The organism is Paenibacillus sp. URB8-2 (genome assembly GCF_013393385.1).
GTDB lineage: Bacteria > Bacillota > Bacilli > Paenibacillales > Paenibacillaceae > Paenibacillus_AQ.
Map to the genome: position 1 here is coordinate 3,631,110 of NZ_AP023239.1, position 230,686 is coordinate 3,861,795.

A 230,686-nucleotide genomic window follows, 5' to 3' on the forward strand; every position below is an offset into this window, starting at 1 on the left:
TGCAGCAGGACGGCCTTAGACGCAAGCCAAGCAGCCGACACGCTGACAAGAGTCAGTAAAAAGGTGAATATCTGGACCTGCAGCACATCATCCTCAAGCGTGGCTGGAAGCCAAGGGTAGACGCCGAAAGAATAGTCGACCGTATCATTAAGCAGAGTCCACAGAAGCGCAACCGGAATCATCTTGCGGCAAATAAAGAACCGGGCGTACAGCAGCGCCTCCACCGCCATCCCGGTATGCGAAATCATCAGCATCCAGTCCCGCCAATCGACCGCCCCCCCCTGGTAGCCGCCTGCTACAATGATGGAGACCGCCCAAATGCCATATTTGACGGATGTTACGACCGCCAGCGCCTCGATCACAGCCCTTACAGAAACCCCGGCCACTGTTTTGGGCGGATATAACAGAAGGATAAGCGCCAGCGTAAAGAACAGGCTTGCCGTCGGGCTATCGGGCACGAACGGCAGCAGCCAGTCCGGGTAATGGGCCGCCGTATAGGCCAATTGATTGCCGTACCATATGTATCCATAAATCGTTCCCGGAATATTGACCGCAAGCAGCAGCCAAATAATGGCCCGGTGTTTAAGCATTTTTTCCAACTTCCTTCCGACTCTTGACACGGTAAGCCTCCCCTAAAGCATGCAAAAACCAGACCGTATTATTCGATCTGGTTATGCGATCTTCCTCTATTTTACTGTTCGGTTTTTTGTTTCGCAAGCCACTCGGCCAGGTGGTCAATGTCCTTGTCGGTCAAGCCGGCATTGATGGCTGTGTCGTACATGGGAGGCATCTTGTTATCGTAACCTTCTTTAATAATCGTTATGATGCCCTCCTTGTCATGCTTGTCGCCGACGCCGCGCAGGGACGGGCCCGCCGCGCCCTTCATATCGGCGGCGTGGCAGGCGACGCACCCGGCCTTCTGATAAGCTGCCATAGCCGGATCTTCCTTGTCCACGATCGCAACCTCTTTCGCCTGTACGGCGCTGCTTGTCGGCAGTCCCTTCGCCCGGTTCTCGGCCGCCTTTTCCTCACGCTGCACATCTTCGGGCACCTGCCCCGTTGCTGCCATTTCATGCTTATATTCCGTCCAGGCCGAGTTCGTCAGATATATGATGGAGGCCAATGAGAGAAACATCAGCGACGAAGCAATCGGTCTGCGGTAGAACCTGCGTTCTCTGCCCGTATCCAGAAAGGGAGCCAGCAGCAGGGAGCCGAACGCGACGCCCGTAACGCCCATTGTGCCAAGGATGATATAATCCCCCGAGGCGTAAGGCAGCTTCAGGTATTGATACAGAAACAGAAAATACCAGTCCGGTACCGGAATCACCGTCGCGCCGGGGTTGGCGGGAAAGCCGAGGGGCGCAGGCTCTGAAATCGTCAGCACCAGAATGCCGACAAGCACTACGACGCCGACCATCCATTCTTTGAGCAGGAAGTTCGGGATGAACGCCTCCGATTTCCCAGGATAGGCGGAATAGTCGGGAGGAGGGACAAAGCCGTTTCCCCGCCTGACCCGCGAGTCGCCGACAAAGACTATTTTCTCCTTGGAGTTGTCCTCATGTGCCATCAAATGTCCTCCTCTCTCCGGATGGCCGTTACAGCGGTCCGGAAATGCCTTGTCTGCGGATCATGATGAAATGTCCTACGAGCAGAATAAGCAGCACCGCCGGGAGGAAAAATACATGGAGGGCGAAAAATCTCGTCAGCGTCTCCGCTCCTACAATACTGCCTCCCTGCATCAATTCCTTCAGCACCGGACCAAGCACGGGCGTGGAGTTGGCAATTTCCAGCGTGACTTTTGTAGCGAAATACGATTTATTGTCCCAGGGAAGCAAATACCCGGTAAGTCCCAGTCCCAGCATCACGAAGAAAATAAGCATCCCGACAACCCAGTTCATCTCCCGGGGCGCCTTATAGGAGCCTGTAAAGAATACACGCATCGTATGCAGGAACATCATGACGATGACAAGACTGGCTCCCCAGTGGTGCATGCCGCGGACGATTTGTCCAAAGGCGACCTTGGTCTGCAAATATTCGACGCTGGCGTAAGCATTGATAATGTCGGGAACATAATACATCGTTAGAAACATGCCGGACAGAATCTGAATGACGGTTATGAAAAAGGTCAATCCGCCGAAGCAGTAGACGAATGCGGAAAAATGATGGGCCGGATTTACATGCTCAGGCACCTCGTGATCGGCGACATCCCTCCAGATGGGTGTAATGTCCAAACGTTCGTCAATCCAGTTGTAGACATTTTTAAACATCGGCGGTTACGCCTCCTTGACGGCCTCGGTATTGGGCACAATATCGCCCAGGTATACCCAGCCATTTTCAATTTTCGTCTTATACTGATCGAGCGGCTTCGGCGCTACGGCCAGATTCTTGCCCGCCTTGGTGTATCGTGCGCCATGGCAGGGACAATGATATTCGTCCGGAGTCGCCTTGTTATTGTTCCATCCGACCGTGCAGCCAAGGTGCTTGCAGACCGGTGAAAGCGCATAAATTTCTCCCTGTTCGTTTTTGCGGATCCAGGCAGTCAGCGTCGCCGTGCTGGCATACCATCCGTCCTGCTGCTTGAGCTCAAAGTTGAATTCCTGAGGCTCGCCCGTTATCTTGGATTCTTCCGCCACCTTGATGAATTCTCCCTCGCCCTTCTTATGTAGTATCGGGTCCACGGCAAAACGGATCATCGGCAGAACGGCGCCCGCTCCCATAAAAGCGGTGGCTCCTCCTAGTGTGTACGTCAAAAACTGTCTGCGTGACATTTCTTTACGGCTGGGCGGTTTCTCGTTCGGATGATTCCGGTATTCGTCATGGCCGCTCATATTTGCGTTTACCCCCTAAATCGGATTTGGGAAAGCGCTCGGAGGAAGAATTAATCCATTTACAATGATATAAATCACATATATATCCATTCAACCTAATCATAGCTTAGCTTCCAATACCCGTCAATAAAATCGTCAGGGATAAGAAACGGACAAAAGTTTAATTGCATAATTTTTGTCGGTTTTTCGTCATATTTTCAGTGCATTTCTTTATGCCACATCTCCCGGATTTTTTGCAATGCAAACGCAATCCCCTTACCGCTATTATCGCCGAAAAAGTCATTAACAGCAACAATTAAATCGCTTTCAATTATGCTGTCGGCGGTGAGCAATCCAATCGCATCCAGCACGATGGCATACCGGAAATTATTGGATTTGATATTGTGACATATTTCATTTATAATATCGGTTTTCCCAACAACATCGTATTGCACTGCAGGATATACCACAATCCGTCCCTTGAAAGGACGCTCCACTAAATCGATGGAGTCGCGAAGACGTTCGAGCCGCTCCACCGTTTGGGGAGGCGATTCCTTTCCTGTCAATCCTGTAAAAGGAATGAGACAGGTATCATAAAATTCTCCATTTACCGCCCAACTGCCGCTGTCGAAATCGCTGAATTTCATCCTCCCGCCGCCTCTCCCCGTTTTTCCCGTATTATATTAGACGCGAAGTATGATTACCGCAAGAAGAAACGGCTTCGCCGTCCTCTGGAAGAGGACGGCATCCGTTTCTCGTAAAAATATCAGGTTAAGGATAAGTGCGAAGCTTATACTTTCTGATATTGCAAAAAAAGAGGTGCGCCGTGAAGCGCATCTCCTCTATGCCAAACTTTTCAGTTCTTCTGTCAGGTTTCGGAATGCAACCTCGTCACCGGTAGCCAGCGCCGTGTCAATCTCACGGTACAAGATGTCGCACCGGCGCTTGCGCAGCGCTTCGTCCCACACCATTTCTGCCGCGAGCCCTAACATCACTTCATAGGTTGCCTTCATTTTGTCCATTCGAATACACCTCCGCTGTTTATGTTATTCCGTATTCTTTCCCTCTCTCCACATAACTGGCGGAAGTACGCGCCATCCGGAGCAGATCTCGATCCGTCAGTTCCCGTACTACCTTGGCCGGAGATCCGAGGGAAAGGGTGTAGGGGGGGGATTTTTTTGTTTTCGGTTACAATTGAACCGGCTCCTACTAAAGCATATTCACCAATCTCTACTCCGTTCAACAGAATGGCGCCCATTCCAATTAATGTTCCATTGCCTATCCTGCAGCCATGGATGATAGCCCCGTGTCCGACTGAAATATCGTCACCCAGCACAAGCTGCAATCGGTCGGCAACATGACCTATGGCACCATCCTGAACCTTCAGCCACATAGACGGACGGATGAAGCTGCAGTATGTAGGTCCCATACGCAATCCGCAAGTACTCTCCCCCTTAAGCATCCATAGGAAAGCTTGCCTGGTGATGCGGCCTTGCAAAACTCCTCTGCTCTATAGGAGCAGTTGTTTGGATTGCGCCCTTTCCATTCCCCAAGCCGTCATTTTGACAACGGGGCCTGAAGCCGCTTCACCCACTCTAAGCATTCCCAGATGCAGCATCATACGCAGAATGCGTTTTTCCAGAATCGAACCGGCATCGTCATAATAAAACGGCTTGATCAGCCAGCCCAGCGCATTTTCCAAAGATTTAACCGTCACCCATTCGTTCGCACACACGCCAATCCAGTATACGAGTGATGGAAGGTTTGGAATAGCGCCTTTATAAAGTCTTAACCAAAAGGAGAAAATCTGCAACAGGGATTCGTATTTCGCTTCTTCCAAAACCGCCGCGCCCGTACTCGTCAATCTTAGCCGCTGTCCTTCTTCCGCGATCCAGCGCCGATGGCGGGCATAGTCGTACAGGAGGGCCAGCCTTGGCGGATAATGCTCGCAGGCTCTGCCGTAACCGAACCGCCAGCCGCCTTTCGTCAGAAGCGGTTCAGGAATATGCAGACTGTTCATGAGCAGCTGCTGGCATCTTCTGTACATGGCACCTTCCATATTCAGCTCCGGCTCGTCTTCATGGACAAAACGCAGTAGCGCTTGCAAATCGGCGGCGGCGAGATCGCCTTCTTCCCTGTATATGTCAGGCTCTCCGCTCGGCTCCAATCCCTCCTTAAGCCGTGCCGCCATCCGATCCCGGAAACGTTCTTTCAAGTCTTTCGGAACTTGAAACAAGTACCTGGACTGCTGGGAAGTACCGTTAAAGAGCCAGCCTCCATTTTTAAAACGGGTCACGGTGTCGCGGTAACCTCCGCTTTGTCCGGCCGGAGTATCGAATGACGCCGCCCTCGCCGCGGCAAGCAAATCCTCAAGAGTAAGATAGCTTCTTTCGTCAAACAGCAGGGCATTGAGGAAGCGCAAGTCTTCTTGTGAGCATTCTCTTACCTGGGCCTCCATAAAATCTTTGCTCCCAAGCGTAATGAGCAGCGTCTGAATAAGGTCCTGCTTGGAATTTTGCTTGCATTCGCAGCGGTAACGGCCTGCTATGGCCGTCAGCTGATTCATGTCCGCAAAGCTGAGCATATCCGCCAGATTCATCTTCATCGCCTCGCCGTTTTAATACCATTATGGGATTGCTAGCTTTTTTTATTCCACTTTTCGCAAAAAAAATAACCCGAGGGGATCGGGTTAGCGCTGATTATGCAGGATATGGCGGGTACAGTTGTACAGCAGCGGGTTCCATTCCTGTTCCTTCTTCTCCAAAATGGTCAGGGACAGGTTGCCGATCCGCTCGGAATATTTGTTCTTGTAAAGCGCGGTATAAAGCTGGGCCAGTAAACCGCCATGCGAAACAACGAGCACGTTCTTGTCCGGATGCTTCGAGGATAATTCCTCCATAAAGGCAAGCGCCCGCGTCTGAAGCTGTTCATCCTTCTCCTGACCGAATTCCTGCTGATCCCAGTTCCTTCCCCATCTGGCTTCACGCTCAGCGGCTGTAAGCCCCTCTACCTGACCGTATGCGCGTTCTCTGATACGCTCGTCTGCCTCTAGCAGCGGAAGCTCAAGTCGACCGGCAATAATTCTCCCCGTTTCTTCCGCCCGGGAAAGGTTGCTGGTAATGCAGTAATCCCAGCGATAAGGTTCGTGCAGAAGGCGCTCTGCCAGCATTTCCGCCTGTCTGCGGCCTTCGCCGTTAAGCGGGATATCACTTTGCCCTTGAATCCTGCCTACAGCGTTCCAGTCCGTCTGGCCATGGCGTATCAAGCCCATCAACATAAGTAACTCCCATCCTTTTCCGTATATATTTTTTTCTTACTGTAACATGGATGAGCTTAAATGTCTCCATTTTTGAAAGGGTATGGACAGCAAAAAAGCCCTCCTGGGTTCAAGAGAGCTCTTTCAATGTCTGCGGTACCGGTTAAGCCGGGTTAACGAAAAGATGGATAAGCCAATTCCCAGCATGGACAGTACCATCCAATACTGCGGATGGGTTGGCCCCATGCTCACGACGAGAGGCTCGACAATCTCGCTGCCTCCGGAATCGACCGGATAGACGGACTGCCAATCACCGGTTGATCCGGCGACGCCGGTCGGTACAATTCCGCTCTGCGCCATAGTGGTGTTGTCCGGCGTCTGCACCAATGTAAAGTAGAGGAAGCTGCACAGGAACACCGCCAGAAAACAGGCGATCCACAAGCTGATCCGCCGCCGGAAAATTCCGGGCTTGCCGGGCGACTTGCCGTCACCCGGCATCAGCCAAGGGCTTTCCAGATATATTCGTTCCATTACGCGCGCGTTGACAGCCTCGGCTCGTTCGTCGCTGACCGAAACCTTCATGTCCTGGATCAGCCGGCCGCTTTCTTCCCACATCTCCCATTCGGCAGAACAATAGGAGCACTGAGAGATATGCTGCAATAAAGCTTTGCGCTCCCTTTTATCGGGAGGAGCATCCCAAAGAAGCGGAATCAGATTCTGCGCTTCTCTACAGTTCATTGGCTTTTCATCCTCTCAGGCTGTTCATCATAAGCAGGTTCATAAAAATAGGACTCAAGCTGAAGCTTTACGCTGCTTCTTGCGCGGAACAACAACGATTTGACCGAGCTTACGCTCTGATCAAGAATCGTCGCAATTTCCTGGTAATCCATTTGGTCATACTCCCGTAAAATCAGCGCGGAACGCTGTTTCTCCGGGAGATTGTTGATCGCTTTGCGTACGAGATTCATCCGTTCATTACGCAGTACAGCCTGCTCCGGCGCCACTTCCAGCGGTGCAACAGGCGTATAGCCGCTTTCTTCAAGCGACACATTGCCTACGCGGTGCTTCCGCAGCTCGCTGAGCACGGTATTGCGTGCGATGGTGTACAGCCATGTGGAAAAGGAGGCGTCAACTTCACGAAAGGAATGAAGGCTGCGAAAAGCCTTGTAGAACGTTTCGGAACAGAGATCTTCGGCGATGAGCTCCATCTGGGAGTTCTTTAGCATGTGATAGACAAATGCCAGGATTTTGCGTTGATAACGTCGCATGAGTTCTGAATAAAGTTCGGTATTTCCCTGCTTGATCAGCTGGATTAACTGGGAATCCGTCATGGTGGGCGTTTCCTCCTCGCCATAGCACGTCATATCCCGTTGGTAATCATTATTACCGAGCGGGTCCAAAAAAGTTGCGGTTATTTCTGAAAAAAAGACCGATTTCCATACCGGTTTCTATGTATATTCAGGACGGCTATTTTTAAGCTTTAAATTATTGGGACGAATGGTTAACAACAAATCTATAAAAATACTTTTCCTATTGTACCACAATTCGGTTTCCGATGACATTAATAGACGGATGCCGCTTGTAAACTTCTTTCCGCCAGCCCTGTTCGACAAAAAAACTGCTAATTGCCATCATAACCCCGAAATTGATCGGGCATGGCACAGATATTGGTGCGGCTTATCCAGAGTGACGACAAATGGCGGAGCAATATTTTTTCGTGAAAGCGTTGACAAATTGTAAACGGATACATATAATAAAGGTACAGTATGGTTTCTCTCCACTCCTATCCAATACTAGCTCTACATGAGCAACGGCCGCTTTTTGAAAGCGGTCTATTTTTTTGCCTTTTTGATAATTCCGACCGATTAACGGATACCTCAGTAATAAGCGTGACATTTATAAATTTATAAATTAAAAAAGCCGGGCGTCTGCCCGGCCTTGCTCTATACTATATTCGCTATACGTACACCGTATAGTCGTGCCGCTGCAGCAGCACTTTGGCCCGTTCCATATCGCCTTCCTGACGGAATGACAGGCGCATAATGCCCGGGACATCCTCACGGCTCTCGATAATTTGCACGTTGCTCAGGTTGATGCCTTGATCGCCCAGCTCCGTGGCAATCCGTCCGATGATGCCGGGGTGGTCGGGAACGTCGATATGCAGGTCGAACAGCGGTGTAATCATGCCTTTGCGCCGTTCAGGCAGCTTGCTGCGGAAACTGTTCGCTTCCTTGAACGCTTCCTCGATTCCTTCTCCGTCAGCGTTCTCCAGCAACTGTACGAAGGAAGAAACCTCCGCATTCCAGTCCTTCAGCAGCCTTAGCATCACCGTGCGGTTGTTCAGCAGAATATCCCGCCAGATTACGGGCTCACTGGACGCGATCCGCGTGATGTCGCGGAAGCCGCCTGCAGCCAGTGTGCTGTAAAGCGAGTCGGCGCAGTCGTACTCGTGAACCTGGTTCACAAGCGCCACGGCGATGATATGAGGCAAATGGCTGATCGCCCCGACAATCTCGTCATGCCGCTGCGGGTCCAGCCGGACGATTTGCGCTCTCGTATGTACTAATAGAGCCTTAAGCGACTCATACGCCTCTTCGGGAACTCCAGGCGGCGGAGTAAGCACATAAAATGCATTCTCGAACAACAGCGACGAGGCCGCTTCCACACCGGAACGCTCCGAACCGGCCATCGGATGACCGCCGATAAAATGAACGTCCGGAAGGTCGATTGAATCCGCGCAGGCCGCGATGCTCGCTTTTGTGCTGCCGACATCCGTAATAATGCAGCCCTTCTTAAGCGGCAGCTTACTCAGCCTGTTCAGATAATCCTCCAGCATCCCGACGGGAACGCATAAAAAAATAAAGTCGGCGTCAAGCGCCGCCTCTTCAAATGACAGCGTCGCGCTGTCGACTACGCCTCTGCTCACATATTTGGCAGCCGACTCCGGGCGGTGGGCGTGGCCTACAACGTTCAGGCCTTCCCTGCCCTTAAAGCAAAGGGCAAGGGAACCGCCGATCAGCCCGACGCCGAAAATTGCAATCTTAGTCGTCATGTCTTTGAACAACTCGCCTTCTGTAGATTCCTTGCGTCGCCCGTGCTATGCCCGAACGCCCTGTTCTTTGAGCGCGGCCTCCAAAGCCTGGATAAAGACCTTGTTCTGCTCCTCCGAGCCGATGGTAACCCGGATGTAAGTAGGATAGAGGCGGTGTCCGGCTCTTACGATGACGCCTTTGCGCAGCAGCAGCTCGAAAATATCAAGCGCCGGCACGCGGACGTCAACCATAATAAAGTTTCCGTGCGACGGGAAATATTGCAGCCCAAGCCGCTTGAATTCATCTTGAAGCTGCACCAGCCCCGCGCTGTTGAGGCGGCGGCATTCTTCCACATAGTCCCGGTCTCCAAGCGCCGCAATCGCTGCCGCCTGCGCAAGACGGGAGGTGTTGAACGGTTCGCGCACCTGGTTAATAAGCGTGATGATTTCGGGTCTCGCGATACCGTATCCGATCCGCAGCGCTGCCAGCCCGTAAATTTTGGAGAAGGTCCGCAGCACGACAAGGTTGGGATAGCGATCCAGCAGCTTGATGCCGTCGGAGTAGGACAGATCGGTCACATACTCGTAATAGGCTTCGTCCAGCACAACCATGACGCGGTCCGGGACTGCATCCAAAAAAGCCGTCAGTGCCGTTTCAGACACAATCGTGCCCGTCGGATTGTTCGGATTGCACACCCAGATTACTTTTGTCTTGTCGGTGACTCGGGCGAGCATCGCATCCAGATCGTGGGTGCCCTCAGCAAGCGGCACTTCGATGCTGACCGCACCTTCGATATCCGCGTTGCTCTTGTATACGGAGAAGGTCTGGTCGGCCATGATTGTTTCATCGCCGGGCAGGAAAAACGCGCGGGCGATGAGCGCAATAATCTCGTCCGAGCCGCAGCCGAAAATAATGTTGTCGGCCTGCACCCCTAGATGGGCGGACAGTGCAGCGGTCAACTCGGCGGCGGAGCCGTCGGGATAGAGACTAAGATTATCGAGCTCGGCCTGAATGGCGGCTTTGGCGCTCGGCGATGAGCCGTACGGATTCTCATTGGAGGCCAGCTTAATGACCTCGTTAAGTCCGTATTCCTTCTTCACTTCTTCTATGGGTTTGCCCGGTTTGTAAACCGGAAGGCCTACGATATGGGGTTTCGGCTTCATTAGCGGTCCTCTCTCTCGGTAAAATCAGTCGATGTTCATAGCTATGGTCTTAATTGTGCCACAAAATCGCGGATTTGCAACAGTCCCTCGCCGCGCTTCGCCGGGTCCTGAAGAAGGAAAATCACTTCCTCGATCTTGCGGACAATCGCGCTCCCGACTACGACGCCGTCGCAGATTTTTGCGAATCTGGCAACCTGCTCGGGAGTAGAAATGCCGAATCCGACGGCCACCGGAAGATCGGTCGCCTGACGGACGGATTCGATGAACCGGTCCACGCTTTCATGGAAAGACGTGCGTTCGCCTGTCACGCCAAGCGAGGACACGCAGTATACGAAGCCGCTCGCGCCGGATACGATCTTAGCGATGCGCTCGCTGGAGGTCGGCGCGACCAGCGGAATCAGGTTGATCCCTGCATCGCGGCTGCGGCGGCGCATCTCTTCCGACTCCTCAACCGGCAGATCCGGAATAATTAGTCCGCTGATTTCATGATTGCCCAGTTCCGCAAAGAAAGTATCGAGTCCCATTTGCAGCACGGGATTGTAGTAAGTAAAAAGGATAAACGGAAGCTGGCTTCCTGCCTTACGGGCCTTGAGCGCCGCTTCCATACAGGTCCGCAGGTGAATGTTCCCTTGCAGCGCCCGCGCGGAAGCACGCTGGATCACCGGCCCGTCCGCCAGCGGATCGGAATAGGGAACCCCCAGCTCGACCATATCCGCGCCCGCCGCTTCCAGCTCGGCAATAATCGCGAGGCTCGTCTCCAGATCGGGATCGCCCACGGTAAGAAACGGAATCAGCGCCGCCCGGCCTTGTTCCTTCAGGCGGCGGAATGCCAAGTCCATGCGGTTCGTCGTTTCGGTCGTCATTTCAGCCCTTCCCCTTCCGTATACGCCATAATCGATTCCACGTCTTTGTCGCCCCGGCCCGAAAGGCAGATGACGATGATGTCGTCCTTGGAGAGCGTTGGCGCGATCTTAGCGACCTGCGCCACGGCATGAGCCGACTCCAGCGCGGGAATGATGCCTTCCGTCACACACAGCAGCTTAAGGGCGTCGAGTGCTTCCCGGTCGGTAATCGGCACATATTTGACGCGTTCGATATCTTTAAGATAGGAGTGCTCCGGTCCTACTCCGGGATAATCGAGACCCGCTGAGATGGAATGCGCCTCAATCACCTGACCGTGTTCATCCTGAAGCAAATAGCTCATCGAGCCCTGAAATACCCCGTGGCTTCCCTTGCTCATTGTGGCTGCGTGATACGGCGTATCAACGCCTTTGCCCGCGGCTTCAACGCCGACCATGCCCACACTCTCGTCTTCGAGGAACGGATAGAACATGCCGATAGCGTTGCTGCCGCCGCCGACGGCGGCCACCAGCAGATCCGGCAGTCTTCCTTCCGCCTCCAGAATTTGCTTCCGCGTCTCATCCCCGATAATCCGCTGAAAATTGCGGACCATCATCGGATACGGATGCGGGCCGACCGCAGAGCCGAGCACATAGAAAGTGTCGTCTACGTTGCTGACCCAATAACGCAGCGCCTCGTTGCCTGCGTCCTTAAGCGTCCGCGATCCCGAAGTAACGGAAATGACCTCGGCTCCAAGCAGCTTCATGCGGAATACGTTCAGCTGTTGGCGGCGGGTATCCTCCTCGCCCATGAATACTTTGCATTCCATTCCGAGAAGCGCGGCGACGGTAGCGGTCGCCACGCCATGCTGGCCCGCTCCCGTCTCTGCAATGACCTTCTTCTTGCCCATCATTTTGGCGAGAATCGCCTGACCGATGGCGTTGTTGATCTTATGGGCCCCGGTATGGTTCAAATCCTCGCGCTTCAAATATATTTTCGCCCCGCCCAGCTGAGCGCTGAGCCGTTCGGCGTAGTACAGCGGCGTCTCCCGTCCGGAATACTGCTTAAGCAAATAATCGACCTGCTCCTGAAACTCCGGTTCGGCCGAGAACTTGTTATAAGCTTCCTCCAGCTCTATCAATGCATTCATCAAGGTTTCGGGCACGAAGCGTCCCCCGAAAGCTCCGAAACGTCCATGCCGGTCCGGCACCTGTATCATGATTGCTTCACCCTTTCCACAAAAGCTGTGATTTTGGCGATATCCTTTACTCCATCACTTTCCACTCCGCTGGATACGTCCACTCCGTCCGGAGCGTAAGCCGCCAGAAGCCCGCCCACATTGTCCGGCGAAAGTCCGCCGGCCACGTACAGCGGCACTCCCATCGCCCCCGCGCGCTTGCGGTAAGCCGGAATCTCATCCCATGCGAACGTCCGGCCGGAGCCGCCCCGCTGCGTGGGATCGAACGTATCGAGCAGGAGCGCGTCAATCGTGCCGGCATAGCTTTCCAGCAGCGATCCATTGTTATCTGTATCATTTATTTCAGCAGCTACCGGAAGCGCCTTCCATACCTGAACATCGGGGAAGGCCTTCTTGACCTCCCGGCAAAATGCCGGGCTTTCGTTCCCGTGCAGCTGAATAACGCCAAGCGGTACAGCGGCAAGAATCTCGTTAAGTTCGTCCATCTCCGGATTGACAAAGACCCCAGCGGCAAACGGAGCCTGCCCCGCCTTCCACTCTCCAAGGACGGATGCCAGTTCCGCTGCCTGCTCCGGCGACACCTTCCGTCGGCTCGGAGCAAAGACAAGGCCGATATAATCAACCGGCAAGTGTACCATAGATTTTAGCACTTCAACGTCCTGAAGTCCACAAATTTTTACCTTCGCCTCAGCCATTCCGCACCCGGTCCTCACCTTTCAAAACAGGGCCGAGCAGCGTACCGACCGCCTGTTCCACATCCTGCTGCCGCATGAAATATTCCCCGACGAGCACGCCGTCCGCGCCGTTTGCCTTCAAATAGGCGATGTCCTCCGGTCCCGCGATACCACTTTCGCTGATCAGGGGAACGCCATCCGGCGCGAGCGCCGCAAGCTCGGCCGTCGTGGCGAGCGAGGTCTCGAACGTATGCAAATTGCGGTTATTAATACCGAGCAGCACATGGGAAAGCTCCGCCTTGCCCGTGTCCAGCACCCCTTCAAGCTCGCTGCGGTCATGAACCTCGATCAATACGTCGAGTCCAAGACTTCCCGCGGTATCCGTGAAGGAAGAGAGCACGGCGGGCGTTAATATAGCCGCGATCAGCAGCACGGCGTCCGCCCCGAGGAGCCGGGCTTCATAGATTTGTTTCTCGTCGATGATGAAATCCTTACGCAGCAGCGGCAGGCTTACAGCCTCCCTAACCTGCCGCAAATATTCGCCGCTGCCCTGAAAATACTGCCTGTCGGTCAGGACGGAGAGACAGTCCGCTCCGCCCGCCTCATAGGCCTTGGCAATCTGCACCGGATCAAAATCCGCGCGGATCAGCCCTTTGGAAGGGGACGCCTTCTTCACCTCGGCGATCAGTCCTATATCACGCTTCCTTCCGAGCGTGAGCGCCCGGCGAAATCCTCGGGCTGCCGGCAGTCCGGCGATTTCGCGTTCCACTTCCGAGAGGGAAAACGAAGCACTGAGCGTCTCAACCTCTTTTATCTTGGTCGCTACGATTTTATCGAGATACATGTTTAAGCTCCTCCGTTATAGCAATAAGCTGCTCCAGCTTGCATGCCGCTTCGCCCGAATCGATCATTTCCGCCGCTTTTCGCACACCTTCGGCCAGCGTACCCGCAAGACCGGCAACATAGATGCAGGCTCCGGCATTGGCGAGCACAATGTCCCGGTACGGCGTCTTTGCGCCGTCCAGCACCGTACGAATAATCGCCGCGTTCTCTTCGGGTCCGCCGCCGAGAACGGCTTCAAGCGGATGGCTGGGAAGTCCCAGGTCATGCGGGGTAATTTCATAGGTCGTCACCGAGCCGTCCCGAAGCTCCGACACGGTGGTCGGCGCGGAAATACTGATCTCGTCAAGACCGTCGTGACTGCTGACCACGAGCGCGCGCTTCGAGCCAAGCTCCTTGAGCACCAGCGCGACCGTCTCGGTCTTCTCCCGGTCGTAAATACCCAGGAGCTGCCGGTCCGCTCCGGCCGGATTCGTGAGCGGTCCGAGCATGTTGAACACCGTCCGCACACCAAGTTCCCTCCGTGGGGCGGCTGCGTATTTCATAGACGGATGGTAAATCTGCGCGAACAGGAAGCAGATGCCGATATCGTTCAGGCACCGCTTCGCCTGCTCCGCGTCCAAATGAATGTTCACGCCGAGCGCCTCCAGCACGTCAGCGCTGCCCGCTCTTCCTGAGGCGGAACGGTTGCCGTGCTTGGCGACGCGCACCGAAGCGGCTGCGGAAATGATCGCAGAAGCCGTGGAAATGTTGAACTTATGGATACCGGAACCGCCGGTTCCGCAGGTGTCCAGCAGACGCTCGTTCTCTGTGGAAACCGGAGTTCCGAACCCGCGCATGGCTTGCGCGAAGCCTGTGATCTCATCCACGGTCTCCCCTTTGATCCGCAGAGCGGTTAGCAGAGAGCCGATCTGGGCCTGCGTAGCCGCTCCTTCCATAATAGCGCCCATGATGTCCCGCGCCTGCTCCCGGGATAAATCCTTGCCTTCAATCAGTCCGGCGATCCCGGACTGCACCAATTGGTTAACGCTGCTGCTCATTGCCATTTGTTCTCCTCTCGCTCATAAGAGATTGATTATCGCTTAAGCCGCCTATTGCAGGACCCGGTCAAGGGGTATATTCGTACATGTAATCCTGATTGATGCTGCCTCGGTCCTTTGCCTTCGCCGGGAACATCGCCTCGGCCATCCGAATTGCTTTCAGCATGCCCTTGGCCTTGTTTACGGTCTCCTCGTACTCCTTCTCCGGCACGGAATCCCAAACAATGCCCGCTCCCGCCTGAACATAGGCCCGGCCTTTGCGGAAGATGATCGTCCGGATCGTTATGCAGGAATCCATATTTCCGGAGAAACCAAGGTACCCAATCGCTCCCGCATAAGCTCCCCGTGCTTCACGCTCCAGTTCGGCGATAATCTGCATCGCCCGGAGTTTCGGCGCTCCGGATACGGTGCCCGCCGGCAGGCAGGACAGGAAAGCGTCGAAGAAATCTTTATCCTCACGAAGCGTGCCCGAAACATTCGACACCATATGCATGACATGGGAGTATTTCTCGATCTCCATGAAGGAGTCGCACTTGACGGTTCCAAACTTTGACACCCGGCCGAGATCATTGCGGCCCAGATCGACGAGCATCAAATGCTCGGCTCTCTCTTTTTCATCCTCCAGCAGTTCGGACGCCAGCGCGCGGTCCCGCGCCTCATTCTCGCCTCTGGGCCTCGTTCCGGCAATCGGCCGGGTCTCCACCCGGTCGCCATCCACTTTGACAAGAGCCTCCGGCGATGTGCCGACAATGATTTCATCGTCCATTTTAAGATAATACATATACGGCGACGGGTTCAGCGTCCGCAGCAGCCGGTACACATGAAGCGGTGACACTTCGGTATTGATATGGAACCGCTGGGACAGCACGACCTGAAAAATATCGCCGGCCCGAATATATTCCTTGGCCTGTTCCACATTGCCGATAAACTGCTCCTTCGTCAAATTGGAGTGAATATCACCCAGCTCGATATCCTGAGGTATGCTGCGCCGGTTCAGATTTTCCTGCGGCCCTTCCTTGTGCAGTTCCTCCGCCATCTCTTCGAGCTTGCGGTCCAATTTCTCGTAATTGGCTCTGATATCGGAATCCGTGTCGCCATCCTTGATATGAAGGTTGCCGACCAGCAGAATCTGCTGTTTCACGTGGTCGAACACGATAATCCGGTCACAGAACATGAAGCGGATATCATCCATTTTCAAATCATCGCTGGCATGGGCCGGTAGCTTCTCGTAATACTGAAGCAGGTCGTACCCGAAAAATCCGATCGCCCCGCCGGTGAACGGCGGCATTTCCGCAAGCTTCGGGCTGCGGTACGAACGGAGCAGGCTTTTCAGCTCTTCGATCGGTTTGCCGTTCAACTGCTTTTTCTCGCCGCCGATTTCTACATTGATGACGCCTTTTTTGCCGGAAATGAGCAGGAACGGATCGCTGCCGATGAACGAATACCGGGCCCATTGGATGCCGCCCTCCACGCTTTCCAGCAGAAAGGCATTTTTGCGTCCAGCAAACCGCTGAAAAATCCGGATCGGCGTTTCCATATCGGCCAGGAGCCGCTTCACCACGGGAATGAGGTTATACTGCCGCGAGAGCGACATCACTTGTTCAACACTGGGACTGGTCATTTGTCGTTCCTCCTTGGACTTAGAAAGGGTATTTGAGCTGAAAATACAGAAAAACCTCCACCGAAGTAGAGGTTAGGTTAAGTAAGCGTATAAAAGAGCGGGATTTCGGCATCAGGCAGTTGCAGCCGCTCTGCAGCGGACGATGCATAAAGATCCCCGCATTCAAAGCAACGCAAAATACAATCTCCGAAAAAGACGCTATCTCCCACCTATGGAAGATAAAGTCCAAACGATACAACCAGGCATCAGTAATGATCCGCTATCCGTGCACCTGCAAACCTCACGTTCGCAGTTCTTGCACTTGCATATCCGCCCTTCGGCTGTATCCTAAACATCCCTTGCACTCAGCTCTTCTCAGCTCATCTCAACTCTGGCTTAACTCTGCTTCACTCGTCTGATAACACTATACATGATACAAACGCTTATTGACAACCCCTGAGACAACCAATTTTTTGGAAAGCCCCGATTTCTATATTATTAAAAAAACTTCTGCTACTATTTGCTCTCTGTAAGATCAGGACGCAGCTTCTGCGCTTCATTCAGGTAGACGTGGCGGATATCGCGCTGGCTCTTGTCCGTATTGACCTGCACCATCAGACGGATGCATTTTGGCAGACTGCCCTTGACCGGAATTTCAGTCGAGCACATCAGCGGCACCAGCTCCCAGCCTTCAATTTCGCGGATCGCCCGCGCCGGGAAGGTCGCATCAAGATCAGTGGTCATCGTAATCCACACGCTGCAAATATCTTCGGCGATAATGTCATTGCGTTCGACCATTTCCCGCAGCAGCAGTACCGTTTCCCGCAAAATTTCCTGTTCCTCATTGCGGTTGACGGTAGTCGCTCCGCGGATGCCGCGGTTTACCATGGGCTTCCCTCCTCTTTAAGCTGCCTGATAACCTCGCGCACCGCGGATTCCTCAACGCCGTTTACAATGCTGACGGCTCCAATCTCGTCGGGAACGATAAACGTTATCCGGCCTTCCTTGAATTTCTTGTCATGCATCATGGCTTCGATAATCTCTTCCTCGCCGTATTCCGCCGGAAGTCTCGTAGGAAGCTCCAGTGCTCCGAGCAGGGAAACCGTCTCCTCGTAGAGGGAACGCGAACGCCCCAGCTTGGCCGCCAGCAGCGCCGAGCCCGCCATTCCGATGGAGATGGCTTCGCCGTGCAGGAAGGTTCCATAGCCTCCCACCGCTTCAACGGCATGTCCGATCGTATGGCCCAGATTCAGAATAGCGCGAAGTCCGTGCTCCCTTTCATCCTCACCGACTACATCCGCTTTGATGGCGCAGCCGCGCTCCAGCGCGTAGCCGAGGGCCTCCGGGTCCAGTGCGAGCAGTTCAGCCGCATGATCCCGGCACCAATAGGCGAAGTCGCGATCCAGGATAAGTCCGTGCTTGATCACTTCGGCCAAACCGGAACGCACCTGGCGCGAAGGAAGCGAAAGCAGCGTGTTCAGGTCGTACACGACCATTTTCGGCTGGTAGAAAGCCCCGATCATATTCTTCGCCAACGGATGATTCACCGCAACCTTGCCGCCTACGCTGCTGTCATGCGCCAGTATCGTTGTCGGAATCTGCATGAAGCCGATGCCGCGCATATAGGTCGCGGCCACAAAGCCCGCCAGATCGCCGACGACACCGCCGCCCAGCGCCAGAACTGCGGAGTTCCGGTCAAGTCCAGCAGAGATCGCCGTCGTCATCACTTCTTCATATACGGTCAGAGATTTCGAGGCTTCTCCCGACGGAATGACATGACTGACAACCGTATATCCCCCGGCCTTTAGCCGTGTCTCCAGATCAGAAAGATACAGAGGGGCCACTGCGCTGTCGCTGACGATCAGCAGCGGGCTGCGCACTGGAAATTGGGCTTCCGCGCACAGACCGGCAATGCCCTCCAGAATTCCGCTGCCGATCACAATCGGATAGGAGCGTTCGCCCAAAGCTACCTTAATTCTCCGCATATCAGTAGCTCTCCAATTGGGACAGGTAGTTATTATAATTGGCCCGGATCTCTTCCATGGAATCGCCTCCGAATTTATCCAGGAACGCCTTGGCGATTTCCCAGGCGACCACATTTTCCATCACGACGCAGGCTGCGGGCACCGCGCAAGCGTCGGAGCGCTCAACCTGTGCGGTAAAAGGCTCCTTCGTATCGATATCCACGCTTTGCAAAGGCTTGTAGAGCGTCGGAATCGGCTTCATCACTCCGCGCACCACCACCGGCATGCCGTTCGTCATTCCGCCTTCAAAGCCTCCGAGTCGGTTGCTCGCCCGGTAATATCCGCGTCCGGAATCGTACATGATTTCGTCATGCACTTTGGAGCCGCGCAGCTTGCCCGCTTCGAAGCCGATGCCGATCTCCACGCCCTTGAAGGCGTTGATCGACATCACCGCTCCGGCAATGGCGCTGTCCAGCTTGCGGTCGTACTGCACATAGCTTCCAAGACCGACCGGCAGCCCTTCGACCACGCATTCCACAATCCCGCCGATGGAGTCGCCCTCTTCTTTGATCTGGTCTATGTAGGCTTCCATCTTCTTCTCGGTTTCCTTGTCCACGACTCTGACCGAGGATTCTTCCGTACGGGCGATCAGTTCGTCAATCGGCAGGTCGTTCACGGGAGCTTCGATTTCGCCTATCCGGATAACCTGTCCGGCGATCTTCACTCCAAACGCTTCAAGAAGCTGCCGCGCCACCGCGCCGCAGGCCACCCGCGCTGCCGTTTCCCGGGCGCTGGAGCGCTCCAGAACATTGCGCAAATCCGTCTGATTGTATTTCAGACCTCCGTTAAGATCCGCATGACCGGGGCGAGGACGGTTTACCCGACGCTTGTCCTCGTCTGCGCCTGGAATCGGCTCGACATTCATGATGTTCTTCCAGTGCGTCCAGTCTTTATTTTCTACAACGAGCGCAACCGGAGCACCGGTCGTGCCGCCATGGCGCACCCCGCCGACAATCTGGGCGGTATCTTTCTCGATCTGCATGCGGCGGCCGCGGCCGTATCCTTTTTGACGCCGCTGCAATTGAAAGTTAAGCTGTTCAAAATCCAGCGTAAGATTGCTGGGCAGACCCTCGATAATCGCCGTAAGCTGGGGACCGTGTGTCTCCCCAGCCGTCAAATAACGTAAACTCATGCTGCGTTCCCCCTTCGCGCTTTCAAACTGTAAACTGCTAAAATCCGTAATGACCTTTGCTCATTATAGTATAGGGAAATCCCTTTTGACAAGAAAAGCACGAAGCTTATCCATTCTTAATTGTCGGAACAAAAAGCGCCGCCCGAACTCCATTTAAGGAGCGGGCGGCGCTATGGCCGGACACGCAGCAGCCGGGCTTATCCCCCGACGTGCTGATTCTGCCGCGGATAAGACGCTTTGCTCTCCTCCTGCTGAAGCAGGCGCTGAAGCTGCACATCCTCCACACCGAGAATTTGTCCGCATTCCCTCACGGTTATAATCCCGCGCCGGTATGCGTCAATCACCTTGCTTTTATCCATTTCCTTACGACCTTTCGCTTGGCATACTGACTCTATCATTCAGTATCTCTGTATGCGGCTGAAAGTATACCTTGCGCTGCAAGTATTTGGACAACGGCGTGCCAGCGTTATTTTTTACGATAAAAGAAGGTTTCCGTAGATTCGAATCCGTATTTGGAAGGGGTGAAAATCTGTTCCGTGCTTCCCACGAACAAATAGCCGCCGGGACGAAGACTGGCCGAGAATTTGTGATACAGCTTGTCCTTCGCTTCTTCCGTGAAGTAAATCATTACGTTTCGGCAGACAATGAGATCGAATCCGGTATCGAACTTGTCCAGCAGCAGATTCTGCTTGCGGAAGTCGATATTTTTTTTCAAATCGCCGCTGACCCTGAAAACATGACCTTCCGGTGAAAAATACCGCGCGGCCACATCCTTGGGCACATCCTTAAGCGAACGTTCCAGATAAAGCCCCTGTTGGGCCTTGGACAACGCACCATCGTCGATATCGGTCGCCAGAATGCTCGTTTGGGACAGTATTTTTTTATCGGACAGGATCATGGCGAGCGTATACGGCTCTTCACCGGTGGAACAGGCCGCACTCCACAGCTTCAGCCTTCTGCCGCTTCCCTGCAGCTCGGGCAGAATATGATCGCGCAGCACTTCCCAGCGGTTCGGGTTGCGCCAAAATTCAGAGACGTTGATCGTCATCCGGTCGAGGAACTCGTAAAACAGCCCCTTATCTTTCAGCATCGCCGCAAAAAAGTCGGAAAAGCTATGGTATCCGTTCTTCGTGCGAAGAGTCGTCAGGCGCCGCTTCATCTGGGCTTCCTTGTACTGTGACAGGTCGATGCCCGTACTTTTATTGACATTGTGAATAAATCCTGTGTAATCAGGATCCGCCGCCGGCGCTTCGCGTTCAGGCATCATCTTCATCTACCCCTGTCTTCTATGCCCGGATTAGATCCAGGCCGCAATGTCTTTGTTATAATCATTCAGTTCCTCGGGAGCGAAAAAGTTGGCAATTTCTCTTGCTGCGCTCTCGGGAGAGTCGGAACCGTGAATGAGATTGAGCGGCGTATGGCTGGCAAAATCTCCGCGGATTGTACCTGGAAGCGCTTCGCCCACCTTTGTCTTGCCAATCAGCAGCCTTGACAGGGCGATTACGTCGTCGCCTTCCCAGACCATGGCAAAGACGGGGCCCGAAATGATAAAAGAGACAAGATCGGAGAAGAAATCTTTGCCCTCATGTTCCGCATAATGCCGCTTGGCCTGCTCCTCGGTTATCGTAATGAGCTTGGCGGCAACGAGCTTAAAGCCTTTGTCCTCCAAACGCGCTACAATGCGGCCGATCAGTCCGCGCTGCACGCCGTCAGGCTTGATCATCAAATACGTCTTTTCCATAGGGTTCACTCTCCATTTTCCCTTACGAATGATGGTCTTTTACGATATCTTACCAAAATCGGAGGCGGCTGTTAACCGGGCATTTTACAAAATGCCACACTTCAGGATCTTGCCCCTTTGTCAGTACTTTCTGCCGGTTACAAAATAAGCGATGTCGCGCAAATTGCCCTTCGTGCGGTTGTTCGGCAGGTGATCCAGCGCCGCCAGAGCCTTGTCGATATAACGCGAGGCCAGCTGCTCCGCCCGGGATATCCCGTCTCCGGAGAGAATCAGATCGATAGCCCGCCCCACCCCGGCGCTCCCTTCCCGGATCATCTTCAGTTCGTCCAGAAGAGAGCCGCGCAGACGGTCGTCCTCCATCGTGTAGATGACCGGCAGGGTAATATTGCCCTGGCGCATATCGCTGCCCGGCGGTTTGCCGATCTGCTTCTCCGTTCCTCTCAGATCAAGCAGATCGTCGCCGATTTGGAAGGCCATCCCCACATTGTAGCCATAATTATAGAGCTGCCGGGCGACCTCCGGCTCCGCGTCGGCTGCCAACGCTCCAAGCTGACAGCTGATGGCGATGAGCAGCGCGGTTTTACGCCGTATCCTGCGCAAATAATGGCGGACGCTCTGGCCGCTGTTGAAGAAATCGCGGATTTGCTCCATTTCGCCGATCGACATCTCCACCATCGCCTTGGAGAGAATCTGATGGATAAGCGGATTCGGCAGCTCCGCCGTTATGGTCAAAGCCTTGGCATAGATATAATCGCCGGTATACATCGCGATTTTGTCGCCCCACTTGGCCTTGACGGTCGGCTCGCCGCGCCGAGTATCGGCATCGTCGATGACATCGTCGTGGACCAAGGAAGCGCTGTGAATCAGCTCCAGGGGAATGGCGACCCTCTTCAGCTTACCGAGATCGTAAGTGCCGAATTTGCCGCCCATCAGCACAAATACGGGACGCAGCCGCTTGCCGCCGGCCTTCAGCAGGTGCAGCGACGTTTCCGTAAGCAGGTGATCGTCTCCCTGTACGCTGAGGTACAGCTCCTTTTCAAGAACTTCCATATCCTTATTCAGCAGGCCGAACATTTGCAGTCGTTTCATTCCTTCACCCGTGTCAACAGATTATCGCTCCAAAACTCCATTTTCACCTTCCGGGGCAGCAGTCCCATTTCGTAGGCGTAGCGGAAATAGAGATTCAGACCTTCCTGCTGCCTTTCTCCAAAATCATAACACAAATTGCGGAAATATCCGTACCAGTACTCGGGAGTGCCCCCGATCCGGCCGCAGGCTTCCATGACAACCGGCTCCAGATTTCTTAATCCGCGCCGTTTGCTCTCCGCGAAGGCTCTGTAAATTTCGCCAATCGCCTCCGGCACCTCACGCGCCGATTTCCGGCTTACCGCCCATACCGCAAAGGTCATCCCGAACCCCGTCCACTTCTTCCAGAGCTCGCCCAGATCGGTGACCGTATAATTATTGTTCTGCCACAATGCCCGAATGGCGTGATCGCCGATCAGGAGACAAGCGTCGGCCCGTTCCATCATCTGTTCCAGATCCGGCTCGGCGCTTATGTATTCCGGCTTTCCGCCCACAGCCTTTTCCAGCAATATTTTCAGCAGGTTCACCGAGGTAGCCGACGTGTTCGTTACGGCGATTGTACCTTTCGCCGCTTCTTCAACCGTTCCCTTCGAGAAGAGAAAAATCGACCCCACAGGACCGTCCGAGCTTACGGACAGATCAGGCAGCAGCAGCAGCCTGTCGCTGGCCTCGGCAAAGGCAAAGGAAGAGAGCGCCCCGACATCGATGTCGCCGCTGGCCATGCCGCGGTTCAGCACGGAGGGCACCTCGCTTACCATTCGCGCCGGAAACGAAAGAACCGAGGGATCAAAGTTATAAAAAACGGGCCATGAATTGGTATAGCTGATTTTGCCGATTATGGCAGGACCGCCGCTCTTCATGTGGTCACTCCCCCCATCTGCGAAATAAAGCGTGATCGATTCCGAAGCTGTCCAGCACCTTTCCAACCATGAAGTTGATCAGGTCGTCCATAGTATGCGGCCCGAAATAAAAAGCCGGCATAGCCGGAATGATGCGCACGCCGAGCCGGGACAGCTTCAGCATATTTTCCAAATGTATCGCATGCAGCGGCGTCTCCCGCGGCACCAGCACAAGCGAACGTCCTTCCTTCAGCATCACGTCTGCGGCGCGGGTCATCAAATTGTCGGACGAGCCGTTCGCCACGGCCGAGAGCGTTCCCATGGAACAAGGCATAATGATCATTCCTTCCGTACGAAAGGAGCCGCTTGCAATGGAAGCGCCAATATCGGCGACGGGATGATAGAACAGAGAACCGGGACGGCCTCTGAACTGTTCATTCAGAACGCCCTCCCGGTCCGAGACGTTCCAGCCCAGCTCTTCTTTAAGAACGCGCCAGCCCGCATTGCTGATAACGAGATGCACCGTACGGCCGAGCGACAGCAGCGTTTCCGTCAGGCGTATGCCATAGATTGCGCCGCTGGCCCCCGTAATGCCTACAACGAAGCCTTTGGAGCTAGAATTGCTCATTTGTAAGTCTGCACCACCAAGTCAATCAAAGTAAAAGAAAACACCACGATGCTGAGCACCCCGTTCATCGTAAAAAACGCCGTTTGCAGACGGCTTAAATCGTTCGGAGAAACGATATGGTGCTCATAGAACAAAATAATATAAGCGATCACCATACCAACGATATACCACCAGCTCAAATGGGCCATAAACAGCAGCGATATAAAACCAAGACCGGTCAGGATATGAAACACCTTGGCGATCTTAAGCGCTCCCGCGACGCCGAAACGGACCGGAATGGAGCGCAGCCCTTCCTTCTTGTCGAACTCGACATCCTGGCAGGAATAAATGACGTCAAAGCCGGCCGTCCAGAACATGATGGTGAAATAAAACACCATTGCGGTCAAGTCCACCTTGCCGGTGACCGCAACCCATCCCCCAAGCGGGGCAAGCGCGATCGTCAGGCCGAGTATCAGATGACAAGCCCAAGTGAAACGCTTGGTAAAAGAATAAAACACTAAAAGAAAGACCGCGATGGGCAGCAGTTTGGCCGACAGCGGATTCAGCTTGAAAGCGGCCCAGAACAGCAGGAAGAAGGAAAAGGCGATAAAAACAATCACTTCCCCCGCCTTCAGCAGTCCCGCAGGAATGGCTCTTTTGGCCGTACGCGGATTTTTGGCGTCGCTTACGCGGTCGATCAGCCGGTTTAAGCCCATCGCAGCGCTTCGCGCGCCGAACATGGCAATGATGATCCAGCCAATGTCCCGCCAGGAAGGCAGTGAACCGGACATGACCATCGAGCCGAGCAATGCGCCCATAAACGCAAACGGAAGGGCAAAGACCGTATGTTCAAACTTGATCATCTGCAGAAAAATACCGATTTTCTTAAACATCCCCATTCTCCTTGAGCCCAATGTGTAATGCCGCGATGCCTCCTGTCAAGGGGAACGATTCTACGCGTTCTAGGCCGGTTTCACGGAAAATCTGCTCCAACTGCTTTCGGTCCGGAAACAGCGCGAGCGATTCGGGAAGCCATTTGTACTGCTCATAGCTCTTCGCGAACAGCTTGCCGAGCAGCGGGAGCATCCGTTTGAAATAAAAATAATAAATGCTCTTGAATGGCTGTACCGTCGGTTTAGACAATTCCAGGCAGACGACCATCCCTCCGGGTTTCAGAACGCGCTTCATTTCGCGAAGCACCTGAACGGGATCGGGCACGTTGCGAAGACCGAAGCCGATCGTCGCGTAATTGAAGGAGCAGTCTCCGAACGGCAGATTCATCGCGTTGCCCTGAACAAGCGTAATCTGCTCGCCGAGCCCCCGCTCCTCTACCTTGCGGCGGCCTACGGCAAGCATGCCCTCGCTGAAATCAAGACCGATGACGTCGCCGGTCTCGCTCTCCTCCGCCAGTGCAATGCTCCAGTCGCAGGTGCCGCAGCATAAATCGACGGCGGTGTCGCCGGGGCGCATCGCCATTTTGTCCATGGCGAATTGCCTCCAGAACTTATGGCGCCTGAAGCTGAGAATATCGTTCATCGTATCGTACTTTCCGGCGATTTTCTCAAATACGGAATGTACATACTGTTCCTTCGGCTTGATTCCGTTATCGCCGGTTACCGTTGACTTATTCATGGAATATCCTATGCCTCCCCCGCAGCTTGTCCTGTAATTTTCGACTGCAAAAGGAAGCGGTCGAGCGCCGCCCGCAGCTCGCGGGTCAGGCTTTCGTCCCTGAGGTCCTGAATAATCCCCTGAATGGAATCCAACGCCTGGTGCAGCTTGTCCGTCAGCAGAGAATCACATTTATACTTCATCTTCAGCTTCTTCCAGTCTGTAAGCTCGAGCTTCCGTGCCCGAAGCTGCCGTCTCTCGTCCTCGTTGCCAGCCTCCAGCAGATGCCAATAGCAGAATCCGTCCAGCGCTTCGGCAGGGGATGCTCCCCGCTTCAGCTCCAGCGCCACCGTCTCGTACCGACTGAACTCGTACAGCAGATTCTGCCAAGGGTCGGCCAGCCGTTGATCGATCAGCGGTGTGAATGAACGGAACAGCCTCATATTCAGCTGCACCATAGCCTGCAAATAGGCTTCAGCCGTAAGCATCAGCTCTTTTGCCTTACTGTACAGCTGGGCTTTAAGAACATTAAATTCAGCGATAGCCGAGCTTAAGGAACCGATGATTCCAATCTCGCCGCTTTTGGCCAAAAGATGGTAAAACCAGCTGCTGAAATAATCTCCGGCCAGCACCTTCAGCTGCCGCGGGCGCATGGCGTCCTCTCCTGAAGAGCCGGCCGGAAGGTCAATCGACTCATGGGTATCCAGTCCCAGCTGCACAAGGGTGGTAACGAGCGTGTACAGCTCTGCATCAGGCTGCCGGGCTGCGCCATGGTTCAGAAATATATATAACAACGATCCCCGGGCATCCGGAAATGGCGGCAGCTCCGTATGCCGCTGAATCATGTCGTAGTCCGTATAAGATTTAGCCAGTTGCGGTATGCGGTACGGTTTCATTTGAGCCTCCGAGCCAATTTAAAGTATGACCGATCTTTTTGTTCACAATCTTGTCTATTATATCACATGTTTTTTGGTCGCGCACGGTCCTGTATCTCACCGCTTCAAGCCTCTTAGTACCTTTTTACCCGGATTAGGGAGCAATGAACTGATTTTTCCACAGGCTGGTTTCACTGATCCGGAAAGCCGCCTTAAGCCTGCCCGGAAGCGGAAAATTATCCGCTGTCTGAAGCTCGCTCAGCAGCTCGGGGGACAACTCCCGGCGTCTGGCGTCGGCGGCCAGCAGCAGGCGGGCCGTACCCAGCCATTTGTCTTCCGCAATGACTCTCAGCATAACCTGATCAACATTTTCCGTATCCCTGAAAGCGAAATAGAACGTCTTGGCCATATCGGCGTATACTTCTTTGGGCTGGAGACTGCTGTCCGTCACCTTCAAATCCAGCGTAAGCACCCCGTCTTCCCAATCGACGCTGCCGATGGACAGGGATAAATCCAGGACACCCACCGCATCCACCAGGTTGCCGTTGCTCAGAACCATGCCGCTTGAACCAGGCGAGAAGGTTTCCAACGTTCCATGCACACGCACAGCGGAAGAATGGAGGCTCTCCATCTTCGGAAGCAGGACGGCGGACGCCGCCGTAAGCAGCATCGCCGCTCCGATCCACCATGTCCGGTTCATCGTTCATCCCCCTTTACGCCTTGCGGCATTGTCCGCGCACAGAAGAATAAGGACAGCATAGAGCGTATACCTTCTTATATGTCAAAAAAAAGCAGGCTATGCCTGCTGGTTCAGATCCCGCTTTCCAATTGTCCGTGCTTGGTCATAATCTCCGCCTTGCCGCGGATCTTCATCGCAGAGGTCTGATCGGTAAACTGGGCAATCATCACCTCGCCCTTGTCGAGCTTTTCGGTGTGATGGAAACGAGTATCCAGGCCTCTCGTAAGTCCGATCACCTGCACGCCGTTCTCCTTGGCCTTGACCACGATATAATCGCTTGCCGCCGCATCCTGGGCGGCCGCGTTCTTGCTGTCGCTCATCGCTAATCTCCTCTCTTCGTAACCTGTAGCTTCCCGCTCTTAAAAATAAATGCCGCCTGGAAGGGCGGCATGAACTTACAAATCAAGACTATAGAACGGATATGTAGAAATCATTATTTAATCCCGTCTTTAAGCGCTTTGCCCGGTTTGAATGCCGGAACTTTGCTCGAAGGAATTTCGATTTCTTCACCGGTTTGCGGATTGCGGCCTTTACGTGCGGAACGCTCGCGGACTTCGAAGTTGCCAAATCCGACCAGTTGTACCTTGTCACCACCCTGCAAAGCTTCCGTAATCGCCTCGAATACGGCGTCTACCGCTTTGGTAACATCTTTCTTGGGAAGTTCAGTTGCTTCCGTCACTTGATTGATCAAATCAGATTTATTCATTTCTTCTCACCTCCCTGGATAATCCTCTGTTATTGTTCACTGTTTCCGTTTCAACGTAAAATATACGTGATTATTTCGTAAAGTGAAACATTGCCGGCATCCTTCCCCGGATGCGCAACAAATTTATAGTAATACAGGCCATCCATAATTTCAAGGCGTTCCTAAAAAAACAAGCTGAAATGATTTCCTGAACCTCCAATATGTATACAACAGCCCCAAAAATGCGGTCTTGGCCTCGGATTTACTCAGTTATTTCGCTCGTCTCCCGAAAAATTGCACATTCGATTCTATCGAAAAATGAGCGGGACCCCAAGGTCCCGCTCTTCCTATTTCCATTCTAACTGCCTGCGCTCCTTACAAGATAATGGCAATCAAGCCGCCGGAGCCTTCGTTGATGATACGGCCAAGCGTTTCTTGCAGCTTGTAGCGGGCGTTGTCCGGCATCATCGCAATTTTGCCCTGAATGCCTTCCCGGACGATGCTGTGCAGCGACCGGCCGAAAATATCCGACTCCCAAATTTTGATCGGGTCGTTCTCGAAATCCTGCATCAGGTAGCGGACAAGTTCTTCACTCTGCTTCTCCGTACCGATAATAGGCGAGAATTCCGATTCGACATCGACGCGGATCATATGAATGGAAGGAGCCGTTGCTTTCAGCCGCACTCCGAAGCGGGTGCCTTGGCGGATCAGTTCCGGCTCGTCGAGCGCCATTTCCGCCAGGGAAGGCGCGGCGATGCCGTAGCCGGTCGTCTTGACCATTTCCAGCGCTTCCGAGAACCGGTCGTATTCCCGCTTGGCGTGGGAGAACTCCTGCATCAGCTGAAGCAGATGGTCCTTGCCTCGGATTTCGACGCCGACGACTTCCATCAGCACCTGGTCGTACAGCTCTTCGGGCGCATACAGGTCGATTTCCGCGACGCCCTGGCCCATATTCATGCCGCTGAGTCCGGCTCTGTCGATAAAGTCATATTCCGTAAATTGGGAAACGAGCCGGTCGACGTCGCGGAGGCGGCGGATATCCTTGACCGTATCGCGTACCGAATTCTCGTAATTGCTGCGCAGCCAGTGATTTTCGGGAAGCACCATCACCCAGCTCGGCAGATTGACATTCACTTCATGCACGGGGAATTCATACAATACTTCACGCAGCACGCCGGTGACGTCTTCTTCAGTCATGGTGGCTGCGCTAAGCGACATGACCGGAATATCGTATTTGGCCGCAAGCTCGCTGCGGAGCTGCTGGGTTTCCTCGCTCCTAGGCCGGGTCGAGTTGATGACGAGTACGAATGGCTTGCCGACCTCCTTGAGCTCTGCAATGACGCGTTCTTCCGAATCCACATAGGAGCCACGCGGAATTTCCGCAATGGTGCCGTCTGTCGTGACGACGACGCCCAGCGTCGAATGCTCTTGAATCACTTTGCGCGTGCCAATCTCCGCGGCTTCCTGGAAGGGAATCGGCTCTTCGAACCACGGCGTGGAGATCATCCGCGGACCGTTCTCGTCCTCATAGCCCTTGGCGCCATCGACCGCGTAGCCGACGCAATCCACAAGCCTGACATTGACCTCCAGTCCCTCGGTCACTTTAATCTGAACCGCATTGTTCGGAACGAACTTCGGCTCGGTTGTCATGATCGTCTTGCCCGCCGCGCTTTGCGGCAGCTCATCTACGGCACGGACGCGGTCCGCCTCGCTCGTAATGTTGGGCAGCACGATCGTTTCCATAAAGCGCTTAATAAATGTCGATTTCCCCGTGCGGACCGCGCCGACGACTCCCAGATAGATGTCCCCGCCGGTACGTTCGGCAATGTCCTTGAAAATATCCACTTTTTCCAAAAGAGATCCCCTCCTCATTTACTTCCGAAGAAAAATGCCTGAAGAGCATCGACTTCGCGCTTGCCGCCGGTGTTCATCGCCTGTAGGGCCATGAACCGGACTTCGCACTGCCCGGCTGAAGCTTGGTCCGTAAGGTCCGTAAGCTTTGCCCCGCGGTAAACTCCGAACGCTCGGACATGCATTTGGACTAGTATCATCATATGTACCCATTGCGGATTTATGACCTGTATCCACGCAATTTGAAGGTTGTTTCTCCTTAGGAGGAGCAATACACGGCAGACGTTTCCGGCACCCGGAAGCTTTCTCATCATGTATATGAGCATGGTGCCCGAAATAGAACTCATGTGAAGCGGAAGCCGGGACAAACCCATAATCTTTAGGACAACAGGAAAAAGACGGCTCCCTCTTCGGGACAACCGCCTGTTTGAAAGATGCGCATATTCGGTTAGACCCGCTCTTTACTTATCGGATGAAGGACGGGGAACAGGCTGCCCCCCAACCCAGTAATAAGGGAGCGATTTGACAGGGACAAACCAGGAATTTTCCAGCAAGTACGAGCGCAGATCCTCATCGGGAGCCGGCTGTTCTTTCCCCTTGTCCACCGCAGACATAATATCGAACACATAATCCGCGTATACGCTGCCGGTTTTGTCCATGATATAATCCATCTCCTGGCCGGAGAACACGCTAGTCAGCTTCATGCTTTCCGTTCCGGCTTTGTTGCCGTCGACCGAATACAGACCGGGGTACAGCTCTCCTGCAGCGGGCAGCTCGCCGCCATGGGACGAACGGTACAGATTCACCTTCCGCTGGACATCATTCACGGCCTGGACGGTTGCGAGATCCATCACTTTGACCGTCGGATTCCTCTCCTCATCCAGCAGCAAAAAGTAGACGCTGCCTCCTTTTTCGAAGGCCGTCGCCGGAATGGCGTCCAAATAGCCCCTTTTATTAAGCTTATCCAGATCAATCCGGAATTTCTCGTATCTCGGCGTCGTCTCGTCGGCATTCATGATCGGGAGCAAGCCTTCATCTTGATAGTAATCATCGACAGCGGTCTGTATCTTTTTGACACTCTCCCGGTAGCTGATGGCGGAACCGCTAACCTCCTTCCCGGGATACATGCAGCCCGACAGAAAAAGAGCAAGGAGAAGAATACCCAGCAAACCGGCGGCGCGTAAAGACGGCAGGGTGCCTTCTCGAGTAAATCGCACCCGATAAGTCATCCATCCACTCCGTATTCTTACCACAATTCATCCTCCCGGCCGCGCCGGGCTTCTTCCAGCCTTCGGCGCACGGCAGCTTTCAATGGGTCTTCGGGAACGGTAACATGGACGTCGCCCCATACCTCGGCTTGGCAGGCCAGACGTACGCCTTCGTGCAGTTGGCTGCCCAGCTTCCGGCGCTCGGCATCTCCGGGCGGTTTCACCGCTCCTTCTTCCTCCGCGTCAATCTTGACCTTGCACATCAGGCATCCGGCTTTCCCGCCGCACCGGGTTGCAATCTTGACGCCCGCCTTCCGCGCCGCCTCCAGCAGTGAAAGTCCTCTTGCCGCCTCGGTCTGCTGTCCCTCCGGGAGAAAGATGACCTTGTATCTTTTATGCGGTTTCATCGATGTTGATATCCTCCTATTGGTGATTCAAGTAAGAACAGCGCTCTTAGGAACAGAGCGCCGAAACGCCCAGAAGTTCTCCAAGCAGCCCGATATGGGAATTCTCCAGTGAATTGCGCCTGATCAGGTTTTGCAAAAGAGGCAGATGCGCCGGCAAATTTTGTCTCATGACGGCGGCGATCGCCTCAAATCGGTCTCTTCGTCCGCGCAGCACGTTGAATACAAATTCATGGGCCAGCGGCATAAGGCACAGCCTTCCGATTCCGGGGTAATCCTCTACAGGCGCGTTCCCCCGCAAAACCCCGGTCTCCACAAAATACTTCGAAGGACCGCTGCACACCTCGAACCCGCAAACGAGTTCCAGATGATAATTTCCCAGCCGGTAATGGCCGATTAGCGAATAGCATCCGCGGCTCCGGTCTTCGGCTGGCTCTCCGCAGGCATATCGGATGAGAGCCGCATGAAGCCTGCCCGCAGCTTCCAGGTCCGCATACACATCAATATCGCGGGGAGGAGCCGCCAGCGGCACATGTTGCAGCAGCAGTCCGCAGCTCCCCCCCAGCAGCCATAACGGCGGGTCTCCGTCTCCCGCAGCGCTTAGTGCGTCAACAGCCTGTACAATAGCCTGACGCAACTCCTGTGGCATTGTATTACCGGCCAACATTTCTTCACGCCCCATTCCTTCAAAAATCGTAATACGATTCAATCCGAAATATGTAACGGCTTACATTATTGAGGCCGCGCCGCCAAGCAGCCCGATCAGCATAGTCAGAAAAGCGATGACAGACAAAACCCCGCGAAGAAGGCCTTTCGTCCTGCTGCGGGCAAATGTAATGAGAAATACGGACAACCCCATAATCAAAATGGCAATCAGGGACAGCCACATTTTCGTCATCGGGTCCATGCGTACGCCTCCATTCAGCTGGAATTGTAGTTATATTATAACACGGCCGCAAAAAAAAGAGCATCCGAACCGCCAGGTCCTTCTGCTCTTTTGGAAAAGAAAACTCTTATTTTTTCAGCATCATTTTCATTAAGCTTTCCATGCTGCTCGAACTCCCGGTCTTCTTCACCGCACTGATAATTTCTTTGATCGTGTCTTCGCTCACTGGCACTTTGGCCATCGCGGACACCTGCTTAATCAATTGGCGGAGCTGGGCTTCACTCTGCAGCGTTCCCGGTTTGACCGTACTGGCCAGTTTTTTAACGGCGCCTTCCGAGATGTTTTTGCCCGTCTTTTTATTAATGGCGTTCAAGGCGTCCTTGGAAAAATTTCGGCTCATTTTCTAATCCCTCCTCCGTCAATCCCCGATACAGCATATGAGGATATCCGGCGAAAGGTGTTGGGCGTACCCTAGTTCGCTTTAGGTATGCCACTGCTCCCAGGTTTCCTGGGAGATGGACTCCAGCTCGGCCTTCGGGTCGCGCCCCATCAGCGCCTCGACCGCTTCCCGCGGACTGCGGCCCTTAAACAACACATGGTAAATCTGGTCGGTAATCGGCATCTGCACACCTAAGTTGGCCGAGATGGCATAAGCCGCCTGGGTTGTGCGGATTCCTTCCACTACCATGCCCATCGATTCCAGCACCTCATCCAGCGGTTTGCCCTGCCCGAGCAGTGAACCCGCTCGCCAGTTGCGGCTGTGCTTGCTTGTCGCCGTTACGACCAGATCGCCGATCCCGGCCAGACCGGCGAAAGTGAGGGGATTCGCCCCGAGCTCCACGCCGACGCGGGAGATTTCCGCGATTCCCCGGGTAATCAGCGCCGCCTTGGCATTATCGCCGTAACCGAGACCGTCGGACATCCCAGCGCCGAGCGCTATGATGTTCTTGAGCGCTCCCGCCAGTTCCACGCCTACCATATCCCGGTTCGTGTACACCCGGAAGTCGTTGTTCATGAACAGATCCTGCGCCAATACCGCGGCTTTTTCATCCAGCGAAGCGACAACGACTGTCGTCGGGCAATGTCGGACAACCTCCTCCGCATGGCTCGGCCCGGACAGAACAACGATACGTCCCTCATTGCACCCGAGCTCCTCGGATATCACTGTGGACATCCGTTTCATCGTCTCCGTCTCAAAGCCTTTGGTGGCATGAACGCACAGCATACCATCCTTCCAGTATGCTTTCAGACTGCGGGCGACCTGGCGCATGCCCGAAGAGGGAGCCACAATAACAACCGCCTTGGCGTCCGTAACCGCCTCTTCCATATCAGTCGTGGCGATGATGCCTTCAGGCAGAACAACGCCGGGTAAATAATGCTCGTTCGTATGGCCCGCGTTGATTTCGTCCGACTGAACTTTATTTCGCGTCCACAGATAAACCTCCGGATGGTTCGCCGCCAGAACGCTTGCCAGCGCCGTTCCCCAACTGCCCGCGACCAGTACGGCGATTTTTTCAGACAACGCGTTTCCCTCCTTTGGATTTGGAACCGATTTTATTCTCGCGCCGCTGCGCGATTTTAATTATATTCGTCCGGTGCCGCCAGAATGCAAAGACGGCGATGATGAGGCTCGTCCAGAGCACCGGATATGTAAAGCCGGTGAACAGCAGGAACACCGGTGTAAAAGCAACGAACAGAAGCGAGCCGAGCGAGACATAGCGGGTAACAACGATGGCCAGAATAGCGATAATTCCGGCATACAACGCGGGCATTAAGGATAGCGTCGCCATTACGCCGATCGTGGTTGCTATCCCTTTGCCCCCTTTGAAATGAAAGTACAGCGGCCAGTTATGCCCGATTATGGCAGCGATGCCGCAGACGGCGGCGACTCCGCTTCCCCAACCGTCCGCCCATACTCCAAGCCAGACGGCGACAATGCCTTTAAGCACGTCCAGAACAAGCACCAGTATGGCGGGTCCTGTTCCAAGAACCCGCAGCGTATTGGTTGCCCCGGCATTACCGCTTCCGTAATGCCTTATATCAATACCCTTGAGCAGCTTCGCCAGCAGAACGCTAAAGCTGACAGAGCCAAGCAGATAGCTGATTACAATTACCGCAATTTCAAACGCCACGCTTCTTCTCCCCTATTCATCGTCGGATTTACGCCGTGTAAAGATTCGGATCGGCGTTCCCTCAAAATTGAACGCACCACGGATCTTGTTCTCCAGATAACGCTCGTAGGAGAAGTGCATCAGTGACGGATCATTTACGAATACCACAATCGTCGGCGGCTTCACCGCCACCTGCGTCACATAGTTGATGCGCAGACGGCGTCCCTTGTCGGTCGGCGGCGGGTTGATCGCAACGGCATCCGATACGACATCGTTGAGAAGATGCGTGGCGATGCGGAGGGAGTGCTGCTGCGCGACATGCTGCACAATAGGCAGCAGCTTATGCAGGCGCTGCTTCGTCAGCGCGGACAAAAAGACGACCGGCGCATAAGTCATGAACAGAAAATGGTCGCGGATCTTGTTCTCAAAGTGCTGCATCGTCTTGTCGTCTTTCTCGACGGCATCCCACTTGTTGACTACGAACATCGACGCCTTGCCAGCATCGTGGGCATACCCGGCGATATGCTTATCCTGGTCGATAATGCCTTCCTCGCCATTAATGACGACAAGCACGACATCCGCTCGTTCAATCGCCCGCATGGCGCGCATCACGCTGTATTTTTCGGTCGTTTCGTACACTTTGCCGCGCTTGCGCATACCGGCCGTATCGATGAGAACATAACGCTGTCCATCGCGTTCGAACGGTGTATCAATCGCGTCGCGTGTCGTGCCCGCCACATCGCTGACAATTACGCGTTCCTCGCCGAGAATTGCGTTGACCAGCGACGATTTGCCTACATTCGGGCGTCCGATCAGCGCAACGCGGATCACATCTTCGTCATACTCTTCATCCTTGGGCTCCGGAAGCTTCTCCGTAACCGCATCCAGCAGATCGCCGATTCCGGTGCCGTGGCTGCCGGAAATGCCGATCGGATCGCCGAATCCAAGGCTGTAGAATTCATAGATGTCCTCAGCCCGCTTCATATTATCCACTTTATTGATCGCCAGAATCACCGGCTTGCCCGACCGGAACAACAGCTGGGCCACTTCTTCGTCTGCATTCGTCAGTCCGCTCTTCGCTTCGCACATGAATACGATGAGGTCCGCTTCCTCGATCGCAAGCTCCGCCTGAACACGGATGGATTTTAGAATCATATCCTCGCCATCAATCTCGATACCGCCCGTATCGATTACGCTGAACGCCTTGCCGTTCCATTCCGATACGCCGTATATCCGGTCCCGGGTAATTCCGGGCTTATCCTCAACTATAGCCAGCCGATCGCCGATCAGCCGGTTGAAAATCGTCGATTTCCCGACATTGGGCCTTCCTACGATGGCCACAACGGGTCTTGCCATGTTTCATTCCTCCTGTCTTTCTTACGTTTCCCATCATAGCAAAAAAGCTTATCTTTGGCTAACGCCTAAAAACACAATCGGCGAACCCTCAAATAAAGGGTTCGCCGATAAGTATACCCGTTATGTCAGACAAAAAGAGGAATTATTTCTCCTTGAATTTGTCCAGTTTGTCGCCGAAACGTTCGGCCAGCGTAAAGCTGAGTCCTTGGTTGCTAAGCGAAACGTTAGGGTTGTCGAGCACTTCTTTAGGCGCCCGGTCTCTGTTTCTCTCCGGCTTGGCACTTGGCGCTGGAGCTTCTTCCGTTTCCTTGATGCTTAAGGAAACGCGCTTCTCGGACGGATTGAAATCCAGAACCTTAACTTGTACCTCTTGCCCTTCCTTAAGCACTTCATGCGGCGTGCCGATGTGCTTGTGGGAAATTTGAGAGATATGCACAAGGCCTTCTACGCCCGGGAACAGCTCGACGAACGCACCGAAGTTGACAAGGCGTTTTACTTCGCCTGTTACCACATCGCCGATATGGATTTTGTCGGCAGCCGTATCCCAAGGACCAGGCAATGCCGCTTTGATGCTCAGGCTGATTTTGCCTTTTTCCGGATCAACCTTCAGTACTTTCACACGTACTTTGTCTCCCTCGGAAATCACATCGGAAGGCTTGTCAACATGGCTCCAAGCGATTTCGGATACGTGAACCAGTCCGTCAACGCCGCCCACATCGACAAACGCGCCGAATTGGGTCAGACGCTGTACAGTACCTTCGATGATTTGGCCTTCGGAGAGCTCGGACATAATTTTTTGCTTGTTGGCTTCGAATTCTTCTTCGAGCACTTCTTTAGCGGAAAGAATAACTTTACCGTTCTCACGGTCAAGCTCTTTCACTTTTACGCGCAGCGTACGTCCTTTGTAGTCGCTGAAATCTTCAACGAAATGACGCTCAACCATGGAAGCCGGAATAAATCCGCGGGCGCCTACGTCGGCAACCAGACCGCCTTTGACTACGTCGGCGACGGTAACTTCGAAAGCTTCCTGGGAATTGTAGTAATTCTCCAGGTCATCCCAAGATTTCTCGCTGTCCACAGCGCGCTTGGAAAGAACGAGGCTTTCCTTGTTGTCATTGATGCTGACAACCTTGCATTCCACTTCTTGTCCGACTTCGACTGCCGAAGCGGCATTGTCGAGCTGAACGGAAGACAATTCGCGAATCGGAATGACGCCGTCATATTTATATCCAATGCTGACATAAGCTTGGTTATCTTCGATTTTGACGATCGTTCCTTTCACGGTGTCGCCTTTTTTCAAGGAAATGATTTGCTCCAGCTCATCCTGGCTTGCCAATTCCTCTTGGTTGTTAGCAGCGGAATCTACCGCTTCTACGGATTCATTGTTTACCACATTCTCCGCAGCTTCCTGATTTCTTATTTCTTCAGACATGTGATTACCCTCCTCGATTCAAAACCCCATTTATTTAAACCCGCACTAGAGCAGGGTTCAAAACATACATCTTTAACGAAAGCCCCGCTTTAATTTGTTACTTCCCTATTATGTGCCAAAAAATAACGGCTATGCCGCTTTTCGGCAAAGGAATCATTTCGCTTCTTAAATCGCTTCAGTTGCCGCTGGGCTTGCCGGTTTCCAGCATCTCGTGAATCCGGGCCATGATCAGATTGGTAACCGCTTCAGCCGAATCGCTGCCGCCTGCGGCATATTCGCTCAGATTAATCGGAGCGCCGTAAACGACGACCATCCGACGAAATGGCTTGTAATGGCCGATAATCGCCGCCGGAACAACAGCTGCGCCGCTGCGGAGAGCAAAGGTTGCCGCTCCTTTTTTGGCAATTCCGCTGTCACTGTTCCGCGTCCCTTCCGGGAAAATGCCCATTACTTGCCCGCTCCGGAGCAAATTAAGCGCCGTTTTAATGGATTCCTTGCTTACGCCGCCGCGTTTCACCGGAAAAGCGCCAAGTTGTCTGACCAATTGGCCGAGAACCGGAATGTTGAACAGCTCCGCCTTGGCCATATAGTTCACTTTGCGCTTCAGCTTGATGCCCATAGTCATGGGATCAAGCAGACTGGTGTGGTTGCCGCACAGCAGCACCCCGCCCTCTTCCGGAATATTTTCTCTTCCGATTGTCTTCAGCGGGAACAAGACGGCATAAATCATGCGCAGCAATCCTCGGCAAATGACATAAATCATAAATGATTTCTCTCCCCGCCAACATAAGATCTGCAGTGGGACACGATCGTCTCCACAACCTGAGCGATATCCATCGACGTCGTATCGAGCAGAATGCTGTCCTCCGCGCGTCGCAGCGGCGATATTTCCCGATTCTGATCGAGATGGTCGCGCTGTGCAATATCGTTCTCAAGCTGTTCCAGACTCACCTGCTCCTTATCTTTCAGCTCTTTGTAGCGGCGGAGCGCCCGCTCCTCCACGCTTGCCGTCATAAAAATCTTCACTTCGGCATCCGGCAGCACGGTCGTGCCGATATCGCGCCCGTCCATCACGACCCCTTTGACAAGCGCCATCTCACGCTGCAAATGACTCAGTCTGGTTCGTATGGACTCTATTCCTGCATACTGCGATACCAAGCCGCTGACCTGGAGGCTACGGATATGAGGTGTAGCGTCTTCCCCATTGATCAACACTCTCTGCACTTCTTGTCCCGGTATTAATTCAATCACCATATTTCGCACTGTTTGAAGCACGTTATCGTGATCTTCCGGCTTAATGCCTTTACGGATCAAATACCAGGTAACGGCCCGGTACATCGCTCCCGTATCGACATAAATGTAAGAAAGCTTCTGTGCTACCATTCGGGCTACTGTACTTTTGCCTGCCCCGGCAGGTCCGTCGATGGCGACGTTGATTCTGTCCAAAGTATGTGTCCCCTGCCTAACCAAAGGGGCATTCCTCCTCAAAATAAAGCCAAGACCGAGCTTGACAGGTGTTTCTTCCCGAAATACCGGAAGGTCCGAATTCCAAATTCTCACCTTCTTCAAGAAAAAAGCAGGCATTGCCTGCGACTTATAAAATTATACCACAGTTTATACGGTAGTGCAAAATCGCATAGACTCAAAATATGGGTTATAAAGCGGGGATAAACGGCGAATTTTGGAGAATTCGGAAACTCTTTGCGACAATTTCACGTGATAAAATAGTAAAAGCCCGTTAACGGTTGCGGAAATCAAACTGCCGCTCGAAGCAGAAACGAATTATTTTTTGCCGCTCGCCATCCTGGATGTTCACGAATTTGAGCATAGCGAGACTCCGTCCGTTCTCAAGCTCCTTCATCCGGACAACTTCGGCTTCAAAGGAAGCATGTTCGTTCGATCCGTTGCGATAAGGGACAAGGAGCCAGCACTGCAGCCGCTCCCCCAGTTCCAGCGGTACGTTCGCGTCTGTCCAAAATGACGTTCCGCCGCCCCCTACATCTTCGGTATGGACCAGAAACCGGCTTCCTCCCTTGGTTTTGGCCGCAAGCTCCAGCTCTGCGCTGACCCGCAGGAAGCTTCGTCTTTGCATTTTAAGAATCTCATCCTCCGCCGGCTTGCGCACACGCACCATACGGATGACATCTTCCTTGAAACCGAGCACATACGTGTAAAAATAGTTCTTGATTCCGCCCTCGCTCATAAAATAGACCGACAGCTCGTCCCCTATATGAAGTCTCTTGAGCCGTCCGCTGCCTTCCTGCATTGGAACTTCGATCAGAAACGATTCGTCTTCCCATTCCGTAATTCTGGACCGGTATTCGGTTTCCGATTCAGTCGCGTCGCTGGATGCCGCCTTTATGAACAGATGGTCGTTGATTTTGGGATACAAGCCTGTCACCGCCGTTTAAATTAGTAAGATATTCTATAATGGCGATTATACCATGCGTTTCGAAGCCTGGTGAGAAAATATTACTGAATCTTCCCAGTTAGTCATCCATTCTGCTGAATCCGGCCGCAACATAAAACAAGGCCACCCGGATATGGATGGCCTTCTTGAAGTCCCAATAAATTATTGTTTCTGCGCGCCGGAAGCGGTTCGGATCTCCTCCACCGATTCTTCTATGCCGGTGCTTGCGTTCAAATAGATGCGGTATTGCGACCCGTTGATGCGGCCCCCGAATTCGTAAGTGAGCACCTCTTCCCCGTCATCATTCTCGATCCAGGCCAGACGGTTGTACATTTCGCGGAGATCGGGGTTCAGTTTTTTCCGTGCTTCGGCAAGGCTCATTCCCGGCTTCGGAATTTTGCGGTTCGCCTGATGCTCGCCCACGTAGTCGCTGGATTGAAATCCGGTGACGTCACCGGTATCCAGTCCGGAGCGGACCGTTATTTTTTCAGGATAGATCAGCACTTCGTCCTGCTTCGTTACAAAAGTGAAGTTGCCCAAGTTGTCAAACCGGTCGGCGCTTACCGGCACCATATTCGAGTATCCCTTGCGCTCCAGGAATTCGCCTGCCTTGTCTACCGCCTCTTCCATCGATACCTTGGGTCTTCCGACCTCGCGGTTATTATTATAGGAAATCAGCAGACCGCCTTTAGTCGTAAAATCCATGCTGACCGTTTCTTTCGCTCCGCTTACCGTCGCCGTGTACGACGGCCATTCCGTGCCTTTTCCGTTCTCGGTAACCTGCACATTCGCTCCGCTGCCGGCATCCGCGTATTTCAATGCCTTGCGGCGGATATCATCGGCCGAAACCGGGGGACCGGTCAGCTTTTTGACAGAACGTTTATCATATACGCTGGCAACAGAAGGCCCCCAATCCAGCTCCGGATATGCGCTTACCCGTTTGTCCACCGTCTTGAAACCGTCGATAATTGTGTTGTCCTCGGCCTTCTTCTCCGATGCCAGAGCCGACTCGACATCCATCCAACGGAGGTGGTTCGTGATAACCTTGTTCTGAACTTCCTGAAGGTCCTTTGAGATATCACCTGAATTTTTATACAGGGCCATCAGGTTTTTCATTTCCCCGTCGGTCAAAGGCTTGGTCGTGAAATCGCGCACCGCCGCCTTGTAAGAGAAATTGGATATTTTGGAGAGAAACTCTTCCGTTTTGCTGAAAGGCAGCATCGTCAGGGGGAGCTGATTGATTTCATTTTGCGCCTCGCTTGTCAGACGCCACACATTGGTAAGACTCTTGCGGTGCATTCCATCGGAGGTCGAATTTACGGCAAGCGTATTGCCGAGTTCGCCATGCAGCCGATCCACATGATAGGACAGGTCATGGAAGGCACGCTGATATTGATTCTCCGCTTTCAGCAGGACCGCGTTTTTCTCCTGATTCTCCTGGTAACCCCACACAAGCGCTCCGATGAGCAGCAGAGCCGTCAACGGGAACAATATGGCACTCATTCTTCTGTACATATGGCTGAAAGACTCCCTTCAGGTAACTTATTGCCCTTAGTTTGACAAAAGTAAAGAAGTCTTATGCACCGCCGCACAGGGAATGCGCCAATGCTAACGGCTAAGTAAACGCAAAAAAAGAGCAAGCTCGAATTTCATGCCTGCTCTTCAATCAAAAAACCCTCGGTGCAGTTGCAAAGGCATTGCTTGAATCCCGTTTGAATAATGCCCTGAGTCTTTATGCCGCGCAGGATAAAGCTATCGCCGCACTGCTTGCACACGATCCGCACTTTCACACGCAATAAAGACACCTCGCTTCCGAGTGAGTTTCTCAGTGGAAAATCTTCCCGGTAACAGTGTGTCCATCTGCGCTAAAGATTAATCTCTTCCTCCCGTTTCAACAGGCGAAAAGGCGAAAGGCTGTTGGCCCGCGCCACCTTGATCATGCCCCCGTACCATAAAAAAGCCATAAGCGGAACGATAAACCAGATCCAATAGCTCGACGTCGTGTTCAAAATAAAGTCGTAGATTCCGTGCCACATCCAGGGAAGGAGCAGCGATACGGCAAGTATTCCGCGGCTTCTGGCCCCTTTCGAGAACTTGGCTCTGCCGAGGTGATAACCCATTACAACGCCGAACATGGCATGCCCCGATACCGGCAGCAGCGCTCTGAGGAACATGGAACCGAGCGATGCGTGGCTGTACCAAGCGTACATCACATTCTCAATTGTCGCAAAACCGAGCGATATTGCCACAGCGTAGAGAATGCCGTCATACGGCTCGTCGAACTCGGTGTGATTGTAGATAATATGATACATCACGAACCATTTCAGGCACTCTTCCACCCCGGCGGAAATCAAAAACGACTCCGTGTACGGACCCGCATCCAGCCCTAATGTCAGCCCTCTTTGAATAATCATAACCGGAAACACAATCAGCAGCCCCAGCAAAAAGACCTTAAACACCATATGAAGCGGCTCCTGGTCATACTTGTCCTTCAGGTAAAAATAAATCAGCAAGGCCAGACCCGGTGCCACTGCCGACGAAACTACCGATAACAAAAGCACCGAACGTTCCTCCCCGCTAGCGAATATAAAAGAATAGGCCGGCTCTTTCCCTATGAAACAGGCAGGGCCAACCGGCGTTGTTGACAAGGGAAAGGGAATGCTAACGCATACGTCCCTCCCGCTTTATTCTTGGCGTTTGAAAAAGGCGCAAAGCTGCTGAACGGCGTTCTCCGCCATAACCGTCTTGCCGTATTCGTCCAGCACCGTTTCGGTTACCGGGGAAGAATCCCCGAATTCCGCAAGAACAGCTACGAGCGCCGACAGCGCAGGCTCCTCAAATTCCTTCGGATCAAAATAGAGATACCATTTATTGTTATAGGAGTAAAGCTTGCCTGCGGAAGTAATATTGCCGATAAGCACATGCGCCGCTTCAACCACGACTTCGAAATCGCGGAAAGTGTAGACGATGGAGTCCGCTTGTTCAAGGGTAACTTCCATCTCATAAATCTCATCGGGCAGTTCTTCTTCTCCAGACGCTCCGTAATGATGATCGTATTTGCCTCGGGTGACGATGACGACCATGCCTTGTGCGGGCAGAGCAAACACTTCTACGGCAAGAGGACCGGTTGCGTCAAATCCAAGTTCGTTGTAAGCCTGATCCATCATCTCCGTAAAAAGGTCATGAACTTTGGGGACCTCCTGCCACATGTCTTCCTTCTGGATTCCCCGCTCGCTCAGGTCGTCAAAAGTGAGGAAAATCCGTATCTTATCTTGACTTAAACGCTCTATTCTCATGACAGGATCCTCCTTTTGAAAACTCAGGTTTATTATAGTGTATGATGAGTCCCGAGTAATGAGCCAAAAATGGTTATTAAGGTGATTGATATGTATGTATGTTACCATTTTGCCGAGATAAATGCACGTAAATATATAGGCGGGGCACCCTACATTTTTAAAAATATGTGACTTGCCGGCTCTAAGGAATAACCTGACTGTCAAAAAAAAGAACCATTTTGGCGATGAGAAATCTCCAAAATGATTCTGCAAGCATTTACGGTTACAAACCCGGTATGGCCGTATGGGTTTCTTTGAGAATCTGTTCCACATCCCGTTTCACTTCGGGGTTGCTGCGGATGAAATCCTTCAGCATGCTGAGGTTGGCCTCCTTGGAGCGGACAGTGGATTCCGCTTTTTGCCCCTCTGGCCGGGAGCTTTCCGTTTTGGAATGCTGCTGGCTCGCGGATGTGCTGCCGAAGCCTGTCATCGCCATATCCATGATTTTGTTCTTGGCTTTGTCGGCTGCGCCGGACTGTCCCAACATAGGAATGAACATATTCCGCTTTTTGGACATGAGCATACTGGTGGTGGCGCCCAGCATTACTCCCCATAAAAATGACGAAGTCTTCACATTTATTACCTCCTTGTATGGTAAAATCATGACTAGTGTTCGCGGAAAGTTTCCGCCTCATACAACCTAACGACAGGAAAGCGAGTTGAAATAAGTGGTTAAACAGACAGCTGCGCTGCTGATTGCCGCCTTTCTGCTGACATCGTGCAGCAGCGCCGGCGGCGGCTCGAACAATGCGGCTCCGGGCGGCGGTTCGGCTGCTCCGGCGCAAAGCGCGGAAGCCTCAGCTTCTCCGGCTGGGGCCGGAACGGCAGCACCCGGTCCCTCCCCGCAGGCATCCGATGCCGGCCTAAACGCCACAGCTGCCGCTTCGTCGCCTGCGGCTTCGGCATCTCCGGAAGCTGCCGCAGGATCAGTTGGCGGCGCCCCGGATGAGGAAGTGCCGCTCCTGTATCATATGAACAAGAACTACGACATCAAGCCCAATGATGAAAGCACGAACAAGAAGGTCGTGCTGCTGACATTCGACGACGGTCCGAAGGAAGCCAAGACGATCAATTCAATCTTTGACACGCTGGAGAAGCATAACGCCAAGGCGATCTTTTTCGTCAACGGCTACCGAATCAAGGAACATCCGGAGCTGCTCAAGCTGATCCAGGAACGAGGCGGAATCATCGGTAATCACAGCTGGGATCATATCGTTCTTAAAGACAAACCGTATGCGGCCGTAAAAAAGCAGATCGAGGATGTGCAAAGAATCGTCAAGGAAGTCACCGGGGAAACGCCGGTGTTTTTCCGGCCTCCACACGGCGCGGGCGGAGACGTAGGCAAAAAGGTCGCTGCTGAGAACGGTCTTCTGTATATGACCTGGTCCAACGGATCGCTGGATTGGACCATGGGCGAAAAGGAAGCCGGCAAAACAGGAAAAATCATCAAGAACGTTACCGACCAGCTGCATTCCGGCAGCAATATTCTAATGCATGAGCTGCCGTGGACAACCGAAGCGCTGGACACGCTGCTGACCACGCTTGAGGGCAAGGGCTACGGCTTTGTCGACCCACGCAGCATCGAACTGAAAGTGCGATAAATTTAAGAAGCCCCATTCTCCGCTTGTATATGGAGAATGGGGCTTTTATTGGGGCTGCGTTATCTGTTGATACCGCTATGATACATGCGTATATTCCTTAGTAAACCAAGCCAATCATTTACCTTCCAGCCGCCGCCCGTCTCAGCGTCAAGACGTTCAGTTCAGCGGGGCTTCTCCAGCGCAGCGGCAGATGGGCGGTGCCGAATCCGCGGCTGATCAGCAGTTTGGCTTTTTTTCCCGTACCGTCACCTTTAGGCCACAAGAACATTCCGGCCGAATAAGTATGGTAAAAGGCTTCAACATGTCTGCGTCCGATGAAGGGCAGCACCACCTGTCCACCGTGTGTATGGCCCGAAAGGATGAGATCGGCCGGGACGGTCTCTCGTTTCAGCAGCCACATCGGATCATGAACGAGGATCATCCGGCATTCCTTCTCCTTGCCTGGGGGCATCCCCGGCAGAGGAGCATAGGCGACTTTGCCGCCTGTCCTCGGGTAATCTACGCCAGTGAGCCAAAGCTCCGTCCCGCCCTTTTTCAGCGGAATATTCTCGTCCGCCAGCAGCCGAACCCCGTTTTTTTCGAGGATACGGTCGACCTCTTGAATTTCCGCCTTATAATCATGGTTGCCGTGCACCGCATAGACGGGTCCGATGGAAGATAGCAGGGCCATATTGGCTTGAAGACGCTGAAGAGGACTGCCCTTCTCCGTCATATCGCCGCCCACCAGGACGAGGTCGACTTTGCCCTTTAAGCCGGACAGCATCCCTTGCGGAAGGCTCCGGCGGTGGATGTCGGTCACAAGCAGAATTCTGTAACCGTCGAATGGTTCGGGGAGAGATTCCAGTTCGATATCCGTTTCGTCTAGGCGGCTGCGGAAAGCTCCGGCAAGCATGACTGAACCGATCGCGGCCAAGCCGGCTGCGGTGAGAAGCAAGGCCCAAACCGCTACCATAGCGTCCTCAGCGGCGGTGCGCCTTTTATCCCCCACCATACCAGCAGAATCAGGAGCATCATAAACAATACATTCAGCGAATTAACAAACAGCTTGCTAAGTCTTATTCGCTCCGACCGGTAGGTTACCGAGCGGGAAGGAGGCGACTGCTCCTCTTTCTCTCCCTGTCTGGGCCGGTCTGCCCTTCTTCCTCCCCTTGGGGTCGCGGTTTTCCGGCCTGCCTGCCCGGACTTGCCGCCATCGGCGGTCCTTTTGCGGGAGCGGGACAGGGTTTGCACGGATCCCCCTTCTTTTTTCTTTGCAGAAGAAGCTTCTGCTTTGCCCCGATTGCTTGCATTGACGCCGGATGTTGTCCCGCGGTTCTTTTTATTCTGGCGGGACTTTATCCGGCTGAGCTCATCACTCATGACTCCCTCCTGTAGCGAATCACCAGCCCTGAGAACAGGTCGATGAAGAAATGGCATAAAATCGGCGCCCAGATCGTTCCGGAATAGATATATATAAGTCCGAGACCGTAGCTGCTGGCAAAAACCCAGCCTGTCGGAATCCAGTGCCTCAAATAGCGCACATGGATTATGGCGAACAGAACGCTGGTCCAATAGGGCCCGAAGGCATATTGTATGGCTCCGCGAAACAGCAGCTCCTCACAGATGGACACGATGGCGGCAATGAGCGCGATATGCCAGATCGGCCTGCCCCGGAACAACAGTTCGTTAATACCGCCGTCATCCATCGTTTCTTCGGGGACAATATAGGTTAACACGAAGTCCACGACGAGCATAATGACCGCAAGACCTAGGCCCCAGGCCGCAAAATGGGCGCCGTCGGGAAAATTTAATACGTGAAAAGGGTTTCTTTTCTGAAATAATATCCAGACCAAACCGATAATAAGGGTAAGGCCCTGCGTAAAATACAGATTAATCAACAGCAACCGGTCGGTTAGCTGCTCCGGGGTTGCTTTTTTTACTTTTATATCACCGAATTTAAATTTTTTCATTATAACCTGCCTATTCCCTAATAGTGTATATTCCAGATGATAAATTCCAATTTATCCTCATAGAAAAAAGGAGCCGTCGCTTATGAATCGCCTCACATCCCGAACCCCAATGCTGTATACGCTCGGATTTTTGTTCTGCCTGATCTTTGCCTTTGCCGTGTTTTTTACCGGAGTGAAGGTCGGGGCTGACAAGGTAGAGGCCAAATACGAGAAAATAATGGCCGCTGAGCAATCCGCGAAAAGTTACACCTCTTACCGGCAAACGGATCTCGTTACTTTCTATCATAACGTATTTTCGCCTTATCGGGAATTCAAGCGGAACTGGAACCAGAAGGTCAGCCGTCTTGCCGGAGGCGCCGAAGACAGCTCTGATGTACTCAAAAGTCTCCGCTCTCTCGCGGATAGCGCCTATGCGCAAGTAAATCAGGCCTCCCTATTCACCGATTCCCCTCTTTTGGAGCGGGGCCAGCTTAATATCCTGAAAAGCCTGCGCCTCTTCTCCGAAGCGGCGAATCAGGCGTCCTCGGCCTCCGGAGGAGCCAAGGCGGCGAAGACGCTGAAAAGCGGCGAGTTAGCGGCGGGCGCGATCAAATACGGCCTTTTGGGCCAGAGCAATTATTATTCATCGATGCTGAAATGGGGTTCCCAGGCGGATTCTTCCATTCCTTCCGAGACGGGGAATCTAAAGGTGATTTCGATTGGCGAATGGAACAAGATGCCCCTCCTTCTCAAGAACGCCGCCATCGCGGATATTTTGCTGAATCGAAGTATTTTTGCGGATTATGACCCGCAGGATGTAACGGCCAAGATCGACAACCTGATCAACTCAGGCATGGCGGCTTCTCTGAAGCTTCAGAGCATCCAGAGTGCGACGTCCTTGCTTGTATCCACCGATGCCTTCGGGGAACGGGATTTCTCCAAATGGCGCCTGCAGTACTACGGCAAGGAGACGCTGCCCGAGCTTCCGTTCTTTTACGACTAAGCCGGTTAATGCATCATATCATAATTATCCGGCAAAATCCTATTGACACATGTGGCACAGCCATGTTACATTATGAAAAATTAATCAAGCAAAAAACGATGATGGAACAAAGTTACTGAAGGTCTTCAGAGAGCCGGCGGGTGGTGCAAGCCGGTGGCGGACAGTTGTCTTTAGCGCTCCTGAGATATTGTGTCGAACTTTCAGTAGGCACAATCGGATCATCTCCGTTACCAGTGTTCCTGTTTACAGGATAATGAGGCTGCGTCTGTAAAGGATGCGGTGAATTAGGGTGGTACCACGATACTCTCGTCCCTTACCGCGGAAGCGGTATGGGGTCGGGAGTTTTTTGTTGCCTGCTTTGCGCCGTAACGATCGTTCGGAAGGCATACTTTCGTTTCAGGTCCGGCTGCAGCCCTGCTCTCTGCTGCGGCACCGCGTTGACGCTTGCCTGAAAATGCGGTATGATCGCCTTCGCCTGCGGAATAATGGTTAAGGGTAATCCGGAGAGCCCTTCAGGGCCTCCTCAAAAATATAAAGTGTATACACATTTAAGGAGGAAAAAGAAAGCATGTTTAAAATTTTGGTATCGGACCCGATCAGCGATCTGGGCATCCAACAGTTGACGGAAGCAAGCGACGTAACGGTAGACAAGAAAACGGGACTCAGTGAAGATGAACTCATTGCAATTATCGGCGAATACGACGGTCTGCTTGTACGCTCGCAGACAACCGTCACTGAGAAAATCATCGAAGCCGGGTCCAAGCTGAAGGTTATCGGACGCGCCGGTGTCGGCGTGGATAATATTAATCTGGAAGCATCTACCAAACGCGGCGTAGTCGTTATCAATGCTCCCGATGGCAACACGATCACTACCTGCGAGCATGCTTTTGCCATGATGATGGCCCTGGCCCGTCACATTCCTCAAGCCTATGCAAAGACAGTGGGCGGCGTGTGGGATAAAAAATCGTTCCTCGGCGTGGAACTTCGCGGCAAGACGCTCGGCGTTCTCGGCATGGGCCGGATCGGAAGCGAAGTCGCCAAGCGCGCCAAAGCGTTCGGCATGAACATTTTGGCCTATGACCCTTTCCTGACGCAAGACCGGGCGGAAAAACTTGAAGTTACGCTCGCATCCGTCGACGACATCGTTCGTGGGGCAGATTTCATCACGGTTCATACCCCGCTGACGCCGCAAACTCGTCATATGATTTCCGGCCCGCAGTTTGAGGTTATGAAAAAAGGCATGCGCATCGTCAACTGTGCCCGCGGCGGCGTAATTGATGAAGGAGCGCTCGTGGAAGCCATCGATGCAGGCATCGTGGCCGGAGCCGCATTCGACGTATTTGAAAAGGAACCGCCTCAAGCGGATCACCCTTTCCTGTCCAATCCGAAGATCATCGTCACTCCGCACCTTGGCGCATCCACCGTGGAAGCTCAGGAGAACGTGGCAATCGACGTGTCCGAGCAGGTGCTGCATATTTTGCGGAACGAGCCGTTCATCAATGCCGTCAACATCCCTCCGGTTGCACCAAGCGTTATGAACAAGCTGCAGCCTTACTTTAATCTCGGCGAGAAGCTCGGAAGCTTCGCTTCGCAAATTACGAAAGGCGCCATCAACGAAATTCATGTAGAATTTGCCGGAGACCTTTCGGATGTCGATACACAGCCGCTGAACCGTTATATCGTAAAAGGCGTGCTGTCCCGCCACTTCGGCGGAGACGTCAATATCGTCAATTCCATGCACTTGGCCAAGACACGCGAAGTTAATGTCGTCGTGACGAAAGCTTCGAAAACCAAAGGTTTCACCAACCTGATTACAGTGAAGCTCATTGCCGAGGGTGGCGAAGAGCGCATCGTAGCCGGTACGCTTCTGCAGGGATACGGCGAACGGATCGTTCAAGTGGGCAAATTCCCGATCGATATCGCTCCGGAAGGCCATCAAATCTTGGTGTCCCATAACGACAAACCGGGCATCATCGGCAATGTAGGTACGCTGCTTGGTCAGAACGACGTCAACATCGCTTCCATGCAGGTGGGACGTATCGTTTTCGGCGGCGAAGCTATTATGCTGCTGACCGTCGACAAGGAAGTGCCGAATGACGTGCTCGCGAAGCTGGCCGCTCTGCCGGAGATCAATACGGCCATTGAAGTTGTTCTGTTGTAAACTGATTATCTCCGAAACTGCAAGACGGCATTAAAAAGCGCCGGCTGCCCATCTAGATGGCAGCTGGCGTCTTTTTATTGTTCTATAAGATATACCGGCACAACCCTGACGTCGATATCGGCCTTTTTTACCATGTCAGGCATACAAAAAGATTAAGCATTTTTCACAATAGACCATGACCGTCTAAAGTCCTATACTGATACAGTAAAAATTTTCAAGGAGGAATTTCATATGGCTTGGATTAGCAAGCTCCCGCTGAATCAAAGGGTACTCGCGGGTTGTTTTCTGGTGGCGGCGTTATTCTCGATCCCGGTACTGGTCGTCTTTGCGTTAATCGGCAAGTTTATTTGGGGGTTCATTCTTATCGCCCTGCTTGTCGGACTGACCTATCCGTTATCCCGTTTCATCGAGAGAGCGCTTACAACTACTTTTGAGGAAATCTCTACCGTGACTCACAGAATTTCAAAAGGGGATTTCACCGTGAGAGCTGACGAATCGGGCTCCGTTGGTGATATCAGCCGCACGTTCAACTCCATGATTGACAAGCTTAGAGTCATACTGAGCGAAGCCTCCCAAATCACCCGCCATGTTACGGACGCCAGCCGCGGCATCGAGGACAAAAATCTGGAGCTTCAGATCGTTATGGCACAGGTCGCCTCTTCTTCCCACGAACTGGCACAGGGAGCCAATGAAATCTCGAACGATATCGCCGGCATGATGGAATCGGTGAAGGGCATCGAGGACAAAGTGAAAAATTACGCCCATGCGACAAAAGAAATGAACAACCATTCAGAGCACACGTTAAGCCTAGTGGATCAGGGACGCCAATCCATCGATGTGCAGGTGGAAGGCATGCGCAGAAATATTGAAGCGACGCAAAAGGTTGCGGACAGCATTGAAGCCCTGTCGAAGAACGCGCGCGGTATAACGATGATCACGAAAACCATCTCGGAAATTGCCGAACAGACCAACCTACTTTCCTTGAACGCTTCGATCGAGGCTGCGAGAGCCGGGGAACACGGCCGCGGATTCGCTGTGGTTGTCGAAGAGGTCCGCAAGCTTGCTGAAGAATCGGCGACGGCGGCCACGGAAGTGTTCAAGCTCGTTCGAGGAATCGAATCAGACATGGCACAAGCTGTGGAAAACACGGCGATTAACGAAGAGATTGTTCATATTCAAAATGAAAAAATCTTGGAATCCGGCCATATTTTCTCCGAGATTGTCCAAAGCGTTCAATACATAACGGAACAGATCACCGTTTTTTCCGCCGAGAGCGATCAAATGCTTGAGAGTGCGCTCCAAATATCGGGAGCCATTGAGAACATTTCGGCGATAACCGAGCAGTCGGCGGCGGGCACCCAGGAAGTTTCGGCGGCGATGAATGAGCAGATTCATGTCCTTAAGGGCGTAGCCGAAGAGACTGAAAAAATGACCCGGGCGGTCCTGAACCTGCAGAAAACGATTCATATTTTTAAATTTTGAGCGAACTCTAAGCAAGAGAGCCGAACAACAGGCTGATGCCGGCCATATCACAGAAGGCGGACCGCGTCTCCCCCGAGGGATCGCGATCCGCCTTTTAACTTGTATGACTATTCGGGGAAAGCCGCTTGCTAGCCGCGCGGAGACTCATGCTTCTCCCAGCCTCTGGTCCGCGAGACGGCATCATGCCAGATATGATAGCGTTTCTCCCGTTCTTCCTGGGGCATGGCTGGCGTGAAGGTCTTTTCCGCTTTATTGAAGTTCCGCAGCTCTTCACGGCTCCAGAAGCCGGCGACAAGTCCCGCCAGCAGAGCCGTGCCCAGCGCCGTTGTCTCCGCGTACGTCGTACGCGTCACCTCGCTTCCCAGAATATCGGCCTGAAACTGCATCAGCAGATCGTTGCGTACCGCCCCGCCATCCACCCGAAGATCGGCAAGCGGCATTCCGGCATCCTTCTCCATCGCGCCAATTACATCCCTTGACTGAAAAGCAAGCGATTCCAGAGTAGCGCGGACAAGGTGGGCGGACGTCGTTCCGCGCGTTAAACCGAATACCGCTCCTCGGGCATACATATCCCAATAAGGCGCGCCTAATCCGGTAAAAGCGGGGACAACGACGACGCCCTCGCTGTCTTCCACCTCCCGGGCCTTCTGCTCGGATTGCCCCGGATTTTCAATCAGGCCAAGGCCCTCTTCCAGCCACTGAACCGCCGCACCCGCAACGAATACACTGCCCTCAAGCGCATAATAAAGCTCTTCTCCCATTCCCCAGGCCACCGTCGTCAGCAGCCCGTGCCGCGAAGCCATGGCTTCATTTCCGGTATTCATCAGGATGAAGCAGCCGGTGCCGTACGTATTTTTGGCGCTTCCAGGTTCCAGACAGGTGTGACCGAAGAGCGCAGCCTGCTGATCTCCCAGTACCGAAGCGATGGGGATTTCCGCTCCGAACCACTGCTTAAGCGCCGTCCCGAAGGACCCGCCCGACATCCGCACTTCGGGCAGCAAGCCGCCCGGAATATTCAGCTCGGCCATCAGCTTCTCGTCCCAAACTCTCCGGTGCAGGTCGAACAGCATCGTCCGAGACGCGTTGGTAACGTCCGTGGCATGCACAGCGCCGCCGGTAAGCTTCCAGATCAGCCAGGTGTCGACCGTTCCGGCAAGCAGCTCGCCCCGCTTGGCTCTTTCCCGGGCGCCTTCCGCGTGATCCAGAATCCAGGCATTCTTCGTGGCCGAGAAATAGGCATCCGCCACAAGGCCCGTCTTCTCCCCGATTTCCCGTTCAAGCCCTTTTCTCTTAAGCTCCTCGCACATCTCCGCAGTTCGCCGGTCCTGCCATACGATAGCCGGGTAAACCGGTTCGCCTGTCTCCCTGTCCCAGACGAGCGCCGTCTCACGCTGATTCGTAATGCCGATAGCGGCGATTTGCGAGGCAGCGATATTGCCATTAACCATGGCGGCTCTTGCCGCCTTGAGCTGCATATCCCAGATCTGCTCCGGATCATGCTCCACCCAACCCGGCCGGGGGAAATATTGGGTAAGCTCGTATTGACCCTGGCCGGCGATTCTGGCCTCTTCGTCGAACAGGATCGCCCGCGAACTGGTCGTGCCCTGGTCGAGCGACAAAATATAGCGGCTCATGACGCGCCTCCGTCCAGAAGCATATCTGGTAACAGGATGATTGCCGAAGAATAAAAGAAGCGTTCAACGATTGTCGTTTTTCTCATGGAAAATCCTCCCGTTCTACGGATACCTATATTTACACCGTTTGTTCCACGGAGAACAAGATTAATCGGCTCCATTCAACAAAAAGCACCTCTACTGCAAGAGGCGCTGTCAAGAATTGTTTAAATTTTATTGTTTTTCGACAGGCAAACGCAAGGTAAAGCAGGTTCCTTCCCCTAACTTGCTGGCTGCCGAAATATGTCCCCTGTGGGATTCGACGATATTCTTCACGATCGCAAGGCCGAGGCCCGTACCCCCGGTTTCCCCGCGAACCCGCGCTTTGTCCGCTTTGTAGAAACGTTCAAAGATAAACGGAAGATCCTCGTTCGGTATGCCCACGCCTTCGTCCCGAACCTCGATTTCGATTTCCGAACGGTTCGAATAAGCGACCCAGTCCGCGACGATATCGATTTTTTTGCCGGCGGGAGTATGACGGAACGCGTTGTCCAGCAGATTCGTCAGCACCTGCTCCAGCTTATCTTCATCGGCATCATGAAGCCATAACTCATTGCTCTTCCTAATGCAGCGAAGCTCGATTTCACGTTCCTTGGCGCGCACGGAGAATTTGCGGTATATCCGTTCCAGCAGCTCGTTCATGTCGACCGGGGACTTATGCAAATCCGTGTGTCCCGCTTCCATTCGGGCCAAATCAAGCAGATCCTTCACCAGCCGTCCCATCCGCAGCGATTCGTCGTGAATCACCTGCACAAGCTCGCTGCTCTCCTCCGGCGAAGACGCCATACCGTCCAGCAGCGCCTCGCTGTAGCCCTGCATCATCGACAGCGGAGTACGGATTTCATGGGACACGTTGGCCAAAAAGTCGCGGCGCATTTTCTCAAGTCTGACTTCTTCCGTCACATCGCGCAGAACCGCCACAGCGCCCTGAATTTGGTTATCCGAATAGAGCGGCGCCATATGCACCGACCATACTCCCTGGCGCACATGCACGTTGGAGCTATGATCGCCGCCCTCCTCAAGCGTACGCTGAAACAGAGGGCGGAGCGGAAGCGGAATGCCCTGCGCCTCACCGTCCGGTTCCTCAAGATCGGCTTCCCCCTCCTGCTCCCACTTCAAATCGCTCCAGCTCTCAAGCAGGGACTGGCCGTGCGGATTCGTCAGCACGATCCGTCCTTCGTTGTCGAAAGTGATCACGGGATCGCTCATGCTGCGGAGCACGCTGGACAACAGCCCTTTTTCATGATTCAGGCTTCGGATCGTGCCCTCCAGTTCAGCCGCCATATGATTGAAGGAGGTCGCCAGTTCACCGATTTCGTCGCTTGTAACCAGCTTCAGCCGCTTGCCGTACTCTCCGCGGCGAATGGCGTTCGCCGCTTCGATGACCTGCTGCATCGGCTGCGTAATCTTCGTGAACAGAAATAAGGCGAAGAAGGTCGTCATGGAAAATCCGATCAAAGCCGTGTACATAAACAATCGTTTAATAGCGCCGGAATTGGCGAAATTGCTGTCAATGTATGGCAGCAGGAACAGCCCCAGTGTCATAAGCACGACAGCGACGAGACAGATGATCGTCACCCACAGCTTGCCGACAAGGCTTCTCCAGAAGTTCACTTATTTCGGGACCTCAAGCTTGTAGCCAACGCCCCACACTGTCGTAATCATCGCTGCGGATTCCGGCGACACCTTATTCAGCTTCTCGCGAAGACGCTTGACATGGGTATCCACCGTGCGCAGATCGCCGAAAAACTCGTAATTCCACACATCTTTCAGCAGTTCCTCCCGCGAAAACACTTTGTCCGGCGATACCGCCAAATAATGCAGCAGTTCGTATTCCTTCGGCGTCAGGCTGACCTCCTGTCCTCCGGCGGTGACGCGGTGAGCGTCATGCTCGATGACCAGATGCGGAAATACGATATTGTTGCTGGAATTGGTCTCCTTGGACAAAAAAGCGGTTGCCGAGGAACGTCGCATAATCGCCTTCACCCGGTAGATTACCTCACGCGGGCTGAAAGGTTTAACGACATAGTCATCGGCGCCCATCTCAAAGCCCTGCACACGGTTAATCTCCTCGCCCTTGGCCGTCAGCATAAGGACCGGAGTGGACTTCACGTCTCTAAGCCGGGTCAGCACCTCGATACCATCGATTCCGGGCAGCATGACATCCAGTAAAATTAATCCGTAATCGGCGGCGGTCGCTTTGCGCAGCGCGATCTCTCCGTCTTCCGCTTCGTCGATTTCATATCCTTCTTTTTCTAGATACATTTTCAGTAGTCGGCGGATGCGTTCCTCGTCATCCACCACCAGAATTCTGTTCAGATGCTCTGCCATTTCACAACAACCCCTTCATCGAGTACAGTAGAAGATTACCCTGAGAATGGCGCTCCCATTTTCCGCCCGAAGAACTTAGTCTGTACCGGCGTACGAATGGAGTCCGGCAATAACCAGATTGACGCCAACCAGAGTAAACATGACAACCAGAAAGCCGAGTACGGCCAGCCATGCGGATTTGTGGCCCTGCCATCCGCGTGCCAGCCGGAGATGGAGATAGGCGCTGTAAAACAGCCAAGTCACAAGTGCCCATACTTCCTTCGGGTCCCAGCCCCAAAATCTTCCCCATGCCACCTGGGCCCATATCATGGCAAAAATCAAAGCCCCCAGCGTAAAAATGGGGAAACCGATGGCGATTGCCCGGTAAGTAATCTCGTCCAGATCGCTTTCGTCGATTCCATCGAGTGCGGGTTGAAGCGCTCTGCCCAGCGGCTTGCGGACAATGAGACGCAGTACACCGTAGAGGACGGCACCCGACAAAAGCGACCAGAGGACCGTATTGAGCTTTCTTCCGGCATTGACTCCTTTCATCCAGAAAGGCGCCTCGAAGAGCGGTTCCTTTATGCCAAAAAACGACTGGAAGCTCTCAATTTCGCTATGGTAAGGTGCCACAAGGGGTGGCATTTTATAACTGACTTTCTCTATTGTACTATCATTCTGCCCGGGATTGTCAACGGTAACATTGCTTCTAATAAAAACCGTCTCGTATCCCGCCCCCCGAAAAGCGAACACCGAAGCCAAAAATCCGATGATGACGATGATGGTGAACAGTGTAAATTCGACTCCCCGCTGCTGGCGTTTGTCGCTTTTTGACGAGCTATTAAAATTGACCGTGCGCAGCAGATACATCAGTCCCGCCGCAAAGCCTACCGCAAAAAACGATTCGCCTAGCGCTGCCAGCGTCACATGGATATTCAGGTAGATCGATCTTAAAGACGGAATGAGCGGCTGTACTTCCTGCGGGAACACGGCAGCGTACGCCATAACAATGATGGAAATCGGAACGGAGAAGAGTCCGAGCAGGATTTTGCGGTAAATGGAAAAAATAACGGTAAACGCAACCATCACCATCATAGACAGGAAGCTCATGAACTCATACATGTTGCTGACGGGAATATGTCCCCCGCCCGCCCAGCGGGTGAAGAAGTAGGCGAGATGGCACAGGAGTCCTAGGGATGAGGTGATAAAGGCGATTTTGCCCCAGCGCGCGGTATGCTCCTCCGGCTTGCGGCCGGACCATTTGCGTCCCATAATGGCGATGGTAAACAACATGAACGCTATGCTATACAGGAAAAAAGCGGCGATAAACACATCATTGCTGAACTGTAGCAGATTCATGCCTGACCTCCCCCGTTGTCCAATGATTTTTCATCCCCATTGATATCCATTTTGTTCAGAAAAGAGCTTACTTCCCGCCGGAAGCCAAACCAGTTCTTGTTCGTATGCCCGCCAAGCGTCAGCTCTCCCCCTTCCACGATCAGCCATATCCGTCTGTGCTGCCAGTAGAAGCCGAGCACCAGGCCGAGCATGACTATCCCGGCGCCGATCCAAACGAACGGCATTGCGCGGTCCACTCGGATGTTGAGATAACTGGTCGACTCCGAGAAATCGACGCCGCTCATATCGCCCACCTCCAGCTCCAGAAAGCGGCTCGCTCCTCCAAGCTTGTCGTTGATCGCGTCCTGCTGAAATTCCGCCTTGTCGTTCTGCTTCGGAAAATAGAAATACTGCTCTCCGTCAGCCGGCAAATTCGGACCCTTGATCAGAAAAAGAAAGGCCGGAGCGTTCGGATACGGTGATTTGGATATCGGCTGCCCTGCCTCGTTTAGCCCGAATTCCATATATTTTTCCTTCAGCTCAAGCGTGTACGGGCCGACAGTGAAAGAACGCTGCGGATTTTTCATCTCCAGCTTGAAGCCGCCGTAGGAATCCCCCGTCCTGAAATTCACAAGCTTCGGCGTCACCGAGCGCAGCACCGGTGTGAGGTCGTAGTCGAACTGATACGCTTTCATTCCATTGTAGCTCAAAGGATCGTTAACCTGGATGGGATGGGAAGCCACCTTCGTAAGCTTAGGCTCCTTGGAAGGATCGCCGCAATCCGCCGTGCATTCGTACAGCACCGCCTTCGTTTCATACAGCTTCGGCAGCACTTTTTTGCCGCGGAACTCTTCGGGCATCTCTTCGTCGGAGTAGAACTCCACGGAGAATTTCTCGTTCTTCAAGTAATAGGAGGAATCCGGAATGTGAATGAGCTCACCCTGGGGAAAAGCCAGATGCTGATCCATATTAAGGCCCGGCAGCCCTCTTGCCAGTACGGCAAGCAAAAAAACGATCAGACCGATATGTATAACGTATGGTCCCCATCGGCTGAACCGGTGCTTCTCCGCCAGCAGCGCGCCGCCGTCTGTAAAGACACGATAGCCTTGTTTCTTCAGGGGCTGAACGGCCCTTGCCGTCCATACTTCCGGGTCCTCCGCCACCTTCGTTACAAGAACCACCTTCTGCCGGGTGAGGAACCGGCGGTGCTTGCGGATTTGTTGCCGGCTGAGCGCTTTGTAGAGAGGGAGCACGCGGTCTAGGCTGCAGATGACGAGCGATGCCCCGATCATGACCAGCAGGGTGATGAACCACCATGATTCATAGGTATGGGAAAGGCCGAGTCTGTAATAAATTTCGCCGGCTGTGCCGTAACGCTGCTCGTAGTACGTGGAAGGATCGATATTCAGAAAAGTGCTTTCTTGCGGAAAAATGGTTCCCAGCGTGGAGCCGAGAAGCGTCAGGACGATCAGGTAGATCGCGATTTTGACCGAGGAAAAAAAGTTCCAGACCCGGTCGATAACATCAGGATTAGCCTTTTGGGAACGGCGGGCCATGCCGTCATAGCGCATTTCAAGAGTCTCGCCGGATTCGGGGTCATCAAGCAGCGGTTTGCCGCATGCTTCGCACAGCACCGTACCGACCGGATTCTGGTGGCCGCATTCGCATTTCGTATTGACAATCAGGGGCAGACGTCCGTTCATGGGTTCACCAGCTTTCCGATTTGCGCACTCAGCGTGCTGAGATCAAGCTGTCCGATATGAATCGTATCGACTTTTCCCTTGGCGTTGATAAAAAAAGTTGTTGGCAGGGGAGAAACCCCGTAGCGGCGCACAGCCTCCCTGTCCGGGTCCATCAGAATCGGGAAATCGACGCCGGTACCGTTTACAAAATTCTGGACCGTCATTTGATCTTCGCCAACATTGACGCCGACGACGACAACCCCTTGGTCCTTCCATTGCTGCCACTGGGCCTCCAGCGCAGGCATTTCCTTAACGCATGGAGCGCACCAGGAGCCCCAGAAATTCAGGACAACCAGCTTGCCTTTATATTCGTCCAGCGTGTGGGTTTGGCCGTCCAGCCCGAGCAGCTCGATGGATGGAGCGCGGCTGCCCTCTTCAGGCTTGCCGCTGCCTCCAAACGCCGAGGTTCCAATCGCGTAACCGCCAAGCAGAACGATTAAAGCCAAAATGATGATTTGCACCGGTTTTCTCGCTTTGCCCACACAGATTGCCCCCTTCTGTGATACAGTTCATATCGTTAACGAGAAGTGTGAACATCCTATGAACATTATAACGAATACGGTCACATTTTTCCGTGGGGTCTTGGCGGCACTTGTGAACATTATGTGTCTCTACGCGTGTTATTTCCTTTGGCCAGTCCGGCCATGGCAAGCTGCTTCAACCCGTTGATCTCGTCCTTGGTCAGATGACGGTACGAACCGCGCTTCAGGTTTTGCAGCAGGATATCGCCAAATGAAATCCGCTTTAGCCGGATGACGGGATGGGAAATCGCTTCGAACATGCGCCGGACCTGACGGTTGCGGCCCTCGTGGATTGTAATGCTGATAACCGACTCCTTGCTGTCCTCGTCGATATCCTTGTATTCCACCTCGGCGGGAGCGGTCATGCCGTCCTCCAGATTGATGCCGGCCTTCAGCTTGTCCAGCGCCGTGCCGTGGGGAATGCCTTTGACCGTAGCCAGATATGTCTTGGGCACATGATGCTTCGGATGGGTCAGGAGATTGGCAAATTCCCCGTCGTTGGTCAGCAGCAGCAGACCTTCCGTGTCGTAATCGAGCCTTCCGATCGGATACACGCGCTCTTTGATGCCCTTCATGTAATCCGTTACGATTTTGCGGCCCTTCGGATCGGAAGCGCTTGTAATAACGCCCTTCGGCTTATTGAACATAATATAGACTTTATTCTCGCCTGAGATCGGTCTGCCCGACACCTTAATGATATCGGTATTCGGATCGGCCTTCGTTCCGAGCGTCGTAACGACCTCGCCGTTCACTTCCACTTTGCCGGCCAGGATCAGCTCTTCGCATTTCCGCCTTGACGCTACACCGGCCTGTGCCAGTATTTTCTGTAATCTTTCCATTGTCGATTGGTCACCTCAGACTAATGATAACCATCGCCGGGATAAAGCACAAGTTCATTCCATGGAAAATAGGAACCGGGACAGAAATCGTTATGGGGCTTAACAATCAGCGGGGTGATGCGGTACAAAGCGGCCAGGTCCAGAATCAGTTTGCAGGCGCCAAAGATCTGCTGCTTGCTCTCGGCGGGCGCCGATGTTGCCGAAGGAAGTCCGAAGTCTCCCTCCAGACAGAGGTGAATATAGTCCGGATCTGTCAGAAGCGGGGCCGCATGTACCGTTCCCGAGGCGTCGATCCAGAAATCGAAGCCCTTGCCGTTGATGGACGGACAGACGGAAGTGTGGATGATAAATCCTTTGTAAGGCACGCAGCGTCGCCTCCCTTTTCCATTGCTTCAATAACATATGAAAAAAGCGGAGCAGGCGTTACGCCTTCGCCCGAAAAGCCGAAAAGCCGCCCGTTTAACGGCGGCTGAGAGATGGGGCGACCCAGGGAACTGGGGCGTGCCAGGGAGCTGGAGCGTGCCAGGGAACTGGGGCGTGCTAGGAAACTGGGACCGGTTCGCGGCGGGTTCCGCCAGACCACACACTAACCTAATAACTTCTGTTGAGTCTCAATCAATCCGGTTGTCGCATCCGGTTCGCGGCAGGTCCCTGCCAAACCACCCACTGACGCAATAACTTCTGTTGAGTCTCAATCAATCCGGTTGTCGCATCCGATTCGCGGCGGGTTCTGCCAAACCACCCACTAACCTAATAACTTCTGTTGAGTCTGTGTCCGGGGTATGGTGGCTGGCGTTTTTCCTGCAAACCTGCAGGTTTGTCAGGTGTATTTAGCGCAGGAAGAGGTCAAGGCTGCAATTGTGCAGCTCTTAGAGCTTACGCGCTGCCAAACGGGGAGACAGGAGGAGAAGTGCCTGCGCTTTAGCAGGAATTGAGGCTTCGGATGAGGATTTCCACGGAAAAAGATGTATATACACAGGAATCTCCACAACCAACAAGCCCGCCGCCCCCCCAGCCTAGTACCCCAAACAACCCGTCAATCAATCCCCCCAACCACAGACCAATCTCGGCTTTCGGACTTGGCGTCAGCCGAATACCAGCAGGCAGACCGCGATGGCCGCTGCGAAGCCGACAAGGTCGGAGAAGAGCCCTACCTTAAGCGCATACCGCCCGTTGCGGATGCCGACGGCGCCGAAATAAACGGTCAGCACGTACAGGGTGGTGTCCGTGCTGCCCTGGACCGTGGAGGCGATCCGCCCAATAAGCGAATCGGGGCCGTGCACGCGGATCAGCTCGGTCGTGTAAGCAAGCGATCCCGTGCCGGTCAGCGGCCGGAGCAGCCCGAGCGGCAGCACCTCCGGCGGAACGCCGAGACCACGCAGCATCGGCGAAACGAACCCCATCATGTAGTCAAGCGCCCCGGAGGCGCGGAACACACTGATCGCCACCATCATTCCGACCAGGTGGGGAATGATCCCGATCGCCGTGCCGAAGCCCTCCTTGGCTCCGTCTACGAACGATTCGTAGACCGGAACCTTGCGGGCATAGGCATATAAGGGAATAAAAGCGATCATGACGGGAATGGCCCAGGTTGATATCAGGCTGATCATCTGGTACAAGGGCGGTCACCCTTTCGCTTGGGAATGCGCCGCCGGGGGCGGAGAAGCCGTTACTCCCCCGGTGCGGGAACGGCGGGCCGGCGGCGGCCCCGGCGGCCTTCGCAGCAAATGCAGCCGGCGGCACAGCCGGTCTGCGAAGACGGCGGCGAGCGTCGCGACCAGCGTCGCCGCCAGCGTCGTTCCGACGATGCCCGCCGGATCGGCGGAGCCGTAGTTCAGGCGGATCGCGATCAGCGTCGCCGGAATGAGCGTGATGCTGGCGGTATTCAGCGCCAGCAGGGTGCACATCGCGGGAGTCGCCGTATCCTTGTCGGGATTCAGCGTTTGCAATTCCTGCATCGCCTTGATGCCCATCGGCGTCGCCGCATTGCCCAAGCCGAGCAGGTTGGCGCTCATATTGGACAGAATATAGCCAATTGCCGGATGCCCTTTCGGCACATCCGGGAACAGAAAGCGGACGACCGGTCCAAGCACCCTGGCGATCGTTCGCAGCAGCCCGGCATCCTCGGCGATCTTCATGATGCCCAGCCAGAACACCAAGACGCTGATCAGCCCGAAGCTGACCGTCACCCCGTTCTTCGCGCCGTCGAACACGGCTCCCGTGAAGGCGTCCATCCGGCCGTTCACTGCAGCAAACACAAAACCGATGATGATCATGCCGAGCCATATCCCGTTAATCATGGGAGACGCCTCCTTCCGCGCCAAGCCGGAACAGGGCACGAAGCGCGCTGACCGCCGCTTGAAGCCATGTGTCCGCCGGGTAGGCCGTGGTTGTCGCATATTTGTCGTCGTACGGCGTAGTGGCAGGCGGGAGCCGGTCGGGTTCATAGACCGGCACCCGTCCGATCGAAACGCCGCCAAGCTTCAGCACGAGCGTCCCCCGAAGCCCGAAATTCTTATCGGCTCCTTCTTTGGTCTCCCGCTTCCCGTTCAGAACCAGCTCCGTGACGATCCGCTCCTCTTCTCCCGGACTAAACGGATACGAGAAATTCAGTCCCGCCACCAGCTCATAGCCCTGAAGCTTCTCTCCCCGCTCGATCATCGTTTTAAGCGGAAACCGGTTAAAGCCGAAATCCAGCAGCGCGGAGTGGTCGTTCCAGTCGTTGCCGTCATTTAGAGTCACGGCGACCAGCTGCTGGCCGCCCCGGGTAGCGGAGCTGACAAGGCAGCGCAGCGCTTTTTTCGTATAGCCGGTCTTTACCCCGTCCGCTCCCTCATACAGGCGAAGCATTTTATTTTTGTTGCTCCATTTGTATTCCCATTTCTCATACGGATTGTCCGCCGTCTTTACCTGCGTCTTCACGATTTCCTTGAATACGGGATTATGCAGAGCGTAGGCTGTCAGTACGGCCAAATCGTTCGCGCTGGAGTAATGCCCTTCGGCGTCAAGCCCATGGGGATTGGCAAAATGGGTATGCTTGAGGCTCAGTTCCTCCGCTTTGGCGTTCATCAAGTGAACAAAGCCTTCCTCCGAACCGCCGACATGCTCCGCGATGGCCGTCGCCGCATCGTTGCCCGAACGCAGCATGAGACCGTACAGCATGTTCTGGAGCGTCATCTCCTCGCCCAGCCTTAGAAACAGGGATGACCCTTCTTTGGCAAAAGCTTTCTTTCCGACCTTGACCTTGCTGTTCAAATCGCCGTATTCAATAGCCACGATTGCGGTCATGATCTTGGTCAGGCTGGCGATCAGCATCGGCTCGTCGCCGTGGCTGCTGTACAAGATCCGTCCGGACTCCACATCAATCAGCGCGGCCGCCTTGGCATGGGTAGATACGCTCCCTTGATCTTGCACCGGCTCAGCCGCCGCAATCGAAGTGAAGAGCAAGAGCAGGCTGCAGCAGACCAGGGCTAGGGAAGATCTGAAATTTACTCTTTTCATGTTCATCCTCCGGCTTCCTATCGGCATTTTGTACAAGTGTATGCGGGCGATGGGAACGGTATGTCCCAAAGGCGCCCTGCCGCAAAAAATAGCCCCGCTAAGCGGAGCCTCGCTGTTGCAACAGCTTCCTTAGCAGGACCATATAAGTTCTTCTCCTTCTCCTCCTACAAAAAAGGGATATCGCAGCTAAGCGATATCCCTATGTGCGCGGCGAAGCCGCACCGGTCTTGTAATCCATTCGTCATCCCCGGAATTCCCGCACATAGCGAGCCTTATGCCGGCTGGCTACACCGTAGCAGATGGCGTAAACGTAACGTCGTTAGCAGGGACGGGAGGCGGAGTGGGCGTATACTGCTGCTGTCCGGCGCCGGTTCCGCCCTGGTTCGGGAACATCGACTGGATTTTGTCGATCAAACCGGGAGTGGCGTCGATAATTTTCTCGAAAATATGGGTTTGGTTGTCCAGCGGCACGATATGCACACCTTCCTTGCTGACGACAAGAAAAGCGATTGGCCGGATGGAGACTCCGCCCCCGCTGCCGCCTCCAAACGGAAGCATCTTCACGCCGTTCTGTCCGGCTGCAGGCTTGTCGTCGTCTTCCACACGGAAGTCGCTGCCGCCGGCGGCAAAACCGAACGCGACTTTACTGATCGGCAGAATGACGCTGCCGTCCTTCGTCTCCACCGGCTCGCCGACGATGGTGTTTACGTCGACCATGCCTTTGATGTTTTCCATCGCGGTCTGCATCAGACCTTGAATGGGGTGGTCACTCATATTGTTATCCTCCTTCGGCTTCTAGGGAATAGATTTCCTTCACGTCGTATATATTCCCCCGAAAGAAGCGTTACTATGTAACCCGCCGGAGTCATGCGGCGCTTTTTTCGCGCCGGCGGGACCGCATCTCGTGGACGATCTCTTTCCACTGCTTGATCCCTTCATCGGCCTGCATAGCCCGGACCAGCAGTCTGAATCCCGCATACATCGCGTAGCCCGCCGATATTCTTCCCTTGCAATCAACCTCAGTGGAGAATTTCACGTTGTCTTCAAATACCGGAACCACAAACAGACGGGGGCTTCGCATCAGCTTCACCCACTGCGAGGTCCAGCCGATGACCGTCCACTTCAATCCCCAGAGCGCTCCGGCCGCCGTGGCCGTTCCCGCCGCATCGCCGAGGGAGAAATTGGTGGACCAGTCCAGCTTCGTAATCTGCACATGGGACAGCGTGTCGGCGGTCCAGCGTTTCAGTCCGCGCGTCGCCTTCAGTGCTTTTTTCCCATATTCAATCCATTCCGAGACATCCTCCTTGTCGATATTCGCCTCCTCCGCCTTCGCCGACTTGACCGGTGCGATTCCGGTCTCTTCCAGCTTGACATGCAGCCCGCGCTTGAATCCCTCGAATACGAGCGCCGGAAGCGTGTAATGATACTTGACAAGTCCGAAAAGGGCGGTGATATCAAGCACGATCCGGTCATCATGCCCTCTTCTGTTCAGACTGAAATGAAAAAAAATGCGGGAAGAGAGCAGCAGTATCGCGGCCGCGAGCAGCAGCCCGGCGCCAATCAACAGCCATAGCTTCACGTGTTAACCTCCAAGCATCCTTGTGTTAGGAACTCCTTGGATTAGTATGGCAATTCTGAACTGGAAAAATTCGCATGACGGCAAATTCATCCTGTGGCAGCAAGCCCTATTACTCTTCCGGCTTAATGAGGCTCTTCCCAATAAAGTTCGCGGATACCGGCCGCTTGCCGATTTCTCTGGCCCAAACCGAAAGCTGACCGAGATGGTGGATTTGATGGGCAATCATATGGCGCATGACTTCACCCCAGGCGTCAACGGCTACACTGCCATCGGGCTGGGGATCGCGGAAGATACGGGTCTCCATACTATCATCCCAGGCGTAAACAAACGTCTCGACCTCCGGACGAAATTCCGCATCCAGCTCCATTCCACATCGACAATATGAAAAAGAGTCCGCAGTATGCTTCCGATGCCGCCTGTCCGTTCACGGAGCAGCTCCTCTTCCGTCAATTCTCCGCACCACTCATACCATTGTTCCCTCACCATCCAGTTATAGCGAAACCAAGCTTCCACCTTGTACCCTCCTGTAAATGAGTTTTTCCCTTCCTATGCAAAAAAATCATAGACTAATTACGTCTATGACTCTTCATCTAACAAACATATTAGGACTGTTCCATTTCATCCATCGTCATTTGGCGCGTATCAAGCTTGTCGAACAGCAGCTGCGTTTCTTCCTCCAGATTGTCTCCGCCGTCCTGCGCGGAGGGCTCCGGCAGTTCTTTCAGGCTGGCCAGCCCGAAAGTCTCCAGAAACGACTTTGTCGTTCCATAAAGAATCGGACGCCCAACAGCTTCCGCGCGGCCGACCTCCTGAATGAGATCCTTGTTGTTCAGCGTCTGGATCGCCCTTTCCGACTTCACCCCGCGGATCTCCTCGATTTCCACCCGCGTAATCGGCTGCCTGTAAGCGACGATGGACAGCGTCTCCAGCGCCGCCTGCGACAGAGACGCGCGGGAAGGCGAATAGGCCAGGCGTTCGAAATAAGGCGCGTGCTCCGGCAGAGTCGCCAGCCGGTAATTGCCGGCAATCTGCACTACCTGAAGACCTCGGCCCTGTGAGGCCAGATCCGCGCGCAGTTCCTCCATAGCCCCTGCGACGTGTTCCGTCCGCTGCTCGGTAATTTCGGCGATTTGCCGCGCGGACAGGCCATCCTCCCCGGCCAGGAACAACAGCCCCTCAATAATCGATTTCAGACGTTTGTAATCCATCGAAGTCTTCCGCTCCTCTCCATTCCATCACGATGTCGTCAAACAATTTCTCCTGATAGCAAAAGATCGCCTTCATCTTCATCAGCTCCAGAATCGCGAGAAAGGTTGCAACGATCTCATACCTTGCCATGCTGTCGTTCAGCAGCGACGAGAAACGCAGCCGGCCGCCTTTCCCGGTTTGCCTGAGCGCCGTGGAAACGTCGCGGATGCGGTCCTTGACGGAGATTTCGTCTCTGGTGATCCGCGCATAGGAGGAACGTCTTGCCGCTTTGCCAAGCGCCTTTCGAAATGCGGCGATCAGATCCGAAGCATGAAGCCCTTTCAGGGTATTGTCGACCTGGGAAGGCACAAAGGGAGCCAAATCGTCTGGTTCCTTCGTAAAAATCAGGCTGCGCTCGCTTTCCATATCCATGAGTTGGGTGGCGATGCTCTTGATTTTGCGGTATTCGATCAGACGCTGCACCAGCTCTGCCCGAGGATCGTAACCATCGTCCTCGTAGTATTCGAAATCGTCGATCTCGATCACGGGCGGCTTGGGCAGCAGCATCTTGCTCTTGATGGAGAGCAGCGTCGCGGCCATTACTAAGAACTCGCTTGTGATTTCCAGTTCAAGCTCCTGCATGTTCCGCAAGTATTCCATGTACTGCTCGGTGATCTCGCTGACCGGAATGTCCTGGATGTCGATTTCCGCTTTGTCGATCAAATGCAGCAATAAATCCAGCGGGCCCTCAAACGTCTCCAGCTTGTACAATACAGTCACGAGGCACCTCCCGCCAACTAGAAACGGTTCCGCCGCCTTTGAACGAACGGCAGCCGTTTCCCGCAAAATATAAGACTATAAGGATAAGCCAACAGCTTATGCCTTTTATATTTCAAAAAAGTAAAGTGCAGCGCCTGAATCAGACGCTACACAAGTCGAAAACTTAAGATTAAATTCAGTTTCTTCGCATTCCTGCTGCCGTACAGACTCTTTCACTATTATTCTATCACAGATGCCAGACATTTGACACGTCAAAGACACGCGTTGTCCGCCGGCTCTGCCTACGGTTAGAACAATTTGGAAATATTGGCCATCTCAATGGCGGATACCGCGGCGTCCCAGCCCTTGTTGCCCGCTTTTGTGCCGCCGCGCTCGATCGCCTGCTCGATGTTCTCCGTCGTCAGCACGCCGAAGATTGTCGGAACGCCGGTCTTAAGATTAATGGCCGCCACTCCTTTGGCTACCTCGTTGCACACGTAATCGTAATGGGTCGTAGAGCCGCGGATGACGGTGCCCAGTGTAACGACGGCGTCATATTTGCCGCTTTCGGCCATCTTTTGCGCAATCAGAGGAATTTCGAACACTCCCGGTACCCAGGCAACTGAAACTTCTTCATCCTTGACGCCGTGACGCTTGAAAGCGTCCAGAGCGCCAGACAGCAGCTTGCTCGTAATAAATTCGTTAAAACGTCCTACTACAATCCCGTATTTCAAACCTTCCGAAACTAAATGTCCTTCAAAAATCTGCGGCATACTCATCAACAACCCTTTCATAAATTAGTCGGTTTTCGTTATAAATTTGGTTTGTGCAAAAAATTCGGCTTACGCTTTCGAGCTTTCGTTCTGCTCAATATCGTCGAACTTCAGCAGATGCCCGAGCTTCAACTGCTTGGTGTGCAAATAATTCGTATTGTCTTCGTTCTCCGGCATCTGGATCGGCACGCGCTCCACAACCTCAAGTCCGTAACCTTCCAGCCCCTTGATCTTGCGCGGATTATTCGTCATCAGCTTGATCCGGCGAACGCCCAAATCCTTCAAGATTTGCGCGCCGATTCCGTAATCGCGCAAATCCGCCGGGAATCCGAGCTCCAGATTCGCATCGACCGTGTCAAGCCCTTGTTCCTGAAGCTTATACGCGCGCAGCTTGTTGATCAGGCCGATGCCCCGGCCCTCCTGGCGCATGTAGAGCAGAACGCCCTTTCCTGCGGCTTCGATCTGGCGGAGCGCGGCTTCGAACTGCGGGCCGCAATCACAGCGGTGGGAATGGAATACATCGCCGGTGAGACATTCCGAATGCACGCGGACCAGCACCGGCTCGTCTCCGGAAATATCCCCTTTGACGAGAGCGACATGCTCTTTTTCATCCACTTCGTTCGTATAGGCAATGGTCTGGAACTCGCCGAAATCGGTGGGCAGGCGGACCGAAACTTCGCGGGTGACCAGCTTTTCCTTTTCATTCCGGTAATGGATCAGGTCCGCGATGCTGATAAGCTTCAGATCGTGCTTCTTCGCAATTTCATGCAGATCGGGCAGACGGGCCATCGTCCCGTCTTCTTTGACGACCTCGCATATTACTGCGGCGGGATAGGCGCCGCACATCCGGGCCAGATCGACGGCGGCTTCCGTGTGGCCGCTTCTACGCAGCACGCCGCCTTTTTTGGCGATCAGCGGGAACATATGGCCAGGTCTGCGGAAATCCGAAGGGCCGGCTTTCGGGTCCATAATCGCCTTGGCGGTCAGCGACCGCTCATAGGCCGAGATGCCGGTTGTCGTATCCTTATGATCGATCGAAACGGTGAACGCCGTGCCGTGAAAGTCGGTATTTTGACTAACCATCGGCTTCAAATCCAACTCCGCCGCCCGCTCCGCCGTAATCGGCAGGCAGACAAGCCCGCGTCCTTCGGTAATCATGAAATTGATCACTTCCGGGGTCGCCCGTTCCGCCAAAGCGATAAAATCGCCTTCGTTCTCGCGGTCTTCATCATCGACAACAATAACGACCTTGCCGCGCATTAAATCGTAGATGGCTTCTTCAATCGGGTCCAAACGAATATCTTCGTTGTGCTGTTGACTCATTTTTTTGACCTCCTGGATTCAAGAAAATCACAATCTTATAAAAAACCGTTCGCCGCCAAAAATTCGCTGCTGATGCGGGAGCCTTCGGCCTCTTCCCCATCCTCGGCATTTTGCGGGGACGAGCCGTACCGGAGCAGATGATCTACGTACTTGCCCAGCACGTCGCATTCGAGATTGACAGTGTCCCCGGCGCGCTTATAGGCAAGCACGGTTTCGCCGAGCGTATGGGGGATAATCGACACCGTGAACGACGAGGACGACGAGGACGCCACCGTCAGGCTGATGCCGTCTATCGTGATCGAGCCTTTCGGAATAATAAACTTGAACAGCGTCTTTCGGCCCGGCGATATCTCAAACACAACCGCGTTCTGATCGCGTTTTACACTTTTGATAGTTCCGATACCGTCGACATGGCCCTGCACGATATGTCCCCCGAATCGTCCGCCGGCCGCCATGGCCCGCTCCAGATTGATCCGGCTGCCCGCCCGCAGTTCCTTAAGAGTGCTGTTGCGGTAAGTCTGCGGCATGACATCGGCGGTAAAGCCGTGGTCGCTTAAGGAAGTCGCCGTGAGACAGACTCCGTTGACCGACACGCTGTCGCCGATTTTGAGATCGTCCATGATGACGGATGCGCCAATATTCAGCACCATTACTTCTCCACCGGACGAAACGCCGCGCAGCACGCCGACTTCTTCAATCAGTCCTGTAAACATCCTGCTTCCACCCTCCTTTTACACAAGCTCGGGAATGCCGCTGATGCACACATTATCTCCGAGAACTTCCACTTCCACACCCCGCAGCGTAACGGCGTCCCTCATAAGCTCCACCCCGTCAAATGCAAACGCGGCCGGCGCCTCTGCGCCTCCTCCGACGATCTTCGGAGCGAAAAAGAGAACCACACGGTCCACAAGCCCCTGCTCCAGCATCGCTCCGTTCAGGATGCCGCCGCCCTCCAGCAGAATGGAGCCAATTTCCAGCTCGCCGAGCCTGGACATCGCGGCAGCCAGATCAACACGCGGCCCCGCGCCGTAGCGCAGCACCTGTACCCCGGCGGCCGTCAGCGCTTCTTCCTTCGCGGCATCGGCGGTTTCCGCCGCAATAATGATCGTCGGCGCCTGCCCGTCGGTGACAACCGACGATTCAAGGGGTGTACGGAGGCCCGAATCGATGATGATCCGCACCGGATTGATGCCCGGCACCTCGGTCCGGGTTGTCAGCGAGGGATTGTCGGCAATGACTGTGCCTACACCGGCCATAATGCCCTGATGTCGATGCCTCAGCGTATGTACGATTCCCCGCGCCGACTCGTTGGAAATCCACTTGCTGTCTCCCGTACGCGTGGCAATTTTGCCGTCCAGCGTGCTGGCGCTTTTCAATGTGACAAAAGGCCGCTTCGTCAAAATGTATTTAATAAACTTCTCATTCAGCCGCAGGGCGCGTTCGCGCAGCAGCCCGACTTCCACTTCGATTCCCGCCCCCCGGAGCATCGCGATTCCGCGTCCGGCCACCTGTGGATTCGGGTCCTCGCAAGCGATAACGACCCTTGCCACGCCTTCGGCAATCAGCCGCTCGCTGCACGGGGGTGTCTTGCCGTAATGGCTGCACGGCTCCAGCGTTACATAAGCGGTGCTTCCCGCCGCCTGCCCGGCCGCCATATTCAGCGCATGCACCTCGGCATGACCCGTCCCCCGCTTTAGATGGGTGCCCAGGCCAATCACTGCGCCGTCCTTAACAACCACGCAGCCGACAACCGGGTTGATTCCGGTCTGTCCTTGGGCCCGCTGAGCCATATCAAGCGCAAGCGACATGTAGAACTCGTCATTCATTACTTCCATGCCTAGCCTCCGATCCTCAACCGCCAGATGCTGATTTAATTAAAAAACCCATCCACTACTCCTTTAAGGAGCCGTGAATGGGCAGTTTGAGAGTGTGAATGCATCCTAAACCATATGCGGACAAGTCCCCGGACTGCAGGTCTTGTGAATTATCGCACATAATATCGGGAGCCATTTCATTAGGCTTGCCCCTAACAGACAAGGGCAAACGGCAACTCTCCTTCTTCCATCCAGACTATACTGTCGGTCCCGGAATCTCACCGGGTCCACCGTCCGCGCGGGAAGCGCGATCCGGGTAGCGGACTTGTCTTCGTGTGCCGCATAATGCGTCATACGAATCATCACCGCCGGTAGGGAATTTCACCCTGCCCTGAAGGATTGTCATATTTATTTGAGAACGTAATAAATACCAATGATTATGACGGTATCTTATCATTTTATCGGATTAAAATCAATCCTTATCAAATCACATATTTAAATTTACTTTATTATTGTAAGCCAAATCACCCAGAATTTCGCTGCACTCCCGAATCTTCTAATAAGATTGCGTCCCTTGCTTTTTCATCACCGGTATCCATATTTCACTTTTAAATGTCGGCGAGGTCACATCTTTACTTTCATTCCACAGCATTTCCGGACCTTCCACTTGCTCATAGTTGGCCGACGGAAACCATTCCGAATAAATGCGTCCCCAAATATTCTGCAGTGTACCGGGGAAAGGGCCTACGGCTTCGAATACCGCCCAAGTTAAGGCGGGAACTTCAAGCTTCGTCAAGCCGGCCGGGCACTCTTCCGTTGACGCTGCTCCAATATAGTGATCCAGCTCCCCTTTTTCTTCCATCCTTCCCTCGGAAAAGTTCACGGATGCGCTAAGCAGCCCCCTGGGTTCCACATTGGAAAGGCTTTTGAGCTGATGGATTGTTTCGCTGTCCAAGCTTTCCCACATCGCGGCAATCTCCGGGTTGACCCCGTCGAAGCGGATCGGGACTCTTTTCTTGATCCCCACTATGCGAAAGGCCTCTTTCTCTTCCATCCGATAGTTCATTTCTTTTCCCCCTTTAACGGTTAACTGGAAGGTCATCGGCGGATAGGATTTAAGCGAATGGCCGTTATTTCTCGCCTCTGATGGTGTAATGCCGTGCAGTTTCTGAAAGGCTCTTGCAAAAGCGTCCGGCGAGCTGTATCCGTATTTGACCGCAATATCTATGACCTTTACGCTGCTTCCTTGAAGCTCAAATGCCGCCAGAGTAAGACGCCTGCGCCGGATATATTCCGAAAGTGTAATGCCGGCAAGGAAGGAAAACATTCTTCTAAAATGAAAATCGGAGCAGCAAGCCGCCCTTGCCGCTTCCTTGAAGTCGATGTCGCCGGCGATATTTTCCTCGATATATCTCAACGCTCCATTCATACTTTTGAGCAAATCCATGGTTATGACCTCCTCTCATTAATAAATTAACTGAAAATGAACAGGTTTATCCGACATTTTGTGCCTGAATTTGCAGGCAAGACTGCCCGCAAGGTAAAGCCTTGTCTCTGCAAGCATGTTCCAAAACCTTTCATCCTTATATTTTAAAAGGCAGACGGCGGAACTCCACCATCTGCCCTGATTTTTGACGCGTTGTGCGGTGTGGAATCAAGCTCCCGACACGGACAATGAGCCGATTTTGAGCGTCGGAGAGGTGCAGCTGCCAACAAACCGCGGGTCATTTCCGATCGTCTCGATCCCGTTCAGCAGCTCGAAAAAGTTGCCGGATACCGTAATCTGGTTTACCGGCCTTACGATTTCACCGTGCTCAACCAAATAACCTATAGCCGCCAGGGAAAAGCTCCCCGAAGTCGCATTCGTTCCGGCATGCAGGCCCTGAAGCTCCACAATCAGAATTCCCCGCTCCGTGCCGCGGATGATTTCCGCAAGTGCGGCCGTTCCGGGTGCGATATACAGATTATGATGCGAAACTTCGACCATGCCTTTGTATCCGCCTTTTGCGGCGTTGCCCGTGTTTGCGGCTCCGGCTTTTCGGGCCGTTTTGCGATTATGCAAGAAAGTAAGCAGTTTGCCGTCCTTGATCAGCTCATGGCGCGCAGTGGCACTGCCTTCCGCATCGAACGATTTGCTTGACGGAACGTTGTCCATCAGCGGATCATCGATGATCGATACATTGCTCCCCGCCACTCGCTCGCCCAGCTTGCCCTTCAGCCGGGAAAATCCTTTATCCACCGACTCCGCGGAGAACACCGATGCAAAGCTTGACAGCAGAGAGGTCGCGGCATCATTCCGGAAAATGACCGGATAATTATCCGACTGTACCGTACTTGCGCCAAGCTTGGAAACGGCCTCCCGGACTCCCGTGAGCGCCACGGCTTCCAGGTCGATATCGTCAAAGCTGCGCAGCGAGAAGTCGAACCAGCCGCCGGTAACCGGCTCCTTCGCTTCCTTGGATTCTTTGGCCAGCACATAAATGCTCGCGGAGGCAGAGCTGTGCTTTCGGTGGCAGTTCAGACCTTTCGTATTGACGATCAGCACTTCACTCTCGCTGACGGAAGCGGCTGAGCGGCGGACCATTTCGATACGATCATCGGCTTCAAGAGCAATTCGTTCCATCGAAAGGGCCGCTTCGATCAATTGGTCGGGGGGTGTCTGAATCAGAGAAGCCGAATAAGTATTCAGTGAATGATACCGCTCGGAACCTGCAAACAATTCTTCAGGCTCCTCGTTCTCCAGCACATCGGCATTGCTTCCCGCTTCGTCAAGCAGATAGTCAATGGATTCATGATCCAGTCTCTCGGTGGATGAATAGCCCATTTTGCCCCCGATGAGGCCACGGAACGACAGTCCGCCGCTCTCGACGATTTTGTACGCATCAATTTCGCCTTTCAGCACCGTTACCGAGATGGAGCGGCCGTTCGCATAGTAAATCTCCATTTCTGTGAACCCTGCTTCCCGGCCTTTGGCAAAAAGGGCTTCCTGAAACTCTTCGATATTCAACGCGCTACTCCCCCTTTCTTCCCCCGACGGTCATTTCCGATATCCGGATCGTGGGCTGTCCGCAGTTAACCGGCAGACTTCCGCTGACTGACCCGCACATGCCTTGTCCATGTTCGAGATTGTTGCCGACCATGTCGATTTTGCTTAAGCAGTCGATCCCCTTGCCGATCAGGGTCGCGCCTTTGACCGGTTCGGCGATTTTACCGTTACGAATAATATAGGCCTCCTGAACTGCAAAGTTGAAATCGCTCGTGGCCGTGTTTACCGATCCACCACCCATGGACTTGGCATAAATGCCGTATTCGGTGTTAGCGATAATCTCCTCCCGGGTCGATGTTCCGTTGCAGATGAACGTGTTGTTCATCCGCGACGCCGGAGCGAATTTGTACGATTGCCGGCGGCCGGAGCCAGTAGAAGGCATACCCATTCTGCGCGAGCCCATAAGGTCGATCAAGTAGCCCTTCAGTATGCCGTTCTCGATCAGAACATTGCGCTGCGTCTTGGCGCCCTCGTCGTCGATATTCAGCGAGCCCCAAGCATTCGCAATCGTGCCGTCGTCCACCGCGGTTACAAGCGGCGAAGCGACCCGCTCGCCGATTTTACCGGCGAAGACTGACGATCCCGGAGCGACTGCGGTCGACTCCAGCCCATGGCCGCAGGCTTCATGGAACAGGACGCCGCCGAACCCGTTGTCGATAATGACGGGAAGCCTTCCGCTGGGCGCGAAGCCCGCCTTCACCATCGTGACGGCAATCCGGGAAGCCGTGCGGGCATGCTCTTCGATGTCCAGACCTTCGAGGAACTCGTGACCGGCATAGGCGCCCGGCCCGCTGAATCCGGATTGCTTCTGGTCGCCATCCTCCGCCACCGCGCTGATCCCCAGCCTCGTGTAGACCCGCGTATCCTGCACCAGCAAGCCTTCGGTATTTGCAATCAGCACATTTTGCAGTTGATTGGTCGAATGGATTTTCGTCTGGGCAATGGTGGAGGCGTATCCTGCCGCCGTACTGTGGGCGCGCCGCATGAGTTCGATTTTGCGCTTCTTCTGCGAGCTGTCCGGCATGATTTCGACGGCATGGCGATTATCGAAGTCCGCCCGCCGAAGATCCATTACCGCGCTCCCGGCTGCACTGCCGCGGATCGCCGCAGCAGCCGAACGGGCCGTGGCGATCAGATTGTGCTCGCTGCTGTCGTTCGTGTAAGCATAGACGGAAAAGTTCCCTTTCAGAATCCGAATGCCTACTCCGTAATCGCGGCCGGAGAGAGAGCTTTCCAAAACTCCGCCCACCATTTCCAGCCTTCCGCTAGTCTTGTCCTCGGCGAATATCTCCGCAAAATCGGCGCTGGTCTCAAGCGCTGCGGTCAACACATTGACGATAAGCCGTTCCTGAAGCATACCATTCCTCCCCGCTATTCAATGATTATACCTTTCCTTACCAGTATAGCTTATTCAGGCCGCCCCATGTCTCCTTCCCTTCGGTTCATGCGGACCGGCTGGCATCCGGCTGTCCCTCCCAATGTCCTCCCGATGTTCTCACTGTGTTCTCCCGTTGATCTGCCACTATCCTTTCGAAGTCCACACGTTGTACTCTCACTTTCCTCCCGCTGTACTCACGCTGTACTCTCACTGTACTCTCACTGTCCTCCCGATGTCCTCCACCGATGTCCTCCCGCGATGTCCTCCACCGATTTCCTCCCGCGATCTTCACCGCTGTTACCCATTGCTGTCCCCCACCGCTCTTGATAAAGTGGAAAATCTCCCTTTTATTCTGCGGCTAAAGAGCATTCAAGCCGGTTAAGACGGAAAAACTCCGTCTTATTTCTGATAAAAGACCAAATTCCGGCGAATCCTTCAAATTAAGCTGGAGTTTTTCCAGTTCGAATGCGAGAAAGCCTGGATTAAATCGAATAAGCTCCGCTTTTTCCGCTTTATTTCCCGCTACCCATGACTTCCATTGCTTCAACCACCAGACGGGGCAGGATTGGCCCAAGCAAACGTGCAAAGAAACTGACCGCTGCTGCTTGCGGGTACACTCTCTCCAGAGGCAGAAAAAGCGCCCGGGAAATAAGTATCCAGGGCGCTTTCCGGCTGAGCCGGCGGTTCATTGTCCGTTCATTTCAAGTTGACTCCCTATTATTCCTGTTTCTTGTTGCGGGTTAACCAGCGGTTCAGGACAATGCCGATCAGGATAAGACCCAAGCCGCCCATATAGATCGGCAGCGAGCTTCCTTCCCCAGTCTTCGGCAGCTGGCCGGAGGCGGGGCTTACGCCCGGATCGGAAGGATTCCCTTTCGGTACGTCATCCTCGTCAATGTCGACCCCGCCTAGCGGAACCTCGTCATCAATCGGCACTTCCGTTGGCGTTACACTCGGCAGCGGCGTAGGCTGCGGTTCGTCCGGGTTCGCCGGCCCCGCCGGGATTTGCTCATCCGGGACGATTACGCCCGGGACACTTGAACCGGTTGGCGTCGATGACGGAACCGGAACGACCACCGGAGGCGTAGTCGGCGTTTCCGACGGCCCCCCCGCGGACGGCGTTGGCGCAGGCGACGCGGATGCCTCTGCCGACGGCGTCACGGATGGCGCCGGTGATGCAGACGCCTCTGCCGATGGCGTAACGGACGGCGTTGGCGTCGGTGACGCGGATGCCTCTGCCGATGGCGTAACGGACGGCGTTGGCGTCGGTGATGCGGACGCCGCTGGTGATGGCGTCACAGACGGCACCGGCGATGCGGACGCCCCTGGCGACGGCGTCACGGACGGCGTCGGTGATGCGGACACCAATGGCGTTGCCGAAGCAAGCACATGGTTGGTTATCGGCAGAATAATGTTCGCGCCTGCCCCGACGCTTATCGGACGCTCGGCGGAATCGAGTACATAGCCGGCGGGAGCCTGGGTCTCAACCAGTATATAGCTTCCGGACAAAATGCCGTTAAATACGGCAATGCCGTCCGCGCCTGTCGTCTGCGTTCCAATTAACAGGCGTTCGCTGCCGTTTAACCGGTACAAGTCAAACGTGGCTCCGGCAAGAAGCTTCAGATTATCGCTGTCATCCAGCTTTTTGACCGTCAGCAGGCTTCGTGTACCGTTGCCCGTTCCCGAGCCGCTCGATACCCCGACAATAATTTCCGTTGAAGTCTCTTTCGTCACTTCCACCACGTTATTGCCGCTGAGCGTTACGGCGTTCGTAACAGTCTCTCCGCTGCGCGCCGCGATTAGCGACTGATATTCCAGAATATAGGCGGACCCGATAGGGTTCTTGAAGCTTAAGACGAACGTCTGCTTGCCATCATTCGTCGTAGTGACGTCCAGTGTATAATCGGTTCCCTTGACCAGCTCGGGGCCTGCCTTGGTTATTGTTCCGCTTGAGGAAACCGTGGTTGGATACAGATGGAACGAATCGGTCAGCAGCAGCTGGTTTGCGCTTCCGACATCGGTAATCTTCGCGTCGCGTATATACGATTGACCGCGGTTGATGTAGACGCTCCAGTTGATTTTGTCGCCGGCTTGCGCCCCGTTCTTGACCACGTATTCTCCGCCGAACGGAATGGTCACCGAACCGGTCAGATCTGCCGATACCGGCTTGTTTTCGTCATAGATGTTTGCTGTGTTATTGATTTTGCCGCTGTTGATCAGCTTTCCATCCAGACTGGTCTTGAACTCGACATAAAACGGATAATTGACCGGCTCCATCAACTTGATCCGCAAAATGCTGTTGCCATTCTCCTGAGTGACCGTATACGTATATTTGACATTTAGATCCCCATTTCTGGAGGTCAGGCCGCTTGGGTACAGATAGAGCTCTTTCAGCTTCACCGAACCGTCAATCAGCGATTGCGGAGCTTGAATCACATCCACGATCTCGGCGCTCTTCAGCGGTTTGCTGTTATAGTTGGCTGCTACATACCAGGAGATGGTCTTGGAAGCGGCATTGTATTCGCCAAATTTAAATCCATTGTTCTTGACTTCGATTCTGGGATTGAACACTCCTTCCGCCGAGGCGGACCCTCCGTCCCAGGTCAAGAAAGCCGTATTATAGAATTTATCCTTCCCGCCTGTAAGTCCGTAATAGTCAAAATGCAGCTTGTAGCTGATCGTATATTTTCCGTTAATCGGCTTTAGGAATTTGACGGTAAATCCTTTGCCCTGCACCACTGGCTTGTCGTACTCCAGGGTATATTCCGAAGCGGGGACCACTGCTCCCGAAGCGCTGCGGACAACCAGTGATTCCGGAATAAAAGTAAGTCCGCTATACGGAAAAGTATCCTTGACGACTACATTGCTCATCGGGTAGCCGTCCTCGTTGACCGTAATTTTCCAGTTTGCGGTTTTGTTGCGGTAATCCGCTCCGGCGGCATCGACCGTTTTATATATAATGACGGGGTAAATATCCTGATTGGATTCCGCTTTATACGTGCCGGAGGTTACAGTGTTAGTAATTCTCTTGGGCGAGAACAGCCTTTCCTTGGACTTGGTCTTGTATTCGATAAAATAAGGGGTCGTCACATCCTGCAAAAACCTGATCTCGAAGCCGGTTTTTCCCGCCGCTGATGCCGGTGTGAGCGTGTAATCCGTCCCTTCTGACAGCTGTGTGCCAACCGTCGCTTTTCCATCGTCATCCACCGTCACATTGTAGACTTTAACCGAGCCTGCGACCAGCTCCTGAGTCTCGTTGAACAAATCTTTCAGCACCGCTGCGGCCTGCGGAATGCTTCCATAGTTATAATTGTAATTAATTCCCCAGGTGATGTTCTGGATTGAAGGCTCGTAATGAATGGCATACTTCTGAAGGCTTGGCGCTCGCTTGACCTCAACAGTTGCCGAGGCCTCAGCTTGAGGCAAATTGTCGCCCGAAAAATATGCTGTATTTTTAAATTTCGTTTTGGCTAAATTAGTAATATCCGTGGAAAAAGCAATGCGATATGCGCCGCTAATCGGCGAATCGGCGAACTTCAGCTTAAGCTTTCCATCCTGCGTATCCAGCGTATAGTTTGAGGGATCGACGAGAACCCCCTGACTTACTGCACCGTCCAGCTGGACATCCAGCTGATACACGGCAACCGTCACCGGATCCAGGGTAAGTCCTTCGGGAATCGGGTCGGTTACGGTCGCGCCGTACACGGATTCCAGCGTTTTGTTCACATCAACGGTCCAATGAATGCTCTGCGCGTTATACCCCTCCGGTGTTCCTTTCTTCTCAATAGTTGACGCGACATCCGGCTTGAAACGCAGCACGACGACCTGGGTATCCCCGTTAATCGGGAACGGAATCTCCTGAACCGTGCTTCCTTTGATAACCTCTTTATCGAACTTGGTGCGGAGGCTTAACGTTCCATGGACATTATCATGATTTTCGATGAAGCTGTTGAATGACATTACGGCAAGGTGGTTATCTTTGTTTACCGTGAAACTTCCCACATCGCCTTCATCCGAAACCAGCGGTCCGCTGATATCATTATACAGCTTGAATTGTTCGGGAATCTGAAATGAAAATGTGTCCCCCGCATGATAGCCGTGCCCGTCCTCTAAAGCCCACGTATAATTCAACGTCACCTCGGAGCCTTGTTCGTAAACATCTCCCGTAACCGTCTGCCCATCCGGGCCGTACACCGCCATCGAAACGCTGGTGATGATGTTCCTGTCATTCTCGATTGCTCCCGCCTTCACTTCGGTTGTAAATCCCAGCCCGTAGCTGTACTCGGCAACCAGTATCAGGATCACGAGCCACAAGGCCAATCTCTTCCTAATCGTTTTCCGCAACGTCATCCTTTGTTCCCCTCTCCCATAGTTCATTTGAAGGTCAGTACCTTGATCATAGATTTATAAAAAGCGGACTGATGCCGAATGTATGATGTTGTCTCCCCCGCATTCTGCCTCCTTGCCAATCAATCTTTTTCTGCGTTTCAACCCTCTTCTGCGCTCGCTTATGTATGTCTCCCGGTCGCTCCCGTCCCCATCTCAAGCTTCGGCCCCACTCTCGCCTATCCATTCCAACTCCTCCAGCCGCCAAAAGATTACGCTCCAAGTCTGATATTCACGCAGATATTCCTAATTTGTATTACCCATTTTTTCATGATCGAAATTGAAATTCAATCATTTTTAAGAGGTATTATTTGGTGCCGAACCGGCTGGCGGACAAAACGCCATTTTCGTTCGCTGTAAGCGATAAAAATAGTCTACTATAAAGAACGAAAAGTGCACAAGAACGTTAAAGAATTAAAACACAGGCTTCAATCCGACAAGGACTTAAAGGCAAGGGATTATCGGCAAAAACGCGCCATTTGCGGCTAATCCAGACAACACTGGGGACGAAGAGAGGTGCTGTATAAAGATAATTTATGACTTCCATAAAACGGAGATTCTTAAATTTTTTTGAAACACAAAAAAGCCCGGCCGCAGGTTCCGAATAACTTGGAACTTACAGACGGGCTTAACGTGAAGAGTTTTCTTACGCTTCGTATACTTCCACGGAAGTCATTTTGTCCCGGCCTTGAAAGGCGTCGACATATTCCATGCCTTTAACCACTTTGCCAAATACCGTATGCAGGCCGTCCAGATGCGGCTGCGGAGCATAGCAGATGTAGAACTGGCTGCCGCCCGTATTGCGTCCGGCATGCGCCATGGCGAGCGTACCGCGCTCATGCTTGTTCGGGTTGATTTCGCAGTTGATCGTATATCCAGGGCCACCGGTGCCGGTTCCGTTCGGACAGCCGCCTTGAGCGACGAAGCCCGGAATGACGCGGTGGAAGACAAGACCGTTATAGAAACCGTCTTTTACCAGTTTCTCAAAGTTGGCTACCGTATTGGGAGCGTCCTGGTCGAACAGGTCCAGCACCACTTCGCCGCCGTTCTCGAGTGTGATTTTCGCTTGCTTTGCCATATATAAATACCCCTTTCTCATTGGACAAAATGTGCAATCCCTTAACAGTTTACTATGAAAGCCTCCCCAAAGCAAAGAGCCATCCATGCACATGATGTGCAGGATGGCTCTCCAGTTCTTCTTTATTTCGTAACCGGCTGTTTCGCGATTCGCGCCGGCACGATGTCATTGGCAATCAGATCGCCATGGCTTTCGCGCTTAACCACAAGATCGCTTTGGCCGTTCTGCACGAATACGACGGCCGGACGGCGGATGCGGTTGTAGTTGCTGGCCATGGAGTAGTTGTAGGCACCTGTGCAGGCTACTGCGAGCAAATCCCCGCTCTCCGCCTTTGGAAGCTCCAGATCCCAAATCAGCATATCGCCGCTTTCGCAGCATTTGCCCGCAATCGCTACGGTCTCTTCCGGCTGTTCGTTGGCCCGGTTGGCAAGCAGGGCCTCGTACTTGGACTCGTACAGCGCCGGGCGCGGATTGTCGGTCATACCGCCGTCGACGGCGACATATTTGCGTACGCCCGGAATCTCCTTGCTCGTGCCAACCGTATAGAGCGTCGTGCCGGCATCACCTATAATGCTGCGGCCCGGCTCCACCCAGATTTCCGGCAGCGCACTGCCGATTCCGGTAAAATGCGTCTTCACCGCATCGGTAATTGCCGCGACGTATTCCGATACTTGCAGGGGCGTATCGCCTTCCACGTAGCGGATGCCGAAGCCTCCGCCGAGATTCACGACGCTGAACTCAATGCCCAGCTCTTCCTTCACCTTGCGGGCGAATCCGGCGACCCGCTCAACTGCAAGCTGGAAGCCTTCCGTTTCGAAAATTTGCGAGCCGATATGCGAATGAACGCCGAGAAGCTGCAAATTGGCTTTACTCGAGGCCAAGCCTACCGCTTCTTGTGCGGAGCCGTTGCCGATGTCGAAACCGAACTTCGAGTCGGTCTGGCCGGTGGCGGCGTAAGCGTGATGGGCATGCGCTTCAACGCCGGGCGTCACGCGCAGCAGGATGCTGACCGTCTTATTCTTATCGGCCGCAATGGCCTGCAGCAGTTCAAGTTCTACCAGATTGTCGACGACAAAGCAGCCGATTCCCGCTTCAAGTGCCATTTCAATCTCATCCGGGGTTTTGTTGTTGCCGTGAAAATGAATGCGCTCAGCCGGGAAACCCGCCTGCAGTGCGGTGTACAGCTCACCGTCGGATACGACATCAAGCGACAGGCCTTCCTCATCGGCCAGGCGGCACATCGCCATTACCGAAAAAGCCTTGCTCGCATAAGCGACCTGAAATCCAAGACCGGAAGCCGCAAAAGCATCCATATATTCGCGGCAGCGGCGGCGAACAAGCTGCTCGTCCACTATATACAGCGGTGTTCCATACTCAGCCTTGAGTTCCGTTACGTCACAACCGCCTATTTCCAAATGTCCGGCATCGTTAATCCGGCTCGTCCCGTGTAAAAACATAATTCGCAATCCTCCGATTTCTGTGGAATATCCATCCCATTCTTTTATGATATTCAGTATAGCAGAGGAAGGGAACGTCAAAGAATGGACAAATGCGCAGTTGATTTGTATTATCCTACGATTTGTCCTTTTTGCCGGCGGCTGGGGACATGCGGGTATTGTCCCTCGTTTTGTTGAACGACGGCCTCGTTTTGGAAGAAAGCACCGACTGGCGGAAGAGGATCGCTCCCATCGCTTTTGCATTAAAAGGTATAAACGGCCACAGATAGGACGAGTTGTAGGAACGGTTGACCGTCAGCAGCACGATAAGCAGGGTCGAGCCGATTACGAACCCGGCGACGTGGAACAAACCCGTAGCCAGCAGCAGCAGCAGCCGGATGACACGATTGGCCAGTCCGAGTTCATAGCTTGGCGTAGCGAACATGCCGATGGTAGCCACGGCCATGTAGAGGACGACTTCATTGACGAACAGCCCTGTCTGGACGGCAATGTCCCCGATTAGAATCGCGGCGATGAGGCCCATGGCAGAGCCCAGCGGCGACGGCGTATGGACCGCGGCCATTCGCAGCAGATCCACACCGAACTCGATGATCAGGAATTGAACGAGCAGCGGGATTTTCGCCGTTTCATGCGGACCGATAAACATAAGCGGCGCCGGTTTGAGCTCGGGATGCATGACAAACAGCATCCAGAGCGGCAGCAGAAAAATGGAAGCGAAAATTCCCGCGAACCGTACCCACCTCAAGTAAGAACCCATTAACGGAGTCTGGCGGTTCTCTTCCGCATGCTGGCATAGGTCAAAAAATGTTGTCGGGATGACCATAACGCTCGGCGATGTATCGACGAACACAACCACTCTGCCCTCAAGCAGATGAGAGGCGACGATGTCGGGCCGCTCGGAGTATCGGACCATAGGATACGGATTCCATTTCTCTCCTATAATCGCCTCTTCAAGCTGCTTGTCGGCCAGCGGAATGCCTTCGATGTTGACGCTTTTGATTTTTTCGGTGACCGCTTTGACCTGTGTTTTGTCCGCAATGTCGTCGATATAGGCGATGGACACGTCAGTCTTCGTTCTTCGGCCTACTTGGTGCAGCTCGAATTTCAGGCCCGGATCGCGCAGTCTGCGGCGCACAAGCGCAATATTGCTGAGCAGCGTTTCGGTAAACCCGTCCCGCGCGCCGCGCACCACCCGCTCGATGGAAGGCTCCTCCGGTCCGCGGACCGGATAGGACCGCGTATCCATGATAATGACTTGGGCTTCCCCCTCGACAAAAAGCGCGCTCATTCCCGACATCGTCTTGATTACCGCATCGCTGAGCTTCTCGGACTTCTCGACCTGGATATGGGGGATGTAGTTTATCATGAATGCGGCAAAAGCGTCGGATGAAATATCCTCCGGGGTCAGGTAGGTAAGCCGCTTCAAGATTTCATCCAGAATGACGTCCTTGGCAAAGCCGCTGATGAACAGCAGAGCGGCTTTTGTCCCGCCGAAAGTCATCTCGCGGAATACAACGTCAAAGGACGCTCCAAGGCCCATCACTTCGGTCAGCACTTCTTTTGTCTGATCAAGCGATTCCGGGACCTTGTCTTCACCATGCCAATACTTGATCGACTCTTCCACCGAATTCGACAGTTCCTTATCCCTTTTCTTCTGTTTGGGGTCCTTGGGCTTTGCGTTGCTTTCCCCCTTTCCTTGGACGGGTTCAGTTCCCTGGTCCGCCCTGTCCTCTTCCTGGGCTTGCCCGGCCTGCATTTCCGGCTGCTCGGATTCGTCCAAAGATGGTGGCATATCCTCCTCGGCTGACTTTTTCGGAGCTTCCTCATCGTCACTGCCAAAGAGGAAGCTCAGGAAGCCGGACGTTTTATTTTTGGAGCCATCATCCGGCGCCCCAAGTTCGCTGCCGGCTTCCATATCACCAGGACCTGCGGCTTGATCGCTGACGGGATCGGACGCTCCCGTGCTATCCACGCCGCTTTGCTCTATGGCGGCATTAGCAGATCCGGCGGCGTCCACGGCGCTTTGCACGGGAGCGGGCGTACCCTGCGCTTCCACCACGCCCTGCTCCGTGACGAGATCAGGCGTATCCGCGCTTTCCGCGGCGTTTTTCTCTATGGCGACATCAGCCGGGCCGCCGGCATCCAGGCCGCTCTGCTCCATGGCGGGATCGGCCGTGTCGCCGGCATCCAGGCCGCTTTGCTCCATGGCGGGATCAGCCGTGTCACCGGCATCCACGGCGCTCTGCTCCACGCCGGGATCGGCCGTGTCACCGACATCCACGGCGCTCTGCTCCACGACGGGATCGGCCGTTCCGGCTGCATCCCCGGCGTTCTGAGTCGCACCTGCATCGGCTGCTCCCGCGCTGGCTTCGGCCCCTTGCTCCAAGCCAGAAACTGGCTGCTCCGGTCCATCGTTTTCCAAGTAATCTCCGCTGTGAACGTATTTGCTCATCTCAAGCCCTCCGTTTACTGTCGATACACAAACCAATCAAACAATGAACCAGCAACTTTACCGAATACCATCGCCAGCAGCAGTCCGAACAGGTATGAAGTCATGCGAAGGCGTTTGGCCAAAATCGGCAATACGTTCAGCACCTCCGTCAAAGCCGCGGCAAGCATGCCGACAAAGATTCCGTCGAACAGGCCGACCGCCGCTTCTACCACAGGTCCCGCCGTTATTTTCCAGTTCCAGAAATCACTCACGGTCCCAAGCAGCGATCCGCAGACCATGGCGCCTTCGTACCAATGGACCTTTTCGTAAGAGCCCGTCAGCTGCGCCAGTCGCGGAATCATATCGAGCACGACGAACAGGGCGATTACCCCGCCGCCCACGGCGATGCCTCCCGCAATGCCAAGGAGCAAAGTCAGGCCCACTTCGATCGGAGCCGTCATTTACGTCGCCTCCCTGCCCTTATCTTCTTCGCCGTGTTTCATTTTCCGGTATTCCTCGTGAATGACATACTGGTCGATGTTTTTCTGGTACAGGAACATTTCCACTTCCAGCGGGGTAGGCTCTTCGTTCCATTTTTTCTTGAACAGATGATTGAAAAAAATAACCATGCCAAAGCCGATGCCGATCGAATAGGCCAGCTGGAACAAATAAGGATGCTCGTCCCGGCGACCGGTCAGCATTTCCACAATCCGGATCTGGACTTCCTGCATGTTCACATCCGCATGGAAATTCATAATCGTCAGCGCCGCGCCAAAGAACAGCAGCAGCCATACGAGGGCGAACATCGCGGGCGACGGCTTGTGCGGTTCCTCGGGCCCGCTGATCTGCACAATTGTTCGGCCTTCTCCAATCGGCTCGATATCGGCATCCGGCGCGAGCTGTTTTACCAGGGGAATGACCTTCAGCGTATCGATGAGAATCAGGTTGCCGTCACTGTACTCCGGCTGGACCAGAAGCAGCGATTTGAGCCGCTCTTCCAGCTCCGGCGGAGCGATCAGAAACGCAATGTCGCCTAGGGTCACCCCTTTTCCATGAGGAAGCGTCACCCGATTCTTCAGTTGTATATAGATGGCGGAGCCAGATTGGGTCTTCATCCGCTGTCCTCCTCATCAAGCAATCTCACATAGAGCCGCCCGCTTTGGGCGAAACCCTCTTCCTTCCGGCCCAAAGCGCAGGCATGCCAGATTAACGGTAGTATGGGTGGAAAGGCTTATTTTTACTCTTTTTCATCGGCAACCAACAGGGGATTGAACTTATTTTCTATAAAATGGATTATTATACATTCGATTCGAAACCTTTTCCAGGTCGAACCAGTCTATATCATTATCTAAAAAAAGGAGGAACGACCAGATTATGAAGTTCTCATTCCGTTTTAAAATCCGCCGTTTTGTGCTGGCCGCCGCAGTGCTCCTGGCCTTCCATCTCGACGGTTCGCCTTCCATCCATGCCGAATCCGGCGTCGTCGTGCAGGACTACCTGCTGGATGCTTCCAAAGGAATCGAGCTGTACTCGATCAGCAGCGCGCCTGACGGAACATACCGGAAATCGGTGATCTATAGACAGCAGGACGGCGCTTATGCCAAATGGCAGGAACCGTTCCGTTCATTCAGTGTATGGGAAGACGGCACCGTGCGGATCGGAGGGTCAGATGATCCCGAAGGCGGCTATGTATATGATCCCGAGCGGCAGTCCATCCTTCACAAAAATATCTATTCCCTCTCTCCTGACGGAAATTGGGGAATTTTAGAGCGTTCCCGCTACCTTTACGTTTCATCACCCGGGCTGTACAGCGACTATATCGCCAAGCTTAACGACTACTATTTGAAAAACATGAAGACTGGCGCCGTAAAGCTGTTCAAATCGACGCGGACAAGCTACCTGACGGCATGGGTAGACCGCCACACTTTGCTGGAATCCGGATACGACAGCAGGGCCAAGCAGAATATGATTACAGCTTACAATCCCGAAACGAACCAAAGAACAACGGTGCTGGCGGGCAGTATGTATGCCTTCAACAATGCCAGCTCCAAGCTGCTTTACGTGCAGAACGAGCCCCGCCGGCTGCTGCGGGTATACGATCTGAAGAAGGCTTCCTCCCATCTCCTGAAGGACGAAGCCGAGCGTTCTGCTATCTATCCGTCTGTGCTTTCCAAGCCAAAGCTCTCTCTTCCTGACGGCATTAGCCCCGACAATCTGCCCGTTGTCCCTGTTCCTGTTATTGAAGAATACGAATATACGGCGGGAATAAACGGGTTGAGCATCCCGGTATCCACGGTATTCGAGGTTAACGGCACCCGCTGGATTCCGGTGCGACCGCTCGCGAAAGCGCTTGGCTGGAAGGTAGATCTGCTGGACCAGCCGGCAGGTACCTATAAAGCGGCGAACTACCAATATACGATCTCCAAGGGAGCGGCAAAAATCGTCCTTACCCCTTCGAACAGCTTTAATACCGGAGGAAGGCTGTTCATGACTAAGGGTCAGCTGGGGTCGCTTGGGCTTGGATCGGTAAAGCTTGTTCCCCACATCGAATAAGTGCCGAATCAGCCGAATTCTATCACCTGTCCGGTGAAATCCGGCTGATGCAAAAGAACGCCCAAGCCAGCGGCAACAACCGGCTTGGGCGTTCTTTTTAGGTATAAGGTCTGGGGCGGGCCCCTGTTATACATACAATCCCGATTTTCAAACGTCCTTGTCTCTAACGAAGATGATAAAGTCGGTGTTCACTGGTTCCAGTCCTTCCATCCGCAAATAGGAAGAGATTTGTCCTCTGTGATAGCTTCCGTGAAGCGCAACATGCGTCAAAATATCCGAAACGGTAGTGTTGAACGCCGTTCCGGTGCTGTTGCGGTATGCAACCTCCGCGTTCAGCCCGGAATCGTCCAGCCTGTTCAGAAGCTCCCCATACCCAGCGGCGTTCTCCTTCGCTAGAGCAACACATTCCTCCAGACTTTGGGGAGACCACGGCGCCATCCCTTTAGTGTCTAGCCTATTGATGCGCATCAGCCATATCTTTTCCGCCGTCAGTATATGTCCAAGCAGTGTCAGCGGTTTCTCGGGTACCCGGTCCGCCTGGCGAAGAGCCGCTACGATTTTGTCGTCCGCCCAGCTTGCATGCCGGAAGAGCCGGCGGAAATAGTCCTTCAAGCTACCGTTCTGCTCGCTCATATTCCCGTCTCCTTTAAACTGAATAGCAGGCGGCGTTTATCCGGCTGCGGGTCTTTCATCACGGATGACGCCTCGTCGAAGATCAGCGTTGCCCGATCCGCTAGACTGTACTGCGGCCACTGGAGCCGGGCGGTATCCGGCTTACCGCTGTAGGCGAATGCGACCCATGCGCTCCGCATCCTACCCGACAGAGTCTTCATCGCGGGACTGACCGCAAGTCCCATCCGCCGCAAATGCGACAGGTTTCCGAACACATATGGAATCTCCGCGGTGTGTACCGCTTTGGAGAGCAGAGAATGGGCTTCCACTACCCAATCGAAACGGTACATCCATACCGGTCCGTGTTCAAGCAGGCTCTCCGCAAAGGCAACCGCGCTGCGCCAGAAGAACAGATCGGTCATAATACCGGCCTGTCCTTCACGGGTCGCGGGATAATGAGCGGCAAGCTCCGACAAATCGGGGACGCCAAGCGCCTGCTCAAGCGCCCTGAGCGACTGGCCGATTTCCGGAACCGGCGCCCCTTCGCGGAAGAAATAGTCCCCTTCGTGGCGGTTGGTTCCAATCAGCACGGGAATGCCTTGAGCCGAACCGTTCGAGACGGCGCGAACCGGCTCTTCCGGCAGCGTCAGCGGATCGATGACCGGCTGAAAAAACATGCCGGGAGATCCCCCGGTCAGCCGCTGTATCATTCGGCCCGCTGCCTGGGCAATCGTCTCGGCCGGAAGCGTCCGCAGCTTCCCGGCATCCTCCCGGCCGAGGCCCAGTTCGGCAAGCAGCTCCAGGACAATTCCCCATCCCTGGGCGGGCTTTAGCGTCTGCGACGCGCCGCTCTGCATGATCGCTCCAGCGAACAGTCCGCGGGCAGCAGGCATGGCCAGCAGAGCGGCGATGCTCATGCTCCCCGCCGATTCGCCGAACACCGTTACCCGCCGCGGGTCGCCCCCAAAGCCGCCAATATTGTCCCTTACCCATTCCAGCGCGGCGATCTGATCCAGCAGTCCCGCATTGGACGAGAAGGTGCCGCCAAGCGGCGATAAATGAAGAAACCCAAACGGTCCAAGCCTGTAATTGACCGATACGACAACCACGTTCCCGTCCAAGGCCAGAGCCGTTCCGTCAAACAGCGGCTGACTGCCCGCTCCCGTCAGAAACGTCCCTCCGTGAATCCATACCATGACGGGCAGTGATTCCGCCTCTAAAGGCGCCCATACATTCAAATACAGGCAATCCTCGTCATGGACGGGAGGTTCTCCGGGGAATCGGGTGCCTTTCCGGTCAGGCGGCTGGTGGCTTACCGGACCGAAATCGGAGGCGTCCCGCACCCCTTCCCAGCTCTCCGGAGGCAGGGGCGCGCAGAAACGGAGTTCTCCGACCGGCGGAGCGGCGAAAGGGACGCCGCGCCAGACGTTGACGCCATCTTTCCGAATGCCTCTCACCGTTCCATAAATCGTTGCTGCTTCAGGCTGTCTCACAAGCGTTCACCCTTTCGTCAGTGTGTTATGAGTGTTCTCCGTCATCCTCGCCGGACGAAGCATACAGTCCGGAACGGAAACGGAACCACTGAAAAATATGCGTCGCCACTACTTTCAGAACGGCGTAGCCGGGCACGGCCAGAACGATGCCGACAACGCCGAACATTTTGCCGAAGAAAACAATGGTGAAGATGATGGTAATCGGATGAACTTTAAGCGTTTTACCCATAATTTGCGGAGAGATGAATTTGCCTTCGATCAGCTGTACGGCTGTCCAGACAATGATCATCTTCGCCAGCATCAAAGGCGAGGTGACCAGCGCAACGATAAGCGCGGGCGTAATCGCAATGGCCGGGCCCAGATAAGGAACGACTGCAGTACAGGCGGCCACGATGGCCAGCACAAGCGAATATTCGAGCCCGATAATCAAGTAGCCGATATAGAGCAGCGCGCCGATGCAGCAGCTGACAATGATCTGACCGCGGATATAGGAAGAGATCTGCTGGTTCATCTCGGACAGGACCATCCGGGTCTGAGGCTTCAGCGCGGTGGGCACCAGACGCAAAATATAGTCGGGCAGCCGTTTCCCGTCCCGAAGGAGATAGAAGAGAATGAGCGGGGTTGTCACGATCCCCAGCACAATTTCGGTCAGCGCCCCGACAAAGTTGCCGACACCGTTTAGAGCGTTACGCAGGAACGAGGTCAGCCATGTCGTCACCCGGGTTGTCACCGTACCGAGCTCGGCCCCTGTATTCTGCTGCAGCTGATCCACCAGTTTGCTGCCCGTCAAATGGGCAAGTTCCTGCTGAATCTGTGAGCTGTACCGGGGAAAGTTGTCGATCAACCCCAGCAGCTGATCCCGGATTATCGGAATAACCGCTAGCAGAATGACGGTAATCACGCCGAGAATAAAAAGATACAGCACCACAATGCCGTAAGCGCGCTTCACCTTGCTCTTCTTCTCCAGCCGGTCCACCAGCGGATTCAGAAGGTAATAGGCGACGCCCGATAAAATCAGCGGCAGAGCCACCGTATGAAGCAGCACCGACAAAGGTCTGAAGACGAACGGAATTTTGGCGAATACGAGCACGTTGAGTCCGATTAGCAGCATCACAAGCAGAAAGACGACGAATTTATTGTTCAGAAAAAATTTGCGGAATTTTTCCGGCCAGATTTGCAACCTTTGCATCCTTCAGCCTCCCACTTTGCGAGTAATAAAGCGGCCGTAAGCTTTTTTAAAATATAAGAATTTATAAGCCGGGGCTAATCATTTTGACTTATATTTCTACGAGAAACGTACTTACGTCTTAAAAAGACGCCGTCAGGAGTTTCTTCTTGCTAGCATAGTCAACATGACTTGGGCAAGTCAAATTAGGCCGTCCCGTTCCTGAAAGAAACAGCCGATCATTGCTTGAACCGCACATCCGCGATTCTCCCCGCGCCTACAAAGCCGATGGATTGATATACTTTGTTGGAATCCGGATTTTTGGCATCAGCATAGAGCATCGGCGTTAAGCCGTCCCGCAAGCAGTAATCGGATAAGGCCGCCACGATGGCGCTTGCATATCCTTTTTTTCGGGCGCCGGGCACCGTATATACATCATTAATCCGGGCATGCCTGGCGGTGCGGTGGGCGATTCTCGCAATGGAGACGGTTTCGCCTCCTTCCTGCCAAAGATACAGCCCTCCCGTGCCGATCGCCGCCGTTGCCGCTTTATACACCTCGTTCGGTTGGGGCGAGACATTGAAGACTTCTTTGGAAAAAGCGGCCAAATACGCCGCGATCATTTCCGTATGCCGCGAGTTCGCGCGTTCAATGACTCCGCCGACATCCGAGGGAGACTTGACTTCAGGGCAGGCATATGCTTCCAGAATCATGTACGGCTCATGCTTAAACCCGCGGCTTTCCGCATAATAACGCGCAAAAGTCTCCGCGATCCTGTAATCGGCGGATACTCCGGGAAAATCATGCGGACGGACTTGTTCCGCCAGCTTCCGGAGCAATTCGTCCTCCCTTTCTTCCGAAAGTCCGGGAGCGACCCACAGCCAAGGATTAAATCCCGGGGTTTGGGCAAATATCAGCTCATTGCTGCAATTTTTAATCCGCAGGGCGTCCGGAGAACCGCAGATGAGATGCAGCAGATTAAATCGGATCTCGTCTTCCAGGAATAGACTTCCGTTCAGAACGGGATCCCGGTCGGTAAGCTTTAGGAACATCCAGTTCACCCCTATCTATTTCCTTTTTTATCCTTGCCTCTCGATCATAATCCCGCGCGCCGCAAAAAGAAATAACCCGCAGCGGCAAAACGGCCGGAGCGGGTAGGCAGGACGTGTCCAATTTCGGGTCAATTTACACTTTATCGGCTTTTCTTCCCTTTCTCTTCCCCTTTTTCCCCCGTTCGGTTGATGCTTTCATGCCTTCTTCCCCGAATGTATACATCCTATTTTCTTCGAGTTGCTCGCCCAGCAGCGTTTTTCTGACCAGAGTCTTGCCCAGCTTTGGCGACATTTCCCCGTACCAGACCCCTTCAGGATAGGCAATGACCACCGGAGCGTCGCCGCACCGTCCCATGCATCGGGTCTGTGTCGGATGTATCAAAGCTTCAGCCCCCTGCTTCTCAATCTCCTCTTCGATCGTCTCCAGAATATTTTCGCCTTTGCGCTTCTTGCAGCTGCTTCCCCCGCAGACAAGCAGATGACATTTCGTTCCTTCAAGATTCCATGTCGTCATAACCTTCACTCCTCTCTATAACGTTTATACCCGGTGGACAAGGGTAATTCAATGAATAACGGGATGGACATACGATATAATATATTCAGCATATGTCCGCCAATCTTGCGATGCAAGGAGGAATATTAATTATCATGAAAACCAAAATTATCTGCACCATCGGACCCGCTTCCGAATCGGTCGGAACGCTCAAGGAAATGATCTCCGCCGGGATGACGGTCGCCCGGCTGAACATGGCGCACGGGGAGCTGGAAGAGCATTCGGCCAGAATCCGCAATGTGAGGCAGGCCGCATCCGAACTGGGCACTTTTGTGCCAATTATGATGGATATCAAGGGACCCGAGGTGCGGATCGGGAAGTTGAAAGAAGAGTTTTGCACGCTGAAGGCCGGAGAGAAACTGATTTTGACGACCGAAGAAATCCTCGGCGACGCGCAGCGCATTTCCGTCAACTATCCCGACATGACTGCGGTCGTTAAGCCCGGGGACCGGATTTTGATCGACGACGGGCTGATCGACCTGACCGTGACGGTAGTGCAGGGCCATGACATCGAATGCCTGATTGTCAGCGGCGGGCTGCTCAAGCCGAGAAAAGGCGTCAATCTTCCCGGCATCCGGACGACTCTGCCCGGCGTCACCGAGCGGGACATCAAGCATATTCAATTCGGGTTGAAGGAAGGCATCGAAATGATCGCCGCCTCTTTCGTTCGCAAGGGCGACGACATCCGGGAAATCCGGGGCATTCTGAACGCAAGCGGAGCCGGTCATGTGCAAATTATTTCCAAAATCGAAAATCATGAAGGCATGACTAATCTGGATGATATTATTCTGGCATCGGACGGCATCATGGCGGCCCGGGGCGATCTTGGGGTCGAGGTTCCCATCGAAGATGTGCCGATGCTGCAAAAGGAAATGATCGACAAGTGCAACCGCGCCGGGAAGCCTGTCATTGTGGCGACCCATATGCTAGAGTCGATGCAGATCAATCCGCGGCCAACCCGCTCGGAGGTGAGCGACGTGGCGAACGCGGTGCTTCAAGGAGCCGACGTCGTCATGCTGTCGGGCGAATCGGCTGCGGGGAAATACCCCGTGCAGTCGGTGCGCACCATGGCGGCCGTAGCCGCAAAAGCCGAGACGATGATCAATTACAAAGACCGTTTTATCCAGGGCTTCGACTGGGAAAGCGAGAGCATTACCGAGGTTATCAGCCGCAGCGCCGTCAGCTCCTCGCTAATCCTGGGAGCGAAGGCGATTATCGCGGCAACCGAGAGCGGCTTCACCGCACGGATGATTTCCAAGCACCGGCCGCAGGCGCCGATTATCGCCGTTACGCCCCATCCGGAGGTGCTGCCCAAAATCTGCCTGTTCTCCGGCGTCGTCCCTGTCCTTGGCGATCCGGTATCCACGACCGACGAGATGTTCGAGTCATCGGTCCGGAATGCGATGAAGACGGGAGCGCTCACCACAGGCGACACCGTTGTGCTATGCGCGGGCATCCCGATCTGGAAGACGGGCACTACGAATCTGGTTAAAATACAGGAGGTCTAACCCGGGAATCCAAGACACCTGAAACGGCGTAATTGTTCCATCTCAGCCCACGTTCCTTATTTTAGAAAAGCAGCGGCAGACGGGAAATGAAATAACAACCTGCACTGCCGCTTGTTTTTATGTGATCAGGTCTTATTGGAGGAATTGATGGCTAAATCAAATGAAGATAACAAATTTGAACAACTGGTGTCCAGGATGGAGCCCGAAGGAAAGCTGCTCTCCAAACGGGAGATGGCAGGCGGAGTTTCGGCCCGGGTGACAGCGATTGAATTGCTGCTCGGCGACGGACGAATCACAAACAGGATCGTCCGCCGGCACGGCGAAGCCGATCTTAAGCGAAACCCGAAGATCGCGGCGGCCGAATTCAAGCTTTTGCAGATGATGCGATCCGAGGGTCTTCCAGTGCCGGGGCCTTATTATCTTGACGAGTCCTGCGAGATTTTTCCGGAGCCCTATTTAGTAATCGAGTATGTGCCAGGCGGGACGGACTTCACTCCCTCAAATATGAATTCCTACATTTTCCAGTTAGCGGCGAATCTGGCAGCTATTCATCGTGTGGATTGCTCACAACTCCACTTGCCCTTGCCTATACAAGAGGAAATTGCCGCCGAAATGCTGGTTCAGAGTTCTTTACATACTGACGAATCACTGAATGTAAGCAAGATCCGGGAAACGTTGAATGCGGTCTGGCCCCTAACCCGGACAAATAAAGTCGCCCTTCTGCATGGAGATTATTGGCCGGGAAATATTTTGTGGAATGACGGGAAGCTGGCAGCCATTATAGACTGGGAAGACGCGGCTTTGGGCGATCCTCTGACTGATCTTGGTAATGCCCGGCTGGAAATTCTCTTTCATTTTGGAAAAGACGCCATGAATGAGTTCACCCGGCAATATCGGTCCTTGATGACCGCAATCGATTACACAAATCTTCCTTACTGGGATTTATATGCCGCATTGCGTCTGTCCAAATTTCCCGATTGGGGGCTGGATAAAATTACCGAGGGCACTATGCGGGAAAGACATCGCTGGTTTGTCACCGAATCCTTACACAATATGAAATAATTATGCCGCTTGGGGGCAATCTCATATTGAAGGTTCCCGGCATATCCTTTATAATTCAGTACATTATAAGCCGCTATTATTTATGGCCTTCGAAAGGAACTGAAAAACGTCATGACAGAAAAGCTTAGAGCCGGTATCGTCGGCGGGACCGGCATGGTCGGCCAGCGCTTCATCGCTCTTTTGGAAAATCATCCGTGGTTTCAGGTTACGGCAATCGCCGCCAGCGCGAACTCTGCGGGCAAAACGTACGAAGAATCGGTGAAGGGCAGATGGAAGCTTTCTACCCCAATGCCCGAAAGTGTTAAACATATTCCCGTTCAGGACGCTTCGCACGTTGAGGAAGTAGCCTCCGGGGTCGACCTGATTTTTTGCGCCGTCGATATGAAGAAGAATGAGATTCAAGATCTCGAAGAGGCTTATGCCAAAGCGGGCGTTCCCGTTATTTCGAACAACTCCGCCCACCGCTGGACGCCGGACGTGCCGATGGTCGTTCCGGAGATCAATCCGGAGCATCTGGAGGTTATCGCCAGCCAGCGCAAGCGTCTAGGAACCGAAACCGGCTTCATCGCCGTTAAGCCCAACTGCTCCATTCAGAGCTATGTGCCGATGCTGTCCGCCCTGCGCGGCTTCAAGCCGACACAGGTCGTCGCCAGCACCTACCAGGCAATTTCCGGAGCGGGCAAGACCTTCACCGATTGGCCTGAAATGCTGGACAACGTCATTCCATATATCGGTGGAGAAGAAGAAAAGAGCGAGCAGGAACCGCTGCGCATCTGGGGAACCGTTGATAACGGGGAGATTGTAAAAGCATCCGCTCCGCATATCACCACTCAATGCATCCGCGTTCCGGTTACGGACGGCCATCTGGCTACCGTATTCGTCTCATTCGAGAACAAGCCTTCCAAAGAAGAAATTCTGGAAAGCTGGAAGAACTACAAGGGCCGGCCGCAGGAACTTGAGCTGCCGAGCGCGCCGAAACAGTTCATTACGTATTTTGAAGAAGACAACCGGCCGCAGACGAATCTGGACCGCGACATTGAGAACGGCATGGGCATCTCCGCCGGACGCCTGCGCGAAGATTCGCTGTACGACTTCAAATTCGTCGGCCTGTCCCACAATACGCTCAGAGGCGCCGCCGGCGGCGCTGTTCTGATCGCCGAGCTGCTGAAAGCCGAAGGATATATCACGAAGCGGTAAGGAACTCGTAACCGAATACGCACATCAAATGCCCGTTCCCTGTTTGCAGGAGACGGGCATTTTGCATTCGACAATAGTAGACTGGCACTTTTAATAAAATTGCTGCATTCCCAGGCAAGAAAATAAAGTTCAAGACTGCGGCTTATATTGAACGTTTTCCGGGAGCTTAATCTTAGCTGGATCATGGATCTTTCGTTTTACGGCCAGCTTTAACATGTTTAAGCTGGGCAACAATAATGACGCTAATGATTACCAGAAGGAACCACGAACTGATCTTACTGAAGCTAACCAGCTGCCAGGCTTGGTGTTGGTCAGGATATTTCCAAGCATTAAAATATGTAGCTATATTTTCGGCTAACCAGATAAAAAAACCTACAATGAAAAAAGCAAGTGTCAAGGGCATTCGAAAAGTAGTGGTCTGAACCCGATATATGATCCATGTTCTCCAAAAGACAATAAGCACAAGCGCCGTCAACCACCAACGAAAATCAGGAATAAAATGATGTGTGAAAAAGTTCAGATAGATGGCTCCTCCTAGTAATCCCGCAGAAGTAAGCCCCGGCCATCCGGTCATGTCCATCTTCAGTCTACGCCATACCTGACACATATAGCTTGCTACACTTGCATACATAAATCCGCTATAGAGCGGTACTCCAAGCAACTTCGTAAACCCAGGCTCAGGGTATGACCATGATCCCATCCATACCTTATATATTTCCAGCAGCAAACCAATAAGATGAAATATACAGATAACCTTAATTTCATCGAGTGTCTCGAGTCCACTGCGGTACATAAGGTACTGCACTGCAAGCAGGATAAGAAGAATGGCATCATAACGGTAAATGAAGGGCACCTCAATTACTCTAGAAAAAGCTAAAGTTCCAAAGATCGCAACAGGAAATATGCAGCTCATTGCCTGATGATAGCCAAAATGCAATAGTTGTATTATTGTTTTCAATGATGTTCCTCCTTGTCATGCCTGAGTGACTTCGAGGCCAGTCTAAAACTCTTTGGCTCTTTTCTAAAATATTGTTGCTTTATTGTTTTCCAAATAATACATAACCCCACCATTCGTTGGTGGGGTTATGCTCGGTTATTGATTTATCATTACTCACATTAACCGATAATGGTGCTGTCTTCGTCACTTTTGTATTCTAATACATCTCCAGGCTGACATTTTAAAGCTTTACAAATCGCCTCTAAAGTTGATAATCGAACCGCTTTTGCCTTTCCATTTTTCAATATAGAAAGGTTAGCCATTGTTATTCCAACCCTCTCCGAAAGTTCTGTTACGCTCATTTTTCTTTTAGCCAGCATCACATCAATATTGATTATAATCGCCATTGTCTTCACCTCAGACCGTCAAATCATTTTCTGATTTTATATCTATAGCCTCTTTTAAAAGCTTCTGGAGAACAGCAGCAAAAACGGCAATCACCATGGAGGCAAAAATTATGACCATTCCGATGACTATGATACCCGGGGCATCGTCTCTCTCCGCCATGAGATAGAAGAGCGGCATGCCTGCCACAAACAAGCCACTGATTGTGATTGCACAGTATTTTATATTCTTTAAAGCTCGTACAGATAATTCCGAGAAAGCTTTGTTCTTGTCAATATAGCTTAAAAGTTTAAATGCTTGATACAGAGCAAAATAAAAAGGTAACGCAGTTGCATACACATCGAATAAAACGAGATATTTGATATAAGTATAATCTGGATACAATTCTGCTGCATAATTCGCTATCTCCGGCACCCAAAATATGCACAAAGCAAGAACCGGGATTCCAATAAGAATAACAGCTGCCCTTAAAAAGAGTGTTGTTCCTCGTTCCATAAAAAGCCCCTCACTTATTATTAAATTTAATTTGACTTTATCACGAAACTTATCGTTTTACAATAAATAATTACTGATATTAAATGTATTATTGTTGTTATATTCTCATTACAAAGAAATGCTCTATAACTGAACAAACTGCCTGTTAGCTGAAAAAGGCCCCGTTCAATTGCGGAAGCCTCTTGATGGTTATTCAGCTATCGTTCTCCGTTAGATTAACGAGTTTTACTTTAGTATAATAATCATTTATTCAACATTTAGTTCATTCTTTGCGGTTTCAATAAGCAGATTATAAATAAGGCTTACGGCATCATTACGCTCGAAAGAACTCATGTTTCGAATATACAGTTCTTTCTTCTGCCAAGTCATATACACTAGCAATTAAGCTATCAGTATTCAGTTGTTCTTCATGTAGAACTTTACAGTAACCCTTGCTTTCAAAAGAACCCGCATTTAGAAGTTGATCTCCTCTACTCTGTTCCTTAGTAAGAGGAATCAGAATCATTGGTTTCTTTAAAGATAAAAACTCAAAAATTGAATTAGAACCAGCTCGTGAGATCACAAAATCGCACATGGCCAATATGTCCGGTAATTCTTCGTTTATGTATTCATATTGGCGGTAATCAGAATTAGAAATAGAAGAATCCAGATGTCCTTTTCCACAAAGATGAATGACTCTAAATCGCTTTGTCAATTGTGATAAGGATTCTCGAATCACATTATTGATTTTCCGTGCTCCTAAACTTCCCCCCATTATAAGTATGGTAGGCTTATTAATATTCGAAAACCCCACGAATGCCCGTCCTCGTTCGGCATTACCTTTGGTTAATTCATCTCTAAGAACGGGTCCTATGTAATGACATTTGTGATTGTTAAAGGCAGAGGCCGTTTCCAAAAAGGTGGTGCAAATCAGACTAGCAAACGGACTTGCGAGCTTATTGGCTAAGCCTGGAGTTAAATCAGATTCATGTATGATAACGGGAATCTTGTTCAACCAGGCTCCAATAACAACTGGTACAGAAACAAAGCCACCTTTTGAGAACACAATATTTGGCTTAAGCTTCTTTATAAGTTGATATGCTTGAAAAATCCCTTTCACAACTTTAAACGGATCCTTTACGTTCTGCCAATCTACATACCGCCTTAGCTTCCCTGTAGATATTGAATGGTATTTCACATTAAAGTTAGATGTGATTAGCTGCCTTTCAATACCGTCAACTGAACCAATATATTCGGTTACCCAGCCTGCACGGATGAATTCAGGCATCAATGCAATATTAACGGTTACATGCCCTGCAGAACCCCCGCCAGTGAAGATTATTTTTTTTATTTTAACCACCCACCGATGCTATTTTAATTCATTATACTCGATGCATCCTCTAAATATCTCAAGCGTTGTATTACGCTATTCTGCACGTTTACGCGGAAAAGGCAGCCGATAATGTCCCGTCAGAATTCCTGTAGAATGAATAATTTGGTCTTTGCACAAAAACGAGCGCCTCGGTACGATGGGGTTGCGCACGAGGTCATAGCCTCAAAAAGCCCATCCAGGAGGTCGCTCTACTATGAAGTTTAGATCGCAGGACAAGCAAAAGCTTACAATATTTCGATATACCCTTCTGTTCCATGCACGCGGATTCGTTGCCCGTCTTTTATCAGATTGGTAGCATTTTCTACCCCGACAACTGCTGGTAAGCCATATTCACGCGCGATAACTGCTCCATGGGTCATCAGTCCGCCAACTTCGGTGACTAGACCTTTTATGGATACAAATAATGGTGTCCAGCCAGGGTCAGTAAAAGAGGTGACTAATATATCTCCATCTTCTAGTTCAGCATCTTCCATGTTTAAGATAACACGTGCCCGTCCCTCTATAACTCCGGAAGAAACCGGCAGACCTACAATAGCTTCGGCGGGGAGATTTTCCCGTTTGTACACACCTGTAATGATTTCACCATCAGATGTGATTACACGTGGGGGAGTTAGTTTTTTATATAATTTGTACTCGTCTTTTCGATTGCTGATGATCTGGTAATCCAGTTTATTTGTGCGTACGACTTCGCGAAGTTCTTCAAAAGTGAGATAGTATATATCTTCTTTTTCATGAATAACGCCTGCTTGTACGAGTTGTTCGGCTTCTTTCAGTAAAGCCTGCTTATAAACGAAGTAGCGATTAACGATGCCGTATTTGGGATATTCCCGATAACCGATGAAATTCCGGATTAAGTCGATCATTCGTTTTGTTTCTTTGGCTTTTTGTTCGCCATCCGGTAATTGCTTCAATCGATCTAATAACTCTTGTTCTTTTCTCAAAGCCTCCTGTCGCCCTTGCTCAAATTTCCGATTGCCTGCATTAGGCTCAAAGTTTTTGATGTTACTGAGAATCATGGGGACAAGTGTAATTGGTTTTTCGCTCCAACGGGTTTTCGTAATATCGATTTCTCCGGCACATCGCATTCCGTATTTGTTAAGATAAGCAAAGATAGCTTCCCTAGTTTCCTGTCCACCATCAAACTTAATCAGTTCATTCAAAAAATGTTCATCTTTTACATGCTGTAAATAATCAATGACTTCCGGATAAGGACGGATCACATCTGCAACATTAAGTAGCTCCAGACCCATTTCCGAAGTGATATTGTTTGGTACAGATTGAGAAAGCGTGTCTGCTGCGTTTTTTTCATCTAACCACTCATTCATTTTTTCATTGATCCATGATGAAGCATTTATAGCAGCCATAAATACAGCCGAACTTTGTGGGTCAAATAAAATCTTCTTTAACTCTTGGATATCTTCTAAAATAAAATCAAATAGATCCGATCCTGATTTCGTTTGGATGTTTTGTTTTAACTCTTCTATCGATGCTTGACTACGCTTAATCAAATCAGAAACGATTGTCGGATCGTTCTCGAATTGTGCTTGAAATCCAGCAGGCGACATACCTTTATTGCTATTAATGGGATTCTGTTCTTTTTTATCATTTGGTAACAATTTTATAAAATCTCGATCTATTATGGTCATAAGTGCATCTTTTATAAGCGGATCGTGTTGTCCCATGTTTAATAAAATATCCCGGCCGACATGTGTAGCCAGCCTAGGTGCAACATCAACAAACAACCTCCCACCGGCTTTACGCATAGGTGCAGGAGTAATTAACAGGTAAAAAGACAATCCCAATGGTTTTATGGGATCTGTCATCATTTGTTGATGACCAACAGATAGATAGACGTGATTTTCTTGATCAACCGCTTCAGGGATCGGGTATAAAGTAGTGATCGGCCGACTCTGGACAATATAAAATGTATCATCAGCCAAACACCATTCGATATCTTGCGGGCAACCAAAATAAGCTTCGATCTGTCTTCCGATGAGTGCCAGTTGTAAAATTTGTTGTTCAGTAAGTGTCTGAGTCTGTTGCTGATCTGATTCGATCGACTTTGTCTCTGTTCCGCCTTCTTTTCGTCCATAGATAGCCAATTTTTTGGTTGCTATCCTCTTATCGACGATTTCCCCTTCCTGTACTTTATAAGAATCGGCAGATACCAAGCCGGAGACCAGCGCTTCTCCAAGTCCAAAACTGGCATCGATGGATAGCAACTTCCGGTTGGAAGTAATCGGATCAGCGGTAAATAATATCCCTGAAGCCTGTGGGGAAACCATCCTTTGAACGATAACGGATAAATAAACTTGACTGTGGTCAAATCCATTTTGCATACGGTAGATTACCGCGCGATCCGTAAATAGGGAAGCCCAACATTTGCTGATATGCTGCAAGATTGCTACTTTGCCGATGATATTTAAATAGGTGTCTTGTTGACCAGCAAAAGAGGCATGTGGTAAATCTTCAGCAGTCGCACTAGAACGCACTGCATAAGCATGTTCCTCGCCAAACTGGGAGAGATAGTGAGTAACTGCTTTCACAACATCGGAACAAATTTCCACTTCCATAATGATTTGTCGAATCTTCCTGCTGATTTCACCAATTTGATCTCGATCTTCTGCTTTTAGCATGGTTAGTTGATCCAACAAAACATGATACGTTTCGTTTTGTTCGATGGCTTGTTGATATCCCACTGTTGTAAGACAAAATCCTTCTGGTACTTGTATTCCTTCAATTTTTGATAATTCCCCTAAATTTAACCCTTTTCCGCCAACGAGCGAAAGCTGCGTTTTTTCCATTTCCTGAAAACTGAGAACCAAAGAACTCATTCAATATCTCTCCTAACCATTAAATTGAGAAAAAATATTTGACAAGAGTTTACCGGCATGGTACACTTAGAGTATAAGATGCAATAACTTTAATTATATAAATTGAGACGGTCGTGATCTGATTATATCATCGTGTCTGTTTGTGTGCAATATAAAGAACCTGGTGAAACTGTCCAGGTTCTTTTTTGATTTTCCACTACCATTAGTATCATCAAAAAACCTAGTTCAAGCCGACTCCGTCACTGCATAGTCACCATGCGGTTCTATGCAGCCTAAAGAAATCCTGAAGTTGCGTTGGGTTCTTACTGAACTAAACTGCCCTTTAGGTGAACAAAGGCAGCCAATCCATCTGATCGGCTGCCTTCGCATTTTTATTGATTTATTTATAAGCTGTAGCTTATTCTATCGTGTCCGTTAGGTTGAACGTTGAACTCTGAATTTTAAACTCACAAAACTCAGGCTGGAAAATCTGATTACCTTGGTAAAGGATATAGTCGCCATTTAACGTGAGAACAAATTTCTCATTTGATTGTAACAATAAAGTGACTTCAAAAGGTCCTCCTTTCGGAGCAGGTCCGTTGTATGGTTTGATATCTTCATTTTTTACTCTTTGTAGTATTCTAACGAGAAAACGAATCTCTTTGAATTCGAGCGTCCTATGATATCTAGGTCCCCATCGAACCTCTGCTGACTTGATTTCATTTGATGATAATCTAAACAAATGCATATTGGCATAATTCTGTGTATGGTATTTGTAACCCGGTAAAGCACTCTCGCCAGCAGCATTAGCCGTAGAACAGTTTGCTACAGATATAACAACAAATATAAGCAGGAACAGTGGCATACAGAAAACTTCCCTTCGAAGAATTTTAGGATAGTGTAATCTACATCAGGAAGTATTATTACGGTAACAAGCTGCCCTTTAGTTGATTCCGGATGATCGGGGCATCAAAATGTGAATTTCCCTTTTTCACTGCTACAAAACCGATCCGGCATCCGTCTTATAAGCGAAAGGGGGGACGGCGGCAACATGGAGGAAGGCGCACAGGTACCCGAGCTGTTCCAGTGCTTGTTCCGGGAGCATTACCCCGGGGTGGCGCGGAAGCTCTATGCATTGACCGGCGATTATGCGGCGGCGGAGGATTTGGCCCAAGAGGTATTCCTGCGGCTCTACCGGAGCCCTCCGGACCGGCTGGAGGCCGTCGGAGCTTGGCTGCACCGGGTGCTGACCCGGGTGGGCTACGATTATTTGAGACAACGGTCGTCGGGAAAGACGTTACTGGAAAAAGAAACCGCCCGCGTGGCGGCTTGGTCGGAAAGCGCCGCCCCTTCGGGAGAGACGGAAGTCATCCGCGAGTGGGAAAAAGACGTGGTCCGCCGGGTGCTGCAGAAGCTCTCGGACCGGGACCGGACCGCCCTTCTGCTTCGGGAGGAAGGGTACAGCTACGAGGAGATTGCCGTCCGGCTGGAGGTCAATCCAAAGATTGTCGGCACACTGCTGGCCCGGGCGGAGGCACGGCTGAAGAAGAAATACGGGCAGGAGGAGGAGCAGCACGATGGCGGACGGAGCGAAGCGGACCGGCGGTGAGCCGGTTTTTGATACGGACCGAGCCTGGAACCGGTTTGAGAGGCTGACGACCCAGGAGACGGTTCCGGCGTTCTGGAGGCAGGCTGAGGAAGGCCTGCGTTCGGATGAAACAAGGGTCGAGGCACGATTGGATGGAAATCAAGATAATCACGATAAGGATAAGGATGGTGCAGTTGAGATGAAACAGACGGAAGCATTCCGTGTTACAAAGGGGTCCTCGGCTGACCCAGCGATGGGGGCTGTAAGTGAGACAAGGGCTAACGGGGCGGACGGCGCCTGGCGGACGGAGAGACCGGCCAAGCGCAGGCTTCGGAGACTGACCGCCGGCGTTGCCGCAGCTGTCATGGCCATCGGCCTGTTCACCACCCCCCTGGGGGATCGGGCACTGGCCGCCATGCTGTATACGTTCCGCATCCAGCACATGGTCGGAGTCGGGATTTCAGCGGATGACATGGCGGGCATCTCCGGCCTTCTGGACCACGGTTCGCCCGAGGGAGACCGGAGCTTCAACCTGGCCCAATACGGCACCTTGACCCAGTCGGGTGGCGGAGAGGCCCGAACCATTACCTGGGGCGAAGCGGAAAAACGGATAGGCGCCTCCCTGCTCCAGCTGGGGAACTCCACCGCCCCCTCCTACCAGCCGGCTACTACGCTTACCTTCAACCTGAATGTGAAGGCGGTCAACCGGCTGCTCACCCGTTTGGGCAGCACTACCACCCTGCCCTCCGAAGCGGACGGCAAAGCCATCAGGCTGTATATCCCGGACGGCATCGCCACAGAGGGCACTTTGTCAGGCAAGCATGTGCGTCTGCTCCAATTCGGCAAGCCGGAGCTGACAGTGGAGAAAGGCATTGATGCGGCAACCGTCCGAGAGGCGGTACTGGGGCTGCCCGTGCTGCCGGACAGCCTGCGGACCAAGCTGGCCGCCATCGGCGATTGGCGGAGCACCCTGCCGGTTCCAGCCCACGATGGCGTGACCAGCAACCTCCGGCTCGGTGGACATGATGCGGTCATGACCGCGGACAGCGGGAATCGCTATTTGCTCTGGCTTGGTGGGGACCGGATCAGCCTTCTGAGCGGCGATACGAAGGATTTCCCTACGGAATCCGCCTTCCAGCAGGCCGCGGAGGAGCTTGTCCAACCATGATGATGATTGACACAGCAGAATTGACCAAGACCTACAACGGCCGCGGCGGCTGCCGCGGCATCACCCTGCAGGTGCCGGAGGGCTGCATCTTCGGCCTGCTGGGACCGAACGGTGCCGGCAAAAGCACCTTCGTCAAAATGCTGGCCGGCCTCCACCGCCCCGACTCCGGGCGGGCCACCGTACTGGGGCAGCCCCTGGGCCGGCCGGAGGCACGGCGCAAGCTCGGGTATTTGCCCGAGCTGTTCCGCTTTCAGGATTGGCTGACCCCGGCGGAGGTGCTCCGCTTCCATGGTCAGCTGGGGGGGCTGCGCCCGCAGGAAACACGGGCGCCCGCCTTCCGTAGCCGGGTCCGGGACACCCTGGAGCTGGTCGGCCTCTCCGATGCCGCAGACCGCCGGGTCGGCGGCTTCTCCAAGGGAATGCAGCAGCGTCTCGGCCTGGCTGCCGCACTGCTCCTGGATCCCGAGCTGGTGATCCTGGACGAACCCGCTTCGGCCCTGGACCCCGTCGGCCGCTACGAGATCCGCAGCCTGCTGAAACGGCTCCGGGGCAGGGGCGTGACGATTTTCCTCAATACCCATCTGCTCGAGGATGTGGAGGAGCTGTGCGATGAAGCCGCCTTCCTGTACGGAGGCGAGCTGCTGGCGTCGGGTCCGCTGCACAAGCTGCTCAGCAGCACCGATGATAGCGGAAACAGCGGTGCCAACTGGCGCTTCCGGCTCGGCGGCTGGCTCTCGGAGACTTGGGCGGAGCTAACCGACGCGGTCGGCGGCTCCCTCTCCTCCCAACTGCGCCTGGTCGAGGCCGATGAAGACGGCAACGCTCTCCTGACCGCCCGCGTTACGGACCGGGAACAGGCCGGCTACCTGTGTTCCCAGTTCATCCGGAGCGGCCTGACGCTCTACGAATCCGGCCCCGAGCCGAACAGTCTGGAGGCCTGGTTCCTTCGGATGGCCGGGTCCCGCCAGGGAGGTGGCCCGCAATGACCATGTATATTTCTGCCACCTTCAAGGAGCTGACCCGAAAGAGAGTGTTCCTGGTCACGCTAATTCTGACCTTCATCTTTCTGATCCTGTTCGCCTTCGGGGTCCGGGAGCTGACCGGCATGACCGGACAGAACCAGGTCTCCCCCGCCGAACGATTGATGAACAGCATGGTGCTGATGGTGCTCGGGCTTTTTTTCTCGCAATTCCTGGCGGCCTTCTTCGTTCTCTTCTCAACCATGGGAACCGTCACGGGCGAGCAGGAGAACGGCCTGCTGCTGGCTGTGGCCGCCCGCCCCATCCCCCGCTGGAAGCTGTATCTGGCCAAATGGCTGGGCCACGCCGTCTGGATCACCGTTTACAGCACAGCCCTGTTCGTTTCCGTGGTCTGGACCATCCACATCCAGGCCGGATTTCCCGTACTGGCGGATGAGATGCTGAGAGGCTTAGGGCTGTTCCTCTGGATGCCGCTCCTTCTTCTCACGATTACCATGCTGGGTTCTGTCTATCTGCCGATGCTGGGGAACGGAATCTGCTCCGCCCTGCTGTACGGATTTGCCCTCTTCAGCGGGCTGGTTGAAGGGGTGTCGAGCTATGGAGGGCCCCATCCCACGTTGGAAAAATTCTTCCTTCTGACCGGGCTGCTCCTGCCCACGGACTCGGTCTACCGAAGAAGCCTCTACGAGCTAATGGGGGGAGCGGATTGGGCCGGAGTGGCGATATCTGACATGGGGCCTTTTTCCATAGCGAGTGTTCCTTCGAATGCCTTCCTCCTGTATACGGCGGGGTATGCGGCGGTTCTGCTCTTGCTGGGGTGCCGGGCGTTCAGCCGGAAGGATCTGTAGCGCTTTGACCCTACCGGTGGGCGATGCCCTGGAGCAGTGGGCCCAAACCGCGTCTGTCTAATGGAGAGGGTCGCGGACGGCGGGGATCATACGGGCGGCCCGCGGTCGTACTTGACCTTGACCTCGGGGTACATGAACTACTCGGACGGCGTATTGCCGCCCAAGTGGAAATCATTGAAAGTTTTTAGACTAACATTGAAAAAAGAGACAGCGGCAGCCTAAGACGAGAAAATAAAGTCCGAGACTGCCGCTGCGCTATTTCACTAAAGTTTTCCGTACCGATATACCAGTTTATATGCCGATATATCAAAAGGACTCAAAATCAACCTGAGAAAACTTCCATAAATAACCTAACTATTCGATAATCAATTTTTCGTTTGATTTAATTCGTTTGATTTAATTCGTTTGATTTAATAATGTTGACTTTGTTTATTTTATTTTTAATATCTGTACTATCCTCCCGTTAACCTAATCCCCATGGTATTAAGTTTGCATTTTTTATCATAATTCAGGGAAACTTAACAAGAAAAAATAATGGGGTATTAGACATGAAAAAAAAACTAAGAATTGCCCCTTTTCTATTGTCACTGATTCTAATCATATATCCTCTGGAATCAAAAGCATATCCGGAAATTCACAATCCTAAGCAAGATTCTACAGAACTCCAATTGCAAGACATGCTTATGCTCTTACTAAGCCCAGCGATTCAAGACGCAGTCAACAAGTATTACTTAAAATATTTAAAGGAGCCGCCCTTGGTTTATCCGTATCAAATAGATGTGATTCAGATCGAAAGAAAAAATGGATTTCGGGGTTTCTCGTTTTTATTAACGGTGGAAGTGATGCCTGTTGTAGGACCACATATTTCAGTAGGTATGGATCGTATTACGTTTGAAATATCTGCGGGACCTACCGTTAAGTTAATAAAATATAACCACATAAAAGACTTTGAGCTGCCACCCAATTGGAAGAATATCCTACGTGGAGTTCCTTAAATCTCACTGCCCTTAGAGTCGCCATACTCACTTTAATTCATTAATAAAACCTCCCATTAGAGCTAATAAATCTAATTTGCTTCTAATGGAAGGTTTTAATCTGACTGAATTCAACTAGCCTGATGGACGAACTTCCAACGCTACTGTCCGTTGTCCGTTCGTCCTCCTTTAAGAGCCGCTTTCTACAAAATTCAATTGAACCCGCCGTTTACGCGAATCGTCTGTCCTGTTATCCAACGAGCTTAGTCGCTGACGAGCAACTCGATCGCATTCGCGATGTCCTCCGGCTCGCCAAGTCGTCCAAACGCGTTCATTCGGCTGTACGAATCAATCAACTCCTGTGATTTGCCGTTCAAGATACTCCTGTTCTTCCTCGGTTAACTCCAGTTTCGTCTTTTTACCCAATCACCGCATCTACTGAATGAATCCTGCCCACTAGCTCAATAGCATATATCCAGTCCACATTTACTGAGTCTACAACACTACTTTCGAGTCAAAAACTTTATTTTCAGTTGATACGTAAAACAGCGGATTGCTCTATAACAGTCCCGGAATTTCATCCTTGTGGCTGGCGGGTTCTCTCGGGCCCGCTTGCACTTGCCCTTCCCCGGCAAATCGAAGAGCCCCAAGCGGATGCTTGGGGCTAGACGGCTGTGGCTTCTTGTCGGCTGTACTTTAATATTTCGAGACCAGATTATACAGCGCCTGCGCGGACTCCGCGCGGGTCGTATTTGCTTTCGGCATGAACCGGCCGCCGTCCTTGCCTTTCAAGAGACCGAGCGAAACGGCTGCGGCCACATCGTTCTGCGCCCAACTACTGATGCCGGAAGCGTCGATAAACGAAGCTTTTGCCGAACTACCTGCCGCTTTACCCGTCTTCACACGATAGGCCCGGATGATCATGGACGCCATCTCTTCGCGAGTAATTCGCTGCTGCGGGTTGAAGGCTCCGGCGTTCCCGCCCTTCACTATTCCGCTTTCGTAAGCGGCCGCTATGGAATCGGCGTACCATTCCTTGCCGGTCACATCGGCGAATGGCGCTTTCCCCTTCGCGGTCAGACCCAGCGAACGGACGAGCATTGCCGCGAACTCCCCGCGAGTGACCGGCTGGTTCGGGGCAAAGGCGCCGCCGCTTATGCCGTTCACAATATGCTTGGCGCTCAGTACGGAAACAGCCCGATTCGCCCAATGTCCTGCGGGAACATCGGCATAAATCTTCATGTACTCCATTGCGGCATAACGGCTGAAGTGGGTCACCTTCGCTTTGAGAAGGCCGCTGTCCCACTCTCCTCCAATATACTCTGCGATCCCGACATTATTCAGAAAGTAAATGCCGGTAAGCTGCGGATCGGCTTTTGCGTCCGTGTGGAAGACAAGTTCCACCGGTTTCGGGAAGGCGGACAGGCTCACCGCTTTTCCGTCTTTCGTTACCACCTGAAGGGCGAAATCGTACACTTCGCTTGCCAAGCCCAGAACGGTGCCGGAAGGGAGAGAAAGCTGCTTGATCGCCGCCTCTTTGGAGGCTGGGTCCAGCTTGCTCATGTTCAGCGCAATATGTGCTCCGTTCAGTTGCTCCGCCGGAAGGAGAGCGGCCAGGGATTTCAGCACCTCCGCCGGAATCGTAAGCGACACTTGTTCTCCCTTAATTTCAATGCGGTCAACTCCCCCGGCCGACCCGGATTGAACAGGAAGCAGGAGCTGCTGAACGTTACGATCCAGCGCAATCGACACGGCGCCGCTGCTGTCCGGTTTCAACTGATCCGCCGTTACCGTTTGGGTTCCGGACGTTGGGGTTTGACCGGTTCCAGCAGTGCCTGTGCCATTGCTTCCATTGCCCGTGTTGCCGTTGCCGCCGCTTTCGCCCGGACTGCTTTGCGGAACCACCTGGACATCAAAGCTCAGAAACAGTCCTTCGTAACGGACTGAAATGGTAGCTGTACCCGGCGAAAGAGCTCTAACCAAACCGCCTGCTTCTACGCTTGCAATCTGCGGATGGCTCGACTCGAACGTTGAACGCGAAGCTACATCAATCTTACTGTCATCACTGTATACGGCGACAACTACGGTATTCCACGTATCGCCTACCGTCAGGCTGGAAGCCGGCTTGCCGACGATTAAGAACTTCGGCTTGTTCGTGTCCGTGCTATCCGGTTTCTTAACCACCTGCACCATAAACGACTTCGATAGTCCGCCGTAACGGACGGTAATGACCGCGCTGCCTTCCGATACCGCCGTAACGACGCCTTGGCCGTTAACACGGGCGATCTCCGGCTGCGCCGACTCAAACGCCGCTTGCGACGTTATGTCAGCTGTGCTGTTGTCACTGTACAGCGCCTGAACGGACGTGTTCCAAGTATCGCCCACTGTCAGGCTTGTAGCTGGAGCGTCGGCAGTCAGTCCGGTCAGCGTCGGCTGCGTCGTCCCGCCGCCGCTGCCGTTATCACCGCCGGACCGTGTGACGGTAATCGTCAGCGTTTTGGTAGCTTGACCGGCGCGTCCCTTATCTGTATACCAAGGCAGGGCCAGAGTTTCAGCTGTCGGCTCAATATGAAGCACGAACTTGTTCACGCCCGGCGCTAGCGGAATATTGCTTAAAAGGACATTGCCGTAAGCGTCCATTGCGCCGTCCGGGATCGGCTGCCCGTTGATCGTAAAGGCTACGCCGTAAGGCACGAAAGCCTTCAGATTCATAACGCTGTCATTCGTTGTATACTCAATGTCCGTACCATATGAAGTCCGGGGCAGCGTGACGATCATTGGCATATCGACCCAGCGCAGCACATAATCGTCGATGACCTGCTTGCTGCCACCCTGATTGGCAATCGTCAGCTTCATATTGGTGTCGGTAGAGCTGTACGCCCAGTTGCCCATATCCGTCGTGTCATTGGCATCACGCGTGTGGCTCGTGAACGCTTCGGTCTCCCATGTGCCGCGGGTATATTTGTACTGGATTGATTTGCCCGCCATCATCTTGAAATTGTATTCGACCACACTTCTGTCGGTAGCGCCACTTGGCACCTTCATAGTTGTCGAACCGGCATTCCATCCGTTAAAATCGCCCGCGATATTAATGCTGTCCGTACTCGGTGTATAATCCGGCAGATGCAGGCGAAGCGTTACATCGACCATGACTACCTTCGGCGTGACCGTCTGTTCCTCTGAGTAAGACCGGTTATAAGCGATGTCATAGGCCGCAACTTTGTACGTATAGGCCGTATCATTGCTGACTGTGTAATCTTTATAATCGCGAACGCTCTTATCTAAAGAGGCGATGAGCTTGTAATCCGGTCCGTCTCCCTTGCGGTATATTTCGATGCCTTCGGCATCCGCCGCGTCAAGGGTCCAGGTCAAATGCGTCAAATTGGATTCAACCGGAATATCCTCCAGGACCGGCGGCGAAGGCGGATCCGTATCGACAGGGTCGGAGGATACGGTCACCGTTTCAGGTGCGGAGGATACAAAGCTTTCCCCGTTATCGGTGGACACCTGAGCCAGATACGTATACCCGTCGGCCATGGTCGGCTCGAATACCGCCCAGTAAATTTTGGACCCGTTCAGAACGTTATCCGTTTTATACCGGAGCTTCGTCTCCAAAGCCTGATCCGGCGAGCCAGAGCTAGGATAATAGATCAGCTTGGCGATGACACCCGGCGGTTCTGTATAGACATTGGAAGGCACATCCGTCAATCCGGGAATTTTGATCTCCGCCTGGATTTCATAGGTGGCCTTGCCGACACCGACCGTCATATCCGTCGCTTTCTGCACGATCGTTACCGAATCAATAACAAAAGCCGGTGTTGCCGAAGCCATGTCGCACGGTTCACTCTCATTTGCACCCGTTTTTGCCGTCACCGTGTAATAGTACTTGTTGCCGTTCGTTACGCTGCTGTCGGTAAAGCTAAGCGTACTGCTCTCGCCCGCCTTCTGCAGATCGCCTCCTTCAATCGCGGCCCGGTAGATAACATAGCTGTCGGCGCCGTCCGCGGCGTTCCAGGACAGGGTGACACTGCCGTCTCCGCCGACAGCCTGAAGTCCCGTAACCCGGGGCACAACGGACAACTCGCTCGTTGACAGCAGCATCATGCCGGAGAGCGCCGGGAGGGTCAGGCTGATTTTGCCGCCAGCCACTGTTCCTTCCGCGCCGCTTCCCAATTGGTCCGCAAGCGTCAATCCGTCCGGCAGAAACCCGCCTACATCGGCATTCACCGTTTGGCTGCCGCTGCCGCGGTTGATGGCTACCAGCCCGCCTTTGGTATCGTTTTTGCGGGCGTAGACAATAACATCCCCACTTGCATAGGCCACCTTCAGATCACCGGTACGGAAGACTTCATTGTCATTCCGAACCTTTGCCGCCGTCTGATACGTATTGAACAGCTCCGCATATTTACCCGAGGCGCTGTAGCCGCCGCTGCTGCCTGCAATAATTCTCTCCCAAGGAAAAGCGCGTCTGGAGTCAGGGTCCTTCGTACCCGTCACACCGACTTCATCCCCGTAGTAAATGGTTGGAGCGCCGGGATACCCCATTTGCAGAATCGCCGTCAGCGCCTGCAGTTTGAGTGAATGATCCTTAGCTTCATCCGCGATTTTCAAATGCTCCTCTTCATAATCGGGATAATCATATTTGGTAATCGAACGAGTGGTGTCATGCGAATCCACCAGATTCAGCATCACCTGCCAGGCTTCCTTCGGGTAATCCTCCCGGATGGATTCCAGCGACTGGTTCAAGGTATCCGCATTTCCGGAAATCATATAGCTCTGGACCGCTCCGCGGAAACGGTAGTTCATCACCGAATCGAACTGGTCGCCCAGCAGGTAACGTGTAGCCACGCCCCATTCTTCGCCCAAAATAACCGGGTCCTCGATTGGATTTCCGTTTGCGTCGGTTTTGCCTTCCACGGATTTGACCGCTTCGCGGAATTTCCGCCACGTTCCACTCGATACGTCGGGAGCCACGTCAAGCCGCCAGCCGCTTGCGCCCATCCACATCCATCTCTGCGAGTTGGTGGATTCCATCGCCTTCTGCGCGTCGGCTTCGCTAAGTCCGGCAAGATCATGCCCGATGACCGATTCCCGGTAGCCGATGTTGTTCCATTCGTTCTGCCCCTCAATCGCCTCCGAATCCGCAGGGAAAAAGTCCGTTGCCGCCGTCTGCGGATCTTTCGCATCCATCGCCGGCAGGGAGTCATACCCCCACCAGGCGTCGTACTTATAATGCTTGTTGTCATCGTCGCGGTTCTTGATCTTTTCGTTCGAAACGGTGAACCAGGACGTGTACGTAAAATCTTCGGGATATTTGTAATTAGTGCCTGTCAGCGGATTGATTTTGCCCGTAAACTCTGCGCGCACCGCCGCTTCCGCGTCCGTTTGGGATATTTTGTCCGCGTTCATTTTGTCATAGACTTTGGACCAGTATTCGTAGGCCCCGATCTCGGGATATTTACCATACCGGTCAAAATAAATCGAGTCGTCTCCGACATGGTTGAACACGCCGTCGTTAATGATATGCATTCCCTGTTCGCGGGCCACTTTGGCAAAAGCCTGGTAAACCCGGTCGGATTCCGCCCGCGTGGCGGTGTAATCGAGTCCGGATGACGGATCGCCAGGGGTATTATATACCGGCTCGCCAAACATCGGATCAAGGTGCTCGTAATCGGTGGCGTCGTATTTATGGTTGGAAGCCGCCCAGGTTACGGGATTGAGATACAAGGTGGTAATGCCCAGCGATTTCAGATAGCCGAGCTTATCCTGTATGCCCTTGATATCGCCGCCGTAAAATTCATTGGTCCATGCTCCGTCCGTCTTGGCATCCGGATAATAGGGTTTGTTCTCGGGGGTGCTGCGGTCGGGGTTCTCGGGCGCATCGCCCCATGTTCCCCACACCTGATCCGGAGTCGGATCATCCGTTACCCCGCCGTCAAAATACTGCAGCTTCTGTCCGCCTTTATCCGTTGCAAATTCATCCGAACTCGCGCCGCGATATCCATCCTCCGTCTTGGCGCGGTTGTTGCTCTTGTCCCCGTCAAAGAAACGGTCCGGAAAAATCTGATAAACGACCGCATTCTTCATCCAGTCCGGGGTCTTGAAGTCCGGATCGTATACCGTCAGGTCATAAGGCACCGCGCCTTCGTCGCTTACGCTGCCGCTTCCGCCTCTGGAGGTGTCGTCGCCGTATTCGACTTTGGCCGCTCCGTCCACCAGAATGAATTTATAGCCCCAGATACCGATTTTGGAGAACTGGCTTCCCGGGATGGTCACTTCAAAATAATCCTTGTTATTCACCGAAGTCACCCGGTTCATCGTGAAATCTTTGGATAGTGAATCCGGGTTCGTCAGTTCGACCTTCGCGAGCTGTACGTCGCCCTGCAGGGCGGCAATGCGCAGCGTCACATCCTCCCGGCCCGCCTTGATCGCTCCAAAAGGCTTCTTGTAGGTGATCGAACGGCTGTCGAACAGGATGGAGCCTTTATCGATTTTGCCGTCAAAGCTGGAGCTCTTCGGAACATAATTATGGGTGAGATTTTTGCTGCCGGAACTGTAATCGATTGAAAAAGTAACATTGGCCGGATCAAGCACATTGATCGCCAGATTCTGACCGTTATCTCCGTAATTTTCATCGCGGTTCCAGTCCGTGCCAAAAATGACCTTCGCCTGATAGCTTCCAACCGGAAGGGTACGCTGGATCTTATAGATCGTATTATCGAAGTTGTAATCGACGAAAAACTGCTGGCTTCCTCCCGGCGACCATTCCGCTTCCCCGAAGAGAGGCTGCAGATCTCCGACCAGTCTGGGCCATTGGGCGGCCGGCAGAACCGGCGTGTACTGTTGGATGCCCTGCAAGTTCGGCAGACTGATCCGCGCCTGGTTTAGGTCTTCATTTATGTAGAAATTCACCTTGGCGGAAGCGCTCAAATCAAAGGCAAAGTTATTTCCCGCGTTGTCAAATCCGGTCCAAGTGCCCGATCTGACTAGCTTGAACTCGTAATGCCCGGCCGGAAGCACGATGGAATACGCATAAAAGCCCCCTACCAGATGCTTCATCTGCATTTCTTCGTTGCTGTTGTTCCAATCCTTGATGCCGACAACGATCCATTTGGTCGACCCGCCCGGCTGATCGATCAGAGGCTCCGCGATCGGCACCTCCGGATCGGCGTTCGCAGCCGCCGGAAGCAAGCCCGAAACTAACTGCAGAACCATAATGATAGCGGTTACAATAGACAGCCAGCGCCAGCGTTTTTTTCCATACCACGTTGACATAAAGCTCATACCACCTCCGCAAATTATAATTCAAACATTGTGCTAACGTTTGCACAAAGCCCATAAAAAAACCGCTGCCCTCTTTAGATCATCAAACTCAAGTTCATTCCATCCCTTTGAGTCGTTTTCCAAATTTAACAGCAGATCGCTTTTGCGAACGTTTGCAGATCAATGCCTACTCGATCATATCATAACAGCAAATTGATGTAAACGCTTTAATTGGGTATCTCAGGAAATTCCCCTGAGGAATAAGCTTTAAAAGACTGCGTCACCCTTGCAAGGACAGCGCAGCCTTTATCATAGACAAGCCCTGTCCTGCGCCTGCTTCATTATTCCAGGGAACCCAGCGCCTTGTTCTTCTCCTTGAAGCGTTCGTTATGCGACGAGACATAGGCTGCCTTCGGAGCCTCCGGATCAATATACAGCTTGGCGCTGTTCAGGGCCAATACCGCGTCCGTAAAGGCGCCGGCAATCAGCCTTACCTTGCTGCCGTAACTCACGAAGTCTCCGGCCGCGAACACGCCCGGCAAATTCGTCTCCAGCTTCTCGCTGACATTGACGTTCCACTCCCCCATATCGAGCCCCCAGTCTCTCATAGATCCGAAATCGGATCTCATTCCATGATTGACGATGACAGCATCCACCGCAAACCGTTCGGTTTCTCCGGTATCCGCATGACGGATTGTAACTTCCTCAATGCGTGCTCCGCCGCTGCTGTGCAGCTGGCATACCGTGAAAGGCGTGCGCACATGAACCGAGGACGCCTTCATCAGCGCAATATTTTTCTCATGTCCGCCGAACTCCTCGCGCCGGTGCACAACGGTAACCCTTTCCGCGACGGGCTCCAGCGCGTTCGCCCAGTCCACCGCAGAGTCGCCGCCGCCGGATATCAGCACATGCTTGCCCAGAAATGGCTCCAACTCCTGAACGGTATAATGCAGATTCGTTATTTCATACCGGTCCGCGCCATCGATCTCCAGCTTGGCCATTTTAAGAATACCGTAGCCGATTGCCAGAATGACGGTACGTGTCCAGTGTTTATTGCCCGAGGCGGTGGTCAGCATATAGGTTCCGTCTTCTTGACGGTCCATGGAGACAACCTGCTCCTCCAGCACAATCGTCGGGTCGAAAGTAAGCGCCTGCCGCTTAAGCTGGTCGATTAACTTCCGGCATAGTATAGGCGTTACCCCTCCCACGTCCCAAATGACTTTTTCCGGATAAATCAGCATTTTTCCGCCCAGTTCTTGATTGGCGTCGATCAGTTTGGTCTTCAAATCCCGCATGCCGCTGTAAAAAGTTGTATACATTCCGGCGGGGCCTCCGCCGATTATCGTCACATCAAATAATTCCGGTTGATCGCTCATTCTTCTCCTCCAGATCGGACGTTTATATAGATACCTCTTTATTTATGAAATTGATAATCATTATCATTTGAATTGTATCTGATTTGGCTTCCTTTGGCAACATAAAAAGCCCGGGCGCTCAGGCCCGGACTTGACTGGTTAAAGTATGTACCTCTCGAAGCTAGTTCCGCCGAATTACTCAGCCGGAGGCGTAAATGTCCGGGCCGCAAACTCGGCGTCCATCATATAGAAAGCATTGCTGTCGTTCTCGATCCGTTTCAGCTTTTGGATAATGCTGCTGAACAGCGCCTCTTCCTCGACCTGCTCGTCAATGAACCATTTAAGGAAGTAAATCGTGGCATGCTCACGCGTGTCAAGCGCCAGATCGGCCAGATGATAGAATTTGCTGGTGTTCTTCTGTTCATGGGCGTAGCTTGCCTCAAAAGCTTCCAGAACGGAAGCATACTCATTCTTCGGCTCCGGCAGTGCCGCCAGGGTAGCCCGCTGATCCCGGTCGTTAAGGAATTTGTAGATCTTCATCGCATGGAAACGTTCCTCTTCCGCCTGAATCAGAAAAAAGTTCGCGAACCCGTCCAAACTTTCGCCCGAACAATACGCCGCCATCGCCAAGTAGACATGTGCGGAATAAAACTCGAAATTCATTTGCTCGTTTAACGCTTTTGTCAATTCCTCTTGCATGTAACTTCACTCCATCCTTAATGATTTTTCTTCCATCATACCATGAAGTTTGTCCTCAAGGCATGACATGAGATGAAAAACGTGGCGAATAGTAGAAAAGTTTGGATTCATCATATTATGATCTTTTTGAACGGAAAACCGACTCGGTTAAAGATTTAAGGGTTCCTTTCTAGCGTCTGTACACAAACTGTACAATCCATAAAAAAGCAGTACAATTGAACCTAATAAGATGCAGATACGAAACAAGCGATGAAACTGCTTATTTTGAAAACACAATATTATGATGATGAAGAGGGGTGTTCCTTGATGACAAATAGTAGAATGAATCCTAAGGTTGATGAATTTTTGAGTAAAGCCAAAAAGTGGCAGGAAGAATTTGAGAAATTGAGAATGATCATTCTTGACTGTGAGCTGACTGAAGAATTGAAGTGGATGCATCCTTGTTACACGTTTGAGAAAAAAAACATAGTTTTAATCCATGGATTTAAAGAATATTGTGCGCTTCTGTTTCACAAAGGTGCTTTGTTAAAGGATGCCCATGGGATTCTAATCCAACAAACGGAGAATGTACAGGCGGCGCGCCAGATTCGGTTCACCAATGTTCAAGAAATAGTTGAAATGGAAACCATCTTGAAAGCCTATATTTATGAAGCCATTGAAGTTGAAAAAGCCGGTTTGGAAGTGAATTTTAAAAAGAATACAGAATTCAACATTCCTGAAGAATTTCAAAATAAATTCGATGAAATCCCTGCCTTGAAAACTGCTTTTGAAGCATTGACGCCCGGACGGCAAAGAGCATACATTCTTTATTTTTCTGAACCCAAACAATCTAAAACTCGAGAGTCAAGGGTTGAAAAATATATGCAGAAAATTCTGGGTGGAAAAGGATTAAATGATTAGGCGTACTCTCTGCTGGGATTCTCCACATACTATGAAAAACATTAAACCCGTAAAAGGCAGCCATTCGGCTCCTTTTTACGGGTTGTTTAATTGCTATGCGGTCCGATGGATCATACGTCTCGACCTTGGGAGCGTCGGTTTCACTGCGCAATCTGCTCCTTGATGTTCTGCAAAATCTTCTTCTCCAGCCGCGACACCTGGACCTGGGAAATGCCGAGGCGGCTCGCAACCTCGGACTGGGTCTGGTCGCGGTAGTAGCGCAGGTAGACGATCAGCCGTTCACGTTCGGTCAGGGAGCCGATCGCCTCGTTGAGCGCGAGCTTGTCGAACCAGCGCTCCTGGGACTCGTCCGCAATCTGGTCGATCAGGGTGATCGGATCGCCGTCGTTCTCGAACACGGTCTCGTGGATCGAGGTCGGCGGCTTGTTCGCCTCCTGGGCGAAGACGATTTCTTCGGGCGTGACGCCCAGCGCCTCCGCCACCTCGCCGATGGTCGGCAGACGGTCGAGCGTTTTAGACATCTCGTCCTTCATTTTGCGCACCTTGTTGGCCATTTCTTTAAGCGAACGGCTGACCTTCAGGGTGCCGTCATCGCGCAGGAAACGCTGGATTTCGCCGATAATCATCGGCACGGCATAGGTGGAGAACTTGACGTCATAGCTTAGATCGAACTTGTCCACGGACTTCAGCAGACCGATACAGCCGATCTGGAACAGGTCGTCAGGCTCATACCCCCGGTTCATAAACCGCTGCACCACCGACCAGACCAGCCGGATATTGCAGCCTACCAGCGTGTCGCGGGCGGTTGTGTCTCCGGCCTGGCTGAGCGCGATCAGCCGTTTGACCTCCGCATCGTCCAAATAGGTCGGCGGAGCTTTTTTTGATTCTGCATCCATGGCTCCATCCCCTAATTATATAAAGCTTTTTTTGAGACGATCGTCTTCTTCATCCGGATCGAGGTTCCGCGCCCGGGTTCGGAGGTAACTTCAAATTCGTCCATGAAATTCTCCATAATGGTAAATCCCATGCCCGAACGCTCCAGCTCCGGTTTGGAGGTATACAGGGGTTGCTGGGCCAGCTCCAGGTCGTCAATTCCCTTGCCTTTGTCCTCGATCACGAGATGCACCGTCTCGCCGTCGATCGTTGCGGAGATATAGACAATACCGGACGGATCGCTGTCATAGCCGTGAATAATACAGTTGGTGACCGCTTCCGACACAACCGTCTTCAGATCGTTTAGCTCATCGAGGGTCGGGTCGAGCCGTGAAACGAATGCCGCTACGACGACTCGGGCGAACGATTCATTTTCCGACAGCGCCGCAAATTGGACGCTCATGAAATTTTTCGCTTGTTCCTGTGTCATAACGCAACCTCCAGATTCGAAAGCGCTGCGCTCTCATTCTCGTACAGCGGCATGATTTTCAGCAAACCCGACATTTCCAGGAGCCGCTTGACCGGCGGGTTGGCGGTGCAGATGACCATTTTCCCACCCTTGGCGCGAATCAGCTTATACCTTCCCAGAATAACGCCCAGCCCCGAGCTGTCCATAAACTGGAGATCCTTCAGGCTCAGGACGAGGTGCTCCACCTGTCTCCGCAGAATCGCTTCATCCAAATCCATTCTTACATAATCGGCCGCGTGATGATCCAGCTCCCCGGTCAGACGCACGATGAGCACGCCCCTGTGATGCTCCATTTGCACATGAGAATTCATATTCGCCACTCTCCTCTTCGTTGCTTTGAAACGGCTTGGCTGCTTAAAACGTCTTCAAGGACAACGATTTCTACACGGCGGAGAGCGAATCCTGCCTCGCGACAAAACTAGAAGAAAACTCTCATCATTCTACAAAAGGATCGGGACAACCCGGCAAAAACCGCCTCGCTTCCGGTCCAGCCCGAAGACTCTAATCCTGCGGCGCTTCCGTCAGTTCCTTGAGAACATGGAACCCGTTGTCCGCTTGAACAGCTTCCACCAGCCCGCCTTGGCAATATCTTCGGGCGCCTTCAGCTCATACTGCTTCACCACAGCATTGCCCTGATAGACCACCAGCTTGCCGATCGTCTGCCCTTTGGACACCGGGGCTTTGACATTGTCCAGAATGACGGCTTGATGGCGGACGCCTTCTTGGGTGATTCCCTTTTTGAGTAAAATGGTATAGTCCTCTTCCGCCTTGATCGGCAGCTCGGCCTTAACGCCCTTCTCAATCTTCAGGGTGCCCAGCGTGTCGCCGGACTTGTGGATCGTATGGACTTTAAACTGCGAGAACAGAAAATCGAACATCCCCGAGACCTCGCTGTTGCGCGTCTTCGTATTGGGCTCTCCGAGAACGACGGCGACTGCCCGCAGCCCGTCTCTTGACGCGGTTGCAGACAGGCAGAATTTGGCCTCCGATGTATAGCCGGTCTTCAGTCCGTCCGCCCCGGTATAGAAGCGCACCAGCTTGTTCGTATTAACGAGCCAGAACGGCTTCTCCGAGTCCTTGCGAAGATAATCCTGGTAGGAGCCGGTGTATTTGATAATTTGGTTATGCTTCAGCAGCTCGCGGCTCATGACCGCAATGTCATGCGCAGAAGAATAGTGGTTCTCGGCAGGAAGCCCGTTGCAATTGGCAAAATGAGTATCCTTCAGGCCGAGCTCCTCCGCCCGTTTGTTCATCATGTCTACAAAAGCGCTCTCCGAGCCGGCGAGCTTCTCGGCCATCGCTACGGACGCATCGTTTCCCGAAGCCATTGCGATGCCCTTCAGCATTTCGTCGACCGACATTTCTTCGCCCGGCTCCAGAAAAATCTGCGAGCCTCCCATTGAGGCAGCGTATTCGCTAGTCCGGACTTTATCGGTCAGCTTCAGCCGTCCGTCATCCAGCGCTTCAACGGTGAGCAGCATCGTCATGATCTTCGTGATGCTTGCCGGAGGCAGCTTGTCGTGGCTATTCTTCTCGTATATAACGGTGCCGGTCCCGGCGTCCATCAGAATGGCCGAACGCGCCTGCGGCGCCAGATCGACCTTCCCTGCGGAACTACCGGTCTTCTGCCCTTTTTCCTCCGCGAACGCGGTGAGCGGGCTTAATGCGCCGAATACGATACACAGCGCCAGCAAACAAAAGCGAAATTTTGTCATCAAAGTTCCCCTCCTGAACGTTTACCTTCATATCGCAGGTACTGTGTTCCAGTTTCGTCAGAAAAGGGCGGAATTATTCCTGATTTTGCTAAGAGACTTGGATTATTTACTTATGCAACGGGAGGTTCAACAATTTTTGAAAGGCTAATTTTTCGGATGGGCTAAATGAACAAAAAGTTAGAGCTTTCCGGAAAAGTGAACCCCGTAAAATTTCGCTATAGTAAGCTTATGGATCGACAGAAACAAACAAAATAAGAACTGGTGGTGACTCACTATGCAACATTTGCGTCGTGGAAACTCTGAATCAGCGGATACGGAAGTTAAAGTATCCTATCTTGAACTTTTCTTTGACTTGGTATTTGTTTTTACCATTACTCAGGTAACCCATTTAGTCATCGATGCACACTCCGAATTGGATATGTTTAAAGCTATTATGGTTCTGACTGTGACCTGGTGGATGTATGGCGGATATGCCTGGCTGGCAAATAATATTGGAACCGACAGATTTCTTTATAGGATGCTGATGTTTTGCAGTATGAGCGGTTTTCTTAGTATGGCCGTTAGTATTCCATCTATTTTTGGAACGGGCGGAGTTTCGTTCGGCATCGCTTTTCTGCTGGTTACGATCATTCATCTCCTTCTATTCAGACGATCACCGCATGTAACATCGATCAAGGCAATCACATACTTGGCTCCTTTTAACCTTTCAGCAGCTCTTTTGGTTCTTGCGTCCGGAATATTGAATATCTGGTATACATGGAGCTGGTGGCTGATGGTTGCAGCTGTCTTGGTTATTCTAACCGCTTCGTTTGCAAATCAAGGCGACAGTTTTGTTATTAACACTCGGCATTTTGTTGAAAGACACAGCTTGATTGTGCTCATTGCGCTAGGCGAAACCATTCTGTCCATCGGTTTAGGTTCCAGCTATTTGAATTTCAGTTTCAAGCTATTTGTGACAATGATTTTAGGATTGGGCATCGTCATATCATTATGGTGGAGCTATTTTGACAAGGATAAAAAACTGGCTGAAGATTATATGTTACAGGCCTCTCCTGAGAACCGCGCCCGTCTGGCTATGCAGGCATATTGGCATGCTCATTTAATTATGATATCCGGCATTGTCATTTCTGCTGCAGGTATCGAAGTAGCCATAGAACAACTGAATGACGAATCGGTACACTCCTATTCATGGTACTTAAGTGGCGGCATTGCCTTATACCTCGTCGGGACCGCTATATTCAGAAAACTGGTTCGTATCGGACCAACTGGTACGAGACTTGGTTCAGCCGCTCTATCTTTATTCATTCTTATGTTCTATGGCTTCGGTTGGCTGGGAACTTTACCAATGATGACCATTCAGACTCTAGTATTAGCAGGAATGATTGTAATCGAACAACGTTATGCGGGAAAGTTTGGAGGATGGGGAGATCGGATCGTCCGTGATTGACATCCGATTTCTCCTCGTCAATACATTTGTATGATTTCAAGGGGTAGGCTCCTGATTGGGCTTTTGCAGGGGCTGTTTGCATGTGGATGGAGACACGCCAAACCTCTCTTTAAACACCTTGGAAAAATGAGCCACGCTCTCAAATCCAGTTGAAAAACAAACATCCGTAACGGATAAAGAGGTAAGTAGCAGCATTTCTTTCGCGATATCCAACCGGCGATTACGGATCCATCGTAACGGTGATGTATTGAAGATCGCTTGGAAATCTCGTTTGAAAGCTGACAAACTTCTGCCTGACAGATAAGCAAGATCATTTAGCGAGACAGGGTTGGTTATATTCTCCTCCACCACCTCGGTTACACTCTTCCTCTTTGTACGTTTGAGCTGTAAAAACTGGTATAAAAACTGTTCGTCAGCATCCGCAACATCAAACAATAATTCCAACAATTTCACTTTGATCAATCCATCCCTGATGTTATCGGCGTCCTTGAAATACGGTTTCATTGAATAGATGTAATTAATTAATCGTTCATTGACCGCTTTTACAGATACTGGTACTAACGCTGACGGATGGTTACTTTCGAGATCAGCCATTTTGATAAATTCGGTGAGCAGCTCTTCTTTAAGAAAGAACATCATATAGTCCAAAGCATAGCCAGAACCCTCTTCTCCCGATTTCTCATATTCAATCATGATCGATTTCTGCAGTAGGACCATTTCATTCTTTCGTACGATATATTCCTGACTGCCGAATCTTACCGTGTAGCTTCCATCCAGTACAAACAAAAGCAGATGGTCCTCCAAAAACATGGTTCCCTTTAAACCTTTGGTAAAGGTACAAGACTCAACAACGGATAGCCCTTTCATCTTTAAGACCCCTTGATTATACGGTTCTCGGGCCAGATCGTGAGGAACTTTTGCTACTTTTACGGTTTGCAAAAACATCTGTACTTCCTCCTTTGAAAGAGATACAAACAGTCATTCACGTACAACGAAGATTTTCTTCATCATATCAAAAAAAACCGCGGCGTATAACAATCGAAATTAAAAAAACCGGAGTGCTAACGCCCCCGGTTTAATTGAATCTATTCGACTTTTAAATTAGACATCATCATGATCTGTGCCTGTAATTACATCATGCCAAGCTTCAATATCCTTTTCAAAATTTGCCGTCTTTTCACGGTATCTTTGCAGCGAATCATTACCAAGTGGCAGGTGGACTGGCGGCTTCTCTGCGTTTGCGACCTGCACGATTGCCTTGGCCAACTTGACGGGATCTCCCGGTTGTTTCTTATTGGCTTGGGTAGCAATTTTTCTCATCTCTCCTACCGTTTCCGCATAATCCGGAATGATGTTGCCTGACCGCGTTAACGACGCAGCATCCAGAAATTCCGTACGGAAGAAGCCCGGGGCTACTACGGTTGCATGAATCCCAAGCGGAGCCAATTCCAACGCAAGGGCCTCCGTCAATCCTTCAACAGCGAACTTGGTTGAGCCGTACACTCCCCATCCGATATATCCGCTCAATCCTCCAACGGACGAGATATTGATGATATGTCCGGAACGTTGGTGACGCATGTGAGGCAGGACCGCCCGGGTCACATTCAACAAGCCGAAGACGTTCGTTTCGAAGTTGTTCCGTACCTCATCAGCAGTGGCTTCTTCAACTGCACTCAGCAGCCCGTATCCTGCATTATTCACAAGGACATCAATTTTGCCAAACTTCCCAATGGCTTGATTCGCAGCCTCAACCGCCTGTTGCTCATCGGTAATATCCAGTAGAACAACTTGAAGGTTTTCCGGATTTCCTAGTTTATCAGCTAGAGAATTGGCCGAACTCCGAACCGTTGCAACAACATGATCCCCGGTTTCCAACACAGCCTTGAGGATTTCCAAACCAATGCCTCTTGCTGCCCCGGTAATAAACCAAACTTTCTGATTTGCCATATCGAATCCCATCCTTTGTGTTTTATTTTTTGTTGTACGCTGTACGTTATCTACTTGGAAACCTAGTAATCTCATCAGCAAGCAGATATTCTTCATATTGCCGAGCGCTCGCAACTAATTCTTCCTCGCTTTTATCATCCGTATCAAAGATCGTGAACGGCATCAACAATTCTGTTTCGATTAAATTGCTCGTAGCTTGGAAAGGGCTAAGGAGTTCATGAATCGTAAAAAAGATCGCCGCCTCCAGGCTGATAATCATTTTCTGAACCGCCTAAAGAAATTGCCAGCCCTAACTCCTTACCTCGCAGTTTGCCTCCTTTCGATGTGTAGCCCCAGCCGTAAGTCAGGACATCATCCAGCCACTTCTTGAGAAGCGGAGGCGAACTATACCAATAGAACGGAAATTGGAGAATGATCCGATCATGCTTCATGGCGAGTTCTTGTTCTTTGTGAACATCAATCCGCCAATCCGGATACGAAGCGTATAAATCATGCACGGTGATCTGATCCGGATATTTTTTCACTTCCTCCAACCATGTCTTGTTCACTCGGGATTTATCCAAATTCGGATGAGCGACAAGTACCAATGTTTTCACGATAATCCCTCCCATTCTCGAAACTCGTATGAGTTCCTGCTGATGAATTAACTTTAACGTATACTGGTGCTTCTCGCTTTTCTGTAAGGTCCGATCTATTTGTTCATTTAGCTCATCCCCGTTTTTAGAAATGAAAAATGCACCCACAAGAATTTCATCGGATAAACCAAGCCGGTTATTCCAACGTCCATTCCAGGGGTGCATTACCGTTTATGTGTGGTGTTTTTCGATCAGATTAATCCTTTTCGGAAATTTCTGTCAGTATGTTTTCACTGCTTTTTTCTAACACCATTGGATACATTTCCACTTTATCGGGAGCCAGTGATTTTAGTTCCGTAAATACGGCGGCAGATGCGTAAACCTTGTCCGAATATTTGATGATTTTAAGCAATTGATCGCGATGATCAATACCGATTGCTTGGGACTCGATTTGTGTAATGCCAGCGTCGTGAATATTGCGAGCCATCCATTGTCCGCCTGCCTTTCCGAGACATACAAAACTCACCTTACTTCCGGACTTCAACTTGGAAATCTCTAATACCAAAGGCATTTCGATCGTTGCGCCTATCACATGAATGATTTTCTTATACGGGGAAAGCAATTTTTTAACCTCATCGGCATGATTCAAGGTGGTGACGATCGCATTCGAATGTTCAAGTGCATCCGTTGTCGCGCTTTCCGTTGATGCAAGGTCTTCAAAAAAAACGGTTGTGACTTCGGCGTTTGTAATTCGTTCGATTTCTTTGCGGTAAAAGAGATGATCATGCTCTTTGCATTCAATGAAAACGATGCGCATGCGTTAATTTGATATTAGAAAAGGAGTGGCTTCTTATGGAACAGACATCTGCTTGGCATCGTATCATTGTCAAAATGGCAGGATCGGGGAAAAACCCGCTGAAAGTTTCTTTCAAGACTGCACTTATCGGATTTATTGGAGGGTTTGTCGCGATCGGCCTCTTGGCTTTATTGACTGGCCTGACATCCGCTGTATGGCTAATGGCTCCGTTTGGAGCTAGCTGCGTTCTGGCTTTCGGCGTTTGGGACGCCCCTTTATCTCAGCCCAGAAATATTGTCGGGGGACATCTGATATCCACTGCGGTTGGATTACTGCTATTTCATATATTCGGCAACGAGTTCTGGGTGCTTGCTCTAGGAGTAGGATTTGCTATTGCCTTGATGCATATAACCCGAACGACTCATCCGCCTGCGGGAGCAAATCCAATTGTCGTTATTATGGCAGGAAGCCCATGGTCTTTTTTGATTAATCCTGTTCTCATCGGCTCTTTGATTATCGTGTTGACTGCCCTTTTGATCAATAACCTTGATGAACATCGCCAGTATCCGAAATTCTGGATTAAAAGACTTTGGCTGGTTAGTGAAGCGGGCTGTCGTAGAAAAAACAGCCGCAGAATACGCGTAATAGCGTCTCCTGCGGCTGCTCTTGGCTAGCCGGAAATATTCCGAAAAGCGGGTAGATCGCGGCCCTTTACCGGTCACCGCGTTCAGTTGATGCAAGATCAACGGAATCCCTGACGGATCAGGATCATCCGTTTACCGGAACTACTCCTTGATCCGGACCTGCGTAATTTCACCGACATACAAGCGGTGATAATCTTTTTTGGGATACATCTGGTGAATGCTTTCGTCCAGAAATTTCTCCGGGTCGAGATCCTGATAATACAGCTTGCGGCATTCCAGAACGAGTCTGGCTTCCTCGAAATACACGATTCCCGGTGTATCTTCCACCGGCGTGATATCCGCAGCCGCTGCTTTATCCGTGTCTCTTCCCGAGGCGCTTCCGCAAATCTCCAGCGCGCTCCGGTAATCCTCCGTAAAGAACGACAGCGAGAACGTATCCGAGGACTCCATAAATTCATAAGTGTAGCGGGTTGGCCTTACCACGCAAAAAGCGATTTGTTTGTGCCAGAGAACGCCCAGTCCGCCCCAGCTCGCTGTCATCGTGTTATAGCGCTCCGCGCCTCCCGCCGTAATCAGCATCCAGTCTTCCCCGACCAGCTTGAACACATTATCCGTCAGTTCTTGAGGCTCCAACAATTTAAACGCTTGGCTCATTCCTTCTCCTCCACCACGAAAAAATAACATCCATCACCCAGTATAACCCATTAATACCGGGTTACGCCATCCTTCGTGACGATGGCATAGACGAGCGGCGGCGGAGTTACCGGCTGAGCCGTAATGCGGTAGGCCTCCAGCACTTTAGCCTCGGCTTCCTTCACCTTACTCTCGGAAGCGTCGTTGACGTGCAGGACAGCCAGAGTGTCTCCGGCGGAGACGGCGTCGCCGACCTTCTTCGACAGCACGATGCCGACGGCCAGGTCGATAACGGATTCCTTCGTCTCCCGGCCTGCGCCGAGCAGCATGGCGGCGATGCCGATTTCTTCAGCCTGAATCGCTTCGATATGGCCGTCCGCCGGCGCTTTAACCTCTAGCTGTCTCCTGGCGGTTGGCAGCTTCGAAGGCGATTCGATCTGGGCAACGTCCCCGCCCTGGGCGGCGGCGATCACCTTCAGCTTCTCAAACGCGCTGCCGTCCGCGATATGCTGCTTCAGGATGGCGCGGGCCTCCTCCGTATCCTTCGCCTTCCCGCCGAGAACAAGCATCTGGCTGCCGAGAATCAGGCATACTTCCGTGAGATCGCTTGGCCCGTGCCCGCGAAGCGTTTCGATGCCCTCTTTGACTTCGAGCGCATTGCCGATGCCGTAGCCGAGCGGCTGATCCATGTCGCTGATGACCGCGACCGTGTGCCGGCCAAGCTGGGTGCCGATATCGACCATCGCCTGCGCGAGTGCGATGGAGTCGTCCAGCGTCTTCATGAACGCGCCGCTGCCGGTCTTGACGTCCAGCACGATGGCATCCGCGCCGGCGGCGATCTTCTTGCTCATGACGGAGCTTGCGATGAGCGGAATGGAATTCACGGTCGCCGTTACATCGCGCAGGGCGTACAGCTTCTTGTCGGCGGGCGTAATGTTGCCGGACTGGCCGATGACCGCCGCGCCGATCTCGCCGACCTGGGCGAAGAAGCGCTCACGCTCCATCTCGACGGAGAAGCCGGAGATGGACTCCAGCTTGTCCAGCGTGCCGCCGGTGTGTCCGAGGCCTCGCCCGGACATTTTGGCGACTGGTACGCCCGCGGACGCTACTAGGGGTGCGAGAACGACGGTCGTCTTATCGCCCACTCCGCCGGTGGAATGCTTGTCCACCTTGATGCCGGCGATCGGGCTGAGATCGACCTGATCGCCGGACTTGGCCATTTCCAGGGTCAGGTCGCCGGTCTCGCGGGCGTTCATCCCCCGGAAATAGACCGCCATCGCCCAAGCGGACATTTGATAATCCGGAATCTCTCCCCGGGTGTAGCCTTGAATGAGAAAAGAAATTTCCTCTCTAGTCAGCTCGCCGCCGTCCCTTTTCTTCTGGATAATGTCGACCGCTCTCATCTTACAGCTGCGCCTCGCGCACGAAAGCCCGGACAAGTCCGATAAACTTCGGCTTGGTCAGATTCGCCACCTTTACCACCTGCTCATGCGTCAAGGGCTCCAGCTCATCGCCGATCGCCATGTCGGTAATACACGTAATGCCGAGAACTCTCAGCCTGCTATGGCTTGCGGCAATGACTTCAGGAACGGTGGACATGCCGACGGCGTCGCCTCCGAGATACGCGAGCATTTTCAGCTCGGACGGTGTTTCGTAAGTCGGACCACTGATGCCCGCATATACACCTTCCTGCAGCGCAAGACTCTCTCCGTCCGTTCCCTTGATTTCCGGCGCCAGCTTCTTGGCAAGCGCGATATATTCCGGGTCGTAAGCACGGGACATGTCAGGGAAACGCACGCCAAGCTCCGGATCGTTCGGGCCGATCAGCGGGTTGTCTCCCGTCATATTCAGATGATCGGTAATCAGCATCAGGTCGCCGGCTTTGAACGCCCGATTCATGCCGCCGCCAGCATTTGTGATAACGAGCGTGCCGATGCCGAGCTTGGCCAGAACGTATACGGGCAGCACGACCTTGCGCATAGGGTAGCCTTCATAGTAGTGAAAACGGCCCTGCATAATAATAACGTCCTTGCCCTCCAGCTTGCCGATGACGAACCGTCCGGCATGGCCTTCCACCGTCGAGCGGGGAAAATGGGGAATCTCCTCGTAAGGCAAATATACGGCATCCTCAATTTGGTCGCCGAGATCGCCGAGGCCGGAGCCGAGAATCAGCCCTATAACTGGCTTATAAGGGCCCAGCTTGGACTCTATATAGACGGCGGCTTCCTTTACCTGTACGCCGTAAGCGGCCTCCGATGCGCTGTTTGCTGATTGTGTCATTTGTGAATTCCTCCCCGTTTGTTAAAGTTATTGGTGTTGGGCAGTTTTACATTTTCGGAATAAGGGCAAGCACAAGGCTCAGGAAGCGCTCGCGCACCCGCTCCGCCGTCTCCATGACCTCGTCATGGGACAAGGGCTGATCTAAAATGCCCGCGGCCATATTGGTAATACAGGAGATGCCGAGCACCTCGATACCGGCATGACGGGCGACGATCGTCTCGGATACGGTGGACATGCCGACCGCATCGGCGCCGAGGCGGCGCAGCATGACGATCTCGGCGGGCGTCTCATAGCACGGTCCGAGCAGGCCCGCATAGACGCCTTCCTTGAACGTGAAGTTCTGCGCCTTCGCGGTTTCGCGCGCCGCGGCGATCAGCCGGCGGCTGTACGGCTCGGACATATCGGGGAAACGCACGCCAAGAGCGGAATCATTCGGTCCCATCAGCGGATTACGGCCCGTCAGGTTGAGATGGTCGCTAAGGAGCATCAAATCCCCCGCCGAGAAATCCGTATTGACTCCCCCTGCTGCGTTGGTTACGAGCAGGCTGGTTACGCCCAGCTCTTTCATGACGCGGACGGGAAACGCTGTCGTCTCCGGTCCGTAGCCCTCATACATATGAAAGCGGCCTTTCATCATCACGACCTTGCGTCCTTCAATCGTGCCGATCAGCAGCTCTCCTTCATGCCCTTCCACAGTGGACACCGGAAAATGAGGGATGTCCTGATAAGGAATGCTGATTCCGTCCTGAATCAAATCGGCCAGTATGCCGAGGCCGGAGCCGAGGATCAGCCCGATTTCCGGTGCTTCCGCCCCTTTGCTTCTGATGTATCCTGCCGCTTCCTGAATCGCGCCGAGGCTTATTGCGTTTGTCATGTATGCTCCTCCTCAGAGTAGGGTTGGTTGTATGTGAAAAGATACGGATTCCTAAAAATGCCCTTTCATGCCGCCTCTCCGGGGGCTACTTCAGCTCTCCAAGGAAGCTTGTCCCATACTTCGGTGCCGCCGCTCCGAAATTATCGGCGATTGTCGCCGCCACATCGGAGAAAGTCGTGCGAACGCCAAGGCTGTCCGGTGCCTGTAGCTTCGGACCATAGACCAGCAGAGGGACATATTCGCGGGTATGGTCGGTTCCGCTGTGCACGGGATCGTTGCCGTGATCGGCGGACAGAATCAGCAGATCGTCCTCGCCCAAGGCGGATATAATGTCCGGCAGCGCTTTGTCGAATACTTCGAGAGCACGGCCGTACCCTTCCGGATCGCGCCGGTGTCCGTACAAGGAATCGAAATCGACGAGGTTTGTGAACAGCAGCCCTTCAAAGGGCTTACGGAGCTGTTCAATCGTTACTTCGATACCATGTTCATTGCTCTTGGTTGGGTAGGCCGCCGTTACACCCTCGCCCGAAAAAATATCGTCGATCTTGCCTACGGCGATCACATCCCTGCCGATGTCAGCCAGCGCGTTCATTACCGTCGGCTCCGGCGGCTTCACCGCATAATCATGCCGGTTCGGCGTACGGGTGAAATTCCCCGGCTCCCCAATGTACGGGCGGGCTATGACCCGGCCTACCGAGAATTCCGGCGCCATCGTCAGCTCCCTGGCGATATGGCAGGCGCGGTACAGCTCGTCCAGCGGGATGATCTCTTCATGCGCAGCCAGCTGAAATACGCTGTCCGCCGAGGTATAGACGATCCAAGCCCCCGTCTTCATCTGCTCTTCTCCGTATTCCACGAGAATTTCCGTGCCGGAAGCGGGCTTATTGCCGAGAACTTTACGGCCCGTCGCCGCTTCGAATTTGGCAATCAGCTCAGCCGGAAAGCCGTCCGGATATGTATTGAACGGCGTTTCAATCTTTAGACCCATCAGTTCCCAGTGGCCAGTCATCGTATCTTTGCCGACGGAAACCTCCTGCATCTTTCCATAATAGCCTTCCGGTGCCTGAACCGGCTCAAGCGGCGGCAGGGGGGCGATATTCGCCAGGCCCAAACGCTGCATATTCGGCAGCTTAAGCCCAGGGTTCCGCTCCAAAATATGTCCCAGCGTGTGCGCGCCCACATCGCCGAATCCGGCGGCGTCCGGCGCTTCTCCTATGCCCACACTGTCAAGTACGATAAAGCAAATCCGCTTAAAAGAGGACACTTCATCCACGCTCCTTCATCGTAAGAAATCTTTTCGTTCTTGTTCGTCATCCATATAATGCCCCGGAAAAAAGGAGCGCTTACCTTGCGTTACCGCGCCCGGGGATGGTGTCTTTCATATACTTCCTTCATGTTCCCGCGCGCGATGCCGCTGTACATTTGCGTCGTCGATATATCGGCATGTCCGAGCATCTGCTGTACGGAGCGCAGATCGGCTCCTCCCTCAAGCAGATGGGCGGCGAACGAATGCCGCAGCGTATGCGGGGTAATATCCTGGCGTATATTCGCTTCCTTCGCGTATTTTTTGATCATTTTCCAGAACCCTTGCCGGGTCAGTCTGCCGCCGAGACTATTCAGAAACAGTGCCGGTTCATCCTTATCTTCGCGAAGAAGCTTGTCCCGGCTGCTCTTAAGATAGGCCTCTACGGATTCGGAAGCAATGACTCCGATCGGAACCACCCTCTCCTTGCCGCCAGAGCCGGAGCACCGAGCAAATCTTAGCGCGGTCTGCACATCGCCCGCATCAAGCATAACCAGCTCCGATACACGGATTCCTGTCGCATACAACAGCTCAAGCATCGCCTTGTCCCGCAGACCGTGTGCGGTGGAGACGTCGGGCGCTGCCAGCAGCCGCTCCACCTCGTCCAAGCTGAGAATCACGGGCGGTTTCTTCTCCGGCTTTACCGCTTCCATCTCTAGCGTGGGGTCCGCGGCGATCAGCCGTTCTTTAAGCAGATAATGAAAAAAGGCACGGATCGAGACCGTGTTCCGGTTAATCGTCGCAGCCGCCCGGCCTGCCGCCTTAAGTCCGCCGAGATAGAGCGTTATCAACGGCTTTCGGAATTCGTCCGGCGTTTCGACGCCCCGCCCTGCGGCAAAGTCAAGGAACTGGGAGACGTCGCGGCCGTAGGATTCCAGAGTGCTGGGCGATACGTTTTTTTCACGGGAAAGATATTGTAAAAAATCCTGTAATGTTGACTTCATTATTGAACACTCCCGCCTTGCGCGCCGCTTAGGTGCGGTTAAAGATTTCCTGCCCGGAAGGCTTTCATTCTCCGTACCAGTAATACAGGCGCAGCCGCTCCGCCGGATTCATCGCCCCGCCCCCGGGCTGAATCCCGCTAAACGCCCGCACCGCCGAACCTTCCGGAATATCCGGATCGGGCACAGGACCCATCCAGCTGTGAAGCAGGTCCATTATATTATAGAACAGGCAGCTCAGCGCGACAAATATCACAATAAAAAGGAGCCGCCGAAGCGTTTTGGGTACAGAAATGATCATGTTCGCATTCCTCCCGCAAAAGGACTTTAATTCAGCTGCCGGCTGATTTCCGCACGTTTTTCCACTTTACGGACAATCCCCGTCCTTCACTTTATGTGTTTTCCGGCTCCCTTATGTATATCTTTCCGCTATGTACGGCCATTAAGAAAGGCGCCGTTTGGCGCCCCCTGCCTTCCTTTAACATTATTAAAAAAGCCCTCTCCGGCAATAAGCCGGAAAGAGCTTTCGGTGCGTCTTCTATTCACTTGCTTGCTTAGTTCTATGAATTCAGTTGGCTCGGTTGCCGTCCGAATTATTCTTCTCCCTGCAGCGGTAGCAAATCCCGTGAAAATCAAGCCTGTGGTCGATTACAGAGAAATTGAATTCCTTATCCAGCTTCTCCTCCAGCGAACCGAGCCAGTCTTCACGAATTTCATCCATGCTGCCGCACTGTACACAAATCAAATGATGATGATGATGCTTTGAGGTATCCGTTCGCAGATCGTACCTGGCGACACCGTCGCCGAAGTTGATCTTCTCCACGATATGAAGCTCGCTTAGGAGCTCAAGGGTGCGGTATACGGTGGCAAGACCGATCTCGGGAGCCTTCTCCTTTACGAGCATGAACACGTCTTCGGCGCTTAGATGGTCTTCCTCGTTCTCCAGCAGAACGCGGACGGTTGCTTCCCGTTGGGGTGTAAGCTTGTATCCTTGCGATTGCAATTGCTGCTTAATTTTGTCGATCCGGTCTTCCATAGCCAGTCCCTCCCCCCAGGAAAATTAACGATATCTTCTCTATAAAAGCCGCTTCTTTCATTATAGGGGGAGTAACTTTGAGAAGTCAAACGCTTTTAACGCCCGTTAACATCCGGCGCCGACTGCACCAAAGCGGGAGCCACCCATCTCATCATTTAATTGAAATTCCGGTTCGTTTTTTTCCATTTTCTAAGTCTATTTTTACTTTTTATGTAGCAGCAGAAATAATCTCATCCATGTCGATCCAATCCCAATCGTAGGAGCAGACTCTTTTTGCGAATAATAAAGCGCACGATCAATCAATTCCCACTCTTGTTTGCTTAAGCTTGTTCTTTCACGGGATCGAATTTCTTGATTCATCGCGCTTCCCTCCTTATGTACTTCCTATCTTTAATAGCTCGCCTGCATCCGCAATGTATCGCGTCAGCCTCACGCTTATCTCAGCCCGCATTAAATCGCGGGTCATCGGGAATCGCTCCTGGTATCCCCGGCAAGTAAAATAATGATATACGATCAGATCGTCCTGCTCATCCTTTACAAACTTGATATTTCGCTGTTTGAGATCCCTGCGCAGCCTGCGTAAGTCTTGTGCGATCTGCTCCAGGATATAATGACCGGCAACAAGGTACAGGCGTTTGAGGATGTTGGTGGAGTATTCGATTTCGGATACGCTTTTTTGAACCATTGTTTCAATATGGCCGGTCAAAATGTAGTCCCTTAGTAGTGAGCGATCCTCGTTATTAATTACATTGTGTTGATTTCCGTCTAACGTGCTCATGCCGCTCTCCTTAACCAGCTGCCTGACTAATCGGCCGCCATGCCAATACATTGGCCACCAGGAATACCCGCGGCGCGCCGGTCGTTAGGCACGTCGCCCGGATGCGGCCGTCTTTGATGCCTTTGACTTCGATCCGGCGCTGCGTGATCTTTTCATCCTTCGCTATATACACAATTTCCACAGTTTGGCCTGCTCGCATGTGCATAATATACGCCTCCAAAATAGGAACATTTGTTTGTATTATATGCGAACATTCGTTCTTTATGCAATGCATAAAAATATCCTGCGCTTTGCCTGGATAGGTCCTCTCCAAGACTCACCTGCCCTTCTCCTTTATTTCAAACGATATAATTAAAGAGAGGTGATTCTATGTCATAGAACGGCCTCTTTCCTTGTTGAGTTACGGCAACGCTGCCAAAACAGAGGGATCTTTTTTAGTATAAAAAACCGCTGAGAGTTGAGCATCTTGGTCGATATCAAAGAGCTACAGTTGACTCATATTGTATCAGAAGGCTTGGAGCATATTTCAGAGATCCGCTGCCGACAGGATGGGAAGCTGTTGATCTCTGAAATACGAAAAAGTCCTAACGACCTTAAAGGTTATCAGGACTTGTATTTTAATTTAGTTTAAAAATGTGTATGCTTCGCTCTCCATTGTTCGAGCTTAATATAAAGCCAGAAGGAATAAATTCCGAGCGTGATAACAGAAAGCAGCCACCATTTAACCCAGTTGCCGAAAAGCTGAACAGCTGTCCCATCAAAACGAAGTCTTCTTCCGTTAATAACGGTGTGCTCGACCTTCCATCTATAAAGGACAACATGCGCCCAAGGATAGCAAATACCAATTGTTATAAATGTTACGATACTCCCTAAGATGCACCAGCCTATGTACTGTGCTAACCCCCCATCAAAATAGGATTCCCCTGCTTCAGCTCCCTGAACATTTACATTTAAATTAATTGCAGTCCCCAAAATCATCTACCCTTTTCAGATTTTCTATCTTATATTATCTGTTCTATAGGTAATATTTCCTAATACATATGTCACATATTGCTATATTTGTTGCTCATATAACAACAAAAAGCCTCTCCTTTAGGAGAATCTTGTCGAATCATTAAGGATGTGCTACTAAAACGGCATCCATCCAGAGGAAGGCTACGCCCCATATTTTCCGGCATACTCATGTGAGTATGCTAACCGAAGCTGGCGTCGATCTGGCGACCATCATGGCGCGGGTCGGTCACGACGATGAAAAAACCACGCTTAAGCTATACACTCATGTAACCAATAAAATGAAAAAGGACGCCACCGAGAAAGTGAAGATTCACTTCGAGAGCATCCTCAATCCGCAAGAATAGCAGAGATTGTGATTTTTTCGTTATTTTACGCTACTACCAACACTCTAAAAACCCTATAAAATCAATACTTACAAGCCTTTCGATACAAGCATAGGAGTAATCCATCTCATCATAGTCGGAGTGACCCAGGTCTCGAAGGAGGATACGCCGAGAATGAGAAGGGCCATGATAAACGACAGCAGCGTATACATGGCAAAAGGACGACCGACGCTGAGCGGATGGCGCGCGACCACTCTGCTGCGGATCATAAGCAGGGAGAACGCGATTGCCGCCGCGCTGCAAACGAGGAGCACCGGAATTACAACCATATTATGAGGTGCGACCGACACGAGCGCGAACAGCAGGCCGTGCCACGAATATTGGCTTACCAGGCAGCCGACCGTGAAGCCGATCAGCACCCCCTTAAGGAAATCCAGAATAAGAATGCCGGGAAGCCCGATGACCGACAGGCCAAGAATCCAGATCAGGCCGATCCATTTCAGATGAAGCCCGGCGATGCTCCAGAACGATTCCGGCGCCGCGGGCAGCCCGTGCTGATCTACCGTCACGAAGAAATTGCCCAGATAATCAGTGAGCTCCTGCTGCTGGTCCATCGTCAGCGCGCTGACGATCAGGGCGCCGAAGACGACCCCTACCAAAAATAATACGGCGACAAAAATATAAAGCGGCGTCTGCTCTTTAATCATATGACGGAAGTTCCGCATCGGGACGTTCTCCTCTCCTGGTCACATGATACACCATATGAAGAAACGTCCCGCTCTATGACTTGTCCTTGGACGGTACGGCGACTCGGCCGTATGTGCCTCCCCCGCCGGCGGTCAGTTCCAGCGTTCCGGAGCGGGCGGCGGCGATCTTTGAAGCCAATTCGGCGCCGACCACCGCGGCCAGCTCCTCCTCGCCGGCTTCGTGGAGAATATTCATCTCGGTCCCGAAGGCTTCAAGCAGCAGATTCATCTTCGCCTTGCCCAGGCCCGGGATGAATTCCAGCGGAATCTGGTAACGGTACGGCGGGCGGTAACCGGGAACAACCGGCTCCTCCCTGTCCGCGATACTCAGAATCCGGTCCAGCACGCCCTGAACGAGCTTGGTGCAGCCACAGTACGGACACCGCTGCGAGGTCGCATAAGCTTCGTCGATAATGCTGCCGCATCCGGCGCAGTAGGTGCGGTGGTACTTGCCCAGCCGGGGATTCAGCCCGTAATTGGCCGTAACCCCTCGGCCTTCGCGGCGTTCCAGCGCGAGCCGCAGCTCCGTAAGCGAAGGAGCGGCAAGCTTCATTTCGTTATATTCGCGGCCGATCTTGCCCAGTGAATGCGCGTCGGAATTCGTCAGGAACGTAAACGGATCGAGCTCGGAAATATAGCCGGCCATTTCTGAATCCGCGCTTAGGCCGAGCTCCACTCCAGCAATCCGCCGGAGATCGAACAGTTCGGCCATCCGCTCGGTGGCGCAGCCGTAGAGACCCTTATGCGGCGTGAAAATATGGGCGGGTATCAATATCCCCCCGCGGCCGTATATCTCCTCCTGAAGCTCCATGGACGGGACGTAGATACGCTGGGAGCTCAGGCCCACGTTCTTCATATGGCGCCCCATCCAGGCGCTGAATTCGCTCATCGTGTTAAGATCGGGCATAAAGGCCAGCACATGGCATTCTTTGCGCCCGGGCTCGCGGATTTCGATCTCCGACCCGAGTACGATGGCCGTCCCCCGGTACGCAATGCCGCCGCCTTCGACCTCCGTCATCTCGCCTTCATCAAGACAGCGCATAATATCCCGCTGTACGGAAGGCGAATGGCTGTCGATAATGCCGATTAATCCGATGCCCTTGCGTTCGGCGGCTTCCCGGGCAATCCCTGAAAAGGTCAAATCGCGGCTGCCGCTGATCTTGACTGCCCGGCCCTCCGACGTTCTGCCGATATGGACATGCAGATCGCAGTAATAGCGGGAAAGCGCCGGTTCCGCGGCCGATTTTTGACTGCCCGTCAGAGCCGACGGCTCTCCTCCGGCATTCCATCCCGCCTGAGCCGGCTTCTTCCGCTCTAGTTCCATTTCCCGGTCAGCGTGTGCAAATGCCAGGCATAAACCGCCATTATGGTCTTCGCATCGGCGATCCGCCCATCGGCAATATATTCGTACGCTTCCTCCAGCGTCAGCTCCGACACGACCAGGAATTCATCCTCGTCCAGCGACATTTCTCCGCTCTGCGCATTCTCCGTCACATACAGATGAATAATCTCGTCGGCAAAGCCAGGAGAGGTATAGAACGATTTAAGCAGGAACAGATCGCCGCTGTGAAATCCCGTCTCTTCATGCAGTTCTCGTCCGGCGGCTTCCAGCGGGTCTTCGCCGGGGTCCAGCTTGCCTGCCGGAATCTCCACTTCGGTTCGACCCATCGGCTGGCGGAATTGTTCGACAACGAGCATCTTTCCCTTATTCAGGGCCAGGACAGCGACCGCACCCGGATGCTTGACCACTTCCCGGGTTGCGGTGTTGCCGTCCGGCAGGGTCACCGTGTCCACCTGCAGCGTTATTACTCTGCCTTCAAAAATAGGCTGGGTAGATACCGTAGTCTCGTCCAGCGCCGGATTGGCCGGCCATTCTTTTTCTACTCTTGTTCCTTGATTTTCCATATTTTCAGGTCTCCTTTATCTCTGGTCTGCATACGGTGTATTATAGCAAACTTCAAGAGAAAGAAGGAAACCGTCATGAATAACAGGGTAGGCCGTACTCGCCGTACCGGCTTGTTTCTCTCCGGAAAGCCGGATCAAATCCGAAAGCAGCTGCTCGCCTTCCAGCAACGGTTTGGGCCGGATATGCCGCTGGCGTATGTGTTGTCGCTGCACAGCCGGGAATATCTCAAACCCTGCTCTGAGAACCGTACGCAGCCGGGCGTGGCGCTGCACGCCATATAACCAAACCGCCCTCGGGCTGATCCGCCGCATCCGACGAGCCGATCCGTAATCACAGGTCCGGCAGCCGGCCTTCCCTCGTGATTTTCCCTTCTTGCTGAAAACATAAGAAGAAACGGCTTCGCCGTCCTCTGGAAGAGGAAGGCATCCGTTTCTCGTAAAAATATCAGGTTAAGGATAAGCGCGAAGCTTATACTTTCTGATATTTCGAAAAAAGCTGCTCTATATACCGGGATTCCGGTCCATAGAGCAGCTTCTCGCTGCATTGCGGCCGCTAACGGCTCTATTCTTTACAAGAGTTGGCCGGGCCGCTGCTTTGCCTCTATTTTTTGACGCTTTCTTTAACAATCGCCACGACCAGTTCGGACGCCTTAACGATATCCTCGGCCTTGATCCGTTCTTTGGTCGTATGGATATTCTCGTATCCAACCGCCAGATTCAGCGTCGGCACCTTCAGCCCGTTAAATACATTGGCGTCGCTTCCGCCGCCCGATGGAAAACTTCTCGGGGTCAAGCCGATCGACGAGATGGCCCGCTCAGCCAGCTGAACAATGGGATCATGCTCGTTGAAGCTGAACGCCGGGTAAATGATCTCGCTTCTGAATTCGCATTCCGCGCCGTACTCGCGCACCGTCGTTTCCAGCGCTTCGCGCATCTGGGCCAGCTGCAGATCGACCTTTTCCTGGACAATGCTCCGCGCTTCGGCGTCCAGCTGCACATGATCGCAGACGACATTCGTCGGGCCGCCGCCCGCAAACCTGCCGATATTGGCAGTCGTCTCACTGTCGATGCGCCCGAGCTTCATGGCGGCAATCGCCTTGCCGGCCACCTGGATAGCGCTGATGCCGTCTTCGGGATTGACGCCGGCGTGGGCCGATTTGCCGAAAATCTGCATCTGAATCTTCGCCTGCGTCGGAGCGGCTACCGCGATGGCGCCGATTTCGCCGTTGGAATCAAGCGCAAAGCCGAAATCCGCGTCTAAATATTTCGGGTCCAGCGAACGGGATCCGACCAGCCCGGACTCCTCGCCCGCCGTGATCACGAACTGAATTTGTCCATGCGGAATATTTTGTTCCTTGATTACCCGAATGCCTTCAAAGAGCGCGGCCAGACCCGCTTTGTCATCCGCCCCGAGGATGGTCGTGCCGTCGCTCGTAATCCAGCCGTCTTCGCCGAGCGTCGGTTTAATTCCCTGGCCTGGAACGACCGTATCCATATGGCAGGTGAACAGCAGCTTGGGATCGTCCTCCGCTGCATTCTCCGCAGGCCATGTCACAATCAGATTGCCCGCACCGTGCCCGGTTCTTTCCTGTGAATCATCTTCTACGGCTTCCAGTCCAAGCTCCTTGAATTTGGCGATCAGGTGATCGGCGATGTTCCGTTCATTTTTCGTCTCGCTGTCGATCTGGACAAGCTCCATAAACTCCTGAATCAATCGGTCTTGTACTACCACCGGACTTCCCTCGCTTTCAAGTATACGTTACAATGGGATTAAACTAATTTCAAAGGAGTCACTCATGCAACGTCAAAAATGGTTCCGCATCTTTATTTATGTCATGCTGCTGGCAATGGTCGCCTCCACGCTTATGGTAGTCATCGAGCCTTTCCTCGCCGGATGACTTATACGGCTACTCCTGCTTATTCCAGCGGTCCGGATATCCGGGCCGCTGTTTTTGCGCTGCTCTTCGTTTATTTGTCAGCCTGAGCCTCCGCCCAGTCCGATTCGATTTTGCCATAAGGGAAAATGTTCAGAAAATGGGGAATGAGCGCCGCGGCGACCTCTTCGACATCAAACCGGCGGCCTGTGCACTCTTCCAGCGAGGTAACCCCGTACTGGGAAATGCCGCAGGGAATGATTCCCCGGAAGCCTTCCTCCCCGATGCCCTCCCGGATATTAAAAGCAAAGCCGTGGCTGGTCACAAAACCTTTGCCTGCACGGCTTCTGTTGAATTTGACTCCGATGGCGCATATTTTCACGTCGCCTACCCAAACTCCCGTATACTCCGGCTTTCTCCCGCCCTCAATCCCGAAGGTAGCAAGGTAATCGATGATTACCTGTTCCAGCGACCGCAGATAACCGTGAAGATCTACTCGGCCCTGCTCGCCGATCCGCAGCAGCGGATAACCGACAAGCTGGCCCGGTCCATGATATGTAATGTCCCCTCCGCGGTCGATTTCAAACACCGAAATCCCTTCCTCCCGAAGCTGCTCGGCATTAAGAAGAAGGTGCTCGGGGTGATTTTGCGATCCGATCGTATAGGTTGGCGGGTGCTGCAAAAAGATCAGCCGTTCCGGACACTCGCCGGCGTCGATGGAGCGAACGGACTCTTTTTGCAGATCCCAGGCCCGGCCGTATTCGATCATGGGAAAATAGGATATTTCCAGCTTTCGAGGTTCTGTGCTGTTCATGCTTAAACATCTCCCTTCCCGCGATGTTCACGGAGCCAGTAACAAAAGGGGCATTTCCATATGTCCGGGCGGTCTGTATGATTCCCCACCCGGACTTGCCGGTGTCAACTGCGTTTAATAGACGTTCGTATCCAGGCTATAGCCTTCGATGTTGTCCTTCACCCGCTGCAGGAATCGGCCGCAGATGACGCCGTCAAGAATCCGGTGGTCCAGCGATAGGCATATATTGGCCATGGAACGGACGGCGATCATATCGTTGATGACGACAGGCTTTTTCACAATCGATTCAAAGGTTAAAATGGCCGCCTGCGGATAATTGATGATCGGATAAGACAGAATCGAGCCGAATGAGCCGGTATTGTTAACGGTAAAGGTTCCGCCCTGCATATCCTCAACGCGCAGCTTGCCCTCGCGTGTCTTCATCGCCAGTTCTTCGATTTCGCGGGCAAGACCCGCCACGTTCTTCTGATCCGCTTTCTTGATGACCGGGGTCCAGACCGAATCCTCGGTGCCGACCGCCAGTGAAATATTGATGTCCCGCTTGACGATGATTTTGTCAACCGCCCAAACGGAATTCATGATCGGGTAATCTTTAATCGCGCTGACGACGGCTTTCATCAAGAAAGCGAGATAGGTCAGATTGATCCCTTCCCGGCGCTTGAATTCGTCCTTCAGCTTGTTGCGAAGCAGCACGAGATTCGTCACATCCACCTCGATCATTGTCCAGGCATGCGGAATTTCCGAAACGCTCTGGCGCATCCGCGAAGCGATCGTATTGCGGATCGGCGTCACGTCGATCAGATATTCGGATCGGCCGCTCTCGACCTCAATTTCGGGGATGCGCGGCGACTGAGACAGATGCAGCCCGGAATGCCGGACGGGCGGCAGCGTCTCCTGCGGCGCAGGTGCAGGCGCTCCCGCTTGCGGCGCGATGGACACCGCGCCTTGCGGCTGCGCCGCTGCGCCGGCCGCCGGATGCGGCGCGGGGCTGCTCTGCGGCGCAGGCGCAGCCGCAGGGCCGTTCGCAAGGAACGCCAGCACGTCCTTGCGCGTGACACGTCCGCCTAGGCCGGTGCCCGGCACGGCGGACAGATCAATCAATGCTGTGCTGCGCCGCGAGGCTCTGCACAGCGGGGAATAACGCGCCCGCATCGGCGCGTCCGGGTCGTACGCGGCATGGGCTGCGCCCGATGCCGCATGTTGGACCGCCGCCGGTACTGCGGCGGCGGAAACCGCGCTGCGGCGCTGCGGCGCGCGCGGGAGCGGCGGCTTCGGGGGCCGCCGAAGCCGGGGCCGGGGCCGGAGCCGCCGGAGCGGGCACGGCGATCCGGCAGATTACTTCGCCGACCGCGACCGTCTGCCCTTCCTCCGCCAGAATGTCGCCCATAACTCCGTCCACGGTGGACGGCAGCTCGGCGTTAACTTTATCTGTAATCACTTCGCAGAGCGGCTCATACTGTTCCACCGGGTCGCCCGGCTTCTTCAGCCATTTGCCGATCGTTGCCGATACAAGCGACTCCGCGAGTTGCGGCATCGTCACGTCCGTCAACTGCTTGTTGTCGGTCATACTTTCACTCCTTAAACGTCCTGCTCACGCAAGACCGTGTCTTCATTACTTGCACTTTGTAAACATCTTGAACCTTGTTCCCAAACGTCAGCGGGAATTTCTCCCGCTAATTCTATGGATTTGAGCGTTTCTCATCACATTAGATGGAAAAACTCCAGTTCATTCACTAATAAATCATCACTTTTGGCCGGATAGGCTAAATAAGCGGGAACAATTCCAGTTAATCGGCTAATTTGTTCACGAAAGTTCGAATTAGCTGGAGTTTTCCCCTTAAAAGGGGTCGCCCATCGGAGCAGCTCTTACGACTAGATCTTCCACTGATGCGCGTCCAGTCAGCAATGCGCCTTGGCACTCCAACCGGTAGATCCGTCCTAACGCTTCTATGCCTTGGGCCTTCTCACCGGTCGTCAACCGGCCATCCTGCCGGGCAGCCGTCGGCTGCTTTACGCTTCGCAACCTCTTTCGGCTCATTAATTGCCCTTAAGCCCCTAGTACTGCGCCAGGCGCAGCATTTCCGCTTTCAGCTTATCCTTGCTAAGCATGAAAAATTTCTCCATCGGCGGGCTGATCGGCATCGCCGGAACATCCGGCCCGCACAGGCGGAAGATCGGCGCGTCCAGCTCGAACAGGCACTCCTCGGCGATAATCGCCGCAACCTCGGCGCCGACGCCGCCCGTTTTGTTGTCCTCGTGCACGATCAGCACCTTGCCGGTCCGCCGCACGGCTGCCGTGATTGCCTCACGGTCCAGCGGCTGCAGAGTGCGCAAATCGAGAATATGCGCCGTAATGCCCTGTTCGCGTTCCAGTTCCTCCGCCGCCTGCATCGCAAAATGTAGCGGCAGGCTGTACCCGATCACCGTGATGTCATCGCCCTCGCGCAGCAGATTCGCTTCGCCGATGGGAATGGTGTAGTCGCTCTCCGGAACGTCTTCCTTGATCAGCTTGTAGCATTTCTTGTTCTCGAAGAACAGAACCGGATCGGGATCGCGGACGGCGGCCTTCAGCAGCCCTTTCGCGTCGTAGGCCGAGTATGGGGCCACGATCTTCAGGCCGGGTGTTCCGAAGAAGATTGATTCCGGACACTGAGAATGATACAGTCCACCGAAAATACCGCCGCCGATCGGCGCACGGATCACGACCGGACAGCTCCAGTCGTTATTGGAGCGGTAGCGGATTTTGGCCGCTTCGCTGATGATCTGATTGGTTGCCGGAAGCATGAAATCAGAGTACTGCATTTCCGCGATCGGCTTCATGCCGTACATCGCGGCCCCGATCGCCACGCCGGCAATCGCAGATTCGGCAAGCGGCGTATCCAGCACGCGCTCCTGGCCGAACTGCTCCTGCAGTCCCTTCGTCGTGGTGAACACGCCGCCTTTGACGCCGACATCCTCGCCGAGAACGAAGACAGAGTCGTCGCGCTCCATTTCTTCCTTCATCGCCAGCCGGATGGCATCGATATATTCCATCATCGCCATGAGTTATACCCCTTCCTCGGATTCGCTGTACACATGCAGCAGCGTATCTTCCGGTTTCGGGAACGGCGCATTGTCGGCGTATTCGATCGCTTCTTTAAGTTCCAGATTGCACTGGGCGGCGAAATCGCGTTCTTGTTCATCGTCCCACAGGCCAAGATCCGTTAAATAATTGCGGAAATGGGCCAAGCCGTCCTTTTTCCAGTTCTCCTCGACCTCTTCCTTGGTGCGGTACGCGAGATCGTTGTCTGATGTGGAATGCGGGGACAGGCGGTACATCATCGCTTCTATCAATGTCGGGCCTTCGCCGGCAAGTGCCCGCTCGCGGGCTTCCTTGACAACGCGGTAAACTTCCAGCGGGTCGTTGCCGTCCACGCGGACGCCCGGAAAGCCGTAGCCAAGCGCGCGGTCGCTGACCTTGCCGCCAAGCTGGCGGTGAGCCGGAATCGAGATCGCGTACTGGTTGTTCTCGCACATAATAATAACCGGGAGCTTGTTGACTCCCGCAAAGTTGCACGCTTCATGAAAGTCACCCTGATTGCTAGAACCTTCACCGAACGTGACGAAAGAGACAAACTTCTGCTTTCGCATCTTGGCGGCCAGCGCAAAGCCGACCGCATGCGGAACCTGCGTTGTTACGGGGCTTGAACCGGTAACGATGCGCAGCCGCTTGCTGCCGAAATGGCCCGGCATCTGCCGTCCGCCGCTGTTCGGGTCCTCAGCCTTGGCGAACACCGACAGCATCAGTTCGCGGGTCGTCATGCCGACGGTGAGGACAAAAGCATAGTCGCGGTAATACGGCAGAAAATAATCGTTCTCCCGGTCCAGCGCAAAAGCGGCAGCCACTTGCGCCGCTTCCTGTCCGATGCCGGAGACGTGGAAGTTGATCTTCCCGGCCCGCTGGAGCAGCAGGCTGCGCTCGTCGTATTTGCGGGCCAGCATCATATATCGGTACATGTCGATCACTTGGCCGTCGGTGAGTCCAAGCGGTTCATGCCTGTTCACTTTTTTTACAGTACCTTGCGTATCCATTATAGAGGTACCTCCTTGTTCGTAAAGCCCCGACTCCGCCGCAGACTGGAAGATCATGTATTGATCTGATCTTAAAACCTGGTACTAATCGGGCTTGAGTCTATTATATAGCGTTTGACTTCAAAAAGAAAAGCCGATTAGCGCCCGTTTACGCCGAATGTCGGCGGGCCGGCTTCAGAATTCCCCGCTTCGGCCCCTCACCCCGGGCGCTGCGGAATATTTGAACGATTTACCGTCGCTCTGCAGGGCCCGCCGCAACGGCGAAGCCCTCCAAAGCCCCGGCAGTCTGCCCGCCGATTTCAGCGACAGGGTGCCGCAGATCCTAACCGTACCCTTTCCTTCAACCTTTCTGCCGTCAAATGCCGATGGCCTTGCCGTCCACGGCGAGCATCGCTTCGCCGACAATTTCGGAGAGCGTAGGATGCGCATGAATCGCTTCGCCGATTTCCCAAGGCGTCGCGTCCAGCAGCTGGGCCAATGCGGCTTCGCCGATAAGATCGGTCACATGGGGGCCGATCATCTGAACGCCAAGAATATCTCCGCTCGCCTTATCGGCGACGACCTTCACAAATCCGTCCTTCGAACCGTACACTAGCGCCTTGCCGATCGCAGAGAATGGAAACTTGCCGATTGCGACATCGCGGCCGAGGTCTTTGGCCTCCTGCTCCGTATATCCTACGCTTGCCACCTCCGGCCGCGTATATACACAGCGCGGGACCAGATGGGGATGATACGGATGAAGCCGCTCTCCGGCCAGGTGGTTGACCGCCACAATGCCTTCATGGCTGGCTGCATGCGCCAACTGCAGCCCCCCGATGCAGTCCCCGATCGCGTAAATATGCGGCTCGTTCGTCTGCATATTGGCGTTCACTTCGATGACGCCTTTATCGAAGCGGATATCGGTGTTCTCCAGGCCGATATTTTGAACATTGGCCGTTCTTCCCACCGATACCAGAAGCTTGGCGGCGGACAGCGTCTCGGTCTTTCCGCCCCTGGTCACTTCCACGCTGACGCCTTCTTCCGTCACCCGGCTTGTTCCCCCGTTGACCGTCACGCCGGTCATTACAGTCACGCCGCGTTTTTTCAGCAGACGCTGAAGTTCCCGCGCCACTTCCTTGTCTTCGCGCGGCAGCAATTGGTCAGACGCTTCCACTATAGTGACCTGCACGCCGAAATCGGCGAGCATCGACGCCCATTCCACACCGATGACGCCGCCGCCGACGATTAGCATCGAAGCCGGCAGCTCCTCCATCCGGAGCGCTTCCTCGCTGCTCAGAATGAACTGTCCATCCGGCTCAAATCCCGGAATTGCGCGGGGACGGGACCCTGTGGCAATGATAAGGTGGCTTGGCACCACAGTCTCCATATCGCCGTCTTCCAGCTCCACCGCGACCGCCCCGCTGCGCGGAGAAAATATCGAAGGGCCGATAACCCGTCCCTTGCCTTTAAGAACCTGTATTTTATTTTTGCGCATCAAATACTGAACGCCCTGGTGCAGCTGCTCCACAATGGCTTCCTTGCGGCGCTGCACTTTTCCGAATGCCAGCTTGACGCCCGAAATTTCAATTCCGAATTCCTCGCTCCCCGCGATTTCCGCATACACCTCTGCGCTGCGCAGCAGCGATTTGCTTGGAATGCAGCCCCGGTGCAGGCAGGTCCCGCCGAGCTTGTCCTGTTCAATGACGACAACCGACTTGCCGAGCTGTGCGGCGCGGATCGCCGCCACGTAGCCTCCGGTTCCTCCGCCGAGTACCGCCACGTCACATGAAATGGTCATGAATATGTATCCCCCAGTCTTTTGCACAATGTTTCGCATAATCCATTCTATTGTACTCTCTTTTGCCCATATATGAAAAACTCCGGCCAGAATTCTTCGGAAAAGCTGCCGAATCCCCTCCAAACAGCCGCTTTGACAATGGACTTTTAAAAATCTAAGCGTTATCATTAAAGGCAGGAAGAACCGTTCGATCCCCTTGTCGAAAGCTACGGAGAGGAAGGGAATGTGCATGAAGCTGCTGTTCTCCCGGTTTATCGCCATCTTGATTCTGGTGTTTCCCGGCTTGCTCGCCATGAAGGGCTTCGTAATGATGAAAGACGATCTGTTCAACTATTTGGCCATGCACGGAGACCGTACGGCTACGCCGTCGTTCGCCTGGCTGCATTTTGCCGGAGGACTTGTCCTGTTCGCTGCGGGCATGAGCTTTCTCGGCGGCTGGATTCTGACCCGCGACCGCAAACGCAATTACGTCGGCCCCCGCTTCAAGGAGAAGCGCAAAGCCGGGCAGCCTCCTTCCGAACCCGCATCCTGATTGTACTTCCGGTTCATTGCAACCTCATGGCGTCTATCTGAAAGCAGCTATCATCAATCAACGGCAGCCGATTCCAAGAGTATTCCCGGAATGGCTGCTTTTTCGCGTCCGGCCCTCCAAACCGAACTTGCGCTATCTATTAGTGAATATTCGTATCCGAAACGGCGGCCGCCAGCCGAATCTTACACTAACGGATAATTTCCTCGATTTTCAAATATATGTATAATAAATTCAAAACACAATATCGCGGAGGTGTTTGTTTTGAAAAGATACCATCAGCTGGACTCCTTAAGAGGGCTTGCGGCGCTGACCGTCGTAATCCATCATTTTGTATTTATTTTTACAGGATGGCTGTGGCTTGAAGCGTTAAACTACACACCTTTGCGAATCTTGAAAGCCGGCCACGAGGCGGTAATCTTTTTCTTTGTCTTAAGCGGTTTTGTCCTGTCGCTGCCCTTCTACTCCGCTGATAAAAAAGTGAATGTCCCGCATTTTTTAATCAAGAGGCTGTGCAGAATCTATATTCCTTATATTGTCGCCGTCTTGTGCTCGATTTTGGCTTACCTGGCTTTTTACCGTCCGGGACCGGACTCCGGATTCAGCTCTTTTTTTCATGACGTATGGAGCACGCCCTTATCCTTCCGGCTGATTATGGATCATATTATTCTGCTCGGCAGCTTCAAAGATTACGCGCTGGACCCCGTTCTGTGGTCATTGTCCGTCGAATTAAGAATCTCGCTCGTCTTTCCCTTCATTATGCCTTTAATCAAGAACTTCGGTTGGAGGCCAAGTGCCGCTTTGGCTCTGCTCTTATCGGGTTCGTCAATTTTGCTCAACAACTTTGCGCATCCGGCAAATCCGAGTCCGATTTCCTCCAATCTCTATTTCACTCTCCACTATCTTTCGTTCTTTATCCTGGGAGCGCTGGTTGCCAAATATCGGGTAAATCTCATTTCAGCAGTGCTGCGGTTAAGTGTTAAAATGAAGTTTGCTTTATTGCTGCTCGGATTGATAGTATATGCCTACGCCGGTATCGGCGATGCTGTATTCAAACGACTGTTCTCCGCGGGCGGGGTTTGGCTGTCGCTGGCTGCCGATTGGGGAATCGCGTTTGGCGTTTGCATCCTGATTACGGCGACATTGTCTTCGCCCAAGATTTCAAATCTGCTCGGGAAAAAACCGGTTCGATTTCTGGGAGACATCTCTTACAGCCTATATCTTTACCATTCGGTGGCGCTGTTCTCCTGCATCTATGCTTTCCACAATCTGCTGCCTATGTGGGCGACGCTCTCCATCGCTATGTGCCTGTCGCTTCTCGCTTCCAGCCTGTCATACTATTTTATCGAAAAGCCTTCAATCGAGCTCGGAAAAAAATGGACGACCAGACCCCCTCGCAAGCTGGAGGAAGCGCAAGAAGTCGTTTAATATTCGCTGCCGCCGCTTAGCGCCGAATGAGGAAAGGAGCTTCTAAAATGTATGAATTAAAAACGAAAGAAAACGACAACAGTGTTATCGAGTTTATTGAAAATGTGGATCACCCCAAGAAGCGCGAGGACGCGTACATGCTGCTCGACATCTTTACGGAAACAACCGGCTTTCCCGCAAAAATGTGGGGACCCAGCATCATCGGCTTCGGCTCCTATCACTATAAGTATGCGACGGGCCACGAAGGCGATGCGCCGCTGGTCGGTTTTTCGCCCAGAAAAACCAAGATCAGCCTTTATCTTGCGCCTTATGATACGGAACGCGAAGCTTTGCTCGCGGACTTTGGTAAATATACGGCAGGAAAAGGCTGCGTGTATATCAATAAAGTCGCTGACATCAAGGTTGACTTAAAGCGCTGATTGCCCAATCGGTAGCGTTTCTGAAAAAAGCTTATCCGGACAAGTGAAACGCGAACGGACGAGTTCTGCACGTTGGCCGGGTCATCCCCGCTGCGGTGAGGACGAATTATAACAACGGCCGCTTCGCCTCTGCCCTTGCCGCGCCCAAAACCAGCTCGTTGTACAACCCTCCCTTGTCCAGCAGCTCCTCGTGGGTTCCCTGCTGGACAAGCTCCCCGTCCCGCAGCACAAGAATGCGGTCCGCCTGGCGGATCGTATTCAGCCGGTGGGCAATGACGAAGCTGGTGCGCCCCTTCATCAGGGATTGCAGGCCCTCCTGAATCTTCAGTTCGGTCACCGTGTCGATGCTGCTGGTCGCTTCATCCAGCACAAGCATGGCCGGATCAGCGAGAATCGCCCTGGCGATGGCCAGCAGCTGCTTTTGCCCCTGGCTGATTCCGCCTCCGTCCGCCGACAGCATCCGGTCGTATCCGCCCGGCATCCGCATGATGAAGGAGTGGGCATTGGCTAATCTGGCCGCTTTTTCCACCTCTTCGTCGGTGGCTTCCAGCCGTCCGTAGCGGATATTATCGCGGATGCTTCCCTTGAACAGGAACGTATCCTGCAGAACGAACGCCATTTGGCTGCGCAGGCTTTCCCTGCGGATGGATGCCAGATCCTTCCCGTCAATCGTAATGGTTCCCTTGGACGGATTGTAGAAGCGGGACAGCAGTCCGATCAGCGTCGTCTTGCCCGCGCCGGTCTGGCCGACCAGCGCGATCATCTCACCGGGCCTGGCCTCAAAACTGATGCCGCGGAGAGTATCCGCGTCTCCGTTATAGGAGAAGGAAACGCTCTGGAACTTCACCTCACCCCGGATTTGCCCGACCGAATCTGCGGCGTTCTCATCCTTGGCCTCCGTGTCCTCGTCCAGAACTTCAAATACCCGCTCGGCTCCTGCGATGGCAGACAGCACGCTGTTCCATTGATTGGCCAGATCGTTCAACGGCCGGGTAAACTGACGCGTGTATTCCACAAAAACAACGATGACCCCGATGGTAATCGAGCCCCTTATCGCCAAAATCCCGCCGAATCCCGCGACGATGGCAAAGCTCAGGTTGTTCAGCCCGTTCATGAGTTTCGGGATGAAGCCGGAGATCGACTGCGCCCAAAATCCGGAAAGCATGATCCGGTTATTCCGTTCCCGAAAGTCCGAGATCACCCGCTGCTCCTGCCCGAACGCCTTGATCACGCGCTGACCCGACAGCGTCTCCTCAATGTATCCGTTCAGCTCTCCCATGTTCCGCTGCCGCTGCTTGAACAGAGGGCCTGTCCGCCGCGTGATCCAGCGCATGCCGAAGGCCATAATCGGCACTACGACGAAAGTGAGCAGCGTCAGGAGGGGACTGAGCCACAGCATGACGACCACCGTTCCGCCCAAGGTCAGCACGCCGGAGAAAATCTCGATGGCCGAGCTGTTCAGGTTGGAGCTGACATTTTCAATATCGTTGGTCAGACGGCTCATGATTTCGCCCTGCTGCCGCCGGTTGAAGAAAGAGATTGGCAGCCGGTGCAGATGGGAGAACAATTCGGTCCGCATCCGGTACACCGTTTCCTGCGAAATCTCGATCATCCATATATTTTGCAGCCAGCTCGTCAGTGAATAAAGCGCATAAACCGCACCCAGTCCTGTCAAATAGAGCCCCCAATGGTTCCCTCCGCCCTCCAGGTAGATATCCACCGCCCTGCCGATCATAAAAGGCCCAAGGAGCGAGAGGCCCGAGCTGAACACCACCATGACCAGCACCAGGATCAGCTTGATTCTTCGCTCGGCCAGATAGTTCCACAGCCGCCACAGCGTGCTGGACCAGTCTTTGGCACCCGCCCCTCTAGGCTTCCGCCCCGACGACAATCCCTTGCTTTCGCCAAGCTCGAACACGGGACGCGGATGGCGGAACGGCTCAAGTAAGGTTTTGAACATTTGTCGTCTCCTTTCCATTCTGCGACTCGCATATGCTCCGGTACAAAGCGGATCGCGCAAGCAGCTCGCCGTGACTGCCCTTCGCAATCAGCCTGCCTTCGTCCAGCAGAAGAATCAGGTCCGCATTCCGGGTCGAGCTGATCTTCTGCGTAATGATAAATGTCGTGCAAGACATGCCTCTCAAGGCTTCCAGCAGCTCTCCTTCGGTGACCGCGTCAAGCGCGCTTGTGCTGTCGTCAAGAATCAGGATGGGGGGCTTCCGGACAAGGGCCCTGGCAATGCTGAGCCTCTGCTTCTGTCCGCCCGAAAGATTGACTCCCCGCTGTCCGAGTATCGTCTCGTAGCCGTCCGGAAGATTAAGCACTGTCGCGTGGATTTGCGCCGCCCGGGCGGCGGCTTCAATCTCTTCGAGGCTAGCGCGTTCATTGCCCCAGGCGATATTCTCCCGCACTGTTCCGGAGAAGAGCAGCACTTCCTGGGGCACGTAGCCTATGGCGCCGCGAAGCACGGCCAAATTCATCTGCCGTGCATCCTTCCCGTCAACCGTAATCATTCCCGCCGTCGGTTCGTACAGCCGGGGAATCAAGCCGACCAGTGATGATTTGCCGGAACCGGTCGCTCCCATAATAGCAATCCGTTCCCCCGGCCGGGCGGCAAACGAAAGCTCCGACAAGACTTCGATCTCGCTGCCCGGATAGCGGAATCCCACTTCCTCGAAGCGCACCTCGCCCCGGATGCGCTCGGCCTTCACGGGCTCCCGCCGGTTCTCCGTCTCTTCCGTATCGGATACCGCAAGCACTTCCGAAACACGCATTGCGGAGGCGCGCGCTCTGGAATACGCCGCGACAATCCCGGACAGAGCCGACAAGCCTCCGATCGTCCGCAGCGAGTAATTGATCACAGCGACGGTCTGTCCCTGCGTGGCCTCGCCGGCGGCGATTTCAATTCTGCCGTACCACAGCAGCACAAGAATGCCTCCGTTCATCATCAGCAGAATGAATGGCATTGTCGTCTCCGTAAGCCGCAGCGCGGATACCGTACTTCTCATAAGATCTTTGCTGTAACCTGCAAACCGGCCGATCTCATGGCTCATACGAACAAAGACGCGTATCAGCCGGATACCCGTCAAATTCTCCTGCACGACGCCGTTTACCCCGTCCAGCTTGCTCTGGACCGCACGGAACATCCGCGACGATTCTTTCATTAGGACGATCAAGACAACAATCATAACCGGCACACTAAGCGCAAGGATCAAGCCCAGCCTCCACTGGACGACAAGCCCCATAATCACGCTGCCCAAGACCACAAGCGGAATGCGCGACATAAACCGCAGGCCTGAGAAGACCATATCCTGCAGCTGCGTCACGTCTCCCGTCAAGCGTGTAATCAGCGTTGAAGCCGCAAACCGGTTAAACGCCTCATACGAAAAAGACTGCACCTTCCCGTACAGCTTGTCCCTCAGATCGAAGCCAAAGCCCTGGCTGGCGTGCGAGGCGAAAAACGAACTGAGAATGCCGGCGGTGAAGGCTAAAGCCGCGCTTCCAACCAGTATGCCGCCCCACAGCCAGACGACGGCAAGATTCTGCTGCCGGATGCCGTTGTCGATGATTTTGGAAATCAGCAGCGGCTGCGACAGTTCCACCGACAGCTCAATGAGCATCATAAGCAGCGCAAGAACGGTCGCGGCCCGGTATTTTTTTAGAAACGTAAGAACATTGGACATGCGCCTTCCTCCGTAATCTGCTTCTCCCTATTCGTACAGCGCATCGCGCAAACGAGTGGACATCGCCTGTCCCCCCGCCGCCTTCAGCGCGGCCTTCCGCAGCGCCCTGTTGCTCCGCTCCATCTCTGCAAACTCTACGATGAGTTCATCCAGCAGCGCCTCGGCCTCCGCCGACAGCTTGCCGTCCGCTTTCAGCTTCGCGATCCGTTCCTTGATTTCATCCGATTTCTCCGTCATCCTATCCCGCTCCTTCCTTAACCGGCGCTGCTTATTATGTTCGCACGAAAAAACCCGCACTGTCACAGACCGGCAGGTTTTTGTACAAATATAAGAATTTTCCTAAAAGGACAGCGAAGCCGTTTCTTCTTGCAGCATTATGCAAATGCTCTTAATTGCTATTTTAACAGATCGGATCTGCAAATAACCAGTCTCCCCCTTTTTCTCTGGCCTCTCCCGCTGGGAGTATGATACTCTAATATGGTCGCATTTTTCAGGAAGGGACAGATGGACAGTGGCACAATTGTTTTTTAAATACGGTTCAATGAACAGCGGCAAATCGATCGAGATTCTCAAGGTTGCCCATAATTATGAAGAACAGGGCAAACCGGTGCTTATATTCACCTCCGCCATCGACAATCGGGATGAGGTCGGCTATGTTTCCTCCCGGATCGGTCTCCGCAAACAGGCCCTCGCCATTGACGAGAACACGGATATTTTTGGAATCGTAAACGCCAGCCAGCCGAAACCGTACTGCGTGCTGATTGATGAATGCCAGTTTCTGAACAAAGACAGTATCCTTCAGCTGGTTCGCATCGTCGATGAACTAAACATTCCGGTCATGGCCTTTGGCCTCAAGAACGATTTCCAGAACAATCTGTTCGAAGGCAGCAAATATATGCTGATCTACGCCGACAAAATCGAGGAAATGAAGACGATCTGCTGGTTCTGCGAGCGCAAAGCGACCATGACGCTGCGGGTCGAGAACGGAAAGCCGGTATACAGCGGCAAGCAAATCCAGATCGGCGGGAATGAAGCCTATTATCCCGTGTGCCGCAAATGCCACAAAAATCCGCCGCTGTAGCTCATTCGAATGGCCGCAGCTTCAGCTTCTCAAATGCAAACAGGGCCTTGGCTAGGATATTCCTTTGCCGGCCCTGTTTGACTATTCCATCGCATTTATATAAATCCGGTTACGAGCTTGTTAATTGCCCGCTCCGAGTTCACTTCAAGACAGATGTTCACATCGCTTCCCCTTAATGGATGGGGTCTCCGGTCGGTGACTACCATGCCGGCGGTAAGACTTCCGCTGCATTCAATTTCAGCTTTCAAGGTCTGTATCTTGACAAGACTTGGATCAATTGCAACCAGCAGCGCCAGTGGATCATGAAGCGGACAAGCGTCAATGAAATCATTTACCTGCGTGTAGAAATTAAAGTAATAGGCCAGTGATGCCCGCAAAAACTCCACAACCTCCCGGCAATCCTGACGCGCATTCCGGTCCAGCCAGTCGAGGTGCTGCATCGTCAGCTTCGCTTGCAATGTCACATCCAGCCCGACCATCGTCAGCGGGAGCCCCGACTCAAACACAAGCGCCGCCGCCTCGGGGTCCACATGGAAGTTCGCTTCGGCTACCGGCGTGACATTTCCGTGGGCGAATACGGTTCCTCCCATCATCACCACGTTTTTAAATTTACCGCGAATGGACGGGTCTTTCTCAAGCGCAAGTGCCAGGTTGGTCAAACTTCCAAGCGTAACCAGAATCATTTTTCCCGGCTGCTCATTTGCTTTGCGTATGATAAAATCAGCCGCGGATTCCTCAAGAGGAAGCTGGCTCGAAGGCGGAAGCTCCGCGTTCCCGATGCCGTTGTCTCCGTGGACATGCACGACCCGTCCTCCCCATTTCCGCTCAAGCGGCCCGGAAGCACCCGGGGCTACAGGAACATCGTAACCGGGATTCGCGAGCTTAATGAGCCGCAACGTATTGTCGGTTGCTTGTGCAACGTCCGTGTTGCCAAATCCGGTGCAGATGCCTTCAATATGAATATGCCGAGATTTCAACGCATAGAGAATGGCAAACGCGTCGTCAATTCCTGTATCGACATCCAGAATAATATGATGTTTGTTTGGCATCATGTGCCTCCCCCCATGAATAGATGAATAGATGAATAGCATGAACAGTTCACAGACTGGAATTTATCCTTTTTCGGCGCCGGCTGTCAAGCCTTCCGTCAGGAGGCGCTGAAGAAGGATAAACAAGAATGTAATCGGAACGGCGATTAGGACGCATCCCGCAGCAAATGTAGTGAAATCCGTGGCTTGCCGCGTATTGATCATATCGAACAATCCGACGGCCAGCGTCTTCTTCTCCGGTGTCCGCAGAACGAGCTTGGCAAAGATAAAGTCAGTGAACGAGCCGGCAAAGATACTGAGCGCCGTATACACAATGAGCGGCGTGGATAACGGCGTAACGATGCGGAAGAAAATGTTCAGATGACCCGCCCCGTCGATTCGCGCCGCTTCTACCAAGCTTTTGGGAATGGTATCAAAGTAGCTTTTGGCAAAGAGAAAGAACAAAGGCGCTCCCGCCGCATAGACGAGAATGACCGCAAAATGTGTGTTGAGCAGGTTCATCAGATTCAGCAGAATGAATACGGCAATCATACTCATAAATCCGGGAAACAAGCCCAGAACCATCAAGGTGCTCATCATCGTTTTCCGTCCGGAAAAACGGAAGATCGAGAATGCATATCCGGGGAGCAGAGTCAAGATTGTGCCGATTACAGTGGTGGTCACGGCAATCTTCAATGTATTGATATACCACTGGGCAAAATCATATTTGTCAAACAAATTGGCATAGTGGCCGAACGTAAAGGATGTCGGAATCAGCGCTTCGCTGTATAGCGAGTTGCCAGTCCTCAAGGAAGACATTAAGACCCAAAGGGCAGGATATACGGAGAAGACGCCCACAACAGCAAGCAGTACATAACTGATCGTTAGCCAGATCGATCCTCTTGTTTTACGGCTCATGACGATGTGTCCTCCTTAAACGCCTTGGTCCGGCGAACATTCCAAATCGCGAACACGGACAGAAGAATGAAAATAATGATCCCGATAACGGACGCGAAGTTGTACTGCCCATTTTCCATGGAAAGCTTGTACAGCCAAGTGATCAGAATGTCGGTGTTCCCGGCATACTGGAAATCGCCGTTGACCGGATTGCCGTTGGTCAGCAGGAATATCACATTGAAATTGTTCATATTCCCGACGAAGGACATAATGACAAGCGGCGCCATCGAGTACATCACGCTCGGGAAGGTAATCAGCCGGGTCTTCTGAAAAGAGCTCGCGCCGTCGATATCGGCCGCTTCATACATATCTTTCGGGATCGTTGACATAATTCCGATAATCATGAGCATCGATACCGGAAAGGCTACCCAGAAATTCGCAATAACGAGCGTGACCTTCGCCCATGTCGGATCGGACAGCCACGGAATTCGGTCGATGCCCAGAAGCCCGAGATATTGGTTAACCGGACCGAACTGGCCGTTAAACATATTTTGCAGAATCAGCATCGAGACAAACATCGGTATGGCGTAAGGCAAAATGAATAGAGTGCGCCAAAACGATTTAAAGCGAATGCGTTTTTGCTGTACGAGCAGCGCAACCGCGAACCCGCCGAAATAACCGGTAAGTGTCGCAACAATCGCCCATATTATGGTCCATAGCGTGACACTGTAAAAGGTGCGGCTCCATTCCTTCATCCGGAAGAGATCCTTAAAGGCTTCGAAGCCGGTCCAGTCCAGCAGATGCGCCGGAGGCGTATTCGTGGCCGTATAGTTCGTAAAGGCAATCAGAATCATGAAGACAATTGGCATAATGGTAAAGAAAAAGACACCCGCCAGCGGAACCGCCAGGATCAGATACGGGAAACGGTAGGACAGCACAAAGCTGACCGTTTGTCTGAATGTATTGGGCACCTCCCCCAATTCCCGCATTTTTCCGGTACGGTAGGAGTCCTTAATATTCATCACATAAATCCATAGGAAAATCAGTGCGACAAAAACTGTAACCAAACCCTCGATCATGAGGAAAACGGAATGGTCCCCCATGACTTGCTTATAGAGCCTGCCCACTTTTTTAAGCTGAGTCTCGGTCTCGCCAAGTGTGGCAAGCCCCCATACCGCATGAGGCAGCCGAAAAATAAAGGTATACAATGCCAGCGCATGAACAGCCAGTAAAATAATCCCCTTCATATACTGGCGGTTATACAATTGTCCCAATCCCATGGCCAGTGCCGACAATACCGCCGCAGTCCTGCTGTACGTTCTGGTTAGCTTGGAAGGGTTACGTTCCATAATGAACTCCTGCATCCTCCTTTGGCCTCCTTTTAATGAAATGCGATCACCCGTTGACAACCCAGGTGACCGCCCACACTCGCAACTTTCGCTTCTATCTGCTATTTCTGATTGGCTATGTCCGATTTCAACTTCTCGGCAGCCTTGTCCATGGCGGCCTTGGGATCTCCGCCTTTCCAAACCTCGGCTACAGCGGCATCCAGCGCCGGCCATACATACTTGGTTTCATAAAGGCCGGGGAATCTGTGGCTGCTTGCAATTTGCTTAAGGAAGCCCTGAGTCAATTCATCATTGCGTATTCCCTGTTCGGTTCCGGTGATATCGGCTGCTGGAAGCGCGCCGGTCAGCTCATTGTTTTTAATTTGCATTTCTTTGGTTGTAATGAAATTTGCGAAAATTTTCGCAGCATTCGGATATTTGCTGTACGAGCTTACGTAGTACCCGGTGCTTCCCGCAAGCGGCATTGCATTCTCTCCACCAGGCAGCTTCGGCATTGGAATTACGCCTACAGGAAACGGCTTCTTGTTTTGCTCGCCGATCGCCCAGCTTCCATCCATAGTAATAGCGAGCTTGCCTTGCTCCCAAAGGCCTTCTCTAAGGTTCCCGGTGGCATCGGCCAATTCAAGCGGGATAATCTCGTGAAGGGATTGAATGAACTTCATCCCTTTCACGGAACCTTCGTTATTGATTCCGATATCATTAATATCCGTTTCATTATTTCCGAAGATGTATCCGCCATATCCCGTCATAAAGGCGACGTCAAAGGCAGAGGTCTTGGGCTCATACAAGAATCCGAATTTATTGTTCTTCACATCATTGAATTTCTTGGAGAAGGCGATGATATCATCCCATGTCTCAAGCTTCGCGTCTTTGACAAGATCTTTATTGTAGTAGAGGCTAAACGTGTATACGTTCCAAGGATAACCGTACAGAATGCCATCATGGGTAGCTGCGGCAATCGTGTCCGGCTTATTAATACTTTTGGTCTCTTCTTCAAAATAGTCATTCGGCAGCACGAGGCCAGATTGAACGGCATTCGCTACATCGGGAGTTTGAAGCCCGAACACGTCCGCGCCTACGCCAGCGGGTCCGTCAGTTGACAGCCGTTTGATACTGTCCCAGTAACCGACATCTTCAACCGTAACTTTGATGTTATACTTTTGTTCAAACTCTTTGATTGCATAGTCCGTGAAAGGCTTCAAGTCAGTAGTAAACGTCCAAAATCTTAGTTCCGCCCCTTCTTCAGGCTTGAACTCGTCGTTAGCGGCAGCATCATTAGTATTGGTCGGCGAGTCCGTTGCATTGCTTGCCTGATTTCCGGAATTCGTCTTCGCATTGCCGCCGCAAGCGGCCAGCGTGAACAGCATTAATGTAGACAGCATTACAAGCCCCAGCTTCTTTTTCATGAATTATCTACCCCTCTGCATATAATCAGTTGTTTACAAACCTTTTATCCGATTGAAGCGAGCACACCATTCCAGACGTCACTATTCTAATCAAGCTTTAGCCAGTCACTGTCATGCAACTCCCCCTTACAATAATGTCATGAGGAAGAAATCTTTTTTCCTTCATATACTCTTCTTTTTCCTTGATTTGCTGAAGCAGCATTTGGGCTGCCTGAACGCTAATTTCCTGAATGGGCTGCCGAATTGTCGTAAGAGGGGGCCGGTAAGATTTCGCAAGGTAGACATCATCGAAACCCATTATGGAAATATCCTCGGGAACGCTAAGCCCGTGTTCTTCCGCCGCCCGAATCGCTCCGATCGCGACCATATCGCTCATACAGCAAATGGCGGTAGGCCTGTCCTCTCTTGGAAACAACTTCATGCCGTTCTCATAGCCGTGCTCAATGTCATAATCATTTGCAAAAATCAGCGATTCTTCGTACTCGATTCCGTAGTCGGCCAGCGCCTGCCTGTAGCCGGACAACCGCTCGACTACTTGGCCATAGATATGGGGACCGCCGAAAAATGCGATTCTTCGGTGACCGGTCTCAATCAAATACCGGGCCGCATCATACATGGCTTGATAGTTATCAATATTAACGGACGCGAAACGCTTGGTCTGATCCGTATGCCCGGCAAACACCGCAGGGATTGGAAAGTTGTCGAAAAACTCTATATGATGCGGCTTGGGATTAGAGGTCATTAACAGCACGCCGTCCACGTACTTGTCTTTCATGAGATTTAAATAATCCTTCTCAAGACCAGCATCACGCCTTGTATTACAGAGCAGCGTCGTGTAGTTGTGCTTGAAAAACTCTTCTTCAATAACACTTACAAACCTGGAAATAAATACATTATCAATACTTGGAATGAGAACACCGATAAGCTTGCTTTCCTTCATAACGAGACTTCGGGCAACCGAGTTGGGGTTGAAGTTAAGCTCTTCCACCACTTTCATGACTTTCTCCCGTATCGCTTTGCTGACAGGCTTGCTTTTATTGAGAACCCGTGAAACGGTTGCCGGCGATACATTAGCTCTCAAGGCAACATCTTTGATTGTAATGCTCATGATTTCCTTCCCACCCCTCGCATCTAAGAAACGTTCAAACCCGGGATATGCGGTTAAGCGCATCACTTAGAAAATCCAGGAAATCGTTTTCCCGAAATGTTATCCAAGTGATTAGGTATTTGTAGTTGGCTGCATACCCTTGCTAAATTAACTACCAATCAACAGGAAATCGATTTCCGATATGCCCTTTGTCACTTTAAATAACAATGTTTGTTACGATAGTGCGAATTAATTAAGAGAAATGTACATGATTTCAACCGCAAGAGCAACTAAGTTTACATCATATTGTTTAATTCGACAGATTATCTTCTATTTCTTTATGCAAAATGCATAATTGACACGAATTTTGTCATGTTACTTTCGTGTTATGTTCATAAAAACAAGAAAAAAGCTGCTTTTCAGCAGCTGTTAATAAAGACTTTATTTGGAATGGGAGCTCAGCTATTTTTCAATATAAAAGGATTAAAAAGGAGAGCGAAAGAGTAATGAGGAGGCATAACCGTTATTTCAAATACCGTTCCTTAATGATTTTTAGATGATGAAGCTCGTGTCCGATCAGCAGGCAGGCCTGCGCCCTAGCCGTAATGGGATGGCCGTTCGTATTGCCTTTGCGGGTCCACGCTTCCTCCGGAATGGACTCAAACAAAGCCAGCGTCGATTGGCGCGTGGCTTTATATTGCCGGATCAGCTCCTCCAGCGAATAGGAATCAAACCCCGCTGCATTCACAAAATCATTCTCATCATACCCGGGAAGCGGCGTCTCATCTGCTCGGGATAACCGGAGCACTCGATAGGCCATAATACGGTCACTGTCGGTCAAATGGCCGAGCAGCTGCTTAACGCTCCATTTTTCCGGGGCATACCGGTACCCCCCTTGCTCCTCGGTCAATCCTTCGAACAAAGCGAATGCGGCCTCCGATTGTTCCTGCAGCACTTCGGCAAACCCTCCTTCTTCCGACACCAACTCCATATAATTCTGGTTAAATTCAGCATATTCTTCCTTTTTCGGGCGTTGATTCATAGTAATTCTCCTCTCAAATTCAAAATAAAAGAAATTTTTGGGGAAAAGTGTAATTTTCTGTTGTTGAATTGTATATTATTCGTTATACTAATTTCAAGAATTAGGAAATGAAAAGATTGTTCATTTGGGAGTGTATATTTGAATGGATTTTGTGCTATTTCTTGCATTCTCAATCCTGGAAACATGCTCTATGTTTTATATGCTTTTCAGAATTTTCAAAATTGATCTGTACCCAAAAGAATTTATTTTCGTCGGATTTATTTTAGGCTTTTTCTCTTATGTGCTGCGGCATGATTACAATTTAGTCCTAGTAGATATCGCATTTCAATATATTCTGACTTTTTGTTTTTTATGGCTGCTATTTCGAATACATATTTTTTATTCCACAATTATGACAGGTATGGCTTATCAAGCATACTTCCTGATTCAATCCCTATATTATTTGATCCTGAACTTGAGTAACTTCTACTCATTGAATTCATTCTATACTATATCGACGTACATTTTACAGACAGTTAGTGCAATTACTGCTTTTTTAATTGGTAGGTATATTAGTAAAAAACGAAAAGGCTTTGATTTTATTCCCGACAAGCCAAATGGAAAGATCCCTATTATGACTAGAGAGAAGATTTTGTTTGCCTTGAGTTTGCCTTCAATTCTATTGTTCCCTTTAATATATTCCTTTGCAACCAATCATTTAGATTATTTTATCCTTCTGCCTATTTCTTATGGTTTCCTGTTATATGTATATATCTACTTTTCTTACAAAAAGGATCGCGGTGACAATGAACAGTTTAGCTAACAAAATAGCAACTGCCATTAAGAAAACCAACCCTGAACAAACCTGTTCTATTGAAGTCATGCAATACTCATTAGGAATAATATTAAACACTACTCTTATACTATTCATGACTATGATTATTGGTGGAGCTACTGGGCATCTTACAGACTCATTGATTTTTCTGTTTAGCTTCGCTCTACTTCGCTTTTGTTCTGGAGGATTCCATTTAAAAACACCTGCATCCTGTAATATCGTTACAACATTATTAAGCACGATAACGCCACAATTATTCACATTGACAAATCGCTCACTTTTAATATTAAACATCATCAGTTTTATTATTATGATGCTGTTTTCGCCGAATCCTGATCGAAATGCTCAAATCCCAACAAAGCTGTATCCCGCTTTAAAAATTTTTTCTCTTCTATTAATTGGATACAGCATTTTTTCCCGTTCGCCTGTAATAGGACTGGCTTTTTTTGTCCAGTCTTTAACAGTAATCCCTTTAGTAAGGAGGTTTAGACAATGAAAAAAACTGTTGCAAAATATGCTTCTTCTGCTCTTGCAGTATCTGCCCGTTTCTTCACTTCGGTTCTGAAACCGGCACTCAACAGTCCTGAAATCCCGCAAGAATTGCGCAAGTAATCGTTAAGGGTGGGGAAAACATGCGTGTTCTACTAAAAGACAATTCCTCCCGGGAAGTTCGCGAGGAAGAAATATTGTATTTCTCCAATTACAAGAATACAATATTCGTCCACACGAAAGAAGGCGAGTTTGTTCTCCCCACAACTTTGTCTGATCTCTATGTCGCATATGGGAGTCGAGGCTTCGAGCGTCTAGATCGCAGCAATGTCGTCAATATGAACAATCTTAACGGCTATGATGCCCTCCGAAAGGTTGTGCTCTTCTATCCGGGAGATCAGTTCGCCACGGTTTCGGAGTCGAATGAAGTTCGTGTCCGAAAGTTCCTTGCTGCAGCCGACAAAAAGCTGTAATCTCTGTATCGATTCATCCATTATAAATAGCGCTACAAATTGCCTGTCAATTTGTGGTGCTATTTTTATTTTCAGCTTCACAAAACAAAACAATTATTATGCCATATTATCCATGATATGTAAAGAAAAATTGAGGGGGAGAATGAGAGGAGACAAGCAGACATATAAATGGTACCATTTGGAAAGGATGTATTTTCGAACTATTTAACTTATGGAGGAATCTAATGAACTATCATTTTACTCCTTCTCCGCGCCCCTCCTCACTTGAAATGTTGACGAATGAACAGCTGTTGAACATCTATGAATTGGCGGTACAGGCGAAGGCATCTCCCGAATTTATTGAAATTATCGAAGACGTTCTGTCCAAGAGAAGTCTGGAGCATTCCGAGCGTTTATAACCCAATTCTATCTTTTTTAATAACTGGGCAGCGCCTTACAAGTCTGCTCTATCTTAATCTACATATCTTTTAAATATTCTCATTTGAGGCAGACCCTTGTGGTCTGCCTTATTTATCTCATTTAAATCCGCGAAATAAGTCTTGTGCAAGATATCAAATAAACCTCCAGCTTTCGTTACAACATTAATCACGAAGTTTCCAGCCCCATAGGTTTCCTTCCACATTTTTTTAATAGGCGTATAAGACCCATCAGGTTTTATTTTTACGTATGACTCGTTATCATTAGATTTAAGAGGAATTATATAGTCTCTTGGAGTTACAGATAAACTGTATTTATCCCAATAATTAGGGCTTAGGTAAGTAGGATATGTATATCCTATTTTTTGATTGGTAAATATAGAATATATTCCTCTCTCCCCCGGATATACCCTGAACACTTCGTAAGTATAATTCTTATCTAATTGAACATAGGCGTTCTTATAGGTAACTACTTTGGTTAAGGTTTTTTTGTGTAATTAAATAATAAAATGTACGAGTCGTGATCAGTATCTTTTGATGCAGCATTAAATGATAAAATATCACCTGATTTGTCTTTATAAGTATAAGTGTCGCCTGATTCTCCGCCAACCCCATAATTTGGTAAGTCGATTGTTCTACTAAGTTTTAAGTCTACTGTTTCACCATCGTTAATTAGTTCAATTTTCTTAGGAATACTATAGTATTCTACTTGTCTTTTACCATTCGTAAAGTAAACCAACTTTACATTTACCGATTCACCAAACCCATTTCCCAAACTAAATCCAATCGTCATCTTTACATTTTGAAGCTTACTGAAATTTTCATTCTCCCCAAAGACAGAGCTAGGTAAAGCTATTATTCCGCATAATAAAAAGATCAAAAACAAATAGTTTCTCTTTCTCAACACATTAATACACCCCAGTTTAATTTATAAAATTAAAGATATAATAGTTGGAGCAGGATCTCAGGGCTTTTCTTTTTATTGCAGCAATTAAGTTAACTCCCAAACTTCTCTACGTACTCGTTGAACTTCTCCTCCATCTTCTTGTCGGAGAGCGATTTGAATAATGAAGTGATTTTATCGGTGGTACCATTAACAAAAGTAAGTTCGTTGTACAATATGTAATCCCAAAATAAAAACCCTTTATCTCCATTAATGATAACTGGAGCAGACTTATGAATGATACCATGTTGTCTCCCTAGTCGATTGAATATTTCTTTGATAGTGGTTTCTATATAAGTTGAACTGAAAATCTTTATACCTGAAGAAGTAAGCGGTCAATTACGGCTTGAGGAGTTCGGTTGATGCTTTTCATAAAAGCGGCCACATGGGAACGAATGACGTAGAACTTTTGGAAAAACACATTGTTCACGACATCGTGCTTTAGCCATTTCCACAAACCTTCCGTGGGATTGAGTTCCGGGCTGTACTTGGGTAAATAAACCAACTGCAATCGGGCGTGCTCCTTGAGAAAAGGCTGGATTTCATCGGCATGATGAATGTGGGCATTATCCAGTACAACCACGACCTTGCCGGAATACGTCTGTAAAATGTCGGTCAAGAAGCGTTGGAACGCTTTCGCATCCAGTTTTTCTTCTTCCCGGTGAAGGACATGGCCGGTTTCGTAATCGATCGCTGCAAACAGCTTGGCACCCTGATGCTGGCCATACGTCTTGCTTTTTCGCTGTTGTCCTCTCGGAAACCAATTGTACTGTAAGGCTAGATAGGCCCGAATAGCCGATTCGTCTTCAAACAGCAGATGATCCACTTTTCCTTGATCTAACTGTCTTTGAGCTCAGGTAGCGTGACTTGGCGAAACTGCTCTTGCTCCTCTGGATTGGCCTTTGCCAAAGTATAGGTGGCCTTCGTGTAGCTGAAGCCAAGGCGGTTCAGCATTTTGGAGACGCCTTTGAGCGTGTAGTCTTCGCTATACTCCCGAAGAATCCAGGCACGAATGAGTTTTAACGTCCAGGTATACTTCGCTTCAAAGCCAACATCGACAGGGCGTTTCTCAGCGATGACTTGCTTCAGCCGTTCCTCTTGCTCATTCGAAAGTCGCTTGGAACCACCCGGATATTCACCCAATTCAAGACCTTGCAGTCCGTTCTTACGGTAGTTCTTCCAGTATCCGCTGATGGCCGGAAAGGATCTGCCCAAAATATCGGCAATTTCGGTGAGGGTCCGGCCCTCTAGATGCAGCCTTATCGCCAAATATCTTTCATACATCCGGGTACTTTCCGTTTCCTTCATGGCTTCTGTCAGTTTTCCGATCTCTTGTTCTGTAGTCATTTAAATCTCCGCCCTTTCAGGTTCTTTCTTACCTTTTACCCGATTCTGGCGGTCCTTAATATTACGAGTTCAATTTATATATGACAATTTCTTTGGCAGATATAATTCTCTCTTTCTTATGCTGCTCATTTTCTTGATCCATTTATTGCTCCCTCCTAATTGTCTCCTATTTGAGGTGAAGATTCTTACCAAAGTCACTCCATTCATTGACCTTGCCATTTACGAACGTAACACTAGATAAGCCATAATACCAAACTTCTCTATCTAATAATTTGTTAACTGTATCCGGTGTTCCCATAATCTCTTTGACTGTTGCTTCCGAATCGCCTTCCTCTATCGGTCAAAGAGAGTCTGTGATAAAAATAAGATTACTCTGAACCAAAGCTTTAATATTTTCTATAACTGTTCCATTCTTTTTTTCAAGAATAACTTTATCTTTCATTAAGCTTTGTAGCATAATAATTCTCCCAGTTTTGATTTTAGATAGTGATGCGTTAGGATTATTTTACCATGTAAAATAGTACGAGAGTAGGGGGAGCTTGGATTCACAAAACATGCATATAAAAGTGTAAAAGCGCCAACCCCAAAAGAGATTGACGCAATTTAAATCTAATTTATAGGCAAAACAACAAATCAATTAGAACTAAATTCTCCCTGTATTTCTCAACGACTCCAAATAATATTCGTATTGCGGATTACCAAGCTTACAGTCTTTTTCAGGGATACCCTTGAGGATAATAAGATCTTGTAAAAGATTCTCACATACACCTTGTAAAGTAAAACCTGAGATATGCTTTTTATCGACACTTTCAAGAACAATCCTAAGCTTTTTCCCCTCTTGAATATCTCTCCATAACAATTGGGATACTAATTCTTCTTCATTGTCATAAATAACAGGATTACTGGAATGCATAAGGGAAAATTCTCTATGCATTTGCTTCTCGTTATCATTGTAAATGGAAGATAAGACCTCGGTATCAGTAATCTCATAAAAACAAACCATATCATTATACGAGACAGAGGGATCTAAAGATAAGCTTTTAAAAGAATCTTTATCCAGTTCCAATACTTTGTAGTGTTGCTTTAGTAATTGATGTGCTTCAGCCAATGTGTATTGGCAGGGAAAACCAGATTTTTTAAAAAGTTCATCTAGATCTTTGTACATTTTCTTCCCCCTAAGTTTTGTCAAAAAAATGAATGTCCGCCAACTCTATTCCATGTATGATAGTGAACAATGTAAGTAAATCCATGAACTTGATTACAAGATAATTCTGGGCCCGCAGGTGTTCTACCTCCACCAGCAGTTTGTGCTACAAGTGCTGCTAAAGCGGCTGATTTAGACCATACATTCTGATTAGCTGTAGTAAACATTGGATTAACAAGTCTAGCAGCAGCATCGACTAAAGGAATCGCGTTGCCAATCCAAACCTTACCTGACATCAACTTAGCTTCGTAGTGGTCATATTGTTTATTTCTTAAACTTTGAGCTATTTCAGTAGCAACAACATAGGTTACTCCCGCAATAACTATAGCTGTACCAGCAGCAAGTAATTGAGAAATGAGCCATTCACCAATTACGACACCGATTGGTATCAACCAAACAAATGACGCCTCCAATTTATCTTGCTCAATTTTGTAACTTTCATTTGTTTCAATATCAGTGAATACAGCGTCGATATCTCCATTTTCTTTAACATCATTTATTACAACATTATAAGTTCTTTTATTTTCATTTGTCACTTCTGATTTTTCATTCGTTTGTAGTGTAATCTTTTTTGTTGATTTATCCAACTTCATTTTACCTATATACCCGGCGAAAAATAAATTGAGTTGAGCGATCATGCACAACCCACAAAGAAATAAATTCCAGTATAATAGTCTTCAATACGATGATTATTGGAGACGATACAAATGAGTGTACGAGTTGGTGTGGCAGAAGAACACAAAGCAGCAGCCATTCTGGAAATCAAAGCCGCGATGAAAATAAACAAAGATTTACGGATGCACGAAAGGTATCAGACGATCCTCCTGCTGTTACTTGGCGAATCCTACGAACGAATTTCCGAAGTGACAGGACGAACGGTTGCGACCTTATATAACTACAGCAAAGCTTACCGAGAGCAAGGGATGCAGGGGCTACAAATCGGACGTCCTCCAGGACGACATCGCTTGTTAACTGCTGAACAAGAGCAACAAGTGTATGAAGTGATAACGAATCAAACGCCGAGGATCAAGGATTTCCTTCCCAGATGAACTGGACTTCTCCACTCGTTCGGAAATGGATCGAACAAAAGTGGAATATTCGGTATTCGGATCGAGGGACACGAGACCTTTTGTACCGTTTGAAGCTTAGCTTTACGAAGCCGACCTACACACTGGCTAAAAGCAGACCCACAGAAACAAGAAGAATTCAAAGAACACTTTCAGGAGTTAAAAAACTCCTCGCTGGGCGCATCGACCGGATTCTGTTTGAAGATGAGTCCATGATCCGGGATTACCAAGCGCTTTCTCGTACCTGGTTTCCCAAGGGGCAGCAAAAATCATTCCCACCTACGGCAAGCATTGGGGAGCGAAGCTGATCGGGACGCTGGATTATGAATCCGGCGAAGTGTTTTGCGTACAAGAAGAACAGTATACCGCCAAAGAATTCTTGTCCTTTCTGGAACGCGTCTTGGAAAAGTATGAAGGCGACCGAATCGTGATGATTTTGGACAATGCACGAATTCATCACGCAGACCTCATCCAGCCTTTTTTAAAAGAATATCAAGCCAAACTCACCTTGGTTTATTTGCCTCCGTATAGTCCGAATTTGAACATGATTGAAGAATTGTGGGGCTGGTTAAAATCATCCGTAATTCATAATGTCTTCTTCGACTCGGTACAAAAAATTCGCAAAGTTGTTCAAGGATTTATCCGTTTGATTAATGAAACGCCCGCTGCCACAGTTGAACGCTTATGTCTTCAATTCTAAATATTAAATGCCGAATATATATAATACTTTTCTCAGGTTTTTTATCCTTCGATTTATCAACCTTAGTTGAAGAACTATCCCCTAAACTAGTATCATCATTAGGAATTTCGGTTTGGATTTCTAATACCTGATCATTATTAGTTACAACTTTATAATTGGAGGAAAAAGGGTCTGTTTGCGCACTTTCAGCAAATACTTGCGATTGAAAAGCAATACAAAATACTATTACAAATGAAAGAATACTAGAAATCCATGCTTTTTTCGAGATAATTTTCTTCAATTAACTCAACCTTCTTTCAATTAAAATGATAATGAACCATATCCATATACTTCATCATAACCTTTGCTACCTAAATCTTTTGATATAGCAATTAAATCTTTTCTTATTAAACTTATGAGATTTAAATCTTTTGGATATTCACTTCTCTTAAGTAATTTAGCAATCAGCCCAGTTACATAAGCAGAAGCAAATGAAGTGCCATCATATACAGCATATTGATTGTTAGGTGATAAAGTGAGTATATCTTTTCCAGGTGCGCTAAAATCGATTTTCCCAACTGCTGATGAATTTAGAGAATGGCTTGAACTATCAATTGCAGTTATAGAAAAGACATCTTCATAGGCCGCAGGATAGTCAACAGATATACCATAGTTATTCCCAGCAGCAGCTACAATGATAATCCCTTCATTAATTGCTTTTTCAATTACTGATTCTAAATGTTGATTTTCTCTTTTAATTCCAAAACTTAAGTTGATAATATCGACATTATTTTCTATGCACCATTCGATTCCTTTTACAAAATCATTAATATCTCCTTTACCTGAATCATCCAATATTTTCACCGAATATAATTCTACATCAGGCGAAACACCTACGATTCCAAAATCATTATCATTTGAAGCAATAATTCCTGCTATTGCAGTACCATGACCAAGAATATCGAATACTGGTTTATTAGGTCCCTCAGCATTAAATTCGATTATTTTACTTTGTTTTAAATCTTCATGATTTTTATCAATTCCACTATCAAGAATTGCGACTTTTACAATCTTTCGATTTAATTGATTTATATCTGATTTTATATCAGGTTTTATATTTAGACTAATCACACCCCAAGGAATTTCTTGTTTTGTTTTTAAATCAATGCGATTCAAATTTTCCCGAGTAATTACTTCATATGTTGTTGTTTTTTTGTTACTAAAATCAATTTGGAAAACTAAAACAATAATTGAAATAATAATAATTAATACTAAGATTATTACTTTATGTGCTTTTGTTATAAAATACACTCCTTTTTATGTATAATTAGATAAATATAGCTCCTTTCCTGATTAAAAACTTATTTTGTATCATATATTCCAATTATTCTCAACCTTTTATTTAATTTTTTTTAAAAGTTTTCACATATAGCTAATGATTTCGATAGTTATTTTCCTTAATTTTCTTTTTATGGGGTATATTATTATGTGATTAATTGGAAAAAATCTGCTAATTTCACTCGTTACAAGTACTAAAAAAGCATCAGGAAGAATTAATAATAAGTTTTGAGAATTAGAATTATCCTTGGTTAATAACAATCAATAAATTTACGGGTTATGTATTCTATATTAAATATTATCGGGCTTCCCGACTCCGCCATCCGCGAAGCGGCCCTGCGGGTGCGCTCCGCCGTAAGAAATTGCGTTTAGACATCATCGACTTTTATTGCCAAATTCCTATCTAGAATAAAAAGCCAACCTCCTAAGAGATTGGCGAGTCAATTAACGCTTTGTTTTTCGTTCTTTTTGTAATCCACTTAGGACGTTATTCATCGGTTTAAACCATTCATGCTTTTCTTTAATTGATTTCTGGGACAAGTGAGTGTACTTACCCACCATACGCAAGTCAGAATGCCCCATAATCTCAACCAAATAACGTTCACTTCCACCATTCTCCAAGAAATTCATATGTCTAAGTTGCTCAGTGGACTGTGCTTTTGATATTTCCGTCCCACTTCTTCGTCAGTGAAATCGAGGTATGCCTTTTGTGTGACCTCGACCGAGGAATGCCCCAAGATTTTAGATAAGGTGAACCAGTCGCCGCCATTGAGGATATAGTATTTGGCTGAGTTGTTACGCAGTTGATGAGGATGAATATCTATATTGACCCTTTTCCCCGCTTCACGTAACGCCTTCTCAAAATTTCTAATGTCTAATTGTGTTCCCCGTGTCGTTGGGAATACATAAGGGCTATTAGAGTAGCGATCATGATACTTAAGCCAACTTCTCAGCTCTAGTCCAAGCTTTGGGCTAAAATACACGAATCGTTGCTGCTTGTTCTTCGGATTCGTTATAAGGATAGATTTATGCTTAAAGTCAATGTGCTCAGGCATAAGCGCCAAGCATTCTCCAATACGCATGCCTGTGTCTAACAAGGTTAATGTAATGACCGAGTTCCTGTAATCGTGAAATTTTGAGGTATCAAATTGATTAAGCACACGCTTGATATCCTCTGGGGCAAGCATCTTTTTAATTTTACGCTGTACCTTGGGATTCTCAATTTTCTCACATGGATTCTTTGTGATTTCACGTTCTGTATCATAAAGCCAATTAAAGAAAACCTTTATATTTCGTACATAGTTAGCCACTGTTACCGTCGATACTTGCTTGTTGTAATCAGAGCGGTTATGAGGGAAGTTTTTATTGATCGAAGCCTCATTGGTGACAACCGAATACTTTCCACGCTCCTGAATGTACTTGATATAATTTCGAATGTGTCCCGATTGAACCTTTAGTACCTCGGTGATTACAAACTGATTTTGTAAATATGCTGCCAATAATTTTAAACTCTGCTCATAGCTGGCTAAAGTCTTTTTTGCCAAATTGCGGGAAGTACAGTAAAGCATGAAGTTATCAATCTGAAACTCAAAATCGGTCATAAAAAAAATCCCTCCATGGATAGTTTCCGCACCCAATAGAGAGATGAATTTATAGTGTAACCAGTCAGATGTTTATTGGTTTACAATCATCCCAAAAAGATATTTATGGGCATAATTGTTTTTGCACCAATAATTCCCAATACCGTCAAATCCCTTGCTGCTCATTGATCCTTACCCTTTCACGACACCTTATGCTCGATCCGCAGCTTGTCGGCAACCATCGCGATGAACTCGCTATTGGTCGGTTTGGATTTGGAGATGTTAATGGTGTAGCCGAACAGGTGGCTGATGGAGTCGATGTTCCCGCGCGTCCAGGCGACCTCGATGGCGTGGCGGATAGCCCGTTCTACGCGTGAAGGCGTTGTCTTGAATTTTTCGGCAATGGCCGGATAGAGCGTTTTCGTAATGGCGCCGAGAATTTCAATGTTGTTGTACACCATCGTGATTGCCTCGCGCAAGTACTGATATCCCTTAATATGCGCAGGTACGCCGATTTCATGTATGATCGAGGTGATATTGGCATCCAAATTTTTACCTTTGGACAGCGGTACAACATTGGATTTGACCGACGAGAAGATCGGAGAACCGGAAGATGAAGAAGAGGTCATGACGCTGCCGTTCTGGGTTCCCACTAGCTGTCTCACCCGGTTTGTTAGCACTTCCATATCGAAAGGCTTCAAGATATAATACGACGCTCCGAGCTGCACTGCCCTTTGAGTGATATTCTCCTGGCCGAAGGCTGTCAGCATAATGATTTTAGGTTGGGGATTCAAATCCATTTCCCGCAGACGTTCAAGCACGCCTAATCCGTCAAGATGCGGCATGATAATATCAAGGATAAGAACATCGGGAATTTTGCGCGCCTGGCTCAGCATTTGAACCACTTCTTCACCATTATATGCGATTCCAGTCACTGTCATATCTTCCTGCTCCGAAATATATTCAGCGAGCAAATTGGTAAATTCCCGATTATCATCGGCCAACAACACTTCAATATTCTGCACTGGTTGTTTCCTCCTTAAAAATATCTGCTTTGTAAAACAGCGTTTATCTTCACTCTTTAAAGTTTTCGACATGTGGAACGAATTTCCTTCTGTCGAAAATTATTTTTCTTTATTTTTTTTCGGGCATGATTTATAATTAAATATTTTATTACACTATTCGATTTTGTTCATGAACGTTCGACAAAAAAATCTTAAGGCTAAACCGCCTTAAGATTAGAGTGAAACCTATACTGTTGTACAACACCGGAATCTTTAAGCATCCATTCGATGAAACAGCCGTAACCGGATCTGGGATCATTGACGAAAACATGTGTTACCGCTCCGACCAGCTTGCCGTTCTGAACAATGGGACTGCCGCTCATTCCCTGAACAATGCCCCCGGTCTTATCAATCAGCCTCGGATCGGTAATCCTCAACACCATTCCCTTTGTAGCCGGCTCCTGCTGGCGGGCCACATGGATGATCTCAACATTGAACCGTTCAACTCTCTGACCTTCAAGTACGGTAAGAATTTGAGCTGGGCCTTCCTTTACCTCACTGCTCATGGCTACCGGAATCGGTTCGCGATACAGGCTGTGATCCGGATTTCGCCCCATTTTGCCGAAAATGCCGAAGTCTGTGTTGCTTTCAACATTTCCGAGCACCTGGCTCTCTTTCAGAAAGTGAGCCCGCTTCTCGCCCGGATCGCCGTCTTGACTTTTGGATATGGAAGTTACGCTTGATTCCACAATATGTCCGCTGCCGACAACAATCGGAGTTCCGGTATTCATATCGGTAATGACATGTCCGAGCGCTCCATAAACGCCCTGATTCGGTGCGTAGAAGGTCAATGTTCCTACCCCTGCGGCAGAATCCCTGATGTAAAGCCCTAGCCGCCATACTTTGTCGTTCCGGTCGTAAGCCGGTTTAAGCTTGGCCGTCCGTTCCTTGCCCTCGCGTATATACCGGATGGTGAGTTCACCGCCGGAATCCCCTGCCCGCTTCACAAGATCCGCCACCTTGGTTACCTCATCCAGCTTGATCCCGTCAATCGATACCATAAGATCCCCGGGCAGCAGTCCGCTGGTTTCGCCCGGCGACAATTTGGTCTGCTGAGACACCTCAACAAAATGATGTCCCACAACCAATACTCCTGCCGACTTGACCTTGACGCCAATCGTCTGCCCACCTGGATACACTTTGATTGCCCGCACAGCTCCCGTCTCAGCTCCTGCTTGGCTCCGTTCAGCAGGCGATACATAGCCGGAAACCGGTACGCTAAACCCTGACACACTAAGAAAGAAAGCAAATAAAAGACCTGGCATTAACTTCCTGAGGTTAGGCTTCAATGGCTGTCACGCTCCCTTTTGCTTCTTTCGCTTGACGAAAAAAGTGGTCGCCAATTGCGTACCTATAAGATAACCTTGCCCCCAGGCTTTTATTACTGTCAATACTTAACCGCTTGGCGTTCCTGCGGCCTTGCTGGCGTCCGCCAAATTGAGCATTTCCTGCGCGTGATGCAGCGTCTTTTCTGTAATTTCCACACCGCCCAGCATTCTTGCCAGTTCCTTCACCCTGCCTTCTTCGGACAGCGGCTCCACCTCGGTCATCGTTCGGCCGTCCTGTACTTTTTTGCGGATGAGGTACTGATGGTCCGCCATGCAGGCCACCTGCGGCAGGTGAGTAATGGAGAAAACCTGGCACATCGAAGACAACCGGTACAGCTTATCTGCGATGGATTGGGCTGCCCGTCCGCTCACTCCCGTATCCACTTCGTCGAAGATCAGCACGGGAATGTCTTCATGCCTTGCAAAAATGCTCTTCATCGCCAGCATGATGCGCGAAAGCTCACCGCCCGAAGCAATTTTGCTCAAGGGGCGCAGCGGCTCTCCGGGGTTAGGAGAAATCATGAATTCTGCGCTGTCGATACCCTGGCGGGTCAGGCGGATGCGCCGGCCGTCGACCTCAATTCCTTTCGGATCTTCAAGTGTATCCAGCTTGACCTCAAGGGAGGTCCGTTCCATTTGCAGGTCCTTCAGTTCGCCTTCCACCTGTGACGCCAAATCCGCCGCGCACTTGCGCCGCGCTTCGCTAAGCTTCTTCGCTGAGGTCATCAGTTCTTCAAGCAGGGCATTTCGTTTAACAGTCAGCTTTTCCAAATGCTCGTCCTTGTTCTCAAGCAGATCGGTTTCCCGTGAAATTTGTTCGTAATACTCCAGAATTTGCTCCACGCTGTCGCCGTATTTGCGCCGCAGACCGGAGATGAGATCGAGACGGTTCTCCACTTCCTCCAGCCTCGCCGGGTTGAACTCAATATCCTCACGGTAATCGCGCAACTGAAATGAGGCATCCTCCAGCTGATAAAAAGACGACTGAAGCTGCTCCAGTACGGGCCGCAGACTTTTCTCATCATAACGAAAAACGTCCTCAAGCGTAGAGATGGCATTGCTGATTGCTTCAAGTCCCTGGCGACCATTCAGCACCTCATAAGCGCCGGAAACGGAATCCATCATTTTCTCGCTGTGGGATAGTTTGACCCTTTCTTCGGAAAGTAATTCATCTTCTCCACATTTTAACGCAGCGGAAGAGATCTCCTCCAGCTGGAACCGGTACAAATCAAGCATTTGATAGCTTCTTTGACTTGAATCCTGCAGCTCGCGCAGCTCTTTCTCCACCTGGGCAAACTTTGAATATTTCTCCTGATAGTCCGCCTTCAGCGGTCCGATCACGGATTCACCGTACGTATCCAATAGTCCCAAATGACGCTCCGGCCTCAGCAGATTCTGATGCTCATGCTGGCCGTGAATATTGACAAGCTGCTCGCCGATTTCACGCAGCATCGTCAGATTCACCATTTGGCCGTTAACACGGGACGTGCTTTTCCCCTGGGTATTAAGCTCTCTACGGATAATCAGATGCTCCTCTTTCTGCGCCCTGATTCCGAGCTTCTCCAGCGTGTCCCAAACCGAATGCCCGCTTCGCAAGCTGAACAGGGCCTCCATTTCCGCCTTCTCGCAGCCGTAGCGAATGGAATCGGCCGAGCCCCGGCCGCCGGCGATCAGTCCGAGCGCATCGATAATGATCGACTTGCCCGCTCCCGTCTCGCCCGTCAACACATGAAAGCCCGGATAAAAATATACATCTACCGATTCGACAACCGCCAGGTTGCGAATAGATAATGTTTCCAGCACAAATATTGCACCTCCGACGCATGAATACCATGCCTTATAAACTCCATCATCCCTACGCTCCGCACGCCGGGTATGACACGCCAATTCTTGGGTTAAACCGATTAGTAAATCCAATATACAACAGCAGATACATCAAATCGTCTTATTAATGAGTATGGCTTGTTCAAAATTTGAGTAGACGCAGAAATTAGATGCTTGTCGATCAGCATGGCCAATTCCCGCTGTTACCTCAAAGTATGACCGAACATAGGTTCGTAGTCAAGAGGTTTCAAATAAAAAAGTTAATGACAGGAGAAAGAAAAGGAAATTAAAGCGTTGATATGAAGACAGTCGTATAGGGGGCTCTGGTAAGAGTTCTTGGATAGGATGTGCATAGGGTGCTTCAAAATGTCGGACAGTTCAGAGGGCTAATAATGCCCTCCCTTGTCCACATTCGAATTCTCCCTTGCCATAAATAAAGAAAGAAGGCTTATTCTCGGAATACGGTTAAATGTAACCCATGATTTGCGAAACCACCTTATTGCTGTCATCCGTCTCCCGGCAGATAATCAAAATGGTGTCGTCACCGGATATCGTCCCCATAATCTCGGGCCATTCGATGCTGTCGATCAGCGCGGCGACGGAATTGGCCGTTCCCGGCAGACATTTCATGACAACCAGATTGCCCGAATAATCGATATGCACGAAATTGTCCACAAGTACCCGCCTCAGCTTCTGCGTCGGATTGTAACGCTGATCGGTCGGCAGTGAATATTTATATCTCCCGTCATCCATCGGAACCTTGATCAGCAGCAGTTCCTTGATATCTCTGGAAACGGTCGCCTGGGTAACCTGAAAACCCGCATTCCGAAGCGCTTCGACCAGCTCGTCCTGCGTCTCAATATCCCGGTGGGTAATAATTTCACGAATTTTAATATGTCTTTGACCTTTCATTAATGGCCTCCCGTATGTTTAAAAAGGTACTAGTCGTTCTCTCCATCATCCCTGCCGAATGTGATCAAGTTAACCGTGGCGGCCGCAGGATTTACGTAAAGCAGCCCGCCCACCTCCGGATAAATCAGGAGATAAGGCAGCAGCATGTCCCGCATCCCGCTTCCGGTCCATTCTAGTGGACGGCGCGGACGAGCCAGCATCACGAGATACTGTGTGCCGTCCTCGGTCGCCGCAACGTAATCAACAAACAGCCGGCTGTAGAGCGGAGCGCCGTCAACGTTGAAGGACAGCGGAATTTTCAGCTTGCCGCCGACGACTTCATAGCCTGCATCCTCCAGCAGATTCAGCGCAGGATGGGAAATGATCTCTTTGTTTAGCGGAATGTGATCCTGCAAAAAGGAACGCGGCGAGCTCTGCAGCCATACATAAATGCGGTAAATGACCCACACTGCCAGTCCAACACCGATCAGCGCCATAACCGCCTTGTCCGGGCTACCCGTCATCCGAATCACCTCGGTGATTTATTCGCTTAGACCGAGCAAAATTCCTCTTAAATAGCCAAAAAGAAACTCATCGACGCGATGAGTTTCCATGAGTTGAAGCCTGACCGCCGAACGTGCTCGAGGCTTCCGCGACAACGGTCGCTGCGAGCGCGGCAAAATCGCCGTAAAGCTCGTGCAAAGTCTCCGGCCTGGAGGCCTCCCCCTCGTCCTTGGCTTCGCCGCTTGGTTGTGTCTCTTCCGATTCCAGACGCCAATGGGCCAGAAATTCGATGTTGCCCTCTCCGCCCGTGATGGGGGAGAAGGTCAAGCCTTCCAGAATGAAACCGAGTTCCCGGGCCATTGTCAGCACATTGACCAGCACTTCCCGGTGAACCGCCGGATCGCGCACGACGCCCGATTTGCCGACCTTCTCCCGTCCGGCCTCGAACTGGGGCTTGATCAGCGCGACAACGTCGGCCGGCTTTCCCAGCAGCGCCTTAAGCGGAGGAAGGATAATCTTCAATGAGATGAATGAAACGTCGATGCTGGCAAAATCGGGAACGGAGCCTTTGAGATCGGGGGGCGTCATATACCGGAAGTTCGTCCGTTCCATAACGCATACCCTCTTATCTTCCCGCAGCGACCAGTCCAACTGGTTATAGCCTACATCGATGGCATATACATAGGTTGCCCCGTTCTGAAGAGCGCAATCGGTGAAGCCTCCGGTGGAAGCGCCGATGTCCAGCATCGTCCGGCCGCCGACGTCGATGCCAAACCGGCGCAGCGCCTTTTCAAGCTTGAGTCCGCCCCGGCTGACATACGGATGCACAGCGCCTTTAACCTTAAGGACTGCACTGCGCGGCACTTTCATCCCGGCTTTCTCGATACGTTCTTCATCCGCAAGCACGAGGCCTGCCATAATGGCCGCCTTGGCCTTTTCGCGGCTTTCATAAAAGCCCTGCTCGACGAGCAGTACGTCGATTCTTTCCTTCGGGCTCCGTTCTTTTTCTTTACCGTGTTCCATAGTCATCTCCAACTTCTATTCTCGAGTCCCCTTAAACTTACGAAGACGTTGTCGTCTTGCCGAAAGGATAAGAGCTTGCCGCCTTCATCGATCTGATTCGGCCGCACAGCGCTTCGACGGTAAGTCCCGTCAGTTGACGCTGCTCCTTGATCGATCCGTGTTCGACAAAAATATCCGGCACGCCCATCAGCTCAACAGTGACATGATGCAGGCCTTGCTCAGCGTAATGCTCCAGCACAGCGCTGCCCAGGCTGCCCGCCTGGCTCGCCTCTTCCAGCACAACCATCTTCGTGCCGGCCAGAGCGAGACCCTGCAGCATGGAGCCGTCCATCGGCTTCAGGAAGCGGGCGTTGACTACGCCCGCCTGAATGCCTTCGCGCTTAAGCAGATCCGCCGCCTCTTCCGCCAGCTGCACCATTGGGCCGCAAGCGATAATGGCGAAATCGTCGCCGGGCCGCAGCCGTTCCCAAGACCCGATGGGCAGGCAGCGAAGTTCCGTATCGAGCGCTGTTCCGGTGCCGTTAATGCGGGGATAACGGTATGCGATCGGACCGTCATTGTATTCCAGCGCCGTCTTCATCATATGGCGCAGTTCATTCTCATCCTTAGGCATCATCAGCACGATGTTCGGTATATGCCGCATAAAAGCGATATCGTACACGCCTTGATGCGTCTCCCCGTCGGCACCGACGAATCCGGCCCGGTCGATGGCGAACATCACGTTGGCGTTATGCCGGCAGATGTCGTGGACAATCTGATCATAGGCGCGCTGCATAAAGGTGGAATAAACGGCAAACACCGGCTTCATTCCTTCCATTGCCAGCGCGGCGCAGAGTGTCGCCGCGTGCTGCTCTGCAATGCCTACATCGATCATCCGTCCCGGAAATTCCTTCGAGAACGGGAACAGACCCGAGCCTCCAGGCATAGCAGGAGTGACGGCGACAAGCCGTTCATCCTGTCGTCCAAGCTCGATCAGCGTCTCGCCGAACACTTCCGTATACATCGGATTGCCTACTGCTTTCAGCACCTGGCCGGATTCGATCTTGTACGGTGTAATGCCGTGCCATTTATAGGAATCGGCTTCCGCCGGTTTATAGCCTTTACCTTTTGTGGTGAGCACGTGAACCAGCACGGGCCCCGCCACATTATCTGCCTGATGGAACGTATCGACCATGGTTGCAAGATCATGACCGTCCACAGGTCCGAGATACGTAAAGCCAAGTTCCTCGAACAGAACGCCGGGAACCATCATATATTTCAGTCTGTCTTTCATCCGTTCCGCGGTCTTAGCTAGACGGCCGCCGATCGCCGGAATCTTCTTGAGGAGCCCTTCCACTTCATCCTTGGCGCGCAAATAATGGCGGTCCGAGCGAATTTGGCTTAAGTAATTATGCATGGCGCCAACATTGGGAGCGATGGACATTTCATTGTCGTTAAGGATGACCATTAGCTTGCGGCGCTCATGTCCGATATGGTTCAGCGCCTCGAACGCCATGCCGCCGGTAAGAGCCCCGTCGCCGATCACCGCGACAACCTTGTTGTCCTCTCCCTTGAAATCGCGGGCCATCGCCATGCCCATCGCGGCAGAGAGGGAAGTGCTGCTGTGCCCGGCTTCCCACACGTCATGCTCGCTCTCGGAGCGTTTGACAAAGCCGCAGAGCCCATTTTGCTTGCGCAGCGAATCAAACCGATCCTTGCGGCCGGTCAATATTTTGTGGACATAAGCCTGATGTCCGACATCGAAGATAAATTTGTCCCGGGGACTGTCGTAGCAGTAATGCAGGGCCAGCGTGAGCTCCACTACTCCCAGATTGGAGGCGAGATGTCCGCCGGTCGCAGACAGCTTCTCAATCAAAAACCGACGTATCTCGTCCGCCAGGGTATTTAATTGTTCGATCGATAGCGACTTCAGTTGCTTAGGATCATTTAGTTGTGGAAGCAGCACGTAATTTCCCCGCTTTCCTGATGTTGTAAAGTATAACCCTCATTATAACACAAATGAAACGGCTGTCGAAATGCAGCCGTTTCCGCAAATTTCAGTGATCTCTGGACATTAAATAATCAGCGATTTCGATGAGCCGCGCCCCACCTTCAAATCCGCCTTCCCGCACAGCGGACTTGGCTTCTTCCGTCAACCGTTCCACTTCCCGGCGGGAGGCCTCCAGCCCGATAAAATAAGGATACGTCACCTTCTGCTGCCGGACATCGCTGCCCGTCTTCTTGCCGAGCTTGCTTTCGTCTCCGACGAGGTCGAGTATATCGTCCTGCACCTGGAAAGCAAGCCCGATGCTGATACCGAACCGGCGCAGGGCCTCAAGCTGCTTCTCCGAAGCTCCGCCTATACGCCCTCCGGCTAACAGTGAGAATACGATCAGATCGCCTGTCTTATGCAGATGAATATAACGCAGGCTCTCCAAGTCGGTCAGGCCCTGCTCGCCTTCCATATCGGCAGCCTGACCGCCGACCATGCCGCGCGGTCCGGCCATTTCCGCCAAGTCCTCCACGATGGACAGGACATTCTCTGCGGACACCCCGTGCCGGCGGGCCGACTGTACAACGCTGTAAAAGGCATGCGTCAGCAGCGCGTCTCCCGCCAGGATGGCTGCCGCTTCTCCGTACACTTTATGGTTCGTCAGTCGCCCCCGCCGGTAATCGTCGTCGTCCATGGCGGGCAGATCGTCATGAATCAGCGAATATGTATGCACCATTTCGATTGCCGCAGCCACAGGCAGCGCCTCTTCCCGGCGCCCGCCAAGCGCTTCGCACGCTGCGATAACGAGCAGGGGACGAAGGCGCTTGCCTCCGGCGAGCAGAGAATAGCTCATCGCTTCCGCCAGCTTGGAGGGAACCTCCCAATGCTTCGGGAAGAGCATCGTCAGCTCGCCCGCAACAAAGTCGCCCACTCCGGCGATATATTCTTTTAAGAGCTGGCGGTTTGCGGGTTCAAGGCCTTGGCTCTCTCCGGGTTCCTGTCCGGAGAGTCCGTTATTATAAGGAATCATCGCCGTCCCCTTCCAGCGCGGAGCCAAACGGCTTCTTGCGAAGCTCTCCGTCTTCTTCCACGATCATTTCGATCTTGCGCTCCACCTGCTCCAGCTTGGCGCCGCAAAGCTGGGAGAGCTTCATACCCTGCTGAAACAAATCAATCGCCTTCTCCAGCGGAACGTCGCCGTGCTCCAGTTCACGCACGATTAGTTCCAGCCGGTCCATCGCTTCCTCAAATCCCAGTTCCGCTTCTTCCTTCGCCATGATCCTTCGCATCCTCCTTCATTCCCCATACCTGGCAGTCCAGCTGGCCGTCCGCCAGCTTCACAACAACCAGATCGCCGAGCTGAACTTCACTCAGCGATTTGACCAAATGCCGTTCCTTCTCGTCGTAGACCAAGCTGTAGCCCCGCGCCATGACCTTCAGCGGGCTGAGCGCGTCAAGAGCCTTGAGCTCCGCCGCAAAGCGGGAGCGCTTGTCCTGCAGGCGCGCTTTCATGGCAGCGACGAGCTCGCGCCTGGCGCCGTCGCTCCGGCGCCGCGCGGCGATTACGCCTTCGCGCGGGCTGTAACGCTCCAGGCGGTGATGCAGCACCGCCTGCCGCTCGCGGGCCCTCGCCTGCCGCGCTTCGGCGGCGCGGCTCAGCCGCTGGCGCAGCATGTCCAGCCGCTGCGCGTGCTGGAGCAGGTACCGGCGCGGGCTGACCAGCACCGGCGAGCGCTGCAGCGCCGAGAGCCGCTCGCGCCCGCGCTGTGCGCGCCGCTGCAGCCCCCTGGCGCAGCAGGCGCTGCTGCTGGCGGAGCTGCGCGGCCAGCTCCGCGGCATGCGGCACGGCCAGCTCCGCCGCGGCCGTGGGCGTCGCGGCCCGAAGGTCGGCAGCGAAATCGGCGATCGTAAAATCGGTCTCATGGCCGACGGCCGAAATGACCGGAATATCCGACGCCGCAATGGCTCTCGCAACGGCTTCTTCGTTGAACGCCCAAAGCTCCTCCAGCGAGCCGCCGCCGCGGCCCACGATGAGCACGTCGGCTTCGCCCATCGCGTTCAGCTCGTGTATCGCCTTCACGATGGACGGCGCCGCTCCCTTGCCCTGCACAAGCACGGGATAGACCACGATGGCCACCTGCGGAAAGCGTCTGCGCAGTGTGATCAGAATATCCCGGACCGCTGCGCCCGTCGGCGACGTGACGACGCCGATGCAGCGCGGATAGCGGGGCAGCGGCCGCTTCAGCTCGGCAGCGAACAGCCCTTCCTGCTCCAGCTTCTTCTTCAGTTGCTCATAGGCCAGGTACAGGCTGCCGATGCCGTCGGGCTGCATATGCGTGGCATAGAACTGGTACTGCCCGTCCCTCTCATATACCGTCACATTGCCTCTGGCGATGACCCGGGAGCCCTCCTTAGGCACAAATGGCAGCCGCTGGTTATGAGAAGCGAACATAATAGCTTTGATACGGCTGCTCTCATCCTTCAGCGTAAAATACATATGCCCGCTGCCATGATGCGTAAAATTGGAAATCTCTCCCCGAATCCACACATCGGAAAGCACATGATCCGAGTCCAGCTTCATGCGGATATAACGGTTGAGATCTTTAATGGAATATACCTTCCGCTCCGCCATGATGCTTGTCCTATTCCAGTCCGCGGCGGCGCTTCGCCGCGGTCAGCGTGTTCACCATCAGCATCGTGATGGTCATTGGCCCTACGCCGCCGGGAACCGGCGTAATGTAACCGGCAACTTCCTTGGCGCTGTCGTAGTCAACGTCTCCTGCCAGTTTGCCGTTGTCCAGGCGGTTCATGCCCACGTCGATGACAACCGCTCCTGGCTTCACAAAGGAAGCATCGATAAAGTAGGCGCGGCCGATCGCCACGACCAGCACATCGGCCATCCGGCACAGCTCGGCCATGTTCGCCGTGCGGGAATGACACATAGTAACCGTCGCATTCTCCCGCTGCAGCAGCAGGGATACCGGCTTGCCGACAATATTGCTGCGGCCGATTACTACGGCATGCTTGCCGGAAAGGTCGATGCCGGTGCGCTTGATCAGTTCAATTACTCCGGCGGGAGTACAAGGAAGCAGACTGTCATCGCCGATTACAAGATTGCCGACGTTGACCGGATGAAACCCGTCGACATCCTTCTCTACGGAGATGGCGTCGATCACCGCTTTTTCGTTAATATGCTTCGGCAGCGGAAGCTGCACCAGAATGCCGTCAATCTCGTCCGCCTTATTCAGTTCGTCAACGAGCGAGAGGAGTTCTTCCTGGGAAGTCGAAGCGGGCAGCCGGTGCACTACCGAATGGAAGCCAAGGCTGATACAGGTTTTTTCCTTGCTGTTCACATATACCTGCGAACCCGGGTCCTCCCCTACAAGTACCACAGCGAGACCTGGCTTGACACCACGCTCCGCAAGCGTCTCGACCTTCCGGGCAATATCCACACGTATTTCTTCGGAAACCAGTTTACCGCTGATGATTGCTGCTGTCATGACACTTATCTCCCCTTTAGTGAACTTTGATAGTTGTAAGGTGTCTTTTCGCGAAAAAGGGCGCACCAGGCGCATCGTTTTGCCTTTTTTTAAATCAGCTTCGTTCTACGAACGGTTGGACTTCAGCTCTTCCAAATCCTGAATCATTTTTCCCAGCACGCCGTTGACAAATTTGCCGGAATCCTCGGTGCCGAAATGCTTGGCAAGCTCAATCGCCTCATTGACGGCAACCTTGGCAGGAACATCATTCAGATAGATCATTTCATAGGCCGCGAGCCGCAAAATTTGACGATCAACGCGGGACAGCCGGCTCATTTGCCACCCCTTCAAGTAATGCTCCAGCATATCGTCGATTGCAGGCTTGGCTTCCCAAATGCCGTTTACATGGCTAAGCACATAATCTTTTAGCAGCACCTCGTCGGAAATGACCCGTTCCGTCTCATTTTCCTCGGACGCTTCTTCCAGCAGCATTTCCACCGCCTCGCCGCTCTCGACCTCGTTCATCTCCATCTGATACAGGCTTTGCACTATTATTTCTCTTGCTACGCGTCTTTTCATTTGTTCCTCCTTTAAATTGATCCAGGTTCCACCTGAACGCTGAACCCCAACAAATCCTAAGTTAGCCGGCCGCCCCGATTGGATGAATGCAGGTAATCGCCGAATTTCCCGCTCCCATGCGAATAGATGGAGACTTACCGGTTAATCTGACCGTTACCCTCTTCAGAGCTTTAGCTGAAATCCCGCATCAAGGAGCTTGGGGCACTCTCGAAAACGGTTCGCTGCCTGTCGCTGACTTCCGGTTTGGCTTGTATATAGGATGTACACTTTTCGTTCTGTTCATCGTCCTTGCTTTAGCGTCTGCTTGGACTCCGCATTCCATGCCCCCTGTTCAGGGGCTGTCCGAAACATCCGTACAATATGATTCTAAACGCGGGTACAGACCGCAAATCATGATTTTTCACAGGAGACGATTGCCATCCAGCGCAAAAAAAACCGCACTGCCCTTCATTCGAGCAAAAAAACGCAGATGACCAGTTCGCTCCGAAAGAAAGGCTTTAGCGCGGTTCACTTGAAGGGACGCCAGCGGGCCGACAGCTGCTCCAACAGCTCCCGCCAAGGGAACAATGGAGCCTGCGCGTCTTTTCTTCCGCCAAGCGTATATCCGATGAACACAACCAGTGCAAAGAACAGCATATCCCAGAAACCGCTGATTAAATAAATGATGCCGAGAATACATCCAAAGGCTACTCCGGCGATTCTACCACCGTGACTTTCCCAAATATCTCTCCAGGGCATAAGGGAAACTCACCTCTATTCCACTCGACTTTTGAAGCTGGGGGACTGTGCAAGATTCGCGATATAGACGGACACATCGGCAACCGGAACGCCTGTCGTTTCCTGCACATATTCATGCACCTGCCGCTGTATTTCCGAGGTCAAGAGCGGCAGCGAATGCTCGCCGTCCACGACGCCTCGGATCATAATTTCTAGTCCCGCCTGGGAAACGCGGATGCGTGATTTCAGGTCGCGAATGCCTTTAACCCGTCCGGCCGCTTTCAGGCTGAGATTCTCGATCGTTTCCATAGAGATCTGAATATCCCCGTATTCCGTGCGCTGATCCACCGATAGAGTCGATGTCCGGTCCCGGCGAAGGGAGATGTAGAAGAACCGGATACTAAGCAGGAATAAAATCACCGCCACAACAATCGCAGCGATATAAGCGGAATTCCAATCCTGGATCCTCAGATTCCTTGGAAGGACGCCGCTTAACAGGAGGATGGCAATAACAGATAATGCTCCGATGCTCAAGCTGTATATAAACAGCAAAAGTCTGTCCAAAATTTTCGCCACGAGCCTCATAACCTCCTTAAAGTAGACTAAACCCTCGACTTGACCGTCGGGGGTTTAATGAGAACCGGAAGTCCTTATTTCACACGAAGGGCAAAATCGGTATCATCACTCACGCTGTTCTTTTCCGCACTCTTGAACTGAACATCGTGAATATGCACATTCACTTCCACGACCGTCAGTCCTGTCATGGTCTCGATCGACCGTTTGACGTTTCGCTGAATTTCCGCCGCCACTTCCGGAAGACGGGTGCCGTATTCGATAATTACGGAGACATCCACAGCAGCTTCGCGCTGTCCGACTTCCACCTTAACGCCTTTTGAAAGGTTCTTGCGGCCCAGCAGCTCGACAATGCCTCCGGCAAATCCTCCGCTCATGCCCGCTACGCCTTTAACTTCAACGGTTGCGAGTCCCGCAATGACCTCAATCACTTCGGGAGCGATCTGGATTTCACCGATTTCCGTACGTTCGAATTCTGTCGGCAATGTACTCATTTTGTCCCCCACACCTTTCATATTTGTTCCTGATGGCAAGCTTGAAGCACGTCTCTCCATTAAACATACTATATCATTTGGCGAACTTTATGACAAACAAAGCGGCGCCGTCCTAAATTTCATTTTCTTCAAGGAATTTGATATCGAAATGACCGTCCAGAAATACGGGATGCTCCAGCAATTTTTGATGAAATGAAATGGTGGTATGTATTCCTTCAATGGCAAACTCGCCGAGAGCCCGTTTCATTTTGAGAATCGCTTCCTGGCGCGTAGGCGCCCAGACGATGAGCTTCGCAATCATGGAGTCATAAAAAGGCGATATTGTCCCGCCTGGATACGCGGCGCTGTCCACACGGACGCCAAGACCGCCCGGAGGCAGGTAAAAACCGACCTTGCCCGGAGAAGGCATGAAATTCTTGGCCGGATCTTCCGCGTTAATGCGGCACTCGATCGACCATCCGTTGATGACGATATCCTCCTGGGTGAACGAAAGGGGATTTCCTTCGGCCACCGAGATCATTTCCTTGATCAGATCCACGCCTGTTACCATTTCGGTAACCGGATGTTCAACCTGAATGCGCGTATTCATTTCCATAAAGTAGAACTGCCCGTCTGCGCCTAGCAAAAACTCCAGTGTTCCCGCACCGGAATAATTCACGGCAAGCGCGGCGCGGACAGCCGCTTCGCCCATGGCCTGACGGATTTCCGGACTCAGAACGGAGCAAGGGGCCTCCTCCACCAGCTTCTGACGGCGTCGCTGTATGGAACAATCCCGTTCGCCAAGATGGACCACGTTGCCGTGATTATCGGCTATAATCTGGATCTCGACATGCTTCATGCCCGTCAGGTACTTCTCCAGATAGACTCCGGCGTTGCCGAATGCTTTTTGCGCTTCTTGCTGGGCGGCCGTAATCTGCTTGATCAGCGATTCCTCGTCTTCGGCAATGCGGATGCCTTTCCCTCCGCCTCCGGCGGTAGCCTTGATAATAATGGGATAGCCGATCTCCCTGCTGAGCAGGACCGCCTCCTCAACGTCGTCTACAAGACCGTCGGAACCGGGAATAACCGGAACGCCTGCATCCTTCATCGTTTCTTTGGCCACGGCCTTGTCCCCCATCCGCGTGATGGCTTCCGGAGAAGGGCCGATAAATATGATATTGCAGGAACCGCAAATTTCGGCGAAATCGGCATTCTCGGCAAGAAAGCCGTAACCGGGATGGATGGCGTCGCATTCGGTCAAAGTGGCCACGCTCATAATATTCGTGAAATTCAAATAGCTGTCCTTGGAAGCCGTCGGTCCGATACAGTACGCTTCATCGGCCAGCCGGACATGCAGCGAATCGCGGTCGGGCTCCGAATAGACCGCCACGGTGGAAATTCCCAATTCGCGGCAGGCGCGAATAATCCGAACGGCGATTTCCCCCCGGTTGGCGATCAGCACTTTTTGTATATTCATTTCTTTCCTCCCGATTCTAAGATTCCGGCTTCACCAGGAACAGCGGCTGGCCGTACTCCACAAGCTGTCCGTTCTCTGCGAGAACGGATACGATCTCCCCGCGGACCTCCGCTTCCAGCTCGTTCATCAGCTTCATCGCTTCGATAATGCATACCGTCGACTTCTCGGTCACCCGGTCGCCCGCGCTTACGAACGCAGGCAAATCGGGCGAAGCCGAGGTGTAGAACGTTCCCACCATAGGAGATACGATTTTATGTAAGGTTCCTTCTGCGGGAGCAGCCAGCGTCTCCTGCTGCGGAGCAGCGGGAACGGGAGCGGCTTGCCCGGTTGTCTGCTGCAGAGCAGGCGGCTGCGGAGCGGGCGTAAAGGGGTACGGATAAGGAGTAGCCGGAACCACATGCGCTTCCGCAGCCTCGGAACGGTCCGGTTTGCGGATGGCCAGCTTCATTCCTTCGCTTTCAATCTCCAGCTCATGCACGGAAGAGGTCTGGTCCAGCAGTTTGATCAATTCCTTAATTTCGCTTAATTTGAACATTTCGATCAGTTCACTCCTTCAGCTTTCTCTCAAAGCCGCTAACTTGGCGGAAAAGAAGAAACGACATCGCTGTCCTTTCAAGGGACGTCATCCGTTTCACCCAATAATATAGGATGCCAGATCCGCGCGATGCTTATCCTCATATACTTCAAGATAACTTTATGTATTATATCACAAACGCAAGAAATGGAAAGAGCCCGGGATAACCCGAGCCCTTTCGTCATTTCCCGCGTTTTTTCGTGTTGATTTACTCCTCAGATACATGCTGTACGCTCACTTTATCCTGCGACACGCTCAGCTCTTTCATGACCAGATCGATGATTCCGACAGCCTGCTTCACATCCAGCTTGTCGCTCAGAACGACAACTTTGTAGGAGTCGTTCCCTTCTTCCTTGACAATCGCTTCTCCATACTGCTGTTGAAGCTTTTCTTCAATTCCGGTGATCTTGGACTCCTTCTCTTCCAGCTGGTGCAGCTGCTCCTGCGCGGCCGCGCTGTCCGCAGGCGATTTGTCCATATCATTGATCTTGGCCATCAAATCTTGCTGTTCTTTAATCTTCTTCTGTTCGCGTTCATACAAATAGTTGGTGAACTGGCTGGAGGCCGACGCGCTTTGCGACGCTACTTCGTCCAGCACCGCCGCGTCGCTTTTTGACGCGCCGTCGTCAGCCGAGACGGTATCCTTTCCATTATCCGCAGCGGCGCTATCCGGTTTGGCGGATGCGTCCGAAGCGGAATCGGATGCCTGATCCTTGGCTTTATCCGCCGAAGGGTCCGCCGCGGATTGGCCGTCATCGGTTCCCGTCAGCGCGGAATTTGTATCGTCTGCTGCAGAGCTTGCTGCGGCGTTAGGGTCAGCCGCAGCATTAGGATCGGCGGCCGCAGCGGAATCAGCAGCCGCAGCGTCATTTTGCGAAGTCACTTCGCTCACTGCCGCGCCGCTGTAAGCCGTCGACGGAAGGGCGTTGCCGGACGAGTCCTTGACGGAATCCACCTGAATTGTCCCTGCTGTCTCCTTGGGCGATGAAACGCCAGAGTCCTCCGTGAACAAATAGTACGCAGAGAGCACCACCATCAAGCTGAGCATGGATACCAACCAGATTGTTTGTCTTTTGCCGTTCATTGCTTTTCCTCCTTTTTGCTGTTCCTTTGGGATTCGGCTGTTACGCCATTGCCACTCCAGCCGCTATTCCTGTTTGCGCGGCACGACGGAAATGCGGTAGCTCGGGACGTTCAGCGCTTTTTGCACCGCCTGCTCGATCAGTCCTTTCACCACCTTGTTCTCGGCTCCCTTGGCGACAATAACAACGCCGCGAACCTGGGGCTTGATTCTTTTGGTAATAATCGGCGTCTCGTCTCCGGATTGACTGTAAGTGACGATTTCGCCGTCTCTGGTGTACGTGGTTGTGTGGCGCTTGCCGCCGTTTGCATCGGTCTCATCGCTTAGCTGCTGGGAATCGTTCATGTTGCGCTGGACGACAACCTCCTCAGTGGAATCAACGGTGACCATAATGTCCACCGTGCCGACTCCGACGATTTGCTCCAAAATCCCCTTCATGCGGTTCTCCATCTCCCGCTCGATGCCGTCAAACGAGCTGGCGGCTCCATCCGTCGCCTCCTGCATTGCCGCCTGCGAGCTCTGGGTTTGGGGTGGCTCTCTCCCCGTATTCTCGCTGTCGAGCTTCTTCACATTTACAAAGGAATTGAACAGCATGATCGCCACGCCCAACAGACCCAGAATGATCAACCATCGGAACGTATGGTTTCGCTTCGGATTCTCTGCCCCGCCACCGATCATCTGCTCCAGCTTCTTCAGCCAGTTGCCCATCTTTCCACTCCTCCCTTACGCTTGGTCCGTTTAAGCGGCGGCTACAATTTTTCGCTGCCGCCGTTCAGCACTTTGATCTTAGCGGGGTCAAGGCTCCAGTTCTTCTCAAGGAGCGCCGTTACCGCCTTGGCGTCGGCGCCGCCCGAGCCTTCGTCTACGCCCGCCACGGCCGCCGCCGGCTCTGCCGGGCCGGAGCTCTCTCCCGTCTCCTTCAGCCCGTTCTCTCCTTCGCCGAGATCGACTTTGATATCGTCCACGGGCAAAACCGAGATCGGAACACTGCCTCCGCTTCCCGAGCCTTGGGGTGCATCGCTTTGCTCAGCGCTTCCCGCCGGGAGCGTGACGACCACCGCCGTTATAACCGGCATGGCGTTGTCTCCGGCTTCATTCGCCAGGGCGAGCGTTACGGTCACATTCGCTCCGCGCTGCCCCGTCTCGCCTGCGATCTGCTCCCTCATCTGTCCGGCGATTTGCTGCGCGGCGAGCTTTAGGCTTTGGTCCCTCCCGCCCGCGGCCAGCTTCTTCCCGTCGGCCAATATTCGTCTGAGCTCCGCGTCTTCCGCATTGCTCAGCCCGGGCCCCCCGCCGTCCGACCGGCGGAAAGCCAGGCTGAGCTCAGACGCGGCATCGCCCTTCATCAACGAGACGATCGGGCTTAGCATCGTCAGCAGGACCAGCAGGCTGAGCACAAGCCTCGCATAGCGCTCCATCGACTTGCTCGGAAGCAGCAGTTCAACGAATGATGCCAGCAGCACGATCATTATGATTTCCCGCAGCCATCCTCCAAGCCAGCTCATGATCCACCTCCTTGTGAAGCTTTATCTCATCATGACCGTAACGTTGCCGGCGGTCAGCAGAATGGTGACAGCCAGAAAGAACATGAGCGATACAGCGGCCAAGGCGGCGAATACATAAATCATGCTCTTTCCGATTGTCTGCAGGCAGGATACGATCGGCGTGTCCCCGAGCGGCTGCATCACGGCTCCGGCCACATTATAAATGAGGGCCAGCACGAGTATTTTGATTGCCGGAAACGCACACAGGAACAGGATGATAATGACGCCGGACAATCCGATTGCGTTCTTCACCAGCAGCGAGGCGGATATGACGGTATCGGTAGCGTCTGCGAACATTTTGCCGATAACGGGAACGAAATTGCCGGTAACATACTTCGCTGCCCTGAGCGTCACTCCGTCCGTAACCGAGCTGGTGATGCCTCTAACGGAGATAACGCCCAGAAAGACGGTCAGCAGGACGCCAAGTACCCCTGTGCCGATGTTCCTCAGCAGATTCGCAAGTTGGGTCAGCTTGTATTTGTCCGAGATGGAACTGACCAGATGCAGAACTGCCGAGAAGAACAATAGCGGAAAGACCAACGTGTGAATCAGCGTGCCGACCGTATGGATCATGAACACGATCAGGGGATGGGTCACCGAAACGGTAACGACATTGCCCATGGAAGCGAGCAGTGCGAACAGAAGCGGGATCATCGCCATCATGAAGTCGATCATCCGGTCGATGGCGTCCTTGGCATAACCGATGGCTACATTGAAGCTGTTGACCGCGATGACCAGCACCACCATAAAGCACAGGGTGTAGGCCACCTTGCTGACCGCCTTGCGCTCGAACGCCGTCTGGAGCGTCTCCAGAATCATGCTCAGCACGCTGATCATTACAATCGTGACAAGCAGCTTGCCGTTGTAGAGCACTTCATGCCACATGTAGGAGAGGAGGCCCGACAGCACATTTTTCAGGCTTAGCCCTTCGCCCCCCGGCAGCAGCATATCCATGAGCGAGGGAGTAGCCCCATCCGGAAAAAAACCGCCGTAATCCTTCATCAGCTGATTCCAGTATTTCTCGACTCCATCCTTGGGCAAATCGTCGACCTGGCTCTTCACCCATTGATCTATCGGCGTTTCGCTCTGACCGGTTTGCGCTCCGTTTGATGATGCGGATGAGGATGCGGAGGCTGCGCCCCGGCCTTCGGCGGCCGTTTCGGGGGAATCCGCGGAACGCCCGGCTTGGTCGACAATAGTGCCGGTTTGGCCCATAGGCGTTCCAGCCTCATCTGCCGGTGAAGCGGCCGCCCGGCTCCATCCAATGAACACGAGACAGACAATCAGCAGCGCGACTCTGAGTTTGGGCGGGCGGAATATGCCGCGCTTTTCCATTGCCGTTTCTCCTTTCGTTTGACGGATGAGCCGGACCCGAGACGTACTATGCCGGCAAAAGCTTCATAACCGTTTCAATAATGATTCCGATGATCGGCACAGCCAGCGTCATAATCAGCACTTTGCCGGCCAGCTCGATTTTGGAGGCGATGGATTCCTGGCCCGCGTCACGTACGATCTGGGCTCCGAATTCCGCGATATAGGCGATGCCGATGATTTTGAATACGGTCTTCAAGTACACGGTCTCCATACCCGAAGACTCCGCAAGCCGCTGAAGAGTGGAGATTACGCCGCCGATTTTGCCGATCAGAAACAGGAAGATCAGTATGCCCGTTGCCGCCGCCAGCAAGAAGGCGAACATCGGCTTTTGTTCTTTCAGCACAAGAATGAGAACGGTCGACATTAGTCCGATTCCTACGATTTGAATGATTTCCATAGCGCGGCCTATTGAAAAAGAAAGATCGTCTTGATTTCCTGCAGCAGTCCGTCCAGCATCCGGATGACCATGAACAGCACGACGACAAAGCCGATAACGGTCACCCAATGGGCGATATCCTCTTTGCCCATCTGCTTGAGCACGGTATGAATCATGGCGATAATGATGCCGATGCCGGCAATTTGAAAGATCGCGTTGACTTCAATATTCATTCCTGGCACCTCGCTAAAAGATCAAAATGACGATCAACGCCCCCAGCAGGAGTCCCAGACTTTTGCTCACCTTTTCGTACTTGGCCTGGTCTTCGCGGGCCGAAATTTCCTCCTGTTTCAACTGCTGCAGCGCCAGTGCAATATGATTCGTCTGATTGCTTCGGTCGCTGGTGCCGAGCGTGCAGCTGAGCTGCCGGAGAACTTCCTGCTCCGGCGTTTTCATCGCGGTCGCCTTCCAGTTTGTTTCCATCGCCCTGTCCACCGCTTCCTGCGCGGTCCGGTTATAGGGCGGGCTCATCCCTTCGGCGGCTGCGGTGAAGAAACCCCGGAGCGGCTCCCTCGACTGGACGGCAATCCGTTTCATCGCCTCCGGCAGCGGCGTATAGCCGTACATGATCTCGGTCTCCAGCCGCTGAAGCGCGGCGATCAGACCGCGGATATGCCGGGGCCGGTCCGCATACTGCCGGGCCCGGCGGAAGCCGGCCAGAGTCGCCGCGCGCAGGATCATCGCGGCGCCCAGGAGCTTAAGCATGGCTTTCGCCTCCTTTGCGTTCTCCCGGATATACCGGAAGCGGGCGTTTGCGGCCATCCAGCACGCGAAAGGACAGCTCGCCCGCCGATCGGCGGAGGATGACGTATCTTTCGAACACGCCCAGTTCGATAATCCGGCCGAGTCCGGGTCGCAAAGCCAGCTCGGACACTTCACGGCCGTGCGCGGCGGCCAGAACCGTAATTCCGGCATGCAGCGCCTCAGTCAGCGCATCGGCATCCTCAGGCCGGCCGATTTCGTCGGCGATCAGCACATCCGGCGAGAGGGAGCGGATCATCATCATCATGCCCTCGGCTTTGGGGCAGCCGTCCAGCACATCTGTCCGCGGACCGATATCGAAAGAAGGTATCCCCCTGCGGCTTCCAGCGATTTCGGAACGCTCGTCCACGATGCCTACCTTGAGACCGGGGCGCCCGTCTCTTCCTCCCGCGCTCCCTGCGGAAATTTGCCGGGCGAGATCGCGGAGCAGCGTCGTCTTGCCATGTTGGGGCGGAGATATAATCAGCGTGTGCATGACCCGCCGGCGGCTGTCATCCAGCAGGAGCGGCAGAATCCGGTCGGCGACGCCGGGAATCTCCCGCGCAATCCGGACGTTGAATCCGCCGATATCCCGCAGATGCCCAACGCTTCCGCTGCTTAAAACCGTCCGCCCGGCGAGTCCGATACGGTGTCCCCCCGGGATGGTAATGAATCCCTTGCGAAGCTCTTCTTCCATCGTATAGAGCGAATGATTGCTGATCAGGTCAAGCATCCGGTGGCTGTCCTCACGGTCCGGTCTATACGCCTCTTCCGGCTCCAGTGTCAGCCTGCCGGCTGCGTCCACAAAGTGGTACTTCCCCGCATAATTGATTTCCAGCGGCCGCCCTTCCCTGATGCGGATTTCTTCAACCGTCTCAAGCAGCGGGAGCGGGAGCCGGGAGAGCGCGGCTTTCACTTTTTCGGGAAATAATTGAAGCCAATCGATGCCCATATGCGGTACCCCCAAGTCGTCCTCTATGGAATGCTTTATTCCATATCTATGCTTGTACGTTCGCAATATGACTACCAATCTATCATTTTTTCAAAATACCGATTAAGAGACACGCCACGCCGACACCCACCCAACACAGCTTGCTGGGAGATAGATTCTGCGCCATGCCCGTAAGACCGATGGCTGTGGTCAGAACGAGCACGGTCGGACCGACGAGCGCCAGCGCCGAATTGACCGCCAAAGCCTTGTCCACCTGGTTCAGCCGCAGCATGATCAGCGCAGCAGTAATTTCCGCACTGCCTGACAGCATGCGCAGCACGGCCATCCAGCTTACATACTTGTCCACCTTTGCACAACTCCTTCCGCCTGGATATTTCCAGCGCCGCCTCCGAAAACTCCCGGTTCCCGGCTGTTGTTCATAGATATGCGGGATTGTCCCGCTTTAGACAACAAGAATTCGGGATAAAAGCATACGCGGCAATACACTATATAGATGTAGAAGAAAACATAGTGAAAAAAACTGATAGAAAATTATTATCAGTATGATATAATATTTTTAACAAAATAATAAAACAGTCAACACAACAGAAAGGAATGCTTTCATGCACACCCGTCATCCTGAAATTCCCATTACATTCGAAAGTCTCACCAAAACAGCCAGAGAGGTCGCCATCGTCGTCTTATCCGCCCTTCTGGTCGCGGCCGGTTTGAAGCTGTTCCTGATCCCGCACCAGCTCCTCAGCGGAGGAGTGGCCGGAGCTGCGTCCGTTATCGGTTACTTGACCGATCCCAAATATATTTCGCTTATATATTTCGGCATCAATCTGCCGATTCTGCTCTGGGGCCTCGTCGCCGTTGGAAGAAAATACATTTTTCTCAGTATGCTCTGCGTCGCCTGCACCACCTGGTTCCTGACGATTATTCCTCAGGTGAAAGTAACCAAAGATCCGATTCTGGCCAGCATTTTCGGCGGGGTCATCATTGCGGGGGGCATTGGCTTCTCTCTGCGCGCGGGCGGGTCGTCGGGAGGATTCGATATTCTGGGCTCTATCATTACGCGTAAAAGAGATGTGCCGATGGGAACGGTTCTGTTCATTATGGACGGGCTAGTTATTTTAACCCTCGGCTTTATGAAAAGCTGGGATTCCGCGCTCTACGCCATGCTGTGTACATTTGTGAAGAGCCGAGTGGTCGATATGATCCATATCCGGCATGTCAAATTGACCTGCTTCATCGTGACGAAACGAAAGGAAGAGATGGTTGAGCGGCTGAACCGGCTTCCGCATGGCGTGACTGTCGTCAACGCGGAGGGGGGATACAGTCATGAAGGCAACACGATGCTGATGACGGTCACTACGAGGTACGAGCTTTCGGAGCTGCGCAAGGCCGTTATCTCCGTCGATCCAAGCGCGTTCGTGAACGTGCTGGAAACGGTGGAAATTCTGGGAAGGTTCAGACGGTTGGCATAATAAGCCGCTTCCGCTGCCCTCCGCCAAACCCTGCAGCTTGCCCAGATCCCGGATGAGTGAGAAACAATAATAGATACGATAAGAAGAAACGGCTTCGCCGTCCTCTGGAAGAGGAAAGCATCCGTTTCTCGTAAAAATATCAGGTTAAGGATGAGCGCGAAGCTTATTTTTCTGATATTTCAAAAAAAGGGACTGTTTCCAAAAGCCATATCAGGCTTTCGGAAACAGTCCCTTATTATTGTTAAATCATAAACCTCGGAATGATCACAGTTCCGCTGGAATGTCTTGATGCCGGACTAGCGGCGATCCTGCGGACCGCCTACAAATACTTGCTGGTCGGTATCCAGCCCATACGCCTTATGCAGCGCCTGGATAATCTCCTTCAGCTTGCCGGACTCCACTACGCAGGAAACCTTGATCTCGGAGGTGCTGACCATTTTAATGCTGATTCCAAGACCCGAAATCACCTCGAACATCTGCGCCGCCACGCCCGGATGGCTGACCATGCCAGCGCCGACGATGGAGATTTTGACCAAATTATCTTCCGATGTTACCTCACGGTACGGCAGTTCTTCGCGGACTTGACGAATGACCTCTTTGGCCCGTTCCATTTCGTCCAGCGAGACGGTGAAGGAGAAATCCGCTTCCCCGTTCTGTACGCCGCTCTGCACGATGATATCCACGTTGATGCCTTCATCGGCCAGCTTGCCGAACACCCGGGCCAGTACGCCGGGAACGTCGGCCACTCCCGAAATGCTGATCCGCGCCACATTTTTGTCGTAAGCGATGCCGCTAACCGCCACTCCCTGCTCCATGCTTGCTTCCTCCTTCACCACAGTGCCTTCATTATAATTAAAGCTCGACCGCACAACCAGCTTCACCTGGTACCGTTTCGCGTATTCCACCGCGCGAGGATGCAGCACGGCGGCGCCCAGATTGGCGAGCTCCAGCATTTCGTCATATGAGATTTCCTTGAGCTTGCGCGCATTCTTCACGATGCGCGGGTCGGTGGAGTACACCCCGTCGACATCCGTATAGATTTCGCAGACATCCGCTTTAATGGCCGCCGCGAGCGCAACGGCCGTCGTATCGGAACCGCCTCGTCCGAGCGTAGTAATTTCGCCGTCAATCGTCATCCCTTGGAAACCGGCAACGATCACGATCTTGTTTTTCTCTAGCGCTTCCAGCACCCGGCGGGGCACAATCTCATTAATCCGCGCCCGTCCGTGCGTCTCGTCCGTACGGAAGCCGGCCTGCCAGCCGGTATAGGACACAGCTTCGCGTCCAATGCCGCTGAGGGCGATGGACAGCAGCGCAATGGAGATTTGCTCCCCCGTCGTCATCAGCATATCCATCTCACGCGCAGGCAGCTGGCTGCACAGCAGCTTGGCCTGATCGATCAGTTCGTCGGTCGTGTCCCCCATGGCGGATACAACCACGACGCAGCGGTGGCCTTCATCCTGCTTGTCTGCGATGCGTTTGGCGACCCGCTTCATACGCTCGGTATCTCCGACGGAGCTGCCTCCGAATTTCATGACATAAAGTGACAAAGCTTCATTCACTCCCTACTTCAAATTCTATGTAGCACTTGAAACATTCGGTTTCCCGCTTTAAACCAGTATAATACGAAAGTGACCGGATGCGTTAATTATTTTGCAAAAAAGACGGCATCTCTCAAGCCCATGAACGCCAAAGCCTCCCCGCATTGCGCTGCGGGGAGGCCGGGCTGGGACAAGAAATTGCATATAAAGAAAGACTACGCGCGGGAAATATACTTGCCTTCGCGAGTATCAACCAGAAGCACATCATCCTCGTTGATAAAGAGCGGAACCTGCACGGAAAGACCGGTTTCCAGCTTGGCAAACTTGGTCGCGCCTTGAGCAGTATTGCCTTTGACGCTTGGCTCGGTTTCAACGACCTTGAGTTCTACGCTGGTCGGCAGGTTGATACCGAGAAGCTCGCTATGGTAGCTGACAATGTTCACTGTCATGTTTTCCTTGAGGAAGTTCAGTTCCCATTCAAGCTGATCGGCTTCAAGGCTGAATTGATCGTACGTTTGGTTGTCCATGAACACATGCTCGGAGCCGCTTGCATAAAGATATTGCACGGCGCGGTTCTCGATGATGGCGCGGCCAATCGTTTCGCCCGCACGGAATGTGCGTTCAACGGTGTTGCCGTTGCGCAGGTTCTTCAGCTTGGAGCGGACGAAAGCCGCGCCCTTGCCCGGTTTGACGTGCTGGAAATCCAGTACCGTAAAAATATCGCCGTCCACCTCAACGGTCAGGCCTGTTTTAAAATCGTTAACGGAAATCACTAATAAACCCCTCCTGAATTCAAAAATGACTTGTCCTTATTAGAACAATTAAACTCTTAAGGTCGCAGCCTACACAGGCGGCATAACCGAAGTTTACAAAACCGTGTAGTCCTTGGACGAATGGGTCAATCGCTCGACGCCGTTCTCCGTGACGACTACATCATCCTCAATGCGGACGCCCCCGAGTCCCGGAACGTAAATGCCCGGCTCCACGGTGACAACCATGCCCGGCTGCAGCACATCATCGCTGAGCTTGGACAGCCGCGGCCATTCATGCACTTCCATGCCGAGGCCATGGCCAAGACTGTGTCCGAACTGCTCGCCGTACCCGTAACGGGCGATGATGTCCCGCGACAAAGCGTCGCATTCTCTGCCGGTCATGCCCGGCTTGATATGCTCCAGCGCATGCAGCTGGGCCTCCAGCACGATGTCGTAAATTTCTTTTAGTTTTGGATCGGGGCTGCCCAGCGCGATCGTCCGTGTGATATCGGAGCAGTAGCCGTCCAGCAGCGCGCCGAAATCGAACGTTACGAACTCATTGGTCTGAATCACCTTCTGACTCGCAACGCCATGCGGCATCGCGGACCGTTCCCCTGAAGCCACAATCGTATCGAAGGACGATGAGGTCGCCCCGTGGCTTCGCATGTAGAATTCCATTTCCAGATCTACGTCCCGTTCGGTCATGCCCGGCTTGATCACATTCAGAATGTGCCGGAACGTATCGTCCGCAAGATCCGCGGCCCTTCTCATTACGGCAAGCTCGTCTTCATCCTTGAACATGCGGAGCTTCTCCACAGCCTGGGATACCGGAACGAGCTCGGCCGCCGTCTTCAACGCTTCCGCGTAAGAGGCATAGGCGCCGTAAGCGACGTCATCCTGCTCGAAGCCGAGACGCGCCTGCCCGCCCTTTGGCAGCAGTTCGCGGACCGTATCGATAAACTTCGGGCCGTGCTCCACAATCTTAAGCCCTTTACTCTGTTCCGATGCCTGGGTCATATAGCGAAAATCTGTCAGCAAATAGCTTTCGTCGCCCGTAATCAGCACATAGCCGGATGAACCGGTAAATCCGCTCAAATAGCGGCGGTTGATGCCGCTTGTGATTAACATTGCGTCCAGACCGTGATCCTGCACTACCTTCCGCAGTTTGGAGACTCGGTTGTTGCCCATCATCATTCTCCTCTCGAAAATAGCCACATTGTATTGTAACATAGGGCCATGCCGCCTGAGAAGTTTTTTTGATATAGAAGAATGATGAACTGAGCCGATTCCCGGCTTACTTTTTTCCGGATTGTCAGGCCATTCCCGTACTGCTATCCCGTTTGCGTTCATCCGTATATTCGGTCGCGGCCGTATAGCCGATGAACAATCCCCACATCAGGAACAGGCAGAACTCGCTGATGACCGAATCCCAGGGAAGCCGGAAAGGCGGCTGCATCAGAAAAAGCCAGGAGCAGGCCAAAAAGAGAACGGACCACCAGAGAATTCCGTAGAGCATTCCTGCCCAAGGCCCTTTTATTTTTCGAAAAATCAGAACATACAAGATGGAGCAGAGAACCGAAAAGCCGATGAACAGCAAATACCCTACCAGCTGCCCGGCGCCGGTCACCAGAAACTCATGCCGAAAGAACGGCTCGCCAAGATACCCCGGAATCACTTTTGTAAATCCGAACACAGAGAAAGTCCACTGCACTCCGCCCCAGATCAGACCCGCAAAAAAACCCGTCTCAATCGCAAAAAACAGCGGATTCGTCTTTGGCCGCCGTTGACTCACCGTATTGCCCATACTGCCGTACTCCCCGCTTTCTATTATTAAGAATAGGCCTCGTCAATCGGCCGATGATCCTGCATATAGCCTAGTATGCTCAGGAAAGATCGATCCAAGTAGAAATGTAAACAAAAATTAGTTACAATGAAGAATATAGAGAGCAACATACTACTTTTTATGGGAAGGTGAATTGGTTGTCCCAGGAAACTCCGAGCTACGGCGGTCAGGCCGTCATCGAAGGCGTTATGTTCGGCGGCAAGCATGTCAATGTGACAGCCGTACGGCGGAAGAATCAAGAGATTACTTTTTTGGAGGTGCCGAGAAGCGAGAAGAGCTGGGTTATGAAACTGCGCAAGATTCCGCTGCTCCGGGGCCTTGTCAGTATTATAGATGCCAGCGCCAAGGGCTCCAAGCATTTGAATTATTCCGCCGAGGCTTATGCGGAAGATGAGAGTGAGCCGGAAGAACTCGCCAAGCAGAAGAAACAGAAAGGTAAAGAAGAAGGCTGGAGCCTCGGCATGATTTTGGGCGTAGCGGTCATGGGTATTCTGTCTTTCGTTTTCGGGAAAGTTATTTTCACCCTCGTTCCCGTATTTGTCGAAGATTTTTTGTTCCGCAATGCATTTGACAACTATATTCTGCACAACCTCATTGAAGGAGCTATCAAGCTCGTGCTGCTGCTCGTCTACCTTTGGGCCATTTCCCAGACCCCTGTGGTCAAAAGATTGTTTCAGTACCACGGCGCAGAGCATAAGGTCATCAGCGCATTCGAAGCCGGCGACGAATTGACGGTCGAGAACGTGCAGAAGCACAGCCGCCTGCATTACCGCTGCGGAAGCAGCTTCATGATGCTGACGATTGTGCTTGGCGTCATCATTTACTCCCTCGTGCCTTGGGATACCCTGGTGCAGCGGATTGTTCAGCGGCTTATTCTGCTGCCGGTCGTTATCGGTGTGTCCTTTGAAGTGCTGAAAGGCACCAACGCTGTACGCGAACTTCCCGTTCTGCGTTATCTGGGCTATCCCGGACTGTGGCTACAGCTGCTCACAACGAAAGAACCAAAGGACGATCAGGTGGAAGTATCGATCGCTTCCTTCAACCGCATGCGCGAATTGGATGCGGCCATCGAAGCAAAAGGATATCAACAATCAAGTGTAACCGGAGGCATATTGGACCCTGCGAAAGGATGAGTGGCCTATGAAAAGGCATGCTTTGATTTTTTGGAGCGCGGTAGTGCTAGCGGTTTTTGGTCTCGCATCGGGTTTGGCAAGATTTGGCCTCAGTTCGTTGAGGGGCTTTATCGTTCCCGTTGTTCTGTTTCTGGTCTTGTATCTGCTCTACAAATTTCCTCCCCGCCGGTTTGCCGCAAGCGGCAGCCGGTCCAAAATCAAGGTGAAGCCTTCCCAGAAGACATTGGCGAAGGTTGCGGGTATGAGAAAGAGCCAGCCGCCGGCCGGCAAACGCAAAACCTATCCTTTTCGGGTCATTGAAGGCAGCAAAGGAAAAAATGAAGAAGAACAGCTGCCCAAATATCACTGATGGAAGTACAATGTTCGGCGTCTTCGCATTCCTCTTAGGAGTGCGAAGACGCTTTTTTATTTATTTTAGGCAGCTTATCCAGCCGGACCGGACGCCATTTCTGAAAAAATTCCTTTCCCGCCCGGTATCCGGAATCGTACAACGCGATGCTCTGTTCAGAGGTCAGCTCGAATTGGACTGTACCGATGCCGAGTGTGGGAATTTTGACGGTGCGGACAACCTTCTCCTGCTCGATATAGCGCTCGTCATGCGCCGACAGCATCGTTCCGACAAGCGCCTGAAGCATGCTGAACGGTCCGGTGATCCGGTGAGCCTGCGGTGCCGTGCGTCCTACCATCTGATAGCCGACTACCGGAACCTTTACCGCTCCCAGCTGGCCCGTCTCTTTTCCCTCAAACAGCCACATCGGGAAGTTGCTCAGTAATCCCCCGTCCACCATGTACACGAACTGATCGGCAAAAGACTTCCCCGCCGCCGCTTTCCCATTTCTGCGCAGCATCACGGGATCAAAGAAGTACGGGATGCTGCAGCTCATGCGCACCGCCTTGGCCACCTCAAAATAATCGGGATTGATTCCGTATTCTTCGAGTCCCTCCGGCAAGACGACAAGCCGTCCGTCCGTTATGTCGGAAGCGATAATCGACAGCTTGCCCGGAGGAAGATCCCGGAAGGATACAATCCCCTTTTGCCGCAAAATACCGCCTATCCATGATTCCAGCGCCTCTCCCGAATACAGCCCTTTTTTCAGCATGACCCGCAAGGCCGGACCGATCAGCTTTGTATTGAAGATGGGCGACCGTTTTAAAAAAGATCGGAACGAGGTGCCCTGAATAATTCTGCTCATTTCCTCCCCGCTGTACCCGGCTGCGAGCAGCGAGGCGACAATGGAGCCCGAGGAGGTCCCTGCCACCCTTCCAAATGTTACGCCCGCCTCCTCCGACGCCTGAACCGCTCCCGCAAGTGAAATGCCTTTTACGCCGCCGCCTTCAAACACCGCATTGATCTCCATAAACGGCAATCCCCCGTTCCCATAGACTTATACTGCTTATCTATGAGCACGGGGGATATTTAATGCCTTGAGGAATCAGGATTTAAAATAAAACGTCAGCAGACTGCTTAGGCCTGCCGGATTCCGGACCACAATATCATTTGCCCGGAACATGATGCTGCCCTGCACTTCGGCGTATTTTTCGTTGAACTTCAACTGGTTGATAATCTGTTCGCCGCTCTGCCACTCCGGACTCTTGTCCGTAGCCACCTTGTAAGCCGCTTGGCCGATATACAGCTTCACGCCCGTATTCTTCACCTCATCAACCCACCAGTCCACCAGCTTATCGTATCTCGCCTTCTCAAAAGACAGGCTCCAATAGATTTGCGGCGCGACATAGTCGACCCAGCCCTGCCGAATCCAGGTCCGCACATCTGCGTACATATCGTCGTACGCGGACACGCTTGCCGATGTATCCGAGCCGGTGCTGTCTTTATTGATATTGCGCCAGACGCCGAACGGGCTGATGCCGTACGAAACGGCAGGCTTAATCGCGTGAATCTGCTTCCCCAGCTCGCGAACGAAGTCGTTGATGTTATCCCGTCGCCAGTCGGCTTTGCTGACGATGGCCTTGGCGTTATAGGTCTTGAACGAGCTATCGTCATCAAAAGTGGAAGACGGATAGAAATAATCGTCCAGATGAACGCCGTCGATGTCGTAGCCTTTCACGACTTCAAGCACCGTATCGATGATGCTCTGACGGGCCTCCGGAATTCCCGGGTTGATGTATAGCTTTTCGCCCGCCTTGACGATCCACTCTGGATGAGACTTGGCGACATGATTGACCGCAAGCGAGGCCGTTCCGGCGTCCGTTGTCGCACGAAACGGATTGAACCAGGCATGGAACTGCATTCCGCGGTCATGCGCCGCGGCAATCATAAACTGGAGCGGATCATAGCCTGGGTCCTTGCCCTGAGTGCCGGTCAGCACCTTCGACCAGGGAACGATCGAGGACGGGTATAGGCTGTCGCCGCTGGGACGCACCTGCACAAATACAGCGTTGAAGCCGACCGCCTTCAGCTTGTCGAGCAGGCTGCCCAACTCTTTTTTCTGCTGATCGATCTTTCCGATTGAAGACGATGAAGGCCAATCCAGATTGAAAACGGTGGAAATCCATACCCCTTTCATCGCCTTGCTGCCGGCACCGGGAATGGTCGGAACCGTCGGCACGGTTGGCGCCGGTATGCTGGGAACGGTCGGAGTCGGAACGGTCGGGACGGTCGGCTCCACCGGATCGCTGACCTGGGGAGGCTCCGCTCCCGTATACAGCGAAATCTGCTTCGCAGCGTGATTCCAGACGACCTGAAGCCCAAGCTGCTCCGCTACGAACCGGATCGGCACCATAATCCGTCCCTGCCGGATCTCGACCGAGTTGTCCAGGGAAACGGATGAGCCGTTGACTGCAGCCGTTTTTTTGCCGCTAGTGAGCATTAGCTCATTGTCGTCTTTGGTGATCGTGACGGTCCTGGTGCTCTGATTCCACTGTACCTGCGCGCCAAGCCCCTTGCTGATAACCCCCAGCGGAACCATGGTGACATACTTGGCGGTAATATAAGGCGGCACGTCGCTGGCAAGCGTCATACCGTCAAGCTCCAGTGTGATCACGGCCGAAGCCGCCCGTGCGGCGCCGGAAGACAGCAGCGGAACGCAGAGCAGCATCAGCATCATTCCGATGAACCATTTCTTCAGTTTCATAATTCCTCCCCCAAAATTGCAATCCTGTATTATACTACAAGTTTGGACGAGAAAAACTGGAAAAGGTTGCGCAAAAACAAAAGAAACGACGCACCGCCCAATCGGGTCAGTCTCCGTTTCCGGTCTCTTGAAATATAATTTTCATAAGGAAACGGTTACCGCTCTATAAGAACGGCTCAGCCGTTTCTTCTTGCTTAAGAATCGCTGTATAGTTCCTGGTGAATCTCATTTAGCGCCCGAACTCTATTTTCATCGCGGCGGAAAAATTCCACAAGCGACTCGATGCAGGTAATGGAATCCCAGCTCAGATGATGCTCGATGCCTTCGACATCCCTGTAAATATTCTGCTCCTGGACGCCAATCGTCGCGAGAAATTCTTCCAGCAGCTTGTGGCGGTCCACAAGGCGTTTCCCTACTTTTTTTCCTTTGGTGGTCAGGACGAGCCCGCGATACTTCTCATAGATGAGATATTCGTCCTTATCCAGTTTTTGGATCATCTTGGTAACGGAAGAGGGATGCACTTCTAGCCCCTCGGCAATATCCGAAACCCGCGCATATCCTTTTTCATCAATCAGCTTGTATATGCGCTCCAAATAATCCTCCATGCTGGGAGTTGGCATGCAATTACCTCTTTTCTATATTAACCATGGCGCAAAAGGCCAAACCTTGCTCTAACAATGATACATGTTTCTCCCCGGGCTTGGCAAGTCGAAAGCGCAAAGGGGCCTTTCGTTCAGTTATTTGCAAACGACGCTTGGAGCAAAGCCCTATATTCGCGTCTATGTCAACACCGGAGACATCATTGCTGCAGCCAAACGTTATATCGAGGAGCGGGCGCCAGAAATCACGACCTTTGAGGCGGCCTGTACCTCGGACCCGCTTCGGATTGAGCATATCACCGGATCGCTTTCGGAACTCATTTCGTTCATGGCCGAAGAGCCGCTCGGCAGGCTGCGGTTTGTGACCAAATACCAGCATGTCGAACCGCTGCTGGAACTTGCGCATAACGATCATACCCGCATCCGGTTCAGCGTCAACGCAGGCTATGTCATCCGCAATTTCGAACCGAATACCTCGCGTTTTGAAGAACGGATCGAGGCTGCAAGGCAAGTGGCCCGCGCCGGTTATCCGCTGGGATTCATCATTGCGCCGATCATCTGGTATGACGGCTGGCAGGAAGGCTATGCCGAGCTGCTGGCCAAGCTTGCACAGGCGCTGCCGCCCGAAGCGGGCAAAGACCTGACCTTCGAATTGATCCAGCACCGTTTCACCAAGACAGCTAAAGCGGTCATTGAAAAGCGCTACCCGAAGACCAAACTTGAGATGGACATCGAGAAACGCAAAAAGAAATGGGGCCGCTGGGGACAAAATAAATACGTCTATCAGGGCGTGCAGCAAAACGCCCTGCGGGAATTTATCACAGAGCGCATTTTCGAGCATTTTCCGGCAGGGCGAATCGATTACTTCACCTGACTTTTTTGCATATATCTTCTTAGAATTTAAGCCAGCTTGGGGTTACTCCCTGAAGCCAAATGGTAATCCGGAACATCTGGTCCGTAAACAGCAGGACGCCCATAAACACCATCAGCGCCCCGCCGATCTTCATCAAGGGACCTGAATATTTCAGCAGCCGCCGCGCACCCCCGACAAAGAATGCCAGCAGGAAAAAAGGAAGTGCGAACCCGATGCTGTAGGCCGTGATCAGTTTCAGCCAGGTTCCCGGCTCGCTCGCCGACAGGGCGATAATCGCCGTCAGGATCGGACCGATGCAGGGCGACCAGCCTGCCGAGAAGCCGATGCCGAAAATGAAAGAGCCGATATAGCCCGCAGGTCTGCGGCTGAGTTCCAGCTTGCGCTCGCGCATCAGGAAACGGGGCTGGAAAATACCGAGCAGAAACAGTCCCATCACAATGATCAGGATGGCGGACAACTGCCGGATCAGCTCGCGCTGTCCGATGAAGAACTGCCCGAATACTCCGGCTCCGAAGCCAAGCGTATAAAAGACGGCGGAAAATCCGAGAACAAAAGCCAGCGTATGGCTTACCGTCCGAAAACGGGCTTCTCTCCGCTGCTCTCCCGTTCTCAGCTGCCGTACCGACAGTCCGGTTATGTAAGATAAATAGGAAGGATACAGTGGCAGACAGCAGGGGGAAATGAATGAAGCCAGACCGGCGGCCAAAGCGATTCCCGCGTTAATGTTGGACATAGCGGCATCTCTCCTTCAGTCACTTTGCCGGTTGCCCTTGCGGCTTCCGGTTTTTGCTGCTGCACTTTCTTCTTCCGGCCTAAACTATACCCGTACTCCTTTTTTGCCTATCAGCGTCAGCACGAGTAAGGCGATTAGCAGAAGCACGATCGTCGCACCCGGCGCCAGATTCCAGATCCCCGCGATGACCAGCCCGCTTACAACGGCAATTTCGGCAATAACGACGGACAAAATAACGGATATCCTAAAGCTGCGTGAAAGCAGCAGGCTGATGGCTACCGGGATCGTCAGAAGCGCTGATACAAGCAGCGAGCCGACGATCTTAATGGCTGTACTGATGACCAGAGCCGTTAGAATCGTAATCAACATATTGAGCATCTTCACGGGCAATCCGCTGACGTTGGCGGCATCTTCCTCGAAACTGAGCAGAAAGAATTCTTTGAAGAACAGCGTCACCACGGTAATCACCGCAACGGTGACAAGGCCGACGACCAGAAGGTCCGTATTGTCGAGCGTATAAATGCTGCCGAACAGGTAGCTCATCACATCGGCGTTATACCCTTTTCCTAAGGTGAAAAATAAAGAGGCCAGCGCCACGCCGCCCGACATCATTACGGCGATCGATAGCTCCGCATAGCTCTTATAGGCTTTACGCAGCTTCTCGATTGCGAAGGAAGCCGCGACGGCAAAGATCAGTCCCGCTCCCAGCGGATAAAAGCCGGCCAAAAATCCGAGCGCCACACCGGCGATCGTTACATGTGCCAGCGTGTCTCCAATCATCGACAGCCGTCTGAGCACAAGAAAAACGCCCATAAGCGGCGCCGTAATTCCAATCAGCAGACCGCCCGCAAGCGCCCGCTGAAAAAAATCGCTGAACAGAATTTCCAAAGTGTAGTTTCCCCTCCCAAACCCTCCCCACCGGGGAGGGCCCCAAGGGCAGCCGCCCTCTGGACACCCGCAACTGGCGAAGGTGTGAAGGCGGGCGCTCCCCGGGACTGTTTGACTCATGAACGCTTACGTCCCAAAAGGCGGGACACGCTTAACTTCCTAACGTACTTAGATTAAAAGACTTAGAAACTAAAGATCAAAGGCCTTAAGATCAAAGGCTTGATCAGCTAATGTTGTACAATGGCTGATCTTGATGAAAGACTAAGAGAAAGATTCTTAGTGCAAAATCCTAAGATCAAAGGCCTGATCAGCTGATGTTGTACAATGGCTGATCTTGGTTATGTGAGCGTATGCTGCAGGTCTTCGGCGGCGCAGTTTTGAAGCTCGTGCGAATGGCGGGAATAAAAATTAATTTTGCCGTTTCGCTGTACCGGCTCTTTGCCGAGATAGTTCTGGATCATATCGATATCATGCGAAACCATCAGGAATGTCATATGATGATGGGCATGCATATGTGTAATCAGCTCGAAGAACGCGGCCTGTGTCTCAATGTCAATACCGACCGTAGGTTCGTCCAGAATGAGCAGGTCGGGGTGGTTAATCAGCGCCCGTGCCAAAAAGACGCGCTGCTGCTGACCGCCGGATAACATGCCGACTCTTTTATCCTGAATGCCTTCGATGCGCATGACCTCAAGCGCGTCATCACACTTGCACTGCTGGGCGCGGGAGATGCGGCGGAACACATTTTTATTATTATAAAGTCCGGACATGACCACTTCACGCACCGTGGCGGGAAACAGCGGGTTAAACGCATTTTTTTGCGGCACATAACCGATTCGTTCCCAATCCTTAAACTTCCGGACCGGTTGTCCGAACAGACGGATTTCTCCTTTGGATGCCGGAAGCAGGCCGACGATCATTTTAAGCAGCGTCGTCTTGCCGGCTCCGTTCGAGCCGATAATACCGACAAAATCGCGTTCTCTCACGGTAAAATTCAAATCGGAAATGACCTTCTGTTCCCCGTAGGAGAACGAGAGATTTTGTATATTGATCATATGCTGGTGGCAGTCCAGGGATACCGGTTGCATGACAATCCACCCTTTCAAGTAAGCTTTCTATCTTATTTTAAAGCCAGAATCAAATTTTGCAAATTTTTCTCCATCAGAGTGAAATAATTATCATTGTTTTTTTGCTGCTGTTCCGTGAGTCCCTCCACCGGATTAAGCACCATCGTTGACACGCCCGCCTCGGCGGCCAGCGTCTTGGCCAGTTTATCGGAAACCAGCTCCTCGAAAAAAATATAACGGATGCCGTCTTTTTTCACCAATTCCGCCAGTTTCACCAAATCCTGCCCACGCGGCTCGGCGTCCGGGGATAATCCCATAATTGCATGCTGGGTAAGTCCGTAGTCGCGGCACAGATACGCAAACGCTTGATGGGACACAACAATTTCTTTATTCGGAACCTTCGCCAGCTCACTTTCGAACTTGGCGTCCAGCGCCTTAAGACGCTCCGCCGCTTTGCCGTAACGCTCCTCGTAGCCATCCTTATGCGCCGGATCGATCTGCACCAGACTGTTTTTAATATTTTCAGCCATAATCAGAGCGGATTTCGGACTCACCCAGGTATGCGGATCGGTATGGAGTGAATCTCCGGATGCTTCTTCTTCTCCGTGCTCCGCGCCATGATCGTGATCGTCCTCTTCATTGGTCATAATATAATCGACGCCTTTGCTTACTTCGACCGCTTGAACTTTGCTGTCGCTTTCGAGACCCTTCAGGAAATTTGGCACCCAGCCTTCCAGCCCCGCACCGTTATAGAGAAAAAGCTGCGCTTTTGAGGTGTTCACAATATCTTGGCTGCGCGGCGTCCAATCATGCGGCTCCACGCCAACCGGCAGCAAATTAATAGCATTGACATCTTCCCCGCCAATTTCCTGCGCAAATTCATAGATCGGATAAAATGTGGTAACTACATTCACCTTACCCTCGACGATAGTACCACTGCTCTTCGGGCCGCAGCCGGACAGCAATACAACAAGCAGTATAAGCGGAAGCGCAAATCCTTTGATTCTTTTTCCTAGCATTTTGTAGCGTTCTCCTCCTGATCGTAAACTTTACTATTAGCATTATAGTCGTAATCATTACGATAAGTCAATCGCATAATATTCATTCTGGCGATAATACCGGAATATAAACCTTTTTCCCGTCTCTTCAAAGAAAAAAACCAGCTAATACTTGTCAAGAATTTTGTATTGGTGATTCGTGTTCTTCTTGGTATACTATTTTTTATCATGACAAAGAACCTTCATTGGCGTGAAGGTTCTGGATAATTATGGGTTTTAAGTTTGGAAGGGCTGCTGCTTACATAGGATGGCGTACACGTGATGGAGTAGCTTGTTGGCGCAAGCGATCACGACCACCTTGTAGGGCTTGCCCTCTTTTCTTTTTTTGTCGTAATACTCCCGTATCCTTGGGTTTGTTCTTCCTCGAATACCGCACTGTACGGCTAGATATAACGCCCGACGAAGCCTCTTGGAGCCGCGTTTTGTAATTCTGGAGCTGGTCGCCGTGAATTTGCCGGAGCTGAATATTCCAGGGTCTAAACCTGCAAAAGCCACCAGTTGTTTGGCTTCTTTAAACTGCCGTACATCTCCGATCTCTGCGACAATTGCGGCTGCGAGCTTATCTCCGATTCCCGGTATACTCTTCACGAGCTCAACCTCCGGAAGACCCCTTGCCATCTCATTCATCTGCTTCTCCAGTTCGCTCAATTGATCTGTAAACGCTAGAACTAAGTCCACCATACTGCGGAGAACGGAGGTTTGAGCGCGACTTCTTGGTTGTTCACCCCAGCGGGACATCACTTCTCTAAGGGTTTCCGCCTTAGCTTCTACCCACTTCTCAGAATGTGATTTCCCTGCACTTTTTCGGATGACCACATGCAAATCCTCAGTTTGACCTTCCAGGCAGCGAGCCAGCACGTACAGAGAGGTTACCGAGAATAGATTGCGAAACACCTTCTCGTACGCCGGGAAAACTTGATCCAGCAAGGCCCTCATGTTTAACTTCGCTTGCACAAACATCCCCGTCACAAACTCATGTTGTCTGGTTACATGTTGGAGCTCCGTAAACCCCTCATCCCAAGTCCGATGCGGTGTAACATCTCCCCGGTAATACATTTCGGCTAAGTGCCAGGCATCTGCAGCATCCGTCTTTACCTTGCGCAACTGTGTGCCTTTCGCTCGTTTTGCTTGTAACGGGTTGACAATGAAGTACGTCCATCCACTACGTTCCAGATAGGTGACAAGTCCACGATGATAATGACCGGTCGCTTCCAGAACGACAGCTGGAGAAATCCCTGTCTGTGCCTGCAGTTCCGTCAGAATCTCCCCCAATTGCTCAAATCCGCTTTGCTCATGCGAGATGCTTATCGCCTTCCCCCAAGGCTCGTTCCGCTTTAAAAAAGCTTGTATGACACTGAATCCCTTGGCCACATCTACTCCTATAACAGGTTCCATAACAACCTCCCGATTCGTATTTGCCGGCAATCCTACGATGGTTCCAAACCCATAGCTTCGCATGTGATACGGGGTCCATTGCCCCTACCAGCTCAAACATGGTCATTGGGAATAGTAGGAGAACAGTTTTTTTGACGGGGTAACGTCCCCAAAGCAGCCCGCGTTCTCCCGGCTATCGCCATCTTAAAACACCCACAAAAACAGGCCAACCAGAAGTTTCTGGCTGACCTAATAATACGAAAGCAGCCCGGTCCAATGACCAAGCCGCTTTGAGTATGAAACTCTTAACCGTTCGCTCTACTTCCTCAAATCTACTTGACAATGGCGCCGTTCGGCATTGAATCGGGTACCGTCGCAATCGTAAGCTGATCGCCTTTGGAAGCTGCCAAAATCATCCCCTGCGACAGCTCGCCGCGCAGCTTCACCGGCTTCAGGTTCACAATACAGATCACCTTTCGTCCGACAAGCTCCTCAGGCGTATAGAACTTGGCGATGCCGGAGACAACCTGGCGCTGCTCGTAGCCAAGATCAAGCTGCAGCTTCAGCAGCTTGTCGGCCTTTTTTACCGGCTCGGCGGCAAGCACCTGCGCGACACGCAGCTCGGATTTGGCGAAATCGTCGATGCCGATTTCCTCTTTGTGCTCTTCTTCCAGCTCGGCGGCCGCAGCCGTTGCCGGTTGCGCGCCAGAGTCAGCGCCAGCGCCTTCGGCAGGCGTTTCCGTACCTGCCTCTGCCGCCTTCTTGCCGCCGCCCATCACGGATGCGATGTAGGTGACCTCCTGCTCCACATCCAGCCGCGGGAAGATCGGCGCTCCCTTCACAAGCTTCGTTCCGGCCGGGATCAGGCCGAATGTCTTGCCGCTGTCCCAGGTGGTCAGTTCACCCTTTGCTATGCCAAGCTGCTCCCAGATTTTCGCCGGAGCTTGAGTCAGGAACGGTTGAAGCAGAATCGAAGCCGTCCGCAATCCCTCGGCGAGATGCCTCATCACGGAAGCCAGCTCGCGGGTTCTGTTCTCGTCCTTAGCCAGGACCCACGGCTGCGTCTCGTCGATGTATTTATTCGTCCGGCTGACCAGCGCTCCGATTGAGGCTAGCGCAACCGAGAATTCCATTTTCTCCATCGCTTCTTCTACTTTGGAGTAAGTCAGCGCAACCGCCGCTTCCAGTTCGCCGTCAAACGGCGTTACTTGGCCTTCATAGGCCGGAAGCTCGCCCCCGAAATATTTGTCGATCATCGCAACGGTACGGTTCAGCAGGTTCCCGAGGTCGTTGGCCAAGTCGTAGTTGATCCGGTCCACGAAGCTTTCGGGAGTGAACGTGCCGTCCGAACCGAAAGGAACCTCGCGCAGCAGATAATAGCGGAGAGCGTCAAGGCCGTAACGGTCGATCAAGGTAACCGGGTCCACAACATTGCCTTTAGACTTGGACATTTTGCCTTCCTTCATCAGCAGCCAGCCATGCGCGAACACCTTCTTCGGCAGCGGCTCGCCCAGCGCCATCAAAATAATCGGCCAGTAAATCGTATGGAAGCGGACGATCTCCTTGCCCACGATATGTACATCGGCAGGCCAGAACTTGTCGTACAGGCTGCGGTCATCGGAACCGTAACCGAGAGCGGTAATATAGTTAGTCAGCGCGTCAATCCAGACATAAACTACATGCTTCTCATCACCCTTGACCTTGACGCCCCAGCCGAACGTCGTGCGGGATACCGCCAGATCTTCGAGGCCAGGCTTGATGAAATTGTTGATCATTTCGTTTTTGCGCGACTCGGGCAAAATAAACTCCGGGTTCTCCTCGTAATACTGCAGCAGCCGATCCGCGTATTTGCTCATTTTGAAGAAATAGCTTTCTTCCTTCACAAGTTCCACGGGATGTCCGCTGTCCGGGCTTTTGCCGCCGATAATATTGCCGTCCGCGTCGCGAACGATATCCACAAGCTGCGTCTCCGTGTAGAAAGTTTCGTCCGAAATGCTGTACCAGCCTTCATACTCGCCTTTATAAATATCCCCCTGCTGAAGCAGACGATCGAAGATATCCTGAACGACCTTAGTGTGGCGCTCTTCCGTCGTGCGGATGAAATCGTCATTGGAGATGTCAAGCTTGCGCCATAAATCCTTGATGCCGACGACGATGTCGTCCACGAACTGCTGCGGGCTCTTGCCCGCTTCCTCAGCCTTGCGCTCGATCTTCTGGCCATGCTCGTCCGTACCCGTCAAATAGCGGACCTCATACCCGCGAAGCCGCTTGTAGCGGGCCATCGCATCGCCGGCGACCGTCGAATACGCGTGACCGATATGCAGCTTGTCGCTAGGGTAATAGATTGGCGTTGTTAAATAAAAAGTGTTCTTCTGACTCATTTCCGTCATCCTTTCATTTGTGCTGACGCCGCACAGCCGGCGGACCGGCGGGGCCGCTTCTGCCGAAGCCGTGCATTCTTCTTCATGAAACTGCGGAGCGCCATACGTTTCTGTGCTCGCAAAAAAACTCCCGCCCCATATGGGGCGAGAGTTGACTCACGCGATACCACCCAAAATTCCCCGGCCCCTCACGGAGCGCGAGCTTATCCAGTTCCCGCTGCGGGAACTGCCCATTAACGCTGGGTCACGCCGCCGGCTTACGCAGAGGCCGAATGCAGCCTCATATCGCTCGTGGGCGGTTCCTCCCGGACCATATTCCATCCTGACCTTCCAGACCGGCTTGCACCTGCCCCGGCTCTCTGTACTGGCGTCCCGATGTACTCATCCATTCGTCGGAAATACATTTATTATTGAAAATATAACCAAAACAGCGCTCACATGTCAAGTAGAGCCTGCCGCTTTCTTGCCGGTAATCTTGCTCTTCGCCGGAGGCACCGGGTCTAGCCCGCCCGGATGAAAGGGATGGCAGCGGGCGATTCGCTTGGCGGCAAGCCAAGAGCCTTTAAGAGGTCCATGCACTTCCACTGCTTCGAGCGCATACGCAGAACAGGTAGGATAGAACCGGCAGGTAGCGGGCTTCAGCGGCGAGATAAAATTGCGGTAAATCTTGATAGGCGCCTGTACCGTTCTTCGTCCGATTCCCATGCTTATTTCGCCTCTTCTCCGCGAGCCGCTTTGTCCTCCGCGCCGGCTTCCTCACATTCCCTACAGTACCCGAATACTTCGAATTTATGCTTCACCACCCGAAATTGATCGGGCGCATCCGTCATATTCATCGGGCAGAAAGAAATGGGGTACGTCTTCTGGCACTGGAGACAAATCATATGGTGGTGGTGATGGTCCTGGCTGCAGCTCGCCTTGAATTTGATTCCGTCCTCAAAAACGATCTGCTCCAGCACCCCCAGCTCTTCCATTACTCGCAAGTTGCGGTAGACCGTATCGAAGCTGAGTCCGCTGTACTTGCGTTCCATATGTTTATATACATCCTTGGCGGACAAATATCCCGTATTCTCGCCGAACAATTTGGCAAGCGTCTTGCGCTGGTCGGTGATTCGCAGTCCCTGCTCCGACATGGCTTCCAATATCTCTTCTGTCGACAGCATAAGCTCATCTCCCATAATATAGAGGATCAAGGTTGTAACCCATCCTTTAATAATGCCCCAAAAATATGACGCCGTCAATGAAGGTCAGCATACCTCTCCTAGTTCAAGTTTTCCGGAAAATAAAAATCCCGGCGAAACGCTTGAACAAGCGCTTTGCCGGGAAAATATTAATAAATATGAAGCCGTTTAAGTTATTGTGCCTTCTGAGGCGGAAGCGGCATGAACAGCAGATTAATCGGCAAATTGCTTCCGGAGGCCGGGGTAAATACGATTTCTACCGTCTGCTCCAGATTTCCGGTTCGGTACAGCACGCTGTTCTGGTGCGGCGCATCGACAGCGCCCGAATTCGGAGCTTCGATGATATTGCCGTTGACCAGCAGCGGTCCCTGGTATTTCCCGCCCCGCGGATTGAGCGTGATCAATGTGTTTGGGGCGACCCGGGTAAGCGTAATTTTGTAAACAACGCCGAAGTTGCCCGAGTTGGATGCTTCCGTGCCCGAAAGCGCGTCCGTGCCCGACAGGTTCTTGTCGGTGTTGTTATCTCCGAGTACCAGCCTTGAAGGCGTCGTTCCTACCGGATCGGTGACCGTAATGATACGGTTCGCATTCGGATACGTTCCTCGGTTATGCACGCCGTCGCGTTCCAGGTAGTTAAGGGTTGGCAGCGTCAGCAGCGGGTCCTTGGTCGCGTCGATCATGACAATCGAATATTTTACCGGATAATCACTGAATACATCGGACATCAGCGAAATAATTTGTCCAGGCTTCATCGTAACATTGTTGATTGTGGTCAGAACCGGTTTGCTTTCCCCGGGCTGCAGCGTAACATTATCGTAAGCACTGCCCAAAGATATGGATTGCAGGTAGGTTTCAATCGACTTTTTGCCTGTAGCTGTCGGAATATCAAGTGGACCGCCAAAACCGGACTGTTGGGTCGTAATGGTTGCCGGATAAATATTATCGTTTGTCGCAATCACATACATCTTCATGTTTGTGGACATCGAGTTCTTGTGGTGAACCATAATCCGGGTGCTGCCCATCGCCGTCTCCTGATATACAATGCCTTCCGAATACACCGTTTCGGGGCTATTGCTGCGAATCAGCGTTATAGGTTCCGAACTGCTTGTATAAGAGACCTTGTTCCAGCTTGGTATCTCGCTTCCGTTGATCGTATAAATATCGCCGAGCGGAACAAAAAGCTTGTTGAAGTCTTCCTGGCTGTACAGCACTTCGTTAGTAATGTTGATCACCTTCTCGAAAGTGCTGCTGAGGCCGTGGGTATCGGTGACCGTCAGTTGGATGGAGACAGGTCCCGGGTTAAAAAAGGCCTGCGCGCGATTAGACCATGATTCCGTTAGCTGATCGCCGTCCGGGTCGGAACTAATATTAGTGATGGTAATCGGCTCGCCCATCTTGTATTCGTCTTTATTAGTCGTAAACTGCGCTACCGGCGGCTGATTCGGTTTAAGAACACTGATGGTTACCGAATAGGGATCGCTCCATTGGCTGTTCGAGTCCATAACCGAATAACTGACCGTATAAAAGCCGGGCTGTGCAAAAACGTCCTGCCGTCCTTCCCAGCGCTCGTCAACAATTGTTGCGCCGTTCGACGCCGAACTGCTGGTCACATAATTGACCGTCGTTTCTCCTGCAAATATTTCGGACGGCTGCACCGTGAAGGATGCCTTGGGCTTAGTCTGCAGAGTCAGGATGACGCGTTTCTGCACATTATCCACCGTATATGGAATGCCAAGCGCCTGCGTAATCGAAGTCAGCGGCACCATAAAAGTATTTTTGTACTGGTAAGCCGGACCTTTCATCGTCGTAGCCTTACCGTTTACTGTATAAATTTTGCTGTTAGTCTTGAAACGAAGTTCGTTGCCGTCCTTCATGATGATCGTTTCTTTCGTTGCTCCGTTGTAGGTCAGCTTCAGGCCAACGCGCTCCACCATGGCGCGAATTGCTACATTAGATACGCCATTCTTGACGGCCATAGGCTGGCCCGCCAAATATAGAGTTCCGTTCATATACATCTTGTTGCTGTTCATCATTAGCACAAGCTGGCCTGCCCCTGCGATGCCGGTCGGAGCCTGCGCTGCCGGTGCAAAATTCGGCTGCGGCGTTGCGGACGGCACAGCGGAGGCTGACGGCCCCGGAGTTGCGCTAGGCTGTTCAATCGTCGGCGACGTTTCCACGGTTGAGGATGGTGTAGATGAAGCCGCCGGCGACACTATCGGGGCTGGCGACACTGTTCCGGTTATCGCCGTAGCTGTAGCGGTTGCCGCCGGCGATGCAGTAGATACAGCATTCACGGCTGCGGATTTGGTTGCTGTTCCTGCCGGTAACTGTGCAGCGGATTCGGCGAATGCCGGAACCGCCGAAGCGGCCTGCGCCATCGTCAGTACAGCAATTAAAGCCAGTTTTCTTACATTCATTAGTATGACTCCTTCTGCTCCCTTTTTGTAAATATAAGATCCTGAACGGCTTGCCCTCCGCCTCTCTCTTATATTTTCGACAAAAACACAGCCGCCTCAAGGCGGCCTGCGCTCTTATCATGGCTTCCCCAAAACAAAACATACTATTAGACGCAAGCACCGGCAAAAAGTTTCAGAAAAATAGAGAAAATTTGTAAAACACTTAAATCTCCCTCTTTAAGGGAAGATTTAGTATGGTTTTTTAAATTTTATTTTATGACTGACGTCGTAACGCCCCCGATCAAATCAGACGCATATGCATAGACCGCAAAGGGAATATTAAGGGCAAAGAGCCGTCCAAAGTTCGGCGATTTTCATTATTACGGGAGGCGATATTAACATGAACAAACCTAAACCGGATAACCGGGAAGACAATGTAGCTCATCTGCAGAACAGTATTCAAAATACCATCCGGAACTATCGAGAAACCGAGGATTATTTAAGCGAGCATAGCGACGAGATTTCCTCCACCGAAAAAAATCAGCTTGATGACAAGAACGAACGACGGCTGGACAGCATTCGCGGTTTTCGGGAAGAAGTGAAAGACGAAGCAAGAAATCAAAACAAATAACAGCTTGCTCTCATTCGCTCAGAAATCTATTAAAAAGGCTGTTCCCTTCATCCGAACAACTTCGGGAAGGGAACAGCCTTTTCGATGCTGGTTTCTCCGATGAGGGACTCTCATCGTTATTCAATATCGGAACCCCGTCAAGAATTCCAATCTGTATTCGAAGTCGTATTTATACGGGGGTCGTCTGGTTGCGGCCTTCTTCAATAAGCCGGTAAGCCCGCTGCACTTCTTCATCCTCGGGAGTAGGCACGCCATCCAACTCGTAAGCCTTGCCAAGCATTTCCCACTTGTACACGCCCATTTGATGATATGGCAAAATCTCGAACTTCTCTACCCCGTTTAGAGTTCCGATAAAACGCCCTAAATTGATGAGGTCCTCTTCCTTGTTATGAATGCCGGGTACGTAGACATGGCGGATCCACATCTTGCGTCCATGATCAGACAACCAGCGAGCCAGCTTCAGAGTGCGTTCATTGGATTTGCCGGTCAGTTTGATGTGAGCCTCGTCATCGATATGCTTAAGATCCAGAAGCACAAGATCCGTTACATTCAGAAGGTCTGTAATCTTGTCACCCTCGTTATATCCGTTGGTATCCAGAGTCGTGTGCAATCCCCAACGCTTCTTCACCTCCGTGAACAGCTGCTCCACGAATTTTGCCTGAAGCGTCGGCTCTCCGCCGGAAACGGTCAAACCGCCACCAGAGGAGCGGTAATAATTCAGGTAAGGTTCGATTTCCTTAAGAATCTCTTCCACAGTGACTTCTCTGCCCTCGTCTAATGCCCACGTATCCGGGTTATGGCAATATTGGCATTTCAACAGGCAGCCTTGCATAAACAAGATGAAACGGATACCAGGCCCGTCTACGGTTCCGAAGGTTTCAAGAGAGTGGATACGGCCTTTAATCATAGAAGGTCATCCTTTCTTAACGACTGGCTACAAACCAAATACTTAAAATTTTAACAATCTCAGAACAAGATTTTACCGCCCTTATTTCAAGGGCGGTATCACCTTGCCATTTACTGCTTATTTAAATTAGATTAACGGCTGAATTACATCGAACCGTGGAAAGTACGGTTGATAACATCGAGCTGTTGTTCACGAGTCAGCTTGATGAAGTTAACAGCATAACCGGATACACGGATAGTAAGCTGCGGATAGTTTTCCGGATGATCCATAGCGTCGATCAGTTGCTCGCGGTTAAATACGTTAACGTTCAGGTGATGGCCTTTGCTGTGGAAGTATCCGTCCATCATGGATACCAGGTTCGCTTTACGTCCTTCTTCGTCTTTGCCGAGTGCCTTAGGTACGATCGAGAAGGTATTGGAGATACCGTCAAGGCTGTCTTCATAAGGCAGTTTAGCTACAGAACTCAGGGAAGCAAGAGCGCCCTTCTTGTCGCGTCCGTGCATAGGGTTAGCACCAGGTGCGAACGGCTCGCCTTTCTTACGTCCATCAGGAGTAGTACCAGTTTTCTTGCCGTATACTACGTTCGAAGTAATCGTCAGAATCGATTGAGTCGGCAGAGAATCACGGTAAGTTTGATGTTTGCGAATCATGTTCATGAAGGATTCAACCAGTTCAACTGCGATGCTGTCAACAGCGTCGTCGTTGTTGCCGTAGCAAGGGAATTCGCCTTCGATTTCAAAGTCTATTGCGACTCCTTCTTCGTTGCGGATCGGTTTAACTTTGGCATATTTGATTGCACTCAGAGAGTCGGCAGCAACCGACAGACCGGCAATACCGCAAGCCATCGTGCGCAGAATGTCGCGGTCATGCAGCGCCATTTCAATACGTTCGTAGGAGTATTTATCGTGCATGTAATGGATAACGTTCAAAGTGTTGACATAAGTTTTGGCAAGCCATTCCATCATCGGTTTGAAGCGTTTCATTACTTCTTTGTAATCCAGAACTTCGGAAGTGATGCGCGGATATTCCGGTCCTACTTGTGCGCCGGATTTTTCATCCACACCACCGTTGATAGCATACAGCAGAGCTTTGGCCAGGTTAGCGCGAGCGCCGAAGAATTGCATTTGTTTACCAATGCGCATTGCGGATACGCAGCATGCAATACCATAGTCATCGCCATAAATCGGACGCATCAGATCGTCATTTTCGTATTGGATCGAGCTTGTCTCGATGGATACTTTGGCACAATATTTCTTGAAACCTTCAGGAAGCTTCTCGGACCACAGAACAGTCAGGTTCGGTTCCGGAGCAGGTCCCAGGTTGTACAGGGTGTGCAGGAAACGGAAGCTGTTCTTCGTAACGCGGGTTCTGCCGTCAACGGCCATACCGCCGATGGATTCAGTTACCCAAGTCGGGTCACCCGAGAACAGGTCGTTGTACTCAGGAGTACGAAGGAATTTCACGATACGCAGTTTCATAACAAAATGGTCAACAAGCTCTTGCGCTTGTTCTTCAGTCAGCGTGCCTTCTTCAATGTCGCGTTGTACGTAAACATCCAGGAAGGAAGAAACGCGGCCAAGGGACATAGCGGCGCCATTTTGTTCTTTGATTGCAGCCAGGTAACCGAAGTATACCCATTGGAAAGCTTCTTTAGCGTTGTTCGCAGGTTTGGAAATATCCAATCCGTGCGCAGCAGCCATTTCTTTCAGTTCGCCCAGGGCACGGATTTGCTCCGACAGCTCTTCACGAAGACGAATGACGCTTTCGCTCATGGAATCTACTTCAAGGTTAAGCTGTTCTTGTTTCTTTTCCTTGATCAGGAAATCAATACCGTACAGAGCAACGCGGCGGTAGTCGCCGATGATGCGGCCGCGGCCATAAGCATCAGGAAGACCGGTAATGATGCCCGCTTTACGAACAGCTCTCATATCATTTGTATATGCATCAAACACGCCTTGGTTATGCGTTTTGCGGATATTCGTAAACATGTCAACAATGTTGCTCGGAAGTTCAAAGCCATAAGCTTTGGTAGCGTCGATCATCATTTTGATGCCGCCGAACGGTTGAATGGAACGTCTGAAAGGCGCATCAGTTTGAACGCCGACGATTTGTTCCTTTTCTTTGTCGATATAGCCAGGTTTGTGGGACGTGATTGTGGACACTGTGTTAAGATCGATGTCCCAAACGCCGCCTCTTTCTCTTTCTTCCTTGCCCAGTTGGGAAATGATTTTCCACAGTTCGTTAGTGTTGCTGGTAGGGCCTACGAGGAACTGTTCGTTACCTTCATAGGGTTTGATGTTCTTGTCGATAAAGTCATTAACATTGACTTTCTTGGACCATTTACCACTTACAAACCCACGCCATCCCGACTTAACTTCTTGTACTTCTTTTTCAATCACCGACATACTAATCCCTCCATATATTTATATGATTTGTAGAGATCGCGGGCTTGAAGGATAATCCCGTGTCTCGTGATCCCAAGCTGTTATTTGTACCAAATTTCACAATTGATGTTCTATAACTGGGACCTTATATAAACATCTTAGTTTACTTTCCAAAAGAAAACTGTGACAAATATCACCTTTGAACAACTTTTTGGTGATATTTGTCACTCTAATTCAAATCCCAGATTCTACTACATTCAATATTCAGTTTCTATATAAATTTAACTTTAGTATGACCTGAAAATTACTTGATATTAGTTGTCGAATCTGCCATAGAAAGCATTGCGGTATACGTCGGCAAGTTCACTTACCAGCGGCAGCTTCGGATTGGCAGTTGTACATTGGTCTTCGAACGCGCGGTCTGCCAGGTAGTCTACGCGGGATTCGAAGTCTTTCGGATCGAAGCCCAGTTGTTGGAACGATTCTTCGATACCCAGCTTTTTGTTCATGTCGCGAATAGCGTTGATCAGGCTGGTGACGCCTTCTTCCGTAGTGCGGGCCGGCAGTCCCAGAATGCGGGCGATTTCGGCATAGCGCTCGTCAGCCACAAAGTGCGAATATTTCGGGAACGAAGCGAACTTCGAAGGTTTCTTCGCGTTGTAACGAATAACGTGCGGCATCAGGATGGCATTGGTGCGTCCATGAGCCGTGTGGTATTGACCGCCCCATTTATGCGCCAAGCTGTGGTTGATACCCAGGAACGCGTTGGCGAATGCCATACCGGCCAGCGTCGATGCATTGTGCATTTTTTCGCGGGCAAGCTTGTCGGCTTCCAGTGCGGATTTCTCCAGGTATTGGAATACCAGTTGGATAGCTTTGATAGCCAGACCGTCGGAGTAGTCGCTCGCCATAACGGATACATACGCTTCGATGGCATGCGTCAGTACGTCCATACCTGTATCGGCAACGGCAGTCTTCGGCAGGCTGTATACGAATTCCGGATCGATAATGGCTACGTCAGGAGTAAGCTCATAATCGGCCAGCGGGTATTTCGTGTTGTTGCCAGACGTTTTGTCGGTAATAACCGCGAAGGAAGTTACTTCCGAACCTGTACCCGAAGTTGTCGGGATTGCAACGAATTTCGCTTTATTTCCGAGTTTAGGGAACTTATAAACCCGTTTACGGATATCCAAGAATTTTTGTTTCAAGCCTTCGAAGTCAGCATCTGGATGTTCGTAGAACAGCCACATTCCCTTAGCAGCGTCCATTGGGGAACCGCCGCCCAGAGCGATGATGCAGTCAGGCTGGAATCTGTTCATCATAGCCGTGCCTTTTTCAACCGTAGTTGTCGACGGATCCGGTTCAACTTCCGAGAACACTTCGATCGCTACAGGAGTTTGGCGTTGACGCAGATAGTGTTCTACTCTTTCCACGTAGCCGAGTTTAACCATCATCGGGTCAGTAATGATTGCGACACGAGTGATTTCAGGCATTTTGGCCAGGTACTGAGTTGCACCTTTTTCGAAGTAAATTTTATCCGGCACTTTAAACCATTGCATATTCACGATACGACGATTCACCCTTTTCACGTTGATCATGTTAATGGCAGTAACGTTTTGGGATACCGAGTTGCGGCCGTAAGATCCGCAGCCCAGAGTCAGCGAAGGGATGTTCGTGTTATAGATGTCGCCGATTGCGCCATGAGTGGAAGGCGAATTGACGAGAATACGTCCGGTTTGCAGACGGTGCGAGAATTTCATGATAACTTCTTCGTTGTTGGAGTGGATGGCCGAGCTGTGGCCCAAACCGCCAAACTCAACAACTTGTGCCGCGCGTTCGATACCTTGATCGGCGTTTTTAACTTTATAGCAGGCCAAAACCGGGCTCAGCTTTTCAGCGGACAGCGGGTATTTAGTGCCTACACCTTCAAGTTCAGCTACCAGAATCTTGGTACCGGCAGGAACTTGGATACCGCACATTTCAGCAATCTTCACAGCAGATTGGCCGACGATTACCGGATTAACCGCGCATTTTTCTACGTTCATTGCGCCGTTGGTCAGCTTGGCAGCTTCATCTTTATTGACGAAGTAACAGCCGTTGGCAATCATTTTCTTCTTTACTTGATCGAAGATGGCTTCTTCAATAATAACGGCTTGCTCGGATGCGCAGATCATGCCGTTGTCGAATGTTTTCGAAAGAATAATGTCGTTTACAGCTTGGTCGATATTAGCGCTCTTTTCAATGAAGGCAGGCACGTTACCAGGGCCTACGCCAAGAGCCGGTTTGCCGCAGCTGTAAGCCGCTTTAACCATTGCGGATCCGCCTGTAGCCAGGATCAGAGCCACACCATCGTTGTTCATCAATGCGTTGGTCTTGTCCATGGTCGGCTGCTCAATCCATTGGATGCAGTTCTCCGGAGCGCCTGCTTTTACTGCTGCGTCATGCAAAATTTTTGCGGCTGCGGCACTACATGCTTGCGCAGATGGGTGAAAACCGAATATAATAGGGTTACGTGTCTTAATGGAAATCAACGCTTTAAACATCGTGGTGGATGTTGGGTTGGTTACCGGAGTGATGCCCATAACAACGCCGACCGGTTCGGCAATCTTTTGGTAGCTGTCGTAAGGATTATCTTCAATAACACCTACTGTTTTGTCGTACTTGATTCCGTGCCAGATATATTCTGTAGCGAAAATGTTCTTCGTGATTTTGTCTTCATAAACACCGCGGCCTGTTTCTTCTACAGCCAATTTTGCCAGGTACATGTGTTTGTCCAAACCGGCCAGTGCCATAGCATGAACGATTTTGTCGACTTGTTCTTGATCGAGAGCCATGAATGCTTCTTGAGCTTTCTTTGCTTTATCCACCAGAGTCTGAATATATTCTTCAGCGGTTGGTTGTTGCACTTGGGCGGCCACTTCATTCTTAACTGCCATTTCCCTCGTCCTCCTGTCAATTTGTGTTTGTTCTTCTCTACACCTCGATAATATCACACCAAATGCGACTTGTATAGTGAAATCTTTCACAAAGTATAAAATTTTTTTGCGCTTTTTTCAAAGCGCTTACATTTTGAGGGGGTTTCAGGACATCTTGCCTACTTCAATCTCTTATCTATATTCTTAAATTATAGGATTCCGGCGGAATGATAGATGAACCCAGTTGGTAACAAATTACTAATTACCTAAGAAGCCGTTGAATAGAAGGATTTTCCATGCTATTATTCCTAATTTTAAAAAATAATCGTCTTTTTATTAATGATCAAGCTGAGCCTAAGCGAGGTTGGCGTTGCGTTGACGCTTATGGAGCGGAATTTTCTAATTATGCCTTGATCGTATCGCATACCTCCTAAACCTTTTTTGCGGGCAGCTGGGTTGTAAAGACGATTCACTTCCTGAAGAACGTCCCCTTACAAGAGACTTGTTGCTCTGCGCTCTGATAGGCTTCCATTGCTACATGCTTCCCTATCCGTCGTTCGTTCCCGAACCGGTTTCCTTCGAAGGCGCTCCTCAACCATTGTTCTGGACCGTAACCCTGTTATTCCCCCCCCCCTTACAAGCCAACTATAAAGATTCGGCGAGAAAAAGACGTGGCAGACGTATGCCTATATATACCTACCCCAAGAAGACGCCGAAAATAAAAACATGCAAGAACACAATTTGCTATGACAGTTGGCAGAGCTGTAAGAGCAGGATGGCGAATTTAATGATTGCACTGAGGTTCCTGACCGCACTGACGAATTTTTTTACTGACTAATGAGGCATCTGTCCATATTTATACTTGTTGAACATAACGAGCGATTTCCAGAACCATTTAATCCATGAAGCAGAAAGGGTCAAGACCCTATCTTAGCAAAGATCAGTATGAACAATAGAATGGCAATGAAAAACGAAGCACCGACTCGCGATGCTCCGGGACACTTTAAATATATCCGGAAGAATGACGTCAAATTTATTCAATAGAAGAAAGTGGATTCTCCAATCATATTCCGATAAAAGCCGCTGCCCAATGTGATCACCTTAAGTCGCCTTTCCTACTGAACAAATACACTTCGGCAACTAAAGGTACGTGCACTTGTTGAAAATTTTACTGGCAGCCCCCGTACAGCCTATGAAAGTTGTTCCAAAACTACTTTCTTGCTTGCCTAAGACTCAACCATCATTTATAGTAAAAAAAAGCTGTTTGCCGCTATCCTGGGACAACGTCAAACAGCATGAAATGGAAAAATATATTAGAAATCACACTCGAAATCACTCTTTTGAAGTGAAAATAATCACAATGTTGAAAATTAGACACTTTTTTCGCAATTTTTTCACCCATATTGAGGAATTTCATTGTATAATTAATTTAAAATTTACTGAAAAACTGAGGGAATAAAGGGGATGTCGATTATGAAAGAACATACTAATGTTATCGAAGCCCATGGAAATACAAACTGTTTCTCGGAACAAAACTTTAACAGACTGCTAGTAACGATGAAAGAACGTTTGGTTCCGGAAGGCTCTCATTTATTCTGGGAAGGCGACTACTCGGATAAGCTGTTTTACATCAAACGCGGACGCGTCAAGCTGACCAAATCCACGGATGAAGGAAAAGAACTCATTCTTTATATGTATCAAGCCGGCGATATGGTCGGTCAAGCCGATCCTTTCTTCAGCACGAAGCACAGCTTCACCGCCGAAGTGATCGAGGAAAGCGAAGTTGGCGTGATCGAGCACAAGGATCTGGAAATTCTGATTTGCCAGCATTGTGATTTTGCCATCGATTTTATGAAGTGGATGGGCATTCATCACCGTCTGACGCAGACCAAATTCCGCGATCTGATGATGTACGGCAAACCTGGCGCCCTCTGCTCCACGCTGATCCGTCTGAGCAACACTTATGGCGAGAAGAACGGCGAAGCCATTCTGATCAACAAAAAAATTACGCATACCGACTTGTCCAACATGATCGGCGCGACTCGCGAGAGCGTTAACCGCATGCTTAGCGATTTGCGCAAAAAAGACGCCGTAGAGTATGAGAACGGCATGATTGTGATTAAAGATCTGGAAATGCTCCAGGACATTTGCCACTGCGAACTTTGTCCTAATGAGATTTGCCGAATTTAACACAGCTAATATTTACCCTCTTTTCACCTCAGTGAAACATACATGTTCGTTTTTTTCGACCTGATTTTTATGGCCGCAGGCGTCCGTTTTCGGACGCTTTTTTTGTATCCGCAGACTTATTAACGACAAAAAAAGACTGCCGCCTAAAGCCCGTTCGGACTTTAAGCGGCAGCCGCGCCGCAGCGTAATAGATTTTGTGAGTGGGAACAGCCGGTTACTTGGACTTAACGCCGCCGCGCACAGGTGAGATGACCCAGTAAGCCATGCCGACAAATACGCCGCCGCCGATGATATTGCCCAGCGTGACCGGGATCATATTATGCAGCCAACCGGCAAGGGTAACGGTCTCCGGATGGTTCGGCAGCAGCAGCGCCACGCTCATCAGTGTCATGTTCGCCACGCTATGCTCATATCCGCTGGCGATAAAGGCAAGCAGACACCACCATATCAGCACCAGCTTGGCGCCTTCGCTCTTGGCCCGGGACGACATCCAGATCGCAAGACAAACGAGCCAGTTGCACAGAATACCGCGGAAGAAGAGCTCCGATACAGGGAGGCTCATCTTTTTGGCCGTCGCCGCAAAGATCAGATGATCCGGCCCGGCAGCCTTGAACAGCCCCGTTCCCTGAACCAGCCAGGCCAACAGCACTGCGCCGGCAAGGTTGCCCAGAAAGACGATCACCCAGTTCTTGATGGTATCCCATAGACTTGTTCTGCCCGCTAAAGTGCTGGCGGTAAAGAACATGTTATTCCCGGTAAAAAGCTCCGAGCCGGCAAAGATGACCAGCGTCAGCGCGATGCCGAAGGTAGAGCCCATGACAAGCGGCTGGAAGGGCGATTTGGCCGCTGCCAATGGCGCCCCCAAAGTGAAGATCAGGATGATGCCGATCCCTACGTACGCCCCGGCCAGTAACGCCGCCAAAGCATATCTCGGCAGGCTTTCATTCATTTTGTCGCGTTTCGTTACCGCTGCTTCAATAATCGTTTCCACGCTTTGCGTAAACATTTATTCCTAACACCCCGTCATTGTTCTTTGTAGGATTTAAATACCGATAACCACCGTATCTCCGTCGATATAAACCGGATAAACCGTCGCCTGCCCCTGATCGGGAGCCTGAACCTCGCCGGTGCGGAGATCGATTTTCCAGTCGTACAGGGGGTCGTACAGATAGTGCCCGGACACGATTCCTTCGGCCAGAGGACCTCCCTTTGGATGAGGACTGCGGTTCTCCAGAGCGTAGAACTCGTCACCCGAAGTGCGGAATACGGCCAGCTCTTTGCCTTCGATGACAACTGCGCGGCCAATTTGTTTCAGATATTCCTGTACCTTGCCTGCGGCATAGGTTTGTCTTGCTGCTTCCATTGCCCTCTCCTCCTTTTGCCCGAATTGGCTTAACGGATTTCCGCCGTTTCAAACAGCGCGGTGCGCGTCTCGCCGTCGTTCAGCATTTTTTTCCATGGATCTTTAACCTGTGTTAAGGCAAAATCGATGCGCTGCGCCAACGCCTTGCGCTCTTCCTCGTTGTCCAGAATAACGGATTTGATCTGGTCCAAGCCCAGGCGTTCCACCCATTCGGACGTTCTTTCCATGTAATTGCCGGTTTCGCGGTAATACTGCATGACGGCGGAGCAGATTTCGACCAACTCATCGTCCGTCTTCACTTTGCAGAAGGAATCCGCTATCCGGGGCTTGATGCCGCCGTTGCCGCCGATGAACACTTCCCAGCCTCCGTCATTGCCGACGATGCCGATATCCTTCGTGCAGGATTCCGCGCAGTTCCGCGGGCAGCCGTTTACAGCCATTTTGAATTTGGCGGGGAAATCAAGTCGCTCATATTTCCGCTCCAGCAGCGCGCCCATGCCCATTGAATCCTGGGTACCGAAACGGCAGAACTGCGATCCTACGCAGGTCTTGACTGTCCGCAGAGATTTGGCGTAAGCATAGCCGGAAGGCATGTCCAGCTCCTCCCATACTTTAGGAACATCTTCTTTCTTGATGCCGATCAGGTCCAGACGCTGTCCGCCGGTCACTTTGACAACCTTGACATCGTATTTAATGGAGACATCGGCGATTCTCTTCAAATCTTCCGGCGTCGTCACCCCGCCGTACATCCGCGGAACGACAGTAAATGTCCCGTCCTTCTGAATGTTGGCGCTCATCCGCTCATTGACAAAGCGCGATTCCTTCTCGTCTTCATGCGTATCCGGATAGATCATGCCCAGATAATAGTTGACCGCCGGGCGGCATTTCGAGCAGCCTTCTTCCTGCTTCCAGCCGAGGACGTTCATGACCTCTTTGGTCGTCGTCAGCCCTTTGGCCCGGATTTCGGCCACAATTTCATCCCGGCTGAGCGTCGTGCAGCCGCAGATGCCGGTCTTCGCGCTCTGCTCGAAGCCGTCGCCGAGCACATACTGAAGAATCTGTTCCACGACCGGCTTACAGCCGCCGCAGGAACGCGTGGCGCCGGTACAGGCCTTGATTTCATCCACGGTTGTAAAGCCGTTGTCAGTGATGGCGTCCACGATCGCCTTCTTGGTCACACCGTTGCAGCCGCAGACGATTTCCTCGTCGGACATGCTTTCGACGGACGCCGTCTTCTTGGCCCCGCCTCCGCCGCAGCATCCGGTTCCCATAACGTCCGCATAAATGTCGTCCGTCATCTCCGCGCCCTGCTTCACCAGCTTTTGCAGGCTGGCGGATTCCGTCACATCGCCGAACAGAACAGCGCCGACAATAATGTTGTCCCTCAGCAAAATTTTCTTGTAGGTTCTCTTCCAATCATCTTTGGCGGCAATGACCGTATGCTCCGGCGTCTCGATAAATTCCCCTGCCGAGAAGACGTCCACGCCGGAAATCTTCAGCTTGGTAGAGACGACCGATCCTTCATAAGGGTTCGTTTCCACGCCGCACAAATGCTTCGCGAGTACAGTACCCTGTTCGAACAGCGGAGCTACCAGGCCATAGCAGATGCCGCGGTGCTCGGTGCATTCGCCGACGGAATACACGTCCGTAAGCGACGTTTGCAAGAAGTCATCCACCACGATGCCGCGGTTAACTTCAATGCCACTCTCCTTCGCCAGCTCCACATTCGGCTTGATGCCGACGGCCATGACCACGAACTGAGCTTTCAGCTCCGTGCCGTCAGCGAATCGGAGTCCGCTTACCCGCTCATCGCCGGTCAGCTCCACGGTCTGCTTGCCCATGGCGAACTTGACGCCCTGGCGCTCCAGTTCCGCTTTCAGCATCGAAGCGGCGGTATGATCCAGCTGCCGCTCCATCAGATCCTCCATCAGGTGGACGACAGTTACGTCCATACCCAGGTTCACGAGACCTTTTGCCGCTTCCAGCCCGAGCAGTCCGCCGCCGATAACAGCCGCTTTGCCATACTGCTTTGCAGCGTCCAGCATTGCTTCGCAATCGGCAATGTCGCGGAAGCCCACGACGCCTTCCTTGCTGCTGCCAGGGATCGGCAAAATGAACGAATTCGACCCGGTGGCGATAATGACTTTATCGTAATCGGCGGTCAAGCCATTCTCAGCGATAACCTTCCGCGATTCTCCGTCAATGCGGGTCACCGTGGTTCCGGTGTGCAGTGTAATGCCGTTATCCTTGTACCAATTCCAATCGTTCAGGATAATATCGTCCACGGTTTTGCTTCCTTCGAGCACGTAAGACAGCATGATGCGGTTATAATTGGGGTGAGGCTCGCTGCCGAAGACGGTGATGTCGTATGCTCCGCCAAGCTTCAAAATCTGTTCAATAGTGCCTACGCCTGCCATGCCGTTGCCGATCAATACTAATTTTTCTCGATTCGATGTCATTGTCAGGTCCTCCCTCAAAGCTTCGGTAATCAATTCTCGTGCTTAATACCGGAATTATACTCTTTAAATTTTAACTAGATGGGTGACCACAGTCACTCCAATAGTGAATATTTTCACATCATTTTGTAACAAATACTGTCATTTACCCACTTGACATACGAGAAAAAGCCGATTTCCCAAAGATAATCCAGGGGAAATCGGCTGTTGACCGAAACTGAAACTACTATTGATATCTCGGGAACAAAATGTTGTTCTCCAGATGAACATGTTCGAAGGTCATGCCTTCCAGTTCCTCCAGCCGCGCATAGGTCAGACGGTAAGTCGTGCAGGCATGCTCTGGAGGAGTGAAGTCGCCGGTAACGGCGCGAAGCTGTTTGAGAATATTGCCAGCGGCGTCATGCTCTTCTTCCAAATCGCCGAGAGACTCGCGCAGAGCGGACAGGGATTCTTCGTTTCCGTGTTGCTCATAGGCAAGAATACTCGGAAAATCCTGCGTTTCTTCCTTTGCCGTGTGCTCCAGAAGCTCGTCCTTCAGCTGGTTGAACAGTCGGTATACTTCGGCCAGATGCGGGGAATCCCCGCCGTGTACACGATAGACCTTCGTGACATTCTGACCGATCAGCGGCAGTTCTTCTCTCAGATAGCGGTGATGCTTATCCACAATATGAGATATCAGCTCTTCGGAGGATGCTCCGTTCCAAGCGGTATCCTCTTCAAGCACCGGGTACTGCTCCAGCAGCTTGTACAAATCGCCGATAACGGCGTCCGCTTCAAGACCGCGCTCATCGGTCGCCTCCCGAAGCGGCTTTGCGCCGCCGCAGCAGAAATCGATTTTGCTTGCCTTGAAATAATCCGCGGCTTTCGGGAACTGCAGGACGATTTCTTTTACCAATGTATCACTATTAAATAAAGGTTGTTTAACGCTCATCATGATTCCTCCTTAGGGGTTACTTATTGATCTGCTTCTACCTTAACCCCGGAAGGAGAGTCTCCGCGTGATTTGAATCACGTTAATTCGATCATATTGTTGAACAGGCATTACTGTACATAGGCTTCCATATATGTTCGCTTACCCGCAGCATCCTTCAGATAGGGACCGAGCCCGGCAAATTTGGCCTGATTGACATACACCCCAGTCATCCATCTTCCCTCCGTCAATCCCCCATCCCATTGAAGCACAAGGTCAGGAGCCGCGATCCATTCCTGAAAGACGCGAACATTGGTGTCCGTGTAGGCTTTGCATGGTTTGTCAAGTTCCTGAAAACGAACATCGTTGATATAAGTAGGCACAAAATAGGCCGAAATCGTCTCCAGATCGTCGCCGTCCAGAAAGGTCTCGCCGCCCAAAAAAGGATGAAACATCCGTGTTTTTTCATACAGCGCCCAGATCACCGCCTGAAGAATCAGGCTTTGTCTTCGGCCGTTGTGAAAAGTGTACGTGCGCGGCTTATCCGGCAGATTCGCCTCGTGTTCCGTTTCTCCCTGCTCCAGGCAGTGCCTTTCGCAGCCGATGCACTTCCAGCCCGCAGGCCCTTGAATCCATTTCTGAAACACCGTTCCGCCGTCGCCGTTGCCTTTATACAGGGAAGAAATAATGCTGTAAGGCACTCCGATTGAAGCGTTCCACAATGAGGCAGGGAGATGGCTGTGCAGCATGAACAGCGCCTTGTCATAAATAAGCTGCACTTTGACAGATGCCGTTTCCAGCTCGGCCACATCCTTTTTTCCGTAACCGACTTCCCGCGAGAACAGGGTGGTCTTCATCTTGCTCGCCTCCCTAGATTTCCCCCGCAAAGCGGGGTATTTGCTTAGAAGTTTATTCAGGCAGCTTACGGGGACCTGGAGACCTTTATATTCTGTATATGGACAAAACGACTCATTAGTAAACGCTTCCAATAAGATTGAACCATATGTTTTTTTCTATAATATTACTTCTTTCCTGCTATTGTGCAAGTCTTTTCAGCAAAAAAAACGGAGGCCGATAAGCTTTGACGTCCGTTCTTTTGCCGTTTGATCTGCGGTTACTTCACCCAATTTTCCGCCCAGGCCTGAATCTGCTGCATGACAGGCTCCAGAGCGCGGCCTTTATCCGTCAGCTCGTATTCGATGCGTACCGGCGTCTCCGGATAGACATGGCGAACCAGAATGCCTTCGCTTTCCAGATCCTTCATTCGTTCCGACAGCATTTTATCGCTCATCAAAGGAATGAGACCTGATATATCTTTAAAGCGCTTCGGTCCGCTCATCAAAGTCTGGATAATTAGGCCGTTCCACCGTTTGCCCAGAAAAGAAAAGGCCGTCTCAAACCGGGGGCACATCGTCAAATGATGCTCTTCCACTGTATTCACCTCTCGCTAATTAAAAACTTACGTTTAGTTAGTATATATAATTTTAACATATTTCATCCTTATTGAACATGGTTTGTCAAAAAAAGTTTATTCCGCAGCATGCTTTCTTGCCGCAATCGCCTCGGTAACGACAAATGCAAGATCGTCATTTCCGTATAGCGAGAGCACACCGAGCACCGTATCGTCCGAAATAAATCCTGACTCGCCTTCGGGCACAGTCAGC

General features: G+C 52.0%; 221 protein-coding genes, 12 pseudogenes, 1 riboswitch and 1 other annotated feature (2 of these 235 only partly in view). Of the genes and pseudogenes, 34 read left to right on the forward strand and 199 right to left on the reverse strand.

Features of this window, described 5'->3' with window-relative positions:
- From PUR_RS16705 to PUR_RS16960, 52 genes and pseudogenes are all read right to left on the reverse strand, one after another.
- Positions 1 to 590, reverse strand: partial view of a DUF1405 domain-containing protein gene (locus PUR_RS16705; RefSeq protein ID WP_179036222.1) — the 5' portion only. The gene continues 13 nt to the left of window position 1, outside the view; the window shows 590 of its 603 coding nt (coding positions 1-590); its start codon is at positions 588 to 590; its stop codon lies off the left edge, out of view.
- 101 nt (positions 591 to 691) lie between these two features.
- Positions 692 to 1,567: a menaquinol-cytochrome c reductase cytochrome b/c subunit gene (locus tag PUR_RS16710; protein ID WP_179036223.1), complete on the reverse strand. Its 876-nt coding sequence runs from the start codon at positions 1,565 to 1,567 to the stop codon at positions 692 to 694.
- Between the two features lie 28 nt (positions 1,568 to 1,595).
- Positions 1,596 to 2,267 (reverse strand): menaquinol-cytochrome c reductase cytochrome b subunit, encoded by a 672-nt coding sequence (gene qcrB / locus PUR_RS16715; RefSeq protein ID WP_124693609.1) that lies wholly within the window; start codon positions 2,265 to 2,267, stop codon positions 1,596 to 1,598.
- A gap of 6 nt (positions 2,268 to 2,273) precedes the next feature.
- Positions 2,274 to 2,828 (reverse strand): QcrA and Rieske domain-containing protein, encoded by a 555-nt coding sequence (locus PUR_RS16720; protein WP_179036224.1) that lies wholly within the window; start codon positions 2,826 to 2,828, stop codon positions 2,274 to 2,276.
- 197 nt (positions 2,829 to 3,025) lie between these two features.
- Positions 3,026 to 3,454, reverse strand: a complete 429-nt coding sequence (locus PUR_RS16725) for a DUF2487 family protein (protein WP_179036225.1) — start codon at positions 3,452 to 3,454, stop codon at positions 3,026 to 3,028.
- A gap of 195 nt (positions 3,455 to 3,649) precedes the next feature.
- A complete protein-coding gene (locus PUR_RS16730; protein WP_124693606.1) occupies positions 3,650 to 3,829 on the reverse strand; it encodes an IDEAL domain-containing protein in 180 nt (59 codons plus the stop codon).
- A 19-nt stretch (positions 3,830 to 3,848) separates the two neighbouring features.
- Positions 3,849 to 4,188 (reverse strand): annotated as a pseudogene (locus PUR_RS16735) (gamma carbonic anhydrase family protein); the annotation flags it as partial.
- Between the two features lie 129 nt (positions 4,189 to 4,317).
- Positions 4,318 to 5,406, reverse strand: a complete 1,089-nt coding sequence (locus PUR_RS16740; RefSeq protein WP_179036226.1) for a hypothetical protein — start codon at positions 5,404 to 5,406, stop codon at positions 4,318 to 4,320.
- 90 nt (positions 5,407 to 5,496) lie between these two features.
- Positions 5,497 to 6,084 (reverse strand): histidine phosphatase family protein, encoded by a 588-nt coding sequence (locus PUR_RS16745; RefSeq protein ID WP_179036227.1) that lies wholly within the window; start codon positions 6,082 to 6,084, stop codon positions 5,497 to 5,499.
- A 123-nt stretch (positions 6,085 to 6,207) separates the two neighbouring features.
- A complete protein-coding gene (locus PUR_RS16750; RefSeq protein WP_179036228.1) occupies positions 6,208 to 6,801 on the reverse strand; it encodes a zf-HC2 domain-containing protein in 594 nt (197 codons plus the stop codon).
- The gene (locus tag PUR_RS16755) at positions 6,798 to 7,394 is read right to left on the reverse strand and encodes an RNA polymerase sigma factor (protein ID WP_179036229.1); all 597 of its coding nucleotides are present in this window, start codon (positions 7,392 to 7,394) and stop codon (positions 6,798 to 6,800) included. Before PUR_RS16755 ends, PUR_RS16750 begins: the two co-directional genes overlap by 4 nt.
- Before the next feature lie 626 nt (positions 7,395 to 8,020).
- Positions 8,021 to 9,115 (reverse strand): prephenate dehydrogenase, encoded by a 1,095-nt coding sequence (locus PUR_RS16760; protein WP_179036230.1) that lies wholly within the window; start codon positions 9,113 to 9,115, stop codon positions 8,021 to 8,023.
- A gap of 45 nt (positions 9,116 to 9,160) precedes the next feature.
- On the reverse strand, positions 9,161 to 10,258 hold the full coding sequence (gene hisC, locus PUR_RS16765) for a histidinol-phosphate transaminase (RefSeq protein WP_179036231.1): 1,098 nt from the start codon (positions 10,256 to 10,258) through the stop codon (positions 9,161 to 9,163).
- Between the two features lie 41 nt (positions 10,259 to 10,299).
- Entirely contained in the window at positions 10,300 to 11,121 is an 822-nt protein-coding gene (trpA, locus tag PUR_RS16770) for a tryptophan synthase subunit alpha (protein ID WP_179036232.1), read from the reverse strand.
- Positions 11,118 to 12,317 (reverse strand): tryptophan synthase subunit beta, encoded by a 1,200-nt coding sequence (gene trpB / locus PUR_RS16775; protein WP_179036233.1) that lies wholly within the window; start codon positions 12,315 to 12,317, stop codon positions 11,118 to 11,120. Before trpB ends, trpA begins: the two co-directional genes overlap by 4 nt.
- The gene (locus PUR_RS16780) at positions 12,314 to 12,991 is read right to left on the reverse strand and encodes a phosphoribosylanthranilate isomerase (protein ID WP_179036234.1); all 678 of its coding nucleotides are present in this window, start codon (positions 12,989 to 12,991) and stop codon (positions 12,314 to 12,316) included. The genes trpB and PUR_RS16780 overlap by 4 nt, the downstream gene beginning before the upstream one ends.
- A complete protein-coding gene (gene trpC, locus PUR_RS16785; RefSeq protein WP_179036235.1) occupies positions 12,984 to 13,814 on the reverse strand; it encodes an indole-3-glycerol phosphate synthase TrpC in 831 nt (276 codons plus the stop codon). The genes PUR_RS16780 and trpC overlap by 8 nt, the downstream gene beginning before the upstream one ends.
- Positions 13,801 to 14,850: an anthranilate phosphoribosyltransferase gene (gene trpD / locus PUR_RS16790; protein WP_179036236.1), complete on the reverse strand. Its 1,050-nt coding sequence runs from the start codon at positions 14,848 to 14,850 to the stop codon at positions 13,801 to 13,803. Before trpD ends, trpC begins: the two co-directional genes overlap by 14 nt.
- A 67-nt stretch (positions 14,851 to 14,917) precedes the next feature.
- Positions 14,918 to 16,471 (reverse strand): anthranilate synthase component I, encoded by a 1,554-nt coding sequence (trpE, locus tag PUR_RS16795; protein ID WP_179036237.1) that lies wholly within the window; start codon positions 16,469 to 16,471, stop codon positions 14,918 to 14,920.
- A gap of 495 nt (positions 16,472 to 16,966) precedes the next feature.
- Positions 16,967 to 17,338 carry a chorismate mutase gene (gene aroH / locus PUR_RS16800; RefSeq protein WP_179036238.1) on the reverse strand — a complete coding sequence of 124 codons (372 nt, stop codon included), beginning with the start codon at positions 17,336 to 17,338 and terminating at the stop codon, positions 16,967 to 16,969.
- Positions 17,332 to 18,435 (reverse strand): 3-dehydroquinate synthase, encoded by a 1,104-nt coding sequence (gene aroB / locus PUR_RS16805; protein ID WP_179036239.1) that lies wholly within the window; start codon positions 18,433 to 18,435, stop codon positions 17,332 to 17,334. Before aroB ends, aroH begins: the two co-directional genes overlap by 7 nt.
- A gap of 1 nt (position 18,436) precedes the next feature.
- Positions 18,437 to 19,606: a chorismate synthase gene (gene aroC / locus PUR_RS16810; RefSeq protein ID WP_179036240.1), complete on the reverse strand. Its 1,170-nt coding sequence runs from the start codon at positions 19,604 to 19,606 to the stop codon at positions 18,437 to 18,439.
- Between the two features lie 197 nt (positions 19,607 to 19,803).
- Positions 19,804 to 19,965 carry a hypothetical protein gene (locus PUR_RS16815; protein WP_179036241.1) on the reverse strand — a complete coding sequence of 54 codons (162 nt, stop codon included), beginning with the start codon at positions 19,963 to 19,965 and terminating at the stop codon, positions 19,804 to 19,806.
- A gap of 107 nt (positions 19,966 to 20,072) precedes the next feature.
- Positions 20,073 to 20,870 carry a CheR family methyltransferase gene (locus tag PUR_RS16820; protein ID WP_179037958.1) on the reverse strand — a complete coding sequence of 266 codons (798 nt, stop codon included), beginning with the start codon at positions 20,868 to 20,870 and terminating at the stop codon, positions 20,073 to 20,075.
- A gap of 33 nt (positions 20,871 to 20,903) precedes the next feature.
- Positions 20,904 to 21,347, reverse strand: a complete 444-nt coding sequence (ndk, locus tag PUR_RS16825; protein ID WP_179036242.1) for a nucleoside-diphosphate kinase — start codon at positions 21,345 to 21,347, stop codon at positions 20,904 to 20,906.
- Positions 21,348 to 21,467: 120 nt separating this feature from the next.
- Positions 21,468 to 22,436 (reverse strand): polyprenyl synthetase family protein, encoded by a 969-nt coding sequence (locus PUR_RS16830; protein ID WP_124693588.1) that lies wholly within the window; start codon positions 22,434 to 22,436, stop codon positions 21,468 to 21,470.
- Positions 22,433 to 23,293 (reverse strand): menaquinone biosynthetic enzyme MqnA/MqnD family protein, encoded by an 861-nt coding sequence (locus tag PUR_RS16835; RefSeq protein ID WP_179036243.1) that lies wholly within the window; start codon positions 23,291 to 23,293, stop codon positions 22,433 to 22,435. Before PUR_RS16835 ends, PUR_RS16830 begins: the two co-directional genes overlap by 4 nt.
- Positions 23,294 to 23,297: 4 nt before the next feature.
- Positions 23,298 to 23,900 (reverse strand): UbiX family flavin prenyltransferase, encoded by a 603-nt coding sequence (locus PUR_RS16840; protein WP_179036244.1) that lies wholly within the window; start codon positions 23,898 to 23,900, stop codon positions 23,298 to 23,300.
- The gene (locus PUR_RS16845; protein ID WP_124693585.1) at positions 23,897 to 24,772 is read right to left on the reverse strand and encodes a UbiA-like polyprenyltransferase; all 876 of its coding nucleotides are present in this window, start codon (positions 24,770 to 24,772) and stop codon (positions 23,897 to 23,899) included. Before PUR_RS16845 ends, PUR_RS16840 begins: the two co-directional genes overlap by 4 nt.
- A complete protein-coding gene (locus tag PUR_RS16850; protein ID WP_179036245.1) occupies positions 24,765 to 25,511 on the reverse strand; it encodes a demethylmenaquinone methyltransferase in 747 nt (248 codons plus the stop codon). Before PUR_RS16850 ends, PUR_RS16845 begins: the two co-directional genes overlap by 8 nt.
- A gap of 8 nt (positions 25,512 to 25,519) precedes the next feature.
- Positions 25,520 to 26,386 (reverse strand): heptaprenyl diphosphate synthase component 1, encoded by an 867-nt coding sequence (locus tag PUR_RS16855; protein ID WP_179036246.1) that lies wholly within the window; start codon positions 26,384 to 26,386, stop codon positions 25,520 to 25,522.
- Positions 26,387 to 26,519: 133 nt separating this feature from the next.
- Positions 26,520 to 27,065: a hypothetical protein gene (locus PUR_RS16860; protein WP_179036247.1), complete on the reverse strand. Its 546-nt coding sequence runs from the start codon at positions 27,063 to 27,065 to the stop codon at positions 26,520 to 26,522.
- A gap of 110 nt (positions 27,066 to 27,175) precedes the next feature.
- Positions 27,176 to 27,424, reverse strand: coding sequence for a trp RNA-binding attenuation protein MtrB (gene mtrB / locus PUR_RS16865; protein ID WP_179036248.1), 249 nt, complete (start codon positions 27,422 to 27,424; stop codon positions 27,176 to 27,178).
- Between the two features lie 113 nt (positions 27,425 to 27,537).
- Positions 27,538 to 27,810, reverse strand: coding sequence for an HU family DNA-binding protein (locus tag PUR_RS16870; RefSeq protein ID WP_025691450.1), 273 nt, complete (start codon positions 27,808 to 27,810; stop codon positions 27,538 to 27,540).
- Between the two features lie 354 nt (positions 27,811 to 28,164).
- Entirely contained in the window at positions 28,165 to 29,643 is a 1,479-nt protein-coding gene (gene spoIVA, locus PUR_RS16875) for a stage IV sporulation protein A (protein ID WP_179036249.1), read from the reverse strand.
- Positions 29,644 to 29,657: 14 nt separating this feature from the next.
- The gene (locus PUR_RS16880; RefSeq protein WP_232101539.1) at positions 29,658 to 29,825 is read right to left on the reverse strand and encodes a hypothetical protein; all 168 of its coding nucleotides are present in this window, start codon (positions 29,823 to 29,825) and stop codon (positions 29,658 to 29,660) included.
- Between the two features lie 276 nt (positions 29,826 to 30,101).
- Positions 30,102 to 30,893, reverse strand: coding sequence for a DUF3939 domain-containing protein (locus PUR_RS16885; protein WP_232101540.1), 792 nt, complete (start codon positions 30,891 to 30,893; stop codon positions 30,102 to 30,104).
- Positions 30,887 to 31,255 carry a 2Fe-2S iron-sulfur cluster-binding protein gene (locus PUR_RS16890; RefSeq protein ID WP_179036251.1) on the reverse strand — a complete coding sequence of 123 codons (369 nt, stop codon included), beginning with the start codon at positions 31,253 to 31,255 and terminating at the stop codon, positions 30,887 to 30,889. Before PUR_RS16890 ends, PUR_RS16885 begins: the two co-directional genes overlap by 7 nt.
- 46 nt (positions 31,256 to 31,301) lie before the next feature.
- Entirely contained in the window at positions 31,302 to 31,901 is a 600-nt protein-coding gene (locus PUR_RS16895; RefSeq protein ID WP_179036252.1) for a hypothetical protein, read from the reverse strand.
- 78 nt (positions 31,902 to 31,979) lie between these two features.
- Complete coding sequence (locus PUR_RS16900) at positions 31,980 to 32,159, reverse strand: DUF2768 family protein (RefSeq protein ID WP_124693576.1); 180 nt, start codon at positions 32,157 to 32,159, stop codon at positions 31,980 to 31,982.
- Positions 32,160 to 32,265: 106 nt separating this feature from the next.
- The gene (locus PUR_RS16905) at positions 32,266 to 32,538 is read right to left on the reverse strand and encodes a stage VI sporulation protein F (protein WP_124693575.1); all 273 of its coding nucleotides are present in this window, start codon (positions 32,536 to 32,538) and stop codon (positions 32,266 to 32,268) included.
- 81 nt (positions 32,539 to 32,619) lie between these two features.
- Complete coding sequence (locus tag PUR_RS16910; RefSeq protein ID WP_179036253.1) at positions 32,620 to 33,660, reverse strand: NAD(P)H-dependent glycerol-3-phosphate dehydrogenase; 1,041 nt, start codon at positions 33,658 to 33,660, stop codon at positions 32,620 to 32,622.
- Positions 33,653 to 34,270 (reverse strand): glycerol-3-phosphate 1-O-acyltransferase PlsY, encoded by a 618-nt coding sequence (gene plsY / locus PUR_RS16915; RefSeq protein WP_179036254.1) that lies wholly within the window; start codon positions 34,268 to 34,270, stop codon positions 33,653 to 33,655. Before plsY ends, PUR_RS16910 begins: the two co-directional genes overlap by 8 nt.
- A 12-nt stretch (positions 34,271 to 34,282) precedes the next feature.
- Positions 34,283 to 35,605 carry a ribosome biogenesis GTPase Der gene (gene der / locus PUR_RS16920; RefSeq protein WP_179036255.1) on the reverse strand — a complete coding sequence of 441 codons (1,323 nt, stop codon included), beginning with the start codon at positions 35,603 to 35,605 and terminating at the stop codon, positions 34,283 to 34,285.
- Between the two features lie 142 nt (positions 35,606 to 35,747).
- Positions 35,748 to 37,037: a 30S ribosomal protein S1 gene (gene rpsA, locus PUR_RS16925; RefSeq protein ID WP_179036256.1), complete on the reverse strand. Its 1,290-nt coding sequence runs from the start codon at positions 37,035 to 37,037 to the stop codon at positions 35,748 to 35,750.
- A gap of 175 nt (positions 37,038 to 37,212) precedes the next feature.
- Entirely contained in the window at positions 37,213 to 37,800 is a 588-nt protein-coding gene (locus PUR_RS16930) for a lysophospholipid acyltransferase family protein (protein WP_179036257.1), read from the reverse strand.
- A complete protein-coding gene (cmk, locus tag PUR_RS16935) occupies positions 37,797 to 38,507 on the reverse strand; it encodes a (d)CMP kinase (protein ID WP_232101541.1) in 711 nt (236 codons plus the stop codon). The genes PUR_RS16930 and cmk overlap by 4 nt, the downstream gene beginning before the upstream one ends.
- A gap of 268 nt (positions 38,508 to 38,775) precedes the next feature.
- A complete protein-coding gene (locus tag PUR_RS16940; protein ID WP_179036259.1) occupies positions 38,776 to 39,429 on the reverse strand; it encodes a flagellar brake protein in 654 nt (217 codons plus the stop codon).
- A 180-nt stretch (positions 39,430 to 39,609) separates the two neighbouring features.
- Positions 39,610 to 40,962, reverse strand: coding sequence for a germination protein YpeB (gene ypeB, locus PUR_RS16945; protein WP_179036260.1), 1,353 nt, complete (start codon positions 40,960 to 40,962; stop codon positions 39,610 to 39,612).
- A 350-nt stretch (positions 40,963 to 41,312) separates the two neighbouring features.
- Positions 41,313 to 42,008: a glutamic-type intramembrane protease PrsW gene (prsW, locus tag PUR_RS16950; RefSeq protein ID WP_179036261.1), complete on the reverse strand. Its 696-nt coding sequence runs from the start codon at positions 42,006 to 42,008 to the stop codon at positions 41,313 to 41,315.
- Between the two features lie 123 nt (positions 42,009 to 42,131).
- Entirely contained in the window at positions 42,132 to 42,743 is a 612-nt protein-coding gene (locus PUR_RS16955; protein WP_124693565.1) for a genetic competence negative regulator, read from the reverse strand.
- 262 nt (positions 42,744 to 43,005) lie between these two features.
- Entirely contained in the window at positions 43,006 to 43,356 is a 351-nt protein-coding gene (locus tag PUR_RS16960; protein WP_179036262.1) for a hypothetical protein, read from the reverse strand.
- 94 nt (positions 43,357 to 43,450) lie between these two features.
- On the opposite strand from PUR_RS16960, the gene PUR_RS16965 reads away from it, so the two are divergent.
- Positions 43,451 to 44,383 (forward strand): polysaccharide deacetylase family protein, encoded by a 933-nt coding sequence (locus PUR_RS16965; protein WP_179036263.1) that lies wholly within the window; start codon positions 43,451 to 43,453, stop codon positions 44,381 to 44,383.
- Between the two features lie 118 nt (positions 44,384 to 44,501).
- On the opposite strand, the gene PUR_RS16970 is transcribed toward PUR_RS16965, so the two are convergent.
- The 3 genes from PUR_RS16970 to PUR_RS16980 are packed head-to-tail and all read right to left on the reverse strand — an operon-like array spanning position 44,502 to position 46,332.
- Positions 44,502 to 45,335, reverse strand: a complete 834-nt coding sequence (locus tag PUR_RS16970; protein ID WP_179036264.1) for a metallophosphoesterase — start codon at positions 45,333 to 45,335, stop codon at positions 44,502 to 44,504.
- Positions 45,329 to 45,742: a hypothetical protein gene (locus tag PUR_RS16975; protein WP_179036265.1), complete on the reverse strand. Its 414-nt coding sequence runs from the start codon at positions 45,740 to 45,742 to the stop codon at positions 45,329 to 45,331. Before PUR_RS16975 ends, PUR_RS16970 begins: the two co-directional genes overlap by 7 nt.
- Positions 45,739 to 46,332, reverse strand: a complete 594-nt coding sequence (locus PUR_RS16980) for a CPBP family intramembrane glutamic endopeptidase (RefSeq protein ID WP_179036266.1) — start codon at positions 46,330 to 46,332, stop codon at positions 45,739 to 45,741. The genes PUR_RS16975 and PUR_RS16980 overlap by 4 nt, the downstream gene beginning before the upstream one ends.
- A gap of 82 nt (positions 46,333 to 46,414) precedes the next feature.
- Here PUR_RS16980 and PUR_RS16985 point away from each other — a divergent pair, with 82 nt between their 5' ends.
- The 3 genes from PUR_RS16985 to PUR_RS16995 all read left to right on the forward strand — a co-directional run bounded on the left by PUR_RS16985 (position 46,415) and on the right by PUR_RS16995 (position 50,957).
- Positions 46,415 to 47,314 carry a hypothetical protein gene (locus tag PUR_RS16985; protein ID WP_179036267.1) on the forward strand — a complete coding sequence of 300 codons (900 nt, stop codon included), beginning with the start codon at positions 46,415 to 46,417 and terminating at the stop codon, positions 47,312 to 47,314.
- Between the two features lie 89 nt (positions 47,315 to 47,403).
- Positions 47,404 to 47,631: a binding site (T-box leader), on the forward strand.
- Positions 47,632 to 47,882: 251 nt separating this feature from the next.
- Positions 47,883 to 49,475 (forward strand): phosphoglycerate dehydrogenase, encoded by a 1,593-nt coding sequence (gene serA, locus PUR_RS16990; protein WP_179036268.1) that lies wholly within the window; start codon positions 47,883 to 47,885, stop codon positions 49,473 to 49,475.
- Between the two features lie 231 nt (positions 49,476 to 49,706).
- Positions 49,707 to 50,957: a methyl-accepting chemotaxis protein gene (locus tag PUR_RS16995; RefSeq protein ID WP_179036269.1), complete on the forward strand. Its 1,251-nt coding sequence runs from the start codon at positions 49,707 to 49,709 to the stop codon at positions 50,955 to 50,957.
- Between the two features lie 128 nt (positions 50,958 to 51,085).
- On the opposite strand, the gene glpK is transcribed toward PUR_RS16995, so the two are convergent.
- The 29 genes and pseudogenes from glpK to PUR_RS17145 form a co-directional block, all read right to left on the reverse strand.
- Positions 51,086 to 52,591: a glycerol kinase GlpK gene (gene glpK / locus PUR_RS17000; protein ID WP_179036270.1), complete on the reverse strand. Its 1,506-nt coding sequence runs from the start codon at positions 52,589 to 52,591 to the stop codon at positions 51,086 to 51,088.
- Positions 52,592 to 52,804: 213 nt separating this feature from the next.
- Positions 52,805 to 54,244 carry a HAMP domain-containing sensor histidine kinase gene (locus tag PUR_RS17005; protein WP_179036271.1) on the reverse strand — a complete coding sequence of 480 codons (1,440 nt, stop codon included), beginning with the start codon at positions 54,242 to 54,244 and terminating at the stop codon, positions 52,805 to 52,807.
- Positions 54,245 to 54,961 carry a response regulator transcription factor gene (locus PUR_RS17010; protein ID WP_179036272.1) on the reverse strand — a complete coding sequence of 239 codons (717 nt, stop codon included), beginning with the start codon at positions 54,959 to 54,961 and terminating at the stop codon, positions 54,245 to 54,247.
- A 75-nt stretch (positions 54,962 to 55,036) separates the two neighbouring features.
- Positions 55,037 to 56,299 carry a cytochrome c biogenesis protein CcsA gene (ccsA, locus tag PUR_RS17015; protein ID WP_179036273.1) on the reverse strand — a complete coding sequence of 421 codons (1,263 nt, stop codon included), beginning with the start codon at positions 56,297 to 56,299 and terminating at the stop codon, positions 55,037 to 55,039.
- Positions 56,296 to 57,981, reverse strand: coding sequence for a cytochrome c biogenesis protein ResB (gene resB / locus PUR_RS17020; protein WP_232101542.1), 1,686 nt, complete (start codon positions 57,979 to 57,981; stop codon positions 56,296 to 56,298). Before resB ends, ccsA begins: the two co-directional genes overlap by 4 nt.
- Entirely contained in the window at positions 57,978 to 58,502 is a 525-nt protein-coding gene (locus tag PUR_RS17025; RefSeq protein WP_179036274.1) for a redoxin domain-containing protein, read from the reverse strand. The genes resB and PUR_RS17025 overlap by 4 nt, the downstream gene beginning before the upstream one ends.
- A gap of 119 nt (positions 58,503 to 58,621) precedes the next feature.
- The gene (locus PUR_RS17030) at positions 58,622 to 59,380 is read right to left on the reverse strand and encodes a pseudouridine synthase (RefSeq protein ID WP_179036275.1); all 759 of its coding nucleotides are present in this window, start codon (positions 59,378 to 59,380) and stop codon (positions 58,622 to 58,624) included.
- A gap of 20 nt (positions 59,381 to 59,400) precedes the next feature.
- Positions 59,401 to 59,745 carry a peptidoglycan recognition protein family protein gene (locus PUR_RS17035; RefSeq protein WP_179036276.1) on the reverse strand — a complete coding sequence of 115 codons (345 nt, stop codon included), beginning with the start codon at positions 59,743 to 59,745 and terminating at the stop codon, positions 59,401 to 59,403.
- Positions 59,746 to 60,465: 720 nt separating this feature from the next.
- Positions 60,466 to 60,990 (reverse strand): spore maturation protein, encoded by a 525-nt coding sequence (locus PUR_RS17040; protein ID WP_179036277.1) that lies wholly within the window; start codon positions 60,988 to 60,990, stop codon positions 60,466 to 60,468.
- Positions 60,991 to 61,005: 15 nt separating this feature from the next.
- The gene (locus PUR_RS17045) at positions 61,006 to 61,680 is read right to left on the reverse strand and encodes a nucleoside recognition domain-containing protein (RefSeq protein ID WP_232101886.1); all 675 of its coding nucleotides are present in this window, start codon (positions 61,678 to 61,680) and stop codon (positions 61,006 to 61,008) included.
- On the reverse strand, positions 61,673 to 62,887 hold the full coding sequence (locus PUR_RS17050; RefSeq protein WP_179036278.1) for a D-alanyl-D-alanine carboxypeptidase family protein: 1,215 nt from the start codon (positions 62,885 to 62,887) through the stop codon (positions 61,673 to 61,675). Before PUR_RS17050 ends, PUR_RS17045 begins: the two co-directional genes overlap by 8 nt.
- A gap of 279 nt (positions 62,888 to 63,166) precedes the next feature.
- Complete coding sequence (gene ytfJ / locus PUR_RS17055) at positions 63,167 to 63,655, reverse strand: GerW family sporulation protein (RefSeq protein ID WP_179036279.1); 489 nt, start codon at positions 63,653 to 63,655, stop codon at positions 63,167 to 63,169.
- 91 nt (positions 63,656 to 63,746) lie between these two features.
- A complete protein-coding gene (locus PUR_RS17060; RefSeq protein WP_179036280.1) occupies positions 63,747 to 64,460 on the reverse strand; it encodes a DUF2953 domain-containing protein in 714 nt (237 codons plus the stop codon).
- Between the two features lie 109 nt (positions 64,461 to 64,569).
- Positions 64,570 to 64,973, reverse strand: a pseudogene (locus PUR_RS17065) (DinB family protein).
- Positions 64,974 to 65,062: 89 nt separating this feature from the next.
- A complete protein-coding gene (gene scpB, locus PUR_RS17070) occupies positions 65,063 to 65,668 on the reverse strand; it encodes an SMC-Scp complex subunit ScpB (RefSeq protein ID WP_179036281.1) in 606 nt (201 codons plus the stop codon).
- Complete coding sequence (locus PUR_RS17075) at positions 65,637 to 66,428, reverse strand: segregation and condensation protein A (protein ID WP_179036282.1); 792 nt, start codon at positions 66,426 to 66,428, stop codon at positions 65,637 to 65,639. The genes scpB and PUR_RS17075 overlap by 32 nt, the downstream gene beginning before the upstream one ends.
- 287 nt (positions 66,429 to 66,715) lie before the next feature.
- Positions 66,716 to 67,180, reverse strand: coding sequence for a 6,7-dimethyl-8-ribityllumazine synthase (gene ribH / locus PUR_RS17080; protein WP_179037961.1), 465 nt, complete (start codon positions 67,178 to 67,180; stop codon positions 66,716 to 66,718).
- A 69-nt stretch (positions 67,181 to 67,249) separates the two neighbouring features.
- Positions 67,250 to 68,503 carry a bifunctional 3,4-dihydroxy-2-butanone-4-phosphate synthase/GTP cyclohydrolase II gene (locus PUR_RS17085; protein WP_179036283.1) on the reverse strand — a complete coding sequence of 418 codons (1,254 nt, stop codon included), beginning with the start codon at positions 68,501 to 68,503 and terminating at the stop codon, positions 67,250 to 67,252.
- A gap of 35 nt (positions 68,504 to 68,538) precedes the next feature.
- The gene (locus tag PUR_RS17090) at positions 68,539 to 69,216 is read right to left on the reverse strand and encodes a riboflavin synthase (RefSeq protein ID WP_179036284.1); all 678 of its coding nucleotides are present in this window, start codon (positions 69,214 to 69,216) and stop codon (positions 68,539 to 68,541) included.
- A gap of 18 nt (positions 69,217 to 69,234) precedes the next feature.
- Complete coding sequence (gene ribD / locus PUR_RS17095; RefSeq protein ID WP_179036285.1) at positions 69,235 to 70,338, reverse strand: bifunctional diaminohydroxyphosphoribosylaminopyrimidine deaminase/5-amino-6-(5-phosphoribosylamino)uracil reductase RibD; 1,104 nt, start codon at positions 70,336 to 70,338, stop codon at positions 69,235 to 69,237.
- Positions 70,339 to 70,552: 214 nt separating this feature from the next.
- A riboswitch (FMN riboswitch) is annotated at positions 70,553 to 70,720 on the reverse strand.
- A 153-nt stretch (positions 70,721 to 70,873) separates the two neighbouring features.
- Complete coding sequence (locus tag PUR_RS17100) at positions 70,874 to 71,764, reverse strand: AraC family transcriptional regulator (protein WP_179036286.1); 891 nt, start codon at positions 71,762 to 71,764, stop codon at positions 70,874 to 70,876.
- Positions 71,765 to 71,971: 207 nt separating this feature from the next.
- Positions 71,972 to 73,324: a TldD/PmbA family protein gene (locus PUR_RS17105; RefSeq protein WP_179036287.1), complete on the reverse strand. Its 1,353-nt coding sequence runs from the start codon at positions 73,322 to 73,324 to the stop codon at positions 71,972 to 71,974.
- Positions 73,325 to 73,328: 4 nt separating this feature from the next.
- Positions 73,329 to 74,720, reverse strand: a complete 1,392-nt coding sequence (locus PUR_RS17110) for a TldD/PmbA family protein (RefSeq protein ID WP_179036288.1) — start codon at positions 74,718 to 74,720, stop codon at positions 73,329 to 73,331.
- A 738-nt stretch (positions 74,721 to 75,458) separates the two neighbouring features.
- Positions 75,459 to 79,091 carry a collagen binding domain-containing protein gene (locus PUR_RS17120; RefSeq protein WP_179036290.1) on the reverse strand — a complete coding sequence of 1,211 codons (3,633 nt, stop codon included), beginning with the start codon at positions 79,089 to 79,091 and terminating at the stop codon, positions 75,459 to 75,461.
- A gap of 682 nt (positions 79,092 to 79,773) precedes the next feature.
- The gene (locus PUR_RS17125; RefSeq protein WP_179036291.1) at positions 79,774 to 80,205 is read right to left on the reverse strand and encodes a peptidylprolyl isomerase; all 432 of its coding nucleotides are present in this window, start codon (positions 80,203 to 80,205) and stop codon (positions 79,774 to 79,776) included.
- 122 nt (positions 80,206 to 80,327) lie between these two features.
- A complete protein-coding gene (gene lysA / locus PUR_RS17130; protein WP_179036292.1) occupies positions 80,328 to 81,662 on the reverse strand; it encodes a diaminopimelate decarboxylase in 1,335 nt (444 codons plus the stop codon).
- Positions 81,663 to 81,777: 115 nt separating this feature from the next.
- Positions 81,778 to 83,418 carry a spore germination protein gene (locus PUR_RS17135; RefSeq protein ID WP_179037962.1) on the reverse strand — a complete coding sequence of 547 codons (1,641 nt, stop codon included), beginning with the start codon at positions 83,416 to 83,418 and terminating at the stop codon, positions 81,778 to 81,780.
- A 710-nt stretch (positions 83,419 to 84,128) separates the two neighbouring features.
- A complete protein-coding gene (locus PUR_RS17140; protein WP_179036293.1) occupies positions 84,129 to 84,554 on the reverse strand; it encodes a stage V sporulation protein AB in 426 nt (141 codons plus the stop codon).
- On the reverse strand, positions 84,555 to 85,208 hold the full coding sequence (locus PUR_RS17145) for a stage V sporulation protein AA (protein ID WP_179036294.1): 654 nt from the start codon (positions 85,206 to 85,208) through the stop codon (positions 84,555 to 84,557). It lies immediately after the preceding gene.
- A gap of 259 nt (positions 85,209 to 85,467) precedes the next feature.
- Here PUR_RS17145 and PUR_RS17150 point away from each other — a divergent pair, with 259 nt between their 5' ends.
- Positions 85,468 to 86,646, forward strand: coding sequence for a stalk domain-containing protein (locus PUR_RS17150; RefSeq protein WP_179036295.1), 1,179 nt, complete (start codon positions 85,468 to 85,470; stop codon positions 86,644 to 86,646).
- Positions 86,647 to 86,793: 147 nt separating this feature from the next.
- Here the strand turns inward: PUR_RS17150 and PUR_RS17155 are convergent, their stop codons facing one another.
- The 5 genes from PUR_RS17155 to PUR_RS17175 all read right to left on the reverse strand — a co-directional run bounded on the left by PUR_RS17155 (position 86,794) and on the right by PUR_RS17175 (position 91,482).
- Positions 86,794 to 87,279 (reverse strand): DinB family protein, encoded by a 486-nt coding sequence (locus tag PUR_RS17155; protein WP_179036296.1) that lies wholly within the window; start codon positions 87,277 to 87,279, stop codon positions 86,794 to 86,796.
- Positions 87,276 to 88,751 carry a carboxylesterase/lipase family protein gene (locus PUR_RS17160; protein ID WP_179036297.1) on the reverse strand — a complete coding sequence of 492 codons (1,476 nt, stop codon included), beginning with the start codon at positions 88,749 to 88,751 and terminating at the stop codon, positions 87,276 to 87,278. Before PUR_RS17160 ends, PUR_RS17155 begins: the two co-directional genes overlap by 4 nt.
- 25 nt (positions 88,752 to 88,776) lie before the next feature.
- Entirely contained in the window at positions 88,777 to 89,940 is a 1,164-nt protein-coding gene (locus tag PUR_RS17165; RefSeq protein WP_179036298.1) for an AI-2E family transporter, read from the reverse strand.
- A gap of 215 nt (positions 89,941 to 90,155) precedes the next feature.
- Positions 90,156 to 90,968: a GNAT family N-acetyltransferase gene (locus PUR_RS17170; RefSeq protein WP_232101887.1), complete on the reverse strand. Its 813-nt coding sequence runs from the start codon at positions 90,966 to 90,968 to the stop codon at positions 90,156 to 90,158.
- Between the two features lie 133 nt (positions 90,969 to 91,101).
- A complete protein-coding gene (locus PUR_RS17175; RefSeq protein WP_179036300.1) occupies positions 91,102 to 91,482 on the reverse strand; it encodes a (2Fe-2S) ferredoxin domain-containing protein in 381 nt (126 codons plus the stop codon).
- A 131-nt stretch (positions 91,483 to 91,613) separates the two neighbouring features.
- Between PUR_RS17175 and pyk the strand changes: the two genes are divergently transcribed.
- The 3 genes from pyk to asd all read left to right on the forward strand — a co-directional run bounded on the left by pyk (position 91,614) and on the right by asd (position 95,288).
- Positions 91,614 to 93,029: a pyruvate kinase gene (gene pyk, locus PUR_RS17180; RefSeq protein WP_179037963.1), complete on the forward strand. Its 1,416-nt coding sequence runs from the start codon at positions 91,614 to 91,616 to the stop codon at positions 93,027 to 93,029.
- A gap of 147 nt (positions 93,030 to 93,176) precedes the next feature.
- On the forward strand, positions 93,177 to 94,091 hold the full coding sequence (locus tag PUR_RS17185; protein WP_179036301.1) for a phosphotransferase family protein: 915 nt from the start codon (positions 93,177 to 93,179) through the stop codon (positions 94,089 to 94,091).
- Between the two features lie 111 nt (positions 94,092 to 94,202).
- Positions 94,203 to 95,288, forward strand: coding sequence for an aspartate-semialdehyde dehydrogenase (gene asd, locus PUR_RS17190; RefSeq protein ID WP_179036302.1), 1,086 nt, complete (start codon positions 94,203 to 94,205; stop codon positions 95,286 to 95,288).
- Between the two features lie 181 nt (positions 95,289 to 95,469).
- On the opposite strand, the gene PUR_RS17195 is transcribed toward asd, so the two are convergent.
- The 6 genes and pseudogenes from PUR_RS17195 to PUR_RS17220 form a co-directional block, all read right to left on the reverse strand.
- Complete coding sequence (locus tag PUR_RS17195; RefSeq protein ID WP_179036303.1) at positions 95,470 to 96,246, reverse strand: DUF817 domain-containing protein; 777 nt, start codon at positions 96,244 to 96,246, stop codon at positions 95,470 to 95,472.
- Positions 96,247 to 96,404: 158 nt separating this feature from the next.
- Entirely contained in the window at positions 96,405 to 96,632 is a 228-nt protein-coding gene (locus PUR_RS17200; RefSeq protein WP_179036304.1) for a helix-turn-helix domain-containing protein, read from the reverse strand.
- Positions 96,633 to 96,642: 10 nt separating this feature from the next.
- On the reverse strand, positions 96,643 to 97,125 hold the full coding sequence (locus tag PUR_RS17205; protein ID WP_179036305.1) for a DUF2975 domain-containing protein: 483 nt from the start codon (positions 97,123 to 97,125) through the stop codon (positions 96,643 to 96,645).
- A 246-nt stretch (positions 97,126 to 97,371) separates the two neighbouring features.
- A pseudogene (locus PUR_RS17210) lies at positions 97,372 to 98,455 on the reverse strand (undecaprenyldiphospho-muramoylpentapeptide beta-N-acetylglucosaminyltransferase).
- A 266-nt stretch (positions 98,456 to 98,721) separates the two neighbouring features.
- Positions 98,722 to 101,331, reverse strand: coding sequence for a phosphoenolpyruvate synthase (ppsA, locus tag PUR_RS17215; protein WP_179036306.1), 2,610 nt, complete (start codon positions 101,329 to 101,331; stop codon positions 98,722 to 98,724).
- A 397-nt stretch (positions 101,332 to 101,728) separates the two neighbouring features.
- Positions 101,729 to 102,175 (reverse strand): hypothetical protein, encoded by a 447-nt coding sequence (locus tag PUR_RS17220; protein WP_179036307.1) that lies wholly within the window; start codon positions 102,173 to 102,175, stop codon positions 101,729 to 101,731.
- A 186-nt stretch (positions 102,176 to 102,361) separates the two neighbouring features.
- On the opposite strand from PUR_RS17220, the gene PUR_RS17225 reads away from it, so the two are divergent.
- The 5 genes from PUR_RS17225 to PUR_RS17245 all read left to right on the forward strand — a co-directional run bounded on the left by PUR_RS17225 (position 102,362) and on the right by PUR_RS17245 (position 106,889).
- Positions 102,362 to 102,919: a sigma-70 family RNA polymerase sigma factor gene (locus PUR_RS17225; protein WP_179036308.1), complete on the forward strand. Its 558-nt coding sequence runs from the start codon at positions 102,362 to 102,364 to the stop codon at positions 102,917 to 102,919.
- Entirely contained in the window at positions 102,888 to 104,066 is a 1,179-nt protein-coding gene (locus tag PUR_RS17230) for a hypothetical protein (RefSeq protein ID WP_179036309.1), read from the forward strand. The genes PUR_RS17225 and PUR_RS17230 overlap by 32 nt, the downstream gene beginning before the upstream one ends.
- Entirely contained in the window at positions 104,063 to 105,052 is a 990-nt protein-coding gene (locus PUR_RS17235; protein WP_179036310.1) for an ABC transporter ATP-binding protein, read from the forward strand. Before PUR_RS17230 ends, PUR_RS17235 begins: the two co-directional genes overlap by 4 nt.
- Positions 105,049 to 105,894, forward strand: a complete 846-nt coding sequence (locus PUR_RS17240; RefSeq protein WP_179036311.1) for an ABC transporter permease subunit — start codon at positions 105,049 to 105,051, stop codon at positions 105,892 to 105,894. Before PUR_RS17235 ends, PUR_RS17240 begins: the two co-directional genes overlap by 4 nt.
- 548 nt (positions 105,895 to 106,442) lie before the next feature.
- Complete coding sequence (locus PUR_RS17245; protein ID WP_179036312.1) at positions 106,443 to 106,889, forward strand: DUF3888 domain-containing protein; 447 nt, start codon at positions 106,443 to 106,445, stop codon at positions 106,887 to 106,889.
- 242 nt (positions 106,890 to 107,131) lie between these two features.
- On the opposite strand, the pseudogene PUR_RS17250 reads toward PUR_RS17245, so the two are convergent.
- From PUR_RS17250 to PUR_RS17265, 4 genes and pseudogenes are all read right to left on the reverse strand, one after another.
- Positions 107,132 to 107,245 (reverse strand): annotated as a pseudogene (locus PUR_RS17250) (3-ketoacyl-ACP reductase); the annotation flags it as partial.
- A gap of 319 nt (positions 107,246 to 107,564) precedes the next feature.
- On the reverse strand, positions 107,565 to 114,143 hold the full coding sequence (locus PUR_RS17255; protein WP_179036313.1) for an alpha-amylase family glycosyl hydrolase: 6,579 nt from the start codon (positions 114,141 to 114,143) through the stop codon (positions 107,565 to 107,567).
- Between the two features lie 329 nt (positions 114,144 to 114,472).
- On the reverse strand, positions 114,473 to 115,507 hold the full coding sequence (locus tag PUR_RS17260; RefSeq protein WP_179036314.1) for an NAD(P)/FAD-dependent oxidoreductase: 1,035 nt from the start codon (positions 115,505 to 115,507) through the stop codon (positions 114,473 to 114,475).
- Positions 115,508 to 115,681: 174 nt separating this feature from the next.
- The gene (locus tag PUR_RS17265; RefSeq protein ID WP_179036315.1) at positions 115,682 to 116,185 is read right to left on the reverse strand and encodes a ferritin; all 504 of its coding nucleotides are present in this window, start codon (positions 116,183 to 116,185) and stop codon (positions 115,682 to 115,684) included.
- A 306-nt stretch (positions 116,186 to 116,491) separates the two neighbouring features.
- Between PUR_RS17265 and PUR_RS17270 the strand changes: the two genes are divergently transcribed.
- A complete protein-coding gene (locus PUR_RS17270; RefSeq protein WP_179037964.1) occupies positions 116,492 to 117,085 on the forward strand; it encodes a YdeI/OmpD-associated family protein in 594 nt (197 codons plus the stop codon).
- Between the two features lie 140 nt (positions 117,086 to 117,225).
- Here the strand turns inward: PUR_RS17270 and sigF are convergent, their stop codons facing one another.
- The 4 genes from sigF to PUR_RS17290 all read right to left on the reverse strand — a co-directional run bounded on the left by sigF (position 117,226) and on the right by PUR_RS17290 (position 120,202).
- Complete coding sequence (gene sigF, locus PUR_RS17275; protein ID WP_179036316.1) at positions 117,226 to 117,981, reverse strand: RNA polymerase sporulation sigma factor SigF; 756 nt, start codon at positions 117,979 to 117,981, stop codon at positions 117,226 to 117,228.
- 11 nt (positions 117,982 to 117,992) lie between these two features.
- Positions 117,993 to 118,448: an anti-sigma F factor gene (gene spoIIAB, locus PUR_RS17280; protein ID WP_179036317.1), complete on the reverse strand. Its 456-nt coding sequence runs from the start codon at positions 118,446 to 118,448 to the stop codon at positions 117,993 to 117,995.
- Entirely contained in the window at positions 118,445 to 118,798 is a 354-nt protein-coding gene (gene spoIIAA, locus PUR_RS17285; protein ID WP_179036318.1) for an anti-sigma F factor antagonist, read from the reverse strand. The genes spoIIAB and spoIIAA overlap by 4 nt, the downstream gene beginning before the upstream one ends.
- Before the next feature lie 210 nt (positions 118,799 to 119,008).
- On the reverse strand, positions 119,009 to 120,202 hold the full coding sequence (locus PUR_RS17290; protein WP_179036319.1) for a D-alanyl-D-alanine carboxypeptidase family protein: 1,194 nt from the start codon (positions 120,200 to 120,202) through the stop codon (positions 119,009 to 119,011).
- Positions 120,203 to 120,476: 274 nt separating this feature from the next.
- On the opposite strand from PUR_RS17290, the gene PUR_RS17295 reads away from it, so the two are divergent.
- Positions 120,477 to 121,649: a low temperature requirement protein A gene (locus PUR_RS17295; protein ID WP_179036320.1), complete on the forward strand. Its 1,173-nt coding sequence runs from the start codon at positions 120,477 to 120,479 to the stop codon at positions 121,647 to 121,649.
- Positions 121,650 to 121,685: 36 nt separating this feature from the next.
- Here PUR_RS17295 and PUR_RS17300 read toward each other — a convergent pair whose 3' ends face one another.
- The 4 genes and pseudogenes from PUR_RS17300 to PUR_RS17320 all read right to left on the reverse strand — a co-directional run bounded on the left by PUR_RS17300 (position 121,686) and on the right by PUR_RS17320 (position 124,988).
- Positions 121,686 to 122,594, reverse strand: coding sequence for an AraC family transcriptional regulator (locus PUR_RS17300; RefSeq protein ID WP_179036321.1), 909 nt, complete (start codon positions 122,592 to 122,594; stop codon positions 121,686 to 121,688).
- A 156-nt stretch (positions 122,595 to 122,750) separates the two neighbouring features.
- Positions 122,751 to 123,596, reverse strand: a complete 846-nt coding sequence (locus PUR_RS17305) for an oxidoreductase (protein WP_179036322.1) — start codon at positions 123,594 to 123,596, stop codon at positions 122,751 to 122,753.
- 46 nt (positions 123,597 to 123,642) lie between these two features.
- Positions 123,643 to 124,192, reverse strand: a pseudogene (locus tag PUR_RS17315) (NAD(P)H-dependent oxidoreductase).
- A gap of 235 nt (positions 124,193 to 124,427) precedes the next feature.
- The gene (locus PUR_RS17320) at positions 124,428 to 124,988 is read right to left on the reverse strand and encodes a hypothetical protein (RefSeq protein ID WP_179036324.1); all 561 of its coding nucleotides are present in this window, start codon (positions 124,986 to 124,988) and stop codon (positions 124,428 to 124,430) included.
- Between the two features lie 35 nt (positions 124,989 to 125,023).
- Here PUR_RS17320 and PUR_RS17325 point away from each other — a divergent pair.
- Positions 125,024 to 125,548, forward strand: a pseudogene (locus PUR_RS17325) (HPP family protein); the annotation flags it as partial.
- A gap of 204 nt (positions 125,549 to 125,752) precedes the next feature.
- Here PUR_RS17325 and PUR_RS17330 read toward each other — a convergent pair.
- The 12 genes from PUR_RS17330 to PUR_RS17385 form a co-directional block, all read right to left on the reverse strand.
- The gene (locus tag PUR_RS17330) at positions 125,753 to 126,265 is read right to left on the reverse strand and encodes a flavin reductase family protein (protein WP_179036326.1); all 513 of its coding nucleotides are present in this window, start codon (positions 126,263 to 126,265) and stop codon (positions 125,753 to 125,755) included.
- 50 nt (positions 126,266 to 126,315) lie between these two features.
- Entirely contained in the window at positions 126,316 to 127,647 is a 1,332-nt protein-coding gene (locus PUR_RS17335; protein WP_179036327.1) for a pyrimidine-nucleoside phosphorylase, read from the reverse strand.
- Position 127,648: 1 nt separating this feature from the next.
- Entirely contained in the window at positions 127,649 to 128,524 is an 876-nt protein-coding gene (locus PUR_RS17340; RefSeq protein ID WP_179036328.1) for a purine-nucleoside phosphorylase, read from the reverse strand.
- Between the two features lie 46 nt (positions 128,525 to 128,570).
- Positions 128,571 to 129,398 carry a purine-nucleoside phosphorylase gene (locus tag PUR_RS17345; protein WP_179036329.1) on the reverse strand — a complete coding sequence of 276 codons (828 nt, stop codon included), beginning with the start codon at positions 129,396 to 129,398 and terminating at the stop codon, positions 128,571 to 128,573.
- 85 nt (positions 129,399 to 129,483) lie between these two features.
- The gene (deoB, locus tag PUR_RS17350; RefSeq protein WP_442953727.1) at positions 129,484 to 130,662 is read right to left on the reverse strand and encodes a phosphopentomutase; all 1,179 of its coding nucleotides are present in this window, start codon (positions 130,660 to 130,662) and stop codon (positions 129,484 to 129,486) included.
- Between the two features lie 89 nt (positions 130,663 to 130,751).
- Positions 130,752 to 131,645: a site-specific tyrosine recombinase XerD gene (gene xerD / locus PUR_RS17355; RefSeq protein ID WP_179036331.1), complete on the reverse strand. Its 894-nt coding sequence runs from the start codon at positions 131,643 to 131,645 to the stop codon at positions 130,752 to 130,754.
- A 64-nt stretch (positions 131,646 to 131,709) separates the two neighbouring features.
- Positions 131,710 to 131,943 carry a YqzK family protein gene (locus PUR_RS17360; RefSeq protein ID WP_179036332.1) on the reverse strand — a complete coding sequence of 78 codons (234 nt, stop codon included), beginning with the start codon at positions 131,941 to 131,943 and terminating at the stop codon, positions 131,710 to 131,712.
- Between the two features lie 267 nt (positions 131,944 to 132,210).
- Positions 132,211 to 132,678 (reverse strand): ferric iron uptake transcriptional regulator, encoded by a 468-nt coding sequence (fur, locus tag PUR_RS17365; RefSeq protein WP_179036333.1) that lies wholly within the window; start codon positions 132,676 to 132,678, stop codon positions 132,211 to 132,213.
- A gap of 201 nt (positions 132,679 to 132,879) precedes the next feature.
- Positions 132,880 to 133,038, reverse strand: a complete 159-nt coding sequence (locus tag PUR_RS17370) for a hypothetical protein (protein ID WP_179036334.1) — start codon at positions 133,036 to 133,038, stop codon at positions 132,880 to 132,882.
- 13 nt (positions 133,039 to 133,051) lie between these two features.
- On the reverse strand, positions 133,052 to 133,456 hold the full coding sequence (locus tag PUR_RS17375) for a YhjD family protein (RefSeq protein WP_179036335.1): 405 nt from the start codon (positions 133,454 to 133,456) through the stop codon (positions 133,052 to 133,054).
- Positions 133,457 to 133,466: 10 nt separating this feature from the next.
- Positions 133,467 to 133,661, reverse strand: a complete 195-nt coding sequence (locus tag PUR_RS17380) for a hypothetical protein (protein WP_179036336.1) — start codon at positions 133,659 to 133,661, stop codon at positions 133,467 to 133,469.
- A 422-nt stretch (positions 133,662 to 134,083) separates the two neighbouring features.
- Positions 134,084 to 134,434: a DUF898 family protein gene (locus tag PUR_RS17385; RefSeq protein ID WP_179036337.1), complete on the reverse strand. Its 351-nt coding sequence runs from the start codon at positions 134,432 to 134,434 to the stop codon at positions 134,084 to 134,086.
- Between the two features lie 161 nt (positions 134,435 to 134,595).
- Between PUR_RS17385 and PUR_RS17390 the strand changes: the two are divergent.
- Positions 134,596 to 134,814, forward strand: a pseudogene (locus PUR_RS17390) (tyrosine-type recombinase/integrase); the annotation flags it as partial.
- Between the two features lie 68 nt (positions 134,815 to 134,882).
- On the opposite strand, the gene spoIIM reads toward PUR_RS17390, so the two are convergent.
- From spoIIM to PUR_RS17405, 3 genes are read right to left on the reverse strand one after another with little or no spacing between them, the layout of a single operon-like run.
- The gene (gene spoIIM / locus PUR_RS17395; RefSeq protein ID WP_179036338.1) at positions 134,883 to 135,518 is read right to left on the reverse strand and encodes a stage II sporulation protein M; all 636 of its coding nucleotides are present in this window, start codon (positions 135,516 to 135,518) and stop codon (positions 134,883 to 134,885) included.
- A gap of 55 nt (positions 135,519 to 135,573) precedes the next feature.
- On the reverse strand, positions 135,574 to 136,863 hold the full coding sequence (locus PUR_RS17400; protein ID WP_232101545.1) for an endonuclease Q family protein: 1,290 nt from the start codon (positions 136,861 to 136,863) through the stop codon (positions 135,574 to 135,576).
- A complete protein-coding gene (locus PUR_RS17405) occupies positions 136,854 to 137,444 on the reverse strand; it encodes an NUDIX hydrolase (protein ID WP_179036339.1) in 591 nt (196 codons plus the stop codon). Before PUR_RS17405 ends, PUR_RS17400 begins: the two co-directional genes overlap by 10 nt.
- Before the next feature lie 75 nt (positions 137,445 to 137,519).
- On the opposite strand from PUR_RS17405, the gene PUR_RS17410 reads away from it, so the two are divergent.
- Positions 137,520 to 137,726: a hypothetical protein gene (locus PUR_RS17410; RefSeq protein WP_179036340.1), complete on the forward strand. Its 207-nt coding sequence runs from the start codon at positions 137,520 to 137,522 to the stop codon at positions 137,724 to 137,726.
- Positions 137,727 to 138,045: 319 nt separating this feature from the next.
- On the opposite strand, the gene PUR_RS17415 is transcribed toward PUR_RS17410, so the two are convergent.
- Entirely contained in the window at positions 138,046 to 139,176 is a 1,131-nt protein-coding gene (locus tag PUR_RS17415; protein WP_179036341.1) for a M20/M25/M40 family metallo-hydrolase, read from the reverse strand.
- 64 nt (positions 139,177 to 139,240) lie between these two features.
- Between PUR_RS17415 and prli42 the strand changes: the two genes are divergently transcribed.
- Positions 139,241 to 139,342 (forward strand): stressosome-associated protein Prli42, encoded by a 102-nt coding sequence (gene prli42 / locus PUR_RS17420; RefSeq protein ID WP_124697572.1) that lies wholly within the window; start codon positions 139,241 to 139,243, stop codon positions 139,340 to 139,342.
- Positions 139,343 to 139,412: 70 nt separating this feature from the next.
- Here prli42 and lipB read toward each other — a convergent pair whose 3' ends face one another.
- From lipB to lpdA, 7 genes and pseudogenes are all read right to left on the reverse strand, one after another.
- Positions 139,413 to 140,132 (reverse strand): lipoyl(octanoyl) transferase LipB, encoded by a 720-nt coding sequence (gene lipB, locus PUR_RS17425; RefSeq protein ID WP_179036342.1) that lies wholly within the window; start codon positions 140,130 to 140,132, stop codon positions 139,413 to 139,415.
- A 114-nt stretch (positions 140,133 to 140,246) separates the two neighbouring features.
- A complete protein-coding gene (locus PUR_RS17430; RefSeq protein WP_442953728.1) occupies positions 140,247 to 141,284 on the reverse strand; it encodes a dihydrolipoamide acetyltransferase family protein in 1,038 nt (345 codons plus the stop codon).
- A gap of 135 nt (positions 141,285 to 141,419) precedes the next feature.
- A pseudogene (locus PUR_RS26580) lies at positions 141,420 to 141,699 on the reverse strand (biotin/lipoyl-containing protein); the annotation flags it as partial.
- Positions 141,700 to 141,969: 270 nt separating this feature from the next.
- Positions 141,970 to 142,170, reverse strand: coding sequence for a hypothetical protein (locus tag PUR_RS17435; protein ID WP_179036343.1), 201 nt, complete (start codon positions 142,168 to 142,170; stop codon positions 141,970 to 141,972).
- A 17-nt stretch (positions 142,171 to 142,187) separates the two neighbouring features.
- The gene (locus PUR_RS17440; RefSeq protein WP_179036344.1) at positions 142,188 to 143,174 is read right to left on the reverse strand and encodes an alpha-ketoacid dehydrogenase subunit beta; all 987 of its coding nucleotides are present in this window, start codon (positions 143,172 to 143,174) and stop codon (positions 142,188 to 142,190) included.
- 3 nt (positions 143,175 to 143,177) lie between these two features.
- Entirely contained in the window at positions 143,178 to 144,203 is a 1,026-nt protein-coding gene (locus PUR_RS17445; RefSeq protein WP_179036345.1) for a thiamine pyrophosphate-dependent dehydrogenase E1 component subunit alpha, read from the reverse strand.
- A gap of 355 nt (positions 144,204 to 144,558) precedes the next feature.
- Positions 144,559 to 145,980, reverse strand: coding sequence for a dihydrolipoyl dehydrogenase (lpdA, locus tag PUR_RS17450; protein ID WP_179036346.1), 1,422 nt, complete (start codon positions 145,978 to 145,980; stop codon positions 144,559 to 144,561).
- A 229-nt stretch (positions 145,981 to 146,209) separates the two neighbouring features.
- Here lpdA and PUR_RS17455 point away from each other — a divergent pair, with 229 nt between their 5' ends.
- From PUR_RS17455 to PUR_RS17465, 3 genes and pseudogenes are all read left to right on the forward strand, one after another.
- Complete coding sequence (locus tag PUR_RS17455; protein ID WP_124697566.1) at positions 146,210 to 146,512, forward strand: DUF2627 domain-containing protein; 303 nt, start codon at positions 146,210 to 146,212, stop codon at positions 146,510 to 146,512.
- 261 nt (positions 146,513 to 146,773) lie between these two features.
- Positions 146,774 to 147,937, forward strand: a complete 1,164-nt coding sequence (locus PUR_RS17460; protein WP_179036347.1) for an acyltransferase family protein — start codon at positions 146,774 to 146,776, stop codon at positions 147,935 to 147,937.
- A 47-nt stretch (positions 147,938 to 147,984) separates the two neighbouring features.
- Positions 147,985 to 148,403 (forward strand): annotated as a pseudogene (locus PUR_RS17465) (DUF1801 domain-containing protein).
- A gap of 59 nt (positions 148,404 to 148,462) precedes the next feature.
- Here the strand turns inward: PUR_RS17465 and PUR_RS17470 are convergent.
- The 3 genes from PUR_RS17470 to PUR_RS17480 are packed head-to-tail and all read right to left on the reverse strand — an operon-like array spanning position 148,463 to position 152,276.
- Positions 148,463 to 150,316 (reverse strand): ABC transporter ATP-binding protein, encoded by a 1,854-nt coding sequence (locus PUR_RS17470; RefSeq protein WP_179036348.1) that lies wholly within the window; start codon positions 150,314 to 150,316, stop codon positions 148,463 to 148,465.
- On the reverse strand, positions 150,297 to 152,039 hold the full coding sequence (locus PUR_RS17475; RefSeq protein WP_179036349.1) for an ABC transporter ATP-binding protein: 1,743 nt from the start codon (positions 152,037 to 152,039) through the stop codon (positions 150,297 to 150,299). The genes PUR_RS17470 and PUR_RS17475 overlap by 20 nt, the downstream gene beginning before the upstream one ends.
- A gap of 27 nt (positions 152,040 to 152,066) precedes the next feature.
- Complete coding sequence (locus PUR_RS17480; protein WP_179036350.1) at positions 152,067 to 152,276, reverse strand: hypothetical protein; 210 nt, start codon at positions 152,274 to 152,276, stop codon at positions 152,067 to 152,069.
- A 274-nt stretch (positions 152,277 to 152,550) separates the two neighbouring features.
- Here PUR_RS17480 and PUR_RS17485 point away from each other — a divergent pair, with 274 nt between their 5' ends.
- The gene (locus PUR_RS17485; protein WP_179036351.1) at positions 152,551 to 153,120 is read left to right on the forward strand and encodes a thymidine kinase; all 570 of its coding nucleotides are present in this window, start codon (positions 152,551 to 152,553) and stop codon (positions 153,118 to 153,120) included.
- 95 nt (positions 153,121 to 153,215) lie between these two features.
- On the opposite strand, the gene PUR_RS17490 is transcribed toward PUR_RS17485, so the two are convergent.
- The 6 genes from PUR_RS17490 to PUR_RS17515 form a co-directional block, all read right to left on the reverse strand.
- Complete coding sequence (locus PUR_RS17490) at positions 153,216 to 154,172, reverse strand: nucleoside hydrolase (RefSeq protein ID WP_232101546.1); 957 nt, start codon at positions 154,170 to 154,172, stop codon at positions 153,216 to 153,218.
- 60 nt (positions 154,173 to 154,232) lie between these two features.
- Positions 154,233 to 155,066 carry a sugar ABC transporter permease gene (locus PUR_RS17495; protein ID WP_179036353.1) on the reverse strand — a complete coding sequence of 278 codons (834 nt, stop codon included), beginning with the start codon at positions 155,064 to 155,066 and terminating at the stop codon, positions 154,233 to 154,235.
- Positions 155,063 to 156,409 (reverse strand): carbohydrate ABC transporter permease, encoded by a 1,347-nt coding sequence (locus PUR_RS17500; protein WP_232101547.1) that lies wholly within the window; start codon positions 156,407 to 156,409, stop codon positions 155,063 to 155,065. Before PUR_RS17500 ends, PUR_RS17495 begins: the two co-directional genes overlap by 4 nt.
- An 86-nt stretch (positions 156,410 to 156,495) precedes the next feature.
- Positions 156,496 to 157,800 (reverse strand): sugar ABC transporter substrate-binding protein, encoded by a 1,305-nt coding sequence (locus PUR_RS17505; protein WP_179036354.1) that lies wholly within the window; start codon positions 157,798 to 157,800, stop codon positions 156,496 to 156,498.
- 97 nt (positions 157,801 to 157,897) lie between these two features.
- Positions 157,898 to 158,908 (reverse strand): LacI family DNA-binding transcriptional regulator, encoded by a 1,011-nt coding sequence (locus PUR_RS17510; RefSeq protein WP_179036355.1) that lies wholly within the window; start codon positions 158,906 to 158,908, stop codon positions 157,898 to 157,900.
- Between the two features lie 502 nt (positions 158,909 to 159,410).
- Complete coding sequence (locus PUR_RS17515; RefSeq protein ID WP_179036356.1) at positions 159,411 to 159,929, reverse strand: DinB family protein; 519 nt, start codon at positions 159,927 to 159,929, stop codon at positions 159,411 to 159,413.
- 785 nt (positions 159,930 to 160,714) lie between these two features.
- Here PUR_RS17515 and PUR_RS17520 point away from each other — a divergent pair.
- From PUR_RS17520 to PUR_RS17530, 4 genes are all read left to right on the forward strand, one after another.
- Positions 160,715 to 161,239: an accessory gene regulator ArgB-like protein gene (locus PUR_RS17520; protein WP_179036357.1), complete on the forward strand. Its 525-nt coding sequence runs from the start codon at positions 160,715 to 160,717 to the stop codon at positions 161,237 to 161,239.
- Complete coding sequence (locus PUR_RS26585) at positions 161,236 to 161,355, forward strand: cyclic lactone autoinducer peptide (RefSeq protein ID WP_442953729.1); 120 nt, start codon at positions 161,236 to 161,238, stop codon at positions 161,353 to 161,355. Before PUR_RS17520 ends, PUR_RS26585 begins: the two co-directional genes overlap by 4 nt.
- A gap of 20 nt (positions 161,356 to 161,375) precedes the next feature.
- Complete coding sequence (locus PUR_RS17525) at positions 161,376 to 161,705, forward strand: LytTR family DNA-binding domain-containing protein (protein WP_179036358.1); 330 nt, start codon at positions 161,376 to 161,378, stop codon at positions 161,703 to 161,705.
- Positions 161,706 to 161,929: 224 nt separating this feature from the next.
- Positions 161,930 to 162,103 carry a sporulation histidine kinase inhibitor Sda gene (locus tag PUR_RS17530; RefSeq protein WP_179036359.1) on the forward strand — a complete coding sequence of 58 codons (174 nt, stop codon included), beginning with the start codon at positions 161,930 to 161,932 and terminating at the stop codon, positions 162,101 to 162,103.
- A 496-nt stretch (positions 162,104 to 162,599) separates the two neighbouring features.
- On the opposite strand, the gene PUR_RS17540 is transcribed toward PUR_RS17530, so the two are convergent.
- The 5 genes from PUR_RS17540 to PUR_RS17560 all read right to left on the reverse strand — a co-directional run bounded on the left by PUR_RS17540 (position 162,600) and on the right by PUR_RS17560 (position 166,253).
- Positions 162,600 to 163,028, reverse strand: coding sequence for a hypothetical protein (locus tag PUR_RS17540; RefSeq protein ID WP_232101548.1), 429 nt, complete (start codon positions 163,026 to 163,028; stop codon positions 162,600 to 162,602).
- A gap of 349 nt (positions 163,029 to 163,377) precedes the next feature.
- Positions 163,378 to 164,411 (reverse strand): IS630 family transposase gene (locus tag PUR_RS17545; protein WP_269474671.1). Its coding sequence is split into 2 segments (ribosomal slippage): positions 163,378 to 163,908 and positions 163,911 to 164,411, totalling 1,032 coding nucleotides; the frame shifts between segments, so codons are not numbered across the junction.
- A gap of 166 nt (positions 164,412 to 164,577) precedes the next feature.
- Entirely contained in the window at positions 164,578 to 164,748 is a 171-nt protein-coding gene (locus PUR_RS26590) for a hypothetical protein (protein WP_442953845.1), read from the reverse strand.
- A 306-nt stretch (positions 164,749 to 165,054) separates the two neighbouring features.
- Positions 165,055 to 165,576 carry a hypothetical protein gene (locus PUR_RS17555; RefSeq protein WP_179036363.1) on the reverse strand — a complete coding sequence of 174 codons (522 nt, stop codon included), beginning with the start codon at positions 165,574 to 165,576 and terminating at the stop codon, positions 165,055 to 165,057.
- Positions 165,577 to 165,596: 20 nt separating this feature from the next.
- Positions 165,597 to 166,253: an SAR2788 family putative toxin gene (locus tag PUR_RS17560; protein WP_179036364.1), complete on the reverse strand. Its 657-nt coding sequence runs from the start codon at positions 166,251 to 166,253 to the stop codon at positions 165,597 to 165,599.
- Between the two features lie 87 nt (positions 166,254 to 166,340).
- Between PUR_RS17560 and PUR_RS17565 the strand changes: the two are divergent.
- A pseudogene (locus PUR_RS17565) lies at positions 166,341 to 167,382 on the forward strand (IS630 family transposase).
- Here the strand turns inward: PUR_RS17565 and PUR_RS17570 are convergent.
- The 29 genes and pseudogenes from PUR_RS17570 to PUR_RS17715 all read right to left on the reverse strand — a co-directional run bounded on the left by PUR_RS17570 (position 167,333) and on the right by PUR_RS17715 (position 193,231).
- Positions 167,333 to 167,662 carry a hypothetical protein gene (locus tag PUR_RS17570; protein WP_179036365.1) on the reverse strand — a complete coding sequence of 110 codons (330 nt, stop codon included), beginning with the start codon at positions 167,660 to 167,662 and terminating at the stop codon, positions 167,333 to 167,335. The pseudogene PUR_RS17565 and the gene PUR_RS17570 overlap by 50 nt on opposite strands.
- Before the next feature lie 20 nt (positions 167,663 to 167,682).
- Positions 167,683 to 168,672, reverse strand: a complete 990-nt coding sequence (locus PUR_RS17575) for a S8 family serine peptidase (RefSeq protein WP_232101549.1) — start codon at positions 168,670 to 168,672, stop codon at positions 167,683 to 167,685.
- 653 nt (positions 168,673 to 169,325) lie between these two features.
- Positions 169,326 to 170,300: a tyrosine-type recombinase/integrase gene (locus PUR_RS17585; RefSeq protein WP_179036367.1), complete on the reverse strand. Its 975-nt coding sequence runs from the start codon at positions 170,298 to 170,300 to the stop codon at positions 169,326 to 169,328.
- Positions 170,301 to 170,479: 179 nt separating this feature from the next.
- On the reverse strand, positions 170,480 to 171,304 hold the full coding sequence (spo0A, locus tag PUR_RS17590; RefSeq protein WP_124697545.1) for a sporulation transcription factor Spo0A: 825 nt from the start codon (positions 171,302 to 171,304) through the stop codon (positions 170,480 to 170,482).
- 197 nt (positions 171,305 to 171,501) lie between these two features.
- Positions 171,502 to 172,632: a SpoIVB peptidase gene (spoIVB, locus tag PUR_RS17595; protein WP_232101550.1), complete on the reverse strand. Its 1,131-nt coding sequence runs from the start codon at positions 172,630 to 172,632 to the stop codon at positions 171,502 to 171,504.
- A 105-nt stretch (positions 172,633 to 172,737) separates the two neighbouring features.
- Positions 172,738 to 174,474, reverse strand: a complete 1,737-nt coding sequence (gene recN / locus PUR_RS17600) for a DNA repair protein RecN (RefSeq protein WP_179036369.1) — start codon at positions 174,472 to 174,474, stop codon at positions 172,738 to 172,740.
- A gap of 486 nt (positions 174,475 to 174,960) precedes the next feature.
- Entirely contained in the window at positions 174,961 to 175,407 is a 447-nt protein-coding gene (ahrC, locus tag PUR_RS17605) for a transcriptional regulator AhrC/ArgR (RefSeq protein ID WP_179036370.1), read from the reverse strand.
- Positions 175,408 to 175,436: 29 nt separating this feature from the next.
- Positions 175,437 to 175,910, reverse strand: a complete 474-nt coding sequence (locus tag PUR_RS17610; RefSeq protein ID WP_179036371.1) for a hypothetical protein — start codon at positions 175,908 to 175,910, stop codon at positions 175,437 to 175,439.
- Positions 175,911 to 175,977: 67 nt separating this feature from the next.
- Positions 175,978 to 176,913 carry a TlyA family RNA methyltransferase gene (locus PUR_RS17615; protein WP_179036372.1) on the reverse strand — a complete coding sequence of 312 codons (936 nt, stop codon included), beginning with the start codon at positions 176,911 to 176,913 and terminating at the stop codon, positions 175,978 to 175,980.
- 37 nt (positions 176,914 to 176,950) lie between these two features.
- Positions 176,951 to 178,858: a 1-deoxy-D-xylulose-5-phosphate synthase gene (dxs, locus tag PUR_RS17620; protein ID WP_179036373.1), complete on the reverse strand. Its 1,908-nt coding sequence runs from the start codon at positions 178,856 to 178,858 to the stop codon at positions 176,951 to 176,953.
- Between the two features lie 91 nt (positions 178,859 to 178,949).
- Positions 178,950 to 179,915 (reverse strand): polyprenyl synthetase family protein, encoded by a 966-nt coding sequence (locus PUR_RS17625; protein ID WP_179036374.1) that lies wholly within the window; start codon positions 179,913 to 179,915, stop codon positions 178,950 to 178,952.
- Positions 179,902 to 180,162, reverse strand: a complete 261-nt coding sequence (gene xseB, locus PUR_RS17630; protein WP_179036375.1) for an exodeoxyribonuclease VII small subunit — start codon at positions 180,160 to 180,162, stop codon at positions 179,902 to 179,904. Before xseB ends, PUR_RS17625 begins: the two co-directional genes overlap by 14 nt.
- A pseudogene (xseA, locus tag PUR_RS17635) lies at positions 180,131 to 181,517 on the reverse strand (exodeoxyribonuclease VII large subunit). Before xseA ends, xseB begins: the two are co-directional and overlap by 32 nt.
- Before the next feature lie 10 nt (positions 181,518 to 181,527).
- Positions 181,528 to 182,385 (reverse strand): bifunctional methylenetetrahydrofolate dehydrogenase/methenyltetrahydrofolate cyclohydrolase FolD, encoded by an 858-nt coding sequence (folD, locus tag PUR_RS17640; protein WP_179036376.1) that lies wholly within the window; start codon positions 182,383 to 182,385, stop codon positions 181,528 to 181,530.
- A 105-nt stretch (positions 182,386 to 182,490) separates the two neighbouring features.
- Positions 182,491 to 182,943, reverse strand: a complete 453-nt coding sequence (gene nusB / locus PUR_RS17645) for a transcription antitermination factor NusB (RefSeq protein ID WP_179036377.1) — start codon at positions 182,941 to 182,943, stop codon at positions 182,491 to 182,493.
- Positions 182,944 to 183,450: 507 nt separating this feature from the next.
- The gene (locus PUR_RS17650; protein ID WP_179036378.1) at positions 183,451 to 183,681 is read right to left on the reverse strand and encodes a DUF2273 domain-containing protein; all 231 of its coding nucleotides are present in this window, start codon (positions 183,679 to 183,681) and stop codon (positions 183,451 to 183,453) included.
- A 15-nt stretch (positions 183,682 to 183,696) separates the two neighbouring features.
- A complete protein-coding gene (amaP, locus tag PUR_RS17655) occupies positions 183,697 to 184,236 on the reverse strand; it encodes an alkaline shock response membrane anchor protein AmaP (RefSeq protein ID WP_179036379.1) in 540 nt (179 codons plus the stop codon).
- A 74-nt stretch (positions 184,237 to 184,310) separates the two neighbouring features.
- Positions 184,311 to 184,727 (reverse strand): Asp23/Gls24 family envelope stress response protein, encoded by a 417-nt coding sequence (locus tag PUR_RS17660; protein ID WP_124697532.1) that lies wholly within the window; start codon positions 184,725 to 184,727, stop codon positions 184,311 to 184,313.
- 112 nt (positions 184,728 to 184,839) lie between these two features.
- A complete protein-coding gene (gene accC / locus PUR_RS17665; protein WP_179036380.1) occupies positions 184,840 to 186,183 on the reverse strand; it encodes an acetyl-CoA carboxylase biotin carboxylase subunit in 1,344 nt (447 codons plus the stop codon).
- A 16-nt stretch (positions 186,184 to 186,199) separates the two neighbouring features.
- Entirely contained in the window at positions 186,200 to 186,718 is a 519-nt protein-coding gene (gene accB / locus PUR_RS17670; RefSeq protein ID WP_179036381.1) for an acetyl-CoA carboxylase biotin carboxyl carrier protein, read from the reverse strand.
- A 247-nt stretch (positions 186,719 to 186,965) separates the two neighbouring features.
- Positions 186,966 to 187,841, reverse strand: a complete 876-nt coding sequence (locus tag PUR_RS17675; RefSeq protein WP_179036382.1) for a SpoIIIAH-like family protein — start codon at positions 187,839 to 187,841, stop codon at positions 186,966 to 186,968.
- 63 nt (positions 187,842 to 187,904) lie between these two features.
- On the reverse strand, positions 187,905 to 188,546 hold the full coding sequence (gene spoIIIAG / locus PUR_RS17680) for a stage III sporulation protein AG (protein ID WP_179036383.1): 642 nt from the start codon (positions 188,544 to 188,546) through the stop codon (positions 187,905 to 187,907).
- A gap of 41 nt (positions 188,547 to 188,587) precedes the next feature.
- Positions 188,588 to 189,343 carry a stage III sporulation protein AF gene (gene spoIIIAF / locus PUR_RS17685; protein ID WP_179036384.1) on the reverse strand — a complete coding sequence of 252 codons (756 nt, stop codon included), beginning with the start codon at positions 189,341 to 189,343 and terminating at the stop codon, positions 188,588 to 188,590.
- A gap of 21 nt (positions 189,344 to 189,364) precedes the next feature.
- On the reverse strand, positions 189,365 to 190,717 hold the full coding sequence (gene spoIIIAE, locus PUR_RS17690) for a stage III sporulation protein AE (protein ID WP_232101551.1): 1,353 nt from the start codon (positions 190,715 to 190,717) through the stop codon (positions 189,365 to 189,367).
- A 46-nt stretch (positions 190,718 to 190,763) separates the two neighbouring features.
- Complete coding sequence (spoIIIAD, locus tag PUR_RS17695; RefSeq protein WP_025335734.1) at positions 190,764 to 191,153, reverse strand: stage III sporulation protein AD; 390 nt, start codon at positions 191,151 to 191,153, stop codon at positions 190,764 to 190,766.
- Positions 191,154 to 191,161: 8 nt separating this feature from the next.
- Positions 191,162 to 191,365, reverse strand: a complete 204-nt coding sequence (gene spoIIIAC / locus PUR_RS17700) for a stage III sporulation protein AC (protein ID WP_025335735.1) — start codon at positions 191,363 to 191,365, stop codon at positions 191,162 to 191,164.
- 13 nt (positions 191,366 to 191,378) lie between these two features.
- Positions 191,379 to 191,897 (reverse strand): stage III sporulation protein SpoIIIAB, encoded by a 519-nt coding sequence (gene spoIIIAB, locus PUR_RS17705; RefSeq protein WP_179036385.1) that lies wholly within the window; start codon positions 191,895 to 191,897, stop codon positions 191,379 to 191,381.
- The gene (spoIIIAA, locus tag PUR_RS17710; RefSeq protein WP_179036386.1) at positions 191,890 to 192,885 is read right to left on the reverse strand and encodes a stage III sporulation protein AA; all 996 of its coding nucleotides are present in this window, start codon (positions 192,883 to 192,885) and stop codon (positions 191,890 to 191,892) included. The genes spoIIIAB and spoIIIAA overlap by 8 nt, the downstream gene beginning before the upstream one ends.
- 82 nt (positions 192,886 to 192,967) lie before the next feature.
- Positions 192,968 to 193,231, reverse strand: coding sequence for a YqhV family protein (locus PUR_RS17715; protein ID WP_379309037.1), 264 nt, complete (start codon positions 193,229 to 193,231; stop codon positions 192,968 to 192,970).
- 256 nt (positions 193,232 to 193,487) lie between these two features.
- Here PUR_RS17715 and PUR_RS17720 point away from each other — a divergent pair, with 256 nt between their 5' ends.
- Positions 193,488 to 194,354, forward strand: coding sequence for a YitT family protein (locus PUR_RS17720; protein ID WP_179036387.1), 867 nt, complete (start codon positions 193,488 to 193,490; stop codon positions 194,352 to 194,354).
- Positions 194,355 to 194,650: 296 nt separating this feature from the next.
- Here PUR_RS17720 and PUR_RS17725 read toward each other — a convergent pair whose 3' ends face one another.
- From PUR_RS17725 to PUR_RS17740, 4 genes are all read right to left on the reverse strand, one after another.
- On the reverse strand, positions 194,651 to 195,904 hold the full coding sequence (locus tag PUR_RS17725; RefSeq protein WP_179036388.1) for an aspartate kinase: 1,254 nt from the start codon (positions 195,902 to 195,904) through the stop codon (positions 194,651 to 194,653).
- A 206-nt stretch (positions 195,905 to 196,110) separates the two neighbouring features.
- The gene (gene efp / locus PUR_RS17730; protein WP_124695557.1) at positions 196,111 to 196,668 is read right to left on the reverse strand and encodes an elongation factor P; all 558 of its coding nucleotides are present in this window, start codon (positions 196,666 to 196,668) and stop codon (positions 196,111 to 196,113) included.
- A gap of 93 nt (positions 196,669 to 196,761) precedes the next feature.
- The gene (locus PUR_RS17735) at positions 196,762 to 197,835 is read right to left on the reverse strand and encodes a M24 family metallopeptidase (RefSeq protein WP_179037971.1); all 1,074 of its coding nucleotides are present in this window, start codon (positions 197,833 to 197,835) and stop codon (positions 196,762 to 196,764) included.
- Positions 197,836 to 197,959: 124 nt separating this feature from the next.
- Positions 197,960 to 198,451 carry a YqhR family membrane protein gene (locus tag PUR_RS17740; protein ID WP_179036389.1) on the reverse strand — a complete coding sequence of 164 codons (492 nt, stop codon included), beginning with the start codon at positions 198,449 to 198,451 and terminating at the stop codon, positions 197,960 to 197,962.
- 227 nt (positions 198,452 to 198,678) lie between these two features.
- Here PUR_RS17740 and PUR_RS17745 point away from each other — a divergent pair, with 227 nt between their 5' ends.
- Together PUR_RS17745 and PUR_RS17750 are read left to right on the forward strand one after the other, a co-directional pair.
- A complete protein-coding gene (locus tag PUR_RS17745; RefSeq protein WP_442953846.1) occupies positions 198,679 to 199,623 on the forward strand; it encodes a DUF1385 domain-containing protein in 945 nt (314 codons plus the stop codon).
- 7 nt (positions 199,624 to 199,630) lie between these two features.
- Positions 199,631 to 199,972 (forward strand): hypothetical protein, encoded by a 342-nt coding sequence (locus PUR_RS17750; RefSeq protein WP_179036390.1) that lies wholly within the window; start codon positions 199,631 to 199,633, stop codon positions 199,970 to 199,972.
- Positions 199,973 to 200,006: 34 nt separating this feature from the next.
- On the opposite strand, the gene PUR_RS17755 is transcribed toward PUR_RS17750, so the two are convergent.
- The 3 genes from PUR_RS17755 to mntR all read right to left on the reverse strand — a co-directional run bounded on the left by PUR_RS17755 (position 200,007) and on the right by mntR (position 203,335).
- Positions 200,007 to 200,981, reverse strand: a complete 975-nt coding sequence (locus PUR_RS17755; protein WP_179036391.1) for a patatin-like phospholipase family protein — start codon at positions 200,979 to 200,981, stop codon at positions 200,007 to 200,009.
- A 75-nt stretch (positions 200,982 to 201,056) separates the two neighbouring features.
- On the reverse strand, positions 201,057 to 202,715 hold the full coding sequence (locus PUR_RS17760; RefSeq protein ID WP_179036392.1) for a family 10 glycosylhydrolase: 1,659 nt from the start codon (positions 202,713 to 202,715) through the stop codon (positions 201,057 to 201,059).
- A 194-nt stretch (positions 202,716 to 202,909) separates the two neighbouring features.
- The gene (gene mntR, locus PUR_RS17765; RefSeq protein WP_179036393.1) at positions 202,910 to 203,335 is read right to left on the reverse strand and encodes a transcriptional regulator MntR; all 426 of its coding nucleotides are present in this window, start codon (positions 203,333 to 203,335) and stop codon (positions 202,910 to 202,912) included.
- Positions 203,336 to 203,447: 112 nt separating this feature from the next.
- Here mntR and PUR_RS17770 point away from each other — a divergent pair.
- Positions 203,448 to 204,188, forward strand: a pseudogene (locus PUR_RS17770) (spore photoproduct lyase family protein); the annotation flags it as partial.
- Positions 204,189 to 204,207: 19 nt separating this feature from the next.
- On the opposite strand, the gene PUR_RS17775 reads toward PUR_RS17770, so the two are convergent.
- The 9 genes from PUR_RS17775 to PUR_RS17820 all read right to left on the reverse strand — a co-directional run bounded on the left by PUR_RS17775 (position 204,208) and on the right by PUR_RS17820 (position 215,287).
- Positions 204,208 to 204,921, reverse strand: a complete 714-nt coding sequence (locus PUR_RS17775) for a cytochrome c biogenesis CcdA family protein (protein WP_179036394.1) — start codon at positions 204,919 to 204,921, stop codon at positions 204,208 to 204,210.
- 84 nt (positions 204,922 to 205,005) lie between these two features.
- Entirely contained in the window at positions 205,006 to 205,809 is an 804-nt protein-coding gene (locus PUR_RS17780; protein WP_179036395.1) for a metal ABC transporter permease, read from the reverse strand.
- Positions 205,810 to 206,147: 338 nt separating this feature from the next.
- Positions 206,148 to 206,897 carry a metal ABC transporter ATP-binding protein gene (locus PUR_RS17785; RefSeq protein ID WP_179036396.1) on the reverse strand — a complete coding sequence of 250 codons (750 nt, stop codon included), beginning with the start codon at positions 206,895 to 206,897 and terminating at the stop codon, positions 206,148 to 206,150.
- A gap of 32 nt (positions 206,898 to 206,929) precedes the next feature.
- Entirely contained in the window at positions 206,930 to 207,895 is a 966-nt protein-coding gene (locus PUR_RS17790; protein WP_179036397.1) for a metal ABC transporter solute-binding protein, Zn/Mn family, read from the reverse strand.
- A gap of 255 nt (positions 207,896 to 208,150) precedes the next feature.
- A complete protein-coding gene (locus PUR_RS17795; RefSeq protein WP_179036398.1) occupies positions 208,151 to 209,329 on the reverse strand; it encodes an IS110 family RNA-guided transposase in 1,179 nt (392 codons plus the stop codon).
- A gap of 311 nt (positions 209,330 to 209,640) precedes the next feature.
- Positions 209,641 to 211,689: a methionine--tRNA ligase gene (metG, locus tag PUR_RS17800; RefSeq protein ID WP_179036399.1), complete on the reverse strand. Its 2,049-nt coding sequence runs from the start codon at positions 211,687 to 211,689 to the stop codon at positions 209,641 to 209,643.
- A gap of 441 nt (positions 211,690 to 212,130) precedes the next feature.
- Positions 212,131 to 212,394: a membrane protein insertion efficiency factor YidD gene (gene yidD, locus PUR_RS17805; RefSeq protein WP_179036400.1), complete on the reverse strand. Its 264-nt coding sequence runs from the start codon at positions 212,392 to 212,394 to the stop codon at positions 212,131 to 212,133.
- A gap of 2 nt (positions 212,395 to 212,396) precedes the next feature.
- Positions 212,397 to 212,852, reverse strand: a complete 456-nt coding sequence (locus PUR_RS17810) for a Fur family transcriptional regulator (protein ID WP_124695571.1) — start codon at positions 212,850 to 212,852, stop codon at positions 212,397 to 212,399.
- 191 nt (positions 212,853 to 213,043) lie between these two features.
- Entirely contained in the window at positions 213,044 to 215,287 is a 2,244-nt protein-coding gene (locus PUR_RS17820) for a copper amine oxidase N-terminal domain-containing protein (RefSeq protein WP_179036402.1), read from the reverse strand.
- Positions 215,288 to 215,666: 379 nt separating this feature from the next.
- Between PUR_RS17820 and tlp the strand changes: the two genes are divergently transcribed.
- Positions 215,667 to 215,897, forward strand: a complete 231-nt coding sequence (tlp, locus tag PUR_RS17825) for a small acid-soluble spore protein Tlp (RefSeq protein ID WP_179036403.1) — start codon at positions 215,667 to 215,669, stop codon at positions 215,895 to 215,897.
- A 169-nt stretch (positions 215,898 to 216,066) separates the two neighbouring features.
- Here tlp and pflA read toward each other — a convergent pair whose 3' ends face one another.
- From pflA to adhE, 3 genes are all read right to left on the reverse strand, one after another.
- Positions 216,067 to 216,804, reverse strand: a complete 738-nt coding sequence (gene pflA / locus PUR_RS17830; protein ID WP_179036404.1) for a pyruvate formate-lyase-activating protein — start codon at positions 216,802 to 216,804, stop codon at positions 216,067 to 216,069.
- Positions 216,805 to 216,947: 143 nt separating this feature from the next.
- Positions 216,948 to 219,209: a formate C-acetyltransferase gene (gene pflB / locus PUR_RS17835; RefSeq protein ID WP_179036405.1), complete on the reverse strand. Its 2,262-nt coding sequence runs from the start codon at positions 219,207 to 219,209 to the stop codon at positions 216,948 to 216,950.
- 293 nt (positions 219,210 to 219,502) lie between these two features.
- Positions 219,503 to 222,124 carry a bifunctional acetaldehyde-CoA/alcohol dehydrogenase gene (gene adhE / locus PUR_RS17840; protein ID WP_179036406.1) on the reverse strand — a complete coding sequence of 874 codons (2,622 nt, stop codon included), beginning with the start codon at positions 222,122 to 222,124 and terminating at the stop codon, positions 219,503 to 219,505.
- A gap of 1,452 nt (positions 222,125 to 223,576) precedes the next feature.
- Here adhE and PUR_RS17845 point away from each other — a divergent pair.
- Positions 223,577 to 224,293, forward strand: coding sequence for a Crp/Fnr family transcriptional regulator (locus tag PUR_RS17845; RefSeq protein ID WP_179036407.1), 717 nt, complete (start codon positions 223,577 to 223,579; stop codon positions 224,291 to 224,293).
- A gap of 214 nt (positions 224,294 to 224,507) precedes the next feature.
- Here the strand turns inward: PUR_RS17845 and PUR_RS17850 are convergent, their stop codons facing one another.
- The 7 genes from PUR_RS17850 to PUR_RS17880 form a co-directional block, all read right to left on the reverse strand.
- Positions 224,508 to 225,299, reverse strand: coding sequence for a formate/nitrite transporter family protein (locus PUR_RS17850; protein ID WP_179036408.1), 792 nt, complete (start codon positions 225,297 to 225,299; stop codon positions 224,508 to 224,510).
- Between the two features lie 36 nt (positions 225,300 to 225,335).
- Complete coding sequence (gene nirD, locus PUR_RS17855; protein WP_179036409.1) at positions 225,336 to 225,656, reverse strand: nitrite reductase small subunit NirD; 321 nt, start codon at positions 225,654 to 225,656, stop codon at positions 225,336 to 225,338.
- A 29-nt stretch (positions 225,657 to 225,685) separates the two neighbouring features.
- On the reverse strand, positions 225,686 to 228,115 hold the full coding sequence (nirB, locus tag PUR_RS17860; RefSeq protein WP_179036410.1) for a nitrite reductase large subunit NirB: 2,430 nt from the start codon (positions 228,113 to 228,115) through the stop codon (positions 225,686 to 225,688).
- Positions 228,116 to 228,338: 223 nt separating this feature from the next.
- On the reverse strand, positions 228,339 to 229,043 hold the full coding sequence (gene ric / locus PUR_RS17865; protein WP_179036411.1) for an iron-sulfur cluster repair di-iron protein: 705 nt from the start codon (positions 229,041 to 229,043) through the stop codon (positions 228,339 to 228,341).
- Between the two features lie 110 nt (positions 229,044 to 229,153).
- Entirely contained in the window at positions 229,154 to 229,879 is a 726-nt protein-coding gene (locus tag PUR_RS17870; RefSeq protein WP_179036412.1) for a hypothetical protein, read from the reverse strand.
- A gap of 257 nt (positions 229,880 to 230,136) precedes the next feature.
- Positions 230,137 to 230,433, reverse strand: coding sequence for a winged helix-turn-helix transcriptional regulator (locus PUR_RS17875; protein ID WP_179037973.1), 297 nt, complete (start codon positions 230,431 to 230,433; stop codon positions 230,137 to 230,139).
- A 117-nt stretch (positions 230,434 to 230,550) separates the two neighbouring features.
- Positions 230,551 to 230,686, reverse strand: the 3' end of a protein-coding gene (locus PUR_RS17880) for a hypothetical protein (RefSeq protein WP_179036413.1). The gene runs 179 nt beyond the window's last position; the window shows 136 of its 315 coding nt (coding positions 180-315); its start codon lies beyond the right edge, outside the window; it ends in the stop codon at positions 230,551 to 230,553.

Coding starts and splice junctions, on each gene's coding strand:
- PUR_RS17175 (WP_179036300.1), bottom strand. CDS start 91,482: ATGACGACATGGAATCTTGAAGGAACGAAATGTCATCTGCTTGTCTGC.
- PUR_RS16820 (WP_179037958.1), bottom strand. CDS start 20,870: ATGCCTGAACGCGAAGCGCCGGCGGCGGATCCTGATTACACAGGATTT.
- ric (WP_179036411.1), bottom strand. CDS start 229,043: ATGAGCGTTAAACAACCTTTATTTAATAGTGATACATTGGTAAAAGAA.
- trpC (WP_179036235.1), bottom strand. CDS start 13,814: ATGTATCTCGATAAAATCGTAGCGACCAAGATAAAAGAGGTTGAGACG.
- spoIIIAD (WP_025335734.1), bottom strand. CDS start 191,153: ATGGAAATCATTCAAATCGTAGGAATCGGACTAATGTCGACCGTTCTC.
- PUR_RS17740 (WP_179036389.1), bottom strand. CDS start 198,451: ATGGGCAATACGGTGAGTCAACGGCGGCCAAAGACGAATCCGCTGTTT.
- PUR_RS17520 (WP_179036357.1), top strand. CDS start 160,715: ATGAACAGTTTAGCTAACAAAATAGCAACTGCCATTAAGAAAACCAAC.
- aroB (WP_179036239.1), bottom strand. CDS start 18,435: ATGCGGAGAATTAAGGTAGCTTTGGGCGAACGCTCCTATCCGATTGTG.
- spoIIAB (WP_179036317.1), bottom strand. CDS start 118,448: ATGACACAGGAACAAGCGAAAAATTTCATGAGCGTCCAATTTGCGGCG.
- PUR_RS17495 (WP_179036353.1), bottom strand. CDS start 155,066: ATGAGCCGTAAAACAAGAGGATCGATCTGGCTAACGATCAGTTATGTA.
- spoIIIAB (WP_179036385.1), bottom strand. CDS start 191,897: ATGCTTAAGCTCCTGGGCGCCGCGATGATCCTGCGCGCGGCGACTCTG.
- PUR_RS16995 (WP_179036269.1), top strand. CDS start 49,707: ATGGCTTGGATTAGCAAGCTCCCGCTGAATCAAAGGGTACTCGCGGGT.
- pflA (WP_179036404.1), bottom strand. CDS start 216,804: ATGATTAAAGGCCGTATCCACTCTCTTGAAACCTTCGGAACCGTAGAC.
- PUR_RS17845 (WP_179036407.1), top strand. CDS start 223,577: ATGAAAGAACATACTAATGTTATCGAAGCCCATGGAAATACAAACTGT.
- PUR_RS17375 (WP_179036335.1), bottom strand. CDS start 133,456: ATGAGCACGTTAGACGGAAATCAACACAATGTAATTAATAACGAGGAT.
- PUR_RS17225 (WP_179036308.1), top strand. CDS start 102,362: ATGGAGGAAGGCGCACAGGTACCCGAGCTGTTCCAGTGCTTGTTCCGG.
- spoIIM (WP_179036338.1), bottom strand. CDS start 135,518: ATGCGGAACTTCCGTCATATGATTAAAGAGCAGACGCCGCTTTATATT.
- adhE (WP_179036406.1), bottom strand. CDS start 222,124: ATGGCAGTTAAGAATGAAGTGGCCGCCCAAGTGCAACAACCAACCGCT.
- PUR_RS16720 (WP_179036224.1), bottom strand. CDS start 2,828: ATGAGCGGCCATGACGAATACCGGAATCATCCGAACGAGAAACCGCCC.
- PUR_RS17135 (WP_179037962.1), bottom strand. CDS start 83,418: ATGCAGGCCGGGCAAGCCCAGGAAGAGGACAGGGCGGACCAGGGAACT.
- xerD (WP_179036331.1), bottom strand. CDS start 131,645: ATGAAGTCAACATTACAGGATTTTTTACAATATCTTTCCCGTGAAAAA.
- PUR_RS17205 (WP_179036305.1), bottom strand. CDS start 97,125: ATGGAACGAGGAACAACACTCTTTTTAAGGGCAGCTGTTATTCTTATT.
- PUR_RS17220 (WP_179036307.1), bottom strand. CDS start 102,175: ATGCCACTGTTCCTGCTTATATTTGTTGTTATATCTGTAGCAAACTGT.
- PUR_RS17240 (WP_179036311.1), top strand. CDS start 105,049: ATGACCATGTATATTTCTGCCACCTTCAAGGAGCTGACCCGAAAGAGA.
- PUR_RS17475 (WP_179036349.1), bottom strand. CDS start 152,039: ATGTCCAATGTTCTTACGTTTCTAAAAAAATACCGGGCCGCGACCGTT.
- der (WP_179036255.1), bottom strand. CDS start 35,605: ATGGCAAGACCCGTTGTGGCCATCGTAGGAAGGCCCAATGTCGGGAAA.
- tlp (WP_179036403.1), top strand. CDS start 215,667: ATGAACAAACCTAAACCGGATAACCGGGAAGACAATGTAGCTCATCTG.
- PUR_RS17330 (WP_179036326.1), bottom strand. CDS start 126,265: ATGAGCCAAGCGTTTAAATTGTTGGAGCCTCAAGAACTGACGGATAAT.
- yidD (WP_179036400.1), bottom strand. CDS start 212,394: ATGGGAATCGGACGAAGAACGGTACAGGCGCCTATCAAGATTTACCGC.
- PUR_RS17675 (WP_179036382.1), bottom strand. CDS start 187,841: ATGAACGGCAAAAGACAAACAATCTGGTTGGTATCCATGCTCAGCTTG.
- metG (WP_179036399.1), bottom strand. CDS start 211,689: ATGAGTCAGAAGAACACTTTTTATTTAACAACGCCAATCTATTACCCT.
- PUR_RS17125 (WP_179036291.1), bottom strand. CDS start 80,205: ATGGCAAAGCAAGCGAAAATCACACTCGAGAACGGCGGCGAAGTGGTG.
- PUR_RS17335 (WP_179036327.1), bottom strand. CDS start 127,647: ATGAGAGCGGTCGACATTATCCAGAAGAAAAGGGACGGCGGCGAGCTG.
- PUR_RS16750 (WP_179036228.1), bottom strand. CDS start 6,801: ATGAACTGTAGAGAAGCGCAGAATCTGATTCCGCTTCTTTGGGATGCT.
- PUR_RS16840 (WP_179036244.1), bottom strand. CDS start 23,900: ATGAGCAATTCTAGCTCCAAAGGCTTCGTTGTAGGCATTACGGGGGCC.
- ribH (WP_179037961.1), bottom strand. CDS start 67,180: ATGCCGCAGATTTTTGAAGGACATTTAGTTTCGGAAGGTTTGAAATAC.
- PUR_RS16980 (WP_179036266.1), bottom strand. CDS start 46,332: ATGAAAAAATTTAAATTCGGTGATATAAAAGTAAAAAAAGCAACCCCG.
- PUR_RS16815 (WP_179036241.1), bottom strand. CDS start 19,965: ATGGATAAAAGCAAGGTGATTGACGCATACCGGCGCGGGATTATAACC.
- spoIIIAE (WP_232101551.1), bottom strand. CDS start 190,717: ATGGAAAAGCGCGGCATATTCCGCCCGCCCAAACTCAGAGTCGCGCTG.
- PUR_RS17400 (WP_232101545.1), bottom strand. CDS start 136,863: ATGGAACTAGAGCGGAAGAAGCCGGCTCAGGCGGGATGGAATGCCGGA.
- ribD (WP_179036285.1), bottom strand. CDS start 70,338: ATGGAAGTAATGAATGACGAGTTCTACATGTCGCTTGCGCTTGATATG.
- PUR_RS17470 (WP_179036348.1), bottom strand. CDS start 150,316: ATGTTCAAAACCTTACTTGAGCCGTTCCGCCATCCGCGTCCCGTGTTC.
- PUR_RS16905 (WP_124693575.1), bottom strand. CDS start 32,538: ATGAGCCGAAATTTTTCCAAGGACGCCTTGAACGCCATTAATAAAAAG.
- PUR_RS17510 (WP_179036355.1), bottom strand. CDS start 158,908: ATGAGCATTACAATCAAAGATGTTGCCTTGAGAGCTAATGTATCGCCG.
- hisC (WP_179036231.1), bottom strand. CDS start 10,258: ATGAAGCCGAAACCCCATATCGTAGGCCTTCCGGTTTACAAACCGGGC.
- PUR_RS17480 (WP_179036350.1), bottom strand. CDS start 152,276: ATGACGGAGAAATCGGATGAAATCAAGGAACGGATCGCGAAGCTGAAA.
- trpE (WP_179036237.1), bottom strand. CDS start 16,471: ATGACCAGTCCCAGTGTTGAACAAGTGATGTCGCTCTCGCGGCAGTAT.
- folD (WP_179036376.1), bottom strand. CDS start 182,385: ATGACAGCAGCAATCATCAGCGGTAAACTGGTTTCCGAAGAAATACGT.
- PUR_RS16860 (WP_179036247.1), bottom strand. CDS start 27,065: ATGAACCGGACATGGTGGATCGGAGCGGCGATGCTGCTTACGGCGGCG.
- PUR_RS16755 (WP_179036229.1), bottom strand. CDS start 7,394: ATGACGGATTCCCAGTTAATCCAGCTGATCAAGCAGGGAAATACCGAA.
- PUR_RS17260 (WP_179036314.1), bottom strand. CDS start 115,507: ATGAGCGATCAACCGGAATTATTTGATGTGACGATAATCGGCGGAGGC.
- PUR_RS17790 (WP_179036397.1), bottom strand. CDS start 207,895: ATGCTAGGAAAAAGAATCAAAGGATTTGCGCTTCCGCTTATACTGCTT.
- PUR_RS17040 (WP_179036277.1), bottom strand. CDS start 60,990: ATGATCAGCCTGATATCAACCTGGGCCATTCCCGTCATGATCGCTTTT.
- PUR_RS17850 (WP_179036408.1), bottom strand. CDS start 225,299: ATGTTTACGCAAAGCGTGGAAACGATTATTGAAGCAGCGGTAACGAAA.
- trpB (WP_179036233.1), bottom strand. CDS start 12,317: ATGATACAGGTGCCGGACCGGCATGGACGTTTCGGAGCTTTCGGGGGA.
- aroH (WP_179036238.1), bottom strand. CDS start 17,338: ATGGTAAACCGCGGCATCCGCGGAGCGACTACCGTCAACCGCAATGAG.
- PUR_RS17150 (WP_179036295.1), top strand. CDS start 85,468: ATGAAGTTCTCATTCCGTTTTAAAATCCGCCGTTTTGTGCTGGCCGCC.
- PUR_RS17505 (WP_179036354.1), bottom strand. CDS start 157,800: ATGAAAAAGAAGCTGGGGCTTGTAATGCTGTCTACATTAATGCTGTTC.
- PUR_RS26585 (WP_442953729.1), top strand. CDS start 161,236: ATGAAAAAAACTGTTGCAAAATATGCTTCTTCTGCTCTTGCAGTATCT.
- PUR_RS17490 (WP_232101546.1), bottom strand. CDS start 154,172: ATGATGCCAAACAAACATCATATTATTCTGGATGTCGATACAGGAATT.
- accC (WP_179036380.1), bottom strand. CDS start 186,183: ATGAATATACAAAAAGTGCTGATCGCCAACCGGGGGGAAATCGCCGTT.
- PUR_RS16900 (WP_124693576.1), bottom strand. CDS start 32,159: ATGGACCCGATGACGAAAATGTGGCTGTCCCTGATTGCCATTTTGATT.
- ndk (WP_179036242.1), bottom strand. CDS start 21,347: ATGGAAAAGACGTATTTGATGATCAAGCCTGACGGCGTGCAGCGCGGA.
- resB (WP_232101542.1), bottom strand. CDS start 57,981: ATGAACGGACGTCTGCCCCTGATTGTCAATACGAAATGCGAATGCGGC.
- PUR_RS17405 (WP_179036339.1), bottom strand. CDS start 137,444: ATGGAAAATCAAGGAACAAGAGTAGAAAAAGAATGGCCGGCCAATCCG.
- PUR_RS17370 (WP_179036334.1), bottom strand. CDS start 133,038: ATGAATCAAGAAATTCGATCCCGTGAAAGAACAAGCTTAAGCAAACAA.
- lipB (WP_179036342.1), bottom strand. CDS start 140,132: ATGAACAGCACAGAACCTCGAAAGCTGGAAATATCCTATTTTCCCATG.
- PUR_RS17340 (WP_179036328.1), bottom strand. CDS start 128,524: ATGACACAATCAGCAAACAGCGCATCGGAGGCCGCTTACGGCGTACAG.
- nirB (WP_179036410.1), bottom strand. CDS start 228,115: ATGACATCGAATCGAGAAAAATTAGTATTGATCGGCAACGGCATGGCA.
- PUR_RS17295 (WP_179036320.1), top strand. CDS start 120,477: ATGCAACATTTGCGTCGTGGAAACTCTGAATCAGCGGATACGGAAGTT.
- PUR_RS16850 (WP_179036245.1), bottom strand. CDS start 25,511: ATGAATAAGTCAACGGTAACCGGCGATAACGGAATCAAGCCGAAGGAA.
- PUR_RS17410 (WP_179036340.1), top strand. CDS start 137,520: ATGAATAACAGGGTAGGCCGTACTCGCCGTACCGGCTTGTTTCTCTCC.
- PUR_RS16730 (WP_124693606.1), bottom strand. CDS start 3,829: ATGGACAAAATGAAGGCAACCTATGAAGTGATGTTAGGGCTCGCGGCA.
- sigF (WP_179036316.1), bottom strand. CDS start 117,981: ATGGATGCAGAATCAAAAAAAGCTCCGCCGACCTATTTGGACGATGCG.
- mtrB (WP_179036248.1), bottom strand. CDS start 27,424: ATGAGCGACAGCAAGAACGCGGCCGCCCAGGATGCGGCGGCAAGCGAT.
- PUR_RS16845 (WP_124693585.1), bottom strand. CDS start 24,772: ATGTTTAAGAAAATCGGTATTTTTCTGCAGATGATCAAGTTTGAACAT.
- PUR_RS17585 (WP_179036367.1), bottom strand. CDS start 170,300: ATGACCGATTTTGAGTTTCAGATTGATAACTTCATGCTTTACTGTACT.
- PUR_RS17720 (WP_179036387.1), top strand. CDS start 193,488: ATGCACACCCGTCATCCTGAAATTCCCATTACATTCGAAAGTCTCACC.
- asd (WP_179036302.1), top strand. CDS start 94,203: ATGACAGAAAAGCTTAGAGCCGGTATCGTCGGCGGGACCGGCATGGTC.
- PUR_RS17030 (WP_179036275.1), bottom strand. CDS start 59,380: ATGGAAAGATTACAGAAAATACTGGCACAGGCCGGTGTAGCGTCAAGG.
- PUR_RS17140 (WP_179036293.1), bottom strand. CDS start 84,554: ATGACGGCTCCGATCGAAGTGGGCCTGACTTTGCTCCTTGGCATTGCG.
- PUR_RS17615 (WP_179036372.1), bottom strand. CDS start 176,913: ATGGAACACGGTAAAGAAAAAGAACGGAGCCCGAAGGAAAGAATCGAC.
- PUR_RS17200 (WP_179036304.1), bottom strand. CDS start 96,632: ATGGCGATTATAATCAATATTGATGTGATGCTGGCTAAAAGAAAAATG.
- PUR_RS16760 (WP_179036230.1), bottom strand. CDS start 9,115: ATGACGACTAAGATTGCAATTTTCGGCGTCGGGCTGATCGGCGGTTCC.
- PUR_RS17235 (WP_179036310.1), top strand. CDS start 104,063: ATGATGATGATTGACACAGCAGAATTGACCAAGACCTACAACGGCCGC.
- ypeB (WP_179036260.1), bottom strand. CDS start 40,962: ATGTACAGAAGAATGAGTGCCATATTGTTCCCGTTGACGGCTCTGCTG.
- scpB (WP_179036281.1), bottom strand. CDS start 65,668: ATGGATTACAAACGTCTGAAATCGATTATTGAGGGGCTGTTGTTCCTG.
- PUR_RS17050 (WP_179036278.1), bottom strand. CDS start 62,887: ATGAACATGAAAAGAGTAAATTTCAGATCTTCCCTAGCCCTGGTCTGC.
- PUR_RS17110 (WP_179036288.1), bottom strand. CDS start 74,720: ATGCTTCAGGAACGGCTTATCGTCAATGTGTTGACCGCAGCGCTTGAG.
- PUR_RS16780 (WP_179036234.1), bottom strand. CDS start 12,991: ATGGCTGAGGCGAAGGTAAAAATTTGTGGACTTCAGGACGTTGAAGTG.
- lpdA (WP_179036346.1), bottom strand. CDS start 145,980: ATGACCATTTCATGTGACGTGGCGGTACTCGGCGGAGGAACCGGAGGC.
- PUR_RS16880 (WP_232101539.1), bottom strand. CDS start 29,825: ATGCATGTCCGAGCGTTCGGAGTTTACCGCGGGGCAAAGCTTACGGAC.
- spoIIIAG (WP_179036383.1), bottom strand. CDS start 188,546: ATGGGCAACTGGCTGAAGAAGCTGGAGCAGATGATCGGTGGCGGGGCA.
- PUR_RS17300 (WP_179036321.1), bottom strand. CDS start 122,594: ATGTTTTTGCAAACCGTAAAAGTAGCAAAAGTTCCTCACGATCTGGCC.
- PUR_RS17810 (WP_124695571.1), bottom strand. CDS start 212,852: ATGCTGTCGACAGAAGAGATATTGGAAGCCATGTCGGAGCAGGGACTG.
- PUR_RS17625 (WP_179036374.1), bottom strand. CDS start 179,915: ATGATTCCTTATAATAACGGACTCTCCGGACAGGAACCCGGAGAGAGC.
- PUR_RS17445 (WP_179036345.1), bottom strand. CDS start 144,203: ATGGATACGCAAGGTACTGTAAAAAAAGTGAACAGGCATGAACCGCTT.
- PUR_RS17795 (WP_179036398.1), bottom strand. CDS start 209,329: ATGGAACCTGTTATAGGAGTAGATGTGGCCAAGGGATTCAGTGTCATA.
- PUR_RS17660 (WP_124697532.1), bottom strand. CDS start 184,727: ATGAGTACATTGCCGACAGAATTCGAACGTACGGAAATCGGTGAAATC.
- PUR_RS16970 (WP_179036264.1), bottom strand. CDS start 45,335: ATGGTAGCGGTTTGGGCCTTGCTTCTCACCGCAGCCGGCTTGGCCGCG.
- PUR_RS17385 (WP_179036337.1), bottom strand. CDS start 134,434: ATGATTTTGGGGACTGCAATTAATTTAAATGTAAATGTTCAGGGAGCT.
- spoIIIAF (WP_179036384.1), bottom strand. CDS start 189,343: ATGAGCTGGCTTGGAGGATGGCTGCGGGAAATCATAATGATCGTGCTG.
- ytfJ (WP_179036279.1), bottom strand. CDS start 63,655: ATGAGTGACCACCCCATTCAAGGTCTGATGCAGACCGCGATGGAAAAC.
- PUR_RS17820 (WP_179036402.1), bottom strand. CDS start 215,287: ATGAATGTAAGAAAACTGGCTTTAATTGCTGTACTGACGATGGCGCAG.
- PUR_RS17165 (WP_179036298.1), bottom strand. CDS start 89,940: ATGCAAAGGTTGCAAATCTGGCCGGAAAAATTCCGCAAATTTTTTCTG.
- PUR_RS16985 (WP_179036267.1), top strand. CDS start 46,415: ATGAATCGCCTCACATCCCGAACCCCAATGCTGTATACGCTCGGATTT.
- trpA (WP_179036232.1), bottom strand. CDS start 11,121: ATGACGACCGAAACGACGAACCGCATGGACTTGGCATTCCGCCGCCTG.
- PUR_RS17100 (WP_179036286.1), bottom strand. CDS start 71,764: ATGGATTTGCTCAAAAGTATGAATGGAGCGTTGAGATATATCGAGGAA.
- PUR_RS17090 (WP_179036284.1), bottom strand. CDS start 69,216: ATGTTTACAGGACTGATTGAAGAAGTCGGCGTGCTGCGCGGCGTTTCG.
- nirD (WP_179036409.1), bottom strand. CDS start 225,656: ATGGAAGCAGCAAGACAAACCTATGCCGCAGGCAAGGTACAGGAATAT.
- pflB (WP_179036405.1), bottom strand. CDS start 219,209: ATGTCGGTGATTGAAAAAGAAGTACAAGAAGTTAAGTCGGGATGGCGT.
- PUR_RS17435 (WP_179036343.1), bottom strand. CDS start 142,170: ATGAGCCGAAAGAGGTTGCGAAGCGTAAAGCAGCCGACGGCTGCCCGG.
- PUR_RS17230 (WP_179036309.1), top strand. CDS start 102,888: ATGGCGGACGGAGCGAAGCGGACCGGCGGTGAGCCGGTTTTTGATACG.
- PUR_RS17120 (WP_179036290.1), bottom strand. CDS start 79,091: ATGACGTTGCGGAAAACGATTAGGAAGAGATTGGCCTTGTGGCTCGTG.
- PUR_RS17320 (WP_179036324.1), bottom strand. CDS start 124,988: ATGCGCATCGTTTTCATTGAATGCAAAGAGCATGATCATCTCTTTTAC.
- PUR_RS16895 (WP_179036252.1), bottom strand. CDS start 31,901: ATGCCACAGGAGTTGCGTCAGGCTATTGTACAGGCTGTTGACGCACTA.
- PUR_RS16975 (WP_179036265.1), bottom strand. CDS start 45,742: ATGAGTGATGAGCTCAGCCGGATAAAGTCCCGCCAGAATAAAAAGAAC.
- PUR_RS17010 (WP_179036272.1), bottom strand. CDS start 54,961: ATGGCAGAGCATCTGAACAGAATTCTGGTGGTGGATGACGAGGAACGC.
- PUR_RS17785 (WP_179036396.1), bottom strand. CDS start 206,897: ATGCAACCGGTATCCCTGGACTGCCACCAGCATATGATCAATATACAA.
- PUR_RS17085 (WP_179036283.1), bottom strand. CDS start 68,503: ATGAGTCAACAGCACAACGAAGATATTCGTTTGGACCCGATTGAAGAA.
- PUR_RS17045 (WP_232101886.1), bottom strand. CDS start 61,680: ATGATTAACGGGATATGGCTCGGCATGATCATCATCGGTTTTGTGTTT.
- PUR_RS17530 (WP_179036359.1), top strand. CDS start 161,930: ATGAACTATCATTTTACTCCTTCTCCGCGCCCCTCCTCACTTGAAATG.
- rpsA (WP_179036256.1), bottom strand. CDS start 37,037: ATGTCTGAAGAAATAAGAAATCAGGAAGCTGCGGAGAATGTGGTAAAC.
- PUR_RS17610 (WP_179036371.1), bottom strand. CDS start 175,910: ATGACGGGTAGCCCGGACAAGGCGGTTATGGCGCTGATCGGTGTTGGA.
- PUR_RS17360 (WP_179036332.1), bottom strand. CDS start 131,943: ATGATCATTTCTGTACCCAAAACGCTTCGGCGGCTCCTTTTTATTGTG.
- PUR_RS16745 (WP_179036227.1), bottom strand. CDS start 6,084: ATGTTGATGGGCTTGATACGCCATGGCCAGACGGACTGGAACGCTGTA.
- trpD (WP_179036236.1), bottom strand. CDS start 14,850: ATGAGCAGCAGCGTTAACCAATTGGTGCAGTCCGGGATCGCCGGACTG.
- PUR_RS17170 (WP_232101887.1), bottom strand. CDS start 90,968: ATGTTCCTAAAGCTTACCGACCGGGATCCCGTTCTGAACGGAAGTCTA.
- spoIIAA (WP_179036318.1), bottom strand. CDS start 118,798: ATGAATTCTCATGTGCAAATGGAGCATCACAGGGGCGTGCTCATCGTG.
- PUR_RS17305 (WP_179036322.1), bottom strand. CDS start 123,596: ATGGCAAATCAGAAAGTTTGGTTTATTACCGGGGCAGCAAGAGGCATT.
- PUR_RS17560 (WP_179036364.1), bottom strand. CDS start 166,253: ATGATCGCTCAACTCAATTTATTTTTCGCCGGGTATATAGGTAAAATG.
- PUR_RS16710 (WP_179036223.1), bottom strand. CDS start 1,567: ATGGCACATGAGGACAACTCCAAGGAGAAAATAGTCTTTGTCGGCGAC.
- accB (WP_179036381.1), bottom strand. CDS start 186,718: ATGTTCAAATTAAGCGAAATTAAGGAATTGATCAAACTGCTGGACCAG.
- PUR_RS17290 (WP_179036319.1), bottom strand. CDS start 120,202: ATGACAAAATTTCGCTTTTGTTTGCTGGCGCTGTGTATCGTATTCGGC.
- prli42 (WP_124697572.1), top strand. CDS start 139,241: ATGCAACGTCAAAAATGGTTCCGCATCTTTATTTATGTCATGCTGCTG.
- PUR_RS16830 (WP_124693588.1), bottom strand. CDS start 22,436: ATGAAACGACTGCAAATGTTCGGCCTGCTGAATAAGGATATGGAAGTT.
- ccsA (WP_179036273.1), bottom strand. CDS start 56,299: ATGAATCTGCTACAGTTCAGCAATGATGTGTTTATCGCCGCTTTTTTC.
- PUR_RS17775 (WP_179036394.1), bottom strand. CDS start 204,921: ATGTCCAACATTAACGCGGGAATCGCTTTGGCCGCCGGTCTGGCTTCA.
- xseB (WP_179036375.1), bottom strand. CDS start 180,162: ATGGCGAAGGAAGAAGCGGAACTGGGATTTGAGGAAGCGATGGACCGG.
- PUR_RS17500 (WP_232101547.1), bottom strand. CDS start 156,409: ATGCAGGAGTTCATTATGGAACGTAACCCTTCCAAGCTAACCAGAACG.
- PUR_RS17515 (WP_179036356.1), bottom strand. CDS start 159,929: ATGAATCAACGCCCGAAAAAGGAAGAATATGCTGAATTTAACCAGAAT.
- PUR_RS17650 (WP_179036378.1), bottom strand. CDS start 183,681: ATGCCCTGGAGAGATATTTGGGAAAGTCACGGTGGTAGAATCGCCGGA.
- PUR_RS17525 (WP_179036358.1), top strand. CDS start 161,376: ATGCGTGTTCTACTAAAAGACAATTCCTCCCGGGAAGTTCGCGAGGAA.
- PUR_RS17430 (WP_442953728.1), bottom strand. CDS start 141,284: ATGCGGGCGCGTTATTCCCCGCTGTGCAGAGCCTCGCGGCGCAGCACA.
- PUR_RS16740 (WP_179036226.1), bottom strand. CDS start 5,406: ATGAATCTGGCGGATATGCTCAGCTTTGCGGACATGAATCAGCTGACG.
- ahrC (WP_179036370.1), bottom strand. CDS start 175,407: ATGAAAGGTCAAAGACATATTAAAATTCGTGAAATTATTACCCACCGG.
- nusB (WP_179036377.1), bottom strand. CDS start 182,943: ATGAAAAGACGCGTAGCAAGAGAAATAATAGTGCAAAGCCTGTATCAG.
- PUR_RS17155 (WP_179036296.1), bottom strand. CDS start 87,279: ATGAGCGAGCAGAACGGTAGCTTGAAGGACTATTTCCGCCGGCTCTTC.
- aroC (WP_179036240.1), bottom strand. CDS start 19,606: ATGAGTTTACGTTATTTGACGGCTGGGGAGACACACGGTCCCCAGCTT.
- spoIIIAA (WP_179036386.1), bottom strand. CDS start 192,885: ATGGGCATCGATTGGCTTCAATTATTTCCCGAAAAAGTGAAAGCCGCG.
- spoIIIAC (WP_025335735.1), bottom strand. CDS start 191,365: ATGAATATTGAAGTCAACGCGATCTTTCAAATTGCCGGCATCGGCATC.
- PUR_RS17735 (WP_179037971.1), bottom strand. CDS start 197,835: ATGGGCAACAACCGAGTCTCCAAACTGCGGAAGGTAGTGCAGGATCAC.
- PUR_RS17760 (WP_179036392.1), bottom strand. CDS start 202,715: ATGAAACTGAAGAAATGGTTCATCGGAATGATGCTGATGCTGCTCTGC.
- PUR_RS17555 (WP_179036363.1), bottom strand. CDS start 165,576: ATGTACAAAGATCTAGATGAACTTTTTAAAAAATCTGGTTTTCCCTGC.
- fur (WP_179036333.1), bottom strand. CDS start 132,678: ATGGAAGACCGGATCGACAAAATTAAGCAGCAATTGCAATCGCAAGGA.
- PUR_RS17265 (WP_179036315.1), bottom strand. CDS start 116,185: ATGCAAGAGGAATTGACAAAAGCGTTAAACGAGCAAATGAATTTCGAG.
- serA (WP_179036268.1), top strand. CDS start 47,883: ATGTTTAAAATTTTGGTATCGGACCCGATCAGCGATCTGGGCATCCAA.
- PUR_RS17750 (WP_179036390.1), top strand. CDS start 199,631: ATGAAAAGGCATGCTTTGATTTTTTGGAGCGCGGTAGTGCTAGCGGTT.
- mntR (WP_179036393.1), bottom strand. CDS start 203,335: ATGCCAACTCCCAGCATGGAGGATTATTTGGAGCGCATATACAAGCTG.
- PUR_RS16930 (WP_179036257.1), bottom strand. CDS start 37,800: ATGATTTATGTCATTTGCCGAGGATTGCTGCGCATGATTTATGCCGTC.
- PUR_RS16725 (WP_179036225.1), bottom strand. CDS start 3,454: ATGAAATTCAGCGATTTCGACAGCGGCAGTTGGGCGGTAAATGGAGAA.
- PUR_RS17875 (WP_179037973.1), bottom strand. CDS start 230,433: ATGTGCCCCCGGTTTGAGACGGCCTTTTCTTTTCTGGGCAAACGGTGG.
- PUR_RS17380 (WP_179036336.1), bottom strand. CDS start 133,661: ATGCACATGCGAGCAGGCCAAACTGTGGAAATTGTGTATATAGCGAAG.
- PUR_RS17345 (WP_179036329.1), bottom strand. CDS start 129,398: ATGACAAACGCAATAAGCCTCGGCGCGATTCAGGAAGCGGCAGGATAC.
- PUR_RS16870 (WP_025691450.1), bottom strand. CDS start 27,810: ATGAATAAATCTGATTTGATCAATCAAGTGACGGAAGCAACTGAACTT.
- PUR_RS17870 (WP_179036412.1), bottom strand. CDS start 229,879: ATGAAGACCACCCTGTTCTCGCGGGAAGTCGGTTACGGAAAAAAGGAT.
- lysA (WP_179036292.1), bottom strand. CDS start 81,662: ATGTTTTTACACGGGACGAGCCGGATTAACGATGCCGGACATTTGGAA.
- PUR_RS17245 (WP_179036312.1), top strand. CDS start 106,443: ATGAAAAAAAAACTAAGAATTGCCCCTTTTCTATTGTCACTGATTCTA.
- PUR_RS17755 (WP_179036391.1), bottom strand. CDS start 200,981: ATGGAGATCAATGCGGTGTTTGAAGGCGGCGGCGTAAAAGGCATTTCA.
- PUR_RS16855 (WP_179036246.1), bottom strand. CDS start 26,386: ATGAAACCGTACCGCATACCGCAACTGGCTAAATCTTATACGGACTAC.
- ppsA (WP_179036306.1), bottom strand. CDS start 101,331: ATGAGTTCTTTGGTTCTCAGTTTTCAGGAAATGGAAAAAACGCAGCTT.
- PUR_RS17440 (WP_179036344.1), bottom strand. CDS start 143,174: ATGGCGATGATGGAATATATCGATGCCATCCGGCTGGCGATGAAGGAA.
- PUR_RS17145 (WP_179036294.1), bottom strand. CDS start 85,208: ATGAAGACCCAATCTGGCTCCGCCATCTATATACAACTGAAGAATCGG.
- PUR_RS17455 (WP_124697566.1), top strand. CDS start 146,210: ATGAAGCTGCTGTTCTCCCGGTTTATCGCCATCTTGATTCTGGTGTTT.
- glpK (WP_179036270.1), bottom strand. CDS start 52,591: ATGAGCCGCTATATTTTGTCGCTCGACCAGGGCACGACCAGTTCGCGG.
- PUR_RS17270 (WP_179037964.1), top strand. CDS start 116,492: ATGACAAATAGTAGAATGAATCCTAAGGTTGATGAATTTTTGAGTAAA.
- PUR_RS16955 (WP_124693565.1), bottom strand. CDS start 42,743: ATGAGAATAGAGCGTTTAAGTCAAGATAAGATACGGATTTTCCTCACT.
- PUR_RS16835 (WP_179036243.1), bottom strand. CDS start 23,293: ATGAAGAGCGGCGGTCCTGCCATAATCGGCAAAATCAGCTATACCAAT.
- PUR_RS17745 (WP_442953846.1), top strand. CDS start 198,679: ATGTTCGGCGGCAAGCATGTCAATGTGACAGCCGTACGGCGGAAGAAT.
- qcrB (WP_124693609.1), bottom strand. CDS start 2,267: ATGTTTAAAAATGTCTACAACTGGATTGACGAACGTTTGGACATTACA.
- PUR_RS16890 (WP_179036251.1), bottom strand. CDS start 31,255: ATGAAACCGCATAAAAGATACAAGGTCATCTTTCTCCCGGAGGGACAG.
- PUR_RS17255 (WP_179036313.1), bottom strand. CDS start 114,143: ATGTCAACGTGGTATGGAAAAAAACGCTGGCGCTGGCTGTCTATTGTA.
- PUR_RS17185 (WP_179036301.1), top strand. CDS start 93,177: ATGGCTAAATCAAATGAAGATAACAAATTTGAACAACTGGTGTCCAGG.